203 protein-coding genes, 5 tRNA genes and 2 riboswitches (1 of these 210 only partly in view) are annotated in these 230,686 nt (G+C 71.5%); of the genes, 136 read left to right on the top strand and 72 right to left on the bottom strand.

The features are described 5' to 3' along the window. Positions 1-139: 139 nt before the first annotated feature. Positions 140-1,318: a Na+/H+ antiporter NhaA gene (gene nhaA / locus ACIPEQ_RS06425; RefSeq protein ID WP_402714534.1), complete on the bottom strand. Its 1,179-nt coding sequence runs from the start codon at positions 1,316-1,318 to the stop codon at positions 140-142. Between the two features lie 103 nt (positions 1,319-1,421). Here nhaA and ACIPEQ_RS06430 point away from each other — a divergent pair, with 103 nt between their 5' ends. From ACIPEQ_RS06430 to ACIPEQ_RS06465, 8 genes are all read left to right on the top strand, one after another. Continuing rightward, complete coding sequence (locus ACIPEQ_RS06430) at positions 1,422-2,138, top strand: MazG family protein (RefSeq protein ID WP_402714535.1); 717 nt, start codon at positions 1,422-1,424, stop codon at positions 2,136-2,138. A gap of 280 nt (positions 2,139-2,418) precedes the next feature. Then, a complete protein-coding gene (gene hisS, locus ACIPEQ_RS06435; RefSeq protein WP_402714536.1) occupies positions 2,419-3,663 on the top strand; it encodes a histidine--tRNA ligase in 1,245 nt (414 codons plus the stop codon). 98 nt (positions 3,664-3,761) lie between these two features. Further along, positions 3,762-5,045 carry a phosphopyruvate hydratase gene (gene eno / locus ACIPEQ_RS06440; RefSeq protein WP_058728084.1) on the top strand — a complete coding sequence of 428 codons (1,284 nt, stop codon included), beginning with the start codon at positions 3,762-3,764 and terminating at the stop codon, positions 5,043-5,045. Positions 5,046-5,365: 320 nt separating this feature from the next. Continuing rightward, positions 5,366-5,923 carry a septum formation initiator family protein gene (locus ACIPEQ_RS06445; RefSeq protein WP_402714537.1) on the top strand — a complete coding sequence of 186 codons (558 nt, stop codon included), beginning with the start codon at positions 5,366-5,368 and terminating at the stop codon, positions 5,921-5,923. Between the two features lie 66 nt (positions 5,924-5,989). Then, positions 5,990-6,538 (top strand): DUF501 domain-containing protein, encoded by a 549-nt coding sequence (locus ACIPEQ_RS06450; RefSeq protein ID WP_402714538.1) that lies wholly within the window; start codon positions 5,990-5,992, stop codon positions 6,536-6,538. Positions 6,539-6,585: 47 nt separating this feature from the next. Beyond that, positions 6,586-8,061, top strand: coding sequence for an FAD-dependent oxidoreductase (locus tag ACIPEQ_RS06455; RefSeq protein ID WP_250367053.1), 1,476 nt, complete (start codon positions 6,586-6,588; stop codon positions 8,059-8,061). A gap of 80 nt (positions 8,062-8,141) precedes the next feature. Continuing rightward, positions 8,142-8,218 (top strand) — tRNA-Leu (locus tag ACIPEQ_RS06460). A gap of 200 nt (positions 8,219-8,418) precedes the next feature. Further along, on the top strand, positions 8,419-9,747 hold the full coding sequence (locus ACIPEQ_RS06465) for a threonine/serine exporter family protein (RefSeq protein WP_126890963.1): 1,329 nt from the start codon (positions 8,419-8,421) through the stop codon (positions 9,745-9,747). A 241-nt stretch (positions 9,748-9,988) separates the two neighbouring features. On the opposite strand, the gene ACIPEQ_RS06470 is transcribed toward ACIPEQ_RS06465, so the two are convergent. Further along, complete coding sequence (locus ACIPEQ_RS06470) at positions 9,989-12,358, bottom strand: Ig-like domain-containing protein (RefSeq protein WP_402714539.1); 2,370 nt, start codon at positions 12,356-12,358, stop codon at positions 9,989-9,991. Between the two features lie 249 nt (positions 12,359-12,607). Between ACIPEQ_RS06470 and ACIPEQ_RS06475 the strand changes: the two genes are divergently transcribed. Further along, a complete protein-coding gene (locus tag ACIPEQ_RS06475) occupies positions 12,608-13,189 on the top strand; it encodes a LemA family protein (RefSeq protein ID WP_402714540.1) in 582 nt (193 codons plus the stop codon). A gap of 23 nt (positions 13,190-13,212) precedes the next feature. After that, the gene (locus tag ACIPEQ_RS06480) at positions 13,213-14,115 is read left to right on the top strand and encodes a M48 family metalloprotease (RefSeq protein WP_402714541.1); all 903 of its coding nucleotides are present in this window, start codon (positions 13,213-13,215) and stop codon (positions 14,113-14,115) included. 283 nt (positions 14,116-14,398) lie between these two features. Here the strand turns inward: ACIPEQ_RS06480 and ACIPEQ_RS06485 are convergent, their stop codons facing one another. Continuing rightward, positions 14,399-15,667, bottom strand: a complete 1,269-nt coding sequence (locus ACIPEQ_RS06485) for a winged helix-turn-helix domain-containing protein (protein ID WP_402714542.1) — start codon at positions 15,665-15,667, stop codon at positions 14,399-14,401. 93 nt (positions 15,668-15,760) lie between these two features. Here ACIPEQ_RS06485 and ACIPEQ_RS06490 point away from each other — a divergent pair, with 93 nt between their 5' ends. The 3 genes from ACIPEQ_RS06490 to ACIPEQ_RS06500 all read left to right on the top strand — a co-directional run bounded on the left by ACIPEQ_RS06490 (position 15,761) and on the right by ACIPEQ_RS06500 (position 18,927). Next, entirely contained in the window at positions 15,761-16,999 is a 1,239-nt protein-coding gene (locus ACIPEQ_RS06490) for an AI-2E family transporter (RefSeq protein WP_402714543.1), read from the top strand. 65 nt (positions 17,000-17,064) lie between these two features. Then, complete coding sequence (ilvA, locus tag ACIPEQ_RS06495) at positions 17,065-18,324, top strand: threonine ammonia-lyase (RefSeq protein WP_402714544.1); 1,260 nt, start codon at positions 17,065-17,067, stop codon at positions 18,322-18,324. Between the two features lie 111 nt (positions 18,325-18,435). Then, positions 18,436-18,927: a hypothetical protein gene (locus ACIPEQ_RS06500; protein ID WP_402714545.1), complete on the top strand. Its 492-nt coding sequence runs from the start codon at positions 18,436-18,438 to the stop codon at positions 18,925-18,927. Between the two features lie 220 nt (positions 18,928-19,147). On the opposite strand, the gene greA is transcribed toward ACIPEQ_RS06500, so the two are convergent. Next, positions 19,148-19,636: a transcription elongation factor GreA gene (gene greA / locus ACIPEQ_RS06505; protein ID WP_250367059.1), complete on the bottom strand. Its 489-nt coding sequence runs from the start codon at positions 19,634-19,636 to the stop codon at positions 19,148-19,150. Between the two features lie 67 nt (positions 19,637-19,703). Then, positions 19,704-20,363 (bottom strand): DUF4307 domain-containing protein, encoded by a 660-nt coding sequence (locus ACIPEQ_RS06510; protein WP_402714546.1) that lies wholly within the window; start codon positions 20,361-20,363, stop codon positions 19,704-19,706. On the opposite strand from ACIPEQ_RS06510, the gene mca reads away from it, so the two are divergent. After that, entirely contained in the window at positions 20,271-21,161 is an 891-nt protein-coding gene (mca, locus tag ACIPEQ_RS06515; protein ID WP_402714547.1) for a mycothiol conjugate amidase Mca, read from the top strand. The two genes, ACIPEQ_RS06510 and mca, sit on opposite strands and share 93 nt — an antisense overlap. Continuing rightward, a complete protein-coding gene (locus ACIPEQ_RS06520) occupies positions 21,158-21,451 on the top strand; it encodes a hypothetical protein (RefSeq protein WP_402714548.1) in 294 nt (97 codons plus the stop codon). Before mca ends, ACIPEQ_RS06520 begins: the two co-directional genes overlap by 4 nt. A 155-nt stretch (positions 21,452-21,606) precedes the next feature. Here the strand turns inward: ACIPEQ_RS06520 and ACIPEQ_RS06525 are convergent, their stop codons facing one another. Beyond that, entirely contained in the window at positions 21,607-22,305 is a 699-nt protein-coding gene (locus ACIPEQ_RS06525; RefSeq protein WP_402714549.1) for a hemolysin III family protein, read from the bottom strand. 86 nt (positions 22,306-22,391) lie between these two features. On the opposite strand from ACIPEQ_RS06525, the gene ACIPEQ_RS06530 reads away from it, so the two are divergent. The 3 genes from ACIPEQ_RS06530 to ACIPEQ_RS06540 all read left to right on the top strand — a co-directional run bounded on the left by ACIPEQ_RS06530 (position 22,392) and on the right by ACIPEQ_RS06540 (position 26,084). Continuing rightward, the gene (locus ACIPEQ_RS06530; protein ID WP_238638099.1) at positions 22,392-23,177 is read left to right on the top strand and encodes an isoprenyl transferase; all 786 of its coding nucleotides are present in this window, start codon (positions 22,392-22,394) and stop codon (positions 23,175-23,177) included. 142 nt (positions 23,178-23,319) lie between these two features. After that, positions 23,320-24,429 carry an aminotransferase class V-fold PLP-dependent enzyme gene (locus ACIPEQ_RS06535; protein WP_402714550.1) on the top strand — a complete coding sequence of 370 codons (1,110 nt, stop codon included), beginning with the start codon at positions 23,320-23,322 and terminating at the stop codon, positions 24,427-24,429. Positions 24,430-24,728: 299 nt separating this feature from the next. Then, positions 24,729-26,084, top strand: a complete 1,356-nt coding sequence (locus ACIPEQ_RS06540) for a PhoH family protein (RefSeq protein ID WP_402714551.1) — start codon at positions 24,729-24,731, stop codon at positions 26,082-26,084. Between the two features lie 159 nt (positions 26,085-26,243). Here ACIPEQ_RS06540 and ACIPEQ_RS06545 read toward each other — a convergent pair whose 3' ends face one another. The 5 genes from ACIPEQ_RS06545 to xseA all read right to left on the bottom strand — a co-directional run bounded on the left by ACIPEQ_RS06545 (position 26,244) and on the right by xseA (position 30,615). Continuing rightward, positions 26,244-27,674 carry a class II fumarate hydratase gene (locus ACIPEQ_RS06545; protein ID WP_402714552.1) on the bottom strand — a complete coding sequence of 477 codons (1,431 nt, stop codon included), beginning with the start codon at positions 27,672-27,674 and terminating at the stop codon, positions 26,244-26,246. Between the two features lie 93 nt (positions 27,675-27,767). Beyond that, positions 27,768-28,382, bottom strand: a complete 615-nt coding sequence (locus ACIPEQ_RS06550) for a carbonic anhydrase (RefSeq protein WP_402714553.1) — start codon at positions 28,380-28,382, stop codon at positions 27,768-27,770. Positions 28,383-28,417: 35 nt separating this feature from the next. Continuing rightward, positions 28,418-29,053, bottom strand: coding sequence for a DUF4245 domain-containing protein (locus ACIPEQ_RS06555; RefSeq protein ID WP_402714554.1), 636 nt, complete (start codon positions 29,051-29,053; stop codon positions 28,418-28,420). Further along, on the bottom strand, positions 29,050-29,310 hold the full coding sequence (locus tag ACIPEQ_RS06560) for an exodeoxyribonuclease VII small subunit (RefSeq protein ID WP_126890830.1): 261 nt from the start codon (positions 29,308-29,310) through the stop codon (positions 29,050-29,052). The genes ACIPEQ_RS06555 and ACIPEQ_RS06560 overlap by 4 nt, the downstream gene beginning before the upstream one ends. Before the next feature lie 63 nt (positions 29,311-29,373). Next, positions 29,374-30,615, bottom strand: coding sequence for an exodeoxyribonuclease VII large subunit (xseA, locus tag ACIPEQ_RS06565; RefSeq protein WP_284445493.1), 1,242 nt, complete (start codon positions 30,613-30,615; stop codon positions 29,374-29,376). Between the two features lie 123 nt (positions 30,616-30,738). On the opposite strand from xseA, the gene ACIPEQ_RS06570 reads away from it, so the two are divergent. Together ACIPEQ_RS06570 and ACIPEQ_RS06575 are read left to right on the top strand one after the other, a co-directional pair. Next, on the top strand, positions 30,739-31,803 hold the full coding sequence (locus ACIPEQ_RS06570; RefSeq protein ID WP_402714555.1) for a 4-hydroxy-3-methylbut-2-enyl diphosphate reductase: 1,065 nt from the start codon (positions 30,739-30,741) through the stop codon (positions 31,801-31,803). Then, complete coding sequence (locus ACIPEQ_RS06575; protein WP_402714556.1) at positions 31,800-32,546, top strand: DUF6264 family protein; 747 nt, start codon at positions 31,800-31,802, stop codon at positions 32,544-32,546. The genes ACIPEQ_RS06570 and ACIPEQ_RS06575 overlap by 4 nt, the downstream gene beginning before the upstream one ends. A 24-nt stretch (positions 32,547-32,570) precedes the next feature. Here ACIPEQ_RS06575 and ACIPEQ_RS06580 read toward each other — a convergent pair whose 3' ends face one another. Continuing rightward, positions 32,571-33,830 (bottom strand): M18 family aminopeptidase, encoded by a 1,260-nt coding sequence (locus tag ACIPEQ_RS06580; RefSeq protein ID WP_402714557.1) that lies wholly within the window; start codon positions 33,828-33,830, stop codon positions 32,571-32,573. Positions 33,831-33,937: 107 nt separating this feature from the next. Further along, on the bottom strand, positions 33,938-34,966 hold the full coding sequence (gene fbaA, locus ACIPEQ_RS06585) for a class II fructose-bisphosphate aldolase (protein ID WP_402714558.1): 1,029 nt from the start codon (positions 34,964-34,966) through the stop codon (positions 33,938-33,940). Between the two features lie 156 nt (positions 34,967-35,122). On the opposite strand from fbaA, the gene glpX reads away from it, so the two are divergent. Next, positions 35,123-36,112: a class II fructose-bisphosphatase gene (gene glpX / locus ACIPEQ_RS06590; protein WP_126890835.1), complete on the top strand. Its 990-nt coding sequence runs from the start codon at positions 35,123-35,125 to the stop codon at positions 36,110-36,112. 129 nt (positions 36,113-36,241) lie between these two features. Here glpX and ACIPEQ_RS06595 read toward each other — a convergent pair whose 3' ends face one another. Further along, positions 36,242-37,504, bottom strand: a complete 1,263-nt coding sequence (locus ACIPEQ_RS06595) for a DNA recombination protein RmuC (RefSeq protein ID WP_402714559.1) — start codon at positions 37,502-37,504, stop codon at positions 36,242-36,244. Positions 37,505-37,659: 155 nt separating this feature from the next. Between ACIPEQ_RS06595 and iolC the strand changes: the two genes are divergently transcribed. From iolC to ACIPEQ_RS06650, 11 genes are all read left to right on the top strand, one after another. After that, positions 37,660-38,664 carry a 5-dehydro-2-deoxygluconokinase gene (gene iolC, locus ACIPEQ_RS06600; RefSeq protein ID WP_209823163.1) on the top strand — a complete coding sequence of 335 codons (1,005 nt, stop codon included), beginning with the start codon at positions 37,660-37,662 and terminating at the stop codon, positions 38,662-38,664. Beyond that, complete coding sequence (locus tag ACIPEQ_RS06605) at positions 38,657-39,646, top strand: class I fructose-bisphosphate aldolase (protein WP_402714560.1); 990 nt, start codon at positions 38,657-38,659, stop codon at positions 39,644-39,646. The genes iolC and ACIPEQ_RS06605 overlap by 8 nt, the downstream gene beginning before the upstream one ends. Beyond that, complete coding sequence (locus ACIPEQ_RS06610) at positions 39,643-41,166, top strand: CoA-acylating methylmalonate-semialdehyde dehydrogenase (protein WP_402714561.1); 1,524 nt, start codon at positions 39,643-39,645, stop codon at positions 41,164-41,166. Before ACIPEQ_RS06605 ends, ACIPEQ_RS06610 begins: the two co-directional genes overlap by 4 nt. Positions 41,167-41,174: 8 nt before the next feature. Next, positions 41,175-42,098 (top strand): 5-deoxy-glucuronate isomerase, encoded by a 924-nt coding sequence (iolB, locus tag ACIPEQ_RS06615; RefSeq protein WP_402714562.1) that lies wholly within the window; start codon positions 41,175-41,177, stop codon positions 42,096-42,098. Next, complete coding sequence (gene iolD, locus ACIPEQ_RS06620) at positions 42,095-44,020, top strand: 3D-(3,5/4)-trihydroxycyclohexane-1,2-dione acylhydrolase (decyclizing) (RefSeq protein WP_402714563.1); 1,926 nt, start codon at positions 42,095-42,097, stop codon at positions 44,018-44,020. The genes iolB and iolD overlap by 4 nt, the downstream gene beginning before the upstream one ends. A gap of 39 nt (positions 44,021-44,059) precedes the next feature. After that, positions 44,060-45,013 (top strand): sugar phosphate isomerase/epimerase family protein, encoded by a 954-nt coding sequence (locus ACIPEQ_RS06625; RefSeq protein ID WP_402714564.1) that lies wholly within the window; start codon positions 44,060-44,062, stop codon positions 45,011-45,013. Positions 45,014-45,070: 57 nt separating this feature from the next. Further along, the gene (locus ACIPEQ_RS06630) at positions 45,071-46,129 is read left to right on the top strand and encodes a Gfo/Idh/MocA family protein (RefSeq protein ID WP_402714565.1); all 1,059 of its coding nucleotides are present in this window, start codon (positions 45,071-45,073) and stop codon (positions 46,127-46,129) included. Further along, positions 46,129-46,998 carry a sugar phosphate isomerase/epimerase family protein gene (locus tag ACIPEQ_RS06635; protein ID WP_402714566.1) on the top strand — a complete coding sequence of 290 codons (870 nt, stop codon included), beginning with the start codon at positions 46,129-46,131 and terminating at the stop codon, positions 46,996-46,998. The genes ACIPEQ_RS06630 and ACIPEQ_RS06635 overlap by 1 nt, the downstream gene beginning before the upstream one ends. Beyond that, a complete protein-coding gene (locus ACIPEQ_RS06640; protein WP_402714567.1) occupies positions 46,995-48,107 on the top strand; it encodes a transaldolase family protein in 1,113 nt (370 codons plus the stop codon). The genes ACIPEQ_RS06635 and ACIPEQ_RS06640 overlap by 4 nt, the downstream gene beginning before the upstream one ends. A gap of 5 nt (positions 48,108-48,112) precedes the next feature. After that, positions 48,113-49,306 carry a Gfo/Idh/MocA family protein gene (locus ACIPEQ_RS06645; RefSeq protein ID WP_402714568.1) on the top strand — a complete coding sequence of 398 codons (1,194 nt, stop codon included), beginning with the start codon at positions 48,113-48,115 and terminating at the stop codon, positions 49,304-49,306. A gap of 125 nt (positions 49,307-49,431) precedes the next feature. Next, positions 49,432-49,839: a tautomerase family protein gene (locus ACIPEQ_RS06650; protein ID WP_402714569.1), complete on the top strand. Its 408-nt coding sequence runs from the start codon at positions 49,432-49,434 to the stop codon at positions 49,837-49,839. 17 nt (positions 49,840-49,856) lie between these two features. Here the strand turns inward: ACIPEQ_RS06650 and ACIPEQ_RS06655 are convergent, their stop codons facing one another. Together ACIPEQ_RS06655 and ACIPEQ_RS06660 are read right to left on the bottom strand one after the other, a co-directional pair. After that, the gene (locus ACIPEQ_RS06655; RefSeq protein ID WP_209677641.1) at positions 49,857-50,615 is read right to left on the bottom strand and encodes a GntR family transcriptional regulator; all 759 of its coding nucleotides are present in this window, start codon (positions 50,613-50,615) and stop codon (positions 49,857-49,859) included. 96 nt (positions 50,616-50,711) lie between these two features. Beyond that, complete coding sequence (locus ACIPEQ_RS06660; protein ID WP_402714570.1) at positions 50,712-51,377, bottom strand: exonuclease domain-containing protein; 666 nt, start codon at positions 51,375-51,377, stop codon at positions 50,712-50,714. Positions 51,378-51,427: 50 nt separating this feature from the next. On the opposite strand from ACIPEQ_RS06660, the gene ACIPEQ_RS06665 reads away from it, so the two are divergent. The 13 genes from ACIPEQ_RS06665 to ACIPEQ_RS06725 all read left to right on the top strand — a co-directional run bounded on the left by ACIPEQ_RS06665 (position 51,428) and on the right by ACIPEQ_RS06725 (position 65,989). Further along, the gene (locus ACIPEQ_RS06665) at positions 51,428-51,967 is read left to right on the top strand and encodes a hypothetical protein (RefSeq protein ID WP_402714571.1); all 540 of its coding nucleotides are present in this window, start codon (positions 51,428-51,430) and stop codon (positions 51,965-51,967) included. A 25-nt stretch (positions 51,968-51,992) separates the two neighbouring features. Continuing rightward, positions 51,993-52,193, top strand: a complete 201-nt coding sequence (locus ACIPEQ_RS06670; protein ID WP_402714572.1) for a hypothetical protein — start codon at positions 51,993-51,995, stop codon at positions 52,191-52,193. A 61-nt stretch (positions 52,194-52,254) separates the two neighbouring features. After that, entirely contained in the window at positions 52,255-53,346 is a 1,092-nt protein-coding gene (gene ychF / locus ACIPEQ_RS06675) for a redox-regulated ATPase YchF (protein ID WP_402714573.1), read from the top strand. 12 nt (positions 53,347-53,358) lie between these two features. Further along, positions 53,359-55,197, top strand: a complete 1,839-nt coding sequence (locus ACIPEQ_RS06680) for a DUF262 domain-containing protein (RefSeq protein WP_402714574.1) — start codon at positions 53,359-53,361, stop codon at positions 55,195-55,197. A 44-nt stretch (positions 55,198-55,241) separates the two neighbouring features. Then, the gene (locus ACIPEQ_RS06685; RefSeq protein WP_402714575.1) at positions 55,242-57,209 is read left to right on the top strand and encodes a DNA methyltransferase; all 1,968 of its coding nucleotides are present in this window, start codon (positions 55,242-55,244) and stop codon (positions 57,207-57,209) included. Between the two features lie 3 nt (positions 57,210-57,212). After that, a complete protein-coding gene (locus tag ACIPEQ_RS06690) occupies positions 57,213-60,188 on the top strand; it encodes a type III restriction-modification system endonuclease (protein ID WP_402714576.1) in 2,976 nt (991 codons plus the stop codon). Between the two features lie 250 nt (positions 60,189-60,438). Continuing rightward, positions 60,439-60,762, top strand: a complete 324-nt coding sequence (locus ACIPEQ_RS06695) for a hypothetical protein (protein WP_209823184.1) — start codon at positions 60,439-60,441, stop codon at positions 60,760-60,762. Further along, positions 60,759-61,556 carry a hypothetical protein gene (locus tag ACIPEQ_RS06700; protein WP_402714577.1) on the top strand — a complete coding sequence of 266 codons (798 nt, stop codon included), beginning with the start codon at positions 60,759-60,761 and terminating at the stop codon, positions 61,554-61,556. Before ACIPEQ_RS06695 ends, ACIPEQ_RS06700 begins: the two co-directional genes overlap by 4 nt. After that, positions 61,549-62,694 carry a hypothetical protein gene (locus ACIPEQ_RS06705; RefSeq protein ID WP_402714578.1) on the top strand — a complete coding sequence of 382 codons (1,146 nt, stop codon included), beginning with the start codon at positions 61,549-61,551 and terminating at the stop codon, positions 62,692-62,694. Before ACIPEQ_RS06700 ends, ACIPEQ_RS06705 begins: the two co-directional genes overlap by 8 nt. Next, complete coding sequence (locus ACIPEQ_RS06710; RefSeq protein ID WP_402714579.1) at positions 62,691-62,939, top strand: hypothetical protein; 249 nt, start codon at positions 62,691-62,693, stop codon at positions 62,937-62,939. The genes ACIPEQ_RS06705 and ACIPEQ_RS06710 overlap by 4 nt, the downstream gene beginning before the upstream one ends. Beyond that, positions 62,911-63,609 (top strand): plasmid mobilization protein, encoded by a 699-nt coding sequence (locus ACIPEQ_RS06715; protein WP_402714580.1) that lies wholly within the window; start codon positions 62,911-62,913, stop codon positions 63,607-63,609. Before ACIPEQ_RS06710 ends, ACIPEQ_RS06715 begins: the two co-directional genes overlap by 29 nt. Continuing rightward, positions 63,606-64,871 carry a hypothetical protein gene (locus ACIPEQ_RS06720; protein ID WP_402714581.1) on the top strand — a complete coding sequence of 422 codons (1,266 nt, stop codon included), beginning with the start codon at positions 63,606-63,608 and terminating at the stop codon, positions 64,869-64,871. Before ACIPEQ_RS06715 ends, ACIPEQ_RS06720 begins: the two co-directional genes overlap by 4 nt. A 35-nt stretch (positions 64,872-64,906) precedes the next feature. Continuing rightward, positions 64,907-65,989 (top strand): hypothetical protein, encoded by a 1,083-nt coding sequence (locus ACIPEQ_RS06725; RefSeq protein ID WP_402714582.1) that lies wholly within the window; start codon positions 64,907-64,909, stop codon positions 65,987-65,989. A 106-nt stretch (positions 65,990-66,095) separates the two neighbouring features. On the opposite strand, the gene ACIPEQ_RS06730 is transcribed toward ACIPEQ_RS06725, so the two are convergent. Beyond that, the gene (locus tag ACIPEQ_RS06730; protein WP_402714583.1) at positions 66,096-67,640 is read right to left on the bottom strand and encodes a recombinase family protein; all 1,545 of its coding nucleotides are present in this window, start codon (positions 67,638-67,640) and stop codon (positions 66,096-66,098) included. Positions 67,641-67,733: 93 nt separating this feature from the next. Here ACIPEQ_RS06730 and ACIPEQ_RS06735 point away from each other — a divergent pair, with 93 nt between their 5' ends. Then, positions 67,734-68,531, top strand: coding sequence for a response regulator (locus ACIPEQ_RS06735; RefSeq protein ID WP_402714584.1), 798 nt, complete (start codon positions 67,734-67,736; stop codon positions 68,529-68,531). Between the two features lie 261 nt (positions 68,532-68,792). After that, complete coding sequence (locus tag ACIPEQ_RS06740) at positions 68,793-69,506, top strand: DUF3800 domain-containing protein (RefSeq protein ID WP_402714585.1); 714 nt, start codon at positions 68,793-68,795, stop codon at positions 69,504-69,506. 37 nt (positions 69,507-69,543) lie between these two features. On the opposite strand, the gene ACIPEQ_RS06745 is transcribed toward ACIPEQ_RS06740, so the two are convergent. Continuing rightward, the gene (locus ACIPEQ_RS06745; RefSeq protein WP_402714586.1) at positions 69,544-70,179 is read right to left on the bottom strand and encodes a hypothetical protein; all 636 of its coding nucleotides are present in this window, start codon (positions 70,177-70,179) and stop codon (positions 69,544-69,546) included. 147 nt (positions 70,180-70,326) lie between these two features. Here ACIPEQ_RS06745 and ACIPEQ_RS06750 point away from each other — a divergent pair, with 147 nt between their 5' ends. Both ACIPEQ_RS06750 and ACIPEQ_RS06755 read left to right on the top strand, forming a co-directional pair. Continuing rightward, the gene (locus tag ACIPEQ_RS06750) at positions 70,327-70,692 is read left to right on the top strand and encodes a hypothetical protein (protein WP_402714587.1); all 366 of its coding nucleotides are present in this window, start codon (positions 70,327-70,329) and stop codon (positions 70,690-70,692) included. 98 nt (positions 70,693-70,790) lie between these two features. Beyond that, entirely contained in the window at positions 70,791-71,138 is a 348-nt protein-coding gene (locus ACIPEQ_RS06755; RefSeq protein ID WP_402714588.1) for a hypothetical protein, read from the top strand. Between the two features lie 99 nt (positions 71,139-71,237). Here the strand turns inward: ACIPEQ_RS06755 and ACIPEQ_RS06760 are convergent, their stop codons facing one another. After that, complete coding sequence (locus tag ACIPEQ_RS06760) at positions 71,238-71,525, bottom strand: hypothetical protein (RefSeq protein WP_402714589.1); 288 nt, start codon at positions 71,523-71,525, stop codon at positions 71,238-71,240. Positions 71,526-71,896: 371 nt separating this feature from the next. After that, entirely contained in the window at positions 71,897-72,673 is a 777-nt protein-coding gene (locus ACIPEQ_RS06765; protein ID WP_402714590.1) for an isocitrate lyase/phosphoenolpyruvate mutase family protein, read from the bottom strand. A 112-nt stretch (positions 72,674-72,785) separates the two neighbouring features. On the opposite strand from ACIPEQ_RS06765, the gene ACIPEQ_RS06770 reads away from it, so the two are divergent. Continuing rightward, positions 72,786-73,973: a MalY/PatB family protein gene (locus tag ACIPEQ_RS06770; protein WP_238638102.1), complete on the top strand. Its 1,188-nt coding sequence runs from the start codon at positions 72,786-72,788 to the stop codon at positions 73,971-73,973. Between the two features lie 126 nt (positions 73,974-74,099). Here the strand turns inward: ACIPEQ_RS06770 and ACIPEQ_RS06775 are convergent, their stop codons facing one another. From ACIPEQ_RS06775 to ACIPEQ_RS06785, 3 genes are read right to left on the bottom strand one after another with little or no spacing between them, the layout of a single operon-like run. Further along, positions 74,100-74,297, bottom strand: a complete 198-nt coding sequence (locus ACIPEQ_RS06775) for a hypothetical protein (RefSeq protein WP_126890858.1) — start codon at positions 74,295-74,297, stop codon at positions 74,100-74,102. Between the two features lie 17 nt (positions 74,298-74,314). Next, on the bottom strand, positions 74,315-74,773 hold the full coding sequence (locus tag ACIPEQ_RS06780) for a GNAT family N-acetyltransferase (RefSeq protein ID WP_402714591.1): 459 nt from the start codon (positions 74,771-74,773) through the stop codon (positions 74,315-74,317). Positions 74,774-74,797: 24 nt separating this feature from the next. After that, entirely contained in the window at positions 74,798-75,286 is a 489-nt protein-coding gene (locus ACIPEQ_RS06785; protein ID WP_402714592.1) for a GNAT family N-acetyltransferase, read from the bottom strand. A 68-nt stretch (positions 75,287-75,354) separates the two neighbouring features. Here ACIPEQ_RS06785 and ACIPEQ_RS06790 point away from each other — a divergent pair, with 68 nt between their 5' ends. After that, positions 75,355-76,233: a LysR substrate-binding domain-containing protein gene (locus ACIPEQ_RS06790; RefSeq protein WP_402714593.1), complete on the top strand. Its 879-nt coding sequence runs from the start codon at positions 75,355-75,357 to the stop codon at positions 76,231-76,233. A gap of 44 nt (positions 76,234-76,277) precedes the next feature. Here ACIPEQ_RS06790 and ACIPEQ_RS06795 read toward each other — a convergent pair whose 3' ends face one another. Genes ACIPEQ_RS06795 through ACIPEQ_RS06810 form a run of 4 tightly spaced genes read right to left on the bottom strand, consistent with a single transcriptional unit; the run spans position 76,278 to position 78,200 of the window. After that, on the bottom strand, positions 76,278-76,532 hold the full coding sequence (locus tag ACIPEQ_RS06795; RefSeq protein ID WP_402714594.1) for a hypothetical protein: 255 nt from the start codon (positions 76,530-76,532) through the stop codon (positions 76,278-76,280). After that, positions 76,529-77,011, bottom strand: coding sequence for an FBP domain-containing protein (locus ACIPEQ_RS06800; protein ID WP_181430698.1), 483 nt, complete (start codon positions 77,009-77,011; stop codon positions 76,529-76,531). The genes ACIPEQ_RS06795 and ACIPEQ_RS06800 overlap by 4 nt, the downstream gene beginning before the upstream one ends. A gap of 48 nt (positions 77,012-77,059) precedes the next feature. After that, positions 77,060-77,797, bottom strand: coding sequence for a M56 family metallopeptidase (locus tag ACIPEQ_RS06805; RefSeq protein ID WP_402714595.1), 738 nt, complete (start codon positions 77,795-77,797; stop codon positions 77,060-77,062). A 13-nt stretch (positions 77,798-77,810) separates the two neighbouring features. Then, the gene (locus tag ACIPEQ_RS06810) at positions 77,811-78,200 is read right to left on the bottom strand and encodes a BlaI/MecI/CopY family transcriptional regulator (protein WP_402714596.1); all 390 of its coding nucleotides are present in this window, start codon (positions 78,198-78,200) and stop codon (positions 77,811-77,813) included. Between the two features lie 95 nt (positions 78,201-78,295). Continuing rightward, a riboswitch (glycine riboswitch) is annotated at positions 78,296-78,386 on the top strand. A gap of 170 nt (positions 78,387-78,556) precedes the next feature. Here ACIPEQ_RS06810 and gcvT point away from each other — a divergent pair. The 8 genes from gcvT to ACIPEQ_RS06850 all read left to right on the top strand — a co-directional run bounded on the left by gcvT (position 78,557) and on the right by ACIPEQ_RS06850 (position 89,418). Continuing rightward, positions 78,557-79,660, top strand: coding sequence for a glycine cleavage system aminomethyltransferase GcvT (gene gcvT / locus ACIPEQ_RS06815; RefSeq protein WP_402714597.1), 1,104 nt, complete (start codon positions 78,557-78,559; stop codon positions 79,658-79,660). Between the two features lie 4 nt (positions 79,661-79,664). Continuing rightward, complete coding sequence (gene gcvH / locus ACIPEQ_RS06820) at positions 79,665-80,042, top strand: glycine cleavage system protein GcvH (protein ID WP_126892234.1); 378 nt, start codon at positions 79,665-79,667, stop codon at positions 80,040-80,042. Next, on the top strand, positions 80,039-82,969 hold the full coding sequence (gene gcvP, locus ACIPEQ_RS06825) for an aminomethyl-transferring glycine dehydrogenase (RefSeq protein ID WP_402714598.1): 2,931 nt from the start codon (positions 80,039-80,041) through the stop codon (positions 82,967-82,969). Before gcvH ends, gcvP begins: the two co-directional genes overlap by 4 nt. 400 nt (positions 82,970-83,369) lie before the next feature. Then, positions 83,370-84,998 (top strand): ABC transporter substrate-binding protein, encoded by a 1,629-nt coding sequence (locus ACIPEQ_RS06830; protein ID WP_402714599.1) that lies wholly within the window; start codon positions 83,370-83,372, stop codon positions 84,996-84,998. A 245-nt stretch (positions 84,999-85,243) separates the two neighbouring features. Next, a complete protein-coding gene (locus tag ACIPEQ_RS06835; RefSeq protein ID WP_126892237.1) occupies positions 85,244-86,173 on the top strand; it encodes an ABC transporter permease in 930 nt (309 codons plus the stop codon). Continuing rightward, on the top strand, positions 86,163-87,113 hold the full coding sequence (locus ACIPEQ_RS06840) for an ABC transporter permease (RefSeq protein ID WP_349873237.1): 951 nt from the start codon (positions 86,163-86,165) through the stop codon (positions 87,111-87,113). The genes ACIPEQ_RS06835 and ACIPEQ_RS06840 overlap by 11 nt, the downstream gene beginning before the upstream one ends. Beyond that, positions 87,110-88,852: a dipeptide ABC transporter ATP-binding protein gene (locus tag ACIPEQ_RS06845; RefSeq protein ID WP_402714600.1), complete on the top strand. Its 1,743-nt coding sequence runs from the start codon at positions 87,110-87,112 to the stop codon at positions 88,850-88,852. Before ACIPEQ_RS06840 ends, ACIPEQ_RS06845 begins: the two co-directional genes overlap by 4 nt. A gap of 62 nt (positions 88,853-88,914) precedes the next feature. Continuing rightward, entirely contained in the window at positions 88,915-89,418 is a 504-nt protein-coding gene (locus ACIPEQ_RS06850) for a PH domain-containing protein (RefSeq protein ID WP_402714601.1), read from the top strand. Positions 89,419-89,540: 122 nt separating this feature from the next. On the opposite strand, the gene ACIPEQ_RS06855 is transcribed toward ACIPEQ_RS06850, so the two are convergent. The 3 genes from ACIPEQ_RS06855 to ACIPEQ_RS06865 all read right to left on the bottom strand — a co-directional run bounded on the left by ACIPEQ_RS06855 (position 89,541) and on the right by ACIPEQ_RS06865 (position 92,523). Beyond that, a complete protein-coding gene (locus tag ACIPEQ_RS06855; RefSeq protein WP_402714602.1) occupies positions 89,541-90,086 on the bottom strand; it encodes a PH domain-containing protein in 546 nt (181 codons plus the stop codon). Between the two features lie 211 nt (positions 90,087-90,297). Then, a complete protein-coding gene (locus ACIPEQ_RS06860; RefSeq protein WP_402714603.1) occupies positions 90,298-90,774 on the bottom strand; it encodes a peroxiredoxin in 477 nt (158 codons plus the stop codon). A 69-nt stretch (positions 90,775-90,843) separates the two neighbouring features. Then, positions 90,844-92,523, bottom strand: coding sequence for an ABC transporter family substrate-binding protein (locus ACIPEQ_RS06865; RefSeq protein WP_402714604.1), 1,680 nt, complete (start codon positions 92,521-92,523; stop codon positions 90,844-90,846). Between the two features lie 144 nt (positions 92,524-92,667). Between ACIPEQ_RS06865 and ACIPEQ_RS06870 the strand changes: the two genes are divergently transcribed. From ACIPEQ_RS06870 to ACIPEQ_RS06880, 3 genes are read left to right on the top strand one after another with little or no spacing between them, the layout of a single operon-like run. Continuing rightward, the gene (locus tag ACIPEQ_RS06870) at positions 92,668-93,651 is read left to right on the top strand and encodes an ABC transporter permease (RefSeq protein ID WP_402714605.1); all 984 of its coding nucleotides are present in this window, start codon (positions 92,668-92,670) and stop codon (positions 93,649-93,651) included. A 1-nt stretch (position 93,652) separates the two neighbouring features. Continuing rightward, the gene (locus ACIPEQ_RS06875; protein ID WP_402714606.1) at positions 93,653-94,681 is read left to right on the top strand and encodes an ABC transporter permease; all 1,029 of its coding nucleotides are present in this window, start codon (positions 93,653-93,655) and stop codon (positions 94,679-94,681) included. After that, a complete protein-coding gene (locus ACIPEQ_RS06880; RefSeq protein ID WP_402714607.1) occupies positions 94,678-96,807 on the top strand; it encodes a dipeptide ABC transporter ATP-binding protein in 2,130 nt (709 codons plus the stop codon). Before ACIPEQ_RS06875 ends, ACIPEQ_RS06880 begins: the two co-directional genes overlap by 4 nt. An 80-nt stretch (positions 96,808-96,887) precedes the next feature. On the opposite strand, the gene ACIPEQ_RS06885 is transcribed toward ACIPEQ_RS06880, so the two are convergent. Next, positions 96,888-97,637, bottom strand: a complete 750-nt coding sequence (locus tag ACIPEQ_RS06885; RefSeq protein WP_402714608.1) for a CPBP family intramembrane glutamic endopeptidase — start codon at positions 97,635-97,637, stop codon at positions 96,888-96,890. Between the two features lie 125 nt (positions 97,638-97,762). On the opposite strand from ACIPEQ_RS06885, the gene typA reads away from it, so the two are divergent. The 7 genes from typA (at position 97,763) to ACIPEQ_RS06920 (ending at position 105,868) form a co-directional block, all read left to right on the top strand. Further along, complete coding sequence (typA, locus tag ACIPEQ_RS06890; protein WP_402714609.1) at positions 97,763-99,685, top strand: translational GTPase TypA; 1,923 nt, start codon at positions 97,763-97,765, stop codon at positions 99,683-99,685. Positions 99,686-99,793: 108 nt separating this feature from the next. Then, positions 99,794-100,987 carry an amidohydrolase gene (locus ACIPEQ_RS06895; RefSeq protein WP_402714610.1) on the top strand — a complete coding sequence of 398 codons (1,194 nt, stop codon included), beginning with the start codon at positions 99,794-99,796 and terminating at the stop codon, positions 100,985-100,987. Between the two features lie 75 nt (positions 100,988-101,062). Further along, complete coding sequence (locus tag ACIPEQ_RS06900; RefSeq protein ID WP_402714611.1) at positions 101,063-101,602, top strand: hypothetical protein; 540 nt, start codon at positions 101,063-101,065, stop codon at positions 101,600-101,602. 19 nt (positions 101,603-101,621) lie between these two features. Next, positions 101,622-102,887: a PIG-L family deacetylase gene (locus tag ACIPEQ_RS06905; RefSeq protein WP_402714612.1), complete on the top strand. Its 1,266-nt coding sequence runs from the start codon at positions 101,622-101,624 to the stop codon at positions 102,885-102,887. Positions 102,888-102,924: 37 nt separating this feature from the next. Next, positions 102,925-103,242: a ferredoxin gene (gene fdxA / locus ACIPEQ_RS06910; protein ID WP_402714613.1), complete on the top strand. Its 318-nt coding sequence runs from the start codon at positions 102,925-102,927 to the stop codon at positions 103,240-103,242. Positions 103,243-103,256: 14 nt separating this feature from the next. After that, positions 103,257-104,375 carry a succinyldiaminopimelate transaminase gene (gene dapC / locus ACIPEQ_RS06915; RefSeq protein ID WP_402714614.1) on the top strand — a complete coding sequence of 373 codons (1,119 nt, stop codon included), beginning with the start codon at positions 103,257-103,259 and terminating at the stop codon, positions 104,373-104,375. A gap of 194 nt (positions 104,376-104,569) precedes the next feature. After that, positions 104,570-105,868: a citrate synthase gene (locus ACIPEQ_RS06920; RefSeq protein WP_111226486.1), complete on the top strand. Its 1,299-nt coding sequence runs from the start codon at positions 104,570-104,572 to the stop codon at positions 105,866-105,868. 565 nt (positions 105,869-106,433) lie between these two features. Here the strand turns inward: ACIPEQ_RS06920 and dapD are convergent. Further along, a complete protein-coding gene (dapD, locus tag ACIPEQ_RS06925; protein WP_126891517.1) occupies positions 106,434-107,402 on the bottom strand; it encodes a 2,3,4,5-tetrahydropyridine-2,6-dicarboxylate N-succinyltransferase in 969 nt (322 codons plus the stop codon). A 175-nt stretch (positions 107,403-107,577) separates the two neighbouring features. Between dapD and dapE the strand changes: the two genes are divergently transcribed. Together dapE and ACIPEQ_RS06935 are read left to right on the top strand one after the other, a co-directional pair. Then, complete coding sequence (gene dapE / locus ACIPEQ_RS06930) at positions 107,578-108,660, top strand: succinyl-diaminopimelate desuccinylase (protein ID WP_402714615.1); 1,083 nt, start codon at positions 107,578-107,580, stop codon at positions 108,658-108,660. Further along, complete coding sequence (locus ACIPEQ_RS06935; RefSeq protein ID WP_402714616.1) at positions 108,657-109,895, top strand: hypothetical protein; 1,239 nt, start codon at positions 108,657-108,659, stop codon at positions 109,893-109,895. Before dapE ends, ACIPEQ_RS06935 begins: the two co-directional genes overlap by 4 nt. On the opposite strand, the gene ACIPEQ_RS06940 is transcribed toward ACIPEQ_RS06935, so the two are convergent. Beyond that, on the bottom strand, positions 109,874-111,076 hold the full coding sequence (locus ACIPEQ_RS06940) for an AI-2E family transporter (RefSeq protein WP_402714617.1): 1,203 nt from the start codon (positions 111,074-111,076) through the stop codon (positions 109,874-109,876). The genes ACIPEQ_RS06935 and ACIPEQ_RS06940 overlap by 22 nt on opposite strands. Before the next feature lie 145 nt (positions 111,077-111,221). Here ACIPEQ_RS06940 and ACIPEQ_RS06945 point away from each other — a divergent pair, with 145 nt between their 5' ends. Continuing rightward, positions 111,222-111,392 carry a DUF3117 domain-containing protein gene (locus ACIPEQ_RS06945; RefSeq protein WP_017887054.1) on the top strand — a complete coding sequence of 57 codons (171 nt, stop codon included), beginning with the start codon at positions 111,222-111,224 and terminating at the stop codon, positions 111,390-111,392. Positions 111,393-111,507: 115 nt separating this feature from the next. On the opposite strand, the gene ACIPEQ_RS06950 is transcribed toward ACIPEQ_RS06945, so the two are convergent. Further along, complete coding sequence (locus ACIPEQ_RS06950) at positions 111,508-112,140, bottom strand: O-methyltransferase (protein ID WP_402714618.1); 633 nt, start codon at positions 112,138-112,140, stop codon at positions 111,508-111,510. Positions 112,141-112,204: 64 nt separating this feature from the next. On the opposite strand from ACIPEQ_RS06950, the gene ACIPEQ_RS06955 reads away from it, so the two are divergent. After that, positions 112,205-112,585 (top strand): Sec-independent protein translocase TatB, encoded by a 381-nt coding sequence (locus ACIPEQ_RS06955; RefSeq protein ID WP_402714619.1) that lies wholly within the window; start codon positions 112,205-112,207, stop codon positions 112,583-112,585. A gap of 224 nt (positions 112,586-112,809) precedes the next feature. On the opposite strand, the gene ACIPEQ_RS06960 is transcribed toward ACIPEQ_RS06955, so the two are convergent. The 4 genes from ACIPEQ_RS06960 to ACIPEQ_RS06975 are packed head-to-tail and all read right to left on the bottom strand — an operon-like array spanning position 112,810 to position 116,731. Then, complete coding sequence (locus ACIPEQ_RS06960; RefSeq protein WP_402714620.1) at positions 112,810-113,661, bottom strand: class I SAM-dependent methyltransferase; 852 nt, start codon at positions 113,659-113,661, stop codon at positions 112,810-112,812. Between the two features lie 41 nt (positions 113,662-113,702). Next, entirely contained in the window at positions 113,703-114,869 is a 1,167-nt protein-coding gene (locus tag ACIPEQ_RS06965; protein ID WP_402714621.1) for a P-loop NTPase, read from the bottom strand. Beyond that, complete coding sequence (locus tag ACIPEQ_RS06970) at positions 114,862-115,428, bottom strand: DUF1003 domain-containing protein (protein WP_174234724.1); 567 nt, start codon at positions 115,426-115,428, stop codon at positions 114,862-114,864. Before ACIPEQ_RS06970 ends, ACIPEQ_RS06965 begins: the two co-directional genes overlap by 8 nt. After that, positions 115,412-116,731 carry a magnesium transporter MgtE N-terminal domain-containing protein gene (locus tag ACIPEQ_RS06975; RefSeq protein ID WP_402714622.1) on the bottom strand — a complete coding sequence of 440 codons (1,320 nt, stop codon included), beginning with the start codon at positions 116,729-116,731 and terminating at the stop codon, positions 115,412-115,414. Before ACIPEQ_RS06975 ends, ACIPEQ_RS06970 begins: the two co-directional genes overlap by 17 nt. Before the next feature lie 212 nt (positions 116,732-116,943). Between ACIPEQ_RS06975 and ACIPEQ_RS06980 the strand changes: the two genes are divergently transcribed. Then, entirely contained in the window at positions 116,944-117,999 is a 1,056-nt protein-coding gene (locus tag ACIPEQ_RS06980) for a general stress protein (RefSeq protein WP_402714623.1), read from the top strand. A gap of 72 nt (positions 118,000-118,071) precedes the next feature. On the opposite strand, the gene ACIPEQ_RS06985 is transcribed toward ACIPEQ_RS06980, so the two are convergent. After that, positions 118,072-118,599: a GNAT family N-acetyltransferase gene (locus tag ACIPEQ_RS06985; protein ID WP_402714624.1), complete on the bottom strand. Its 528-nt coding sequence runs from the start codon at positions 118,597-118,599 to the stop codon at positions 118,072-118,074. Between the two features lie 9 nt (positions 118,600-118,608). Continuing rightward, entirely contained in the window at positions 118,609-120,093 is a 1,485-nt protein-coding gene (locus ACIPEQ_RS06990) for an aminopeptidase P family protein (protein WP_402714625.1), read from the bottom strand. A 61-nt stretch (positions 120,094-120,154) separates the two neighbouring features. Here ACIPEQ_RS06990 and ACIPEQ_RS06995 point away from each other — a divergent pair, with 61 nt between their 5' ends. Further along, positions 120,155-121,036, top strand: coding sequence for a PHP domain-containing protein (locus tag ACIPEQ_RS06995; RefSeq protein ID WP_126891528.1), 882 nt, complete (start codon positions 120,155-120,157; stop codon positions 121,034-121,036). 172 nt (positions 121,037-121,208) lie between these two features. Here ACIPEQ_RS06995 and ACIPEQ_RS07000 read toward each other — a convergent pair whose 3' ends face one another. Then, the gene (locus tag ACIPEQ_RS07000; RefSeq protein WP_402714626.1) at positions 121,209-122,726 is read right to left on the bottom strand and encodes a DEAD/DEAH box helicase; all 1,518 of its coding nucleotides are present in this window, start codon (positions 122,724-122,726) and stop codon (positions 121,209-121,211) included. A gap of 104 nt (positions 122,727-122,830) precedes the next feature. Between ACIPEQ_RS07000 and ACIPEQ_RS07005 the strand changes: the two genes are divergently transcribed. Continuing rightward, positions 122,831-123,547: a ferritin-like fold-containing protein gene (locus tag ACIPEQ_RS07005; RefSeq protein ID WP_402714627.1), complete on the top strand. Its 717-nt coding sequence runs from the start codon at positions 122,831-122,833 to the stop codon at positions 123,545-123,547. A gap of 67 nt (positions 123,548-123,614) precedes the next feature. Here the strand turns inward: ACIPEQ_RS07005 and ACIPEQ_RS07010 are convergent, their stop codons facing one another. Both ACIPEQ_RS07010 and ACIPEQ_RS07015 read right to left on the bottom strand, forming a co-directional pair. Beyond that, entirely contained in the window at positions 123,615-123,902 is a 288-nt protein-coding gene (locus tag ACIPEQ_RS07010; RefSeq protein ID WP_402714628.1) for a hypothetical protein, read from the bottom strand. A gap of 1 nt (position 123,903) precedes the next feature. Then, positions 123,904-124,128 carry a DUF3107 domain-containing protein gene (locus ACIPEQ_RS07015; protein WP_066657860.1) on the bottom strand — a complete coding sequence of 75 codons (225 nt, stop codon included), beginning with the start codon at positions 124,126-124,128 and terminating at the stop codon, positions 123,904-123,906. Positions 124,129-124,289: 161 nt separating this feature from the next. Between ACIPEQ_RS07015 and ACIPEQ_RS07020 the strand changes: the two genes are divergently transcribed. Beyond that, positions 124,290-127,445, top strand: a complete 3,156-nt coding sequence (locus tag ACIPEQ_RS07020) for a PD-(D/E)XK nuclease family protein (RefSeq protein ID WP_402714629.1) — start codon at positions 124,290-124,292, stop codon at positions 127,443-127,445. Beyond that, positions 127,442-130,729, top strand: coding sequence for an ATP-dependent DNA helicase (locus ACIPEQ_RS07025; protein ID WP_402714630.1), 3,288 nt, complete (start codon positions 127,442-127,444; stop codon positions 130,727-130,729). The genes ACIPEQ_RS07020 and ACIPEQ_RS07025 overlap by 4 nt, the downstream gene beginning before the upstream one ends. 106 nt (positions 130,730-130,835) lie before the next feature. Here ACIPEQ_RS07025 and ACIPEQ_RS07030 read toward each other — a convergent pair whose 3' ends face one another. After that, positions 130,836-131,834, bottom strand: coding sequence for a phosphotransferase (locus ACIPEQ_RS07030; protein WP_402714631.1), 999 nt, complete (start codon positions 131,832-131,834; stop codon positions 130,836-130,838). A gap of 119 nt (positions 131,835-131,953) precedes the next feature. Between ACIPEQ_RS07030 and nudC the strand changes: the two genes are divergently transcribed. Both nudC and ACIPEQ_RS07040 read left to right on the top strand, forming a co-directional pair. After that, positions 131,954-132,889, top strand: a complete 936-nt coding sequence (nudC, locus tag ACIPEQ_RS07035; protein ID WP_402714632.1) for an NAD(+) diphosphatase — start codon at positions 131,954-131,956, stop codon at positions 132,887-132,889. Then, positions 132,886-134,640 (top strand): ATP-dependent helicase, encoded by a 1,755-nt coding sequence (locus ACIPEQ_RS07040; RefSeq protein WP_402714633.1) that lies wholly within the window; start codon positions 132,886-132,888, stop codon positions 134,638-134,640. Before nudC ends, ACIPEQ_RS07040 begins: the two co-directional genes overlap by 4 nt. Here ACIPEQ_RS07040 and ACIPEQ_RS07045 read toward each other — a convergent pair. Both ACIPEQ_RS07045 and ACIPEQ_RS07050 read right to left on the bottom strand, forming a co-directional pair. Continuing rightward, positions 134,531-135,388, bottom strand: coding sequence for a TOMM precursor leader peptide-binding protein (locus ACIPEQ_RS07045; RefSeq protein ID WP_402714634.1), 858 nt, complete (start codon positions 135,386-135,388; stop codon positions 134,531-134,533). The two genes, ACIPEQ_RS07040 and ACIPEQ_RS07045, sit on opposite strands and share 110 nt — an antisense overlap. A 60-nt stretch (positions 135,389-135,448) precedes the next feature. Beyond that, entirely contained in the window at positions 135,449-136,873 is a 1,425-nt protein-coding gene (locus ACIPEQ_RS07050) for a zinc-dependent metalloprotease (protein WP_402714635.1), read from the bottom strand. A 126-nt stretch (positions 136,874-136,999) separates the two neighbouring features. Here ACIPEQ_RS07050 and ACIPEQ_RS07055 point away from each other — a divergent pair, with 126 nt between their 5' ends. The 4 genes from ACIPEQ_RS07055 to ACIPEQ_RS07070 all read left to right on the top strand — a co-directional run bounded on the left by ACIPEQ_RS07055 (position 137,000) and on the right by ACIPEQ_RS07070 (position 142,403). Then, complete coding sequence (locus ACIPEQ_RS07055; RefSeq protein ID WP_402714636.1) at positions 137,000-138,109, top strand: PDZ domain-containing protein; 1,110 nt, start codon at positions 137,000-137,002, stop codon at positions 138,107-138,109. 244 nt (positions 138,110-138,353) lie between these two features. Further along, positions 138,354-141,371 (top strand): UPF0182 family protein, encoded by a 3,018-nt coding sequence (locus ACIPEQ_RS07060; protein ID WP_402714637.1) that lies wholly within the window; start codon positions 138,354-138,356, stop codon positions 141,369-141,371. Positions 141,372-141,434: 63 nt separating this feature from the next. After that, positions 141,435-141,511: transfer RNA gene (locus ACIPEQ_RS07065), tRNA-Met, on the top strand. Positions 141,512-141,590: 79 nt separating this feature from the next. Next, entirely contained in the window at positions 141,591-142,403 is an 813-nt protein-coding gene (locus ACIPEQ_RS07070) for a carbon-nitrogen hydrolase family protein (RefSeq protein ID WP_402714638.1), read from the top strand. Between the two features lie 561 nt (positions 142,404-142,964). Here ACIPEQ_RS07070 and ACIPEQ_RS07075 read toward each other — a convergent pair. After that, on the bottom strand, positions 142,965-144,167 hold the full coding sequence (locus ACIPEQ_RS07075; protein ID WP_402714639.1) for an aminotransferase class I/II-fold pyridoxal phosphate-dependent enzyme: 1,203 nt from the start codon (positions 144,165-144,167) through the stop codon (positions 142,965-142,967). A 223-nt stretch (positions 144,168-144,390) separates the two neighbouring features. Between ACIPEQ_RS07075 and ACIPEQ_RS07080 the strand changes: the two genes are divergently transcribed. The 5 genes from ACIPEQ_RS07080 (at position 144,391) to ACIPEQ_RS07100 (ending at position 150,861) form a co-directional block, all read left to right on the top strand. After that, positions 144,391-146,472, top strand: a complete 2,082-nt coding sequence (locus ACIPEQ_RS07080; protein ID WP_402714640.1) for a S1C family serine protease — start codon at positions 144,391-144,393, stop codon at positions 146,470-146,472. Between the two features lie 208 nt (positions 146,473-146,680). Next, entirely contained in the window at positions 146,681-147,724 is a 1,044-nt protein-coding gene (locus ACIPEQ_RS07085; protein WP_402714641.1) for a glycosyltransferase family 2 protein, read from the top strand. A gap of 9 nt (positions 147,725-147,733) precedes the next feature. Continuing rightward, positions 147,734-148,552, top strand: coding sequence for a CDP-alcohol phosphatidyltransferase family protein (locus ACIPEQ_RS07090; protein WP_402714642.1), 819 nt, complete (start codon positions 147,734-147,736; stop codon positions 148,550-148,552). Next, complete coding sequence (locus tag ACIPEQ_RS07095) at positions 148,549-149,502, top strand: glycosyltransferase family 2 protein (RefSeq protein ID WP_402714643.1); 954 nt, start codon at positions 148,549-148,551, stop codon at positions 149,500-149,502. The genes ACIPEQ_RS07090 and ACIPEQ_RS07095 overlap by 4 nt, the downstream gene beginning before the upstream one ends. A 126-nt stretch (positions 149,503-149,628) precedes the next feature. Then, positions 149,629-150,861 carry a CDP-glycerol glycerophosphotransferase family protein gene (locus ACIPEQ_RS07100; RefSeq protein WP_402714644.1) on the top strand — a complete coding sequence of 411 codons (1,233 nt, stop codon included), beginning with the start codon at positions 149,629-149,631 and terminating at the stop codon, positions 150,859-150,861. Between the two features lie 14 nt (positions 150,862-150,875). On the opposite strand, the gene ACIPEQ_RS07105 is transcribed toward ACIPEQ_RS07100, so the two are convergent. The 4 genes from ACIPEQ_RS07105 to ACIPEQ_RS07120 all read right to left on the bottom strand — a co-directional run bounded on the left by ACIPEQ_RS07105 (position 150,876) and on the right by ACIPEQ_RS07120 (position 153,629). Continuing rightward, a complete protein-coding gene (locus tag ACIPEQ_RS07105; RefSeq protein WP_126891395.1) occupies positions 150,876-151,187 on the bottom strand; it encodes a hypothetical protein in 312 nt (103 codons plus the stop codon). A gap of 107 nt (positions 151,188-151,294) precedes the next feature. Beyond that, a complete protein-coding gene (locus ACIPEQ_RS07110; protein WP_402714645.1) occupies positions 151,295-152,065 on the bottom strand; it encodes an ABC transporter ATP-binding protein in 771 nt (256 codons plus the stop codon). After that, on the bottom strand, positions 152,065-152,889 hold the full coding sequence (locus ACIPEQ_RS07115) for an ABC transporter permease (protein WP_402714646.1): 825 nt from the start codon (positions 152,887-152,889) through the stop codon (positions 152,065-152,067). The genes ACIPEQ_RS07110 and ACIPEQ_RS07115 overlap by 1 nt, the downstream gene beginning before the upstream one ends. Positions 152,890-152,933: 44 nt before the next feature. Further along, the gene (locus tag ACIPEQ_RS07120; RefSeq protein WP_058728890.1) at positions 152,934-153,629 is read right to left on the bottom strand and encodes an NTP transferase domain-containing protein; all 696 of its coding nucleotides are present in this window, start codon (positions 153,627-153,629) and stop codon (positions 152,934-152,936) included. A 334-nt stretch (positions 153,630-153,963) separates the two neighbouring features. Here ACIPEQ_RS07120 and ACIPEQ_RS07125 point away from each other — a divergent pair, with 334 nt between their 5' ends. The 3 genes from ACIPEQ_RS07125 (at position 153,964) to ACIPEQ_RS07135 (ending at position 157,169) form a co-directional block, all read left to right on the top strand. After that, positions 153,964-155,223 (top strand): ABC transporter ATP-binding protein, encoded by a 1,260-nt coding sequence (locus ACIPEQ_RS07125; RefSeq protein ID WP_402714647.1) that lies wholly within the window; start codon positions 153,964-153,966, stop codon positions 155,221-155,223. Beyond that, positions 155,199-156,770 (top strand): ABC transporter permease, encoded by a 1,572-nt coding sequence (locus ACIPEQ_RS07130; protein WP_402714648.1) that lies wholly within the window; start codon positions 155,199-155,201, stop codon positions 156,768-156,770. The genes ACIPEQ_RS07125 and ACIPEQ_RS07130 overlap by 25 nt, the downstream gene beginning before the upstream one ends. Positions 156,771-156,908: 138 nt before the next feature. Continuing rightward, complete coding sequence (locus tag ACIPEQ_RS07135) at positions 156,909-157,169, top strand: DUF3039 domain-containing protein (protein ID WP_111228526.1); 261 nt, start codon at positions 156,909-156,911, stop codon at positions 157,167-157,169. A 4-nt stretch (positions 157,170-157,173) separates the two neighbouring features. On the opposite strand, the gene ACIPEQ_RS07140 is transcribed toward ACIPEQ_RS07135, so the two are convergent. Beyond that, a complete protein-coding gene (locus ACIPEQ_RS07140; RefSeq protein WP_402714649.1) occupies positions 157,174-158,463 on the bottom strand; it encodes a nicotinate phosphoribosyltransferase in 1,290 nt (429 codons plus the stop codon). A 659-nt stretch (positions 158,464-159,122) separates the two neighbouring features. On the opposite strand from ACIPEQ_RS07140, the gene murI reads away from it, so the two are divergent. Genes murI through rdgB form a run of 3 tightly spaced genes read left to right on the top strand, consistent with a single transcriptional unit; the run spans position 159,123 to position 161,286 of the window. Beyond that, on the top strand, positions 159,123-159,968 hold the full coding sequence (gene murI / locus ACIPEQ_RS07145; RefSeq protein ID WP_402714650.1) for a glutamate racemase: 846 nt from the start codon (positions 159,123-159,125) through the stop codon (positions 159,966-159,968). Further along, entirely contained in the window at positions 159,965-160,696 is a 732-nt protein-coding gene (gene rph / locus ACIPEQ_RS07150) for a ribonuclease PH (RefSeq protein WP_402714651.1), read from the top strand. Before murI ends, rph begins: the two co-directional genes overlap by 4 nt. Further along, positions 160,693-161,286 (top strand): RdgB/HAM1 family non-canonical purine NTP pyrophosphatase, encoded by a 594-nt coding sequence (rdgB, locus tag ACIPEQ_RS07155; protein WP_402714652.1) that lies wholly within the window; start codon positions 160,693-160,695, stop codon positions 161,284-161,286. The genes rph and rdgB overlap by 4 nt, the downstream gene beginning before the upstream one ends. Positions 161,287-161,445: 159 nt before the next feature. Here the strand turns inward: rdgB and ACIPEQ_RS07160 are convergent, their stop codons facing one another. The 3 genes from ACIPEQ_RS07160 to ACIPEQ_RS07170 all read right to left on the bottom strand — a co-directional run bounded on the left by ACIPEQ_RS07160 (position 161,446) and on the right by ACIPEQ_RS07170 (position 163,902). After that, the gene (locus ACIPEQ_RS07160; protein ID WP_250366481.1) at positions 161,446-162,186 is read right to left on the bottom strand and encodes a DedA family protein; all 741 of its coding nucleotides are present in this window, start codon (positions 162,184-162,186) and stop codon (positions 161,446-161,448) included. A 147-nt stretch (positions 162,187-162,333) separates the two neighbouring features. Beyond that, positions 162,334-162,414: transfer RNA gene (locus tag ACIPEQ_RS07165), tRNA-Leu, on the bottom strand. An 81-nt stretch (positions 162,415-162,495) separates the two neighbouring features. Then, complete coding sequence (locus ACIPEQ_RS07170; RefSeq protein ID WP_402714653.1) at positions 162,496-163,902, bottom strand: MFS transporter; 1,407 nt, start codon at positions 163,900-163,902, stop codon at positions 162,496-162,498. A 53-nt stretch (positions 163,903-163,955) separates the two neighbouring features. On the opposite strand from ACIPEQ_RS07170, the gene mnmA reads away from it, so the two are divergent. The 9 genes from mnmA (at position 163,956) to ACIPEQ_RS07215 (ending at position 177,258) form a co-directional block, all read left to right on the top strand. Next, positions 163,956-165,062, top strand: coding sequence for a tRNA 2-thiouridine(34) synthase MnmA (mnmA, locus tag ACIPEQ_RS07175; RefSeq protein WP_402714654.1), 1,107 nt, complete (start codon positions 163,956-163,958; stop codon positions 165,060-165,062). 181 nt (positions 165,063-165,243) lie between these two features. Next, positions 165,244-167,634: an NAD-dependent DNA ligase LigA gene (gene ligA / locus ACIPEQ_RS07180; protein WP_402714655.1), complete on the top strand. Its 2,391-nt coding sequence runs from the start codon at positions 165,244-165,246 to the stop codon at positions 167,632-167,634. Positions 167,635-167,892: 258 nt separating this feature from the next. Continuing rightward, positions 167,893-169,287 carry an alpha/beta hydrolase gene (locus ACIPEQ_RS07185; RefSeq protein ID WP_402714656.1) on the top strand — a complete coding sequence of 465 codons (1,395 nt, stop codon included), beginning with the start codon at positions 167,893-167,895 and terminating at the stop codon, positions 169,285-169,287. Positions 169,288-169,376: 89 nt separating this feature from the next. Continuing rightward, positions 169,377-171,794, top strand: a complete 2,418-nt coding sequence (locus ACIPEQ_RS07190; protein WP_402714657.1) for a transglycosylase domain-containing protein — start codon at positions 169,377-169,379, stop codon at positions 171,792-171,794. 162 nt (positions 171,795-171,956) lie between these two features. Beyond that, positions 171,957-172,256, top strand: a complete 300-nt coding sequence (gatC, locus tag ACIPEQ_RS07195; RefSeq protein ID WP_058728900.1) for an Asp-tRNA(Asn)/Glu-tRNA(Gln) amidotransferase subunit GatC — start codon at positions 171,957-171,959, stop codon at positions 172,254-172,256. Then, positions 172,253-173,800 (top strand): Asp-tRNA(Asn)/Glu-tRNA(Gln) amidotransferase subunit GatA, encoded by a 1,548-nt coding sequence (gatA, locus tag ACIPEQ_RS07200; RefSeq protein WP_126891933.1) that lies wholly within the window; start codon positions 172,253-172,255, stop codon positions 173,798-173,800. The genes gatC and gatA overlap by 4 nt, the downstream gene beginning before the upstream one ends. After that, positions 173,800-175,305 carry an Asp-tRNA(Asn)/Glu-tRNA(Gln) amidotransferase subunit GatB gene (gatB, locus tag ACIPEQ_RS07205; RefSeq protein WP_402714658.1) on the top strand — a complete coding sequence of 502 codons (1,506 nt, stop codon included), beginning with the start codon at positions 173,800-173,802 and terminating at the stop codon, positions 175,303-175,305. Before gatA ends, gatB begins: the two co-directional genes overlap by 1 nt. A gap of 124 nt (positions 175,306-175,429) precedes the next feature. Next, complete coding sequence (locus tag ACIPEQ_RS07210; RefSeq protein WP_402714659.1) at positions 175,430-176,515, top strand: type III polyketide synthase; 1,086 nt, start codon at positions 175,430-175,432, stop codon at positions 176,513-176,515. A gap of 59 nt (positions 176,516-176,574) precedes the next feature. Beyond that, positions 176,575-177,258, top strand: coding sequence for a methyltransferase domain-containing protein (locus tag ACIPEQ_RS07215; RefSeq protein WP_402714660.1), 684 nt, complete (start codon positions 176,575-176,577; stop codon positions 177,256-177,258). 64 nt (positions 177,259-177,322) lie between these two features. Here ACIPEQ_RS07215 and ACIPEQ_RS07220 read toward each other — a convergent pair whose 3' ends face one another. Further along, positions 177,323-178,375, bottom strand: a complete 1,053-nt coding sequence (locus ACIPEQ_RS07220; RefSeq protein WP_402714661.1) for a zinc-dependent alcohol dehydrogenase family protein — start codon at positions 178,373-178,375, stop codon at positions 177,323-177,325. 97 nt (positions 178,376-178,472) lie between these two features. On the opposite strand from ACIPEQ_RS07220, the gene ACIPEQ_RS07225 reads away from it, so the two are divergent. The 9 genes from ACIPEQ_RS07225 (at position 178,473) to ACIPEQ_RS07265 (ending at position 188,922) form a co-directional block, all read left to right on the top strand. Next, positions 178,473-179,405: a DUF3097 domain-containing protein gene (locus ACIPEQ_RS07225; protein ID WP_402714662.1), complete on the top strand. Its 933-nt coding sequence runs from the start codon at positions 178,473-178,475 to the stop codon at positions 179,403-179,405. A gap of 579 nt (positions 179,406-179,984) precedes the next feature. After that, complete coding sequence (locus tag ACIPEQ_RS07230) at positions 179,985-180,638, top strand: spermidine/putrescine ABC transporter substrate-binding protein (RefSeq protein ID WP_126891927.1); 654 nt, start codon at positions 179,985-179,987, stop codon at positions 180,636-180,638. Positions 180,639-180,800: 162 nt separating this feature from the next. Beyond that, positions 180,801-181,202: a DUF3054 domain-containing protein gene (locus ACIPEQ_RS07235; RefSeq protein ID WP_402714663.1), complete on the top strand. Its 402-nt coding sequence runs from the start codon at positions 180,801-180,803 to the stop codon at positions 181,200-181,202. Positions 181,203-181,385: 183 nt separating this feature from the next. Then, positions 181,386-182,960, top strand: coding sequence for an inositol monophosphatase family protein (locus ACIPEQ_RS07240; protein WP_402714664.1), 1,575 nt, complete (start codon positions 181,386-181,388; stop codon positions 182,958-182,960). 113 nt (positions 182,961-183,073) lie between these two features. Continuing rightward, a complete protein-coding gene (locus ACIPEQ_RS07245) occupies positions 183,074-183,919 on the top strand; it encodes a hypothetical protein (protein ID WP_402714665.1) in 846 nt (281 codons plus the stop codon). A gap of 59 nt (positions 183,920-183,978) precedes the next feature. Continuing rightward, a complete protein-coding gene (locus ACIPEQ_RS07250) occupies positions 183,979-185,055 on the top strand; it encodes an ATP-binding cassette domain-containing protein (protein WP_402714666.1) in 1,077 nt (358 codons plus the stop codon). After that, positions 185,052-185,897 carry an ABC transporter permease gene (locus ACIPEQ_RS07255; RefSeq protein WP_126891923.1) on the top strand — a complete coding sequence of 282 codons (846 nt, stop codon included), beginning with the start codon at positions 185,052-185,054 and terminating at the stop codon, positions 185,895-185,897. The genes ACIPEQ_RS07250 and ACIPEQ_RS07255 overlap by 4 nt, the downstream gene beginning before the upstream one ends. A 65-nt stretch (positions 185,898-185,962) precedes the next feature. Continuing rightward, positions 185,963-187,948, top strand: coding sequence for an amino acid permease (locus ACIPEQ_RS07260; RefSeq protein WP_126891922.1), 1,986 nt, complete (start codon positions 185,963-185,965; stop codon positions 187,946-187,948). Next, complete coding sequence (locus ACIPEQ_RS07265) at positions 187,945-188,922, top strand: DMT family transporter (RefSeq protein ID WP_402714667.1); 978 nt, start codon at positions 187,945-187,947, stop codon at positions 188,920-188,922. The genes ACIPEQ_RS07260 and ACIPEQ_RS07265 overlap by 4 nt, the downstream gene beginning before the upstream one ends. Here the strand turns inward: ACIPEQ_RS07265 and ACIPEQ_RS07270 are convergent. Then, complete coding sequence (locus tag ACIPEQ_RS07270; RefSeq protein ID WP_402714668.1) at positions 188,909-190,591, bottom strand: long-chain-fatty-acid--CoA ligase; 1,683 nt, start codon at positions 190,589-190,591, stop codon at positions 188,909-188,911. The genes ACIPEQ_RS07265 and ACIPEQ_RS07270 overlap by 14 nt on opposite strands. A gap of 72 nt (positions 190,592-190,663) precedes the next feature. Between ACIPEQ_RS07270 and ACIPEQ_RS07275 the strand changes: the two genes are divergently transcribed. Further along, positions 190,664-191,593: an oxygenase MpaB family protein gene (locus ACIPEQ_RS07275; protein WP_402714669.1), complete on the top strand. Its 930-nt coding sequence runs from the start codon at positions 190,664-190,666 to the stop codon at positions 191,591-191,593. Between the two features lie 190 nt (positions 191,594-191,783). Here ACIPEQ_RS07275 and ACIPEQ_RS07280 read toward each other — a convergent pair whose 3' ends face one another. From ACIPEQ_RS07280 to ACIPEQ_RS07295, 4 genes are all read right to left on the bottom strand, one after another. After that, positions 191,784-192,767 (bottom strand): aldo/keto reductase, encoded by a 984-nt coding sequence (locus ACIPEQ_RS07280; RefSeq protein ID WP_402714670.1) that lies wholly within the window; start codon positions 192,765-192,767, stop codon positions 191,784-191,786. Between the two features lie 290 nt (positions 192,768-193,057). After that, positions 193,058-193,624, bottom strand: coding sequence for a TIGR03086 family metal-binding protein (locus ACIPEQ_RS07285; RefSeq protein ID WP_126891553.1), 567 nt, complete (start codon positions 193,622-193,624; stop codon positions 193,058-193,060). A gap of 611 nt (positions 193,625-194,235) precedes the next feature. Further along, positions 194,236-194,796 (bottom strand): YceI family protein, encoded by a 561-nt coding sequence (locus tag ACIPEQ_RS07290; RefSeq protein WP_126891554.1) that lies wholly within the window; start codon positions 194,794-194,796, stop codon positions 194,236-194,238. A 121-nt stretch (positions 194,797-194,917) separates the two neighbouring features. Continuing rightward, complete coding sequence (locus tag ACIPEQ_RS07295) at positions 194,918-195,583, bottom strand: hypothetical protein (RefSeq protein ID WP_402714671.1); 666 nt, start codon at positions 195,581-195,583, stop codon at positions 194,918-194,920. A 1,018-nt stretch (positions 195,584-196,601) separates the two neighbouring features. On the opposite strand from ACIPEQ_RS07295, the gene ACIPEQ_RS07300 reads away from it, so the two are divergent. The 8 genes from ACIPEQ_RS07300 (at position 196,602) to ACIPEQ_RS07335 (ending at position 206,023) form a co-directional block, all read left to right on the top strand. Beyond that, on the top strand, positions 196,602-197,606 hold the full coding sequence (locus ACIPEQ_RS07300; RefSeq protein ID WP_250366501.1) for an aldo/keto reductase family protein: 1,005 nt from the start codon (positions 196,602-196,604) through the stop codon (positions 197,604-197,606). Between the two features lie 286 nt (positions 197,607-197,892). Then, positions 197,893-198,423 (top strand): GtrA family protein, encoded by a 531-nt coding sequence (locus tag ACIPEQ_RS07305; protein WP_250366502.1) that lies wholly within the window; start codon positions 197,893-197,895, stop codon positions 198,421-198,423. Then, positions 198,420-199,949: a glycosyltransferase gene (locus ACIPEQ_RS07310; RefSeq protein WP_402714672.1), complete on the top strand. Its 1,530-nt coding sequence runs from the start codon at positions 198,420-198,422 to the stop codon at positions 199,947-199,949. Before ACIPEQ_RS07305 ends, ACIPEQ_RS07310 begins: the two co-directional genes overlap by 4 nt. After that, the gene (locus ACIPEQ_RS07315) at positions 199,946-201,934 is read left to right on the top strand and encodes an ArnT family glycosyltransferase (protein WP_402714673.1); all 1,989 of its coding nucleotides are present in this window, start codon (positions 199,946-199,948) and stop codon (positions 201,932-201,934) included. Before ACIPEQ_RS07310 ends, ACIPEQ_RS07315 begins: the two co-directional genes overlap by 4 nt. A gap of 371 nt (positions 201,935-202,305) precedes the next feature. Next, complete coding sequence (locus ACIPEQ_RS07320) at positions 202,306-203,190, top strand: DUF4397 domain-containing protein (RefSeq protein ID WP_402714674.1); 885 nt, start codon at positions 202,306-202,308, stop codon at positions 203,188-203,190. Positions 203,191-203,321: 131 nt separating this feature from the next. Beyond that, positions 203,322-204,473 carry a glycosyl hydrolase family 8 gene (locus tag ACIPEQ_RS07325; protein WP_402714675.1) on the top strand — a complete coding sequence of 384 codons (1,152 nt, stop codon included), beginning with the start codon at positions 203,322-203,324 and terminating at the stop codon, positions 204,471-204,473. Further along, the gene (locus tag ACIPEQ_RS07330; RefSeq protein WP_402714676.1) at positions 204,470-205,183 is read left to right on the top strand and encodes a class F sortase; all 714 of its coding nucleotides are present in this window, start codon (positions 204,470-204,472) and stop codon (positions 205,181-205,183) included. Before ACIPEQ_RS07325 ends, ACIPEQ_RS07330 begins: the two co-directional genes overlap by 4 nt. Before the next feature lie 45 nt (positions 205,184-205,228). Further along, a complete protein-coding gene (locus ACIPEQ_RS07335) occupies positions 205,229-206,023 on the top strand; it encodes a polyprenol monophosphomannose synthase (protein ID WP_209677796.1) in 795 nt (264 codons plus the stop codon). A gap of 82 nt (positions 206,024-206,105) precedes the next feature. Here the strand turns inward: ACIPEQ_RS07335 and treZ are convergent, their stop codons facing one another. Genes treZ through glgX form a run of 3 tightly spaced genes read right to left on the bottom strand, consistent with a single transcriptional unit; the run spans position 206,106 to position 212,643 of the window. Next, the gene (treZ, locus tag ACIPEQ_RS07340; protein ID WP_402714677.1) at positions 206,106-207,860 is read right to left on the bottom strand and encodes a malto-oligosyltrehalose trehalohydrolase; all 1,755 of its coding nucleotides are present in this window, start codon (positions 207,858-207,860) and stop codon (positions 206,106-206,108) included. Next, the gene (treY, locus tag ACIPEQ_RS07345; RefSeq protein ID WP_402714678.1) at positions 207,857-210,319 is read right to left on the bottom strand and encodes a malto-oligosyltrehalose synthase; all 2,463 of its coding nucleotides are present in this window, start codon (positions 210,317-210,319) and stop codon (positions 207,857-207,859) included. Before treY ends, treZ begins: the two co-directional genes overlap by 4 nt. Further along, positions 210,316-212,643: a glycogen debranching protein GlgX gene (gene glgX, locus ACIPEQ_RS07350; RefSeq protein ID WP_402714679.1), complete on the bottom strand. Its 2,328-nt coding sequence runs from the start codon at positions 212,641-212,643 to the stop codon at positions 210,316-210,318. The genes treY and glgX overlap by 4 nt, the downstream gene beginning before the upstream one ends. A 129-nt stretch (positions 212,644-212,772) precedes the next feature. On the opposite strand from glgX, the gene ACIPEQ_RS07355 reads away from it, so the two are divergent. From ACIPEQ_RS07355 to ACIPEQ_RS07375, 5 genes are all read left to right on the top strand, one after another. Further along, positions 212,773-213,093, top strand: a complete 321-nt coding sequence (locus tag ACIPEQ_RS07355) for a hypothetical protein (RefSeq protein ID WP_058727630.1) — start codon at positions 212,773-212,775, stop codon at positions 213,091-213,093. A gap of 90 nt (positions 213,094-213,183) precedes the next feature. After that, a riboswitch (TPP riboswitch) is annotated at positions 213,184-213,295 on the top strand. Beyond that, positions 213,291-214,040 (top strand): ECF transporter S component, encoded by a 750-nt coding sequence (locus ACIPEQ_RS07360; RefSeq protein WP_402714680.1) that lies wholly within the window; start codon positions 213,291-213,293, stop codon positions 214,038-214,040. (Overlaps the previous riboswitch by 5 nt.) A 5-nt stretch (positions 214,041-214,045) precedes the next feature. Further along, on the top strand, positions 214,046-215,737 hold the full coding sequence (locus ACIPEQ_RS07365) for an ABC transporter ATP-binding protein (protein WP_402714681.1): 1,692 nt from the start codon (positions 214,046-214,048) through the stop codon (positions 215,735-215,737). Then, positions 215,734-216,540, top strand: a complete 807-nt coding sequence (locus tag ACIPEQ_RS07370; RefSeq protein WP_402714682.1) for an energy-coupling factor transporter transmembrane component T family protein — start codon at positions 215,734-215,736, stop codon at positions 216,538-216,540. The genes ACIPEQ_RS07365 and ACIPEQ_RS07370 overlap by 4 nt, the downstream gene beginning before the upstream one ends. After that, positions 216,533-217,165 carry an ATP-binding protein gene (locus tag ACIPEQ_RS07375; RefSeq protein ID WP_402714683.1) on the top strand — a complete coding sequence of 211 codons (633 nt, stop codon included), beginning with the start codon at positions 216,533-216,535 and terminating at the stop codon, positions 217,163-217,165. The genes ACIPEQ_RS07370 and ACIPEQ_RS07375 overlap by 8 nt, the downstream gene beginning before the upstream one ends. Before the next feature lie 116 nt (positions 217,166-217,281). Here the strand turns inward: ACIPEQ_RS07375 and ACIPEQ_RS07380 are convergent, their stop codons facing one another. Beyond that, complete coding sequence (locus ACIPEQ_RS07380) at positions 217,282-218,739, bottom strand: MFS transporter (RefSeq protein ID WP_402714684.1); 1,458 nt, start codon at positions 218,737-218,739, stop codon at positions 217,282-217,284. A gap of 100 nt (positions 218,740-218,839) precedes the next feature. Here ACIPEQ_RS07380 and ACIPEQ_RS07385 point away from each other — a divergent pair, with 100 nt between their 5' ends. Continuing rightward, on the top strand, positions 218,840-220,276 hold the full coding sequence (locus ACIPEQ_RS07385; RefSeq protein ID WP_402714685.1) for an LLM class flavin-dependent oxidoreductase: 1,437 nt from the start codon (positions 218,840-218,842) through the stop codon (positions 220,274-220,276). Further along, positions 220,273-221,595 carry an acyl-CoA dehydrogenase family protein gene (locus ACIPEQ_RS07390; protein WP_402714686.1) on the top strand — a complete coding sequence of 441 codons (1,323 nt, stop codon included), beginning with the start codon at positions 220,273-220,275 and terminating at the stop codon, positions 221,593-221,595. The genes ACIPEQ_RS07385 and ACIPEQ_RS07390 overlap by 4 nt, the downstream gene beginning before the upstream one ends. 60 nt (positions 221,596-221,655) lie before the next feature. Here ACIPEQ_RS07390 and ACIPEQ_RS07395 read toward each other — a convergent pair whose 3' ends face one another. The 5 genes from ACIPEQ_RS07395 to ACIPEQ_RS07415 all read right to left on the bottom strand — a co-directional run bounded on the left by ACIPEQ_RS07395 (position 221,656) and on the right by ACIPEQ_RS07415 (position 225,395). Next, positions 221,656-222,000, bottom strand: coding sequence for a metallopeptidase family protein (locus ACIPEQ_RS07395; protein WP_126892533.1), 345 nt, complete (start codon positions 221,998-222,000; stop codon positions 221,656-221,658). A 75-nt stretch (positions 222,001-222,075) separates the two neighbouring features. Next, a tRNA-His gene (locus tag ACIPEQ_RS07400) sits at positions 222,076-222,151 on the bottom strand. 97 nt (positions 222,152-222,248) lie between these two features. Next, positions 222,249-222,887, bottom strand: coding sequence for an oligoribonuclease (gene orn / locus ACIPEQ_RS07405; protein ID WP_402714687.1), 639 nt, complete (start codon positions 222,885-222,887; stop codon positions 222,249-222,251). Between the two features lie 823 nt (positions 222,888-223,710). Next, positions 223,711-224,949, bottom strand: a complete 1,239-nt coding sequence (locus ACIPEQ_RS07410; RefSeq protein ID WP_209677831.1) for an MFS transporter — start codon at positions 224,947-224,949, stop codon at positions 223,711-223,713. Then, entirely contained in the window at positions 224,946-225,395 is a 450-nt protein-coding gene (locus ACIPEQ_RS07415) for a MarR family winged helix-turn-helix transcriptional regulator (RefSeq protein ID WP_402714688.1), read from the bottom strand. The genes ACIPEQ_RS07410 and ACIPEQ_RS07415 overlap by 4 nt, the downstream gene beginning before the upstream one ends. 61 nt (positions 225,396-225,456) lie before the next feature. Here ACIPEQ_RS07415 and ACIPEQ_RS07420 point away from each other — a divergent pair, with 61 nt between their 5' ends. The 3 genes from ACIPEQ_RS07420 (at position 225,457) to ACIPEQ_RS07430 (ending at position 226,564) form a co-directional block, all read left to right on the top strand. Then, the gene (locus tag ACIPEQ_RS07420) at positions 225,457-225,747 is read left to right on the top strand and encodes an oligoribonuclease (protein ID WP_126892530.1); all 291 of its coding nucleotides are present in this window, start codon (positions 225,457-225,459) and stop codon (positions 225,745-225,747) included. Positions 225,748-225,776: 29 nt separating this feature from the next. Further along, positions 225,777-226,037 (top strand): co-chaperone YbbN, encoded by a 261-nt coding sequence (locus ACIPEQ_RS07425; RefSeq protein ID WP_137766789.1) that lies wholly within the window; start codon positions 225,777-225,779, stop codon positions 226,035-226,037. Between the two features lie 454 nt (positions 226,038-226,491). Next, positions 226,492-226,564 (top strand) — tRNA-Arg (locus ACIPEQ_RS07430). Positions 226,565-226,623: 59 nt separating this feature from the next. Here ACIPEQ_RS07430 and ACIPEQ_RS07435 read toward each other — a convergent pair. Both ACIPEQ_RS07435 and ACIPEQ_RS07440 read right to left on the bottom strand, forming a co-directional pair. Further along, a complete protein-coding gene (locus ACIPEQ_RS07435; protein ID WP_402714689.1) occupies positions 226,624-227,802 on the bottom strand; it encodes a hypothetical protein in 1,179 nt (392 codons plus the stop codon). Between the two features lie 94 nt (positions 227,803-227,896). Further along, positions 227,897-228,163: a hypothetical protein gene (locus tag ACIPEQ_RS07440; protein ID WP_402714690.1), complete on the bottom strand. Its 267-nt coding sequence runs from the start codon at positions 228,161-228,163 to the stop codon at positions 227,897-227,899. A gap of 170 nt (positions 228,164-228,333) precedes the next feature. Between ACIPEQ_RS07440 and msrA the strand changes: the two genes are divergently transcribed. The 4 genes from msrA to ettA all read left to right on the top strand — a co-directional run. Further along, a complete protein-coding gene (gene msrA, locus ACIPEQ_RS07445; protein WP_402714691.1) occupies positions 228,334-228,861 on the top strand; it encodes a peptide-methionine (S)-S-oxide reductase MsrA in 528 nt (175 codons plus the stop codon). 37 nt (positions 228,862-228,898) lie between these two features. Continuing rightward, entirely contained in the window at positions 228,899-229,102 is a 204-nt protein-coding gene (locus ACIPEQ_RS07450; protein ID WP_402714692.1) for a methyltransferase, read from the top strand. 117 nt (positions 229,103-229,219) lie between these two features. Further along, positions 229,220-229,918 (top strand): single-stranded DNA-binding protein, encoded by a 699-nt coding sequence (locus ACIPEQ_RS07455; protein ID WP_402714693.1) that lies wholly within the window; start codon positions 229,220-229,222, stop codon positions 229,916-229,918. A gap of 137 nt (positions 229,919-230,055) precedes the next feature. Continuing rightward, positions 230,056-230,686 carry the 5' end (the start) of an energy-dependent translational throttle protein EttA gene (gene ettA / locus ACIPEQ_RS07460; RefSeq protein WP_402714694.1) on the top strand. The gene runs 1,055 nt beyond the window's last position, so only the first 631 of its 1,686 coding nucleotides appear in the window; it begins with the start codon at positions 230,056-230,058; its stop codon lies beyond the right edge, outside the window.

Genomic DNA, 230,686 nt, shown 5'->3' on the forward strand with positions numbered 1-230,686 from the left:
GAAATGTACCTTGCGGGGGGGGGGGGGCGGGGGGGGGGGGGGGCGGGGCCGGGGGGGGGGGGGGGCCCCCGGGGGGGGGCCGCCCCCCCCCGGGGGGGGGGGGGGGGGGGGGCCCCGGGCCCCCCCCCCCCCCCGCCCGCTACTCGGTCGCCTCGGCCTCGGAGAGCTCGCGCCGCGCGCGGTACCGACGCGCACGCAGGCTGACGACGACGGCCGAGGCGAGGATCGCGATCCCGGAGCCGACGAGCACGGCCAGCACGCCCTCGTCGAGGATCTCCTCGTTCCGGGCGAACGCCAGCTCGTTCATGAGCAGCGAGACCGTGAAGCCGATCCCGCCGAGCACGCCGACCGTCACGATCGACCAGAACGACAGCGTCGACCGACCTGGCGCACGGAAGACCCGCGTCGCGACGGCACCGAACAGCGTGATGCCGATCACCTTGCCCACCGGCAGGGCGAGCACGACCGCCCAGAACGTGGGGGAGAGCTCACCGATGCCGACGGCGGGGATGACGACGGCGGCCGAGGCGAACGCGAACACCGGCAGGACGACCGCGTTCGACCACGGCTCGACGTTCTCGTGCAGGGTGTGCCCCGGACGACGCGGCAGCACGAGCCCGAGCGCGACGCCGGCGATGGTGGCGTGCACGCCCGAGTGGTACACGAGCCACCACGTGACGAGCCCGACGAGCACCATCGCGGCGATGACCCACACCTGACCGGTCCGGCCGGGGCGGAGCATCCGACCGAGCACGGCGAAGACCACGAGGGCGACGACCGCGCCACCGAGCGCGGTGAAGTCGGTGCCGTGCGCGAAGACGACGGCGATGATGACGATCGCGATGAGGTCGTCGAGCACCGCGAGTGCGAGCAGGAACACACGGATCGTCGACGGCAGCCCTCGGCCGAACATCGCCAGGACGCCGAGTGCGAACGCGATGTCCGTCGCCGTCGGGATCGGCCACCCGTGCTGGTACGGCGTGCCCGAGGTCACCAGGAGGAAGATCCCCGCCGGGACGAGCACACCGCCGACCGCCGCGATGGCCGGGATGACCGCCGTCTTCGGGTTCGACAGCTCACCGTCGAGGAGCTCCTGCTTCAGCTCGATCGCGACCAGCAGGAAGAACACCGCGAGCAGCCCGTCGCTGATCCAGTGCGAGACGGACAGGTCGAGGCCGACCGCCCCCCACGGCGAGTGCGCGTCGAGGGCCCGTTCGAGGCCGGGCCCCAGCGGCGAGTTCGCCACGATCAGGCCGAGCACGGCGGCGGTCAGGAGCGCGATCGCGCTGAAACGGGGGGAGCGGACGAGTGCCGACATGGATCTCCGACGGTGTGCGGGTACGGTAGGATGACCGTCGACCAGACTTCCCGACACACCAGGGGCAAGCCTACCGGCACGGCCTGCGTGCGAGCATGGCGCCATGACCGCCGTCACGGACCTCGTCGAAGTCGTCGACCGCCTGCTCGCCCCCGACGGCGGGTGCGTGTGGAACCGCGCGCAGACCCACGCCTCGCTCGCGCGCTACGCCGTCGAGGAGTCGTACGAGCTCGTCGACGCGATCGACGCCGGTGACGACGACGAACTGCGCGAGGAACTCGGCGACGTGCTCTACCAGGTCGTGCTGCACGCCGGACTGGCGGCGGCGGACGGGCGCTTCGACCTCGAGGACGTCGCCGCCGGTGCCCGGGACAAGATGGTCCGCCGGCACCCGCACGTGTTCGGCTCCGAACGGGCGGACACCGAGGCCGAGGTCGTCCGGGTGTGGCGGGCGGCGAAGGCTGCCGAGAAGGCCGCACGGACGAGTGTGCTCGACGGGGTCCCGCGGGCGATGCCGCCGCTCGAGCGCGCCGTGAAGCTGCTCGAACGCCTGGAGGAGCGTGGGGACGCCGCCACGGTCGTCGCCGCCGTCGTGCGCGCGCCTGAGCAGGAGGTCGCGGGGACGGACGGGTCGGCCGGCGCCGCGAGCGGGGCGGCGGACGTGGTGGATGCCGTGGATGCCGTGGACGCCGTGGACGAGCGGTGGGGCGCGGGGCTGCTCGCCGAGGTCGCGGCCGCGCGGGAGGCGGGGATCGACGTGGTGGCGAGCCTGCGGGCTGCGGTGGCCCGGTTGGAAGCCGAGGCGCGCGTCGGGGCGTGAGGCGGGCCTCCCGAACGAGGGATCGGGAAGGCTTCCGATCAGAGAAGCGGGCACCCTCCCAACCCGAAAAAGGAGGGTGCCCGCGAGCGGGACACGACGTGCCAGGGGGACACGTCGACAGGGACGCCCGCTCGAACCACGGGGCACCGTTGCAGCACACCGGCCCCGCGAACGACCTGGTGATCGGATCAGGAGACCACCAGGCCGAGGTTCTGCATCCAGAGTATCAGTAGGCCGGTCGGCGTGCAAGGACCTGCCCGGGTTCTGGCAGGATTGGCGCATGGCGACCACCGTGACGGCTCCCCGTGGCATGCGTGACTTCCTCCCGGCAGAGAAGGCCCGTCGCGAGCACGTCCTGGGCGTCGTCCGCGACGTCTACGCCCGGCACGGGTTCGACGAGATCGAGACCCCGGTCGTCGAGGACGCCGCACGCCTGCACTCGGGACTGGGTGGCGACAACGAGAAGCTCGCGTTCGCGGTCATGCGCCGCGGGCTCACGACGGAGGACCTGCAGCAGGCCGGTGCCCCGCTCGACCTCGCGGACCTCGGGCTCCGGTTCGACCTGACGGTCCCGCTCGCCCGCTTCTACGCGTCGCACCGTGCCGAGCTGCCGTCGGTGTTCCGCGCCGTCCAGATCGCGCCGGTCTGGCGCGCCGAGCGCCCGCAGAAGGGGCGCTACCGGCAGTTCGTGCAGTGCGACATCGACATCCTCGGCGAGCCGGGGCAGCTCGCGGAGATCGAGCTCATCCGCGCGACGACGGCGGCGCTCGACGCGCTCGGCATCGCGGACACCACCATCCGCATCAACGACCGACGGATCCTGCTGGCGCTGCTCGCGTCGTGGGGGATCACCGACCCCGGCGCAGCGGACCGAGCACTCATCACCGTCGACAAGCTCGACAAGATCGGGGCCGACGGCGTGGCCGCCGAGCTCCGCGAGACGATCGGCGCCGACCTGCCCGGGCTCGAGGACACCATCCGCGCGCTCGAGGCCGCAGACTGGGGTTCGGTCGAGGAAGCGCCGTGGCTGGATGCCGAGGCCTTCGCGGACCTGCTCCGGCTGCGCGAGGCCCTGCCGGGCGTCGACCTGCGCTTCGACCCGACGCTCGTGCGCGGCATGGGGTACTACACGGGGACGATCTTCGAGGTCGCCCACCCGGACTTCGGCTACAGCCTGGGCGGTGGCGGTCGCTACGACGGCATGATCGGACGCTTCCTCGGGCAGGACGTCCCCGCGGTCGGCTTCTCGCTCGGGTTCGAGCGGCTGGTCGACCTCGTCACGCTGCCGGAGTCGGCCGAGTCCGACGCGGTCGTGCTCCTGTACGACAAGGACGTCGACCCGGTCCGCCTCGCAGCACTCAAGTCCGAGGCGCTCGCGTCGCACCGCCGTGTGCGCCTCGAGCGTCGGCCGAAGAACACCAAGAACCTGCTCGCAGGTCTCGCCGAGCAGGGGTTCGCGGCCTTCGCGAGCGTCCGCGCCGACACCGAGAGCCTGGAGGGTGTCGAGTTCCGCCCGTTGGCGTGAACTCCTCCACACCCGACGTCATCCGCGGCGAGGCGTCCACCGTGCCTCGGTAGGATCGACCCGCTGTCCACCACAACCGAACTCGTAGGGAGTACCCCGTGGCCCAGATCGATGCCGTAGGCGCACGCGAAGTCCTCGATTCCCGAGGCAACCCGACGGTCGAGGTCGAGGTCCTCCTCGACGACGGCGTGGTCTCGCGCGCGCTCGTCCCGTCCGGTGCCTCCACCGGTGCGTTCGAGGCGTACGAGCTCCGCGACGGCGACGCGAACCGCTACGGCGGCAAGGGCGTCCTCAAGGCCGTCGACGCCGTCCTCGACGAGATCGGCCCGGCGCTCGAGGGCTTCGACGCCACCGACCAGCGTCTCGTCGACGCCGCGCTCATCGAGCTCGACGGCACCGAGAACAAGTCCCGTCTGGGCGCCAACGCGATCCTCGGCGCCTCGCTCGCCGTCGCCCGTGCCGCTGCCGACTCCGCCGACCTGCCGCTGTTCCGCTACCTCGGTGGCCCGAACGCGCACACGCTGCCCGTCCCGCTCATGAACGTCGTCAACGGTGGCGCGCACGCCGACACCAACGTCGACATCCAGGAGTTCTTCCTCGTGCCCTACGGCGCCGAGAGCTTCTCCGAGGCCCTGCGCTGGGGCGTCGAGACCTACCACGCCCTCAAGGGCGAGCTGAAGAAGCAGGGTCTCGCGACGGGCCTCGGCGACGAGGGCGGCTTCGCCCCCGAGCTCGCCTCGAACCGCGCCGCGCTCGACTTCCTGCTCGCCGCGATCGAGAAGGCCGGGTTCACCCCGGGCAAGGACATCGCGCTCGGCCTCGACGTCGCCGCGACCGAGTTCTTCCACGACGGCAAGTACGCGTTCGAGGGCAAGCAGCTCTCGAGCGAGGAGTTCACCGGGTACTTCTCGGACCTCGTCGCGAACTACCCGCTCGTCACCATCGAGGACGCCCTGGCCGAGGACGACTGGGAGGGCTGGAAGCACCTCACCGCCGAGCTCGGCTCGAAGCTCCAGCTCGTCGGCGACGACCTGTACGTCACGAACCCGAAGCGCCTGCAGCGGGGCATCGACGAGCAGGCCGGCAACTCGATCCTGGTCAAGGTGAACCAGATCGGCACGCTGACCGAGACCCTCGACGCCGTCTCCCTGGCGCACCGCCACGGCATGACCGCGATCCTGTCGCACCGCTCGGGCGAGACCGAGGACACCACCATCGCCGACATCGCGGTGGCCGTCGACGGTGGCCAGATCAAGACCGGCGCCCCGGCCCGTTCGGACCGCGTCGCGAAGTACAACCAGCTGCTCCGCATCGAGGAGGAACTGGGCGACGCCGCCGTCTACGCCGGCCGCACCGCGTTCCCCCGCGCCGCCGCGCTCTAGGTCGCACGCCGCACGGTCCGAAACGCCGTCCTCCTTGCGGGAGGGCGGCGTCTCGCCGTTCCCGGGCGCTCCCGTCGCCGGCGTCGAGCGGGCCCGATCTGTCACGCTCGACCTCGAGACCGACGGATCCCGCCCGCTCGGCGGACGTGAGCGGCATGTCCTGCCCGCTCGGCAGCCGGCCACCCAGGCGGCCCACCACCGGACGGGAGGCGCGTGGCGGCCGTGCGCCGCGCCTCCCGGCCGCTGGGAGGGTGCCGAGGGACGCGTGCCGGTCCGCGTGCCGGGTCACGTGAGCGACCGGGGCCGGTTATCGTCGAGCCGTGCCCAGCCAGAAGCCCCGCGTCCGCCGCATCCCCGTGGCCGTGCCGGAGTCCGGCGCGCACGAGCAGCCCTGGTACCGGTCCATCCGGTTCTCGGGCTTCAGCCTGCTCATGCTGGCGATCATCGTGCTGTTCGTCGTCGTGCTCGCACCGTCGCTGCGCACCCTGATCCAGCAGCAGGAGCAGATCGCGCAGCAGCAGCGCGAGGTGGCGGCGCAGAAGGCGGACGTCAGCCAGAAGAAGCAGGACGTCGCGCGATGGGACGACCCGGCCTACATCGAGGCGCAGGCCCGCGACCGGCTGCTGTACGTGTACCCGGGCGAGGAGAGCTACCTCGTGATGGGGGCGGAGCAGGCGAAGGGGTCCGACCGGACCGAGACCGACTCGGGCAGCCCGGTCAGCTCGACGGTGCAGACGCCCAAGGTCGACTGGGTGCAGGCGATGCTCTCCAGCGTGCTGCAGTCCGGCCTGACCGAGAAGACCACCGAGCAGCTCGTGGCGCCCGACGTCTCCGGCACCGGGGACCCGACCGGCGCTGCCACCGGCGACGGCAAGTAGGACCGCGGAAAGCAGCGTCGTCACGGAGTAGGACGGCGAGCGGGACTCGGGTAGGCTCACGTGCCCGTGACGACCCCTCCCTTCGACCCGCCGTCCGACCGCGACATCCAGGTCGTCTCGGCGCAGCTCGGGCGACCGGCCCGCGACGTCGTCGGGATCGCGGCACGGTGCGTGTGCGGCAACCCCACCGTCGTGTCGACGAAGCCCCGACTCGCGAACGGCACCCCGTTCCCGACGTTCTACTACCTGTGCCACCCCGCCGCCACCGCGGCCGTGAGCACGCTCGAGGCGAACCACGTCATGCCCGAGCTCGCCGCCCTGCTCGAGGACGAGACCGTCGCGGCGCAGTACCGCGCGGCCCACGAGTCCTACCTGGCGGACCGCGAGTCGATCGAGCACGTCGACGAGATCGACGGCATCAGCGCCGGTGGCATGCCCACCCGCGTGAAGTGCCTGCACGCCCTCGTCGGCCACGCCCTCGCTGCCGGACCCGGCGTCAACCCCATCGGCGAACTCGCGCTCGAGCGCGTGGACTGGTCGCCCTCCCGGTGTGAGTGCCGGGCGTATGATGGCATCGCAGACGCTGGAGTCGGGGCGGGTGGCGGCGAAGTCTGACCAGCCTCCCGGCAAGCAACCACCCCACTCCAAGGAGATCATCCCCCGTGCCCAAGATCCTCGTCGTCGGCGGCGGCTACGCCGGTTTCTACACCGCCTGGAAGCTCGAGAAGCACCTGCGTCAGGGTGAAGCCGAGGTCACCATGGTGGACCCGCTCCCGTACATGACGTACCAGCCGTTCCTGCCCGAGGTCGCCGCCGGTTCGATCGAGCCGCGCCACGCGATCGTCTCGCACCGTCGTCACCTGAAGAAGACCCGCGTCGTCACGGCCAAGGTCACCAAGGTCGACCACGCCACGAAGACCGCGACGATCACCCCGGCCGAGGGCGAGGCGTGGGAGGAGTCCTACGACCAGATCGTCATGACCGCCGGCGCCGTCTCGCGCACCTTCCCGATCCCGGGCGTCGCGGACGAGGCCATCGGCCTGAAGACCATCGAGGAGGCCGCGGCGATCCGCGACAAGATCCTCACGAACTTCCACAAGGCGGCGAACCTGCCGGCCGGTCCCGAGCGTGACCGCCTGCTCACCGTCGTCGTGGTCGGCGGTGGCTTCGCGGGCATCGAGGTGTTCGCCGAGCTCCGCTCCTTCGCATCGGACCTGCTGAAGAGCTTCCCGCAGCTGTCCTTCGACGACACGCACTTCCACCTGGTCGAGGCGATGGGCCGCATCATGCCCGAGGTGTCGCTCGAGACCTCGCACTGGGTGCTCGAGAACCTCGCGTCGCGCGGGGCCACGGTGCACCTCGAGACGCAGCTGGCCTCGGCCGAGGGCGGCGTCTGCCAGCTCAAGGCCAAGGACGAGTCGATCCAGACGATCGAGTCCGACCTGATCATCTGGACCGCCGGCGTCATGGCGAACCCGATGGTGAAGGGCACCGACTTCCCGCTCGAGCAGCGCGGCCGCATCCGCGTGCAGCCCGACCTCCGCGTGGTCGACGACAACGGCGTGATCGCCGACGCGTGGGCCTGCGGCGACGTCGCGGCCGTGCCGGACCTGACCGGTGGCGGTGTCGGCGGCTTCTGCGTGCCGAACGCCCAGCACGCCGTGCGCCAGGCGAAGCAGCTCGCGAAGAACCTGGTCGCGGTCATCCGCGGCGAGGCGACGAACGACTACAAGCACGAGAACCTCGGCGCCGTCGCGGGCCTCGGTCTCGGCACCGGTGTGTTCCAGTCCGGCAAGTTCGCCATGAAGGGCTTCCTGGCCTGGGGTGCCCACCGCGGGTACCACGGTCTGGCGATGCCGTCGTGGGAGCGCAAGTGGCGCGTCATCGGCGACTGGGTCGGTGGCTTCTTCCTGGGCCGTGACATCGCGTCGCTCGACGACCGCGAGACCCCGCGTGCCGCGTTCGAGGCCTTCGCATCGCGTCCGAAGCCCGCTGCCGCCGAGGAGCCGAAGGCCGTCGCCGCCCCGGCTCCCGCGGAGGGCCAGCCGGCCGACGCCGCCGGCCCCGCGTACGCCACCCCGGCCGAGGACGTCTCGAAGGACGCCGAGCCCGTCGCGGCTCCGGCGGACGCCAAGTAGCACCCGGCACCAGACGACCGACGGCCGTCGCCCCCGCGTGGGGCGGCGGCCGTCGTCGCATCGGTAGGCTGTTCCGGCCCGCCCCCGTGGCCCAATCGGTAGAGGCATGCGACTTAAAATCGCCGAGTTGTGGGTTCGAGTCCCACCGGGGGTACCACGAGACCCGGGTCCGCCGCCGCGAGACTCGGGTCGGCCGCCGCGAGACTCGGGTCGGCTGCGCCGAGACTCGGCCTGGGCGACGATCCTCGGGCCGCGATCCGCGAGTCCTGTCGCTCGGCCCGAGACTCGGGACCAGCGCCACAGCCGGGCCAGCGCCGCGGCCGGGGCGAGCGCCGCGGCGGCGTACCATCGAGTCCCGTGGTCGGACTCGGAAGCGCCCTCGCGAACCTGCGCAACGCACTCAACCGACCCGAGGCACACGTCGAGGTCGTCGACGGTGAGACGGTCCCCACCGGCATGCTGCTCGGCACCCTCGGGGCCCTGCTGCTCGACGCCGGCAGCTCCGTGACCGACGTCCGCTCCGCGCTCGAGAAGGCCCGGGACGCCGCGGGGGTCGGACCGACGCTCGCCGTGGGGGTCCTGCCCGCGCTCGTCATGGTCAGCGAGGTCGCCACCGGCGCCGCCACGATCGTGAACGCCGAGGGCGTGGAGCTCTCCTCCCGCCAGGCAGCGCGCGCGAACCGACTGGTGCTCGGTCTCGAGCGCGGGTCGATCGCCCTCGCCGAGATCCCCGCCCGCGTGCGCGCCATCCGTGCAGGCACCGTGCCACCGCCGGCGTTGCCCTGGATCACCGGCAACGCGCTGACCTCGGTCGGCCTGGCCGTCGTGTTCCGCTGCCCCTGGTGGGCGATCGTGCTCGCGCTCGTCGTCGGTGCGCTCGTCGGCGTGCTCAGCCTGGTGCTCCGCCGGTTCCGCGAGGCCGTCGCGATCATCCCGTTCCTCGCCGCGTTCATGTCGACGAGCGTCGTCGGCCTCGTCGCCGCCGGCACCGGCTTCGACCACGTGCCCCTGTTCGCCGTCTGCGCACCGGTGGCGGTGTTCGTGCCCGGTGCGCTCATCACGAACGCGCTGCTCGAGCTCACCGCCGCCGACATCGTGACCGGCGCCTCGCGGCTCGTCCAGGGGCTCATCACGCTCGGCTTCATGGCCGCGGGCATCGCCGCCGGCAGCGCGCTGACCGGGCTGCGGGTGGACCCGTCGTCGGCGGCGCTCGTCGGCGAGGTGGCCGGCGTCGGGACCCTCCGGGGTGGCTGGGAGGCCGTCCCGTCCTACTGGGTGTCCTGGGTCGCGGTGGCCGGCCTGGCCGTCGGTCTCGGGCTGGTGTTCCGCTCCGGGTGGCGGCTGACCGTCGTGTCCGTCGCCGTCATGATGAGCGCCTACGCCGTCGTGAGCGGCACGACGCCCGTCTGGGGCAGCGTCGTCGCGACCGGTGCTGCGGCCGCGCTGCTGTTCGTCGCGACCCGCCTGCTCGAGCGGCTCGTGCCGGTGATCCCGGCGACGGTGTCGTTCTTCCCGGCGTTCCTGCTCCTCGTGCCCGGCACCGTGGGGCTCGTCGCGGTCACCACCTTCGACCCGGTCGCGCTCGGCGTCCCACTGGCGACGTTCGTGAGCCTGTGCATCGGGACGAAGATCGGCGGCCTGCTGCCCGGCCTGTTCCGGCGGAACGCCCCGCACCGCACCACCTGACGCGGGTGGGTACCTGACGGACGGGAGGCTCGTGGCGGTCCGCGCTCGCGCCTCCCGTCCGGTGCGTGGGCCGGGAGGCGCGTGGCGGCTGTGCCACGTGCCTCCGGTCCGGTCGATGCGGGCCGGGAGGTGCGTGGCGGCCGTGCCGCATGCCTCCTGTCCGGTGCGTGCGAGCCGACGTGGCGGTCGGACCCGGTGCCTCCTGTCCGACGGGCGACGGGCGACGGTGCTGCCGTGGCCGTCAGCTGCGCGACGCGGTCGTGCGCGAGCCGCGCACCCAGACCCAGCAGCAGGCGACCGCGAGGGCGCTCAGGCCGGCGGCGACCGCGGTCTCCGTCGGGGAGGGAACGGTAGGTGCTGCCCCGCCCGTGGCGAGCGCCGCCAGTGCCACCGCGCCGGCCGTGAGCGCGACCCAGCGCGCACGCGCCTCGGTGGCGAGCGCCGCACCCGCCGAGCCGCGGAACGGCAGGAGCGTGACGACGAGCGCGCCGACGGCCCCGACGCACAGCGTGGTCGCGAACTCGGCCGTCAGCGTCGTCCAGAACCCGGAAGCGTCGACGAGCGAGTGCAGGACCCAGCCGGTCGCGGCGACGCAGAGCAGTGCGATCGAGCGCGCCGTGGCGCTCCGGACACCGCGGGCAGCGCTCGTCCCCAGACGCAGGGCGGCGGTGTCGGCGCCGGGACGTCCGACAGGCACGAGCACCGCTCCCACGACCAGAGCGGGGGAGAGGTCGGCGACCCGGGTCAGGGCGCACCCCACGGCGGCGGCGAGCACGAGCCACGGCGAGACCCGGAAGCCGACGGCCGCGCGGTCCCGGCCGGCAGCCCAACGGGAGGCCAGGACGACGACGCCCGTGGTGACGGCCGACCCGAGCAGCACTCCGAGCGCCAGGCGGACGTAGCGGGCCTCGAGCGAGACACCGACGCCGAGCAGCGTCGTCACGACGACGATCCCGACGCCCACGGCCGCCGCGGCCCAGGTCGGCATGACCTCGTCGCCGAGCCGTCGGTCCGTCCGGGAGCGGTTGCGGCCGAGCAGGGCGACGAACGGGTTGCGGAGGCGACCGCGTGCGGCGGCCCCGACCAGGGCGAGCGGGACGGCGACGAGCAGGAGGAACCCTGCCGCGATCCCGGTGGCGAGCAGCACGGTGCCCCAGGAGAACGACGCCTGGACGGTGCGGACTCCGCGGTCGTACGCGGTGCTGGCGGTCCAGTCGCCGGCAGGTCCGGACCAGTCGGGCCTCCCGGATGCGGTACCGGTACCGGTACCGGTACCGGTACCGGTGCTCCCCGTCGAGCCGGTCGTCCCGCCGCCCGTGGAGCCGTCACCCGGACCACCACCGGCGGCGCCGCTCGCATCAGGGGTCCGGTCCGCGCTCGGCGCGCCGGACGCCGTGGTCGCTCCGCCTGGGGCGCCGGAGGCGTTCGCGCTCGGTCCGTCGGTCGGCGCGGCGGTCGGGCCGGACAGGACGATGCGGACCGCCGTCGAGGACGGCGAGGAGTTGCCGGCCGCGTCCTGCTGCATGGCGCTCACGCTCCGGGTACCGGCACGGGCGGCTGCGCCCGTCGTCGTGCACGCCCACCGGCCGTCCGCCCCGACCTCGGCACGGCACACCGGTGAGCGGTCGAGGTACACCGTGAGGACCGCGCCGGGCTCACCGGTCCCGCGCACGGTGAACGGCTGCGAGCGCACGCGCTCGTCGGACCCCGGCGCCGTGACGACCGGCGCTGCCGGGGCGGTCCGGTCGACCACGATCGTCCGCGGGGCGGACGGGGCGCTCCGCAGGTCCGAGCGGAAGCCGCTCGCGGTGCTCGCGGTCTGGGCTGCGGACACCGTCACGCGGCCGTCCCGGGTGTCGCCGGGCAGCGTGACCGTCCAGTGGCCGCTGGCGTCCACGCGCGCGGTGCGGTCCGCCGGGGAGCCGGCGACCGACACGGCCACGGTGGCTCCCGGGAGACCGGTGCCGGACAGGGGACCGGACGTCGGTCGGTCCGTCGTGACGGCCGGCGGGACCACGACGTCGGACGCCGGCGCGCGCGAGGACCCGAGCGTGGTGTCCGTCTCGTCGGTCACCGTGAAGACCTGCTGCGGACCCGAGCGCACGGTGGCGATGCACGCCCACGAGCCGTCCGACGCGACCGCTGTCGCGCATCCGGTCGAGCCGGTGGTCGCCGGACCGGAGACGCGCACCTGGTGCCCGGGGGTGCCGCTGCCGTGGAACCGGACGGTGGCGGTCGTGACGTCACCGGGATCGGCGATGGTCGGGCGGACGGCGGGACGGTCCGTCGGGGACGGCGAGGGGGAGCCGGTGTCCGGTGGCAGCGTGCCGAACTGGGGGAAGGGCGTCGGGGACGCCGTCCGGGCCCCGGGGTCCTGCTGCGGCTCGGTGGTCGCCGTGGAGGCGGGCGGCTCGGTGGTCGCCGTGGGGGCGGGCGGCGCGACGGCCGCCGCGGAGGCGGGTGGTGCGGCGAGCAGGACCGCTCCGGCCGTCATGACGATCGCCAGCGCCGCGGTCAGCAGTCCGCTCCGCGATCGGGGTCGACCGACGGGACCGCCGCCTCCGACCGTCCTCGTCTGCACGTTGTCCCCGAGCGTGTCCACCACCTCCATCACACGTGATGATCGCGCTCGGGTCAATCCACCACCCGGATGATGTGTCCCGCGACGTGTACCCGCACCCACGCTCCGGTGGAGGTCGCCGGACGGCTGGTGTACGCCACTCGGGAATCACCCGTGAACCACACTGTGGGAACGGGTCGGCCCGGTGCGCCTCGGTACACTCGTGGACGGTCGTTCCACGGCCACGCACCGGTCGCAGTCCCACCGCGCCGGACCCGACGCGCAAAGGAGTACGCCCAGATGGACACCGGACTCGTCACGACGCTGATCGTCGTCGGAGTGGTGGTGGTCCTGCTCGTCGTGATCGGGATCTACCTCTGGGTGACCTACAACTCGCTCGTCACGCTGAAGCTGCGCGTGGACGAGGCGTGGAGCGACATCACGGTGCAGTTGAAGCGCCGCGCAGACCTCATCCCCACGATCGTCGACACGGTGAAGGGGTACGCCGCGCACGAGAAGTCCGTCTTCGAGTCGGTGACGCGTGCCCGGGCCGAGACCCTCGGCGCCGATGACGCCTCGAGCGCCTCCGTGGCCGAGGGACACATGCAGAAGGCCCTGAAGAGCGTGTTCGCCGTCGCCGAGGGCTACCCGCAGCTGCAGTCGAGCCAGAACTTCCTGCAGCTGCAGTCGGAGCTCGTCGACACCGAGGACAAGATCCAGGCCGCACGACGCTTCTACAACGGTGGCGTGCGTGAGCTCAACACGAAGATCCGGGTCTTCCCGAACTCGACGTTCGCGAAGAGCAAGGGCTTCACCGAGGCGACGTTCTTCGAGACCGCCGAGCCCGCGGCGATCGCCGAACCGCCGCGCGTCCAGTTCTGACCTCGACGAGGGCGGCCTGACCCGTGTACAGCGCCATCGCGCGGAACAAGCGCAACACCGTCGTCATCATCCTGGTCTTCCTGCTCATCGTCGGGGCACTCGGGTTCCTGGGCGGCTACCTCGCGGGCAACGTCTCGGTCGGCGTCATCGTCCTCCTGGTCGCACTCGGGTACGCGCTGCTCCAGTACTTCGTGGCCGGACGACAGGCCACGGCCATCGCGGGCGGCATCGAGATCGACCGGAACACGGAACCGCGGCTCTGGCGGACGGTCGAGAACCTGGCGATCACCAACGGCATGCCGATGCCACGAGTGTTCGTCATCGAGGACCCGGCGCCCAACGCCTTCGCCACCGGTCGTGACCCGGAGCACGCCATCGTCGCGGCGACGACCGGGCTGCTGGCGATCATGGACGACAGCGAACTGCAGGGCGTGATGGCCCACGAGCTCGGTCACGTCAAGAACTACGACATCCGCGTCTCGACGATCGTCTTCGGCCTGGTCGTCGCGGTCGGGTTCCTGGCGGACGTGCTCCTGCGCATCTCGATCTTCAGCGGGTTGAGCGGTCGCGGACGGAACAACGACAACGGCGGCGGTGGCGGCAACCCGATCCTCATCATCGCGGGGCTCGTCGCGGTGCTCGTCGCCCCGATCGCGGCCGCCGCGGTGCAGGCCGCCGTCTCCCGGCAGCGCGAGTACCTCGCCGACGCCACGGGCGCGCTGACGACGCGGTACCCCGAGGGGCTCGCGCGCGCGCTCGAGAAGCTCGAGGCGTACGGCCGACCGACGCGCACGCAGAACTCGTCGATGGCGCACCTGTGGATCGCCGACCCGATGCGCCCGGGTGTGATGGACCGGCTGTTCTCGACGCACCCGCCGCTGCCCGACCGGGTCGCTCGACTCCGGGGGAGCCTCGACCGGTTCTGACACCGCGGTCGTCGAGACGCCGGCGTGTGCGTGTCCCGGTCTCGCACGGATGCGCTGGCGAGACGCCGGTGTTTGCGCGAGACGGCCTCGCACCGTCGAGACGCCCTCGGAAGTCGCGGCGTCTCGACGGAGCCCCGGCGTCTCGCGGAAGCCGCGGCGTCTCGACGAAGCCCCGGCGTCTCGCGGAAGTCACGGCGTTTCGCGCGGGCCGAGCCGGGGCGTGCCGAGCCGCGCCGGGGCCGGACGGGCGGGGCGGACCCACGCCGTGCCTCCCGGCCGGTGGTCAGGCGACCGCGTCGTCCCCGGGAGCGGCCTCGGCAGCGTCGGCGTCGTCCGCGGCCTCGTGCGGGACGAGCGCGACCCCGAGCGCCGCGGCGACCGCGCGGGCGGCGGTGCCCCGGTCGGTGACCTCGACGCCGTCGAGGCCCTGCCACGCGGCCGCCCGCCGCAGCGTCGCGGCGAGGCGCTCCGCGTCGAGCTGCTCACCCGGCTCCTGCCAGGCGGTCCGGACCCGGAGGACCCCGCGCTGCCGGTCGCTCTTCAGGTCGACGCGCCCGGTCAGGCGGTCGTCCTGCAGGACGGGCAGCACGTAGTAGCCGAACACGCGCTTCGGCGCCGGTGTGTAGATCTCGATCCGGTAGTGGAAGTCGTACATGCGCTCCGCTCGGCGCCGGAACCAGACGACCGGGTCGAACGGGCTGAGCACCGCGTCGGCGGCGACGTGCCGCGGGACCCGGGCATCGGCGTGCAGCCAAGCGGGGTCCCGCCAGCCCTCCACCCGGACCGGCACGAGCTCGCCGCGTTCCTCGAGCTCCGTGATCGCGGCGGCGGTGTCGTCCGCGCGCAGGCGGAAGTAGTCGGCGAGGTCCGCGCGGGTCCCGACGCCGAACGCGCGCGCGGCGCGTCCGACCAGCTCGGTGACGGCGGTGTGCCGGTCGGGAGCGCCCTCGAGGGTGCCCGCCGGCAACACCTGGTCGGGCAGGGCGTACACGCGCTCGAACCCGGCGCGTCCGGCGCTGACGACCTCGCCCCAGCGGAACATCTGCTCGAGACCCGCCTTCACGTCACTCCACCCCCACCACGGCCCGCGGCGGACGTTCGCCTCGTGCTCGACCGCGCTCGCGGGCAGGGGACCCTCGGCGGCGAGCAGGGCGCGGAGCTCGCGGCGGACGCTCGCCGTGCGTTCGACGCCGGCTATCCGGTTCGGCCGGGCGTCGCGTTCGCGGTACGCGTCCATCCGCCAGCGGAAGAGCGGGAGGTCGGCCCGCGGCAGGAACGCGGCCTCGTGCGCCCAGTACTCGGCGTACGGGCCGGAGCGGCGCATGGTCAGGCGGTCCAGCGCGGACTTGTCGTAGGAACCGAGGCGGGCGAAGAGGGGCAGGTAGTGGCTGCGCTCGAAGACGTTGACGGAGTCGATCTGCAGCAGCCCGAGTCGGCCGATCGTGCTCGTCAGCGTGCGGGTGCCCACGGCGTCGCGAGCGGGTGCACCGAAGCCCTGGGCCGCGAGGGTGACACGGCGCGCCTCGGCGGCGGAGAGCGTGGACCTGACCATGGCACGACGCTACCGATCGGCGCCGACACCGACGTCCGACGGACGTATGCCGCATCTGGAACACGCTCCGGTGCCCGTCGGTACACTCGCCGCATGGCCTGGGGAAAGAAGACGCATCCGGATCCCGTCGTCGAGCAGGTCGTGCCGACCGGCATGCGGATCGCGGGCGCGTGGTCGTGGCGAGTGCTGGTCGTCATCGGTGTCGTCGCCGTGTTCATCTACCTCGTCACGCTCTTCAGCGAGGTCCTCATCCCGTTCCTCATCGGGATCGTCGTCGCCGCCCTGCTCGTGCCGCTGTCCAACTGGATGCAGCGGCACCACGTGCCGAAGTGGATCGCCGTCGTGGTCAGCCTGGTCGGGGGCCTCGCAGCCGTCGGCGGGCTCATCTGGCTCGTCGTCGACCAGATCGCGGCGTCGTACCCCTCGCTCCGCGACCGGACGCTCTCGCAGTACGACACCATCCGCGAGTTCGTCCTGAACTCCGGGCTCGGCATCAGCCAGTCCGACCTCAACAACTACCTGAACCAGGCGACCGACTGGCTGTCGAGCAACTCCGGCTCGATCCTGTCCGGGGTGGCGAGCGCTGGTTCGTCGCTGACGCACCTGCTCACCGGGCTCTTCGTCGTCATCTTCACGGTGATCTTCCTGCTCATCGACGGTAAGAACGTCTGGCGCTGGACCGTCCGGCTGTTCCCGAAGAACGCCCGCGCAGCCATCGACGGCGCGGGTGTCGCCGGGTGGACGACACTGACGAGCTTCATCCGCGTGCAGATCTTCGTGGCCTTCGTCGACGCGGTCGGCATCGGCATCGGCGCCGCTGCACTGCAGCTCCCGCTCGTCATCCCGATCGCGGTGTTCGTCTTCCTCGGCGCGTTCATCCCGGTCGTCGGCGCCATCGTGACGGGCTTCCTCGCGGTGTTCATCGCGCTCATCTTCAACGGCTGGGTCGCGGCGCTCGTCATGCTCGGCGTGATCCTCGTCGTGCAGCAGGTCGAGGGGCACATCCTGCAGCCCCTCGTCATGGGCAGTGCCGTCAAGGTGCACCCGCTCGCCGTCGTGCTCGGCGTGACCGCGGCGTCCGGGCTCGCGGGCATCGCCGGCGCGTTCTTCGCCGTGCCGCTGATCGCGACCGTGAACTCGATGGTCACGACGATCGCCAGCGGCCGGTGGAAGGGGCTCGACTCCGACCACGTGCTCGAGGCGAAGCAGCGTGACCACCACGCGAGCGTCGAGGCCAAGAAGCGTCGCCGCTGGCGGAAGCACCACCCCGACGGCGTCCCCGCGCCGGGCAGCGACGAGCAGCCCACCGCCGCGAAGGGGACCGCGGGCTGAGCGGGCGCTCACCGAAGGACCGTCACGAGTTCGCCGTGGACGCCCTGACGGACGATGATGGGACCGTGACCGACACCTCCGTGCCCCAGCAGCAGACCGCGGCGTTCCCCTCGCTGGCGGACATCGAGGCCGCGCAGCAGACCATCGCGGGCGTCGCGCGCGTCACGCCGATGGAGACGTCGCAGTTCCTCGCCGAGCTGCTCGGCTCACCGGTGCACCTGAAGTGCGAGAACCTGCAGCGCACCGGCGCCTACAAGGTGCGGGGCGCCTACAACCGGCTCGCCGCGCTCAGCCCCGAGCAGCGTGCGGCCGGTGTCGTCGCCGCGAGCGCCGGCAACCACGCGCAGGGCGTGGCCCTGGCCGCCCGTGAGCTCGGCATCCCGGCCACGATCTTCACGCCGGTCGGAGTCGCGCTGCCGAAGCTCCAGGCGACACGGCACTACGGCGCCGACGTGGTGCTGCGCGGCCACTCCGTGGAGGAAGCACTGAGCGCCGCCAAGGACTTCGCCGCCCACACCGGCGCGGTGTTCATCCCACCCTTCGACCACCCGGACGTCATCGCCGGCCAGGGCACGCTCGGGCTCGAGATCATCGACCAGGTGCCCGACGTCGACACGGTGGTCGTGCCGATCGGCGGCGGCGGGGTCATCTCCGGCATCGCCCTCGCGGTGAAGGGCATGTCCGAGCGCCTGGGGCGCCCGATCCGGGTGATCGGCGTGCAGGCGGAGAACGCCGCCGCCTACCCGTCCTCGATCACCGCCGGCCAGCCGGTGACGATCACGACGAAGCCGACGATCTCGGACGGCATCGCCGTCGCCCGACCCGGCGACCTGAACTTCCCGATCATCCGCGACCTGGTCGACGACATCGTCACCGTGTCGGACGACGACACCGCCCGCGCCCTGCTCGTGCTGCTCGAGCGGGCGAAGCTCGTGGTCGAGGCAGCCGGTGCCGTCGGCGTCGCAGCGATCATGTCCGGCGCCGTCCGCGACACCGGCCGCACGGTCGTGCTGCTGAGCGGCGGCAACATCGACCCGCTGATGATGGAGCGCATCATCACCCGCGGGCTCGTCGCCGCGTCGCGCTACATCGGCATCCGCATCATGCTGCCGGACCGCCCCGGCCAGCTCGCCCGCGTCGCACAGGTCATCTCGGACGCCGGCGCCAACGTCGTCGAGGTGCTGCACACCCGGCACGGGCAGGGCCTGGTGATCAACGAGGTCGCCCTGGACCTGTCGATCGAGGCCCGCGGCCCGGAACACGCGCAGGAGGTCATGAAGCGCCTCCACGAGGTCGGCTTCCGTCCGGAGCTGCTCGAGCACTGATCCGCCGCGCTGCACGCGTCGGTGTCAGCGCTGCGCACGGGACGGCCGTCCAGGCGTCAGGGTCGCGTGAGCGACGCCGCGGACGGCCGGGAGGCGCGTGATGCTCCCGTCATGACCCTCACGTCGATCCTGCCCTCGCTCCGCGCCTCGCTGCCCGATCCGCTCGACCCGACGGTCTGGCCCGCCGGCACCGAAGCCACGCTCGACGACGTCTGGGTCCGCGCGGTGTCGATGCAGCGCCTGGCCGCGGTGGCCGGGACGCCGTGCGTGCACACCGCGGAGCAGGCACCGCCGCGGTACCGCCCACGCGACTGGCACCCCGCCGACGTCTGCGTGACTGTCGCGACCGTCACGCGGGTCCGGCGACCGTGGGGCGTGGTGTTCGTCGAGCTCGACGCGGTCGTTCCCGACTGCGCCGTGCTGACCGCGGTGCGGCTGATCGGTCGGCGCAGTGTCGCTCCCGTGGCTGAGGTGACGCTCACGACGAACACGACCGGGACGGCCGGGCACGAGGTGCTGCTGCCGGGCGACGTCGCCGTCGGGGACCTCGTGTGCTTCCCGTGCGTCCGGTCGCTCGCGCACCGCGACGTCGTGGCGCACTGAACGGCGCCGAGCGCCCGGTGCGGCGCCGTGCTCGCGGCGCCGTGCTCGCGGCGCCGTGCTCGCGGCGCCGTGCGCGCGGCCGGCATCGTGGGCGTAGTCCGGCCGTCGCACAACGAAGAGCAGCTCGCGCCACGTGGTTCCGTGGTGCGAGCTGCTCCTGGTTGTGCACGGGCACGTCGCGCCGCGCGCCGTCACGCCGTCACGCCGCGCGGCCGGCCGCCTACGGCTGGTAGCGCTCGACCTTCGTCACCTTGGCGCTGATCTCCTTGCCGTTCGGCGCGGTGTAGGTCGTCTCGTCGCCCGCACGGAGCCCGAGGATCGCGGCACCGACCGGGCTGACCGGGCTGTACACGGTCAGGTCGGATCCCTCGGCGACGATCTCGCGGTTGCCCACGAGGAACGTCGACTCGTCGCCGGCGATGACCGCGGTCACGACGGTGCCCGGCTCGACGGTGCCGTCGAAGTCCGCCTCGCCCACGGTGGCGTGCTTGAGCAGTTCGGTGAGCTGGCGGATGCGGGCCTCGATCTTGCCCTGCTCGTCCTTCGCGGCGTGGTAGCCGCCGTTCTCCTTGAGGTCGCCCTCTTCACGCGCCGCCTCGATGCGGTCCGCGATCTCCTTGCGGGCCGGGCCCGACAGCTGCGCGAGCTCGGCCGTGAGACGGTCGTGCGCCTCCTGGGTCAGCCAGGTGGTCTGCGTGTCGTTGCTCATCGGTCTCCCTTTCGACAAAGGACGAGACCGGCCGGTGTGGCCGGTCTCGTCCGCGAATCAGTCGAGTCTAGGGAACCCAGCAGTCGTGGATCAAGCCGGTCACGCCGCGGGTCGTGGTGTTCACCTCGGTCGAGATCGAGCGGGTGCGCTGCTCGGAGGCCGGCAGCGTCACCTCCTTCCACCCGACGATCGAGTACGACTTGTCGAGCACCTGCACGGCGCAGCGGACCTCGGTGCCCGGGTCGGCCGACACCTGCGAGTGCACGACCGTGCGGTGGTCGGAGACGACGGTGTAGCCGAGCTCGGTGTTGTCGAGCCCGTGCGACTCCTGGTCGAGCCCGGCCCAGACGACCCACGCGACGAACACGAGCACGACGGCGATCGCTGCGACGATCCCGAACAGCCTGCCGCGGCGCCGACGCTCCGGCGTGCGCCCGTACCGATCGTCCAGCGACGCGGCCGTGCCGGGCGCGGCGGTCGCAGCGGTGGCGGTGGGGTGCAGCGGTTCGGACAGTTCGGGGCTCCTGGGGTGATTATCCTGGTCCCAGGGTAGTTCACGCCCCGCTGTGCGCTCCCCGCACGCCCGCGGTCGACGCGTGCGCGCCCCGCTCGACCCGCACCCGTGAGGATCCTCGTGCCGTTCCGCCTGCTGGCCGTCCACGCCCACCCCGACGACGAGTCGAGCAAGGGCGCCGGGACCTCCGCCCGGTACGTCGCCGAGGGACACCAGGTGATGGTCGTCTCGTGCACGGGTGGCGAGGCCGGGGACGTCCTCAACGACCAGCTCGGCGAGCCCGCGACGAGCCGCGCGCACCGTGACATGGCGGGCTACCGCCGGTCGGAGATGGCCGCGGCGCAGGCAGCGCTCGGGATCGACCACGTGTGGCTCGGGTACCACGACTCAGGGCTGCCGGACGCCGAGAAGGGCGAGACGGTCCGTCCGGGCACGTTCTCGACGGTGCCGCTCGAGTACTCGACCGAGGCGCTCGTCCGCGTGGTCCGCCGCTTCCGCCCGCACGTGCTCGTGACCTACGACGAGAACGGCGGGTACCCGCACCCCGACCACATCCGTACGCACGAGGTCTCGGTGGCCGCGTGGCGTGACGCCGCCGACCCGACGAAGTACCCGGCAGCGGGGGAGCCGTGGGCGGTCAGCAAGCTCTACTACGAGCGCACCATGAACCCCCGCCGCTTCCGCACGATCCACGAGGCACTGCGCGAGCGCGACCCGGACAGCCCAGCGGTCGAGCAGCTCCGCGAGTGGGTCGAGCGGTTCGCCGACCGGCCCGACCTCGCGACGTCGCACGTCGACGTCAGCGCCTACTTCGACGCCCGCGACGCCGCCCTGCACGCGCACGCGAGCCAGGTGCCGCCGGACAGCTTCTTCTTCTCCTGGCCGAACGACCTCCTCGCGACGGTGTGGCCCACCGAGGACTACCAGCTCGTCGAGGCACGCGTGCCCACCGACCTGCCGGAGTCCGACCTGTTCGCGGGGCTCCCTGACGACGAGGACACCACCGCGTGAGCACCATCCTGACGGCCATCGCCGCCGCCCCCAGCCCGAGCCCGTCGGTCGTGCCCGACGTCGACGTCACCCCCGGGGTCGCCGGCTTCGTCGCGATCGCGGTCGTCGCGGTCGTGACGATCCTGCTCGTGGTCGACATGACCCGACGCATCCGCCGGACCCGTTACCGCGCGGAGATCCGCCAGCGGCTCGAGTCCGACGCGGGCGAGGGTGCGGCGACGGACGAGCCGTCGCGCCGCATCGGCGAGGACGGCCGGAGCGACGTCGGCGACGACACCGAACGCGGCTGACCGCGGCGACGACAGCAGCCGCGACGACAGCAGCAGCGTCGCGGCCGCGACGCGACCAGCAGACGGACGGGAGGCCCGTGGCGAGCGTGCCACGGGCCTCCCGTCCGTCTGCGGTCACCCGCACCGACCGGTGCAGCCGCCGGCGGCGGCGGCGGTCAGCGCACCGGGTCGAGGGCCACGATGAGCACGCCGACCCACTGCGCGGCGAACGCGACGACGGTCAGGGCGTGGAAGACCTCGTGGAAGCCGAACACGGTCGGGGCGGGGTCGGGCCGCTTGAACCCATAGACCAGTGCGCCGAGGATGTACGCCAGCCCACCGGAGAGCACGAGGACCGTCATCGGGACGCTCGCGGCGAAGAACTGCGGGAGCAGGCCGAGCGCGGCGCACCCGAGCACCAGGTAGATCGGCACGTACAGCCAGCGCGGTGCGCCGATCCACAGCACGCGGAAGGCGATGCCGAGCGCGGCGCCGGTCCACATCACCCAGAGCACGACGACCATGAGCGTGTGCGGCAGCGCGCAGATCGCGATGGGCGTGTAGGTGCCGGCGATCAGCAGCAGGATGTTCGTGTGGTCGATCCGCTTGAGGACCTTCTTCACCGTCGGACCCCACGGGAAGCGGTGGTAGGTCGCGGAGACGCCGAACATCAGGAGCGACGTCGCCATGAACACGGCGCTGCCGGCCTTCGCCGCCCCGCTGTCGGCCAGGGTGATGAGCACGATGCCCATCGCGATGGCGAACGGGAACGTGCCGAGGTGGATCCACCCACGCCAGGCAGGGCGGGGTGCCTCGGTGGTGGCTGCTTCCTCGGTGAACGGGACGTGGGGGAGCGTGTCGGTCTCGTCCTGCATGGGGTGACAGTAGGGCCCCAGGCCGAACGGCAGCAGGGAGTGCACACCTCGGCACGGTCGAGGCCGCGGTGCACTACAGTCGTGGCGTGACCGGCAGGGTGGGATGGGCAGGGCGCGGCGTCCTCTACCGTGCCTACCAGCGCCGTATCCGCCGACAGATCGACGGTCAGGCGATACCGAAGCACGTCGCGATGATCGTGGACGGCAACCGTCGCTGGGCGAAGCAGCTCGGCCTCGAGTCGGCCGCCCACGGGCACCGCGCAGGCGCCGCGAAGATCCCCGAGTTCCTCGACTGGTGCGACGACCTCGGCATCGAGGTCGTGACGCTCTACCTGCTGTCCGCCGACAACCTGACCGGACGCGGCGGCGAGGAGCTCGAGCAGCTCGTCGGGATCATCGGCGACCTCGCCGGGACGCTCGCCGGGCACCGTGACTGGCGTGTGCAGCACGTCGGCTCCGACGAGGGACTGCCCGCGGGGCTCCTCGGGGCGCTCGCGGACGCCGAGGCCCTCAGCGCGGCCCACTCCGGCCTGCACGTCAACCTCGCGGTGGGCTACGGCGGCCGACGGGAGATCGCCGACGCCATGCGGAGCATCGTGCGCGCGCACGGTGAGGGCGGCGGCACCCTCGACACTCTGGCCGAGGTGCTGACGCCCGAGCTCATCGGCGACCACCTCTACACGCAGGGCCAGCCCGACCCGGACCTGGTGATCCGCACCTCGGGGGAGCAGCGACTCTCGGACTTCATGCTGTGGCAGAGCGCGCACAGCGAGTTCTACTTCGTCGAGGCCTTCTACCCGGACCTGCGCGAGGTCGACTTCCTGCGGGCCGTCCGCGACTTCGGGCTGCGCTCCCGTCGCTTCGGCGGCTGACCGCCCTCCGCTCGGTCGCCTCGGCCGCTGGTCGCGGGTCACTCCGTGTGCCGCTGCGAGTGCGTCCCGCGGCCCAGGTTCGCTCGGGCCGGGTCGGTCCCAGTAGGCTCACAGGGTTTTCGTCCCACGGAAGGTTGCGCCTGTGAACATCGCCGAGTACACGGCGGGCTTCGACGAGGAGTCCGGCTACCTCGACCACGCTGCCTTCGGGCCGGTGCAGACCGCCGTGCTCGAGGAGCAGCGCGTGCTCGGCACGATCCAGGAGCGCATGCGCTTCGGCGCCGTGGAGACCCTCGACGAGCAGGACGCCCGGGTGCGCACCGTCGCCGCCCGGCTCGTCGGTCGCCGCGAGGACCAGGTCGTCTCGCAGACCGCCACGACCCCGGGTCTGCTGCACACCGCGTTCGGCCTGACCGGTGGCGTCCTGGTCGCTGCTGACGAGTACCCGTCGCTGCCGCTCGCCCTGGCGAGCGCGGCCTCGGCCACCGGCGGCCGTGTGCAGCCCGTCGTGATCGAGTCCGGCGCCGGCTGGATGACCCCGTCGCTCGTCCAGGAGCGCCTGACCGACGACGTCACCGCGGTCGCCGTGTCCCTCGTCGACTGGCAGACCGGGTACCTCGCCGACCTCGCCGCGATCCGGGAGGTCATCGGCGACCGCCTGCTGATCGTCGACGCCATCCAGGGCTTCGGGGTCGTCGACGCCCCGTACGAGGTCGCCGACGTCGTCGCCACCGGTGGGCAGAAGTGGCTGCACGCCGGGTGGGGCACGGGCTTCGTCGCGTTCAGCGACCGGGCCCTGAACCGCCTGCGTCCGGCACTGTCCGGACCGCACGGCACGACCGGCTGGCCGACCGAGGTGCCGTCGGTGAAGCCGGGTGCCGCGGGCTACCAGATGACGCGCGTCGACCCGGTCGCCCAGGCACGGATGGCCGTGTCGCTCGAGCGGCTCGTGTCCGTCGGGGTCGGGGCCGTGCAGGAACGTGTGGCCGATCGCGTGGAGCGGGTGCTCGACATCGCCGACGAGTTCGGTCTGTCGGTCGAGTCGAGCCGAGACCCGCGGGAGCGCGCCGGCATCGTCGTGCTGCGACCGCCGCAGGGTCGGCTCACCGCGCTGTCCGCCGCGCTGCACAACCACGGGGTCACCGCGACGACGCGGCTCGGTGTCGCACGGGTGTCGGTCTTCGCCTCCACCACGGACGCGACGCTCGACATGTTCCGCGACGCCTGCCTCTCCTACGCCACGATGCAGTAGCGCGCTGCGCGCGGCGCGGCGAGACTCGGGCTGAGCGACGGATCCCGTGGCCGGAGGCCCGAGAAGTGTCGGTGAGCGCGAGACTCGGACCCATCGTCTGAGGCCGCCGCGGTGCGCGTTCACGCGACCGTAACCTGCGGAACCGCGTGTCGCGACACGCCTGTCAGGGGCCGGTCGTAGCTTGGCCCCACCGGGCACAGTGCCCGGTCGAAGCGGCCAGGCAACGGTGCTTCGGGACCGCTCTCCGGCCGCGTCGAGGACAGTGACCGGGCCGAGTGCGGCCCGGGGATGGAGTGGTCGTGACCTCTCGTAACGTCTCTCGCGAAGCCGCCCAGCGGACCACCGCGGACTCGTCCACACCGGTCGCCCAACGCACGTACGTGCTCGACACCTCGGTGCTCCTCAGCGATCCGCGGGCCCTGTTCCGCTTCGCCGAGCACGCCGTGGTGCTGCCCGTGGTCGTCGTCAGCGAGCTGGAGTCCAAGCGCAACGACCCGGAGATCGGGTACTTCGCACGGCAGGCACTCCGGCTGCTCGACGAACTGCGCGTCGAGCACGAGCGACTCGACTTCCCCGTCGCACTCGACGGCGGTGGATCGTTCCGCGTCGAGCTGAACCACTCGAACCAGTCCGTGCTGCCGTCGGGGCTGCAGCTCGGTGACAACGACTCGCGGATCCTCGCAGTCGCGTCGAACCTGGCGAACGACGGGCTCGACGTCGTCGTCGTGTCGAAGGACCTGCCGCTGCGGGTCAAGGCCTCGTCGATCGGCATGGCCGCCGAGGAGTACCGCGCCGAGCTCGCCGTCGACTCCGGCTACACGGGCATCACCGACCTGCAGGTCTCCGGCGAGCAGATGAGCGACCTGTACGAGCGCGAGGAGATCCGGACCTCGACGCTCGACGGTGTGCCCGTCAACACCGGTGTCGTCATCCACTCGGAGCGCGGGTCGGCCCTCGGACGGGTGCACGAGGCCGGCGAGGTGTCGCTCGTCCGCGGCGACCGCGAGGTGTTCGGCCTGCGCGGCCGCTCCGCGGAGCAGCGGCTCGCGATCGACGCCCTGCTCGACCCGGAGATCGGCATCGTGTCCCTCGGCGGCAGCGCCGGCACGGGCAAGTCCGCGCTCGCGCTGTGCGCCGGGCTCGAGGCCGTGCTCGAACGGCAGCAGCACAAGAAGATCATGGTGTTCCGGCCGCTCTACGCCGTGGGCGGGCAGGAGCTCGGGTACCTGCCCGGTGACGCCTCCGAGAAGATGAACCCGTGGGCGCAGGCGGTGTTCGACACCCTCGGCGCACTGGTGTCCGACAACGTCCTCGACGAGGTGGTCGAGCGCGGGATGCTCGAGGTCCTGCCGCTGACGCACATCCGCGGACGCTCCCTGCACGACGCGTTCGTGATCGTGGACGAGGCGCAGTCCCTCGAGCGGAACGTCCTGCTCACGATGCTGTCGCGCATCGGGCAGAACTCGCGGGTCGTCCTGACGCACGACGTCGCACAGCGGGACAACCTGCGGGTCGGCCGGCACGACGGGGTCGCCTCGGTGATCGAGCGGCTGAAGGGGCACCCGCTGTTCGCGCACGTGACGCTGACCCGCTCGGAGCGGTCCGCGATCGCGGCGCTCGTGACCGAGCTGCTCGACTCGCCCGACCTCGGGTAGCGCGGGGCTGGCGCCGGGCCGAGTCTCGTTCTGAGCGACAGTTCTCGCGCTCGGCGGCCCGAGAACTGTCGCTGGGCGCGAGTCTCGGGGCGACCAGCACGACGGACGGGAGGCGCGGTGCCAGCCGGCACCGCGCCTCCCGTCAGTGGGCGGCGTCCGTCAGCTCGGGTGCGTCATCGACAGCACGTCGAGCGCGCTGTCCAGCTGCTCCTCGGTGACCTCGCCGCGTTCGACGTGGCCCAGGGCGACCACGGCCTCGCGCACCGTGATGCCCTCGGCGACGGCGTACTTGGCGACCTTGGCGGCGGCCTCGTACCCGATGACGCGGTTGAGCGGCGTGACGATCGACGGCGACGACTCGGCGAAGGCGCGCGCACGCTCGAGGTTCGCCTGCAGCCCGTCGACGGTCTTGTCGGCCAGCACCCGCGAGCTGTTCGCGAGCAGGCGGATCGACTCGAGCAGCGCCGTGCCCATCACCGGGATCGCGACGTTGAGCTCGAAGGAACCCGAGGCGCCTGCCCAGGCGACGGTCGCGTCGTTGCCGATGACCCGGGCCGCGACCATCAGGGTCGCCTCGGGGATGACCGGGTTGACCTTGCCGGGCATGATCGACGAGCCGGGCTGCAGGTCGGGGATGTGCAGTTCGCCGAGACCCGTGTTCGGACCCGAGCCCATCCAGCGCAGGTCGTTGTTGATCTTCGTCAGGCTGACCGCGATGACCTTGAGGGCACCCGACGCCTCGACCAGTGCGTCACGGGCGCCCTGGGCCTCGAAGTGGTCGAGCGCCTCGGTGATCGGCAGGCCGGTGTCCGAGGCCAGACGGGCGATGACCTGCTGCGGGAAGCCCTTCGGTGTGTTGATGCCGGTGCCGACCGCGGTGCCGCCGAGCGGGACCTCGGCGACGCGGGGGAGCGTGGCCTGCACGCGCTCGATGCCGAGGCGGACCTGCCGGGCGTAGCCGCCGAACTCCTGGCCGAGGGTGACCGGGGTGGCGTCCATCAGGTGGGTGCGCCCGGACTTCACCGCGTCGGCCCAGAGCGTGGCCTTGGCCTCGAGGGACTCCGCCAGGTGCTCGAGCGCGGGGACGAGCGTGCGGATGAGGGCCTCGGTCACGGCGACGTGCACGGAGGTCGGGAAGACGTCGTTCGATGACTGCGACGCGTTCACGTGGTCGTTGGGGTGGACGTCCGTGCCGGCGATGCGCGTCGCCAGGGTCGCCAGGACCTCGTTCATGTTCATGTTCGACGAGGTGCCGCTGCCGGTCTGGTAGACGTCCACCGGGAACTGGTCGTGGTGGTCGCCGCCGATGATCGTGTCCGCAGCCTGCGCGATCGCGTCGGCGACGGCCGGGTCGACGATGCCGAGGGAACCGTTGACGACCGCCGCGGCCCGCTTGATCCGGGCGAGGGCGACGATCTGCGCCGGCTCGAGACCGCTGCCCGAGATCGGGAAGTTCTCGACGGCGCGCTGGGTCTGGGCACGGTACAGGGCCGATGCCGGGACCCGGACCTCGCCCATCGTGTCGTGCTCGATGCGGTACTCGCCCTCGGGGCTGCCGTTCGTGGCTGTGGTCGCGGTGGTGTCGGTCACGTCGTCGTGGTCCTTCCTGTGGTGCGCCGGCGCGGTCGCGTCGGTGCGGTCGTGGTGCCCCGTCGGTGTCGGGACGGCCGTCGTCGGTGCCGGTCAGGCCTCGCCGACGACGGTGTCGACGGAGACCTCGCCGGTCTCCAGGTCGTAGGTCGCGCCGACGACGGCGAGCCGGCCCTCGGCGATCGCGTCGGAGACGACCCCGGAGCGTTCGATCACCTGGCGGAGCGTGGCCTCGAGGTGGGCGGCGCCGACGGCCTCCTGCGGGAGCTCGGCATCGGTCGCGCGGACCCGCTCGACGCTCGGCGCGATCGCGTCGACGAGCGACTGCAGGTGCGGGGCGGGGACGGGCTCACCCGAGCGCGCTGCGGCGACGGCCCCGCACGCGGTGTGTCGGAGGACGACGACGAGCGGAGTGCCGAGGGCGACGACCGCGAACTCGATCGAGCCGAGCACGACGTCGTCGACGATCTGACCGGCGTTGCGGATGGCGAACAGGTCGCCGATCCCGGCGTCGAACACGTGCTCGAACGGCACGCGGGAGTCGGAGCACCCGAGCACGGTCGCGAACGGCGCCTGCGACCCGGTGAGCTCGCCGCGACGGTCCGGGTCGATCCGACCGGTGCGGCGCTTGTCGGCGGCGAAGCGGGCGTTGCCCTCGACGAGCAGGCGGAGGGCGTCGGACGGGGTGGATGCGGCGCGGTCGGGCATGGTCTTCCTCGTGCTTCGGGTTCGGTCGGGTGGGGTCAGTTCGCGAACTGCTCGGTCACGGCCTTCGCGACGGTCGTGAACGACGAGTCGTCGGCGGTGCCGGACAGGACGATCGTGCTGTCGCCGAAGGTGTGGACGAGCGAGTACGCGTGGTTGCCGGCGTCCTTGCCCTCGTCACGGCGGTCGTACACGGTCCACTTCGTGCCGTCGATGGTGCGGTCACCGGTGGACGGCTTCTGGTCGAGCTGGTTCGCCACCCAGGACGCGTTCGCGTCGAGGCCCTGCTGCAGACCGATGTACTGACGGTCCGGGGTGACGAGGCCGACGGTCCAGACCCGGACGCCGTCCGAGGTCTTGTCCTGGAAGTCGGCGCGGTTCGAGGTGAAGCCGTCGGGCAGGTCCGGTGCCGCGAGCGTCACGCCGGGCACGTCCGCGCCGGCGGCGACCTGCTGGTAGTCGACCGAGCGGTCGACGGTCTGGTCGGGCCGGACCACGACGGCGACCAGGAAGAGGACGATGCCGAGCGAGGCGATGAGCGCGAGGACGAGGTTGAACGCGGTCTGGTGCTCGCGTCGGGTGCGGCGCGCGGCGTCCTTCCGGGCCCAGGTCTCCTCCGGGGTCTCCGGGCGGCCGAGCTCGGCGACGACGGGACGCCCCTCGCGGTCGGTCACCGTGCTGCCCCGTCGTGGTCGGCGGTGTCCGCACCGGTCGATGCGGCACGGGCGGCGTCCAGCCGGGCCCGTGCACCGACGAGCCACTCCTCGCATCGAGCCGCGAGGGCTTCGCCGCGTTCCCAGAGCGCGAGCGAACGCTCGAGCGTCGCGGACCCCTGCTCCAGCTCACCGACGACGCGCACGAGTTCGTCGCGCGCTGCCTCGTAGCTCAGCGACTGCACGTCGGACGGCACGGGTTCCTGCTGGGATGACACACCCCGATCCTACCGAGCGCCCTCCGACGTGGCGCACCCGCGGCCGAGGCCGTGGAGAACGGGCTACGCCCCCGAACCGTCCGGCCCGGGACCCTCCGGCTCGAGCGTGCCCGTCGCGGTGCCGGCACCGAGCGTGACGTGCACCGGGGTCGCGCCGTCGAGGTCCTCGGTGCCGCGCACGACGCCGCCGTCCGTCCGCTGCACGATCGCGTACCCGCGTCGCAGGGTGTCGCGCGGCGAGAGTGCCCGCAGGCGTCCGGTCAGGTGCCCGACGTCGCTGTGCGAGCGTTCGAGCCGTCGGTCCAGCAGCTCGCGGGCACGGGACAGGTCGCGCGCGACCTCCTCTGCCCGGGTGTCCACGAGCCATGCGGTCGACGCGAGGGCCGGACGGGACCGGAGTGCCGCGATCCGATCGGCCTCGACCGACAGGGTGTGCGAGAGGCGCAGTCCGAGCCGGGCCCGTGCCTGCCGTACGTTCGCGAGCTCCTCGGCGACGTCGGGCACCACGCGCTTCGCGGCGTCCGTCGGGGTCGAGGCGCGCAGGTCGGCGACCTCGTCGAGGATCGGCCGGTCGGCCTCGTGCCCGATCGCGGACACGATCGGAGTGGTGGCGGCGGCCGCGGTCCGGACGAGCCCCTCGTCGCTGAAGCCGAGCAGGTTCTGGAAGTCGCCGCCGCCCCGGGCGACGATGATGACGTCGACCGTCGGGTCGGCGTCGAGCTCGACGATCGCCGCGGTGACCTCGCCGACGGCGCGCTCGCCCTGGACCGCCGTGTGCACCGTGCGGAACTCGACCTGCGGCCAGCGCAGCTGCGCGTTCCGCTTGACGTCCTTCTCAGCGTCGGAGTCCTTGCCCGTGATGAGCCCGATGCGGTGCGGCAGGAACGGCAGGCGCTTCTTGCGGGACGGGTCGAACAGCCCCTCTTCGGCCAGGGTTCGTCGGAGTCGCTCGAGCCGTTCGAGCAGGTCACCGAGCCCGACGTGCTTCATCTCGACCACCTGCATGGTGAGCGAGCCGCCCTTGACCCAGTAGTTCGGCTTGACGGCCGCGACGACCCGGGCACCCTGCCCCAGGTCCGCCGGCACCCGGGAGCGCACGCTCGACCAGATCGAGAACGACACGGTCGCGTCGACCTCGACGTCCTTGAGCTTGCCGTAGACGTTGCCTCCGGCGACGTTCCACTGCGTGATCTCGCCCTCGACCCAGGCGGTGCCGAGCCGGTCGATCCAGTCGCGGAGCTTCGCTCCGAGCAGGGCGACGGGCCACGGGTTGTCGGCCGTCGGCGGGCCCTGTTCGATCGCCATGCCCCCATCGTGCCGCATGCCGACGACAGCGCCGACCCGCGCTGCTGCAGGCCTGCCCCGCCGCGCGCCGGTGACGACACCGCACCCAGGCCCCGCGCGTGCCCGGCACCTATCATCGGGGGCGTGACGATCACCAACGGCCGCACGGTCCCGCTCGCCCCGCCCCGGGTGCACGCAGCGCGCGGCCGACTGCGGGACGAGCCGGTCGCCGGCACGAAGAAGGTCCTGCTCGCGGCCCCCCGCGGGTACTGCGCGGGCGTCGACCGCGCCGTGGTCGCCGTCGAGAAGGCGCTCGAGCAGTACGGCGAGCCGGTCTACGTGCGGAAGCAGATCGTCCACAACGTCCACGTCGTCTCCACCCTCGAGCAGCGCGGCGCGGTGTTCGTCGACGACGTCGCCGAGGTCCCGCGCGGCGCGCACGTCGTCTTCAGCGCGCACGGCGTCTCACCCGCCGTCGTGGCTCGTGCCGCGGAGCGTGACCTGCACGCGATCGACGCGACCTGCCCCCTCGTCACGAAGGTCCACCGCGAGGCCACCCGCTTCGCGAAGGCGGACCGCACGATCGTCCTCATCGGTCACGCCGGGCACGAGGAGGTCGAGGGCACCATGGGGCACGCCCCCGAGCGCACGATCCTGGTGAACGGCCCCGCGGACGTCGCCGCGCTCGAGGTCCCCGACCCCGACAACCTCGTCTGGCTGTCGCAGACCACGCTGAGCGTCGACGAGACGATGGAGACGGTCCGGCTGCTCCGCGAGCGGTTCCCGTCGATCGAGAACCCGCCGTCGGACGACATCTGCTACGCCACGCAGAACCGCCAGGTCGCGGTGAAGAAGGTCGCCCCCGCGGCGGACCTCGTCATCGTGGTCGGCTCGGCGAACTCGTCGAACAGCGTGCGGCTCGTCGACGTCGCCCTCGAGTACGGCGCGGCCGCCGCGCACCGCGTCGACTACGCCGAGGAGATCCGTCAGGACTGGCTCGACGGTGTCCGCACGGTGGGCGTCACCAGCGGCGCCTCGGTACCCGAGGAACTCGTCACCGAGGTGCTCGAGCAGCTCGCGGACGCCGGCTACGGCACCGTGGAAGAGGTCGTCACCGCGCACGAGGACCTCATGTTCTCGCTCCCCAAGGAGCTCCGCACGGACGCCTCGGGCAACCCCACCCGCGCCCTCGGCGGGCGTCGCTCGTGAGCGGCGACTGGTCGTCGGCACCGGCCCGCGAGCCGGGCCACGTCGACGAGACCGCGCTCGGCCGGGAGGCCCGCCCCGCGTCCGCCGCACCGGCAGCCGCCCGGCGGGACGGCCGGGTCCACGGCACGCCGGCACCCGAGTACGGCGAGTACGCCCCGGAGGGCTGGGTCAACCCGGTCCTGGCCGAGCAGGAACGACTCGACCGGCAACGCCGCGAGGCCGAGGAGCGCGACCGCGCGGCCGCGGGGACGCCGGCCGGCCGGGGTGCAGCCGGGCAGGACCGTCCGACGGGCGCCCGCAGCAACCGTGGAGCTGCTCCCTCCCGGGGTCCGGCGAGCGGGCGGGAACGACCGGCGGCGCTGTCGAGCCGCTTCGGCGCGTCGCAGTTCGACTTCGTGGTGAGCGTCGCCCTGCTCGCGTTCGGTCTGCTCTCGGTCGTGCAGGCGCTCGCCGTGCGTGACGTCGCCTCCGCCGTTCGCAGGGCGTTCGAACAGCAGGGCCTGCAGCTCTCCGACCCCGCGGCACTGTCGACCGCCGCGGTCGTCGGAGCCATCGCCAACGTCGTCGTGTTCGCCCTCGTCGCGTGGTGGTCCCTGCGTCGGCTGGCTGCCCGACGGTGGACGTTCTGGGTCCCGCTGCTCGGCGGGGCCGTGGCGTCGCTGATCAGCCTGGTCGCGTTCGCCGTGGTGATGTTCCAGGACCCGGGCTTCGTGCAGGTGCTGATGCAGCAGTCGGGCGCCTGACCCGCAGGCGCCCGACCGGGTCGGTCAGCCGGCCAGGAAGGCGGCGACGGCACCGTGCAGTGCCGCGAGGTCGTCGACGTGCACGAGCTCGCGCACCGAGTGCATCGACAGCAGGCCCACGCCGATGTCGATCGTCGGGATGCCCAGTCGGGTCGCCGCGATCGGGCCGATCGTCGAGCCGCCCGGGATCGTGTTCACGTTGACGAACGGCTGCCAGGACACCCCGGCGGCGTCGCACGCGGCAGCCCAGACGGCCTCGCCCTTCGCCTCGGTCATGTAGCGCTGGTTCGCACTGATCTTCAGGAGCGGCCCGCCTCCCGGACGCGGGCGGTTGGTCGGGTCGTGCTTCTCGGGCTGGTTCGGGTGCACGAGGTGCCCGGCGTCGCTCGACAGCAGCCACGAGGCTCGGAACGCGCGAGCAGCCTCGGACCGGGTGGCCCCGAGTCCCTCCTGCACGCGGCCGAGGACGTCCTCGAGGAACGGTCCGCCGGCACCCGACGGGGTCGACGAGCCGATCTCCTCGTGGTCGAACGCCGCGAACACCGGGACGTGGTCGCCGTCGGCCGGTGCGTCGACGATCCCGCGGAGCCCGGCGTGCACGCTCGTCAGGTTGTCCATCCGGCCGGACGCCAGGAACTCCCGGTCGATGCCGATCCGTGCCGGGGCCTGCGTGTCCGCGAGGAAGAGGTCCCACGACACCGCGTCGTCCCCGAGCCGTCCGCGCAGCCATGCGAGCACGTCGGTGCCGCCGGTGGTGCCGTCCGTGCCGACGACCGGCAGGGTGTGGCGCTGTCGGTCGATCTCCTTGCCGTCGTTCACCCCGCGGTCGAGGTGGATCGCGAGGTTCGGGATCCGGGCGACCGCGTCGGTCGACACGAGGCGGACCGAGCCGTCGGCGTCGACCACGCGGCCGGCGATGCGGAGGTCACGGTCGAACCAGGTCGACAGGAGCGCGCCGCCGTAGACCTCGACGTTGAGCTGCTCCCAGCCGCCCACGCGCACGGCCGGGTTCGGCTTGATGCGGAAGCCGGGGGAGTCGGTGTGCGCACCGAGGATCCGGAAGGGGGTGGTGGGCGTCGCCGACTCCGGCAGACGCCAGGCGATGACCGCGCCGTCACGGACGACGACGTAGGCGCCCGCCTCGGTCGGCCAGGCGTCGAGCTCCGACAGCTCGGTGAACCCCGCTGCGACGAGCTGGTCCCGCGCGACCGCGGCCGCGTGGAACGCGGTGGGGGACTCGGTGACGTACTGGGCGAACGAGGAGGCGATGGCGTCGGTGGTCACCGGTCCATCGTGTCACGGGCGGTGGGGGCGACCGGACGCGGAACGGGGCGCGTCCGTCGGACGCGCCCCGTTCCTCCCGGCTGGTGACCGCCGGGGCGCGGGTCGGATCAGCCCTTGCTGTTGCCGGCCGAGCCGAGGACCTTCGCGGCCTCGACGACGCGGGCCGCCATCGCGGTCTCGGCGACCTTGCCCCACGCGCGCGGGTCGTACTGCTTCTTGTTGCCGACCTCGCCGTCGATCTTCAGCACGCCCTCGTAGTTCCGGAACATCGAGTCGGCGATCGAGCGCGTGAACGCGTACTGCGTGTCCGTGTCGATGTTCATCTTGATGACGCCGTTGCGGACGGCCTCGTGGATCTCGTCGTCGGTCGAGCCGGAGCCGCCGTGGAACACGAGGTCGAGCGGGTTCTCGCCGGTGCCGTGCTTCTGCGCGACCGAGGCCTGGATCTCACCGAGGAGCTCCGGCCGCAGCTTGACGTTGCCCGGCTTGTAGACGCCGTGCACGTTGCCGAACGTGAGGGCGGCGATCCAGCGGCCCTTGTCGCCCAGGCCGAGCGCGTCGACGACCTTCTCGACGTCGTTCGGGGTCGTGTACAGCGCGTCGTTGGTGCCCTCGTGCTGGACGCCGTCCTCCTCGCCGCCGACGACGCCGATCTCGACCTCGAGGATCGCGTTGATGTTGCGCGTCTTCTCGATCATCGTCCGGGCGATCTCGATGTTCTCGTCGAGCGGCACGGCCGAGCCGTCCCACATGTGCGACTGGAAGATCGGGTTGCGGCCCTGACGGACCTCCTCCTCGCTCGCGGCGATGAGGGGCATGACGAAGCCGTCGAGGGCGTCCTTCGGGCAGTGGTCGGTGTGCAGCGCAACGGTGACGTCGTAGTTCTTCGCGACCTCGTGCGCGAAGCGCGCCATCGCGAGGGCACCGGCGGCGCGGTTCTTCACGGTATGCCCGGCGAAGTAGTCGGCACCACCGGTGGTGACCTGGAGGATGCCGTCCGAGCCGGCCTCCTGCAGGCCCTGGAGGACCGCGTTGATCGTCTGGGAGGAGGACACGTTCACCGCGGGGTAGGCGAACTTGCCGGCCTTCGCTCGTTCGAGCATCTCGGCGTACTGTTCCGGCGTTGCGATGGGCACTGCGATCTCCTTCGACTGGTGGTTCCCCGCCGAGCCTAGTCAGCGGCACTGGAGGCGCGGTGGTCGTTACGCGGGTACCTTCCGGTCGTCGTGCACATGCGTTCACGACGCCCGCTGCTGCGGCCCCGGCTGGTCGCCGGTCGGTAGGCTCTGGTCGTGACTCCCACGACTGAGACCGGCTCCCTGTTCCTCCAGCCCGACCGCAACCTGGCGCTCGAGCTCGTGCGTGCGACGGAGGCCGCCGCGATCCGTGCGCAGCCGTGGGTCGGCCGGGGCGAGAAGAACCTCGCGGACGGTGCGGCCGTCGACGCGATGCGGAAGTTCCTCGGCACGGTGAACTTCGACGGCGTGGTCGTCATCGGCGAGGGCGAGAAGGACGACGCCCCGATGCTCTTCAACGGCGAGCACGTCGGCAACGGCCACGGCCCGGCCTGCGACATCGCGGTCGACCCGATCGACGGCACCTCGCTCACCGCCGCCGGCCGGCAGAACGCCATCTCCGTGATGGCCGTGTCGGACCGCGGGTCGATGTACGACCCGTCGGCCGTGTTCTACATGGACAAGATCGCCGCGGGTCCCGAGGGTCGCGGGATCCTCGACCTCGAGAAGCCGATCGGTGAGAACATCCGCGCGCTCGCGAAGGCGAAGCACAAGGACATCGAGGACATGCAGATCGCCGTCCTCGACCGCCCGCGCCACGACGAGCTCATCCGCGCGATCCGCGCCACGGGTGCCGGCACCCGGCTGCTGCTCGACGGCGACGTCGCCGGCGGCATCTCGGCCGCGCTGCCCGGGTCGAAGATCGACATGTGCGTCGGTGTCGGCGGTACCCCGGAGGGCATCATCACCGCGTGCGCGATCAAGGCGCTCGGCGGTGTGATCCTCGGCAAGCTCCAGCCGAAGGACGACGAGGAGCGCCAGAAGGCCCTCGACGCCGGGCACGACCTGGACAAGGTCCTCGACCAGGACGACCTGGTGACGGGCGACAACACGTTCTTCGTCGCGACGGGGGTCACCGACGGTGTGCTCGTGGACGGCGTCCGTCGTTCGCGCGGTGTCATCCACACGGACTCGCTCGTGCTGCGCTCGCGCTCGAACACGATCCGCCGCATCCAGGCCGACCACCGCGCCGAAAAGTGGTTCTGATCCGCCCGGTGCGCTGACATCCTCCGGGACGCCTGACCGCTCGCACAACGAGAAGCACCCCGCACCACGGGATCACGTGGTTCGGGGTGCTTCTCGTTGTGCGGGGGCGGCTCGCGCCGGCCGCCGCGCTCAGTCCTCGTCGAGGGCGCCGACGAGCTCGGGCGCCGTGAGCAACCGCGGTTCGTCGTCGATCGTCGCCGGGGCGGCGAGCACCTTCGACTCGTCGAGCAGCGACAGGCGCCGGGCGCTCGGCAGCACCTGACGCTCGAGCGACCCCACGAAGCGGTTGTAGTCGACGACGGACCCCCGGATCGCGCGGCCGAGCTTGTCGACGTGCCCGCCCAGGGTCGCCAGGCGTCCGTACAGCTCGCGCGAGACCCGGAAGAGCTCCCGGGCCTCGGCGGTCACGACGTCCTGCTGCCACGAGAACGCCACCGTCTTGAGCACCGACCACAGCGTGACGGGTGACGCCAGTGCGATGCGCTTGCGGAAGGCGTGGTCGAGCAGCCCGGGGTCGGCGGCCAGCGCGCTCGAGATCAGCGACTCGGACGGGATGAACGCGATCGTCAGCTCGGGCGACGCGTCGTAGCCCGTCCAGTACTCCCGGGCGGCCAGGGCGTCCACGTGCGCCCGCAGTGCCTTGACGTGCTGCGCCACGAGCTGGTCGCGCCGAGCACCCTCGGCCCCGGTCGCGCTCGCCGGGATCTCCGCAGCCTGCAGGTACGCGCTGAAGGGGACCTTCGCGTCGACGGCGATCGTCTTGCCCCCGGGCAGGTGCACGACCATGTCGGGTCGGGCGGTGCCCGCGGCGGTCGTGACCTCGGACTGCACGTCGAAGTCGACCCGTTCGAGGAGCCCGGCGGCCTCGACCACGTTCCGCAGCTGCGTCTCGCCCCAGACGCCGCGGGTGCTGTTCGACGACAGGGCGCTCGCGAGCGTGTCCGCGGTGGCACGGAGCCGTTCCTCGGACTCGGCGGCCGACCGCAGCTGGGCGGACAGGGCGCCGTACTGCTCGGACCGCGACTGCTCGAGCTCGGCGATCTTCGCCCGCATCTGGTCGAGCGTCTGCGCGACGGGGCTGAGCGCCGACAGCACCTTCGACTCGCCCTGGTTCCGAGCCGCGTCCGCGCCGTGCATGCGCTGCACGAGGTGCTCGAGCTCGGCGGCCCGTCGCTCGAGGGAGTCGACCTGGCGGCGGTACTGCGCGTCCTGCGCGTCGAGGCGTTCCTCGGCGTCGGCGCGCACCGAGTCGAGCTGCGCACGCAGCGCGTCGGCCGTCGCGCGGGCCGCGGCGGCGTCGACGCCGGCGCGTGAGCGGGCGAGCGACCACGCGACGACGGCACCGACGGCGGCACCGAGGACGAGACCGATGACCAGGGCGAGGATCTGCATGACGCAACCGTGGCAGTGCCCACCGACACCGCGCCTCCAGGCCGACGGCGGGCGTGTCGAGGGGACGGGCGCGTCCATGTACTGACATTAGGGCAAAGTCCGTGTACAGTCGTGACCGTCCGCCGATGAAGCCGCACGGAAGGTCCTCGCGTCGCATGACCAACGAAGCTCCCCACGTCCACGACGTGATCACGATGGGACGCGTCAGCGTCGACGTCTACCCGCAGCAGACCGGACCACTCGAGGACGTCACGACCTTCTCGAAGTCCGTCGGGGGCAGCGCGACCAACGTCGCCATCGCCGCCGCCCGGCACGGCGCCGACGCGGCGGTCGTCACCCGCACCGGCGACGACCCGTTCGGTCGGTACATCGCCCGCACGCTGCCGGAGTTCGGCGTCGCGAACGACTTCGTCGAGACCGTCGAGGGCCTCAACACCCCCGTCGCCTTCTGCGAGATCTTCCCGCCGGACGACTTCCCGCTGTACTTCTACCGGGCGCCCAAGGCCCCGGACCTGATGATCACGACGAAGTCCCTGCCGCTCCACGCCATCGAACGGACCCGGGTGTTCTGGACGACCGTGACGGGACTCAGCGAGGAGCCGAGCCGCAGCGCGCACCACGCGGCCTACGCGGCACGGAGCGCGTCGACGAGCGGCACCCGGATCCACACCGTGCTCGACCTCGACTACCGGGCGGTGTTCTGGTCGAACCCGGCCGCCGCGACCCGTGAGGTCGGCGTCGCCCTCGAGCACGCCACCGTCGCCGTCGGCAACCGCGAGGAGTGCGAGGTCGCCGTGGGGGAGACCGACCCCGTGCGCGCCGCCGACGCCCTGCTCGAGCGCGGCGTCGAGGTCGCGATCGTGAAGCAGGGTCCGAAGGGTGTGCTGGCGAAGACCCGCGACGAGACCGTCGAGTACCGGCCGCACACCATCGACGTCGTCAACGGGCTCGGTTCCGGCGACGGCTTCGGCGGCGCACTCGTGCACGGCCTGCTGCAGGGCTGGAGCCTCGACCGCACCCTCGCGTTCGCGAACGCGGCCGGCGCCATCGTCGCCACCCGCTTCGAGTGCTCGACCGCGATGCCGACGAGCGACGAGATCGAGGAGTTCCTGCGCACGAACCCGGCGCAGGCGACCACGAAGGAGGGCATCGATGCCTGAGATCAGCCCCGCCGACTTCGCCAGGCTGCGCGACCTGCGCGCCGGGTCCCCGGAACGGGTCGCGGAAGTCCTGCGGACCCGCACCCGTCGTCCGCTGCTCGCCGACGACGGCAAGCTCTTCATCGTCGCAGCCGACCACCCCGCCCGTGGTGCGCTCGCCGTCCGCGACGACGCCTCGGCGATGGCCGACCGCTACGACCTGCTCGAACGACTCGTCGTGGCACTCGGCCGTCCGGGCGTCGACGGGGTCCTCGGGACCCCGGACGTCCTCGAGGACCTCGCCCTCCTGGGGGCGCTGGACGGCAAGGTCGTCGTCGGCTCGATGAACCGCGGCGGTCTGCGCGGCGCCTCGTTCGAGCTCGACGACCGCTACACCGCGTACTCGGCACGGGCCATCAAGGACGCCGGGCTCGACTTCGCGAAGCTGCTCGTCCGCGTCGCGCTCGACGACGCCGGCACCGCGCCGACGCTGGAGGCGACGGCACGGGCGGTCAGCGAAGCCGCCGCCCTGCAGCTGCCGATCATGCTCGAGCCGTTCATGTCCTCGTGGCGCGACGGTCGGGTCGTCAACGACCTGAGCGCGGACGCCGTGATCACCTCGATGGCGATCGCAGCCGGGCTGGGGGAGTCGAGCGCCTACAGCTGGTTGAAGATCCCGGTCGTCGACGACATGGCCCGCGTCATGGCCGCGACCACCCTGCCGACGCTGCTGCTCGGCGGCGACCCCTCGGGCAGCCCCGACGAGACGTACGCCACGTGGGCCGACGCGCTCGCCCTGCCGGGCGTCCGCGGACTCGTCGTCGGCCGGACCCTGCTCTACCCGCAGGACGGTGACGTCGCCACCGCGGTCGACGTCGCGTCCTCACTCGTCCACAGCCGGGAGGCGCGGACCGAGTTCTCCACACCGGCTCGCGGTCACGCCGACTCGCCTGCCTCGTCCACCACCCTGGACACGTCCGTCCCGGAAGGAAGCAACGCATGACCACCAGCACCGAGACCAGCACCGAGACCACGACGGTGGGGCACTGGATCGACGGCGAGCACGTGACGTCGACCTCCGGCCGGACGGCTCCGGTCTACGACCCGGCGCTGGGCGTCGCCACGAAGCAGGTCGCCCTGGCCGACGAGGCCGAGATCCAGCGGGCGATCGCGAGCGCCAAGGCGGCGTTCCCGGCGTGGGCGAACCTGTCGCTCGCGAAGCGGCAGCAGATCCTCTTCGCGTTCCGCGAGGTCCTGAACCGCGACAAGGCCGAGCTCGCCGAGATCATCACGAGCGAGCACGGCAAGGTCATCGACGACGCCCTGGGCGAGATCGCCCGCGGGCAGGAGGTCGTGGAGCTCGCGACGAACATCCCGTCGCTGATGAAGGGCGAGTTCTCCGACCAGGTCTCGACCGGCATCGACGTCTACTCGATCCGTCAGCCGCTCGGTGTCGTCGGCATCATCTCGCCCTTCAACTTCCCGGCGATGGTGCCGCTGTGGTTCCTGCCGATCGCGATCGCCGCCGGGAACACCGTCGTGCTCAAGCCCAGTGAGAAGGACCCGTCCGCCGCGATCTGGCTCGCGCGGAAGTTCCAGGAGGCCGGGCTGCCCGACGGCGTCCTCACGGTGCTCAACGGCGACAAGGAGTCCGTCGACGGCCTCCTGACCAGCCCGGACGTCGAGTCGATCTCGTTCGTCGGCTCGACACCGATCGCGCAGTACGTCTACGAGACGGGCACGAAGCACGGCAAGCGCGTCCAGGCACTCGGCGGGGCGAAGAACCACATGCTGGTGCTGCCCGACGCCGACCTCGACCTCGTCGCGGACAACGCGATCAACGCGGGCTTCGGTTCGGCCGGCGAGCGCTGCATGGCGATCTCCGTCGTCGTCGCGGTCGAGCCGGTCGCCGACGAGCTCGTCGCGAAGATCACGGAGCGCGCCGCGACGCTGCGCATCGGTGACGGACGCCGCGGGTGCGACATGGGCCCGCTCGTCACCCGGCAGCACCGCGACAAGGTCGCCTCGTACATCGAGGTCGCCGAGCAGGACGGTGCGGTGGTCGTGGTGGACGGCCGCACCGTCCGACCCGACGGCGACGAGAACGGCTTCTGGCTCGGCCCGACGCTGATCGACCGGGTGCCGACCTCGAGCCGCGTCTACACCGAGGAGATCTTCGGGCCCGTGCTGTCGGTCGTCCGGGTGCAGTCCTACGACGAGGGCCTCGAGCTGATCAACTCCGGAGCCTTCGGCAACGGCACGGCCATCTTCACGAACGACGGTGGTGCTGCCCGACGGTTCCAGCGCGACGTGCAGGTCGGCATGATCGGCATCAACGTCCCGATCCCGGTGCCGGTGGCCTACTACTCGTTCGGCGGGTGGAAGAACTCGCTGTTCGGCGACCACAAGGCGTACGGCGCCGACGGCGTGAGCTTCTTCACCCGCCAGAAGGCGATCACCTCGCGCTGGCTCGACCCGGCCACGCACGGCGGTGTCGACCTCGGCTTCCCGTCGAACGGCTGATCCGCAGCATGGCGAACGAACAGCAGCAGCACGACCGCTGGTTCATCCCGGCGGGCTCCCGCCCCGAGGCGGGCTGGACCGACGTCGTCGACGGCCGCATCGAGGGGTGGACGCACACCGGTCTGCGGACCGGCGCCGTGCAGGACGGGGGTGCGTTGCGCCTCCCGGCCGACGCGGTCGAACGGCTCGTCGTCCCGCTCGCGGGCAGCTTCACCGTCGCGTACGACGACACCGAGCAGGCGCTCGAAGGACGCTCCGGCGTCTTCGAGGGGCCGACCGACGTCCTGTACCTCGGGTCCGGTACCGCCGCGACGATCACCGGCTCCGGTCGGGTCGCCGTGGCCGAGGCACCCACCGAGACAGTCAAGCCGAGCGTGTACGTCGCACGCGACAACGTCCCCGTCGAGCTCCGCGGCGCGGGGCAGTCCAGCCGGCAGGTGCACAACTTCGGCACCCCGGCCGCCCTCGACGCGGTCGGGTTCATCGTCTGCGAGGTGATCACGCCGGCCGGCAACTGGTCGTCGTACCCGCCGCACAAGCACGACACGAACCGTCCGGGCCAGGAGTCGGACCTCGAGGAGATCTACTACTACGAGGCTGCTGTCTCCCGGGACGTCTCGTCGGGGGTGGTCGAGGTGCCGGCGGGCGCCGACCCGTTCGCCCTGCACCGCGCGTACGCCTCGGACGACCGACCCATCGACGAGTTCCGCCAGGTGCGGACCGGCGACATCGCCCTCGTGCCGTACGGCTGGCACGGCCCGGCCGTCGCCGCCCCCGGCTACGACATGTACTACCTCAACGTGATGGCCGGGCCGGACCCGGAACGCGTCTGGAACATCACCGACGACCCGGCCCACGGGTGGGTCCGTCAGACGTGGACCTCGGAGTCGATCGACCCACGCCTGCCCTACGAGAAGGAGCCCTCCCGATGAGCCAGCACACCGGTCCGGAGCAGACCCGCCGGATGACCGTCGGCCAGGCGCTCGTCGAGTTCCTGGCGAACCAGTGGACCGTCGACGGCGACGTCCGCGAGCGCACCATCCCGGGCATCTTCGGCATCTTCGGGCACGGGAACGTCGCGGGCCTCGGCCAGGCGATCAAGCAGCTCCACGACGACCAGCCCGGCCTGCTGCCGTACCACCAGGCCCGCAACGAGCAGGCGATGGTGCACGAGGCCGTCGGCTTCGCCCGCATGCACCGCCGCCGTGCGACCTTCGCGTCGACGGCGTCGGTCGGTCCGGGTGCGGCGAACATGCTCACCGCCGCGGCACTCGCCACGACGAACCGGCTGCCCGCGCTCCTGCTGCCCTCGGACACGTTCGCGACCCGGACGACCGACCCGGTGCTGCAGCAGATCGAGATGCCGCACGACACCTCGCTGCAGGTCACGGACGCGTTCCGTCCGCTCTCGCGGTTCTTCGACCGCGTCGAGCGGCCCGAGCAGCTGTTCTCGATCGCGCTCGCCGCGCTGCGCGTGCTCACGGACCCGGCCGAGACCGGTGCCGTGACGATCGCCCTGCCGGAGGACGTGCAGGCCGAGGCGCTCGACGTCCCGGTGTCGTTCCTCCAGCCGCGCGAGTGGCACGTCCGGCGTCCGCTGCCCGAACGCGGACCGCTGGCCCGTGCGGTCGAGGCGATCCGGAGCGCGGAGCGTCCGGTCATCGTGGCCGGTGGTGGCGTCCTGTACTCAGGTGCCGAGGACGAGCTCCGCGCGTTCGTCGAGGCGACCGGGATCCCGGTCGGCACCTCGCAGGCCGGTGGCGGGTCGCTCGTCTGGGACCACCCGCAGTACCTCGGTGGCATCGGAGCGACCGGGACGGCCGCGGCCAACGCGATCGCCGCGCAGGCGGACGTCGTGATCGGCATCGGCACGCGCTACAGCGACTTCACCACGGCGTCGCGGACCGCCTTCCAGGACCCCGACGTCACCTTCGTCAACGTCAACGTTGCGTCGTTCGACGCCCACAAGCACGGCTCGCAGCTGCCGGTGATCGCCGACGCCCGGGAGGCGCTGGTCGCCCTCACCGCGGCGCTCACCACCGACTCGTCGTACGCCGTCGATGCCGAGTACGCCGCGGAGATCGCGTCGCGGAAGCAGGAGTGGGACCGGATGGTCGACGCCGCGTTCGCGCCGTCGGGCAGCGCCCTGCCGGGGCAGCCGGAGATCATCGGCGCGGTGCAGGAGGTCTCCGACCCCCGCGACGTCGTCGTCCAGGCCGCGGGCTCGCTGCCGGGCGACCTGCACAAGCTGTGGCGGGTGCGGGACGCGCTCGGCTACCACGTCGAGTACGCGTTCTCGTGCATGGGCTACGAGATCGCCGGGGGCATCGGAGTCCGCCGGGGCGCGCCGGACCGCGACGCGATCGTCATGGTCGGCGACGGGTCGTACCTCATGCTGCACACCGAGCTCGTCACCGCGGTGGCCGAGGGCATCAAGATCATCGTGGTGCTCGTCCAGAACCACGGGTACGCGTCGATCGGGCACCTGTCCGAGACGGTGGGCTCCGAGCGGTACGGCACGAAGTACCGGTACCTCGACGAGACCCGGTCGTTCGAGAACGGCGACCCGCTCCCCGTCGACCTCGCCGCGAACGCCCGCTCCTACGGCGTCGACGTCATCGAGGTCCAACCCGGCCCGGACGCCGTCGAGGACCTCAAGGCCGCGCTGCGTCAGGCGAAGGCGAACGACCACACCACCCTGGTGCACATCAACTCGGACCCGCTCCTCTACGCCCCCGAGGGCAACGGCTGGTGGGACGTACCGGTCGCGCAGACCTCCACGCTCGAGAGCACCCGGAACGCCCGTGCCGAGTACGAACAGCAGGTCGCGTCGCAGCGGCCCCTGCTCGGCTGACCCGACCGTCCACCCCACCCAGAAAGCGACAGCGACGTCATGACCGACACCGCAACCCCCGCCGGCGCCCCGTCCACGGACGCGGCACCCGCCTCCATCCGCATCGGTACCGCCCCGGACTCGTGGGGCGTCTGGTTCCCGGACGACCCCGGCCAGGTGCCGTGGCAGCGCTTCCTCGACGAGGCGTCCGCAGCCGGGTACGAGTGGATCGAGCTCGGTCCCTACGGCTACCTGCCGACCGACCCGTCGCAGCTGTCCGACGAGCTCGAGTCCCGCGGGCTCAAGCTGTCCGCCGGGACCGTCTTCACCGGGTTCCACAAGGGCGACGACCAGTTCCAGCGGGCGTGGGACCAGGCCGTCGCGGTGGCCGGCCTCGCGGCGGCGCTCGGCGCCGAGCACCTCGTGACGATCCCCGACCTCTGGCGCTCGGACGCGACGGAGGAGGTCCTCGAGGCCCGCACGCTGACCGACGAGCAGTGGGAGCGCCTGGGCAGGGGGCACGACCAGCTCGGCAAGGCGCTGCTCGAGGAGTTCGGCGTCCACCAGCAGTTCCACACGCACGCCGACAGCCACGTCGGCACCTACAAGGAGACCGTGCGGTTCCTCGAGGTGACGAACCCGGAGTACACGAACCTCTGCCTCGACACGGGGCACTTCGCGTACTACGGCGGCGACAACCTGAAGCTCATCGCCGCGCACCCGGAGCGGATCGGGTACCTGCACCTCAAGCAGGTGGACACCGACCTGCTGTTCGACGTCCTGAAGAACGACGTGCCCTTCGCCACCGCGGTCGCGCAGGGGATCATGACCGAGCCGCCGCACGGCACCCCCGAGCTGGCTCCGATCATCGAGGCCGTCGCACGGATCAACCCGCAGGTCTTCGGCATCGTCGAGCAGGACATGTACGGCTGCTCGGTCGACGCCCCCGGACCGATCGCCGAGCGCACCTTCCAGCACATCTTCGGTTCCACCGCCGCCGCCCGCGTCTCCTGACGCACCGTCCACGCAGCGTCGTCCACGCGGCGTCGTCCACCACCGGGAGAGAACACCATGACCACCAACCAGAACCTCCGCGTCGCCGTCGTCGGCGCCGGCATGATGGGCGCTGACCACGTCCGGCGCATCACCGCGAAGATCTCCAACGCCGACGTCGTCGCCGTCGTCGAGCCGGACGAGGCCCGCGCGCAGGCCGCCGCAGCGCTGGCCCCCGGCGCGATCACCGCGGCGTCCTTCGAGGAGGCCCTCGACGCCACCGAGATCGACGGCGTCATCATCGCGACGCCGGGCTTCCTGCACGAGCCGATCCTCGTGACCGCGCTCGAGCGAGGTCTGACGGTCCTGTGCGAGAAGCCCCTGACGACGAGCGCGGAGGACTCGCTGCGCATCGTCGAGCTCGAGCAGCAGCACGCCGATCGCCCGATGATCCAGGTCGGCTTCATGCGTCGCTTCGACGCCGGGTACCAGGAGCTCAAGGCGCTGCGCCAGTCCGGCGCCCACGGTGCGCTGCTCGCCCTGCACCACGCGCACCGCAACCCGACGACCCCGCCGAACTTCAGCGAGTCGATGCTCATCCACGACTCGGTGATCCACGAGATCGACATCATCCCGTTCCTGACCGGCGAGCCGATCGTCGCGGTCGAGGTGAAGAAGCCGCGGAAGAACTCACTCGCGCCGGCCGACCTGCCCGAGCCGCAGTTCGTGCTGTTCACGACCGAGTCGGGGACCATGGCGATCGTCGAGATCAACGTCAACGCCCAGTTCGGCTACCAGGTCACGACGGACGCCGTGTTCGAGTCCGGCGTCGCGTACATCGGGCGGGACACCTCGGCGACGGTCGTCGCGGCGGGAGCCACCGGTCAGGGCGTCACGCCGTCCTTCAAGGAGCGTTTCGGCGCCGCCTACGACGAAGAGGTCCAGCGCTGGGTCGACGCCGCCCGCACCGGTGGCATCGACGGTCCGAGTGCCTGGGACGGGTACACCGCGTCGGTGGTGGCCGAGGTCGCCGTCCGGGCGCAGCAGTCCGGCGCGCTCGAGACGGTGGAGTACGCGGTCGCGAAGCCCGCGTTCTACGACACGACCGCCGCCGCGGACGTGCTCGCGGGGGCCTGATGCCGAAGATCGCCCTCGACCCCACGCCGTTCCACCACGACCTGTCCCTGCTCGAGTTCCCGCAGAAGGTCGCCGACCTCGGCTACGAGTACCTCCAGCTGACCCCGCACCAGGACTTCATCCCGTTCTACCGGCACCCCAAGGCCGACGACGACCTCGTCGACGCGTTCGCCGCGGCGTGCTCGGACGCGGGTGTCCAGGTGGCGAGCGTGCTGCCGGTGCTGCGCTGGTCCGGCCCCGACCGTGACGCCCGCGAGGCGGCGGTCACGAAGTGGAAGCGCGTGATCGAGATCACGAAGCGACTGGGCGTCGACACGATCAACACCGAGTTCTCCGGCCGTCCGGAACGGGCGGAGGAGTCCGAGGACGCGTTCTACCGCTCGATGGAGGAACTCCTGCCGATCATCGAGGACGCCGGCCTGCGCGTCCTCATCGACCCGCACCCGGACGACTTCGTCGAGGACGGGCTCGAGGCGCTGCGGGTGATCCGCGGACTGAACTCGAAGCACGTCGGCTTCGTGTACGTCGCCTGCCACACGTTCCACTACGGCGGGAACATGGACGAGATCATCGACGCGGCAGCGGACTCGTTGCAGCTCGTGCACGTCGCCGACGCCTTCGACCACACCCGGTCGCACGGCCTGCGTTACATCTCGAACCCGCCGGGCAACACCGCACGGGTGCACCAGCACCTGCCGGTCGGCCAGGCCGACGTCGACTTCGACGCGTTCTGGGCCGGGCTCGCCCGCATCGGGTTCACCGACCGCGACGACACCGTCGCCGTGTCCAGCGTCTTCGCCGAGGACGAGAACGCGGACGCCGTGTCGCGCTTCCAGCTCGACGCCATCCGGAAGGGACTCGACCGATGACCACGACCCTGCAGACCCCGCCCCACGCCGAGGCCGACACCCGCCCCGTCACGCTGCAGGCGGCGACGCAGACGCCGACCGCGCTCTGGAACGACTCCGCCGACCCGCGCGAGCTGGCGACCGCCATCCACGAGTACGGGGCCGTCGGGGCGACCTGCAACCCGGTCATCGCGTACACGTGCATCCAGCAGGACCCGGGGACGTGGGAGCCCCGGATCCGGCAGATCGCCGCCGAGTACCCGTCCGCTGGGGAGTCCTGGATCGGGTGGAAGGCCGTCGAGGAGCTCTCGATCGCCGCCGCCGCCCAGTTGCTGCCCGCGTTCGAGGCCTCCGGTGGCCGCAACGGCCGGCTCAGCATGCAGACCGACCCACGGTTCCACCGTGACCGCGACGCCCTCGTCGAGCAGGCAGTCCGTTTCTCGCAGCTCGCGCCGAACATCATCGTGAAGATCCCCGCCACCAAGGTCGGCATCGCCGCCATCGAGGAGGCCGCGTACCGCGGTGTCTCGATCAACGCGACGGTGTCCTTCACGGTCCCGCAGGTCGTGGCGGTCGGTGAGGCCATCGAGCGCGCACTCGATCGCCGGGCCGCCGACGGTCTGCCGGAGCAGGAGTTCGGGCACGTCGTCACCCTCATGGCCGGACGGTTCGACGACTGGCTCAAGACCGTCGTCAAGCGCGACCACGTGATGATCGACCCCGGGTACCTGGAGTGGGCGGGCGTCGCCGCGGTGAAGCACGCGTACCGGGTCTTCCGCGAGCGCGGGTTCCGGTCGCGGGTGCTCGTCGCCGCCTTCCGCAACGCGCTGCAGTGGTCGGAGTTCCAGGGCGGTGACCTCGTCGTCTCGCCCCCGTTCCAGTGGTCGAAGGACATCAACGACAACGCCTGGCCGTTCCGCCCGGACGCCATCGACGACGAGGTCCCGGCGCACGTCCTCGACGCCCTCCGCGCAGCAACGCCGGAGTTCGCCCGCGGGTACGACGTCGACGGCATGACGATCGACGAGTTCGACCGGTTCGGTGCGACGGTCACCACGTTGCGGCAGTTCCTGGACGCCGACGCGAAGCTCGACGCCCTGGTCCGCGACATCATCGTCCCGGCGGTCTGACGGCGATGGACACCCTCGGCGTCGGTCTCGTCTCGGTCGGGTGGATGGGACGACTGCACTCCCGCGCCTACCGAGCCCTGCCCGACCACTTCCCGGAGCTCGGCGCCCGCCCGCGGCTGGTGGTCGCCGCCGACCCCGTGCCCGAGGCCCGCGACCAGGCCGTCGGTCGCCTCGGGTACGAGCGCGCGGTCGCCGACTTCCACGAGGTCCTCGCCGACCCCGCGGTCGACGTCGTCTCGATCTGCTCGCCGAACTTCCTGCACCGGGAGATGGCGGTGGCGGCTGCTGCCGCCGGCAAGCCGTTCTGGATCGAGAAGCCGATGGGTCGGTACGCCAGCGACTCCCGTGCGATCCACGAAGCGGTCGAGCGAGCGGGACTCGTCACGAGCGTCGGTTTCAACTACCGGCACGCTCCGGCGATCCAGCGCGCCCGCGAGCTCGTCCGGAGCGGTCGGCTCGGTCGCATCACGAACGTGCGCGGATCGCTCCTCGCCGACTACTCGTCCGACCCGGACGCCCCGCTCACCTGGCGCTTCGAGCGTGAGCGGGCGGGGTCGGGTGTCCTCGGTGACCTGCTGTCCCACGGCCTGGACCTCGCGCAGTACCTCGTGGGCAGGATCACCAGCGTGACGGCGCTCGCCGAGACCTTCATCGACACCCGGCCCAGGCCCGGGACGGGGATCGTGGACCGTTCGGCAGCCGCGACGGGCGAGCACGGCGCCGTCGAGAACGAGGACTACGCTGCCCTCCTGTTCCGCTTCGCGGGCGGCGCGGTCGGCACCATGGACTCGAGCCGCGTGATGCGTGGCCCGCACGCCGAGTACACGCTCGAGGTCTACGGCACGCAGGGCTCGGTCCGGTGGGACTTCCAGCGCCTGAACGAGCTGCAGGTCGCGCTCGACGGGCAGGAGGTCGACGGGTACGTCACGCACCTCGTCGCGCCGGGCGACGGCCACTTCGCGCGCTTCCAGCCCGGTGCCGGCACGGCGATGGGGTACGACGACCTCAAGACGATCGAGGCGGCACAGTTCGTCGCGAGCGTGCTGCGCGGCGAGCAGCTCGCGCCCTCGGTCGCCGACGGGCTGGCGGCTGCGTCGATCGTGGAGGCGGCGGAGGCGTCGCTCGCCGACGGCGCGTGGCACGACGTGGCGCGGGTGGACGGACGACTGACGTCGGAAGCGGCGGCACCGGTGCTGTAGACACGCCTGGAGATGGACGGGAGGCGCGGTGCAGGCTGGCACCGCGCCTCCCGTCCGTCATGGGGAGACTTCCGGACGGGTGCTTGTTAGTATGTAAGGACAAACGTCCCGAACCAGGAGGCATCATGCCGCTCGTCCGTATCGACCTCGCCACCGGCCGCACCCCGGAGGAGGTCCGTGCGATCGCCGACGCGATCCACACCGCCATCGTGGCCGAGTACGGCATCCCGGAGCGCGACCGCTTCCAGGTGATCACCGAACACCCCGCGCAGCAGATCATCGCCGAGGACGCCGGTCTCGGCTTCGAGCGCACCGAGGGGGTCGTCGTCATCCAGGTCTTCACGCAGCGCGGGCGCAGCGACGAGGCGAAGCAGGGCCTCTACCGTGCGGTCCACGATCGCCTGGCCGAGGTCGGCGTCGCGAGCGAGGACGTCTTCATCGGGTACGTCGAGAACGGCCCGCAGGACTGGTCCTTCGGTTTCGGTCGCGCCCAGTACCTGACCGGCGATCTCGGCGTGCCGTCCGCGAGCTGAGGCAGCGGGTCCGTCGCCTACTTGTCGACGAGGGTGACCTCGAACGAGTAGCGGTCCGGGCGGTAGCAGTGCACGCCGTACTCCACCGCCCGGCCCGATGCGTCGTACGCGGTGCGGGTCATGGTCAGCACGGGGTCGCCGTCCTCGATCTCGAGCAACGAGGCCTCGTCGTCGGTGACCGCCCGCGCCCCGATCCGCTGCTTCGCGACGCGCATCGTGACTCCTCGGCCGCGGAGCAGCTGGTAGAGCCCGTGCGCCTGCAGGTCGTCGTCGGTGATGTCGGCGAACTCGGGCGGCAGGAAGTTCTCGAGGATCGCCATCGGCACGTCCTCGGCGAAGCGGACCCGGCGGATGTGTGCCACGGTCGTGCCCGGCGCGATGCCGAGTGCCTCGGCCACGACGTCGCTCGCGGGCACGTCGTCGCGCGCGAGCAGCTTCGTCGCCGGAGCCTGCGCACCCTGTGCCAGGTCGTCGTACAGGCTCGTCAGTTCGACCTTGCGCGTCACCGGCCCGTGCACGACCTGCGTGCCGATGCCGCGACGGCGGACGAGGAGGCCCTTGTCGACGAGGTCCTGGATGGCACGACGGATCGTCGGACGCGACAGCCCGAGTCGCTCGCCGAGGGCGATCTCGTTCTCGAGCCGGGCACCGGGCGGCATCGCTCCGGAGCGGATCGCCTCCTCGATGCGCGAGGCGACCTGGAAGTACAGCGGCATCGGTCCGGACCGGTCGAGGTCCATGAACAGGTCGGACGGCAGCTGGCCTTCGTTGGTCATCGCGGTCCTTCGGGGGAGAGGGCACCGGCGACGGCACCGTACGGCAATGTCGTGACAATACCACCGGCGTTCCGCCGCCCCGGCGATCGGGCGGCGTCAGTCGGCGAAGATCATCGGGCGGTTCGACAGCCGAGGCTGGGCCGCCGCGCGGGGCTGCTCGGTCCGCGGACGCACCGGCGCGATGTGCACCCGGGTCGCCGCACCGAGTGCCTCGACCGTGTCGCAGCCGTGCTGGCCCGCAGCGTGCACGACGATCGCGGCGCAGGCCTCGGCGTCGGCAGCAGCGTCGTGGTGCTGGAAGCCCTCGTGGCCGGCCGCGCGAGCCGCCATCGGCAGGCGGTACGAGTCGAGCGTGTAGGTCTTCCGCGCCACCTGCAGGGAGCACAGTGAGTGGTGCTCGGCGAGCTCGGTGCCCGTCGCCGAGCACCCGCCGGCGATCACGCCCATGTCGAAGCGGGCGTTGTGCGCGACCAGGACGTCCCCCTCTGCGAACGCCACGATGTCGCGGTACTGCTCGGCCCAGCCCTTGGCCCCGACGACGTCCGTCGCGACGATGCCGTGGATGCGGGTGTTCCACTCGAGGAAGGCGTCGTGCCCCACCGGCGGCCTGATGAACCAGGACGCCCGCTCGACCACGCGGCCGCCGCGGACCTTGACGAGTCCGACGGAGCAGGCGCTCGCGGGGGAGCTGTTCGCGGTCTCGAAGTCGATCGCGGTGAAGTTCAACGGCACGCCCTCGATGGTCGCACGGGGTTCCGACATCACCCGCACGCGGCCCCGGCGTTGCGGCCCGGCGCGGTAGCGTCCGAAGCGTGACCGGACCGACCTCCCCGCCGCTCGTCCTCGTCCTGCCCGGTGCCGGCTACGGACAGCAGGCGCCCCTGCTCTGGTGGACCCGCGCGATCGCCGAGCAGCGCGGCGTCGAGGTCGTCGCGCCGACGTGGACGGTCGACGCCGCAGCGAAGGACGACCCGGTCGCCTTCGTCGAGCACCAGGTGGCAGGCGCGCTCGACGGCCGCCGCCCGGACCTCGTCGTCGCGAAGTCGTTCGGGTGCTTCGCCCTGCCGCGGGCGGTCCGGGACGGCGTCGACGGTGTGTGGCTCACGCCGGTCCTGACGCACTCGGCCGTGGTCGGAGCGCTCGCCGCGGCGGGCCCCGGATCGCTCGCGGTCGGCGGGTCCGCCGACCCGATGTGGCTACCGACCGCGGTCGCGACGACCCGTGCCGGGCTGCACACGGTCGACGGAGCCGACCACGCGCTCGAGGTGCGCGGCGACTGGCGGCGTTCCCAGCGCCTCCAGGCCGACGTGCTCGCCCTGGTCGAGGAGCGCATCGGGACGCTGGTGTCCTGATCCGCCGCGACGTACAGTCGGGCGCATGGGGGAGTCGAGGGACCTGGACGAGCTGCTGGCGCACGCGCACCGCGTCGATGCGCAGCCGCACACGGTCCGCCGAGGGGTGGGTCTTGGTGTGACGCTGCTCGCCACCGGTGGGCTGGTCGCCTGCATCGTGCTCGGGATCGCGCAAGGCCTGCTGCTCACGTTCGTGAGCTTGCTGTCCGGCATCTGGCCGTCCTGACGACATCGGCCTGGAGGCGCGGGTCGGCTCCGGCAGGTCGCCGCCGGTAGGCTGTCCTCCCGTGGCTCTCACCATCGGAATCGTCGGTCTCCCGAACGTCGGCAAGTCGACCCTGTTCAACGCCCTGACCAAGAACCAGGTCCTCGCCGCGAACTACCCGTTCGCGACGATCGAACCGAACGTCGGCGTGGTGAACCTGCCCGACCCGCGGCTCGACCAGCTCGCGACGCTCTTCAGCTCCGAGAAGACCGTCCCGGCACCCGTCTCGTTCGTCGACATCGCCGGCATCGTCAAGGGCGCGAGCGAGGGCGAGGGTCTCGGCAACAAGTTCCTCGCGAACATCCGCGAGGCCGACGCCATCGCGCAGGTCGTCCGCGGCTTCGCCGACGACGACGTCGTGCACGTGGCGAACAAGGTCTCGCCGAAGGACGACCTCGAGGTCATCAACACCGAGCTCATCCTCGCCGACCTCGAGACCATCGAGAAGGCCCTGCCCCGGTACGAGAAGACCGTGAAGCTCAAGCAGGCCGAGCCGATCGTGCTCGAGACCGCGAACGAGGCCAAGGCCGCGCTCGAGCAGGGCACGCTGCTGTCCGCGACCTCGATCGACCTCGGGCCGATCCGCGAGCTCGGGCTGCTGTCCGCCAAGCCCTTCATCTTCGTGTTCAACGTCGACGAAGCCGTGCTCACCGACGAGTCGCGCAAGGCCGAGCTCTCCGCGCTGGTCGCTCCCGCCCAGGCCGTGTTCCTCGACGCGAAGATCGAGTCCGAGCTCATCGACCTCGACCCCGAGGACGCCGCCGAGCTCCTCGAGTCGACCGGGCAGACCGAGTCGGGCCTCGACCAGCTCGCCCGCATCGGGTTCGACACCCTCGGGCTGCAGACCTACCTCACCGCGGGGCCGAAGGAAGCGCGGGCGTGGACGATCGGCAAGGGGTGGAAGGCTCCCCAGGCCGCCGGCGTCATCCACACCGACTTCGAGAAGGGCTTCATCAAGGCCGAGGTCATCTCGTTCGAGGACCTCATGGCGGCGGGCTCGATCGCCGAGGCGCGTGCGCACGGCAAGGCCCGCATCGAGGGCAAGGACTACGTCATGCAGGACGGCGACGTGGTGGAGTTCCGAATCGGATCAACATCTTCTGGATCGAAGTGAGGGTGCAGGAAGATGATCAAGTCAGCGAACCAGTATCCGGTGCATACGCTCTTCAGTCATGAGGGCAACGTGCTCTACAAGATCCCGCCGTACCAGCGTGAGTACTCGTGGCACAAAGCTCAGTGGGAGGACCTCTTCGAGGACTTGATCGACGCTGACGGGGCGCACTTCCTAGGCACCATCATCACGCTCGACCAGACCACTGACGCGCTCGAAGGCAGCATCCTTCAGGTGGTCGATGGTCAACAACGGCTCACGACGCTCACGCTCCTCCTGGCCGCTGTGTACTCAGTGCTCAAGGAGCACATGGATAGCCTCGACGATGACACCCGGACCGACGTCACCAATCTCGGGCGTCAGCTGGTGCGTAAGAGTGACGGACAGCCGAGGGTCACGCCCCAAAAGCAGGGCCTGAACCTTTTCGACTACCTCAAGGTTCTCGAGGAGGCCGGGCTGCCCGTCGAAGGCGAGTGGAAGCCGTACTACCCAAGTCGACGGATCGCGAAGTGCTATCAGTACTTCCGCTCTGCAATTCTCAAGCTCGCCGACACTGAGGACATAGCTGAGACCGAGGCCGCGCTTCGAGTTCACGAGGCAGCCTTGAAAGCGGTCATCGTGAAGATCGAGGTGGTGAGTCATTCAGACGCCTTCGTTCTCTTCGAGTCGCTGAATAACCGTGGCATGCCGCTTTCGCCGGTGGATTTGATCAAGAATCACCTGCTCGCCGAGTCGGAGAAAAAGAAGATCATGAACGTCGATCAGGCGTTCAAACACTGGAACGACATGCTGACGAGCCTGGGGGACAATTACTCCACTCAGGAGCGTTTTCTCCGGCACTACTACAACGCATTCAAGTCAGAGCTACCCGATGTGCCCAACGCCTCTGTCGCCACCAAGTCGAATCTCATTCGGATTTACGAGGACCTTCTCGAGCGGGACTTGAAAAAGGTGGCGGATGCTCTCGTCACCGCGAGCAAGATCTACGGTCGCATCAACTGTGTTGTCGAGCTTGACCGACCGACGTCGCTCGACAGGGCCTTCCAACGGCTCCTGCGAGTTCAGGGTGCCCCGTCCTACGTCCTCTTGATGTGGTTGATGGCGAAGCAGGACGAACTTGAGCTCAATGAAGCCGATATTGAAGCAATTGCCGATCTCCTCACGAGCTTTTTTGTGCGTCGCAACTTGACTGGCTATCCGCCAACATATGCGCTGACGAAGCTTTTCATGACGGCTATTAATGCAATTGACGCGCGCCGCGGTGAGGATATCTTTGGGATCGTCGCCGAGAAGCTGACCGCGGTGTCGGCGTCGGACGACGAGTTTCGGGCACGGCTCTTGGGTCGCATTTATGACGACAGCACTGATGTTGCAAGGTTTGCCTTGACGATACTTGCCGAAGACGAGATGACCAAGGAGACGGCAGTCGATCTCTGGCGTCAGGAGAAGAATCACTTCGTTTGGACTATCGAGCACATCCTCCCACAAGGTGAAAACCTGCCGAGGGCGTGGGTTGATATGCTCGGGGGCGAGGAAGTGGCTGCCGAAGTGCAGGAGGAACACAAGCACCGGCTTGGCAACCTCACGATCACCGCTTATAACAGCAACCTCGGAAACAAGTCGTTTGTGGAGAAGCGCGACCGACTCGACTCCAAAGGTCGACCGATCGGTTACCGCAACGGGCTGTCGCTGAATGCTGAGTTGGTGACGCTTGATTCTTGGACGAGTGACGACATTGAGCGCCGCACGCAGGAGCTGGCATCACGGGTGATGTCACGGTTCCCGCTTCCCGGGCCGGTTGACGGCGACCTGGTGGAGTTCCGTAGCGGACTCACCTCTGGTGGGAAGAAGTAGGCTGCTCCAGGTCCGCCTACGCCCAACTCATACGAAAGACGAAGATGATCAGGGACGCTCACGAGGCCAACGCGACGACCAAGCCGACTGACTTCGAGGTGGCGCGGCTCCAAGCTGCACTGCCCGAGTATTTCGACAAGGACGGCAGTTTCAGGCTCGACCGCCTGCAGGAAGCTCTGAGCTCGGCCGACGTGTCTGTGTCCCGCGAGGGCTTCGAGCTGAAGTTCTTGGGGAAGTCGTACGCGAAGTACCTGACCTCGACGCGCACTGAGACTGTCGTGGTTCCCGACCTTGAGCACAACGCTGAGCCGGCGAACGCGAACTCCGAGAACCTCTACATCGTCGGGGACAACCTCGACGCGCTCAAGCATCTCACCGGGTCGTACGCGGGCACGATCAAATGCATCTATATCGATCCGCCGTACAACACGGGCAAGGACGGCTTCGTCTACAACGATGACTTCGGCTATTCGGCCGACGACCTCGTGCGCAAGATCGGTCTCGACGAAGACGAAGCTCGTCGCGTCATCGGCCTCCATGGGAAGTCTTCGCACTCCGCCTGGCTCACCTTCATGTACCCGCGCCTCGAGCTCGCGCAGGAGCTGCTCGCAGACGATGGTGTCATCTTCATCAGCGTCGACGACAACGAGATGGCCAACGCCCGGGCGCTCTGCGACGAAGTCTTCGGTGAGGGCAACTGGCTTGGCACGCTCGTGTGGAAGAACGCGACGGACAACAACCCGTCGCAGATCGCGATCGAGCATGAGTACGTGCTCGTCTATGCGAAGTCGCGTGACTTCACTGCGCCCGTATGGAAATCAGATGTGTCCGCGATCAAGGACCTGTTGGTTTCGGTCGGTGCGGAGCTGGCGGATGCACACGCCGACGAGACAGATATGCAGGCCGCATACACGTCGTGGTTCCGCGCGAACAAGTGGCAGCTCGGTCCGCTGGACCGCTATAAGTACATCGATGCCGGCGGCGTTTACACAGGTAGTCAGAGCGTCCACAACCCGGGCCGAGAAGGCTACCGGTACGACATCCTGCATCCCGTTACGGGACAGCCCTGCAAGGAGCCTCTGTTCGGATACCGATTCCCAGAAGCATCGATGAAGCAGCTGATCGAGGACGGAAAGATCCTCTTCGGCGAGGATGAGAGCAAGATCGTCGAGATCAAGGTCTACGCCCGCGACTTTGCAGACAAGCTCAACAGCGTGATCACGCTCGACGGGCGGACTGGGGCAACCGAGACCGCAAACCTTCTCGAGGACAAGGTCTTCACAAACCCCAAGCCGAGTCAACTCCTCACCCAGCTTCTGGGCTTTGTTTTGAAGCCGGGCGATACCGTGTTGGACTTCTTTTCCGGATCGGCGACTACCGCCGACGCGGTCATGCAGCTGAATGCTCGTGACGGAGGTGACCGCCGGTACATCATGGTTCAGCTTCCCGAGGTGATCGAGCCCGGAAAGCCCGGCTACGCGCAGGGGTACCGGACTATCGACCAGATCGGACGGGCGAGGATCACCAAGGCTGCGGAGAAGCTTCGTAACGCTTCCGGTGAGCAGTTCGACTATGGTTTCCGTCTCTTCCGCCTGAACGAGCCGAGCGCTCGTACGTTGGATGAGCTCCAGTCGTTCGACCCGAACGAGGACGGCGCGCTTCTGTCCGGCGACTTCGTATCGAAGTTCGCAACGGACGGCACTCCCGGCGAGCAGGTCGCTCTCGCGACGTGGATGGTCGAGGACGGCTTCGGTCTTACCGCTGACGTCGAGAGCGTCCGGCTCGATGAGTACGAGCTCCAGGTCTGCGATGACACCGGATACGTCGTCGAGGTGGGGCTTTCGAGCGAGGACGTGGTGGCGCTCGTGTCCAAGATCGAGACGGGCGCCCTCGACCTGAAGCGTCTCGTCGTCTTCGGCTACTCCGTGACGTTCTCGGTGCTGCACGAGCTGAAGCAGAACCTCAAGTCGCTCCGTTCCGGCCAGACGGCATCTGTGATCGAGCGGTACTGACCGATGCAGATCCGACTCCAAACGCTCGAGCACCAGCAGCGCGCTCTGCGCGCGCTGACGCACGTCTTCAAGGACGTCGACCTCGACGGCAGCTCGCCGCTCGAGGCGAACCTGACGTTCGATCCCGCAGATCCGCAGATCGGCGAGAACATCGAGGCGATCCAGTCCGGTGTGCTGGACGGTATCGAGGCGATCCCTCGCCAGTGGCGGGGTCGCGTGAACGACGGCGTGCTCGGTATCGACGCCAAGATGGAGACGGGAACCGGCAAGACGCTGGTCTACACACAGCTCATGTATGAGCTCAACCAGCGGTACGGCTTCACGAAGTTCATCGTCCTCGTGCCGTCGACCCCGATCAAGGAAGGCGCGAAGGCGTTCATCCAGTCGGGCTACGCGCGCAAGTACTTCAGCGACTCGTACGGCTCGCAGCGGGACCTGCAGCTGTTCACCCTTGACCCGCAGAAGCGGTCCAAGGGGCGGAAGATGTTCCCGAACTCCATCGCCAGCTTCGCGCACGCGTCGCGATTGACTCGTGGGCGCATCTCCGCTCTCCTGATGACCGACGGCATGCTCCTGTCGCAGAAGACGATGCGCGCCGAATACGACCAGACCGTGCTCGGCGTGACTAGCGTCCCCTACGAAGCTCTGCGCGAGACCCGCCCAATCGTCATCATCGATGAGCCCCATCGCTTCCGGCGTGACAACAAGGCGTACCAGACGCTCATCGACGAGATCCAGCCGCTGGCGGTCTTCCGCTTCGGCGCGACGTTCCCTGAACTCGGCAAGACCGGCAGGACCGACTACAACAACCTCGTGTTCAACCTCGGTGCCGTTGAGTCGTTCAACGAGCAGTTGGTCAAGGGCGTCCAGGTCCAGTACCCGCAGGACAGCAGCAGCGCGACGACGCGGCTGAAGCTCGTGAGCCTCTCCGCGAGCAAGCCCAAGCAGGCCACTTTCCAGAACGTGGGGACCGGCAAGCCGCTCACGTTCGACCTGGGGGAGTCGCTCGGCATCGCCGACGGCGCGTTCGCCGGCATCACGGTCGACGGCATCGGCAAGACCGACAATCCGAGGATCACATCTGGCGTCACGCTGTCCAACGGCCAAGCGTTGGCAAAGGGTGACATTATCTCGGCTCGGGTCTACTCCGACACGTACCAGGGCGTGATGATGAAGCAGGCGCTCGACAACCACTTCGAGACCGAGTGGGACAACTTCCGGCGCTCGTCGAAGGTCAAGACGCTCACGCTGTTCTTCATCGACTCGATCGAGTCATATCGGGGGAGTGACGGCTCGAAGGGGCATCTCCGGCAGCGCTTTGAAGAACTCCTCGAAGCACGTCTTACGGCCGAGATCGAGAAGCGCCAGGGCGACTCGTCGCCGGTAGCGAAGGAGTACGTGGCGTTCCTACAGGCATCGCTCGCCGACGTCGAGGCGACGAACGCCGGCTACTTCGCAGCAGACAACTCGACGGCGGACGAAGACATCCAGCGTGAAGTCGACGACATCCTCCGGAACAAGGAGTTGATGCTCTCGTTTCAGAACCCGAACGGCGCGCCCAACACGCGTCGATTCCTCTTCTCGAAGTGGACGCTGCGCGAGGGTTGGGACAACCCGAACGTGTTCCAGATCGTCAAGCTCCGCTCGTCGGGATCTGAGATCTCGAAGCTGCAGGAGGTCGGCCGCGGTCTCCGCCTGCCCGTGGATGCGAAGGGAACTCGTCTCGCGGGGGAGCAGTTCTACCTCACGTACCTCATCGACTACACCGAGGAGGCGTTCGCCAAATCGCTGGTCAAGGAGATCACGTCCGACGCCGCGACGAGCTCGGTGAAGGTGAAGGATCTGCTCGCCAAGGTTGCAGACAGCCTCGGCAAGACGGAGACCGAGTTCTTCTTCGAGCTCGTGCAGCAAGGGCTCCTCGACCTGGAGATGAACGTCGTGCCGGGGCGCGAGCAGGATCTGTTCGCCGCGTACCCGGGCTTCAACCCCAACGGTCTGAAGCCGGACAAGATCCTGACGGGCGACCGGAAGGTGAAGGTCGGCATCCGTGCCGAGCGGTACTCTGAGCTCAAGGACCTGTGGGAGGCGCTCAACGCTAAGTACTACCTTCGCCTCGACGATCTCGCCCCCGAGGAGATCGACAAGTGCATCGACGACGTGCTCGGCACGGGGATCTACCGGCAGGAGTTCGGCCGATTCGCTCAGGACATCCTCGTGCGTATGGACGATGGGACGTCGCTTGAAGTGCGGTCGGGGACGAAGGACCGCTTCGACGCGACCGAGACGGTGCCGTATGGCCTCTGGCTGAGGCGGGTCCACGAGCAGACGGCCCTGCCCATCGATCGCGTTCACGCAGGGCTCGTCCGTCTCCACTCGAAGGAGCGAGTGCTGAAGGACTTCTTCAACAAGGCGACGCTGCACGAGTTCGTCGCCGAGTTCTCGCAGTGGATGGAGCGAAACTACCTCGAGCGCTTCTCGTACTCGAAGATCGACGGTGTCGTGCTCGGCACCGAACTCACCGATGCCGATGGCGCTCCGCTGGAGAGCATCACGCAGGGAAACGTCGGCGTGTTCCGAGACGAACACGCCATCGTGCCGGACAAGTTCCTGTACGACGCGTTCGTGTACGACTCGCCTAAAGAACGCGAGACGATCCGCGACTCCACGCTCGGCGAGGTCGCCGTCTTCGGCAAGATCCCGCGCCGCTCGATCAAGGTCCCGCTCTACTTCGGCGGCACCACGAGCCCGGACTTCATGTACGTGCTGAAGCGCCCGGACGGGAAGCTGTCCCTCAACTTCATCATCGAGACAAAGGACGTCAAGAATCGCTCCGACCTCCGCGAGAGCGAGAAGCTCAGGATGACGGCCGCGCGGCGCTTCTTCGAGTCGATGAGCAAGGACGGCATCGAGGTGACGTTCCGGGACCAGGTGCATCGCGACGACATCGCATCGTTGATCCAGCAAGTCATTGCCGGCTGACGCGCCGCGGGCGCGCCCTGGACTTCCGTCACGGCAGCGCCGGGTTGCCCGCAGGGTGAAGTACACGGTCGCAATCGATTGCGCGCGGTTGTGCTAGCCTCTTCGTCAGTCAATAAGCCCCGCCCTCACCGGCGAACCGGGATGAGGCTGGCGTGAGGCCCTGGGTCCTATGACACCCTGGCTCCTGAGGATGGGAGCAGCTCTGAGCAACGCCACAGAGTGAAACTTCGATTTCGAAGGGTCACTCGTAGTGTCTCGTTGCTCCCCAGGCGTCATCACGCCCGCCCGTCTCTCGATCCCGGCTGCGGCTGCTCGCCAGCAGGTCGCGCCCATCACCGTCCAGCGTCGCATCCGCGCGGGCGTCCTCCCTGCCGTACTTGTCGGCAAGCGATACGAAGTTGAGGTCGCGGACCTCGACCGCGTGTTCGCGCCGCGCCCGGTGGTGGCGGCGCGCAAGAGCGACGCGCTTCTCGCCGAGCTTGAGCGTGCCGCTGAGCGTGTCGCCGCCGAGGCGCCCCCACTGACTGAAGCGGCGCGTGAGCGTCTCCGTGACCTGCTCGGCGGTGTTCTGTGACCGCCGTAGCCCGCCTCGAGCCGGTCGATGACCGCCCGCAGGGCGGCCTCCAGGAAAGCCACGAAAAAACGCGGAAAGTCGGTGATCGCCTCTCAGAGGACGTCGCCGAGCGCCCTCTGACCGCCGAAAACCCGCATGAAATCAACGCATGCGAGGGCGGGGGACTCCTTGGGTCCCCCGCCCCCACGTCACCGAGTTCGGTCACCGAGAATCGAAACGCGGTGGTGCAGAACTCGGTGAGCGGCTATCTCGAGGTGGTCTCGACGCCCGACGAGATCGCCGCCGCGGCGGCGTTCTTCGCGGACGCGAAGGCAGCCGAGACGACGGGACAGCGCCAGCGCGCGAACCGGCAGCACGGCTCAGTCTTCGGCCTCATGCAGTACCGCCAGAACGCTCGCACGGGGCAGGTCATGCTCACCCAGGAGACCATCGATACCGGCCTGGAGCGGCTGCGGGATCTCGATGTCCTCGACCTGTACGCCGACGTCTGGCAGTCCCGCGACACCTACAACAGCAAGGGCGCGGCCGAGCGCACCGCCAAGGGTTGGGGCACCGTCAACCCGGGCGACCGGGTGCCGTTGCACTGGCACTGCGCGATCCTGCTCAAGCGGGGGTGCGATCTGACGATCCGACAGGTCTCGGACGCCTTCGAGATCCCTTCGGCCCGCATTCGCCTGCCGCGCGAAGCGCTCGGCGATGACGCGCCGAAGGGCCGCGGCGCGGCGCGCCGCGCGTTCCTCGACCTCTGCGCGTACCTCACCCACGAGCTTGTCGCGGGGGATCACAGTGTCTGAGGCCAAGCGGACGCCGAAGTTCGATGACGGCGAGGTCCGGGTCCGCTATGACGACTCGGAGGTGCGCGCCAACTTCGACCTGCGCGCGGCGCTCGAAGAGCACTTCGCCGCGCGCACGCGCAGCGGAGGCGGCGGGGGCGGCGGGCTCGCGGAGCGTAAGCGCAAGCTTCGCCGTCTTGTCCGTCTGGACGGGGTGACTCTGGACGAGGCGCGAGAGCTCGATTTCGACGCCTGGGCCGATGACCTTCCGCGCCTGCGCGCGATGCGCGATGACTACCTCGCAGACCCGGCGCACAGGCCCCCGATCGGCTCGGTCTTCACCAAGGGTGTCGTGATGATCTGCGCGGCGTCGGGGCATGGAAAGGGTGTGCTCGCCGATGAGACCGCGGCGCAGATCGTCACGCTGGCGCTGCTCGGTGGCGGTCGCCCGTGGTCGATCGCGATGCCCGCCGGGCGCAATGCAGTTGAGGACGTCAAGGGTGCCGAGATCGTCGTCCACGACGATGCGCGCTTCTGGCTCCTGCCCACGCACGACGAGTTCCTTCGGTGGCTCGACCCCAACCGCACGACGGCGGCGGCGACGCGCAACACCAACACCCCGGCGCCCGCGCCGCGGGCGATCCTGCTCACGACTTCGAACACGCTCGAAGAGTTCGCGATGACCGTGTTCACGAGGAAGCCGTCCGGCGACCTTGCGCAGAACGCGCGCTTCGAGCGCGGCTCGGTCGTGATCGACGAGCTTCTGCGGCGGATCGGGTGGCACGTCGAGATCCGCACACCCGAGTGGGTGCTAGAGCAGGAGGGTCGCATCGCGAAGCCGGACTTCCTGGCACTGCTGCGGGCCGAGATGGTCGTCTCGATCCATCGGATGGTCGTGGTGCCGGAACAGCGGCAGCGCGTCTACGCCCGCGACGGGTTGCTCCTGGGCGAGGCCTCGACGACCCGCAGGCCGCAGCTGATCGCAATGCTCCGAGGCGTCGAACCTGCCGCCCGCTTCCTCGCGATCTCCCTACTCAGCGAGTGCTCGCCCGACGTCTGGGCCGGGATCCCGGCCGACGAGGCACAGGCGCTCGGCGTCGAGCACCAGGCGATCCGCATCGACGGTCTCCAGCGCGCGGCCGAGGCGGTGGCCGCATGAGCGCCCTCGACGCCGAGATTGTCGCCGCGCAAGTCGCGGCCCGCAAGCGCCTCGCCCGCCTGCGCGAGAAGCAGCGCCGTGACCGCGCCCGGGTCGATGCCCGTGTCCTCACGATCCTCCGCGGCAAGCTCCGCCCGGCTGATCTCGCCGCGGTCGAGGCCGAGGCGCGGGCGCAGCTCGACGCCGAGGCTGCCGAGCGCTCGCGCCGCGCTCGCGATGCCCGACAGCGGCGGGCTGACTCGTGATGCTCGCGCAGCGCAGCATCGCGCACACCGTGGGTGCTCCCGTGCGACAGCACGGGAGCCCCGCGGTGTGCTTCGGCGTCGCAGCAACAGCGGCGCTCGACGTGCTCGCGCACGCGAGCACGAGGGGGTCGAGGGGGTGCCCCCTCGCAAGTGCACCGCGAGAACCGGCGCGCCAGCGCCGGGGGTCGCGCTGCCTGCTTGCGTACAGACTCCCGACCATTCCCCGCTGCTTCGCCCCGACAGCAGAGGACATCTCGTGACTCGCGCTGATCAGCAGCACCGTCCGCCCGCGCGCTCCTCCAGCGTCAAGGCCCGCGTGACCTCCGACGAAGCTCGCGCCATCGAGCAGGCCGCCGCGCTTCACGGTCTCCCCGTCGCCACCTTCGTTCGCGCCGCGGTTCTCGATGCCGCAGCGCCCGATGGAAGGCTGCGGCAGGCCGCGCAGCGGCACTTGCCCCCGCCTCCACCCATGCCGGTGCTCGACGCCGCCGACCGTGCGCGCCTCGCCGACCTCCGGGCCGCTATCGGCCGGACGGGCGGCCTCGCCAACTCGCTCGTGCGCCTCGCGCACCGCGGGGAGATCCGGGACGCATCCCTGGGCGTGGCCGTCCGCGACCTCGCCGCCACCTGCCGTCAGCTCGTCGCCCTGCTCGGCGGGAGCACGCGGTGATCTGCACAGTGGCGCCGGTCTACGATCTCGACGCTCGCGCCCTCTACCTCGCGCTCGGCGCTCCGGGCTCAGAGAAGCGACGCGGCCACGAAGAGGCGGGAACCGACCGGCTCGGCGCGGGGACGCTGATCGACGCTCCGTCGCTGTCGGCGTTCGTGGCCGAGGCTGAGCGGCTCACCGCGGGGCGCCGCGTGAAGGCGCAGGGCATCGTCATCTCGGCACCGACTTCGGAGCTTGACGCGACCAACGAGGACGATCAGCGCCTCATCGCGGCGATCACCGTCGAGGCGCTCCGCCGCGCCTACCCGGGTGCGCTCATCGCCGTGATCCCCCACGGGGATGGGGGCGCCGCCCACGCGCACGCTCTCGTCGTGAACGATCTCGCGGGCCGCGCCATTCGCGAGAACCGCACGCACTGGGCGCTGTCGAAGATCGTCGACGAGGTGACCCGCGAGCACGGGCTCTCCGTGATCGATGATCCGCAGCCGAAGATCGCCCCGCCGGAATGGGCCGCCCGGCGCGACGAGGTGCCGAGCTTCGATCGGCTGCTCGGCGACACCGTGGCCGACGTGCTCGGCGACGAGACCATCACGAGCTGGGCCGCGCTCCGGTTCGCGCTCGAAGAGCATGGCGTCACGGTCGAGCCGAAGTTGGTGCCGAACCGCGCGACGGGCGAGATCGTCACGGGCCTGACCTTCAAGATGCTCGACACGACGGGCGAAGGCAAGCCTCGCATCCGCCGCCGCAAGGCGTCATCGCTCGGCGCCGAGTTCACGCACGCTGCGATCGTGCAGCGCCTCGCAGGCCGTGTCGCTGAGCTGACGATCCCGCAGGCCGCGCAGCACGTCGCTGTTGTTCCCGGCCGCACCCGAGGGGATCTCGTCGGCGTCCTGACCGGCGTGCTGGCCTCCGGGCTGTTCGCGGTGCCGGGCCTGCCCGGCTACGCGCGCGCCGCGCTGAAGGTCGGCGTGACGGTGGCTCGCGCTCACCAGCGGACGGGCTTCTCGTATGCCTGGGCCGACTCCCCGCAGGCCCGTTGGCACGAGACCGAGCTGCCCGTCGAGCTGTCCGAGGATCACGTGCGCGCCCAGCTCGCCGAGGCCGAGATCATCCGCCAGCAGATCGAGGAGATCGAGGCCGAGGCTGCGAGCCCTCGCCGCCGTCGCCGCGCGGCGCTCCCAGACCTTCCTCCCGCCGCCCAGCGGCACGCCGAGGCGCAGCGCCTCTACCGCGAACGCGGCGCCCGCGCTCTCGGCGACTGACCAGCAAGACCCCAACAAGAAAGGCCCGACACCTCATGACGACAGCCGCACATCCTCTCGCGCTCCGCGCGCACGAGCTCTCCGCCACGGCCGCCCGCCGTCATCTCGCGCTGCTCGCCGCGCTGCCCGTCCCGTTCGCGGAGACACGTGCACGCGTCACGCGCGCGAGCTGCCACACGCTCACGGATCAGTTCGGCCCTGAGCGGGCTGTGCTCCGCGCTCCCAGGACCGCGCTCCCGGGCGTCGATCTCGTCCAGCTCCACGCGGTGACGACGCATCTCACCACGTATCTCGGCCGCACGCTCGCCGAGGTCATCGAGGCCGAGGAGGAGGAGTGGGAGCGTCGCCTGACCAGGGCCGGAGCCCTGCGTGTGGGCGCCATGCGCCGCCTGCTCGACGCCGAGCGTCTGCGGGCGGCGACGGTCGAGCACGTGGCCGAGTCGCTCGCGATCTTCGAGGTGCTCCCGGTGCGCCCGGCCGACTTCGACGTGATGCTTACCGAGGTCGCTCACGCCTCCGGCTTCGCCCCGGTGAACGGCGGATACCGTCTCCTTGACGGTGTGCGCCCGGTCGGTCCCCTCATCACGGATGGGGATCTCGGCGTCGGGCGCTCCCGGGCCGAGCTGGAGGTCTCAGCCGCCGATGCCGCCGACGAGTTCGCCGAGGTGTGGGAGCTGATCCTCGCGCTCCTGTGGTCGAGCAGCGGCAGCGACAGCATCGACTCGCTGCTCGATGACGCGAGTGCCCTCGGCGTCGAACTGGATGATTTCGGCCCGGCTACCGCCGACGACATCGATCTGGACGACCCCGACGAGGTGCTGCGGTTCGACTTCCGGAGGGCTGCACACCTGCACGCACAGGTCGCCCCTGCCCGTGAGGCGGCACGACAGCTCGCCAGGGGGGAGCGTGAGCGGGCCGCCGAGCGTGAGCGTCGTCAGCAGCGTTGGGCTGAGCATCAGGCTAAGCAGGCGCGCGAGCGCGAGATCCGGCGCCGCATCAGTAAGGCCGAGATCCGCGATCTGCGATTCGACCGCGACGCCACGCCCAACCACGACAACAGCGACGGCGACAAGCCCGGACCTAAGAGCGACAAGGGCGACGACGGCTGGTCCTTGTAGCTGCGCACCTGATCCCCCCGCCGATGGCAAGGGCGTGCCCCGCGCGCCCGCGGCAGCCCACGAGCGCCCCGACCTTTACGGTTCGGGGCGCTCGTCTGCGCTCGCGCTACTTGAGCCAGTCAATGGCCACCGTGTCGGGGTTGAATGCCTTCACGCCGCGCGGGTGCCCGTGCAGGCGAATCTCGCAGAGCGCCTCGATGACGCCGCGCTGCGCGCCGAGGTCGGCCGCACCGAACGCTGCCACGGGGTCCTGCGCGCCGAGCACCGCGCCTGCGGTGGCGCTGGCTGCCAGACGCACGCGCTCGGCCTCCAGGACTGTGATCGCTGCTTCCTCGTAGTCGCGCACTCGCTTGAGGTCGCGGCCTTCGATCTCCTCGGCGTCGTAGTCGCGCTGAGCCCTCGCGATCTTCGCGCGATGTGCGCCGATCGCGGCCTTGATCTCGTGCAGTCGCGGCTCGTTGCGGTTCGGCAATAGGTCGGCCAAGTCGGGGCGTGCCAGGCGTGCACGGATGGCGGCGGTCACGTACGCGTCGATCTGCTCCCGGCTTCGGGTGACGTGCCCGGCACAACGGTATCGGCCCGTGTGGGCACGCACGCGCTGCTCGCACACGCCGCAGCGGTACAAGCCGCTGCCGAGGTGGCGGCGGTCGGTGCCGACGCGGTTCGTGACCCGCTCGGTGCTATCGAGCCGATCCTGTACCGCCGACCAAGAGCCCTCGTCGACGATGGGCTCCCACTGCCCGCGCACGGGCTCGCCCGTCTCGTCTCGAAGGATCGACGCACGCCACGCTCGCCGCTTTCCGCCGTCTGGCTGCCCATCCTTCGGTGTGTATGTCGAGTACCCGGCGTATCGCGGGTTTCGAAGTATGCCGAGCACCGTGCTCGGTGGCCACGGGGCGTCATCAGGCACGGGCCGCAGCTTCCGCTGCTTCTGTGTCGGAAGGGTCTTGTTCTCCTCCTCGCGCCGAGCGTTGCGCTCCAGGGTGATCGTCTGCGTGTGCCGGGGGAGCGCCGGTACCTTCGGCGGGATGCGCTCGCCGGTCTCGCCGGACAGAGCTGCCGCGATGGCTCTGAGCGAGCTTCCGCTGTTGAACGACGCGAAGATCGCCCGCACCGCCTCCGCCTCGCTCGGGATGATGTCTCCTGCGACGGTGTAGCCGACCGGACGCATGCCCTTCGGGGCCCGGCCTTGCGCTGCTCGTTGGGCTTGAGCGGCCGCCTGCCGAGCGGTCTTTCGCTCGACCTCAGAGCGGGCAACTGCGGCCTTCACGCGGGCGAACAGGCGTCCGCCATCGGTGGTCAGATCAGCTTCACCGTTGGCGGTCACAAGACGCAGTCCACGCGCCTCGGCGGCGTCGATCCAGTCCTCCAGCTGTCGAGGCTGGCGGGTGAGTCGGTCGAGATCCCAGCAGATGATCGCGTCGAACTCTCCCGCCTCGAATCCGCTCACCAGGTCGTCATATCCGGGGCGTCGCTTCGTCTTGTCCGTCGCGCTCCGTGACTGGTCGACGTACTCGCGGACTACCTCCCACCCGCGGGTCTCGGCGATGGCCAGGCAATCGGCGCGCTGCCGGTCGATGGCCAGGCCGTCCATCTCTCGATCCATAGAGATGCGAAGGTAGATCGCAGCGCGCGCGGGAGTCTCAGGCATGCGCCCACCGTACACCCGAGATGGTTATCCGCTACGAAACGTAGTGGAGTTCCGCTTCAACAACTAGCGGAAGACGACAGCGAGGGGGAGCTGATGACGAAGGACGGTCAGTCGAGAACGTCGGCCCGATCGAACTCGCGATCCGTGGCAGCGCTGCTCTGGGCGGTGGGCGGCATGATGGTACTCGCCTTCCTGCTGTCCTTCTGGGTCACCGTCTGGGCGACCGACGGCGTGACGCCATTCGGGGTGCTGGGACTCGGCGTGACGATCTTCGGTGTCGTACTGGCTGCCGCGATCTACGTCACCCAGAAGCAGGAGAGCTTGCAGCAGGAGGGGCGTTACGAGAACCTCTTCAATGAGATCCGTGGCGCAGCCAACCGTGCTGCGAAGCACGCTGAGAGTGCTGATTCTGGTGTCCGTAACTTGTCCGAGGATCTGAACCGTGCGGCCGAACAACGGGGGCGTCCGGTGCCTGCCGATTCGGACGAGTTGGCATCGAGAATCAGCGAGCGGCTCCATGCCGCCGGAACGCAACTGGTTCTCTGGGTCGACGATGATCCCGCACAGATTGAACGGGAGCGCGCGTTCCTTCGTAAGACCGGGACCCGGACCGTGTGGGTACCGACCACCGACCAGGCGCTCGACCTGCTCTCGGGGAACACCTTCGGCGTCGTGGTCACGGACATGGGCCGTCCCGAAAGTGACCGCGCCGGCTACGACCTCCTGGATGCCATGAGGCGACGGGGTGACGCGACGCCGCTGTTGGTCTACTCCACTTCGCGAGAGCCCAAGCACATCGCGGAGGTCCGCGAGCACGGCGGTCAGGGCTGCACCAACGACCCGTTCGAGATCGTCGATCTGGTCGCAGATCAACTCCTCCTGAACAAGTAGTTCCAGTTCGGCGAGACGCCTCGGCTCCCTCGCTGCAGGCGTTCACGTCCCTGGTGTGCCTCGTGGCGCCCTGCGGGGACCACCTTCCGTCACGAGGCACGCTCCGGCCGCGAGCCCCCTGATGGGAGGAAGCGGTCGGAGTGCTACGCTCGTCCAACTGGGCTGGCCGCAAGGCCCTGGTCCACCCTTTCGGCGGGGACACACCCTCGCCAGGCAACAGGCGAGCGAGAGCTCGCCTGTTGCTGTATCTGAGGCATCTCCTTGCGTGAACTGAGCATCTTCATCGACGAGTCGGGTGACTTCGGCCCGTACGAGCCGCACGCGCCCTACTACGTCCTGAGCCTGGTGTTCCACGACCAAAGCGAGGACATCGGCGGACATCTCGACCGGATCCACGACGCTCTGTTGGATCGCGGTCTCGCAGCGGATCACGCGATCCACACCGGACCGCTCATCCGCCGCGAGAAGGACTACACCTGGATGGGGATGGCTGACCGACGGTCGCTCTTCCGCGTGCTGGTCGAGTTCGTTCGACACTGCACGATCACCCATCGGTCGTTCGTGTTCTCGAAGCGAGACCATCGGGACTCCGACGCCCTGGTGACTGCGATGTCGCGGGCATTGGGTGCCTTCGTCCGCGACAACCATGCCTTCTTCGCTGGGTGGGACCGGATCGTCGTCTACTACGACAACGGGCAGAAGGAGATCACGAACGTGGTGAACAGCGTGTTCAACGCGCTCCTGACGTCTGCCGAGGTCCGCAAGGTGTCTCCGGCCGACTACAGCCTCTTCCAAGCTGCAGACCTGTGCTGCACTCTCTCGCTGCTGGAGACGAAGATCGGCGCCGGCGGCCTGTCGTCCTCGGAGCGTGACTTCTTCTCCACGGACAAGTACGGGGCCGAGCGCTCGTTGCGCAGGGGGTACCTCAGGACGATGGAGCGCAAGCGGTTCAGCGGTGGGCCCTCGCCCCGCTGACCCGTCGGCGCCACTGTGCCCACGGCAATGGCCGGCCTCAGACGCCGCCGGCGGCCTCGAGGTCCCACACCGGCGGCACGTACTCCCGCGACCAGCCCTCGCGGAGCCGGGTGACCGCCCGGTCGAACGACTCGAGCAGGTCCATCTCCGGCCGCACCATCGACTGCAGCTGCAGCCCCTCGTACGTCGCGAGGAGCTGTTCGGCGCCACGAGCCGGCTCCATCGTGCGCGGCTCGCGGCCGAGCTCGACGTCGCGCTGCAGGGCCGCGAGCACGAACGCGTGGAAGCGCCGCCACCGGAGGTGGAGCATCGGTGCGAGCGGGTGGTGCGGCGTCGCGGCGATGTTGAGCGTCGAGGTCAGGAAGCGCATGAGCGACGGGTCGGCGACGTTCGCGCGGACGATGGCACGGAGGAACACGATCGTGCCACTGCGGTCGGCGATGGGCAGCAGCGCGGTGGTCCGCTGGTCGTTCCACTGGTCGATGGTGGCGAGCAGGAGTCCGTCCCAGGTCGGGAACACCTCGGTGACGACGTCGAGCGACTGCGACGCCTCGGTCGCCACGTGCTCGTACGACACCTCGTGCAGGGCGTTCGCGCGGAGCACGCGGATCATCGCGTCGACGATCTCGACCCGGAGCAGTGCTGACGTGTCGAGGGGCTGGAACGATCGCATGGGACCAGTCCAGCGGGTGGGTGCTGTCCTGACCAGTCCCCAGAACTGGGAAGAGCCGATCTCCGCAGCCGTGCAGGCCCGGCGTGGCGGAGCAGCAGCGCGTCCCCCGGGACCCCTTTGACCTGAGTGTGCACCAAGGGTGTGGCGTTGACTGGACCCATGAAGTACGTGGTCTACGGAGAGAACCGAGTGATGACCGGCGACGCGATCGCCGAGGCGGTGCTCGCCTACGCTGCTGCGCTCGGCGAGAACGGGACGACGGACATCGTCGAGATCCCGACCGCGGACGCCGAGGGCTACGGCACCACGGCGCAGGTGCTGCTCGGCCCGGCTTCCCAGATCATGGTCGAGGTGGCTCCCGACGACGAGCTCGAGCCGGAGGACGAGGACCTGGTCAACGAGCTCGGGCGCCGCATCGCGGTCGTGGGTGGCGGGCGTTTCACGGACGCTGCGTCGTCGCACTCCGACGAGCCCGAGGCGAAGCGCCTGCGCACGGAACCGCCGCAGGTCTGATCGCCGCCCGTGCCGGGAGCGCTCTGGCCACGGAACGCACACCCCGAACCTGCTCGCACACGCGGTACCTACCGTCGAGGGAGAGTTGAGGAGGAGACGTGAAGTACATCCACTACGACGCGAGCCTGATCCTCACGGGGGACCTGATCGCGGACGCGGTCGCCGACTACGCGGCCGTCCTCGGAGCGAACTCGCGCACCGACACGATCACGGTGCCGAGCGTGGGCGACGACGGCGCGGTGTCGACGTCGATCCTGTTGGTCGGCCCGGCGAGCGAGCTCTGCGTGACGGTCGCCCCGGACGACGAGCTCGAGCCCGAGGACCCGGCGTTCATCCGTCGTCTGCGTGACGCGGCACGGCGTGCGGGTCCGGCGCTCCCGGTGAACGCGGACGGCGGGATGCGGTTCCGCGGTGCCGAGCAGCCGTCGTCGCACGGTCCGGCCTGACGCCCCCACGACACGGACGACGAACGCCGCCGGCGCTGGGCCGGCGGCGTTCGTCGTGTGGGGACCGGGAACCGTGTGAGCGGTTCCGCTGGGTCCGACCTAGGCGGCCAGGGCGAGCTCGGCCTTGCCGACGCGGCGCGCGAGCAGGATGGTCCGGCTCGACTCGCCCCGCCAGGAGCGGCCGGGCACGGTCCAGCCGGCCTCGCCGTCGACGTCCACGCGTGCGTCACGCGTGACGAACAGGCGGAGCTCGTCGGCCGGGATGCGGACGAGGTACTCGCGCTGCGAGCGGTCGTCGCGCACCGGGAACTCGGCGATGCGGTCGGGGGAGACGGTGGGGGCCGCGAGTGCGGTCCCGGAGATGGTGATGCGGTCGTTGCTGGTCATGGTGGTGCGGTACTTCCTGGTCGTTCGGCACCCGGCCGTGCTCTGGTCGGCGGACTCCGTGGTCCGGCACGACGCATCGGCTGCGGGTGCGCACGTCGTGTCTCGACGTGCTGCTCGTCCGTTCGGACTGAGCGGTGGTCTCGGTGGAATGCGACCCGGCGGGTCGGTACGAGACGTGCTGGTGTGCGCGAGTCAGATGGGTTCGCTGCAGTGCACCAGGAAGACACTATACGTCGCTTCGTCCGGAACGTCCAGGAAGACGGACGGGAGGCGCGGTGCGAGCGTGCACCCCTCCCTCGCAGGCTCGGTCGGCGCGCCCCGCGCGACGCTTCGCGTCACCGCTGAGCGGGGCGCGCCCGTCCGGTGGGCCGTCAGTTGAGGGCGGGGGTGTCCTCCGGCACGACGCCGTCGCCGTACAGGTCGGTCGCCAGGTCACGGAGCGCACGCAGCGCGACGCGCTGCGTGAGCGGGCCGTAGGAGATGCGCGCGACGCCGAGCGCCTCGTACTCCGCCGCGGGCAGGGCACCGGGCAGTCCGATCACCGAGAGCTTGCCGCGGCCGAGCCCGTCGACGAGGCGCTCGACCACGTCGCGCTGGATCGCACCCGGCACGAAGACGAGTGCGGCGCCGTTGTCGAGGAACGCCTTCCCGCGGGCGATGGCGTCCTCGATGCTCTCGTCGATCGGGCGGTCGCCACCCCGGGCGATCGCGTCGGTGCGCGCGTTGAGCTGGAAGGCGACGCCCTCGGCCTCGGCGGCGGCGGTGATCTCGGCGACGCGTGCGACGGCCTCGTCGAAGGGGCGGAGACGGTCCTCGACGTTCGCGCCGACGATCCCGGCGGCGATCGCACGACGGATCGTCTCGGCCGGGTCCGCGTACCCGTCGTCCAGGTCCGCCGTGACGGGCAGGTCCGTCGCGGCAGCGACGGTCGCGGCGCCGGCGAGGGCGACGTCGAGCGGCATCCCTCCGTCGTCGTAGCCGTGGCTCGCGGCGATCGAGTGCCCGGCCGTCGCGATGGCCTTCGTCTCCGGCAGGTCGCTGACGACCTTCGCGCTGATCGCGTCCCACACGTTGACGACGCGCAGGATCTCGGGGGCTTCGTGCAGCTGCCTGAGGGTGGACGCCTTGTCGGCGGTGCTCGTGCTCATGGTGCCGAACCTATGCGGCCGGGGTGCGCCGTGTCCGGGAGGTGACCCGACGACGACGCAGGATGACGGCCGGACTCGCACCGGGCCTCCCGGTCGATGCATGCTGGGACGCATGGCTGACGACGAACAGGACCCGGTCGGCACGCTCCGCGGGGTCCGCACGAGCATCAAGTGGACGCGGTACGCGCCCGACGTGCTGCCCCTGTTCGTCGCCGAGATGGACCACGACGTCGCGCCGGCGATCCGCCAGGCGCTGGTCGAGCGGGTGCAGCAGTCCGACCTCGGGTACCTGGACGGCCCCGGGCCGCTCGCTCCGGCGTTCGCGCAGTTCGCGCGCGACCGGTGGGGCTGGGCGGTCGACCCGGAGCGTGTGCACCTGGCGACCGACGTCAGCGTGGGGATCGTCGAGTCGCTGCGGCTCGCGCTGCCCGACGGCGGACGCGTCGCGATCACCCCGCCGGTGTACCCGCCGTTCTTCGAGCTCGTCGAGGAGGCACGATGTCAGGTCGAGGAGGTCCCGCTCGCCGAGCAGTGGGGCGTCTACCGGCTCGACCTGGCCGGGCTCGAGCGCGCCTTCGCCGACGGGGTCCGGGTGTTCCTGCTCTGCAACCCGCACAACCCGATGGGGCTCGTGCACGACCGTGCCGACCTCGAGGCCCTCGCCGAGTTGGCGGCACGGTACGACGTGCTCGTCATCAGCGACGAGATCCATGCCCCGCTGACGCACCCCGGTGTCCGCTTCACCCCGTTCGCGATGGTCGCCGAGCAGCACGGCGCCCGCAGCGTCTGCGTGACGAGTGCGAGCAAGGGGTGGAACCTCGCCGGGGTGAAGTGCTCCGTGATGGTCGCCGGGGACGACCGCACCGCTGCGCTGCTCGACACGCTGTGGGAGGAGGTCGCCTGCCGCACGAGCATCCTCGGGCTGCACGCGAACCTCGCCGCGTTCACCCTGGCGACGGACTGGCTCGACGACGTCGTCGCCCGCATCGTCGCGAACGAGCGGCTGCTCGGGTCCCTGCTCGCCGAGCACCTGCCCGGGGTCGTCTACACCCGTCCGCGCGCGGGGTACCTGGCGTGGCTCGACTTCCGGGGGATCGGCCTCGGGGACGACCCGGCGGTGCCGCTCCGGGAGCACGCCTACGTCGCGCTGAACTCCGGGCTGGGCTTCGGCGCGCAGGGGCGGGGGTTCGCGCGGCTCAACCTGGCGTGCTCGCCCGAGACCCTGCGCGAGGCGGTCCACCGCATCGCGGCGGCCTACCCGTCGAGCGCGCAGGAGGGGCTGGTTTGGCACGTCGCGTGAGCGACGGGGGCTCGCACTCGCACTCGCACTCGCACTCGCACGAGTCTCGCGCTCAGCGACCCGTCTCGGGTCCGGGCACGCGAGGAACGTCGCTCAGCGCGAGTCTCGCTGCGGAGCGCGCGCGCGTCAGTCGGACGGGGCGTCGACGTACTGGTTGCGCCCGACGACGCGGATGCGCAGGTCGTCGTCGCGGTCCATGGCGAGGAACTCCCGCGCGACCGGCCCGACCGACGACCAGCGCAGGACCTCGGTGATCGGGGTCCCCTCGATGAACACCTGCCACACGCCGCGCTCGCGGACGGCCTGCACCTCGTACGTCGCCATGCCGCGAGCGTACCGGCTCACTGCAGGCGCTTCTCGTACCACCGCATGGTCGGGACGATCCCGTCCGGCTTCGCCCAGTCCGCGGGGGACCGGTGGGTCAACCGCCAGCCACGGCGTTCGTAGAGTCGCCACGCGCCGGGCGTCTCCTCGGTCACGTCGAGCCGCAGGACCGGTGACCCTGCGGAACCTTCGGCAACCGCCAGCAGGGCGTCGGCGACGCCCTGCCCACGGTGGTCCGGGTGGACGACGAGTCGGGTGACCAGTGGTGCAGCGTCCGCGATGGGAGCGGCCAGTCCGACGTGACCGACCACGCTGCCCGACGACCACGCTGCCCATGCCGAGCGGTGCCCGGGCGGGGTCAGCCACGCGACCGGATCGTCCGGCCAGTGCGCGGGGTAGCCGTCCTCGTCGTGCGTGCGTCGGAGCACGTGGACCAGGTGCTCCAGGTCCTCGTCGCGGCGCGGTCGGATGTGCACGATCCCGACGGTACCGGGTGGTGGTCAGGCCAGGTCGAGCACCATGTGGACGTCGGCGCGGACGTAGGGGCTCGGGGCGATCTCGTCGTGCTCGAGGTGGCGGAATCCGAACGCCTCGTACAGGTACACCGCGCTCGCCAGGCGGCTGTTGCTCTCGAGTGCGATCCGCTGCGCACCGAGGGCACGGGCGCGGTCGAGTGCGGCGGCGATGAGCTTCCGGCCGGTGCCGTGCCCCTGGTGCGCCGGCGAGACCGCCATCTTGACGAGCTCGAACACGCGCTCCCCGACCGGCATGATCCCGATGCAGCCGATGACCTCGTCGTCGAGCCGCGCGACGAACACCGCACCACCCGGCTCGAGGATGCGACCGATCGGGTCGCCGAGGATCGCGCGGTCCTCGTCCTCGAGGGTGAAGTACTGCTCGATCCACGCCTCGTTGAGGGTGCGGAAGGCAGCGGCGTCGGCGGCGGACTCGAGTTCGGCGATGGTCAGCGTGGGGGTCGTCTCGGGCATGGACCCATCCTCGGACGGCGATCTGATCGTGTCCAATACTCGTTCACGCTGATCGATAGGCTGCGTGCATGGATGTGGACCTACGGCAGCTCCGGGCGTTCCTCGCCGTCGCCGACGAGCTGCACTTCGGGCGGGCCGCCGAGCGACTGCGCATCGCCCAGCCCGCGCTCTCGCAGCAGATCCGACGGACCGAGCGCGACCTCGGGGTCGACCTGTTCGTCCGGACCTCGCGCAGCGTCGCGCTGACCGCTGCCGGTCGGGTGCTGCAGGGCCGGGCGCGCTCGCTGCTCGACCAGGCAGCGCGTGACGTCGACGAGGTCGTGCGGGTCGGACGGGGTGAGGCCGGACGGCTGGACGTCGGGTTCGTCGTCTCGGCACTGCCGCTCGGTCCGATCGAGCGCGTCCAGGCCTTCCGCCAGCGGTACCCGCTCGTCCGTGTCGAGCTGACGGAGGGCTACTCCTCGTCGCTCCTCGCCCGCATCGTCCGGGGCGAGCTCGACCTGGCGGTCCTGCGCGACCCTGACCCGGACCCCGCCGTCCGCTTCCTGCCGTTCCGACGGGAGCGGTTCGTCGCGGCGGTCCCGCACGGGCACCGGCTCGCGGAGCGGGCGTCGATCCGCGGCACCGAACTGGTCGACGACCCGTTCGTGTTCTTCCCCGCGGTCGCCGGGGCGGTCGCGACCGAGCGGAACCTCGCGCCCGTGGTTGCCGACGGGCGTCGGCCCGAGGTCGTCCAGGAGGCCACCACGTGGGCCACCGTGCTGCACCTCGTCGGAGCGGGGCTCGGCGTGACGGTCGCTCCGGAGAGCGCGACCCTCGCGGCCCCCGACACGGTGGTGCTGCTGCCCCTGCAGGACGACCCCGCCCGGAGTGAACTCGTCTGGGCGGTCCGGGCCGACGACGACCGCGAGATCCTCCGGAACTTCATCGCGGCCACCGAGCGCTGAGTGGCAGCAGATCCGAGCCGCCGCACGTCCGGACCGCCCGTCGGTCAGCCGAGCGGCAGCACCGGGGCCCGCTGGTCGCCGAGCTCGTCCTCGTGCCAGGGTCGGGCTCCGCGCAGGGTCAGGCCGAGCTGGACGAGCACGAACGCCACGTGCGGCTCGACGTCGGGATCCCACACCCCCTCGACACCGAGGCCGAGCGCGCCGAGCTCATCGTCGGCGTCGTCGCGGATGCTGAGCCGCCACCGTCCGTCGCCGGACTCCTCGACGACGGCCCACCGGGCGGTGTCGAAGCGGCTCACGCGGTCTTCGCCACGTCCTCGGTGAAGTTCCGCACGCGCTGCAGCAGTGCCTCGCCGCGCATGGCGATCGTCGCCGGCGGGTTGAGGTGCGGCGGCGCGGTGCGGATGAGCATCGAGCAGCCGAGGTCCTCGCAGATGTACGAGCCGATGGTGTTGCCGTTGCGTCCGGACTCGCCGGCGCGCGCGGCCGAGAACAGCCGCACCTGCGTCGCCGGCTGCGGCGAGTGGCAGAACGAGCACATCGCGGCGATGCCGGGTCGCAGGGAGCCACCGGCGGAACGGACGACGATGCCCACCGGGCGGTCGTCGATCCACGACACGATGTAGCCGCGACGGGCGGCCTGGGGATCGCGCCAGCCCAGGAACTCGCGCTCGTCCCACAGCATCTCGTGCAACCCCGGGATCGGGAGCTGCTCGAGCTCGTCCGGGGTGGCGTTCACGAACGACGAACGGATGTCTGCTTCGGTCAGTGGCTTCACGGTGCCTGCAACCCTATGCCTCGCCCCCGACAGGCGCGTCCTGCGGGTTCAGCGCAGCCGGGAGGCGCGCACCGCCCCGAGCGCGCTCGTCCCGTCCGCCACGAGCACTGCTCGGCGCAGGGCGTCGCGTCCGACGCGTCGGGCCGCCGCGTCGTCGGCCGCGAACTCGACGAGGACGCGCGTCGAGCGCGCCATCGCGCGCGCGCCCGGCACCCAGGGGACCGCACGCTCGATCGACTCGGCGACCGCGACGGCCACCGCGTGGCGCTGGGTCAGGTGGGCGCGCTCGTGGGCGACCACGGCCTCCAGTTCGTCGGTCCGCAGCAGGTCCGCCAGCCCGGTGCTGACGAGCACCCCGCCGGACCGGCCGGGGACCGCGCAGGCGAGCGCGTGGTCCGCCTCGACCAGCGCGACGGTGGTGCCGTCGATCTGCCGGTGCGGTGCGGAACCCGACCGCATCGCCTCGCGCACGGCGTCGTGCTCGGGGCCCGGGCGGACCCGCACGGCGACCACGAAGGCGAGCACGGCGAGCAGCGCGACCGCGAGGTTGAACCGGTGCGTCGGCGACTCCCCGAGCCCGAAGGGGTCCGTGATCGGTCGGTTCGCGACGACGACCAGGGTGGTGCCGACGACGAAGCCGACCACGCCGAGCACGACCGCCACCGACCAGGACACGAGGGCGGTGCGCGGGTGGTCGATCGTCCAGGCGGACCGGGTCAGCACGCGCGGGGCGGCCACCACGACGACGAGGGCGAGTGCGATGAGGGCGACTCCGGCGACGACCACGCGGCGGCTTCCCTCAGGACTGTGCTCGGGCGTCGAGGGCGCGGCGCAGGACGTCGAGGTCGTCGGAGGCGAGCGATCCGGTGAACTGGAGCAGTGCGGCCTCGCGGTCGGACGCGGCGGCGAGCGCGTTCGACATCAGCGACGCGGTCTGCTGCTCGCGGCTGTGGACGGCGCGGAAGGTCAGCGGGGCGTCGTCGTGCTCCTGCCGCTCGACCTGGCCCTTGCGTCCGAGCCGGTCGAGCACGGTCAGGACCGTCGTCAGTGCTGGCCGGGGCTCGGGGAAGGCGTCCAGGACCTGGCGGGCCGTGCACCCGTCCACGATCCCGCGGTCGGCCGCGGCATGCAGGGTCTCGAGGACCGCCTGCTCGAGCTGCCCACGGGGGCGCGATCGCTGACCTGCCATCCCCGCATTCTACGAGACGTCGAAGACGGTGCCGCGACACATGCCCGAAACGCGGGGTCGGTATGCTCGGGCCTGCACAACTCAACACCGGCCGCACACCCGCCGCGGGAGAGCCGAGCGCACGCGCACGGCACCGAAGGAGCAACCTCCCCGTCAATCTCTCAGGTCCCACACCGCAGCGGACAGGCCACTCTGAAAAGCAGACACGCGTCCCCGCCGGGCCCGCGCGGTGTCTCGCCCACGGTGAAAGCCGCCGGACCTCACGGGCCGCGGTGAAACTCTCAGGCCCATGACAGAGGGGGAGTTCCCACCCGACGACGGCCGTCGGGTCCTGCCGATGCCAGGAGAACTCCGTCATGCGTTCCTCCCCACTCGAACCCGCGCACGAGGCTGCGGGCGCCACCTTCACCGACTTCGCCGGGTACCGGATGCCCGTGCGGTACTCGTCCGACCTCGCCGAGCACCACGCGGTCCGCCGGGCCGCGGGTGTCTTCGACCTGTCGCACATGGCCGAGGTCGGTGTCGTCGGCCCGGATGCGGTGCCGTTCCTCGACCACGCGCTCGCCGGGTCGTTCGGCGCGATGCCCGTCGGCCGCGCCAAGTACTCGCTGCTCCTCGCCGAGGACGGCGGGATCCTCGACGACCTCGTCGTGTACCGCACGGGCGAGGACGTCTTCCTCGTCGTGGCGAACGCGGCGAACCGCTCCGTCGCGGTCGACGCGCTCGTCGCACGCTCCGACGGGTACGACGTCGAGGTCACCGACGACTCGGACACCACGGCACTCGTGGCGATCCAGGGTCCGGCCGCCGCGGGGACGCTCGACGCCCTGGTCGTGGCCGACCGCCTGCAGCCGGAGACCCCGCTCGACGAGCTCCGGTACTACCGCGTGCTGCACGCGCTGTTCGACGGCGCCGAGGTCCTCGTCGCCCGCACCGGCTACACCGGCGAGGACGGCTTCGAGATCTACAGCGGCACCGACGTCGCGTCGTCGATCTGGGTCGCGCTGCTCGAGACCGGAGCCGACCGCGGTGTCGTCCCCGCCGGGCTCGCCGCGCGCGACACCCTGCGGCTCGAGGCCGGCATGCCGCTCTACGGGCACGAGCTGTCCGTCGACGTCCGACCCGCGCAGGCGGGGCTCGGTCGTGTCGTCGCGACCTCGGGCTCCTTCGTCGGGGACGCCGGCGTGCAGCCGGACCCGGACGCCCGCGTGCTCGTCGGGCTCGTGACCGAGGGGCGCCGCGCTCCCCGGGCCGGCTACGACGTCGTGCACGACGGGACCGTGGTGGGCACCGTCACGTCCGGGGCGTTGTCCCCGACGCTCGGACACCCCGTCGCCATGGCCTTCGTCGACCCGGCCGTGGCCGGCGAGGGACAACTCCTGCACATCGACGTCCGGGGGACCGCGATCCCCAGCATCGTCACCCCGTTCCCCTTCTACCGTCGCACCCCGAGAGGCTGACCCCGTGACCGACCAGACCGCACTGCAGTACACCGCCGACCACGAGTGGATCCTCGTCGAGGGTGACACCGTCACCGTCGGCATCACCGACCACGCCGCCGAGCAGCTCGGGGACGTCGTCTACGTCGAGCTCCCCGCCGTCGGCACCACCACGACCGCCGGCGAGCAGATGGGCGAGATCGAGTCGACCAAGAGCGTCGGCGAGCTCTTCGCCCCGATCGAGGGCGAGGTCGTCGCGATCAACGACGCCGTGGTCGACGCCCCCGACACCGTCAACCAGGACCCGTTCGGCGCCGGCTGGCTCGTCAAGCTCAAGGTCGAGGGCACCTCGTTCCCCGAGGACCTCATGGACCACGACACCTACCGGGCGTCCCTCGCATGACCGGCACGCAGCAGAACCTCCAGACGTCCTTCGCCGACCGCCACATCGGGACGACGAGCGCCGACCAGCAGGTCATGCTCGACGCCGTCGGACAGCCGTCCCTCGACACGCTCGTCCGTGCGGCCATCCCGGAGTCGATCCACGCCGCGCCGGTCACCGACTCGGTGATCCCGGCAGCGGTCGGGGAGACCGAGGCCCTCGCCGAGCTCCGGGTCAAGGCCGGGCGCAACACGGTCCGCCGCGCCATGATCGGCCTCGGCTACCACGGCACCCACACGCCCGCGGTGATCCAGCGGAACGTGCTCGAGAACCCGAGCTGGTACACGGCGTACACGCCCTACCAGCCCGAGATCTCGCAGGGCCGACTCGAGGCGCTCATCAACTTCCAGACGATGGTGTCCGACCTGACCGGCATGGCCACCGCCGGCGCGTCGATGCTCGACGAGGGCACGGCCGTGGTCGAGGGCATGCTCCTCGCCCGTCGTGCGTCCAAGGTCACGGGCGATGCGTTCCTCGTCGACGCCGACCTGCTGCCGCAGACCCGTGCCCTGCTCGACCATCGCGCCGACGCCGTGGGCATCACGCTCCGGGCATTCGACGCTGCCACCGGCCCCAGCGACGGCGACCTGGACGGCGCCTTCGGCGTCATCGTGCAGTACCCCGGAGCCTCCGGGCGCGTGGTCGACCCCTCGGCGACGATCGAGCGGGTGCACGCCGGCGGTGGCATCGCCGTGGTCGCGGCCGATCTCCTCGCGATGACGCTCCTGGCGAGCCCGGGCGACCTCGGCGCCGACGTCGCCGTGGGCACGAGCCAGCGCTTCGGCGTCCCGCTCGGCTTCGGCGGCCCGCACGCCGGGTACCTCGCGGTCCGCGCCGGCCTCGAGCGGCAGCTGCCCGGCCGGCTCGTCGGGGTCTCCTTCGACGCCGACGGGCAGATGGCCTACCGGCTCAGCCTGCAGACCCGCGAGCAGCACATCCGTCGCGAGAAGGCGACGAGCAACATCTGCACCGCGCAGGTCCTGCTCGCCGTGATGGCGTCGATGTACGCCGTCTACCACGGCCCCGAGGGGCTGCGCTTCATCGCGGACCGGGTGGCCCGGACGACCTCGGCGCTCGCCGACGTCGCGCGCGCGGCCGGGCTCGAGGTCGTGCACGAGCACTGGTTCGACACCCTCACGCTCCGGGCACCCGGCCGTGCGGCAGCGATCGTCGACGCCGCGCGCGACGCGGACCGCCTGCTCCACCTGGTGGACGCCGACACCCTGCAGCTGTCGGTCGACGAGACGACCACGCCGGAGGACGTGACGGCGCTCGCCGGAGTGTTCGGGGCGGTGGACGTGACCGTGCCGGCGACCGAGGGCGCCGTGCGCGACGCGACCCCGGGCCTCCCGTCCGACCTGCTGCGCAGCAGCGAGTACCTGACGCACCCCGTGTTCAGCGCGCACCGCAGCGAGACCCGCATGATGCGGTACCTCAAGCACCTGGCGGACAAGGACTACGCGCTCGACCGCGGCATGATCCCGCTCGGCAGCTGCACCATGAAGCTCAACGCGGCGACCGAGATGGCGGCGGTGACCTGGCCGGAGTTCGCGAACGTGCACCCGTTCGCGCCGCGCGAGGACGTCGAGGGGTACCTCGACATGATCGGCGACCTGGAGTCCTGGCTGGCCGAGGTCACCGGGTACGACACCGTCTCGCTGCAGCCGAACGCCGGCAGCCAGGGTGAGCTCGCGGGACTGCTCGCGATCCGCGGGTACCACCGCTCCCGCGGGGACCTCGACCGCACCGTGTGCCTCATCCCGTCGAGCGCGCACGGGACGAACGCCGCGTCGGCGGTGCTCGCCGGCATGAAGGTGGTCGTCGTGGCCTGCGACGAGGACGGCAACGTCGACCTCGCGGACCTCCGCGCGAAGACGGGCCAGCACGCGGACACGCTCGCCGCGCTGATGATCACGTACCCGTCGACGCACGGCGTGTACGAGCACGACGTCCGCGAGGTCTGCGACGCCGTGCACGAGGCCGGCGGCCAGGTGTACGTCGACGGCGCGAACCTCAACGCGCTGCTCGGGCACGCCCGCTTCGGCGACTTCGGTGGCGACGTCTCGCACCTCAACCTGCACAAGACCTTCTGCATCCCGCACGGCGGCGGTGGCCCCGGCGTCGGGCCGGTCGCGGCGAAGGCGCACCTCGCGCCCTTCCTGCCCGCGCACCCGATGGCGCAGCAGGCCGACCGGCGCCCCGGGTCGTCGGCTGCCGACGACGGCGCCGCCGGACGGCTCGCGCACGCGGGCGGCCCGGTCAGTGCTGCGCCGTACGGCAGCCCGAGCATCCTGCCGATCACGTGGACCTACGTCCGGATGATGGGGCTCGAGGGGCTGACGCGGGCGACCGAGGCGGCGGTGCTCGGGGCGAACTACGTCGCCGCACGCCTGCGTGACGCGTTCCCGGTCCTCTACACGGGGGAGTCGGGGCTGGTCGCCCACGAGTGCATCCTCGACCTGCGCCCGCTGCGCGAGTCGTCGGGCATCACCGTGGACGACGTCGCGAAGCGCCTGGTCGACTACGGCTTCCACGCACCGACGATGTCGTTCCCGGTCGCCGGGACGCTCATGGTCGAACCGACCGAGAGCGAGGACCTCGCCGAGCTCGACCGCTTCGTCGACGCGATGCTCGCCATCCGGGCCGAGGCCGCGGCGGTCGAGCGGGGGGAGTGGCCGGCGGACGACAACCCGCTCGTGCACGCCCCGCACACCGCGGCGTCCGCGATCTCGGGCGAGTGGACGCACCCGTACACGCGGGAGCAGGCCGTCTACCCGGTGCCCGGCATCAGCGCGCGGAAGTACTGGCCGCCGGTGCGCCGGATCGACCAGGCGTACGGCGACCGCAACCTCGTCTGCGCCTGCCCGCCCATCGAGGCGTTCGCCTGATCCGACCCGTCAGCCGTGTCACACGGCGGCGGTCCGACCGCTGAGCGCGTAGCGTGTGCCCTGCCCGGGAGCTCCGGGCAGGGCACACGTGTGTCAGGGGCCACGCGGGCCGGGTGGGCAGCGGGACGTCGGAGCGCTCCACGTCCTCACGAGCGCTGCTCGGCTAGCCCATCGTTGTGCGCTCGTGCAACAAGTTCGTTGCAGAAGCAACAAACCCGCTCGCACCCCGCCACAGCGCCCGAATCTTGCATCCTCCCGCAATGATCCTGCAACTTGGTTTCCGGTTTGTAACCGATGGCCGCAGGGTTTGGTCGGCGGTCGGAGCACTGCCTACAGTGCAAGGACAAACACGCCTGGCAGCACCTCTGTGCCTGGCGTGTCCCATGCACCAGGAGGAACCTTGATCAAGAAGCGCGCTGGGCTCTCTGCCCTCGCCGTGCTCGGGGCCACAGCAATCGCCCTGACCGGCTGCTCCAGCAACGGAAGCGGCAACGGCGGTGACTCGGGCTCGACGAACGCGTCCGGGATCGTCACCACGAACGGCTCCGAGCCCCAGAACCCGCTCATCCCCTCGAACTCCACCGAGACCGGTGGCGGCAAGATCATCACGTCGATCTTCGAGGGCCTCGTCTCGTACGACGCCGACGGCAAGCCGGTCAACGAGGTCGCGAAGAGCATCGACACCGATGACTCCAAGACCTACGACATCAAGCTCAACACCGGCTACACCTTCACCAACGGTGAGAAGGTCACGGCCGAGTCGTTCACGAAGGCGTGGAACTGGGCTGCCCAGAAGTCGAACGCCCAGGGCGCGAGCTACTTCTTCGAGAACATCGAGGGCTACAACGCCGACGCGGACTCCGAGCTCACCGGCCTCACGGTCAAGAGCGACGACGAGTTCACGGTCACGCTGAAGTCGGCCCAGTCGGACTTCCCGCTGTCGCTCGGCTACTCGGCCTTCATGCCGCTGCCCTCGGACTTCTACAAGGACACCAAGGCGTTCGGTGAGAACCCGATCGGCAACGGCCCGTACAAGCTCGACGGCAAGGGTGCGTGGACGCACAACCAGTCGATCAAGCTCGTCACCAACGAGGACTACGCCGGCAAGCGCAAGCCGAAGAACGGTGGTCTGACGATCACGTTCTACACCTCGCAGGACACCGCCTACGCGGACGTGCAGGGTGGCAACCTCGACGTGCTCGACGCGATCCCGGACAGCGCCTTCCAGACCTACAAGTCGGACTTCCCCGACTCGAACGTCAACCAGGCCGCGGCGATCTTCCAGGGCTTCTACCTGCCCTACTACCTGAAGCACTGGAGCGGCGACGAGGGCAAGCTCCGTCGCGAGGCCCTGTCGATGGCGATCAACCGCAAGCAGATCACCGACAAGATCTTCGACGGCACCCGCACCCCGGCCAAGGACTTCACCTCCCCGGTGATCTCCGGCTGGAACGGCGACCTCGAGGGTTCGGACGTCCTGGACTACAACCCGGACGAGGCCAAGAAGCTCTGGGCGCAGGCCAACGAGATCTCGCCGTACGACGAGACCCTCACCATCGCCTACAACGCTGACGGTGGTCACGAGGCCTGGGTGACCGCGGTCACCAACTCGATCGCCAACACGCTCGACATCAAGGCCGAGGGCAAGGCGATCCCGACGTTCCAGGAGGCGCTCGACGCCCAGACGAACGACAAGCTCACTGGCGGTAGCCGCACCGGTTGGCAGGCCGACTACCCGTCGCTGTACAACTTCCTCGGCCCGACCATGGGTGAGGGCTCGTCCAGCAACTACGCGCGCTACGACTCGGCCGAGTACAACGAGCTGCTCGCCAAGGGCCGTTCGGCTGCGACCGTCGAAGAGGGCGACAAGTACTTCGACCAGGCCCAGGAACTCCTGTTCAAGGACCTGCCGGAGATCCCGCTGTGGTACGCCAACGTGACCGGCGTCTGGTCGGCTGACAACGTCAAGAACGTCAAGTTCGGTTGGGACTCCGTTCCGCTGTACTACGACATCGAGGTCACCAAGTAACACCGGTCTCCTGCGGTCGCGCACCGCGGAGACACACCGCGAGCAGGTATCCTGCTCCGCGGCCACCGGACGGGGGTCCGGAGACCACACGGTCTCCGGGCCCCCGTACCTCGGCGGCAACACAACCCCCACCACCGCGGGCGCCGCCGCCCGCACCGGACACCCGTGCCGACCCGCGAGCCGTCCACCCCTCACGACATGAACCAGAACGACACGCGCGCCGCTGCGCAGGACCGAGCGATCTGATGCTCTGGTACCTCGGCAAGCGCCTCCTGCAACTCATCCCCGTGTTCTTCGGGGCCACGTTCCTCATCTACTTCATGGTCTTCTCGCTGCCCGGCGACCCGATCGCCGCGCTGTTCGGCGACCGCCAGCCGTCGCCGCAGGTGATCGAGCAGCTCCGGCAGCAGTACAACCTGGACAAGCCGTTCCTGGTCCAGTACTTCCTGTGGATCGGTGGCGTCTTCCGTGGCGACCTCGGGCTCACCTACTCGGGCCTGCCGGTGTCGCAGCAGCTCGCGTCGGCGTTCCCGATCACCGCGCGCCTCGCGCTCCTCTCGCTGCTGTTCGAGGCCGTCGCCGGCATCGTCGTCGGTGTCATCGCGGGCCTCAAGAAGGGCAAGTGGTTCGACACCACCGCGCTCGTCGTCTCGCTCCTGCTCATCTCGGTGCCGACCTTCGTCGTCGGCTTCCTGCTGCAGTACGTCTTCGGCATCCAGCTGGGGCTGTTCCGCGTCACGGTGTCGGGTCAGGCGCCGTGGTCGGAGCTCGTGCTCCCGGCGATCGTGCTCGCGACCGTGTCGTTCGCCTACATCGTGCGGCTCACGCGCGCCAGCGTCGCCGAGAACATGAGCGCCGACTTCGTGCGGACCGCCACCGCGAAGGGCCTGCCCCGTCGTCGCGTGGTCGGGGTGCACATCTTCCGCAACTCGCTCATCCCCGTGGTGACCTACCTCGGGGTCGACATCGGCAACCTGATGGTCGGTGCGGTCGTGACCGAGGGCATCTTCAACATCAACGGTGTCGGCGGCACGGTGTTCCGCGCCGTCAAGCTCGGCGAGGGCCCCACGGTCGTCTCCTTCGTCGCCGTGATGGTCATCATCTTCATGCTCGCCAACCTCCTGGTCGACCTGCTCTACGCCGTCCTGGACCCGAGGATCCGCTATGCCAAGTAACGCCGAACCCCGCTCCGCGACGCACTACGTGGCGCCGATCGAGGAGACGCCGCTCCAGGCCGTCGACCAGGTCGACGAGACGGAGAAGACGCGCTCGACCTGGACCGACGCATGGGACTCCATGCGCGTCCGCCCGACCTTCTGGATCTCGTCCATCCTGATCCTGCTCGTGCTGGTCGTCGCGATCTTCCCCGGCCTGTTCACGCACGTCGACCCCCGCGCGGCGAACCTCGACTTCAGCGACGAGGGCGCTCGTCCGGGCCACCCCCTCGGCTACAACCGTCAGGGCTACGACGTGTACGCCCGCGTCATCTGGGGTGCCCGCAGCTCGGTCATCGTCGGCCTGGTCGCGACGATCCTGGTGTCGCTCGTCGGCATCATCATCGGCGCCCTCGCCGGGTTCTACGGCGGCTGGCTCGACACGATCGTCTCCCGCATCGGTGACATCTTCTTCTCGATCCCGACCATCCTCGGCGCGATCGTGATCATGTCGGTCATCCCGGCCCGGAACGCCATCACGGTGGCGCTCGTGCTCGCCGCGTTCGCGTGGCCGCAGATCGCCCGCATCATGCGCGGTGCGGTGCTCAGCGCGAAGCAGTCCGACTACGTCACCGCCTCGGCGGCCCTCGGTGTCAGCCGCTTCACCACGCTCGTCCGCCACGTGATCCCGAACGCGATCGCGCCCGTCATCGTGATCGCCACGGTGTCGCTCGGTTCGTTCATCGTCGCCGAGGCCACCCTGTCGTTCCTCGGCATCGGGCTGCCCCCGTCGGCGCTCAGCTGGGGTCTCGACATCGGGACGGCGCAGACGTCGATCCGCACCAACCCGTCGACGATCTTCTGGCCGTCCGCCGCCCTGTCCATCACCGTGCTCGCGTTCCTGCTCCTCGGCGACGTGGTCCGCGACGCGCTCGACCCGAAGGCGAGGGCCCGTCGATGACCGAGACGCTCACCGATCCCACCACCCGTCGTCCGGCCGGTTCCGGCGCCCCGCTGCTCGAGGTCTCCGGGCTGCAGGTCGGGTTCCGCACCCAGAGCGGCATGGTCCAGGCCGTCCGCGGCGTCGACTTCACCCTCGAGCAGGGCGAGCGCCTGGCGATCGTCGGCGAGTCCGGTTCGGGCAAGTCGACCAGCGCCCAGGCGATCATCAAGCTCCTCGCCGGCACCGGCGAGGTCACCGGCGGGTCGATCAAGTTCAACGGGCGTGAGCTCGTCGGACTGTCCGACAAGGAGATGGCCGGCATCCGCGGGAAGGAGATCGGCTACGTCCCGCAGGACCCGATGTCGAACCTCAACCCGCTGTGGTCGATCGGCTTCCAGGTGGAAGAGGCCATCAAGGCGAACGGCATGGCGACCGGCAAGCACGCGATCCGCGCCCGCGCGGTCGAGGTACTGCAGGAGGCCGGCCTCGGCGACGCCGCGACCCGACTCAAGCAGTTCCCGCACGAGTTCTCCGGCGGCATGCGCCAGCGCGTGCTCATCGGCATCGGTCTGTCGAGCCGCCCGCAGCTGCTCATCGCCGACGAGCCGACCTCGGCGCTCGACGTCACCGTCCAGCGGATCATCCTCGACCACCTCGAGACGCTGACCCGCGACTTCGGGACCTCGGTCCTCTTCATCACGCACGACCTCGGCCTCGCCGCCGAGCGCGCCGAGAAGCTCGTCGTGATGTACAAGGGCCAGGTCGTCGAGTCGGGTCCGTCGAAGGAGATCCTGGCGAACCCGCAGCACCCGTACACGCAGCGCCTCGTCGCCGCGGCGCCCTCGCTCGCGAGCCGCCGCATCCAGTCGAAGGTGCAGCACGCGCGGGTCGACATCGCGGACGCCGGCAGCGAGGACGACGAGCTCATCGCCCGCGCCCAGGAGCGCGAGCACCGTCCGGCGCAGGACCTCATCGTCGTGAAGAACCTGCAGAAGGTCTACAAGCTCCGCGGCAAGAACCTGCAGTCGCGCGAGCTGAAGGCCGTCGACGACGTGTCGTTCTCGATCCCGAAGGGCACCACCACGGCGCTCGTCGGTGAGTCGGGTTCGGGCAAGTCGACCGTGGCGAAGCTCGTGCTGCAGCTCGAGTCGATCACCGGCGGTTCGGTCACGTTCGACGGCATCGACATCGGCGCCCTCAAGGGCAAGGACCTGTTCGACTTCCGCCGCCGCGTGCAGCCGGTCTTCCAGGACCCGTACGGCTCGCTGGACCCGATGTACAACGTCGGGAACACGATCGCCGAGCCCCTCGCCACGCACAAGGTGGGAGACAAGGCCAGCCGCCGGGCCCGTGTGCTCGAGCTGCTCGACCAGGTCGCCCTGCCGAAGTCGATGGTGAACCGCTACCCGAACGAGCTGTCCGGTGGCCAGCGGCAGCGCATCGCCGTCGCGCGTGCGCTGGCGCTCAAGCCCGAGGTCATCGTGCTCGACGAGGCGGTCTCCGCCCTCGACGTGCTCGTCCAGGGCCAGATCCTCGACCTGCTCACCGAGCTGCAGAGCGAGCTGGACCTGACGTACCTCTTCATCACGCACGACCTCGCCGTCGTCCGCCTCGTCGCGGACAACGTGTGCGTCATGCGCAAGGGGCAGATCGTCGAGAAGGCGACGACCGACGAGGTCTTCGCCGACCCGAAGGAGCAGTACACGAAGGACCTGCTCGCCGCGATCCCGGGTGCCGGGTTCGAGTTCGGGCGCTGATCCCGCTGCACCACCCCGAGGCCGGACGTCCCGTCGCCCTCCGCGCAGGTCGCGGATGGGCGGTGGCGTCCGGCCTCGTCGCCGTCCTGGGGCTCTTCCTGCTCGTCGACGCTGCGGCGCGGGGCAGCTGGGACGTCTTCTGGTCGGCGGTCGGCCCGGTCACCGCGCTCGTGTGGGCGCTCTGGCTGCTCACCGTCCGCCCGGCCGTCCGGCTCGACGATGACGCGCTCACCGTCGTGAACCCGCTGCGCACCACACGCGTCCCGTGGGCGGCCGTCGCCGACGTCCGGCTCCGCTGGCAGATCGTGGTGCAGACCGCCGACGGCCGATCGGTCACCTGCCGGGGCGGGCCGTCGATCCGCGGCTCGCGTCCGGCCCGTCGCGGGGAACTGTCGGTGCCGCACGAGCCGGAGGAGCTGCGGGCGATCCGTTCGCGCTGGCGCGCACGGCGGACGGCGCGACCCGGGGACCGCGCGGTGCACCGCACGTGGGACCGTCCCGCCGTCGGCACCGGGGCCGCGGTCGTGGTCCTGCTGGTGGTCTCCGCGGTCGCGTTCGCAGCCTGACGCACCACGGGCCGGCCGGGAGGGTCGGTACGGCCCCGCCACGCGCCTCCTGACGCGACCGCAGACGGCGTGGAGGCTCGGTGCGGGCCCGCCACGCGCCTCCAGGCCGGACCGGTCCTGCCCTAGAGCTGCGCTCCGGCCATCGACGCGGCGACGCCGAGCACGATCATCGCCGTGACGGTCCAGCCGTGGACACGGTGGGTGATGGTCGCGGCCTCGACGGTCGCCGGCGGCGGCCCGTCCTGCGCGACAGGGGCAGGGACGTGTCCGCGGAGGACGTCCGCGACCGCCCGCACGTCGGCGGCCGTCGTCGAGCCGCCCCCGGGGCCACGCAGCCCGAGCGCGGCGGTCGGTCGCGTCGCGAGCCAGGTGCGGCGGACGCCCTCGGACGTGACCACCTCGATGCCGTACTTCGTCCGGACCTCCTGCACGCGACGCCAGGGGTAGGTGCTCGTGCGGCGCACGTCGACGATCGTGAGCGTGTCGTCGGTGAGCTCGAAGCGCGGGCGCCAGAGCACGGCCCAGGCGATGAACGCGGTGAAGACGCTCGGGACGGGGGCGAGCCACGGGTTGCCGCCGGTCAGCAGCGCGAGCGGGACCAGCGCGACCGCGACGGCCCACAGGACGACGGCGAACAGGCGCATCCGGGGCGCGACGACGGTGCTCATCCAGGCCATCGTAGGGGAGCGGGCGGGATCGAGAGCGCCTCCCCGGGAACGCCCGGGAGCGGGTGTGACACACCTGCGCGTACCGCCGGGCGACCCGGTTCCCCGGGGAGGCGGGTCCGTTGCGGACCTCGTGCGTCCATGGTCGGCACGCCCCGTCCGGGTGTCAACAGCCGACGCCCGATCTTCAGGAACGCCGGTCCGTCCGGCGCGGTCAGACGAGCTGTTCGACCTGCTCGCGGATGGTCTCCGCCGTCGGGAAGCGCAGGCCGACGAGCCCGACGTGGCGCCACCGGACGATGCCGTCGGCGTCGATCACGAAGACCGAGCGGCGGAGGCCGATGCCCGGCGCTCGCACACCGTAGGCGCGCGCGACGTCGCCGCCGGTGTCGCTCAGCAGCGGGAACGACAGGGACGCGCCGCGGGCGAACTCCTCGTGGGAGTCGAGGGCCTGCGGGCTGACGCCCCAGACGACGGCGCCGAGGTCGGTGAAGTCGTCGAGCTCCTCCTGGTAGCTGCAGAGCTGGGCCGTGCAGACGGGCGTGGCGTCGCCGGGGTAGAAGGCGAGGACGAGCGGACGGCCGATGACCGCGGACAGGGCGTACTCGTCGTCCGTGCGGGTGCCGTTCCGGACGACGAGTCCGGGCAGGGAGAAGTCGGGCGCGGTGTCGCCCGGCTCGGGGATGCTCATGCCCTCACAGTAGGACAGGGAACGGGCCCGGTCGCGTGGTGCGACCGGGCCCGTCCTGGTGTCGTGCTGCTACTTGGTGAACCCGACCTTGGTCCAGTCGTAGACCATGGCGCCGGCACGGGCGCCGTAGTTCGCGAGCTTCGGGTTCTGCGCGATGACACGGGGCGACTGCACGATCGGCAGGGAGTGTCCGATCGCCCACACGTTCTCGTCGACCTGGTTCCACAGGGCGTTCGCCTTGGTGGTGTCGGTCTCCGCGATCGCCTGGTTCACGAGCTTGTCGATCTTCTCGTTGCCGACGCGACCGTAGTTCTGGCCGGTGTCGCCGCTGATGAAGATGCTCGCGCCGCTGGCGTGGTAGCCGGTGCCGCCCCAGAGGAACAGCGTCATGTCGTAGTTGCCCGGCGTGACGTACTGCGGGAAGAAGTCGTCGCTCGACACCGACTTGATGGACAGCTTCACGCCGACGTCCTTGAGCTGGGCCTGGATGACCTCGGCGATCTTCTGCGAGCTCGTGGCACCGGACGGGATCGTGATGGAGATCGCGAGCGTCTTGCCGTCCTTCTTCCGGTAGGTGCCGTCGGTCTTCCACCCGTCGTCGTCGAGGAGCTTCTTGGCCTTCTCGACGTCGAATGTGCCGTTCGGGCTCGAGTTGTCCTTGTACCCGCTGTCCGTGGCGAGGAACACGTGGTTGTTCAGCACCGGCAGCTTGTACGGCAGGGTGCCGCCGATGACCGACGCGAGCGATTCACGGTTGATCGCGTGCTGCAACGCGAGTCGGAGCTTCTCGTCCTTCAGGGTGCCCTGCGAGGAGAAGTCGACGTGGGTGTACGAGGCCGACTGGGACGCGTAGATCTTCGTGTCCTTCGCGTCCTTGACCCGGGCGTACCGGTCCGAGGTACCGACCGACACGGAGTCGAGCTCCTTGTTCAGGTAGGCGTCGACGTCGGCGTTGCCGTCGAGGTTCCGGAAGATGACCTGGTCGAGCTTCGGCTTGTCGCCCCACCACTTCTCGTCGGGGACGAGCGTGACGGTGCCCGCGGTCTCGTCGAGCTTCGACACCTTGTACGGACCGGCCGAGACCGGGACCTTGTCCTTGTAGCCGTTGTTGAAGCCGTCGGGCGTCCCGATGACGCTCGCCGGGTACAGCGGGCTGAAGAGCGACTTCCAGTCCGAGAACGGCGTCGAGTACTTCACGATCGCCTGGCGCTCGTCGGAGCCCTGGGTCACCGACTCGATGTCCTTCCACCCGGTGCTGTCACCGATCTGGTAGCTCGGGTCGGTCCCGTTGTTCGCCTTCCAGAGCGCCTCGAAGTCCTTCCACGTGATCGGCGTGCCGTCGTTCCACATGGCCTTCGGGTTCACGGTGTACGTGATCGTCAGCGGATCCTCGCTGGTCACCTCGGCCGATTCGAGCGTGTCCTTGTCGAGCTGCGGCTTGCCGTCGGAGTCGATCACGAACGTCTGCGGCATCGTCGCCGCCTCGACGTCGGCGGCGTCCTGCAGGGTGCCGTCGAGCTCGAAGTAGTTCCACTGCGAGATCCACTGCGAGATCGGCAGTCGGAGCGTGCCGCCCTGCTGCAGGTCGGAGACGGGCTTCTCGTTGATCTGGGCGCTGGAGGGCAGGGCCTCCTTGCCCGAGTCACCGGAGCCGCCGGACCCGCCGGAGCCACCGCTGGAGCATCCGGTGGCGACGAGGGCGAAGCCGGCGAGTGCCGCCGTCAACGCCAGGGCTTTCCTGTGCTTCATGTTCTTCCTCCCGTGAAGATTGGGATCACCCTACGTCCCCTGGGCGGGGGCAGACGAGGGCTTCTGTTGCAAACGCCAATTCGTTACGCGCGGCGACCGAGCGTGTCATCTGCCGGAAACAAATCGAGTCGTAAGGTGATGCGCATGATCCGCTACCTGGCGCGTCGACTCGTGTACTACGTCGTGCTCGTGTTCCTCGCCACGTCGCTGACGTACTTCCTCGCGTCGGCAACGTTCAGCCCCCGATCCGTCTACGCGGAACGCAACCCGGCGCCGCCGACCGCCGTGGTCGACGCCAAGCTCGACCACATCGGGGTGAACGACAAGACGCCGGTCGTCGTCCGGTACGGGCACTGGCTCGGCGACGCGGTGCAGGGCAACCTCGGTCAGACGATCCAGGACAAGAGCGTCAACGACGCGTTCTGGCCGCGACTGGGCGTCAGCCTGCGGCTCCTGCTCGTCGGGTCGGTCATCGGCATCGTGCTCGGGGTGCTGCTCGGTGTCTGGAACGCGATCCGGCAGTACCGGTTGTCCGACCGGGTGAGCGCGATCATCTCGATCTTCCTCATCTCGACGCCCGTGTTCCTGACCGCGGTGTTCCTGAAGATCGGAGCGACGAAGCTCAACCAGGACAGCGGCACGCAGCTCATCAACTTCACCGGCGAGGCGACGCCCGGGCTCTCCGGCAGCTGGTGGGAGCTGTTCGCGGACCGGGGCGTGCACCTGCTCCTGCCGACGATCTCGATCGCACTCGGCCTGATCGCGATCTACAGCCGGTACCAGCGGGCGACGATGCTCGACGTGCTCGGCTCCGACTTCCTGCGGACGGCGAGGGCGAAGGGTCTGACGAAGGGCCGCGCGACGTTCAAGCACGGTCTGCGGACGGCCCTCATCCCGATGACGACGCTGTTCGCCTACGGGTTCCTCGGCATCCTGACGGGTGCGACCTTCACCGAGAAGATCTTCGGGTGGAACGGCCTCGGCGCCTGGTTCATCGACGCGGTCCAGAACAACGACGTCAACTCCGTCACCGCGTACACCCTGTTCGCGGCCGTCGTGGTGCTGCTCGCGGGCTTCCTCGCCGACACCATGACCGCCGTGCTCGACCCGCGCGTCCGGAGGGCCTGACATGACCGACACCCGCATCGAGCCCGTCGACGGATCGACCGTCGCGCGCGCGGACACCCCGCTCCCCGGGACGCCGGCACCCGGCCGGAAGCAGCGCAACCGCTTCGTCCAGACCGTCGTCCGGGTCTTCATGAACCGCGGTGCCGGGGTCGGCCTCGTGACCATCCTCGTGCTGTTCGCGTTCGCCTTCGTCGGCCCGCTCGTCAGCCCGTGGGGGTACTCACAGATCGACTACACCGCGTTCACGCAGCCGCCGAGTGGGACGCACTGGTTCGGCACCAACGGCATCGGGCAGGACGTCTTCACCCAGACCGCCCGAGCGATGCAGAAGAGCCTGCTGATCGGGCTGCTCGTCGCGGTGTTCTCCACCGCGCTCGCCGCCCTGGCCGGGGCCGCCGCCGGGTACTTCGGCGGCTGGACCGACCGCATCGTGATGTTCTTCGTCGACGTGCTGCTCGTGCTGCCGTCGTTCCTGATCATCGCGATCATCAGCCCGCGCATCCAGGACTCCGGCTGGATCGTCCTGGTCGTCCTCATCGCGGCGTTCGGCTGGATGGTCACCGCCCGGGTCGTCCGCTCGATGACGCTGTCGGTCAAGGAGCGCGAGTTCGTCCGCGCGGCCCGGTACATGGGCATCGGCCCGTTCCGGATCATCGTGCGGCACATCCTGCCGAACGTGGCGTCGTTCCTGATCATCGACGGCACGATCCAGGTGGGCGCGGCGGTGCTCTCCGAGACGAGCCTGAGCTACTTCGGCTTCGGCGTGCAGGCGCCGGACGTCTCGCTCGGCACCCTCATCGCGCAGAACCAGGACGCCGCGCTCACCTACCCGTGGCTGTTCTACTTCGCGGCCGGCGCCCTCGTGGTGTTCGCGCTCGCGGCGAACCTGCTCGGCGACGGTCTGCGGGACGCGCTCGACCCGACGTCGGCGACCGGTAAGCGGCAGAAGCGGAGCGGCCGGAAGCGCGATCAGCACCAGGCCGCGGTCGATGCCGCGACCATCACCACGCAGGCAGGGGCCGGCGCATGAGCACCACCACGACCACCACCGAGACCGTCCTGCGCGTGCGCGAGCTGGACGTCCGCTTCCCGACCCCACGCGGTGAGGTGCACGCCGTCCGCGGCGTCGACCTGGAACTGCGCCGCGGCGAGGTCCTCGGCATCGTGGGGGAGTCCGGCTCGGGCAAGTCCGTGACGAGCATGGCGATCCTCGGCCTGCTGCCGGAGACCACGAAGGTCACGGGGTCGATCGAGCTCGAGGGGCAGGAGCTCATCGGCCGCAGCGACAAGCAGATGAGCAAGCTCCGCGGTGCGAAGGTCGCGATGGTCTTCCAGGACCCGCTGTCGGCCTTCACACCCGTGTACACGATCGGCGACCAGATCGCCGAGACCGTCCTCGTGCACCGCGGTGGTACCAAGCAGCAGGCCCGCGCCCGGGCGGTGGAGCTGCTCAAGCTCGTGGGCATCCCGCAAGCCGAGCAGCGCGTCGACGCCTTCCCGCACGAGTTCTCGGGCGGCATGCGACAGCGCGCGATGATCGCGATGGCGATGGCGAACGACCCGGACGTGATCCTGGCGGACGAGCCGACGACGGCGCTTGACGTGACGATCCAGGCGCAGATCATCGACGTCCTGCGGACCGCGCAGCAGGAGACCGGGGCCGCCCTGGTGTTCGTCAGCCACGACCTCGGGGTCATCGCCGGCATCGCCGACCGGATCGCTGTGATGTACGCCGGGCGGATCGTCGAGACCGCGAGCGCCGAGGAACTCTTCGCTCGGCCACGGATGCCGTACACGATCGGCTTGATCGGCGCGCTGCCGCGGCTCGACGAGTCGAGCGGCGGTCCGCTCGTGCCGATCCCGGGCTCGCCACCGTCGCTCATCGGACTCGCCGACGCGTGCCCGTTCGCCGACCGGTGCCCGCTCGCCGCCGCCGTGTGCCGCGGGTCGGAGCCGCCGCTCGCCACCGTCGACGTCGCCGCCGGCGTGGCGGGCGAGGAACCGGTCGACACCGCGGTTCCGCACGCCGTCGCCTGCCACCGCTACGAGGAGGTCGCCGCGGCACACGCCGACGCCGGCGCGATCTTCCGCCTGCCGGAGATCCCCGCGGCCGCGACCGCGGTGAACGCGCCGACCGACCGCGCCGGACGGGACGCTGTCGTCCGGGTCGAGGGCCTGACGAAGACCTTCCCGCTCCTGCGCGGTGCGCTCTTCAAGCGGAAGGTCGGGCAGGTCTTCGCCGTCGACGGTGTCGACCTCGACATCCGGAAGGGTGAGACCCTGGGCCTCGTGGGAGAGTCGGGCTCCGGCAAGTCGACGACGCTGCACCAGTTGATGGACCTCGAGCGACCCGAGCACGGCACGGTCGAGCTCTTCGGTCGGCCCGTCGTCGCCACGAAGCAGCTGCGGCAGCGCATCTCGATGGTGTTCCAGGACCCCGCGGCGAGCCTCGACCCGCGCATGTCGGTCTACGACGTCGTCGCCGAGCCGCTCCGCGCGATCGGTGCCTCGTCCGACCGCATCGCCGAGCGGGTGCCGGAGCTCCTCGGGCTCGTGGGGCTCCGGGCCGCCGAGGCCGACCGCTACCCGCACGAGTTCTCGGGCGGCCAGCGGCAGCGCATCTCGATCGCCCGGGCGCTCGCCACCGAGCCGGAGCTCATCGTGCTCGACGAGCCGGTGTCCGCGCTCGACGTGTCGATCCAGGCCGGGGTGCTCAACCTGCTCGCCGACCTCAAGGCGCGTCTCGGGCTGTCCTACCTGTTCGTGTCGCACGACCTGTCGGTCATCCGGCACGTCGCGGACCGGGTGAGCGTGATGTACCTCGGCCGCACCGTGGAGGAGGGCGCGGTCGACGAGGTCTTCGAACGCCCGATGCACCCGTACACGGCGGCGCTCATGTCGGCCGTGCCGGTGCCGGACCCCGTCGTCGAGCGGTCGCGGAGGACGATCCTGCTGCCGGGGGACCCGCCCAGCCCGACCGAACGCCCGACGGGTTGCCGCTTCCGCTCGCGGTGCCCGCTGTACGCGATGCTGCCCGAGTCCGAGCAGCAGCGCTGCCGCGACGAGGTGCCGGAGAAGGCCGCGCGCCGCGGCGCGGAGCGCGACCACCGTGCGGCCTGCCACTACCCGGAGAAGGTGCCGCAGCTGGTCGCGTGACCAGACGACGGACGGGAGGCGCGGTGCCGGCTGGCACCGCGCCTCCCGTCCGTCGCCCGGTCGCCTCGGCGACGGGACCGCTACCGGAACAGCTGCGGGAACGCCTGCACCACGAACGGGTAGCCCACGAAGACGACGGCGTCGAGCAGGCAGTGCGTGATGACGAGGGGCAGGAGCCGCCCCCACTTCGTGTAGATCCAGCCGAACACGATGCCCATCACCGCGTTCCCCACGAAGGCCCCGAACCCCTGGTACAGGTGGTAGCTCCCGCGCAGCACCGCGGTCGACAGGATGACCTGCCACCGCCCCCAGCCGATGCCGCCGAGCCGCTCGTACAGGTACCCGATGACGATCACCTCCTCCTGCAGCCCGGACCGGATCGCCGAGAGCAGCAGGACGGGGACGGTCCACCAGTAGGTGTTCAGCGCCGCGGGGTCGACGTCCACCGTGAAGCCGAGCGCCCGCCCCGTGAAGTACAGCGCGAGCCCGGGGATGCCGATGCCGAGCGCGATGAGCGCGGCGGCCCCGACGTCCGGCCGGACGCGGAACCGGTCGATCCCGAGGCGGTGCAGGTGCGGGCGGCGGGCACTCCAGAGCAGGTAGCAGACCAGCGCCACCGGGGCGAGGTCGACCGCGATGCCGACGAGCTGCCGCGCGAGGTCGACGTACTGCACGGTCGTGGTCGACGTGTTGAGCGCGGTGGACTGCTGCCCGAGCGGGGTCGTCTGCGACAGGTCGTCGATGATCTGCAGCACCGAGTACAGCGCGCTGCCGCCCAGCGAGAGCATGAGGACGATCGTGATCTCGATCCACGTTCGTCGTCTGCTCACGGGCTGTACTCCTCAGGGTTGCGAACTACCGGTAGACTGGCGTGTCGGGCGTTCTGCCCGCGGGTGCCATGTGTCCAAGACGACCGGCCGCCCGATCTTCTCCTGAACACCGAAGGATGTCCTGTATGGCGCTCGCCACCCGGTCCGACCTGCGCAACGTCGCCATCGTGGCACACGTCGACCACGGCAAGACCACCCTCGTCGACGCGATGCTCACGCAGACCAACTCGTTCGACGCCCACTTCGAGGGCGAAGACCGGATGATGGACTCGAACGACCTCGAGCGCGAGAAGGGCATCACCATCCTCGCGAAGAACACCTCGGTGCTCTACAACGGGAAGCACGCCGAGGAGTTCAACCCGGGCGGTCGCATCACGATCAACGTGATCGACACCCCCGGCCACGCCGACTTCGGTGGTGAGGTCGAGCGCGGCCTCTCCATGGTCGACGGTGTCGTGCTGCTCGTCGACGCGTCCGAGGGCCCGCTGCCCCAGACCCGCTTCGTGCTCCGCAAGGCGCTCGCCGCGAAGCTCCCGGTGATCCTGCTCGTCAACAAGACGGACCGCCCGGACTCCCGCATCGACGAGGTCGTCTCCGAGTCGCAGGACCTGCTGCTCGGCCTGGCCTCCGACCTGTCGGACGAGGTCGACGACCTCGACCTCGACGCGATCCTCGACGTGCCCGTCGTCTACGCGTCCGGTCGTGCCGGTGCCGCGTCGCGCAACAAGCCCGAGGACGGCTCGCTGCCCGACAACGACGACCTCGAGCCGCTGTTCGAGGCGATCCTGCAGCACGTCCCGGCCCCGACGTACGACGACGAGCACCCGCTGCAGGCGCACGTCACCAACCTCGACGCCTCGCCGTTCCTCGGCCGCCTCGCGCTGCTCCGCATCTTCCACGGCACGATGAAGAAGGGGCAGACGGTCGCGTGGGTCAAGCACGACGGCACCGTCGCGAACGCCCGCATCACCGAGCTGCTCATCACGAAGGCACTCGACCGCTTCCCGGCCGAGTCGGCGGGCCCCGGTGACATCGTCGCCGTCGCCGGCTTCGACACGATCACCATCGGCGAGACGCTGTCCGACCCCGAGGACGTCCGTCCGCTGCCGACCATCACGGTCGACGACCCGGCGATCTCGATGACGATCGGCACCAACACCTCGCCGCTCGTCGGCAAGGTGAAGGGCCACAAGCTCACGGCCCGCATGGTCAAGGACCGCCTGGACCGCGAGCTCATCGGCAACGTCTCGCTCAAGGTGCAGGACATCGGCCGCCCGGACACCTGGGAGGTCCAGGGCCGCGGTGAGCTGGCGCTCGCCATCCTGGTCGAGCAGATGCGTCGCGAGGGCTTCGAGCTCACGGTCGGCAAGCCGCAGGTCGTCACCAAGCGCGACGAGAACGGCAAGCTCCTCGAGCCCTACGAGCACATGACGATCGACACGCCGGAGGAGCACCTCGGCGCGATCACGCAGCTCATGGCCGCGCGCAAGGGTCGCATGGAGAACATGACGAACCACGGCACCGGCTGGATCCGCATGGAGTTCATCGTGCCGTCGCGCGGCCTGATCGGCTTCCGCACGTCGTTCCTCACCGAGACCCGCGGCACCGGCATCGCGAACGCGATCTCGCACGGTTACGACGAGTGGGCCGGGCCGATCCAGACCCGCATCAACGGCTCGATCGTCTCCGACCGCGCCGGTGTCGTCACGCCGTTCGCCATCACGAACCTGCAGGAGCGCATGACGTTCTTCGTCAACCCGACGGAGGAGGTCTACGAGGGCATGGTCATCGGCGAGAACTCGCGCGCCGACGACATGGACGTCAACATCACGAAGGAGAAGAAGCTCACGAACATGCGTTCGGCGAACGCCGACTCCTTCGAGTCGATGACGCCGTCGCGCCAGCTCTCCCTCGAGGAGTGCCTGGAGTTCGCGCGCGAGGACGAGTGCGTCGAGGTCACCCCCGACCACGTGCGCATCCGCAAGGTCGAGCTCGACGCGCAGGCACGCCAGCGTGCGTACGCCCGCCTGAAGCGCCAGGACGCGTAGTCAGGAGCGGTCTGGAGGCACTGCCTCCGTCCGACGGCCCGGTCACCTCGTCGAGGTGGCCGGGCCGTCGGCGTCTGCGCTCGCCGACTCCGGGGTTACGGTGGACGGGTGACCCTCGACCTCCTCTCCCTGTACCAGGACCTGCACGCCCACCCGGAGCTCGGCTTCCAGGAGCACCGCACCGCCGGTGTCGTCGCCGACCGGCTGGCCGAGATCGGTGGGATCGAGGTGACGTCGGGCGTCGGCGGCACGGGCGTCGTGGGCGTCCTGTCGAACGGCGACGGCCCGGTCGTGTGGCTCCGCGCCGACATGGACGGCCTGCCCGTGCAGGAGCGCACCGGCCTGCCCTACGCGAGCGCGCACACCGGCCGTGACGACGAGGGCGTCGAGGTGCCGACCATGCACGCCTGCGGGCACGACATCCACGTCACGTGGCTGCTCGGCACCCTCGAGCGCCTCGTCGACACCCGCGACGCGTGGCACGGCACGGTCGTCGCCGTGTTCCAGCCGGCGGAAGAGGTCATCTCGGGTGCCCGCGCGATGATCGAGGACGGCCTGGTCGAGCGCTTCCCGAAGCCGGACGTGGTGCTCGGGCAGCACTCGGCGCCCGCACCGGTCGGCATCGTGGCGGTCGGCAGCGGTCCCGTGATGGCGTCCAGCGACCGCCTGACGGTCACGTTCAACGGCCGCGGCGCGCACGGGTCGGCGCCGCAGGCCTCGCTCGACCCGATCGTCACCGCCGCGAGCGCCGTCGTGCGACTGCAGACCGTGGTCTCGCGCGAGGTCTCGCCCTCCGACGCCGGTGTCGTCACCGTCGGCAGCTTCCACGCCGGGACCCGACCGAACATCATCCCGGACCAGGCCGTGATCGAGATCTCGACGCGTGCCCGCAACGAGGAGACCCGCGAGCGCATCATCGCCTCGATCGAGCGCATCGTGCGGGCCGAGAGCGACGCCGGCGGGCTGTCCGACCCGACGATCGAACGCGCCCCCGGCGCCGAGGTCACCGTGAACGACGCGGATGCGGCGAAGCGGGTACTCGAGGCGCTCCGCGGTGTCGTGCCGGACGCCCGCGACCTCGAGGTCGGGCTCGCGATGGCGTCGGAGGACGTCGGGCAGCTCGCCACCGCGGCGGGGGTGCCCCTCGTGTACTGGTTCACCGGCATCACCGACCCGGAGCTGTTCCGCCGCGGCGAGGACATCCCGAGCAACCACTCGCCGTTCTACGCGCCGCAGGCCGAGACGGCGATCCCGGTCGGGGTCGACGCCCTGACGGCCGCCGCTCGCACCTACCTCTCCTGACCGGCGGCGCGGCGGGCGGGAGGTTTCCCAGGGAACGCACGCCGCGCCTCCCGGCAGTCGACCTAGGGTGTCCGCATGCGCACGACCCGGACCCTCATCGCCGCCGTCACCGCGGGCATCGCCCTGGCGGGCCTGACCGGCTGCTCCGCTGACTCGGTGCGGCAGGCCACCGACCTCGGGTCGTCGGTGGCCTCGAACATCAGTGAGACGGTGCAGGGGATCGACGGCAAGGCGATCCAGGACGGCATGGCGTCGGTGGCGGGCGGCATCGACGGTGCGCTCGACGCGGCGCTGTCGGGCACCGGGGTCACGAGCGACGGCAAGGTGCCGGACGGGTTCCCGACCGCGGACGTCCCGCTCGTCGACGGCACCGTGCTCGGTGGTGGGGCCGGACCGAACGGCTCCGGGTGGGTGGTGCAGGTCCGCGTGACGTCGGTCGACGACTTCCAGGCGGCCGCCGAGCAGCTCGCGGCCGCCGGGTACACCGAGTCCGCGAAGCGCGCCGACGCGTCGAGCGCGTTCGGGCTGTTCCGCAGTGACACGCACCGCGTGGTGCTGACGATGTCCGAGTCCACGGACGGCGTGACCGCGACGTACATCGTCACGCCCCGCTAGCGAAGTACCCTGGGACGCGATGTCCAAGGCTCCCGCACCGCGTCCCGAGCGCGTCCTGTTCGTGCACGCCCACCCCGACGACGAGACCCTGTCGTCCGGCGGCACCATCGCCACTCTGCTGGAGCTCGGTGCCGAGGTGACCGTCCTCACCGCGACCCGGGGCGAGCGCGGCGAGATGCTCACCGAGGCCCTCGCACCGCTCTTCGGCGACGGACCCCGTGTCGCCGCTCACCGCGAGACCGAGATCGCCGCCGCACTGGCCGCCCTCGGAGGCCCGGTGCACCTGTGGCTCGGCGGCAGGGGAGCGCGCCCCACCGACCTGCCCGAGCGGCGGTACAGCGACTCCGGCATGCAGTGGGGACCGGACGGACGCGCCACGGCCGCCGACGACGCGCCGGTCGACTCGCTCACCGCGGCCGACCTCGGCGAGGTCGTCGACGACGTGCGCGCGGCGATCCGCTCCACGGGGGCCGACGCGGTGGTCAGCTACGCCGACGACGGCGGGTACGGGCACCCGGACCACGTGCGGGTGCACCACGCCGCCCGGTACGCCGCCCGTGCAGAGGAAGTGCCGTTCTCGATGATCGTCCCCGCGGACTCCGCCGAGGTCGACCTGACCGTCGACGTCGTCCCCGTCCGGGCGAAGGTCCGTGCCGCCGTCGAGCAGTACCGGTCGCAGGTCACCGTCGACCCCGTGGACCCGACCGACCCGCAGCGCCTGACCTGGGTGATGCCGCACGGGGTCCGGCAGGAGGCCCCCGCGGTCGAGGCGTTCCGACACGACGCTGACCCGGTGCCCCGCGCACCCGAGACCTTCGCCGAGCTCACCCGCCAGGGCAGGGTGACGGCGGTCGTCGTCGCCGCGGTCGCCGGCCTCCTCGTCGGTGCGCTCGGGACCGTCACGCACCAGCAGCGCATCGGGGGCTTCCCGGTCGGGATGGTCCTGACCACGCTCATCGTGCTCGGGCTGGTGGTCGGCCTGCGGCTCCTGTACCGCTCGCGGGTGATGGTCGCAGCCGCCGGCATCGCGATCATCGTCGCGACGCAGGTCCTGGTGAGCGTCGGTGGTCAGTCGTCACCGCTCGTGCTCGCCAACCTCGCCGGGTACGTCTGGACCTTCGCACCGGCGGCGATCGCGGCGTTCACCCTGGCGTGGCCCGACCTGTCCGGACTCCGTGCCCGCGCCGCAGCGGCGTCGGCCGGAGCCGGCACCGAGGCGATGGGCTCGGCTGCTGCGTCGTCCCCGGAGCCCGAGCGGTCCGGGGCTCCCGGGCGTCGCGAGTAGACTCGACCACGCTCAGTCCGAAGGGAGCACCCGCACCGTGACCTACGTGATCGCCCAGCCCTGTGTCGACGTCAAGGACCGCGCCTGCATCGACGAATGCCCGGTCGACTGCATCTACGAGGGTGACCGGTCGCTGTACATCCACCCCGACGAGTGCGTCGACTGCGGTGCGTGCGAGCCGGTCTGCCCGGTCGAGGCGATCTACTACGAGGACGACCTCCCGGACGAGTGGGCCGACTACTACAAGGCCAACGTCGAGTTCTTCGAGGAGGTCGGCTCGCCCGGCGGTGCCGCGAAGGTCGGTGTGATCCACAAGGACCACCCGGTCGTCACGGCCGAGCCGCCGCGCGGCTGACCCCGGACCGATCCGTGGCGCTCGACCTCCCCGACTTCCCCTGGGACCAGCTCGTCCCGTTCAAGCAGCGCGCAGCGGCGTACGAGGGCGGCCTCGTCGACCTGAGCGTCGGCTCGCCCGTCGACCCGACCCCCGAGGTCGTCCGCCAGGCCCTGGCCCGTGCGACCGATGCGCACGCCTACCCGCAGGTCGCCGGCACGCCCGCGCTGCGCGAGGCGATCGCCGCCTGGTACGGGCGGCGGCAGGGCGTCACGCTCGCCCCGGAGCAGGTGCTCCCGACGATCGGCTCGAAGGAGTTCATCGCCGGGCTCGCGCTCTGGCTCGGCATCGGCCCCGGCGACACCGTCGTGTTCCCGGAGGCCGCGTACCCGACGTACGAGCTCGGCGCCGCACTCGTGCGCGCCGAGGCGCTGGCCTCGGACGACCCCGCCGCCTGGCCGGAGACCACGAAGCTCGTGTGGCTGAACTCGCCGGGCAACCCGGACGGCCGCGTGCTCTCCGTCGAGCAGCTGCGCGGCGCGGTCGCACGGGCACGGGAGCTCGGCGCGGTCGTCGTCGGCGACGAGTGCTACGCCGAACTCGGGTGGGAGCCGCCGTACGACGCGGCGCCGACCCCGTCGATCCTCGACCCCCGTGTCGTGGGGGACCGTGTCGATGGCGTGCTCAGCGTGTACTCGCTGTCGAAGCAGTCGAACCTGGCCGGCTACCGCGCCGCCTTCGTCGCCGGGGACGCAGCGATCCTGGCGGAGGTGCTCGCGGTGCGGAAGCACACCGGCATGATGCCGCCGCTGCCCGTGCAGGACGCGATGATCGTCGCCCTCGCCGACGACACGCACGTGCAGCAGCAGAAGGCCCGCTACCGCGCCCGCCGGAACATGCTCCGACGGGCACTCGAAGGAGCGGGCTTCCGGATCGACCACAGCCAGGCCGGCCTCTACCTCTGGGCCACCCGGGGTGAGCCGGCGCTCGACACCGTCGGCTGGCTGGCGGAGCGGGGCATCCTCGTCGCCCCAGGGACCTTCTACGGGCCCGCGGGTGCGGAGCACGTGCGGGTGGCGCTCACCGCGACCGACGACCGGATCGCGGCCGCGGCGCAGCGCCTGGCGAGCACGAGGCGACTCGCGGCCTCCTGACCGAGGTGGGTCGCGCCTCCCGCCCGTGACGAGGGACGACACCGCCGTGCGCTCCCTGCACAATCCGTGGAATCCACCAGATCTCCGCCTTCCGGTGGTGCACGACCGACAGTCGGCGCAGTTAGGCTGTCGTCGTGACTGACACTGCCAACGACGCTCAGAAGACGGCCACACCGCCCACCACGCCCGTCCCCGTGAGCCCCGCCGCCGCGGAGTCGACGGAGACCGCGACGCTGACCTTCCCGGGTGGCACGGCGGAGTTCCCGATCCTGCCGAGCGTCGACGGCGCATCCGCCATCGACATCTCGTCGCTGAAGAAGCAGACCGGGCTGAACACGCTCGACTACGGCTTCGTCAACACCGGCGCGACGAAGAGCGCCATCACCTACATCGACGGCGACCAGGGCATCCTGCGCTACCGCGGGTACCCCATCGACCAGGTCGCGTCGGGGTGCACGTACCTCGAGGTCGCCTGGCTGCTCATCTACGGCGAGCTCCCCACCGCCGAGGAGCTCGAGGGCTTCGACGCCCGCATCCGTCGGCACACGCTGCTGCACGAGGACCTCCGTCGCCTGTTCGACGCACTGCCGCACTCGGCCCACCCGATGTCGGTGCTGTCGAGTGCCGTGAGCGCCCTGTCCACGTACTACGAGGACGACATGGACGTCGACGATCCGGAGAAGGTCGAACTGCAGACCGTCCGGCTCCTCGCCAAGCTCCCGGTCATCGCCGCCTACGCGCACAAGAAGGCCATCGGCCAGGCGTTCCTCTACCCGGACAACAAGCTGTCGTTCGTCGACAACTTCCTGCGGCTGAACTTCGGCACCATGGCCGAGCCCTACGAGCCGAACCCGGTGCTGTCGAAGGCGCTCGAGCGGCTCCTCATCCTGCACGAGGACCACGAGCAGAACGCCTCGACGTCGACCGTCCGCCTGGTGGGCTCGACGAAGGCGAACATGTTCGCGTCGATCTCCGCCGGCATCAACGCGCTCTACGGGCCGCTGCACGGTGGTGCGAACGAGGCCGTGCTCGAGATGCTCCAGCAGATCAAGGACTCCGGCGAGCCGGTGTCGCGCTTCGTCGAGCGGGTGAAGAACAAGGAGCGCGGGGTGAAGCTCATGGGCTTCGGGCACCGCGTCTACAAGAACTACGACCCGCGCGCGAAGCTCGTCAAGGAGTCCGCGCACGAGGTCCTGCAGTCGCTCGGGGTGCAGGACGACCTGCTCGACATCGCGATGGAGCTCGAGCAGATCGCGCTCGAGGACGAGTACTTCGTCAGCCGCAAGCTCTACCCGAACGTCGACTTCTACACGGGCATCATCTACCGGGCGATGGGCTTCCCGCCGCGGATGTTCACGGTGCTGTTCGCCATCGGACGTCTGCCGGGGTGGATCGCGCAGTGGCGTGAGCTGAACAACGACCCGCTGAACAAGATCGGTCGCCCGCAGCAGCTCTACGTGGGGCACCCGGAGCGGGACCTGCCCGCGCGCTGACGCCGGGCTCCCTGCTGCCGGAAGGCCCGCTCGCGTTCCGCGAGCGGGCCTTTTCCGTCACGCTGGGCGCCGCGTGCTGACGGTTCGTGCCCGCTGGGCGACGTGCGCGCGGCGTGTCCTGCCCGCTCGGTGACCCGGGAGCGACCGCGAGCAGCGTCGGACGGGAGGCACGGTGCGGGCTGGCACCGCGCCTCCCGTCCGGCGCGCCCCGCCCGTTCCTTCCCATCACGCTCGACATGGCAGGCGGAATCAGGCGTACCTGGTCGTTCCAGCGGACCTGGTACGCCCGGTTCCGCTGGGTACGCCCGGTTCCGCTGGGTACGCCCGGTTCCGCCGGGTACGCCGGGTTCCGCCGGGTACGCCGGGTTCCGCCCGGTCCGCCCCGCCCACTCGCGCAGCATCGAGGCTGACGCAGGGCCCGCCGTCGCCCTCGCCGACCCGAGCAGCCGTCGCCGCGTCGAGACGGCGCGGACGCGACGAGACACCGCCGGAACCGGCGGTGTCTCGTCGTGGCGCGCCCGTCTCGCGGAGCCGCGGAGGGGCGGAGGCGCGGAGCCGCGCCGCGCTACGCGTGCAGCGCCGTGTTGAGCTGGATGCCCTGTCCCTGGCGCTGCAGGGCCTCGACCGCGCCGGAGAGCGAGTTGCGCCGGAACAGCACGTTCGGCACCCCCGACAGTTCCGCCGCCTTCACGGTGCGGGGTGTGCCGTCGGGGCTCGGCGCCGCGCCGACCAGGACGACCTTCGTGCCCGCCGTCACGTAGAGCCCGGCCTCGACCACGGAGTCGTCACCGAGCGAGATGCCGAGGCCGGCGTTCGCCCCGAGGAGCGCCCGTTCCCCGAGCGACACCCGGTGCGTCCCGCCGCCGGACAGCGTGCCCATGATGGACGCGCCACCGCCGATGTCGGTGCCGTTGCCCACGACCACGCCCTGGGACACCCGGCCCTCGATCATGGCGTCACCGAGCGTGCCGGCGTTGAAGTTCACGAAGCCCTCGTGCATGACCGTCGTACCGGGTGCGAGGTGCGCGCCGAGCCGCACGCGGTTCGCGTCGCCGATGCGCACGCGGTCCGGCACCACGTAGTCGAGCAGGCGGGGGAACTTGTCGACCGCGTGCACGGCGATGCCCGCGCGCTGCAGCGCGGGACGCAAGCGCGTCAGGGCATCGGGGTGGACGGGGCCGGCGTTGGTCCACGCGACGATCGGCAGGTGGCCGAAGACGCCGTCGAGCGAGACCTCGTTCGGTCGCACGTGCAGGTGGCTGAGCAGGTGCAGCCGCAGGTAGGCGTCGGGCGTGCTGGCCGGTGCGTCGTCGATGACGATCTCGGTCGTCACCGCTTCGATCCGGACCTCGCGCCGCGGGTCGTCGCCGACGTGCGCCTCGAGCTCGGGCGGGAGCACCGCGTCGGCCGGTCGCGCGCCGAGGTGCGTCTCCGGGTACCACGTGTCGAGGGTGGTGCCGTCGGCGGCGATCGTCGCGAGGCCGTGGCCCCAGGCGTGCGTGGGTCGGTCGGTGGCAGCGGTCGCGTCGGTCACGCCACCAGGGTAGCGAGCGCGCCGGGCGACGACCCGTCCAGGGAGACGGTCTGTGGAGAACGGTCGCGTCCCCGGTCCGCCCATTCTGGAGGCGCGGGTGCTGTGGACGGACGGCCTCCGTCCACAGGTGGTCGCCTCACCGATCGCTGAGGGACACGGCCGGTACGCTGACCGCATGCCGGAGCAGCTCGACCTCACCGCCTCGTCCATCGACATCACGCGTGCCATCTGCGACATCGAGTCGGTGTCCGGGAACGAAGGACCCCTCGCCGACGCGATCGAGGCAGCGCTGTCGGCGCTGCCCCACCTCGAGGTGGTCCGCGACGGCGACGCGATCGTCGCGCGGACGCAGCTCGGCCGCGATCGCCGGGTCGTGATCGCCGGGCACATCGACACGGTGCCGCTCAACGGCAACCTGCCGACCGAGTTCCGCACCACGGACGACGGCACCGAGATCCTCTGGGGCCGCGGGACGGTCGACATGAAGGCCGGCTGTGCGGTGCAGCTCAAGCTCGCGCACGACCTCGCCGAGCCGAACGTCGACGTCACGTGGGTGTTCTACGACCACGAAGAGGTCAGCGACTCCCTCAACGGCCTCGGGCGGCTCGCGCGGACCCGTCCCGAGCTGCTCGCCGGCGACTTCGCGATCCTCGGTGAGCCGTCGGGCGCGCAGATCGAGGGCGGGTGCAACGGCAACCTCCGAGCCGAGGTCCGGACCTTCGGCAAGCGCTCCCACAGTGCGCGCAGCTGGATCGGCGACAACGCGATCCACAAGACGGCACCGATCCTGGCGACGCTCGCCGCCTACGAGCCGCGGACCGTCACGGTCGACGGTCTCGAGTACCGCGAGGGCCTGAACGCCGTCGGCATCACCGGTGGCATCGCGGGCAACGTCATCCCGGACGAGGCGATGGTGCACGTGAACTACCGCTTCGCGCCGTCGCGCAGTGCCGACGAGGCGGTCGCGCACATCCGCGAGCTGTTCGACGGGTACGACGTGCAGATCGTCGACCTCGCCGCCGGTGCTCGGCCCGGGCTCGACGCCCCGCTCGCGCAGCAGTTCGTGGCCGCGGTCGGCGGCCCCGCTCCGCGTCCGAAGTACGGCTGGACCGACGTCGCCCGCTTCTCGGCGCTCGGCGTCCCCGCGGTCAACTACGGTCCGGGTGAGCCGGTCTTCGCGCACCACGACGACGAGCAGGTGCCCGTCGACCAGATCACCGCGGTCGAGGACGGCCTGCGTCGGTGGCTGACGGCGTGACCACCGGCCCCGCGCGCACCGTCGCGGGGCACTCGACCTCCGAGCGCTTGCGGGCGCGCTACCGACTCGTGCCGTGGTGGCTGCGGGTGACCGTCGTCTACGTGGTCGCACGGCTCGTGACGGGGGCGATGCTCCTGGCCTTCGCCGGTGTGCAGACCGCGAACTCGTTCACCGCAGCACGTCCGTCGTACCTGTCCTTCGCCGCCATCTGGGACGGCGCCTGGTACCGCGTGATCGCGTCGAACGGGTACCCCTCCACCCTGCCGGTGGACGCCGCGGGCCACGTGACGGAGAACGCGTGGGCGTTCATGCCCGCCTACCCGTTCCTCGTGCGCGGCCTGATGGTGCTCACGGGTGCCTCGTTCGAGGCCGTCGCCGTCGTGGTGTCGCTGGTCGCGGGGTGGGGTGCCGCGCTGGTGTTCCGGCGGCTGATGGGTCGCTTCCTCGACGACGGCCGGGCGACCTTCGCCACGGTGCTGTTCTGCGTCGCGCCGGTGTCCGCCGTGTTCCAGGTCGCCTACGCCGAGGCGATGGGGCTCTTCCTGTTGCTGGTCGCCCTGCTGCTGATGGTCGATCGGCGCTGGTGGACGATGCTGCCCGTCGTGCTGCTGCTCGGCATGACCCGACCGACCGGACTGGCGTTCGCGTTCCTCGTGGCGCTGTTCCTGGCCGCCTGGACGATCCGACCGTCGTGGGTGCGCGAGGCGGCGCGGCCGACCCTGCGCACGGCCGTACCACCGCTGACCGTCGCCGCGGTCTCCGGGCTCGTCGGGCTCGCGTGGCCCGCGATCGCATGGGCGGTGACGGGGGTGCCGAAGGCCTACACGGACACGGAGCTCGCCTGGCGGTCGTCGTACATCGGGTGGAAGGAGCTCGTCCCCTTCGCGCCGTGGATCCAGGGCGCCGGGTGGTGGTTCGGGCAGCCGGCGGGCGGGGTCCTGCTCGCCGTGGCGGTGGTCGGGTTCGCGGTCTTCGTGTTCCACCCCGTCGCGCGGCGCATCGGCCTGGAGCTCCGCCTGTGGGGTGTGGCGTACGTCGTCTACCTGCTGGCGGTGTTCTTCCCGCAGTCGAGCACCTGGCGCATCCTGCTGCCGATCGCGCCGCTGCTGGGCATCGTCGCCCTGCCGAGGTCGCGGGTGTACCGGGTGCTGCTGGTCGCCGTGTGCATCGGCCTGCAGTTCGTCTGGCTGTACACGTGCTGGTGGGTCGACGGCTACGACTGGACCCCGCCGTGATCGCCCCCGCCGGGATCGGCGGCGCCGTGACCGGCCCCGCCGGGATCGCTCTCGCCGCGGTCGACCTCGCGGTCGTCTGAGTCCTCCGCGGCAGGCGTGTCCGACGGGTCCTCGCCGGGACGCCAGTCGGCCGCGGCGTGCACCATCGCGTTCACGGTCGCGATGAACGGCACCGCGAAGAACGCACCGACGACGCCCGCGATCGTCGTGCCCGCGGTGACGCCGAGCACGACGCCGAGCGGGTGCACGCGGACGGCCGAGCCGGTCAGGAACGGGTGCAGCACGTGGCTCTCGAGCTGCTGCACGACCACGACGACGCCGAGCATGATCAGCGCCGGCACGAGCCCGTTGAAGACCAGCGCGATGAGCACGGCGACGATGCCGGCGACGATCGCCCCGACCACCGGGACGAACGCGCCGAAGAACACGATCACGCCGATCGGCACGGCGAGCGGCAGCCCGAGGGCGAGTGCTCCGATGACGATGCCGAGCGCGTCGGTCACCGCGACGACGAGCTGGACGCGGATGAAGCTGGTGAGGGTCTTCCACCCCGCCTGACCGGCCGCGTCGATGCGCCCTCGGGAGCGACGCGGGAAGATCCGGACCACCCACGACCAGATCCGGTGACCGTCGATCAGCACGAAGATCGTCGTGAAGACCACGATGAAGAGCCCCTCGAGGGCGTGAACCAGGCCGCTGCCGGCCTCGGCTGCCCCGGACAGGATCGACGCGACGTGGGTCTGCAGGAACTTCGTCGCCTCCGCCAGGTACTTCGTGACCTGCGCCGAGGTGATGCCGAACGGCTCGGTCGCGAGGAGGGTCTGGAAGGTCTGCACGTTGCTCGTGAGTCGACGCTCGAGGGTCGGCAGGTCGTAGCGGATCTGCGCGGTGACGACGAGCGCCAGGATCCCGAGCACCACCACGACCGAGATGCAGGCCGTGAGCACTGCGAGCCACTTCGGCCACCGGTGCCGTTGCAGGAACGCCGAGAACGGGGCGAGCAGCGCACAGACGAGCAGCCCGACCAGGAACGGCACCACGATGTCCTGCAGCAGCACCACAAGGGCCACGAGGACGGCCAGGGCGGCCACCGTCACGAGGAAGCGCCACGAGAACGCACCGGCGATGCGCATGCCCGTCGGCACCGCCTCGGCGACCGGTTCGGCCTGTGGACGCAGCATGGAGCGGATGTTCGGCATACGCCAAGGTGACCACTCCGAGCCGCGAGAACGTCGCATTCCGACACCCCCAACCTGGGCGGTTTCGCAGTTGCCCCCTCGGTACGGGATAATGGGCGAGCATCTTCTGCACGAAAGGGGACATCTGATGGCAGCGATGAAGCCGAGGACCGGTGACGGGCCGATGGAGGCTGTCAAGGAGGGTCGACTCATCATCGTGCGGGTTCCGCTCGAAGGTGGAGGCCGCCTGGTGGTCTCGGTCAACGACGCCGAGGCCAAGGAACTCCACGACGCACTGGCAGAGGTCGTCTCCGCCTAGTCCGTCGACGCACCACGACAGGAGGCCCGGAGCGCGTACGCTCCGGGCCTCCTGTGCGTGCCGCAGCCGGTCGGAGCGGCCGTACGGGTCAGGTCGGACCGACCGGAGGGTCAGGTCAGGCGGAGACCTTCGTCATCTGGAGCAGCCCGTCCCCGGCGGGGGAGAGCGCGCTCCGGACCGCACCCGACGTCGACACCTCGGTGAGCAGCAGTCGGAAGTCCGTGGTCGCGCGGTCCCGGCGCACCGGGTCCGCGACCCGACCCCGCCAGAGCGCGTGCGGGACGAGCACCGTGCCCCCGACGCGCGCGAGCCGGAGTCCGTGCTCCACGTACTCGATGACGTGCTCCGGGTCGGCGTCGACGAGCACGACGTCGTACGACGCCTCGTTCATCCGCGGCAGGACCTGGTTCGCCCGACCCGGGATCAGCCGGACGCGCGACGGAGCGGTGCCGGCGGCGACGTAGGCGTCGCGGGCGTACTGCTGGTGGTCGACCTCGACGTCGATCGTCGTGAGGGTGGCGTCCGGCGCACCGCGCAGCAGGTACAGCCCCGACACCCCGAGTCCGGTGCCGATCTCGATCATGCTCGTCGCGCGCGAGGCCGCCGCGACGACGGCGGTCTGCGCGCCGATCGCGGGGGAGATCGCTTCGACCCCGAGTTCCAGGGAGTGCTCTCGCGCTCGGGCGATCACCTCGGGTTCCGAGACGATGTCCTCGGCGAACTTCCAGTTCGACTCTTTCTCTGACACGCACACTCCGTTCGGAGGTCAACTCTACGGGTGCGGCGCAGTGGGACGGGTTACGCTCGTTGCCGTGTCCATCGACTTCAACAAGATCCTGATCATCGGGATCATCGCGGTGCTGCTGCTCGGACCGCAGCGCCTGCCGATGTACGCGCAGAAGCTCGCCGAGTTCGTCAAGGCGGTCCGCCGCTTCGCCGACACCGCGAAGGACCGCATGCGCGAGGAGATGGGCCCCGAGTTCGACGACGTCGACTGGCAGAAGCTCGACCCCCGGCAGTACGACCCCCGTCGCATCATCCGCGACGCCCTGCTCGACTCCGGGGGCGCGACCGCCGGCAGCATGGCGGCGGTGGAGACCGCGCAGGTGACCGCGTCGAAGGTACGGGCGACGGCACCGGTGGTGCCGCTCGCCGAGGGCGAGCCTGCCCCCTACGACACCGAGGCGACCTGACGCGACCTCCGCCACGACACGACGGACGGGAGGCCCGGTGCCAGCTGGCACCGGGCCTCCCGTCCGTCGTCCAGGTGCGCCCATCGTGAGCGTCCGAGCCCATCGCACCCGACCTGAGATGACGATCCGCGCGTCGGATGCCGAAAGGAACGGTCACCCTTGCGCGGAGCAGTCACCTTCGCGCGGAACGGCCACCCTTGCGCGGAACGGCCTCCCGTCCGTCGTCAGTCCCGTGTCGCGACGATCGTGAACGTCGTGGGCATCCGGTCGCGGTCGGCGGCGGGCCAGACCCACGAGCCGTGCCCGTCCTCCTCCATGCGGGGGCTGAAGCGCCACGGCAGCGTGCGCCCCTCGTCGAGTCGGCGCAGGCGCAGGCCGGCGCCGAGCAGGGCGTTGACGACCTCGGACAGCGGGTGCGGCCACTCGTAGGTGCGGGTGTTGGCGACGGTGCCCTCGCCGACGTAGGTGCCAGCGTCCTCCCACTGCTGCGCCGTGCCGTCGGGGAAGTACCGGTGCCGCGTCACGAGCTCCGCGGCGTCCTCGTCCAGGGCGTACAGCGCCGGGTGGCCGTCGCGGATGAAGAACACCCCGCCCGGTCGGAGGAGACCCGCGACCTGTGCAGCCCAGCGGTCGAGGTCGTCCAGCCAGCAGATCGTGCCGATGCTCGTGTAGACGACGTCGAAGTCCCCGGTGACGGCGGCGCGGGCGTCGAGGACGTCGGTCTCCACCCAGGAGACGTCGAGGCCGAGCCGGTCGGCCAGGGCCGCTGCGGACGCGAGCGCCGGCGCGGAGAAGTCGACCCCGGTGAGCCGGGCACCCTCACGGGCGAGGGAGACCGTGTCGGTGCCGATGTGGCACTGCAGATGGCAGACGTCGAGCCCCGCGAGCGTCCCGCCGGGCAGCCACGGCGTCAGTGCGGGCAGGTCGTCGCGGACGACGTCCGAGCGGTGCGCCGGGTCGTCGAGCGCGGCGACGTCGTACGCGCCCTCGTGGATGGGGACCCGGTCGTCCCAGTTCGCGCGGTTCGTGTCGCGGGCGGCGTCCCAGTCGACGGTGACGTGGTCGGTGCTGTCCATGCAGTCACGCTAGCGGGAGCGTCGACCCGCGAGGTGATCGGTCAGGACAGGCTGAGCCCGAGCTTCCGTCCGGCCAGACCCCGCCCCATCGTGGTGATCGACTCGGCCACGGCCCGCAGGGCGACCGCAGCGAGGTCCTCCGGTGCGCCGAGCACGACGGGCACCCCGGTGTCCCCGCCCTCGCGGAGCGGCACCGAGAGCGGCACGCGTCCGAGCACCGGCACGGGGACGTCCTGCCCGCGGGAGAGCCGTGCAGCGGTCTCGTCGCCGCCGCCCTCGCCGAACAGGTGCAGGACGCTGCCGTCGGGCTGCACGAGCCCCGCCATGTTCTCCACGACGCCGATGACCCGCTGGCCGGTCTGTCTCGCCACGACCCCGCTGCGCTCGGCGACGTCGGCCGCCGCGGCCTGGGGTGTCGTGACGACGAGCACCTCGGCGTGGGGGAGCAGCTGCCCGACCGAGATGGCCACGTCGCCGGTGCCGGGCGGCAGGTCGAGCAGGAGCACGTCGAGGTCGCCGAACCACACGTCGGTCAGGAACTGCGCGACCGTGCGGTGCAGCATCGGACCACGCCAGGACACCGCCGTGGACACGTCGTCGACGAACATGCCGATCGAGACGACCTTCACCTCGTGGGCGACCGGCGGCAGGATCATGCTGTCGACGCGGGTCGGGCGGGGTGCCACACCGTGTTCGTCGGTCAGTCCCATCAGACCGGGGACGCTGAAGCCGTGTACGTCCACGTCGACGATCCCGACCCGCTGCCCGGCCGCTGCCAGGGCGACCGCCAGATTCACCGTGACCGTCGACTTGCCGACCCCGCCCTTGCCGCTCGTCACGGCGATGACCCGGGTGAGCGAGTCCGGGGTGAACTGCACGCCGCGCGGTCGACCGGCGCGGAGTCGCTCGGTGAGCGCGGTGCGGGTCGCCGGGCTCATCACGGAGACGTCGACGTCGACGTGCTGCACGCCGTCCACGGAACCGGCGGCCGACCGCACGTCGCGCTCGATGGTGTCGGCGGCCGGGCACCCGACGATGGTGAGCTGCAGGTCGACGCGCACCGAGCCTCCCGGCTGCACGTCCACCCCGCGGATCATGTCGAGCTCCGTGACGGGGCGACGGATCTCGGGGTCGATCACGCGACCGAGCGCAGCGAGGACCGCGGCGCCGAGCTGTTCGTCGGTCGCCGCGGGGGAGTCGTCAGCCACGCGCGCTCGTCGCTCCCTCGCTGTCGTCGACGGCGTCGGCGCGCAGTGCGGCCTCTTCCTGGTCGCGGCGGTCCAGCTCCTCGAGCAGTGAGCGGATCTCGGCGCGGATGAAGTCCTTCGACGCCATGTCCCGCATCGCCAGGCGCAGGGCGACGACCTCGCGCGCCAGGTACTCGGTGTCGGCGAGGTTCCGCTCGGCACGCTGGCGGTCCTGCTCGAACTGCACGCGGTCGCGGTCGTCCTGCCGGTTCTGCGCGAGCAGGATGAGCGGGGCTGCGTACGAGGCCTGCAGCGAGAGCACCAGGGTGAGCGCGGTGAAGCCGATCGCAGCCGAGTCGAACTGCCACGGCTTCGGTGCGAGGGTGTTGTAGCCCATCCACAGGGCACAGAAGAGCGTCAGGCCGACCAGGAACCAGGGCGTGCCCATCGCACGTGCGATGCCCTCGGTCGCGCGACCGAAGGTGTCGCCGCGACCACGGCGTCGGGTCGGGAGCACGCGCGTGCGCATGCCCTTGGGGGAGTCGAGTCGCTCCTGTCGGGCGTCATCCGTTCGGGCCACGGGTGGTCCTCCTTCCCGTCGTCACGGGCGTCTTGCGCTGGCGTTGGCGGAGTCGCGAGGGGGCATCCCCCTCGCCCCGACTTCGCCAGTCGTCCGGCAGGACGTGGTCGAGGACATCGTCGATCGTCACCACCCCGACCAGACGGTGGGCGTCGTCGACCACGGGGACGGACACGAGGTTGTAGGTCGCCATCACGCGGGTGACCTCCGCAGCACTGGCGTCCACGCGGACCGGTTCGGTCTGCTGGTCGATGAGCGTGCCGAGGCGTTCGTTCGGCGGGTAGCGGAGCATGCGCTGGAAGTGCACGAGCCCGAGGAACCGACCGGTCGGCGGCTCGTAGGGCGGCAGTACCACGCAGACGCTCGCGCCGAGCGCCGGAGCGAGCTCGTGCCGGCGGATGAGGGCCAGTCCCTCGGCCACGGTCGCGTCCGCCGAGACGATGACGGGCTCCGTCGTCATGAGACCACCGGCGGTGTCCGGCTCGTACTCCAGGAGCATGCGGACGTCCTGCGCCTCCTCCGGCTCCATGAGCTGCAGCAGGGCCTCGCTCCGGTCGTCGGGGAACTGCGCGAGCACGTCGGCGGCGTCGTCGGGCTGCATCTGGTCGAGCACGTCGGCGGCGCGGGCGTCCTCGAGGCGGGTGAGGATCTCGATGCGCTCCTGGTCGGGCATCTCCTCGAGCACGTCGGCGAGGCGGTCGTCGGGGAGCTCCTCGGCGACCTCGAACCGGCGTTCCTCGGGCAGGTCGAGCAGCGTCGAGGCCAGGTCGGCCGGCAGCAGGTCGGAGTACGCGGCGATGACGTGCTCGGCGGACTGGGCCTCGCCGGGGAGCTCGTCCTCGGTGACCTCGTTCCAGGTGGCGAACGTCGTCGGGCCCTTGCCGAACGGCGACGGGGTCGTCTTCGGCTTCCGGAGGAAGAGCTGCGACACCTCCCAGTCGCCCTGCCCGCGGTCCTCGATCGCGACGTCCTCGACCGTGGCGCGCGTGCGCTCCTTCTTGATGAGGACCTTGCGACCGAGCATCTCCGCGATGACGCGGACCTCGCCACCGCGCTGCTCGAAGCGGCGCATGTTGACGATGCCGGTGGTGATGACCTGACCGGCACCGATCGACGTGACGCGGCCGATGCTCAGGAAGATGCGGCGCTTGCCCGGCACCTCGACGATGAGCCCGACGACGTGCGGGGCGTCGACGCGGCGGTACACGACCAGGACGTCCCGGACGCGACCGACGCGGTCGCCCGCGGGGTCGAAGACGGAGCACCCGGCGAGGCGGGCGACGAAGACCTTCGTGGCGCTCACTCGTCCAGCGTAGTCGCTGCCGCTCGGGCCGGGCACGAGCGGACCCCGTGGACGCTGAGACGACACACGGGGTCGACCCGCAGCTGTCGTCGCTGTCGCTGTCGCTGTCGCTGTTGTCGTCGTCGACGTCGCTGTCGCTGCTGTCGACATCGCCCCGGAGGTTCCCGGGAGGCGCACGTGCGATCGCAAGGTGCCCGGTGGATGATGGCTGGGTGAGCAACCAGAGCCCGTTCGCCGGACGCACCGCCCAGGCCTTCCCGACGCTGCCGCGCGGGGACGTCCTCGGCACCTACGACAGCTACCCCGACGCCCAGCGCGTCGTCGCGAAGCTCGCCGAGGCGGACTTCCCCGTCGCGAAGATCGCGATCGTCGGCAACGACCTCAAGACCGTCGAGCGGGTCACCGGCAAGATGACGTACGGCCGTGCGGCGATCGCGGGCGCGCTCTCCGGCCTGTGGCTCGGCATCTTCTTCGGCATCGTGCTGACGCTGTTCTCGCCGACCGCCGGCGGCCTGATCATCGCGGCCGCGATCATCGGTGCCGCGTTCGGCATGCTCTACGGCATCGTGTCCTTCGCGATCACGAAGCGGCAGCGCGACTTCACGAGCGTGCACCAGGTGCTCGCCACGAACTACCAGATCGTCGTCGACCCGCAGCTCACGGGCCAGGCGCAGCGGATCCTCGGGCAGCACGGTGCGACGCCGTCCACTCACTGGAACGACGCACCGCAGCCGGGAGCGCCCGGTTCGCAGGCCCGCCCCTTCCAGGGGCAGGAGCCGTGGCGTCCGGGCCCGCAGCAGGGATCGCCCTACGGCGGCCACGCGACACCGCACCAGCAGCCCCGGCCGGGAGGCCCGCAGCAGTCGGGCCCGTCGGCCGGCGGTCCGCAGGCGGGCGCGTCCCACCCCGGGGACGGTCCGCGGTACGGGACGAACGACGGTCCGCGCTACGGGACGAACGACGGTCCGCGCTACGGCGCGGACGACGGTCAGCGGAACGACGGCCCGCGGAACGGTTCGCACGACGCTCCGCGGCCCAGCACGAACGACGGCCCGCGCTACGGCACGAACGACGGCCCGCGCTACGGCGAGACCCCGCAGACGGCGCAGCAGCCCGCGCCGCCGGCGGACCCCCGCGTCCCGCAGTCACGGCCGGACCAGCCCCCGCAGTACGGGGAGCGCGTCGGCGGCACCGACCAGCGTCCCGACGGTGCCGACCAGCGCCCCGGCTCGGCGCCCGAGGACCGTCGCGACGGCGAGCGCGGCTGACGAACCCCCGATCACACAGGAAGCCCGCGTCGACGATCGTCGACGCGGGCTTCCTGTGTAAGGGTGGATCGTTCAGAGCACCTTCGAGTAGCAGATCGATCGCGCCGCGCCGACGTACGGCCCGAACTGGGCGATCCGACGGAAGCCCTCGCGCTCGTAGAACCCGATGGCCCGCTTCTGCTCGTCGCCGGTCTCGAGCACGAGCGCCGGGGAACCCAGGTCGATCGCGGCCTCCTCGAGGCGACGGAGGATCGCGCTCGACACCCCGGCCCCGCGGGACTCCGGTCGCACGTACATCCGCTTCACCTCGGCGATGCCGTCCTGCACCAGGCGCAGGCCGCCGCAGCCGAGGGGCGTGCCGTCCTCGTCACGGGCGAGGAAGAACACGGCGATCGAGTCCGCCGTAGGCTTCTCGCCCGGTTCGGTGTCCCCGCCGTAGGCCCGGTCGATCTCCAGTCGCTGCGCGGCACGGAGCCGCTGCGCGTCGGGGGAGTCGAAGTGCTCGACGTCGATCACGAGTCCGCGCGGCACGTCGGCGCCCGTCCGGCTGTCCGGCTGGGTTGTGGTCGTGCTGGGGGAGGCCTCGGGCGTCGTCGTCACGTCCTCAGGCTAGCGGCCGGTGCGGGCGATCCACCCCTCCACTTCCGAGGGGGTCCGCGGGATGCCGACGGACAGGTTCTCGGCGCCGTCCTCGGTGACCAGGACGTCGTCCTCGATGCGGACGCCGATGCCGCGGAACTCCTCGGGCACGGTCAGGTCGTCCTGCTGGAAGTACAGGCCGGGCTCGATCGTGAACACCATGCCGGGCTGCACGATGCCGTCGATGTACATCTCGCGACGGGCCTTGGCGCAGTCGTGCACGTCGAGCCCGAGGTGGTGGCTCGTCCCGTGCACCATGTAGCGGCGGTGGAACTGGTTGTCCGGCTGGAGCGACTCCTCGGCGGTGCCCGGCAGGAAGCCCCACTCGGCGGTCTTCTTCGCGATGACCTCCATCGCGGTGGCGTGCACCTCGCGGAAGGTGATGCCCGGCTTCACGATCGCGAATGCGGCGTCGGCTGCCTCGAGCACGGCCTCGTAGACCATGCGCTGCACGTCGGTGAAGGTGCCCGACACGGGGAGCGTCCGGGTGATGTCGGCGGTGTAGAACGAGTCGACCTCGACCCCGGCGTCGATCAGGATGAGGTCGCCCGGCTGCACGGCGCCGTCGTTGCGGGTCCAGTGCAGGATGCAGGCGTGGTGCCCGGACGCGGCGATGGTGTCGTAGCCGACCGTGTTGCCGTCCGCTCGTGCACGGCGGTTGAAGGTGCCCTCGACGATGCGCTCGCCACGGGGGTGTGCCAGGACGGCGTCGAAGTCGGCGATGACGTCGTCGAAACCGGACTTCGTGGCCTCGACGGCCTTCCGGAGCTCGTTGACCTCGTAGGCGTCCTTCACGAGCCGGAGCTCGGACAGGTCGCGGGAGAGCACGTCCTCGGTCGCGGGGGTCTCGTCCACCGCGTCCGCTCCACCGACCGTGGTGCCGAGGCGGGTGTCGATCGCGCGCGTGAGCTCGGTGTCGGCGTCGCGGACGAGCAGGACCGACGCGTCGAGGCCGTCCGCGACCTCGGCGAAGGCGCCGAGGTCGGCCGTCGCGAGCCCGAGGTCGGCCGCGACCTCGTCGAGCGAGGGGCGGGGGCCGACCCAGAACTCGCCGATCTCGGGGTTCGCGTAGAACTCCTCGGAGTCGCGGCCGGCCGTGGCACGGAAGTACAGCGTGGCGTCGTGCCCGGACCCGTTCGGCGTCATCACGAGCACGGAGCCGACAACCGTGTCGGTGCCCCAGCCGGTCAGGTGCGCGAAGGTCGAGTGCGGGCGGAAGGGGTAGTCGCAGTCGTTCGAGCGCACCTTCGCCTGCCCGGCGGGCACCACGATCGTGCGCCCGGGGTGCAGCTCCGAGATGCGGGCGCGGCGCTCGGCCGCGAAGGCCGACTGCTCGCGGGGCTCGGGGACCGGCCGCGCACGGTCCGCCCACTGCGACGCGATGTGGTCCTTGAAGGTCGAGGACCCGGGGGTGGTGGAACGGTTGCTCGTCGCGCGGGGAGTGGTGTCGGCCATGTCACCCATCATCGCACCGAGCTGACCCTCCGGCCTGAGCGGCTGTTCACCTGTCGGTAGCATGGTGGACGTGCCCGATCCGTTCATCGACCTGCACGCCCACTCGAGCGTGTCCGACGGCACCGAGCGGCCGGCAGACCTCGTCGCCGCAGCCGCCGCTGCCGGCCTCGACGGCGTCGCCCTGACGGACCACGACACCACGGCGGGGTGGGACGAAGCGATCGCCGCCGTCCGCGACCGCCCGATGTCGCTCCTCCCCGGACTCGAACTGAGCACGCGCGTCGGCCACCGCAGCGTGCACGTGCTCGGCTACCTGGTCGACCCGACCGACGACGCCCTGGTCGCGGAGACCAGCCGGATCCGCGACGGCCGGTACTCGCGGGCACGGCGCATGGTCGAGCGCATCGGCCGCGACCACCCGATCACGTGGGAGGACGTCCTCGCCCAGGCGCGCGACGGCGCCACGATCGGCCGTCCGCACATCGCCGACGCCCTGGTCGCCCGCGGGCTCGAGCCGGACCGCAGCGCAGCCTTCCGCGGGATCCTGCACCCCGCGTCCGGCTACTACGAGCCGCACGAGGCACCGACGCCCCTCCGCGGGGTCGAACTCATCCGCGGTGCCGGCGGCGTCCCCGTGATCGCGCACCCGGCTGCGTCCTCGCGCGGGATCGTGATCGACGAGCCGATGCTCCGCGAGCTGGTCGACGCCGGCCTCGGCGGCCTCGAGGTCGACCACCGCGAGAACCTCGCCCACGGCAAGCGCACGCTGCTCGACTGGGCGGGCCGCTACGACCTGTTCGTCACCGGCTCGAGCGACTACCACGGCACCGGCAAGCCGAACCGCTTCGGCGAGCACCGCACTGCGCGGCGCTCCTTCGACACCATCGTCGACCAGGCCACCGGCAGCGCCCCGGTCCACGGCGCGGGTTCCCGCCTGGCCTGAGGCCCGTCCCGCTCGGTCCGACCTGGCCGAGCCTCAGTCCGAGCGACGTTCCTCGCGTTCCGGGGCGCGAGCAACGTCGCTGGGCCCGAGACTCGGGCGCGGCATGCCGGCGCGTGCGCGCGGACGCCGGAGGGCCCGTCGCGTCAGCGACGGGCCCTCTGGTCTGGAGGCGCTACTCGCCGTCCGACGACCCCTGCGGAGCCGAGGCGGTCGCCTCGGCGGAGCCGCTGCCGCCGCTGCGACGGCGACGACGACGGCGGCGCTTGGCGGCGCCGTCGGTCGAGGTGCCCTCGGTTGCGGGCTGCGCGTCGGTCGACGGCTCCGTGTCGGTGCCGGTTGTCTGCTCGGCGGGGGCCGACGCGTCGGACTGCTGCGAGCCTCCAGGACGGGTCCGGGTGCGGGACCGCGAACGCGAGCCGCTGCGCTCGCCGCCCTGCCGGTCACCGCTGCGCGCGCCGCGCTCGGTGCGCTGCGGGGCGGAGCCGGCCTCGGCCGCGTGCGCGGACGCTCCGGGCAGGCGGCCCTTCGTCCCCGCGGGGATGTCGAGGTCGGCGAACAGGTGCGGCGACGACGAGTAGGTCTCGACTGGCTCGGGGATGCCGAACTCGAGGGCCTTGTCGATGAGCGTCCACTTGTGCAGGTCGTCCCAGTCGACGAACGTGACCGCGATGCCCGTCTTGCCGGCGCGACCGGTGCGGCCGGCGCGGTGCAGGTACGTGTCGGGGTCGTCCGGGATCGTGTGGTTGATAACGTGCGTGACGTCGTCCACGTCGATGCCGCGGGCGGCGACGTCGGTCGCGATGAGCACGTCGCGCTTGCCCGCCTTGAACGCCGCCATCGCGCGCTCGCGCTGCTCCTGGTTGAGGTCGCCGTGGACGGCTGCGGCGTTGAAGCCGCGGTCCTTCAGCTCCTCGACCAGCTTCGCCGCCGCGCGCTTCGTGCGGGTGAAGATGACGGTCTTGCCGCGACCCTCGGCCTGGAGGATGCGGGCGATGACCTCGTCCTTGTCGAGCGAGTGCGCACGGTAGATGACGTGCTTGATGTTCGCCTGCGTCAGGCCCTCGTCGGGGTCCGTCGCGCGGATGTGCACCGGACGGGTCATGAAGCGCCGTGCCAGCGCGACGATCGGCGCGGGCATCGTCGCCGAGAACAGCATCGTGTGCCGCACCGCGGGGACCGCCTGGAAGATGCGCTCGATGTCCGACAGGAAGCCGAGGTCGAGCATGCGGTCGGCCTCGTCGAGCACCACCTCCTGCACCTTCGACAGGTCGAGGAGGCGCTGGCGCTGCAGGTCGATGAGGCGACCGGGGGTCCCGACGACGATCTGCGCGCCGGCCTTGAGCTGCTCGATCTGGCCCTCGTACGCCTTGCCGCCGTAGATGGAGACGATCGTGGTCGAGCGGTTCGACGTGGCGACCTCGAGGTCCTCGGTCACCTGCACGGCGAGTTCACGCGTGGGGACGACGACGAGCGCCTTGACGCCGTGTTCGGGGTCTGCGCCGAGGCGCTGGATCAGCGGGAGGCCGAAGCCGAAGGTCTTGCCGGTACCGGTCTTGGCCTGGCCGATGATGTCCTGGCCGGTGAGGGCGAGCGGGATCGTCTGCTGCTGGATCGGGAAGGGCTCGCTGATGCCCTTCGTCGCGAGCGCGTCGACGATGTCCTGCTCGATGGAGAGGTCTGCGAAAGTCAATGGATCACCTTGGTCCTGGTGGGAGTCCCGGCCAGTCTACCGACGGCCGGCGACGGCAGCGCCCGCCGGGCGGGAGCGGCGCCCGTTCCCCGTATGCTCGGGGCATGGTGTCGTGGTGGAACCGGAAGCGCGCTGCGCAGCTCGCCGCCGCGTGGTTGGCGTCGCGCAACCCGCGGAACGCCTCGCCCGTGGAGCGCCTGCAGCTGGACGACGTGAGCCCCGAGCTCGACGTGTACCTGGGGCAGGCCGCCTACCTGCAGCTCTCGCTCTACGAGACGATGGGGCGTGCCGGGGTCGCGGCACCGACGATGTCCGGACGTCTCGTGACGGGTGTGCTCGCGACGACCGCGCTCGAGCGGCACCGGACGATCGTCGCCGAGATCGAACGGGGCGGGTGGGCGCCGGCGGAGCTCATGGAGCCGCACCGCGAGGCGATCGACCGCTTCCTGCTGCGCACCAGTGGCGCCGACTGGTACGAGTCGATGCTCACCGGGTACGTGACGGCGGGCATCCTCAACGACCTGTTCGGCAGCCTGCTCCGTTCGCTGCCGCTCGACGTCCGACAGCGACTGCGCACGGTCTTCGACGCGCGCGAGGAGCCCGCGGTCGTGCAGGAGCTGTCCGTGCACATCGAGCAGGACCCGCGCGTCGGGTCACGGCTGGCCATGTGGGGCCGCCGACTCGTCGGGGACACCTTGCTCGTGGCACGGTCCGCGCTGGCGGTCCACGCGCGCGAGGACCAGGAGAAGCTCGAGCCGGTGTGGACGGAGCTCATCGCGGCACACACACGGCGGATGGACGCGCTCGGGCTGACCGCCTGAGGGGCGGCGGTCCGGTCGGGCCGGCCCCCGGGGTGCGGTCAGGCTCGTCCGTGCAGGACCGGTGCGGTCAGGCGCGGGCCCGCTCGAAGAAGTCCTCGTCCGCAGCGGTGCGGCGACGACCCAGGACCCATTCGGTGACGACGGCGACGACGCCGGCGCCGACCAGGGCGAGCACCCAGATCCAGCCGCCGTCGTACGGCCACCCGGCCCAGGTCAGGGCCTCCCACACGACGGCGGCGACGACGCCGCCGACCGCCGGGCCGAGCAGTGCACCGCGCGTCGAGCGCCACGGCACGACGACGTGCGCGACGGCCCCGGCGATGAGGCCGCCGAGCACGGCGAAGAGCAGCTCCACGTCAGGCGACGAAGCCGATGCGGCGCGACTCCTCTGCGCCGACCTCGACGTAGGCGAGCGAGGCGACCGGCACGATGAACCGGCGGCCCTTCTCGTCCTTGAGGGAGAGGTGGGTCGACTGCGACTCGAGGGCTGCTGCCACGGCCTGCTCGATCTCCTCGGCGCTCTGGGCGGTCTCGAAGGCGATCTCGCGCGGGCTGTTGATGATGCCGATCTTGATGTCCACGAGCACAGCGTATCCGAGCGGCCCCCGCCGACACCGGGCGTTCGCCCGGGGCGCACCGCAGCGGTGGCGGCGGTGTGTTCCGTGCACCGCGCCGGGGCACACGCGGCTCCGGTCGCGGTGGGTCGGCCGCTGCTGTCGGCCGTGGTCGGTACCGTGTCCGCGTGCCCAGGACCACGCTGACGACCCTCCCCGAGGACGTCGGGGTCGCCCGTGCGCTCGTCGCCGACCCCGCGCAGGACGCCGTCCTGACGCTGCCCGACGCCCGGCACGCCGCCGTGATCGGCGCACCGGGCACCGGCAAGACCACCACGCTCACGCGGCTCGTCGCCGAGCGGCTCGCCCGTCCGGACGGGATCTCGCCCGACGGCCACGCGACGGTGCTCGCGCTGACCTCCGCCCGGACGGCGGCGACCGCGCTCCGCGACCGTCTGGCGGCCGCTGTCGACCGGGTCGTCCCGGGGGCGCTCGCCCGGACCGTCAACTCCCTCGCCTTCCAGGTCGTCGCACACGCAGCTGCGCTGCAGGGGCAGGAAGCGCCGACGCTGCTGACCGGTGGTGAGCAGGACCGCATCATCGCCGACCTGCTCGACGGGCACGAGATCGACAGCGGCGGTCCCGCGTGGCCGGCCCCGATCACCGCCGTCGTCCGGGAGCGTGCAGGGTTCCGCACCGCGCTCCGCGACGTGATGATGCGGGCCGTGGCCGCCGGTGTGGAGCCCGACGACATGCGCGAGCTCGCCGACGAGCGCGGACGCCCCGAGTGGCGCGCGGTCGGCGACTTCGTGGACGAGTACCGCGCGTCGGTGACGGCCTTCCGCGGCAGCAGCCTCGACTCGGCGGAGCTGGTGGCCTTCGCGACGGCCGCGGTCCTGCGACAGGAGGTCCCGGCGAGCGTCGCGGCGCTCCGGCTGGTCGTCGTGGACGACACCCAGGAACTCGTCGAGGGCGAGATCGCCCTGCTCGGCGCACTCGCGCGTTCCGGCGTGCAGGTCGTGGCGTTCGGTGACCCGGACATCGCGGCCTCGGCGTTCCGTGGTGCCGAGCCTGACGTGCTCGGACGCCTGGCCGTCCGGCTCGGGGTCGACCGCGTCGACGAGGTCGTGCTCGGCACGGTGCACCGGCACGCAGCACCGGTCCGGGCGCTCGTCGGAGCGGTGACCGCACGGATCGGCGCCGCCGCGGCCGGACGGCAGCGGACCGCCGTGGCGTCGACGACCGACGCCCGCAGCGACGCCGTGCTGCACCTCGAGGCGGGCAGCCGGTCGGCGCTCGTCGTCGCGGTCGCCCGACGGCTCCGCGAGCACCGGCTGCTGGACGGCGTGCCGTGGCACCGGATGGCCGTCGTCACCCGCAGCGGAGCGGCGATCCCCGAGCTCGTCCGGGCGCTGTCCGTCGCCGAGGTCCCCGCGACGGCGGGCGCCGCTCCCGTCCGTCCGCGGGACGACAGCGCCGCCCGGGCGCTGCTCGACGCCGCCGCGGTCGCGCTCGGGGTGGTCCCGCTCGACGCCGACCTCGCCACGTCCTTCGCGACCGGACCCCTCGGAGGGCTCGACACCCTGGCGATGCGACGGCTCCGGCTCGCCCTGCGCCGCGAGGAGCTCGCGGGCGGCGGCACCCGCGCCGCCGACGAGCTGCTCGTGGACGCCCTCGGCGCACCCGAACGGCTCGCGACCGTCGACGCCGGGTTCGCCCGTCGCGCGACCCGGCTCGCGCGCAGCCTCGTCCAGGCACGGGCGGACGCCACCGCCGACGCGAGCATCGAGGAGATCCTCTGGGGCCTGTGGGAACGCAGCGGTCTGGCGACGACGTGGGGCGGACAGTCGGCGGCAGGCGGGGTCGGCGCTGCCGAAGCCGACCGGCACCTCGACGCCGTCGTCGGGCTCTTCACCGCGGCGAAGCGCTTCGTCGAGCGCACGCCGGACGCGCCCGCGCGGGTGTTCGTCGACGACCTGCTCGGCGCCGACCTGCCCGAGGACTCCATCGGCCCCGACCGGACAGCGGGCCGCGTGCGGGTGCTCACCCCGTCGGCCACCATCGGGCTCGAGTGCGACGTGGTCGTCGTGCTCGGGCTGCAGGACGGCGTCTGGCCGAACACCCGGGTGCGCGGGAGCCTGCTCGACCCGGACGGGCTGGTCCGTGCTGCTGCCGGCATCGACGACCGGTCCGTCGACGACCGGGCGGCGGTGATCGCGGACGAGCTCCGGTTGTTCGCCCGCGCCGTCTCCCGAGCCACGACCCAGGTCGTCATCGGCACGGTCGCCAACGACGACGAGGCACCGTCGCCCTTCGTCCGGCTCGTCCCGGTGCCGCCGGGTTGGCAACCGACCGTGCACCCGCTGTCGCTCCGGGGCATGGCCGGGTCACTGCGCCGCCGTGTGGTGACCTCGGGCGACCACGAGGCGGCCTCGGCCCTCGCGCGGCTCGCCGAGGCCGGGGTCGCCGGTGCGTCGCCGGACGAGTGGTACGGGACCGCCGAGCCGACGACCGAGGACCCGCTGGTCGACCTGGACGCCCCGCCGACGCCCGAGCACGAGGACGGCGAGCCGGTCGCCCCGACGGTGGCGGTGTCGCCCTCGCGCATCGGCACCTTCGAGGAGTGCCCGGTGCACTGGTTCGTGCAGACCTTCGGTGGCAGCGCGCCGAGCCCGGCGATGGGCATCGGGACGATCGTGCACGAGGCGATGGAGCAGGCTACCGCGGTCGACGTCGAGTCGCTGTGGGACCACGTCGAGGGGCGGTGGGACGAACTGACCTTCGAGTCGCCGTGGGTCGCGGACCGCGAACGGGCGCGGACCCGCCGCATGATCGAGGGGCTCAGCGACTACCTGCGGACGTTCGCGAGCGCCGGACGACGGCTGCTCGGCGCGGAGACCTCGTTCGCGCTCGTCACCGGGCCGGCGCGCATGCGCGGCAGCATCGACCGGATCGAGGTCGACCCGGACGGCCGGGTCAGCGTCGTCGACCTGAAGACCGGGCGGTCGATGCCGAGCGAGAAGAACGACATGCCCGAGCACCCGCAGCTCGGCGCGTACCAGCTCGCGGTCGAGGACGGCGCGGTCGAGGGTGTCCCGGCCGGTGCCCCGATGGCCGACGCCCGACTCGTCTTCGTGCAGAACCCCCGTTCCGGACGGGCCTTCTCGGAACGCACGCAGCACGCGTTCGACGACGAGGCCCGCGAGGCCTACCGTGCGCGACTGCACGGGGTCGCGAGGGGGATGGCCGGACGGACGTTCCTGGCGAACGTCGACGACCACTGCGACCGTGCCCGCACCGGCGTCGAGTGCCGCATCCACGTGGTGGGAGAGGTGACCTGGTGACGACCGAGACCGACACCCAGACCGAGACCAGGGCGCACACCGACCCCGAGGCCCGCGTCGTCGCGGACGTGTCCACCGCTGCCCACGACGCCGACGCGATCGCCGACGCCCTCGGCCGTCCTCGTCCGACCGACCAGCAGCGCGCGGTCATCGAGTCGCCGCTCGCACCCGCCCTCGTCGTCGCCGGGGCCGGCAGCGGCAAGACCGAGACGATGGCCTCGCGTGTGGTGTGGTTGCTCGCGAACGGGTTCGTGCGCCCGGCCGAGGTGCTCGGCCTGACGTTCACCCGCAAGGCCGCCGGCGAGCTCTCCGTGCGCATCAACGACCGGATCCGTGCGCTCGAGGACGTCGGGCTCCTCACTGCCGGTGACGCCTTCGAGGCACCGACCGTGTCGACCTACAACGCCTTCGCCAACGCCGTGTTCCGCGAGAACGCCCTGCTGGTCGGTCGCGACGGCGAGTCGCAGGTGCTGACCGAGCCGTCCGCGTGGCAGCTCGCCCGGCGCGTGGTCGTCGGCGCGCGGGACGACCGGCTCGCCGGCCTCGACCGCGACGTCGACACCGTGACCGCCGCCGTCGTGTCGCTGGCCGGAGCGGTGTCCGAGCACCTCGTCGACCCGACCGACCTGCGGCGGTTCGCGATCGACTTCGGCGCCCTGCTCGAGCTGCCGGGCAACACCAGGGGCAACCCCTACAAGGCGGTGACCGACGCGGTGTCGGCGATCGGGGCGCTGGAGCCGCTGGTCGACCTGGTCGAGGAGTTCCGTCGACAGAAGGTCGACCGCGGCTTCGTCGAGTTCTCCGACCAGATCGCCCTCGCGCTCGCCGCCGCCGAGTCGGCCCCGCGCGTGGTCGAGGACCTGCGGAGCCGGTTCCGCGTGGTGCTCCTCGACGAGTACCAGGACACCTCGGTCGTGCAGACGCGGTTCCTCGCCCGGCTCTTCCGGGGGCACCCGGTGATGGCGGTGGGTGACCCGCACCAGTCGATCTACGGCTTCCGCGGTGCGAGTGCGGCGAACCTGGCGCGCTTCCCGCGCGACTTCGGCGACCGGTCGGGAGGCCCGGGTCCGGCCGAGGCACCGGTCACCTTCGCGCTGTCCACCAGCTGGCGCAACCCCGTCGACGTGCTCGCCGGCGCGAACGCGGTCGTCGACCCGCTCTCGGCTGCGTCCGAGGTGGCGGTGGAACGACTCGCGCCGCGGCCGGGCGCTGACCGCGGCACCGTGACCGCCGTCTTCCCGGAGACCCTGCCGGAGGAGGCGGACGCCGTCGCCCGCTGGTTCGCGGAGCGCCGGAGCGCATCGCCGGAGGGCTCGATGGCCCTGCTGCTGCGCTCGCGGAAGGACCTGGCGGCCTTCACCGCCGCGCTCGGCGCCCACCGGGTGCCGTTCCACGTGCTGGGCACCGGCGGCCTCCTGCAACGCCCCGAGATCGTCGACCTGGTGGCGTGTCTCCGGGTGCTGCACGACCCGGCGGCGGGCAACGACCTCATCCGACTGCTCGCCGGTGCACGGTGGCGCGTCGGTGCCGCGGACATCGCTGCACTGCACGAGCTCGCCCGCTGGCTGTTCCGTCGCGACCACACCCAGCAGCGCCTCGACGACGAGCTGACGGCGGCCTTCCGAGCATCGGTCGCAGCCGGGGAGCACGGGTCGATCGTCGACGCCCTCGACTTCGTCGCGAGTGCCCCGGACGACCACGGTGCCCTCGCGGGGATCAGTCCCGCCGGCCGGCAGCGGATGCGCGACCTCGGGCAGCAGCTCGCAGCGCTCCGGTCCCGCGCCGCCGGGGACCTCGTCGACTTCGTCACGCTGGTGGTGCAGGAGATGCGGCTCGACGTCGAGGTCGCCGCGCACGAACAGGGCAGTGCTGCGTTCCTCGACGCGTTCGTCGACGAGCTCGCCGGCTTCGTGACGACCGACGACCGCGCCGACCTCGGGGCGTTCCTCGGCTGGATCGACGCAGCCGCCCGCCGCGACGACATGGGCCCGCGGTCCGAGGAGCCCGAGGCCGGCACCGTGCAGATCCTGACGATCCACGGGTCGAAGGGGCTGGAGTGGGACGCGGTCGCCGTGCCGCGGCTCGTCGAGGGCGCGCTGCCCGCCCGGCCGCAGGAGGGCTCCTCCGGATGGCTCGGCTTCGGCCGGCTGCCGTACGAGTTCCGCGGGGACGCCGAGGAGCTCCCTCGGCTCGACTGGCGGGGCCACGAGGACCAGAAGGGCGTCGTCGACGCGATCGAGGCCTACAAGGAGCAGGTGAAGGCCCGCAACGAGGACGAGGAGCGTCGGCTGACCTACGTGGCGCTGACGCGGGCTCGGCACGACCTGCTCGTGTCCGGGTCGTCGTGGGCCGGCGGGGTCAAGCCGACCGCCCCGAGCCGGTACCTCCACGACCTGGTCGAGGCCGGGGTCGTCGCCGCGGAGGCCGTCCCCGAGGGCACCGCGCACGAGGAGAACCCGCTCGGCGGGGACGGCGCGACCCAGACGTGGCCGCACGTGCCGTTCGGGCAGCGGGGCGCCCGGGTGCTCGCCGCCGCCGACCGGGTGCGGAACGCGAACCCGGGCGCCGCCGGACGCTTCGCGGCGGACATCGACCTGCTGCTCGCCGAGCGGCAGGCTGCGCGGTCGGCACGGCACCGTGTCGCGATCCCGCACCGAGTACCGGCGTCCGGCTTCAAGGACTACGTCGGGAAGCCGGACGCGGTCGCCGAGCGCCTGCGTCGGCCGATGCCGGAACGGCCGTACCGCGCGACCAGGCTCGGCACGCTCTTCCACCAGTGGGTCGAGCAGCGTGCGCGCAGTGGTGGCTCGCTCGAGACCCTCGACCTGTGGGACGACGAACGCGACCTCGACGCCGACGAGGCCGTCGACGCCTCGACGGACGCTGCGGTCACCGACGACGACGCGCGTCGACTGTCGGCGTTCCAGGCGACGTTCGCCCGGTCACGCTGGGCGGACCTGACCCCGGTCGAGGTCGAACGCGAGATCCACATCCCCTTCCTCGGGCACAGCGTCGTCTGCAAGCTCGATGCCGTGTACGAGATCGACGGGCGTGCCGAGGTGGTCGACTGGAAGACCGGCAAGGCGCCCACCGGAGCGGACGACCTGGCTGCACGGCAGCTGCAGCTCGCGCTGTACCGCGTGGCGTACGCCGAGTTCACCGGGCGACCGGTCGACGAGGTCGACGCGGTCTTCTACTTCGTCGCGGACGACCTCGAGGTCCGGCCCACGGCACTGCTGGACCGCCCGGGCCTCGAGCGCGCCTGGCAGGACGCGCTCGGCTGACGCGACGACGTCGGCACGGACACCGAGTCGGACGGGAGGCGCGGGGCGGGGTCGCGCCGAGCCTCCCGTCCGGCGTGTGGTCGCCTCGGACCGGAGACCGGTCAGGTCAGCCGTGTCGACGCTCGGTCGACGACAGGAACTGCTCGACCTCGCCGATCTCCATCGTCTCGGGGGAGACCGACTGCAGCGGCGCCGCGCTCGGCGTCTGCACCGCGTCGACGAGACGGTGCATCATCGCGACCGCGTCGTCGACCACCTCGGTGCTCTTCGCCTGGACGCCGTGCAGCAGCCACTGCGCGGTCTCGAGCTCGTGGTACACCCGGGCACGCTGGGCGAGCTGACGGTCGCGGCCGCCGCCGTTCGCCTCGTACGCGCTGAGGACGGTGTCGAAGGCCTCACGACGACCGGCCAGCACCCAGGCGAGGTCCTTCGCGGGGTCGCCGAGCCGGAGCTCACCCCAGTCGAGGACACCGGTGACCGCGTCGCCGTCCACCAGGACGACCCCGGTGCCGAGCGCACCGTGCACGACGGTGGGCGTGAACTGCCAGAGCTGCTGGTCGCGCGCGGCGCCCTCCCACCGCTCGACCAGGGCGGCGGGCACCAGCTTCGTGGCGACCGCGCGGTCCATCACGGAGACGGCCGAGCGCAGGACCTCGAACGGGGTGAGCGACGGCAGGCCCGCGTCGGTCACGAAGCTCGTCGGGAGCTGGTGCACGGCGGCGACCGCGCGGCCGACGGCGGTCGCGAGCTCGGGACGTTCGCTGAGGTCGCGCAGCGTCGGGTGGGTGCCGGGGACGTAGGTCGTCACGATGGCCCGTGTCGAGCCGATCGGCGCCTGACCGCGGTACTCGGCGACGGCGAACGGCAGTCGCGAACGGATGCCGGCGCTGAGGGCGCGGATCGCGACGAGGTCGGCGGACTGCCGGGCCTCGGCCCGCTGGTTGCGCGGTCGACGGATCGCGCTGAGCGTGCCGTCCGCACCGCGCAGGACCGCCGACTCGTAGTCTCCGGAGGCGGCCGAGCCGAGGGTCTGCGTGCCGGTCAGGACCAGACCGGGAACGGCCGTGGTCGCCAACGCGGCTAGAGTGAACTGGGATCCCGCCATGCCCCTCAGGGTAGGTCCGCGTCCGGTGCCGGAGCGCACGCCACGCTGGCCTGTGCAAGCCCGGGCACCGTCCACAGGGTCCTGCCGAGAAGCCCGTCCCGAACGAGGAGCACCCCGCCGTGACCGTCGAGTTCGCCGCCAGACTCCCGCTCTCCCGCAACGAACTCGACCGCGACGCGGAGTTCCGGACGACCCCGGACCTCGACCGCGTCCTGCGCGCCGACCCGGAGACGCGGTGGTTGCCCGTCCGCGGTGCCGACCTGCTCCGTGACGCCGCCGGGGCGCTCCGGTTCGTCGGCGCCGACGCGGTCCCCGAGGACGCGGTGACGCTCTACCTCGGCCGAGCGGTCAGCGACGCTCCGGACGCTCCTGCGGGCACCCGCTTCGTCGCAGCCCTGCTCGACGCGTCCGCCGCCGCGGCGATCGAGCCGGACGACGAGGCCTGGGCGAGCCTCCGCATGTTCGGCACCGAGCTCTCCGCCCGCGACCAGGGCCTCGCCGTCGAGGCCGTCGCGATGGCGAACTGGCACGCCGTGCACGGGTTCTCGCCGCGCACCGGCTCCCGGTCCGAGGTCGTCAGCGGTGGGTGGGTCCGCCGCGATCCCGAGGGCCACGAGCTCTTCCCGCGCACCGACGCAGCGATCATCGTCGGGGTCACCGACGCCGACGACCGCATCCTGCTCGGGTCGAACGCCGCGTGGGACGCCGACCGCTACTCGCTGCTCGCCGGCTTCGTCGAGCCGGGCGAGTCGCTGGAGGACGCCGTCCGCCGCGAGGTCTGGGAGGAGTCCGGCGTCCGCGTCGAGGAGCCCGAGTACCTCGGCTCGCAGCCCTGGCCGTTCCCCGCCTCGCTGATGCTCGGCTTCCGCGCCCGGGCCGTGGACGGCGACCCCTCGACCGCGCGCCCCGACGGCGTGGAGATCCTCGACGTCCGGTGGTTCTCGCGCGACGAGGTCCGCGAGCGTGCCGGCGACACCCTGCTGCTGCCCGGCCGCACGTCGATCGCCCGCGCGATCATCGAGGAGTGGTACGGCGGGCCGCTGGACGTGCCGTGACCGACCCGCACGCGACGACCGGTGCCCCACCGGTGCGCCCACCGTCGCCGGACGAACTGCTCGCGGCGCTCGACGCCGAGCAGCAGACCGTCGCCCGGACGCTGCTCGGGCCCGTCGCCGTGCTCGCCGGTGCGGGGACCGGCAAGACCCGGGCCATCACCCACCGCATCGCCTACGGGGTGGCGACCGGCACGTACTCGCCGAACCACGTCCTCGCGCTGACCTTCACCACGCGTGCGGCCGGGGAGCTCCGGTCACGGCTGCGTGCGCTCGGCGCCGGGACGGTCCAGGCACGCACCTTCCACGCCGCGGCCATGGCGCAGCTCAGCTACTTCTGGCCGGACACCGTCGGCGGACACGCTCCGCGGATCGTCGAGTCGAAGGGACGGGTGATCGCCCACGCGGCGGACACCGTCGGGATCCACGTCGACACCCCGGTGCTCCGGGACCTCGCCGCCGAGGTCGAGTGGCGCAAGGTGCAGATGCTCACCTACGACGAGTACGAGGCCGCGGCGGCCGACCGGGTGATGCCGCGCGACACCCCGGCCCGGCGCGTGGTCGACCTCATGAAGGCGTACGAGCAGCTCAAGGACGACCGCCGGCAGCTCGACTTCGAGGACGTGCTGCTCGCGACGCTCGGCATGGTCGAGTCGGAGCCACGGGTGGCCTCGTACGTCCGGCAGCAGTACCGGTTCTTCGTCGTGGACGAGTACCAGGACGTCTCGCCCGTGCAGCACGACCTGCTCCGGGCGTGGCTCGGCGGCCGTGACGACGTGTGCGTGGTCGGCGACGCCAGCCAGACGATCTACTCGTTCGCGGGCGCGTCGAGCCGGTACCTGCTCGGCTTCGGGTCGGAGTTCCCGCGCGGGTCCGTCCTGCGGCTCGAACGGAACTACCGGTCGACGCCGGAGGTCGTGCACGCGGCGAACACCCTGATGCGCGGCCGACCCGGCGCCCTCGACCTCGTGGCGCAGTCCGCCGAACGAGGCCCGGAACCCGAGGTGCTGCCCTGCGTGCACGACGGCGACGAAGCACAGACCGTCGCTCGTCGCATCGGCGAGCTCGCGGCGGCGGGAGCGGCGTTCGGCGACTGCGCCGTGCTGTACCGCGTCGGGGCGCAGTCCGCCGCGCTCGAGTCCGCCCTCGGCCGTGCCGGCATCCCGTACCGGGTGCAGGGCGGCACGCGGTTCTTCGACCGGCCCGAGGTGAAGCTCGCGGTGCACCACATGCGCGGCGAGGCCGTGCGGCAGACCGACGACGAGCTGACCCGCCGGGTCGGACTCGTGCTGCAGCTGAGCGGCTGGACACCGACGCCGCCGGACGGCACCGGCGCGGTCCGCGACCAGTGGGAGGCACTGCAGGCGATCATGGGCCTGGCCGAGGCTGCGCCCGCCGGCACGACCATGCAGGAGTTCACGAAGGACCTGGTCGACCGTGCGGCGACCCACCACGAGCCGGAGCTCGACGCCGTCACCCTCGCCACGCTGCACTCGTCGAAGGGCCTCGAGTGGCCGCACGTCGTGGTCGTCGGCGCTGCCGAGGGGCTGCTGCCCATCTCGCACGCCACGACCGACGTCGAGGTCGACGAGGAACGCCGGCTGTTCTACGTCGGGCTGACCCGTGCGCGCCGCTCGATCACGGTCACGTGGTCACGGCAGGGCTCCACGCGTGGGGGCGCCCGGGCGCCGAGTCGGTTCCTGGCAGCGCTCGACAGGCACACCGAGGGTGCGGTGCCACCGGCAGCAGGCTGACCGTCAGGTCGTCCCGGTCGAACACGACCTGGTCGGTCCCCGGTTGCTGGGTCCTCAGGGGCAGGCGCTGCACGAGCATCCGCACGGTCGCCGACGCGACCGCGGCGAGCCTCCAGGGCGACAGCGGGGCCGCCGGTCGGCCCCACACCTGCGCGGCCAGCGTCGGCCACGCCGGGTCCTCGTCCACACGGGCGTACTCGACGCACTGCAGGCAGGGTCCGTCGCCCGGGACGACCACCGGCCCGAGCCGGACCCGCCCGTCGCCGACCACGAGCGGCAGGTGGGGGGTCCCACGGCGCGCCCACGCCGACCGCAGCGCCGGGTCGACGACGTGGTCGGCGACGACCACCGCGAGCACCGGCGGCGGATCCGGCAGCACGACCGGGCCACCACGGGGTGCGACCGTCCGGGCGACGGTCACGCCCTCGCCCGAGAGCATGTCGGCGACGGTGTCCGCGAGGACCCCGGCCCCGTGGACCTCGACCCGGGCGAGCGGCTCGGGCAGGACGTCGAGGACGGCGGGGGAGGCATCCCCGAGCACGCGGGCCGCCACCTCGGGCCGGCACCCGGTCGTGGCGGCGAGGGCGGTCAGGGCGTCGCGGCTGGTCTCGCGTCGGAGCGCGCAGAGGAAGCGCTCCTCGGCGACGGTCGGTACGGGGACGACGGCGCGCGGTGGGTCGACGCCGAGCTGGACGGTGCCCGGGTCACGCCAGACGAACTCGAGCGCGGGGTCGATGCGGATGCCCATGCCCCCACGCTGGCGGAACGGCCGGCCCCGCGGGGGCCGGCCGTCACGATCTGTGGAGAACTAGCGGGGTCCGGAACCGGGGGAGTCGTCGCCCGCAGCCCCGCCGTCCGGGGTGCCGTCGCCCTCGTCCTCGATGCCACCGCTCTCGTCCTCGCGCGGGCGGTCCCCCGAGGCGTCGTTGAGGAGGTCCTCGAGTGCCTTGTCGAACGCGTCGTCCTCGGCCGAGCGGCCGGGGTTCCGGAGCCGCAGCACGAAGGCGTCCGGGTCGTCCACGTCCTCCGACGTCGGCACGGCGTCGAAGTGCGACCAGAGGGCGTCGCGCTGCTCGGCGCCGAGCTCCTCGGTGACCCGCTGCCAGAGCGCGGCGGCCTCGCGCAGTCGACGGGGACGCAGCTCGAGACCGACGAGCGTGGCGAAGGCGGACTCCGCCGGACCCCCTGCGGCACGGCGACGGCGCACCATCTCGGCGATCGCGTCGGACTTCGGCAGTCGCGTGGTCGCCGCTGCGGTGACGGTGTCGACCCAGCCCTCGACGAGCGCGAGCATCGTCTCGAGCCGACCGAGCGCTGCCTCCTGTTCGGGCGTCCGCGGCGGGATGAGCGCACCGGACGCGAGTGCGTCGCGGAGCTGCTCCTGGTCGGTCGGGTCGATCTCCGACGCGAGTTCCTCGACCCGGTCGAACGGGATGTGGATCCCGCGGGCGTAGTCGGTGATCGACGAGATGATGTGCAGCCGGAGCCAACGGGCCGACCGGAAGAGCCGGGCGTGCGCGAGCTCGCGGACGGCCAGGTAGATCCGGACCTCGTCCTCGGGGACGTCGAGGCCCTCGGCGAACTCGGCGACGTTCTGCGGCACCAGCGCCGCGACCTGCTCGTCGAGGAGCGGCACACCGACGTCACCGCCGGAGACGACCTCCTTCGACAGCTGTCCGACGACCTGGCCGAGCTGGATGGCGAACAGGGCACCGCCGACGCCGCGCATCGCCTTCGAGACGTCGCCGAGCATCGCCTTGAGCTGCTCCGGCGCGCGCTGCTCGATCGCCTCGGTGAGGGCGTTCGAGATGCTCAGCGCCACCGGTTCGGCGATCTGTGCCCACACCGGCGTCGTCGCCTTCGCCCACTGCTCGCGCGTGTACAGGCTCGGCGTGGCCGTGAGCTCGGGCACGGTCGTGGCCTCGTCGAGCCAGAGCGCAGCGACCTGGAAGGCCTGGTCCGACGCCTGGGCGGTCGCCGGGTCCACCGGGTGCCCGCCGTCCCGCGCGATCGCGGTCGCCCGCTCGGACGCCACCGAGAAGTCGATGCCGTCCCCGCCCGACTGCGCCGCGCGCTGCAGCTGGCTCATCAGGTTCGCCACGAAGGCGGGGTCGTTCGGCAGTCCGGCCGCGCCCGCGAGCTGCGACGGGTCGATCTGCCCCTCTCCGGAGAGCAGCTTGCGCAGCATCTCCTGGAAGTCGTCGTCCGGCCCCGGCTGCGGTTGATCAGGCATGCGCACTACGCTAATCCCCGCTCGTGGAGCCGCACCTGGGACGGCCCCGCGGGAGTGCCCATCCGGCTGCGCCGAGGGCGAACACCCGGGCCGCGTCCGCCGGCCCACACCTCGCAAAGGACGTCCGTGACCCTCTTCGCTCCCGCGCCCCGCCGCCGGTCCCGCGCTCGCACCGTCGGGTGGGCGTTCGTCATCGGTGCCGTGGTGCTCGGACTCCTCGCGAGCTTCCTGCCGAGCCCGTACCTGATCGAGGTGCCCGGCCCGGTCTACAACACGATCGGCACCCAGCGGCAGGGCCAGGGCAAGGCCGCGAAGGACGTCGAACTGATCCAGATCGACGGCGCGCAGACCTACCCCACGGCGGGCGCGCTCGACATGCTCACCGTGGGCATCCAGGGCGACGCCACGACCCGTCCGTCGTGGACGAGCGTGATCCGCGCGCTGTTCTCGCGCTCCGAGGCGGTCATCCCCGCCAGCGCCGTCTACCCGGAGGGCACCACCACCGAGCAGGTGAACCAGCAGGACGAGGCCGACATGCGCTCGTCGCAGCAGTCCGCCGTCGCCGCGGCGCTCCTCCACCAGGGCTACGACCTGCCGACCGAGCTCCGGGTCGGGACGGTGCAGGACGGCTCCGCCGCCGACGGGACGATCCGCGAGGGCGACGTCATCACGGCCTTCGACGGGAAGCAGCTGACCGAGAACGTCGACGCCGGCTCGCTGCGCGAGGCGGTCGCGGAGCACGGCACCTCGTCGCCGGCGACGGTCACGCTGCTGCGCGACGGCCAGCGCGAGCAGGTCGAGGTCACCCCGCGCGAGGAGCAGGGCACCCCGCTCCTCGGCGTCGGGGTCACCGAGCGGTACGACTTCCCCTTCGAGGTGAAGATCGCCCTGCAGGACGTCGGCGGTCCGTCCGCCGGCATGATGTTCGCGCTCGGGATCATCGACGAGCTGACGCCGGGGGAGCTCAACGGCGGCGAGCACGTCGCCGGCACCGGCACGATCACCGCCGACGGTGAGGTCGGTCCGATCGGTGGCATCCGGCAGAAGCTCTACGGCGCGAAGGACGCCGGCGCGACCGTGTTCCTGGCGCCGGCCGGCAACTGCGACGAGGTCGTCGGTCACGTCCCGGACGGTCTCGACGTCTACAAGGTCGCCACGCTCGACCAGGCCGTCACCGACCTGCAGACGATCGCATCGGGGAAGAGCACCGCCGGACTCGCGCGCTGCGGTTCCTGACCCGGCCACGCGCGTGCCGCGTCGTGCGGGCACGACGCGATCCGTGCCTCCCGACCGGCCTGGAGGCCCTGCTCGGCTTCCTGAGTCCCCGTACAGTTTCGCTGTCGGTGCGGACCAATAGGATCGGTGCACTGACGGCCCGCCGTGCCGGGCCCGCCGGTCCGACACGTCTGGAGCACATCAAGTGACGACAACCTCGTCCACCTCGGGCACTGCAGGGCGGCGTTCGCCGCGGGTCCCGATCGTGGTCACGATCATCGTGCTGGCCGCACTGGTGATCGGCTTCTTCATCTTCGCGAGCCTGTACACCGACTACGCGTGGTTCGCGCAGCTCGGCTTCCAGCAGGTCCTCACCACCCGCTGGATCGCGGGCACGCTCATGTTCGTGGCCGGCTTCCTGGGCATGGCCGTCCCGGTCTACGTGAGCATCGCGCTCGCCTTCCGGTTCCGACCGGTGTACGCCAAGCTCAACTCGCAGCTCGACCGCTACCAGCAGGTCATCGAGCCGCTGCGTCGCGCGGTGATGATCGGCATCCCGGTCGTCCTCGGCCTGTTCGCCGGTCTGGCCACGGCCGGCCGCTGGAGCACGGTGCTCGAGTACTTCAACCGGACGCCCTTCGGCAAGACGGACCCGCAGTTCGGGCTCGACATCGGGTTCTACGTGTTCGAGCTGCCGTTCTGGCGCTCCATCGTGGCGTACTCGTCGGCAGTCGTGCTCATCGCCGGCATCGCCGCGCTGGCCGCGACCTACCTGTACGGCGCCCTGCGCTTCGGCGGGCGCGAGGTCCGCATCTCCAAGGCGGCACGCATCCAGCTCGCCGTGACCGCTGCGATCTACGTGGCCCTGCAGGCCGTCAGCCTGTGGCTCGACCAGTACGCCGCGCTGACGAAGGACAACCCGCTCATCACGGGCGCGCAGTACACCGACGTCAACGCCGTCATCCCGGGTCGCGAGATCATGGCGGGCATCGCGGCGATCGTCGCGGTCCTGTTCATCGTCACCGCCGTCATCGGCCGCTGGCGCATCTCGATCGTCGGCACCGGGCTGCTGCTCGTCGCGGCCATCGTCATCGGCGGCGTCTACCCGTGGATCATCCAGCGCATCCAGGTGAAGCCGTCGGAGCGCACGTACGAGTCCGCGTACATCGAGCGGAACATCAAGGCCACGCGTGACGCCTACGGCGTGAGCGGGGTCGAGGAGCAGAACTACGACGCGACGACCGAGGCGAGCTCCGGCGCGCTCGCGCAGGACGCCCAGACCACGGCGAACATCCGCCTGATCGACCCGAAGATCGTCTCGGACACCTTCAGCCAGCTGCAGCAGTACCGGCAGTACTACCAGTTCCCGGACCAGCTCGACGTCGACCGCTACGACATCGACGGCCAGACCGAGGACACCGTGATCGCGGTCCGCGACATCGACCTCGCCGGCCTCAGCTCGCAGGCGAACACCCAGTACAACCGGACGTTCGTCTACACGCACGGCTTCGGTGTGACCGCGGCCTACGGCAACCAGCGCGCGAGCGACGGCAAGCCGGTGTTCCTCGAGTCCGGCATCCCGTCGAACGGCAAGCTCGGCAACTACCAGGAGCGCGTCTACTTCGGTGAGACCTCGCCGCCCTACTCGATCGTGGGCGGGCCCGAGGGTTCGAAGAACATCGAGCTCGACTACCCGGCCGGCTCGGACGACAGCGACGGCGGCAACGCCACGACGACGTACCAGGGCGACGGCGGACCGAGCCTCGGCGGGTTCTTCAACCGGCTCGTCTACGCGGCGAAGTTCCAGTCCGAGCAGATCCTGCTGTCGAACGCCGTGAACCGTGACTCGCAGATCCTGTACGACCGCGACCCGATCCAGCGCGTGCAGAAGGTCGCCCCGTACCTGAAGCTCGACAGCGACGCGTACCCGGCGATCGTCGACCACCGCATCCAGTGGATCGTGGACGGATACACGACGAGCGACGCGTACCCGTACTCGCAGAGCCAGAGCCTGTCGGACACGGTCGCGGGCACCGACTCGTCGGCGTTCAGCACCGACCAGGTGAACTACATGCGGAACTCGGTCAAGGCGACCGTCGACGCGTACACGGGCAAGGTGACGCTCTACGCGTGGGACACCGAGGACCCGGTGCTCAAGACGTGGCAGAAGATCTTCCCCAGCACCACGCAGTCGGTGTCGCAGATGAGCGCCGAACTGCTCGACCACGTGCGCTACCCGACCGACCTGTTCAAGGTGCAGCGCGCCATCCTCGGCACGTACCACGTGACCAACGCGAACTCGTTCTACTCGGGTGACGACGCGTGGAACACGCCGCAGGAGACCACGACGGGCACGAACGACTCCGAGGCGAACTCCGACACCGTCTCGCAGACGACGACGAACGCGCTGGGTACCAGGACCACGCCGTCGCAGGGCAACCTGCAGGACCCGTACTACCTGACGATGAAGGTCCCGGGCCAGGACACCGCGTACTCGCTCTACACGACCTACATCCCGCAGCAGTCGGCCGGAGCGAACAACCGCAACGTGCTGACCGGGTACCTGGCGGTCGACTCCGACGCGGGAGGCGCCGGCAAGGGGGAGAAGGCGTCGAACTACGGCAAGCTCACGCTGCTGACGATGCCGAAGACCGACAACATCCCGGGCCCGGCGCAGGTGCAGAGCCTCTTCAACGGTGACACCACCGTCTCGCAGGAGCTGAACATCCTGAAGCGCGGCAACTCGACCGTGAAGCAGGGCAACCTGCTGACGCTCCCGGTTGGTGGCGGGTTCCTCTACGTGCAGCCGGTATACGTCCAGTCGACGTCCAGTGGCTCGTACCCGCTGCTGCAGAAGGTGCTCGTGGCCTTCGGCGACAAGATCGCGTTCGAGGACACGCTCGACCAGGCGCTCAACGAGCTGTTCGACGGCAACTCCGGTGCCGCCGCCGGTGACCAGGGTGCTGCGGACGCATCCGGGTCCGGTTCGTCGGGCTCCGGTTCGACGGACTCGGGGTCGGGCTCGTCGGGTTCGGGTTCGTCGGACTCGGGGTCGGGATCGTCCGGCTCGACCGGTGACTCCGGCTCGACGTCCGGTGGTTCCGGTGGCTCGTCGAGCGGCTCGGGGAACCAAGCGCTCGAGCAGGCGCTGGCCGAGGCGCGCAGCGCGCTCCAGGACCGCCAGCGGGCCTACGCCGACAACGACCTGGTTGCTGCGGCCGAGGCGGACAAGCGCCTGCAGGACGCCATCGAGGCCGCGACCGCGGCCGAGAACGGCAACTGACACGCCGTGGCGAGGCACTCGATTTGTGCCTCGCCACGGGGCTGTGTAGGCTATTGGATGTGCCGCGGGGTGGAGCAGTTCGGTAGCTCGCTGGGCTCATAACCCAGAGGTCGTAGGTTCAAATCCTGCCCCCGCAACCAAGCGTCACAAGAAGGCCCCGGTCCGATCGGACCGGGGCCTTCGTCGTGTGCGGGCATCGCACGCGGCTACGCTCGCCCCATGGCTACCCTGACCGTCGCTGCCGCGCAGTTCGCTCCCACCGACGACTCCGTCGCGAACCTCCGGACCGTCCGGACCGCCGCTGAAGAGGCTGCGCAGCGCGGTGCCGACCTGCTCGTGACGCCCGAGTACACCTCGTACTTCAGCGCCGAGCTCGACGAGCGCTTCGTCGCCGCAGCCGAGCCGCTCGACGGGCCCTTCGTCAGCGGACTGCAGGAGATCGCGCGACAGCACTCGCTCGCGCTGGTGGTCGGCATCGCCGAGACCGCAGACACGAGCGGGCGGTTCCGGAACACCCTCGTCGCCGTGCTGCCCGACGGGTCGATCGCGGCGACGTACCGGAAGGTGCACCTGTACGACGCGTTCGGCTCGAAGGAGTCCGACCGCATCGAGTCCGGCGACGCCGACCAGCTGCCCGTCTTCGAACTCGGCGGCCTTCGTGTCGGGCTCGAGACCTGCTACGACCTGCGCTTCCCGGAGGTCACCAGACGACTGGCAGCACCGGAGGTCGGCGCAGCGGACGTGGTGGTCCTGCCGGCCGAGTGGGTGCGCGGGCCGGGGAAGGAGCACCACTGGCGCACCCTGCTGACCGCCCGTGCGATCGAGAACACGATCTGGGTCGTCGGCGTCGGTCAGACCGGGCCGATCGGCATCGGTGACTCCGTGGTAATCGACCCGTCGGGGGTCGCGGTCGCCGCTGCCGGAGCGAGGGTGGGGACCATCGTCGCGACGATCGACACCGCCGTCACCGAGGAGGTCCGAGCGGTCAACCCGTCGCTCGCGCTCCGTCGCTTCGACGTGCACCCACGCTGAGGCGCCTCGCGCGTCCGAACGGCGCCCGTTCCTCGCACGTCGGCTTCGGCGTCGACGTGCCTCGGGCGCTTGTCAGTGTCCACGAGCGGGCGGAACAGGACCGCCCCTGTGCGGGAGGCATCGCCGGTTCCGCCCGCTCGCGGCAGCGGCTGCGGCTGGTTGCTCGGCGACGACCAGCCCGAGCCCCGGCGTGGGCTGCGCGGGGGTCGACGCATGCACGTGTCGAGCGGGCGGAAGCGGCGCGGCTCAGCTCCGAAGTGTGCAGGAAAGGCCCGCTCGGCGACGGCGGCGCGGGGCACCCGGGCTCGGGGCGCGGGTCAGGCCGAGCGGGCGGAAGCGGCGGCGCTCAGCTCCGAGGAGTGCAGGGAAGGCCCGCTCGGCGTGACGGCGGCGCGGGGCACCCGGTCTCGGGGCGCGGGCTCCGGGCTCAGGTCTCAGGCGAGCGGGCGGAAGCGTCGGCGCTCGGCTCGGCAGCGTGCAGGGAAGGTCCGCTCGGCGTGACGGCGGGGCGGGGCAGTGCGCGCCGAGCAGGGGGCAAGAGTGCGTGGGCAGGGACCGGGGTCAGCGCAGCGGGGCGAGAGCGGCGAGTCGCGTGGCGGCCTCGGACAGCACGTCACGCCGCTTGCAGAAGGCGAACCGCACGAGCGACCGGTAGCCCGCGGCCCGCTCCGGCCGGACGAACGCCGAGACCGGGACACCCACCACGCCGGCGAGTTCCGGCAGGCGGAGGCAGAACTCGCGGGCGTCGTCGTACCCCAGCGGTGCGGTGTCCGCGAGGACGAAGTAGCCGCCGTCCGGTCGCATGACCTCGAAGCCGGCGGAACGGAGTCCGGCCGCGAGCAGGTCGTGCTTCTCGGAGAGCTCGCTCGCGATGCCGTGGAAGACCGCGTCCGGCAGACGGAGTCCGGTCGCGACCGCGGGCTGGAACGGAGCGGCGTTCACGAACGTCAGGTACTGCTTGACCGAGACGACGGCCTCGACGAGCGCGGGAGCGGCCGTGAGCCAGCCGACCTTCCAGCCGGTGGTGCTGAAGGTCTTGCCAGCGCTGGAGATCGTGATCGTTCGGTCCGCCGCGCCGGGCAGGGTCGCGACGGGGACGTGCGGGGTGCCGAAGGTGAGGTGCTCGTAGACCTCGTCCGTGACGACGAGGGCGTCGTGGCGCTCTGCGAGCTCGAGCACCGTTGCCAGGACCTCGCGGGGGAGCACCCGCCCGGTGGGGTTGTGCGGGGTGTTCACGAGCACGATCCGCGTGCGGTCGGAGAACGCGGCGCGCAGGGTGTCCTCGTCCGGCAGGAAGTCCGGAGCAGTCAGGGGCACCGTCACGTGCGTGCCCCCGGCGAGGCGGATCAGCGCCCCGTAGGCGTCGTAGAAGGGCTCGAAGGTGATCACCTCGTCGCCGGGTTCGACGAACGCGAGCAGCGTGGCGGCGAGGGCCTCGGTCGCGCCTGCCGTGACGAGGACCTCGTGATCCGCGTCGACTCGCAGGCCGTACCAGTGCGCCTGGTGCTCGGCGATCGCCTCGCGGAGCTCCGGCGCCCCGCGTCCGGGCGGGTACTGGTTGACCCCTCGGCGGATCGCGTCGACGGCGGCGTCGAGCACCTCGACCGGGCCGTCCTGGTCGGGGAAGCCCTGGCCGAGGTTGATCGCTCCGGTGGCAGCGGCGAGTGCGCTCATCTCGGCGAACACGGTCGGTGCGGGCACGCCGTCGGGGCCGAGCAGCATCGCCCCTTCTGCGGCTCGGAGCCAGGGTCCGGTGCGGTGCATGGTGGGTCCCTCCGGTGCGCCGGGCGCGGATCGACGCCCTGGAGCACCCCAACCTAGTAGGACGGATCAGTGGCCTCGCCCCGGTACGTCGTGTCTCGTCGCGAGACCGGGAGGACGCCCACAGCCCACGCATAAGATCGCCATAGGTCGCTTGCAGCCCCAGCAGGAGCACCGCTCAGGTGGACGCGGAAGACTGCAGGAGCTTGAAAGGAGCACGTCCAGCATGACCGACACCACGCCACACGGCCAGGGCGACGACAACCGCCCCGAGGACACCGACCACCGGGCCGCTGCCGAGGACGCCACGCGCGAGACCTCCGGCGAGGGCGCGTCGACGCAGGACGTCTCCGGACTCCCCGCCGACCGCCACGCGGACCACGACCACACCGACGTGTTCGACCACGCCCGTGCTGGTGAGACCGACGTCATCCCGACGGGGGGCGGCGACAACGCGACGGACCGCTACACCGCGCCGTACCCGACCGTCGGGCGCGACGGCAGCGGGGCCGCGCAGCAGTCCAGCCCCTACGGCTCCGACAACGCGCACCACGACCAGACCGCGACCGGCGCGTACGGCCGGGGACAGTACGGCCAGGGCCAGAACGGCCAAGGCCAGTACGGCCAGGACCAGGGCCAGTACGGGCAGAGCCAGTACGGCCAGAGCCAGGGCCAGTACGGGCGGACCCAGTACGGCCAGAACCAGGGTCAGTACGGCCAGGACCAGGGCCAGTACGGCCAGGACCAGGGCCAGTACGGCCAGGACCAGGGCCAGTACGGCCAGGACCAGGGCCAGTACGGGCAGACCCAGTACGGCCAGAGCCAGAGCCAGAGCCAGTACGGCCAGGCCCCCTACGGTCAGGCGCAGTACGGCACCGACCAGGACCGCTCCGGCCAGGGGCAGTACGACCGCCCGCGCTACGGCGAGTACGCACAGGGCACGTCGCCGTACGCCTCGCAGTACGGCACCCCCCAGAGCGCCTCGTACCCCGGCTCCGCCCAGGCGCCCTCGTCCGCCAGCGCCTTCGGCGACGTCGACGGCTCGAACCAGCGCAACGGCCACTACTTCGGCGGCGCTGCCGCAGGTGCAGCGACCGGGACCGCCACGAGCACGAACGGGAAGAACGGCCGCAACAAGCTGGTCCTGCCGATCGTTGCCGGGTTGGTGCTCGCCGGCCTGGTCGGCGGTGGTGCGGGCTGGGCCGCGGGAGCCTCCCAGTCGGGCACGACCGTCATCGGCTCGGGCTCGTCGCAGAGCGGCGGCAACCTCACGGTCAACGACTACAACAACGCCACCGTCGTCACCGCCGTCGCTGCCCAGGCCACGCCCTCGGTCGTGACCATCAACGTGTCGTCGGGCTCCGCGGGCGGCACCGGCTCCGGCGTCTTCTTCACGAAGGACGGCTACATCGTCACGAACACCCACGTGGTGACCCTCGACGGCGACAGCGCGAACGGCACCATAACGGTGACGACGTCCGACGGCAGGATCTACCCGGCGAAGCTCGTCGGCACGGACCCGACGGTGGACCTCGCGGTCATCAAGATCGACGCGACCGGCACCAAGCCGATCTCGTTCGCGAACTCGTCCGACCTCAACGTCGGTGACACCGCGGTCGCGATCGGTGCGCCGCTCGGGCTGTCGAACACCGTCACCGACGGCATCGTCTCGACGCTCAACCGCAGCATCCAGGTCGCCTCGAGCGCTCCCAGCCAGGGCGGCGACTCGAACGAGGGCGGCAACAGCGACAGCCCCTTCGAGTTCCCGGGCAACGGTGGGTCCTCCACCAAGACGACGGTCTCGCTGCCGGTCATCCAGACCGACGCGTCGATCAACCCCGGCAACTCGGGCGGCGCCCTGCTCGACTCCAAGGGCAAGCTGATCGGCATCAACGTCGCCATCGCGAGTGCGGGCAGCTCGCAGTCGTCGGATGCGCAGTCCGGCAGCATCGGTGTCGGCTTCGCCATCCCGTCGAACCTGGTCGAGCGTGTCGCGAACGAGATCCGTGAGAACGGCTCCGCGACGCACGGCCTGCTCGGCGCCACGGTCGGCGACGCGTCCGAGGACGCGAACGCCACCCAGATGGGTGCGTTGATCAAGTCGGTGTCGTCCGGCGGAGCGGCGGCCGACGCCGGTCTGCAGAAGGGCGACGTCGTCACGAAGATCGGCTCGGCCTCGGTGGCGGACGCCACCGACCTGACCGCGCAGGTCCGCTTCTTCGCCGGCGGTGCGAAGACGACGATCACGTACGTCCGCGACGGCCAGACGCGCGAAGCCGACGTCACGCTCGGGACCTACAAGAGCTGACGCGACGAGCGACGGACGGGAGGCGCGGTGCCGGCTGGCACCGCGCCTCCCGTCCGTAGTGTGGTGGTCGCCCGCCGACCACCGGTGTGCCGCGGTCCGCTCGGGACGCAGGTGGGCGCTCCGGCCGCTTGATAGGCTCATGGCTGCTCTCCGGGGCGGTGCCGGCTCTCGGTGCGCTCCGCGCGTCAGCCACGACCCCGAGGACCGCATGCAGACAGACGGACAGCCCCTGCCGGGGGTCTCGTACGTGATGCCGGTGCTCAACGAGGTCACCGAGGTCCGTGCCGCGGTCGGGAGCCTGCTGGAGCAGGACTACGAGGGTCCGTTCGAGGTGATCCTCGCGCTCGGACCGTCGATCGACGGGACGAACGAACTCGTCGCCGAGATGAGCGCTGCCGATCCTCGTGTCCGGGCCATCGAGAACCCCGTCGGGTCCACACCCGCCGGGCTGAACGTCGCGATCCGTGCGTCGGTGCACCCGATCGTGATCCGGGTGGACGCCCACTCGGTGCTGCCCGCCGACTACACGCGGATCGCCGTGCGGGTGCTGCTCGAGTCGGGAGCGGACAACGTCGGTGGCATCATGCGCGCCGAGGGTCGCACGCCGTTCGAGCGTGCCGTCGCGCACGCGTACGGCAGCCGGGTCGGCCTCGGCGGGACCCCGCACCACGTCGGCGGCAGGGCCGGACCGGCCGAGACCGCGTACCTCGGGGTGTTCCGACGCGACCGGCTCTTCGAGGTCGGGCTCTTCGACGAGGGCATCAAGCGCGGCCAGGACTGGGAGCTCAACCGCCGGCTGCGGCAGACCGGTGGCACGGTGTGGTTCACCCCGGAACTCGTCGTCACCTACCGCCCGCGGCCGAGCCTGCGACGCCTCGTCCGGCAGTTCGTCGCGACCGGACTGTGGCGCGGTGAACTCGCTCGCCGGTTCCCCGCGAACAACGGCCTGCGGTACTTCGTCCCGCCGGCCATGGTCGCCGCGATGGCGCTCGGGATCGTCGCGGGCATCGTCGGCATCGTCGGCGCCGCCCTCGGGTCGCCGGTCGCCTGGGCGGCGCTCGGCTTCGTCGTGCCCGCGGTCTACCTGCTCTTCGTCGTGGTCGGTGCCGTCGCCGTGGCACGGCGCTCCGGGCCGGCCACCACGCTGTGGCTGATCGTCGTGCTGCCGTGCATCCACGTCGGCTGGGGCATCGGCTTCATCATCGGGTTCCTGACCAGGACCTCCGAGCTGACCACGCACACGGGACGGTGACCTGACCCCTTGACCCACGACACCTCCGGCCGCGGCGCGGCCCGACCGGGCTCCATCGCCGAACTGCGCGCGGTCGCCCAACCCGACGAGGTCCGCTCGCGCGCGAACGCCGAGCACTGGACCGCGTCGCTCTACCTGCGCGACGTCTCGCCGTACCTGACCTGGCTGCTGCTGAAGACCCGGGTGTCGGCGAACCAGGTGACCGGTCTGATGATCCTGGTCGGGTGGAGCGTCGCGGCGGCACTGCTGATCCCCGGCATCTGGGGTGCGCTGCTCGCCCTCGTGCTCGGTCAGCTGCAGATGCTCGTGGACTGTTGCGACGGCGAGGTTGCTCGCTGGCGCGGTACCCGGTCGCCGGCCGGGGTGTTCCTCGACAAGGTCGGGCACTACACGACCGAGGGGCTCATCCCGATCGCCCTCGGCGTCCGGGCCGCGACCTGGCCGATCCACGGCGCGGACTGGATGTGGACGACGATCGGGTGCGCGCTCGGCCTGGTGATCGTGCTCAACAAGGCGCTCAACGACATGGTCCACGTCGCCCGGGCGAACGCGGGCCTCGAGAAGCTCGTCGACCGTCGCGACGCCGGCACCGCGCCCTCGGGTCGACGGCTGGCGACGCTCCGCCGCGCGGCGCGCTTCCTGCCCTTCCACCGTCTGTACCACTCCGTCGAGCTCTCGATCCTGGCGTTCGTGTTCGCGCTGCTCGGGCTCGTGGTCGGTCATCCGCTGGCGGACCGGATCCTGGTCGGTGCGCTGTTGCCGCTCGCGGTCCTGGCGACCGCCGGTCACTTCGTCGCCATCATGGCGTCGAAGCGGGTCCGTGCATGACCGGGTCGACACCGGACCCGACGCCGGGCCAGCAGCCGGCCGTGACACCGGGCACTGCGCGACGGAACGCGCCGCCGCACCGGCAGCGCCCGCGCATCGCCGTGGTGAGCCTGTCCCAGGGCACCCGGCCGGGCGACCTCCGCCGGGGGCTGGAGAGCGTGCTCGCGCAGCAGGACGTCGAGCTCGACGTCGTGTGCGTCGGCAACGGATGGGAGCCGGCTGACCTGCCCGACGGTGTCCGTGCGCTCGCCCTGCCGGAGAACGTCGGGATCCCGGCCGGCCGCAACGCCGGTGCCGAGGTGGTCGACGGCGACTACGTGTTCTTCCTCGACGACGACGCGTCGATCCCGTCGCCGACCTTCCTGCGCGACGTCGTGGCGCTGCTCGACCGCGACCCCTCGCTCGGACTCGTGCAACCGCGGGTGGTCGACCCGACGGGGTCCGCCAACCCCCGACGCTGGGTGCCGCGGATCCGCAAGGGTTCGGCGACGGACTCGTCGCCGGTGTTCTCGGTGTGGGAGGGCGCCGTTCTCCTGCCGATGGACGTCTACCGTGCCGTCGGTGGTTGGGGAGCGCCGTACTTCTACGCGCACGAGGGCATCGAGCTCGCGTGGCGCGTCTGGGACGCCGGTCGACGCGCGTGGTACGCCGGCGACCTGGTCGCACACCACCCGGCGATCGACCCCGCCCGGCACGCCGAGTACATCCGCCTGAACGCACGGAACCGCGTGTTCCTGGCCCGACGCAACCTGCCACTGGCGCTGCGACCGCTCTACGTCGGGTCGTGGGCCGCGATCCAGGTCGCCCGCTGGTGGCGGCACCCGCTGCGACTGCGGACCTGGTTCGCCGGCATCCGCGAGGGCTGGACGGCGGACTGCGGTCCGTCGCGGCCGATGGGGTGGCTGACGATCGCCCGGATGACGCTCGCCGGCCGCCCGCCGGTCGTCTGACCCCGCCACCACGTCCGACCAGGGGCTCCGGAGCCCCGTCAGCGTCGCAGCGGTCGGGGTCGTCCCCTCCGCTGACCGCGCCGTCGAGCACCCCGCACAGCAACCGCCCGTAGCCTGAGGACCACCATGCCGATCACCAAGGACGTCCGGACCGCGATCCGTCTCGCCCGCCGCCTGCTGCGTTCGCGTCGGAACCGACGGGAACTCGATCGTCGTCTGCCCGGTGCTCCGCAGTTGCCGCCGCGGTCGATCGAGGTCGCGGTCTACTTCGCCGACGGCCCGGTGAACATGTACCAGATCCGCCAGTGGTACGCGCCGCTGGCGGAACTCGCTCGCGAGCACCCCGTCGCGATCATCTCGCGCAGCCCCGGGACCATGACGACGCTGCTCGACGAGTCGCCCGTCCCTGCGGTGTACGCACGACAGGTCGTCGACCTCGAGCAGTTCGTCGAGGATCAGGCGCCGAAGATCGTCCTGTACGTCAACCAGAACGCCCGCAACTTCCAGATGATGCGGTACGGGCGCATGTGGCACGTCTTCGTCAACCACGGCGAGAGCGACAAGATGTACATGACCACGAACCAGTTCAAGGCGTACGACTACGCCCTGATCGCGGGGGACGCCGCACGGGACCGACTGCGTTCCGCGCTGTGGGACTACGACGTCGACCGGAGCACGATCGCGATCGGCCGTCCGCAGGCCGACCACTTCGCCGGCGCCGTGCCGTACCCGAACGACGACCGCACCGTCGTGCTGTACGCGCCCACGTGGGAGGGGGACCGCGCGGCCGCTGCCTACGGCTCGATCGCGTCGCACGGGGTGGAGCTCACCGAGCGCCTGCTCGCCTCGGGTCGGCACCGGCTGGTGTACCGGCCGCACCCCCGCAGCGGTGTCGTCGACCCGGACTACCGGGCCGCCCACGAGCGCATCGTCGCGGCGATCGCCAGCGCGAACGCCGCCGATCCGTCCGCGCACCACGTGTACGACGATGGCCCGCAGCTCGGGTGGCAGCTGGCGGACGCCGACGTCGCCGTGACCGACATCAGCGCGATGATCTACGACCGGCTGGCCGTCGGCAAGCCCCTCATCGTGACCCGCCCGGCAGCTCCCGACGCCGACGTGGACGAGCGCGGGTACCTCGGCGATGCGAACTGGCTGTCGGCCGAGGACGCCGCCGACGTGGTCGCGAGGGTGGACGCCGCGGCGAACGACGCCGATGAGCTCGCGAAGCTCCGGCACTGGGTCGAGCGGTACTTCGGCGACACGACGCCGGGCGTCGCGACGCGTCGACTGCACGCGGCGGTGGACCGACTCGTGGCGCGCTGGCACGAGGTCGCCGAGGAGCGCGGCGAGGTCTGACCCGGCGGCCGTCGTCACGACGCGAGCCCGACCAGGCGGTCGCCGACCAGGGACATCCGCCAGAGGTACTCCGACCGGTCGGGGCGACGCCACCGGACGACGACGATGCCGGTCTGCTCCGGATCCGCGCCGAACACCGCGATCGACAGGGACCGACCCGGGTCGAGACGGTTCACCGCCAGCGGCGGACAGAAGCCGCTGCCGAGGTGGGTGAAGGAGATCGCGTGCAGTGGCTCGGGCCCGGTGTTCACCAGGTCGTAGCGACGAGGTGCTCCGGATCGGTCGACGGTGAACGGGACTGCGTAGGCCGTGGGTGGGTGGTGCATGCCGGTCACGGTAGGGGGAGGGGCCGACGTCGGGGCCCCGGGGGACGCCTCCGGGGCGCCTGCCTGTGGAGGAGGGGGAAGCGGGCCCTCGGTGTGGAGGAGGGGGCTCAGGCCCCGTGGTCCGCCGCGTACCGATCCAGCGCTGCCTCGATCGTGTCGTCGAGCTGCAGCCGACCCTTGTCGAGGTAGAGCCCGCGGTCGCAGAACCGGCGCAGGTCCTTGTCGCTGTGCGAGACGAAGAAGAGCGTCCGACCGCCGGCGAGCAGCTCCTCGATGCGCTTGTAGCACTTCTCGCGGAAGCCCTTGTCGCCCACGGCCAACACCTCGTCGACCAGGATCACCGGTTCGTCCAACCGCGAGATCACGGCGAACGCGATGCGCACCTTCATGCCGCTCGACAGGTGCTTGTAGGGCGTGTCGACGAAGTCGCCGATCTCGGCGAAGTCGATGATCTCGTCGAACGCGTCGCGGATCTCGGTCCGCGACATCCCGTGCAGCCCGGCCGTCAGGTAGACGTTGTCCCGGACCGTCAGGTCACCGACGAAGCCGCCGGTGATCTCGATGAGCGGGGCGACGCCGGCGTTCACGCGGACGCGGCCCTCGTCCGGCAGCATGACCTGGGCGACGAGCTTCAGCAGCGTGGACTTGCCCTGCCCGTTGCGACCGACGACGCCGATCGCTTCGCCAGGGCGCACGTCGAAGGACACGTTCCGGAGCGCCCAGAACTCGTCCGCGCGCTTGCGCCGGTTGCTCCCGGCGAACAGGTCCTTGAAGCTCCGGCTCGCCCGGCGGTTGCGCTTGAACCGGATGCCCGCGTCGCGCACGGAGATGACGGGCGCCACGGTCGTGGACGGAGCAGTGGAGTCGGTGGCGGTCATCACAGCTCCTTCAGGACACGGTGCTCGCTCCGGCGGAACACGACCAGGCCGACGCCGAGCACGACCGCCGTGACGAGCACCGACACGCCGACCTCGACCCAGTCGAGCTGACCGGGGAAGAACGCGGAACGGTAGAGGCCGAAGATGCCGCTGAGCGGGTTCAGCGCGGCGATGTCGTGCAGCCGCTCGGGGAGCGCCTGGGTCCCGTAGATGATCGGGGACGCGTAGAAGAGGAAGCGCAGCACGAGCTTCACGGCCCGTTCGAGGTCACGGAAGAAGACCACCAGCGGCGCGACGATGAGACCGAGGCCGTAGACCAACGCCCCCTGCAGCACGATGGCCAGAGGGTACAGCGCCAGTTCCCAGTGCAGGTGAGCGCCGGTGGCGATCGCGAAGATCGCGAGCACCGGCAGGCTGAGCAGGAACTCGATCCCCTTCGACGCGTTCACCCGGGCGACCCAGATGCTCCGCGGGATCGTCGTCGACCGGATCAGCTTCGCCTCCTTCGTGAAGGCGCGCGTGGAGTCCGACACCGCTCCGGTGAACCACATCCACGGCAGCAACGCCGACAGCAGGAAGACGATGTACGGTTCCTCGCCCACCGAACCGCGGTGGAACACCTGGGTGAAGACGAACCAGTAGATCGCCGACATCACCAGGGGGTCGAGGATCGACCACAGGTACCCGAGGGCGGACGTCGAGTAGCGCACCCGGAGGTCGCGGACGGTGAGCAGCCAGAGTGCCTGACGGTAGCGCCGACCGGCACTCCGCGTCGCCGCCGATGCGGTCGTCGCGGGCACGGTCGGCGCACTCGCTGTGGTCACGGTTTCCCTCCGGGCGGATCCGCCGAGGGGGTCCTGACGGTGGTTCAGGCGAACAGGTCGTTCGCGCGCTCGAGGTCCTCGGCGAAGTCGATCTCGACCGCGTACAGGTCGGAGATGTCGATCGGCGACCAGCGTAGCCCGTCCTCGGCGATGGCAGCCTCGATGCCGCCCTCGAAGTACTCCTGGTCGTCGACGCGTCCGAGCTGGCGGATGAGCGCCTGCTTGTCACGCGAGGAGACGTAGTTGATGCCGACGGCTTCGCCCAGGCCACCCACGACCCGCTTCGAGAGCTCCTTGATGCAGCCCTGGGCGTCGACGGTGTACTTGACCTCCTCGTCGGAGACCTTCTCGGTGTTGACGCTGACGAACGAGCGGTCCTGGTCCATCATGTCGGCGGCGCGGACGAGGGCGCGCGGGTCGAAGACGACGTCGCCGTTCATCCAGAGGACGCCGCTCTTGCCGGTGGCCTTCAGCGCGCGCAGCAGGCTCTTCGAGGTGTTGGTGGAGTCGTACGACTCGTTGTAGACGAAGTTCGCCTCGGGGAACGCCTCGACGATGTACTCGGACTTGTAGCCGACGACGATCGTGACGCGGGCGCTCGAGCCGAACGCGGCGCGGATGTTGTCGAACTGCTGCTGCATGATGGTGCGGCCGTCGCTGAGTTCGGTCAGCGGCTTCGGCAGGCTGCGGCCGAGCCGGCTGCCCATCCCCGCTGCGAGGATGACGATCTGCGTGGTCATGCTGGTCCCTTCTGGTGTCCGCCCGCGCGCCGCGTGGGGCACGGGCGGGCCTCGCCGAGTGTGCTCGCACCAGGTCTGAGTTCGCCGTGAGCGTGCGCCTTCTGCACCTTCGTGCGGGGAGACGAGCGGCCACCGGCGCCCGTCCGAGCAGGTTTCCATGTGGTGAACACTCCGTCGTGCCCTGGTGAATGATACGGAACGGGCGCGCTCCGGGGTACACCCGTGCGCGCTTCGTACTCAATTCGTGACCCTGTGACCGATCCGGTACCGGGGCCCGCACGGACGCGCCGCCGGTCGGGGTCTCCGGCGTCCGGCGCGTTGGTACGGTGGGGCGGTGGCTGCAGCTGATGACGACGACGTGTACACGACGTCCGACGCCGCCTGGCTGGCCGAGGCGGACGAACCGCACGGCGACGCGGCCGACGACGACACGGGGGACGGGGATGCGCGCGACGACGCCTCCGATGATGACGAGATGACCGACGACGCGACCGCGACGGCCACGACGGCCGCGCCGGCGTCCGCGACGGCGGACCGCACGCCGCGCCAGGGCAAGGGCCGGACGAAGGGCAAGGGCCGCGCCTCGCGCCCCTCCGGCCCGGGCGCGTCCGCTGCGTCGACGGCGCCGACGACCGACGGCCCGGGCGTCACCGACGGTGACACGGCCACGGACGGCGGGGCGGGCACCGGTTCGACGCCGGCCGCTGGGTCGACGTCGACCGCGACGACCCAGAAGACCGCGACGACCCAGAAGACCACGACGAAGAAGAAGCGGGCTCCCGAGCGCCAGCCGACCGCCACCGCCGCCGCGACGCAGACCGCGCAGGCGCAGCAGCCCGTCGTGCTCCGCGCGAGCGGCCTCGTGAAGCGGTACGGCCAGACCCTCGCCGCCGACGAGGTCGACCTCGAGATCCGACAGGGATCGATCTTCGGTGTCGTCGGCCCGAACGGTGCCGGCAAGACCACGACGCTGTCGATGGTCACCGGTCTCCTCCGTCCCGACGCGGGCACCGTCACCGTCCTCGACCACGACGTCTGGTCGGACCCGACGGCGGCGAAGCGTGCACTGGGTGTACTGCCCGACCGCCTCCGCCTGTTCGACCGGCTCACCGGCGCGCAGCTGCTGCACTACTCGGCGACCCTCCGCGGCCTCGACGGCGCGACGGCCCGGAAGCGCAGCGCCGACCTGGCCGAGGCGTTCGGCCTGGGCGAGGCGCTCGGACGCCAGGTCGCCGACTACTCCGTCGGCATGGCGAAGAAGATCGCGCTCGCCGCGACCCTGATCCACTCGCCGCGCGTGCTCGTGCTCGACGAGCCGTTCGAGTCGGTCGACCCCGTGAGCGCGGCGACCATCACGGACATCCTGCGGCGCTACACCCGCGGTGGCGGGACCGTGGTGCTCTCCAGCCACTCCATGGAGCTCGTCCAGCGCACCTGCGACTCGGTCGCGATCATCGTCGGCGGCAAGGTCCTCGCCTCCGGCACGATGGCCCAGGTCCGCGGGCGCAAGAGCCTCGAGGACAAGTTCGTCGAACTCGCGGGCGGCCGCGTCGTGGCAGAGAGCATGGAATGGTTGCACAGCTTCTCCGACTGAGGGTCGACCTGCTCGCGGGCGAGGTCCGCGGGGGAGCCCGGCGGTCGGTCCTCGTCGTGCTCGGGTCCCTGCTCGGCCTGGTCGCCGCCGTCGTGGTCGCGGGGGAGCTCCTCGCGCTGCGCTCGGCACCCGTCGAGGTCGCTCGCTCCGTCGCCGTGCCCGTCGGCACGTTCGTGTCCCTCGCGCTCACCCTGGTGCCGCTCGTCGTGGGCCGCACCGACCAGTTCGACCCGCGGCGGTTCGCGGTGTACGGCATCGACCGCCGCCGGCTCGCCGTCGGACTCGGTGTCGCCGGCCTCGTCGGCGTCCCGATGCTCGCCGTCGCGGTCGTCGCGGTCGGCCAGGTCGGCGCCTGGTCGCGGAGCGGGGGCACCGCGGTGCTCGCCGTCGTCGCCGCGCTGCTCGGCACGTTGACGTGCGCCCTGCTGCTCCGGGTCGGCAGTGCCGTGGGTGCGACCTTCGTCGGTCCGCACCGTTCGCGGGACGCCGGCTGGCTCGCCGCCCTGGTCGTCGTGGTCCTCGGGTTGCCGGTGGCGTCGCTGCTGCTGCGCGGCGACTGGCTCGACCCCGCCAGCGCCGAGCTGCAGCGGGTCGCGGACGTCGCCGGGTGGACGCCGTGGGGTGCCGCCTGGGCCGTGCCGGCCGACGTCGCGAGCGGCCGCGTCGGCGAGGGCGTCCTGAAGCTCCTGGTCGCGCTCGTCACCATCGCCCTGCTCGCGCTCGCATGGTGGGCGCTCGTCGGTCGGGCGCTCGAGGCCGCGGACGGTCGCGCGAGCACTCGTCGCTACCGCGGGCTCGGCTGGTTCGCCGCGCTCGGCTCCACGCCGGTCGGCGCGGTCGCCGCCCGCGCGCTCACGTACTGGGGTCGCGACCCGCGCTACCGGATGTCCTACCTCGTCATCCTGTTCGTCCCGCTCGTCGTGCTCCCGCTCGGGGTGGCGGGCGTGCCGTGGCACCTGACCGCGCTCGTCCCGCTCCCGCTGATGGCGCTCATCGCCGGGTTCCTGCCGCACAACGACGTCTCCTACGACAACACCGCGGTCTGGCTGCACGTCGCGTCGGGCGCTCCCGGGTGGAGCGACCGGCTCGGACGCCTCGTGCCCCTGCTGGTCGTCGGTCTGCCGCTCGTGGTGGCCGGTGCCGCCGCGTCCGCCGCGCTCTCCGGTGACCCCACCGCCTTCCCGGTGCTCACGGGGATCGCGGTCGGCGCGCTGCTGGCCGGCCTCGGCCTGTCGAGCGTCGTCTCCGTCCTGCTGCCCTACCCGACGGTCCGTCCGGGCGACCACCCGTTCCAGCAGCCGCAGGCCGCCGGCACGACCGCTGCGGTCGCCCAGACGACGATGATCATCGGCATCCTGGCATCGCTCGTCCCCGCCGTCTGGCTCGCGGTGCTCACCGCCGTGGAGGGTCCGGACCCCTGGGCGACCGCGACGCTCCTCGTGGGCATCGCCGTGGGCGTCGTCGTCCTCGTGATCGGCGTGGCGGTCGGCGGTCGGCTCTTCGACCGGCGCGGTCCCGACCTGCTCGCTGCGGCGCAGCGCAACTGAACGACCGACGGACGGGAGGCGCGTGGCGGGATCGCCCCGCGCCTCCCGTCCGTGTGCTGTGCAGGTGAACCGCGTGGCGGGACCGCCCCGCGCCTCCCTTCCGTCGCGGCCCCGGCCGCATCGTCGTACCCTGGACGCATGAGCATGACGGAACCCGGCGGCGGCCTCGACGTGATGGACCGCGAGCTCGAGAAGCTCCTCGAGGAAGAGGCGATCGAGCCCGGCGACCACGAGCGGTTCTCGCACTACGTGAAGAAGGACAAGATCCTGCAGTCCGCGCTGTCCGGCAAGCCGGTCAAGGCACTGTGCGGCAAGAAGTGGGTGCCCGGGCGCGACCCCGAGAAGTTCCCGGTGTGCCCCGACTGCAAGGCCATCTACGAGAAGATGAAGGCCGAGTAGACCGCTAGATCACCAGGGTCGGGATCGCCGGATCGCCACGCCCGATGCGGGACGCGTCCACCGGGAGCTCCGCCTTGGCGCGCTTGTGGTGCGCGCGAGCCGCCTCGACGCCGGCGACCCCGAGGAACGCCGGGTCGACCTCGCCGTGCTCGACCACGGGGACGAGCAGGGGACGCTCGTCGGGGCCGACGCGACCGGACGTCAGGACCACCTCGGCGGTCGCGATGCCGTTGCGGAGGCGACGACCGGCCTCCTTGCGCCCGCCCGTCGACACCTTGTCCGCGGACTTCTTGGCGACGGGGACCCACTCGTCACCCGCCGGGGTCCGGTGCGCGACGAGCTTGAACACCATGCCCGCCGCCGGGTGGCCCGAGCCGGAGACGACGCTCGTGCCGACGCCGTAGGAGTCGACCGGTGCGGCGCGGAGGGCGGCGATCGTGTACTCGTCGAGGTCGTTCGTCACGGTGATCTTCGTGGCTGGTGCTCCGAGCCGGTCGAGCTGTGCCCGGACCGCGGCGACGACGCTCGGGAGGTCGCCGCTGTCGATGCGGACCGCGCCGAGTCGGCCGTTCGTCAGCCGGACGGCGGTCTCCACCGCCGCCTCGATGTCGTACGTGTCGACGAGCAGCGTGGTGCCGTCGCCGAGGGCGTCGAGCTGGGAGCGGAACGCGGCCTCCTCGGAGTCGTGCAGGAGCGTGAACGCGTGCGCGGCGGTGCCCATCGTCGGGATGCCCCAGGTGCGGCCGGCCTCGAGGTTGCTCGTCGTGCCGAAGCCCGCGATGTACGCGGCGCGGGCGGCGGCGACGGCGTTCCACTCACCGGTGCGGCGCGAGCCCATCTCGGCGAGCGGTCGGCCGTCGGCGGCGGACACCATGCGGGCGGCGGCGCCGGCGATGGCCGAATCGGCGTTGAAGATGCTCAGCGCGAGGGTCTCGAGGACCACCGACTCGGCGAAGGTGCCCTCGACCTGGAGCACGGGGGAGTTGGGGAAGAAGACCTCGCCCTCGCGGTAGGCGCGGATGTCGCCCGTGAAGCGGTAGTCCGCCAGCCAGCGGGCGGTGCCCTCGTCGATGACGTTGCGGTCGCGGAGGAAGCCGATCTCCTCGTCGCCGAACCGGAACTCGGTCAGCGCCGTGAGGAAGCGTCCGAGGCCCGCGGCGACCCCGTAGCGGCGGCCGTCGGGCAGGCGGCGGGCGAACACCTCGAACACGCAGCGTCGATCGGCGGTGCCGTCCTTGAGGGCGGCGTCCACCATGGTGAGTTCGTACTGGTCCGTGAGGAGCGCGCTGGTCACGCCTCCGACACTAGTGACGTCGTGGTGCGGAGGCGCAGAGCGGGTGTGCCGGGGCGGGTGTGCGGAGCGGGCCCGTGGGGGCTCGCGTCGTCGGTGGGGCATGGAGGCGCTCGAGCGGGCGTGGCGGCTCGCGAGCGGGCGGAACCTGCCGCGTCCGGTCGGCGAGCGGGCGGAAGCGGCGCGAAACGGTGTCGGTCCGGACCGGTTCCGCCCGCTCGGCAACGAGGGGAGGGGACCGCGCGCCCGGGTGGCCGTGCGTGCCGGGGGTGAGCGGTGCCTCCCGGCCGGTGCGGTCCACGGATTTCCGGCGTCTGCCGTGTGCCGTGTGCCGTGTGCCGTGTGCGGAGCGTGAGCGGGCGGAACCTGCACGCGCCCGCGCGTGGACCGACTCGTTCCGCCCGCTCGCGGTGGAGCCCGACGGGTGGACGGCGGCGAGCGGGCGGAAGCGGCAGGGGGTGCGGATGTGGGTGGCGTGTTCCGCCCGTTCGTGGGAGGAGGAAGGGGGCGCGCTCGGGCACCTCGGTGAGCGGGCGGAAGCGGCGGTGGGCGCGGAAGCCGGTCGCGGATTCCGCCCGCTCGGGGACGGGAGGGCGAGAGGAGCGGGGCAGGCACAGGGGCAGGCGCGGGGCCGGGCGGGTGCGGCTCGGTACGCTGGTGGGGTGACGGATGCACCGATCGGAGTCTTCGACAGCGGCGTCGGTGGGCTGACGGTCGCGCGGGCGATCATCGACCAGCTGCCGCGCGAGAGCATCCGGTACGTCGGGGACACCGTGCACTCGCCCTACGGCCCGAAGCCGATCGCCGACGTCCGGCGGTACGCGCTCGAGGTGATGGACGACCTCGTCGACCAGGGCGTGAAGGCGCTCGTGATCGCGTGCAACACCGCGTCCTCCGCCGTGCTCCGCGATGCCCGGGAACGCTACGAGCAGGCGTACGGCATCCCCGTCGTCGAGGTGATCCAGCCGGCTGCCCGCGCGGCCGTGAAGCAGACCCGCACCGGGCGCATCGGGGTGATCGGCACGGTGGGGACCATCGCCTCGCGGGCCTACGAGGACGCCTTCGCCGTCGCCGCCGACGTCACCCTGTCCCTCGCCGCGTGCCCCCGCTTCGTCGAGTTCGTCGAGGCGGGGGACACCTCGTCGCCGGCGCTGCGCGAGATCGCGGCGCAGTACCTCGCCCCGATCCGCGAGGCGGACGTCGACACGCTCGTGCTCGGCTGCACCCACTACCCGCTGATGTCCGCGGCGATCCAGTACGTGATGGGCCCGGACGTCACACTGGTGTCGAGTGCCGAGGAGACCGCGAACGACGTCTACCGACGGCTCGTGGAGCACGGGCTCGAACGCACCACCCCGGAGCCGCCGACGTACGCGTTCGAGGCCACCGGCGACGACAAGAACGGCTTCATCCGGCTCGCCCGGCGCTTCCTCGGTCCCGAGGTCTCGAGCGTCGGACACCTCCAGACCGGGGCGATCACGCTGCCCCGAACCGAAAGGACCCCATGAGCACCCGCATCGACGGCCGCAGCGCCTCCGACCACCGTCCGGTCAGCATCGAGCGGGGGTGGAGCGCGCAGGCCGAGGGCAGCGCGCTCATCTCGTTCGGCAACACGAAGGTGCTGTGTACGGCGTCCTTCACGAACGGCGTCCCGCGCTGGATGGCGGGCAAGGGTTCGGGCTGGGTCACCGCCGAGTACTCGATGCTGCCGCGGTCGACGAACGAGCGCATGCAGCGCGAGTCGATCAAGGGCAAGGTCGGCGGGCGCACGCACGAGATCTCGCGACTGATCGGACGGTCGCTGCGGGCCGTGGTCGACATGAAGGGCCTGGGGGAGAACACCCTGGTGCTCGACTGCGACGTGCTGCAGGCCGACGGCGGGACGCGGACCGCGTCCATCACCGGCGCCTACGTCGCGATGGCCGACGCCATCGAGTGGGGCCGCGACAAGGGCTTCATCGCGAAGAAGGCCACGCCGCTGACCGACAGCGTGCAGGCCATCTCGGTCGGCATCGTCAAGGGGGAGCCGATGCTCGACCTGGCGTACACCGAGGACTCGGCCGCCGACACCGACATGAACATCGTCACGACCGGCTCCGGAAAGTTCATCGAGGTCCAGGGGACGGCCGAGCACGCACCGTTCGACCGCGACGAGCTGAACACGCTGCTCGACCTCGGCCTCGCGGGCAACCGGTCGCTCGCGGCGATCCAGCGCGACGTACTGGGCTTCGCGTGACCGGGCGCACCGTCGTCCTGGCGACGCACAACCAGGGCAAGGTCGTCGAGCTGCGCGGGATCCTCGGCGAGGCGCTCGGCGAGGGCGTCGAGCTCGTCGGGTACGACGGTCCGGAGCCCGTCGAGGACGGCGACACCTACGCGGCGAACGCGCTCATCAAGGCACGTGCGGCTGTGGCGCACACAGGGCTGCCGGCGCTCGCCGACGACTCCGGGATCGCGGTCGACGCACTCGGCGGGGCGCCCGGCATCCACTCCGCCCGGTACGCCGGGACGCGGGTGGACGCGGACAACATCGCGCTCCTGCTCCAGGAGCTCGAGGGCGTGGTGGAACGCACCGCCGCCTTCGTCTGCGCGGCGGCCTTCGTCACGCCGGACGGCACCGAGCACCTGTTCGAGGCCGTCTGGAACGGTGCGGTCCTGACTGAGCCGGTCGGGGACGGCGGGCACGGGTACGACCCGGTGTTCCAGCCCGACGACGCCGACCGCTCGGCAGCGCAGCTCTCGCGCGACGAGAAGAACGCGCTGTCCCACCGGTCGAAGGCGTTCCGGGGGATCGCGCCGATCGTGCGGGAGTACTTCGGGGTCTGACGCGGCGAGGCGCGCGGGACCCGGCACAACGAACGGCACCTCGCGCCACGGAACTCCGTGGCGCGAGGTGCCTTCGGTTGTGCTGCGGCACGAGACACCGCGCGCCGACCGACCCGCGCGCCGACCGACCCGGGCGCCGACAGCGGCGCCGCGCGCCGACTACTGCCCGGCCGGACGCCCCGCGCCGTCCGCGGACCCGCGCTCGACGCCACCGTGCTGCGCGGCCTCCTCGGCCTCGGCGGCGTGCTTGGCCTTCCGCGCGGTCCGCCAGTAGTGCAGCCCGGCGGGGACGACCGTGACGAGCACCGCGAGGATGAGGATCACGTCGATGTAGTTCCGCACGACGTAGGCGATCGGCGGGATGTAGCCGAGGAAGTACCCGAGGAAGGTCACGCCGACGCCCCACACGACGGCGCCGATGGCGTTGTACAGCGAGTACTTCTTGTAGTTCATGCGCCCGACCCCGGCCGCGATCGGGAGGAAGGTGCGGACCACCGGGACGAAGCGGGCGAGGATGACCGCGAGCGGGCCGAAGCGGTGGAAGAACGCGTTCGTGCGGTCGACGTTCTCCTTCGAGAACAGTCCGCTCTCCTTGCGCTCGAAGATCGGGGGCCCGGCCTTCTTGCCGATGTAGTACCCGAGTTCACCGCCCAGGAACGCCGCGGCGCCGATCATCAGCGCGGCCACCCAGATCGGGATGCCGCCGATCTGGCCCCCGCGGTCGAAGGCGAAGAGGCCCGTGATGACGAGCAGGCTGTCACCGGGGAAGACGAAGCCGATGAGCAGGCCGGTCTCGGCGAAGACGATGGCGCAGACCACGAGCACGGCGATGGCCCCGAAGTGGTCGAGGATGTACTGCGGGTCGAGCCACGGGATCAGGGCGAGTGCGACGGAGTGCATGGTTCTTCCGGTCGTGTCGGGGCGGGGCACGGGGAGGCTCCCGCCTGACGAGGGTACCGCCCGGCGCTGTCCGACCCATCCGCCGGTGGGCTGACTTCGCCGAGCCGAGCCGAGCCGAGCGAGCCGAGCGAGCTGAGCCGAGCACGGTGCGGAAGGAGGGACTCGAACCCTCACGCCTGGGGCACAGGAACCTAAATCCTGCGTGTCTACCGATTCCACCACTCCCGCGAGCAGCGGCAGTCTACCGAGCGGGAGGTGCGGGGCGGGCAGCAGTCGCGCCTCCCGGCCGTCCCAGCGGGACCGACAGCGTCAGCGCAGCCGACGTGGCAGGTACCGCGGCACGTAGCGCAGCAGCACCCCCGCACCGACCAGACCGAGCACCCCCATCACCCCGCTCGCCAACGCGAGCGACGCGACCGCGGTGACACCGGAGATCAGCAGCGGCGCCGCCGCGGACCCGAAGTCCCCGGTGAAGCGCCACGCACCGAGGAACGGTGCCGGGTTCCCCCGCGGTGCGAGGTCCGCCCCGAGCGTCATCAGGATGCCGCTGCCGACCCCGTTGGCGAGCGACATGCCGATCGCGATGGCGACGAACCAGCCGACCCTCGCGTCGAGGTGCCCGCTCCATGCGAGCAGGAAGTAGCTCACGGCGAGCCCGAGCATGCACGGCAGGGCGCTCGCGAGTCGACCCCAGCGGTCCATGATCTGCCCACTGGTGTAGAAGAGGGCGAAGTCGACGGCTCCGGCGATGCCGATGACGAGCGCGGCCGAGGCGTCGTCGAGGCCGACGCTGACCGCCCACAGCGGCAGGATCACCTGGCGTCCGGCGCGGAGCGCGCCGATCAGGGCCGCACCGCTGCCGAGCCTGGCGAGGACGGCCCGGTTCTCGCGGATCGTGCGGAAGAGGCCGTGCGCCTCGCGTTCGACGAACTGCGCGCCGGTGTCCGTGGGCGGCTCGTCGGGGTGCGGTGCGGGTGCGGAGCGTCGGGCCGCGTCGGACGCGTCGGTTGCGCTGGTCGTGCCGGTTGCGTTCGTCGGGCCCGTTGCGTTCGTCGGGCCGGTCGCGTTCGCCGGGCCGGTCGCGTTCGTCGCGTCCGGTCTGGAGGCTCGGCTCGGCAACCGCAGACCGCGTTCGCCCGTCGCGGGGTCGCGCAGGACGAGGAGCACGACCGCCGCGGCGAGGCAGCAGACCACGTGGATCCAGAAGGCGCTCTGCGTCGTGCCGGTCAGGTGGACCACGCCGGCCGAGAGGAAGGGGCCGACGAAGTAGCCGAAGCGGAACACGCCGCCGAGGCTCGACAAGGCGCGGGCCCGGATCCGGAGGGGGATCGCGGTCGTCATGTAGGCGTGCCGGGCGAGGGCGAAGACTGCGGTCGAGACACCGACCAGGAACACCCCGACGGCGAGCACCCAGGCGTTCGGCGCGACGACGCAGACGAGCAGACCGACGACGGACACCACCGCGGCGCCGATCATCGCGTTCCGTTCCCCGATCCGCCCCACCACGACGCCGGAGGGCACGTCGCCGATGAGCTCGCCCACCAGGATCAGCGCGGCGACGAAGCCCGCGAACGCCAGGCTCGCGCCGAGGGAGTCGGCGGCGATCGGGATGATCGGGATGATCGCCCCCTCGCCGATCGCGAAGAGCGCCGCGGGCAGGAAGCCGGAGAGCAGGACGCCGCGGCGGTCGAAGGCGTCGTTCGTCGTGCTGGTCATCGTCGGGCAACGGTACGCCTGGACTCGTCGGGGGATGCGCTTACCCTGGATGCATGCGTGTACTTGCGGCGATGAGCGGTGGGGTCGACTCGGCGGTGGCCGCGGCGCGGGCCGTCGACGCCGGGCACGACGTGGTCGGCGTGCACCTGGCGCTGAGCCGGATGCCGGGCACGCTCCGCACCGGGAGCCGCGGCTGCTGCACCATCGAGGACTCGATGGACGCGCAGCGAGCCGCCTCGGCGCTCGGGATCCCGTACTACGTGTGGGACTTCTCGGCGCGCTTCAAGGAGGACGTCGTCGACGACTTCGTCGCGGAGTACCAGGCCGGCCGCACCCCGAACCCCTGCATGCGGTGCAACGAGCGCATCAAGTTCGCGGCACTGCTCGAGAAGGCGCTCGCCCTCGGGTTCGACGCCGTCTGCACCGGCCACTACGCCTCGATCGTGACGGGGACGGACGGTGCACGCGAGCTGCACCGCTCGGCGGCATGGGCGAAGGACCAGTCGTACGTGCTCGGCGTGCTCACGGCCGAGCAGCTCGAGCACGCGATGTTCCCGCTCGGTGCGACGCCGTCGAAGGATGAGGTCCGGGCCGAGGCCGCGGCGCGCGGGCTCACGGTCGCGCAGAAGCCCGACTCCTACGACATCTGCTTCATCCCGGACGGGGACACCCGAGGGTGGCTGGCCGACCGCGTCGGCGCCGAGCCGGGGTCGGTCGTCGAGCGCGACGGCACCGTCGTCGGCGAGCACGAGGGCGCGACGGGCTACACGGTCGGGCAGCGCCGCGGCCTGCACCTCGGCCGCCCGGCGCCGGACGGCAAGCCGCGCTTCGTGCTGGAGATCCGACCGAAGGACAACACCGTCGTCGTCGGACCGAAGGAGGCCCTCGACGTCCGGTCGATGGCCGGGTCCCGGTACACCTGGGCGGGCACGTCGCCCGTCGACCCGTCCGAGCCCTTCGCGTGCGACGTGCAGATCCGGGCGCACGCGGACCCGGTGCCGGCGACGGCGCGGGTGGCGGACGGCGAGCTCGTGATCGACGTCGAAGAGCCGCTGTCGGGCGTCGCCCCCGGACAGACCGCGGTCGTGTACGTCGGGACCCGGGTGCTCGGGCAGTGCACGATCGACCGCACGGTCTCGGCGGTTCCCGCGGCCGTCTGAGCCCGGTCCGCCGGGGTGCCGCCGTCGGCTCCGCTGCGGTGTCGCCGCCCGCTGCGCGCGGGGTCGGCGGTGCACGGTAGAGCGGTGTCGCCGCCCGCTGCGCGCGGGGTCGGCGGTGCACGGTAGAGCGGTGTCGCCGCCCGCTGCGCGCGGGGTCGGCGGTGCACGGTAGAACTGAGGCATGAGCGACACGACCCCCGACTCGGCCGACTCGACGTTCGAGACGCTGGCCCCGGCCGACCTCGACGCCGCGCAGGCCCAGCGGGAGGTCGACCGCCTGCGGGTGCGCATCAACGAGCTGCGCGACGAGTACTACGAAGGCAACGGCTCGACGGTGGCGGACGGCGAGTACGACGCGATGGTCCACCGCCTCGACGCGATCGAACAGCGCTTCCCCGACCTGCTCACCCCCGACAGCCCGACGCAGACCGTCGGCGGACAGGCTCAGACCGTGCAGTTCGCTCCGGTCGAGCACGCCGAGCGGATGCTGAGCCTCGACAACGTCTTCAGCCCCGAGGAGCTCACCGAGTGGGCCGACAAGGTGCAGCGCGACGCCGGGTCCGAGCGGGTCCGCTTCCTGACCGAGCTGAAGATCGACGGACTCGCGATCAACCTGCGGTACGAGCACGGTCGCCTCGTCTCGGCGGCGACGCGCGGTGACGGCGTCGTGGGCGAGGACGTCACCGGCAACGTGCGCACCATGGGGACCATCCCGGACCGTCTCTCCGGCGAGGGGCACCCCGCGATCGTCGAGGTCCGCGGTGAGATCTTCTTCCCCGTCGCCCAGTTCGACGAGCTCAACGCCCGGCAGCGGGAGGCCGGGGAACGGGTGTTCGCCAACCCACGGAACGCCGCCGCCGGCTCGCTGCGCCAGAAGGAAGAGGGCAAGTCCGAGGCGAAGCGCGCGCTCATGGTCGACCGCCTTCGACGTCTCCGCATGCTCGTGCACGGCATCGGCGCGTGGCCGGTGCGCGAGCTCGAGCGCGACACCGAGGTGCACTCCCAGTCCGAGGTGTACGAGCTGCTGCAGACCTGGGGCCTGCCGACGAGCTCGCACTACCGGGTGTTCGACACCGTGGACGACGTCCTCGGCTTCGTCCGGACCACGGGGGAGCGTCGGGCCTCGGTCGAGCACCAGATCGACGGCGTCGTGGTGAAGGTCGACGACCTGGCCCTGCACGAGGAGTTCGGGTCGACATCCCGCGCGCCGCGCTGGGCTATCGCGTACAAGTACCCGCCGGAGGAGGTCCACACGAAGCTCCTCGACGTCGTCGTCAGCGTCGGACGGACCGGCCGTGCCACGCCGTTCGCCGTGATGCAGCCGGCCGAGGTCGCCGGGTCCGTCGTGCGTCAGGCGACCCTGCACAACCAGGACGTGGTGAAGGCGAAGGGCGTCCTGATCGGCGACACGGTCGTGCTCCGGAAGGCCGGCGACGTCATCCCCGAGGTCCTCGGTCCGGTCGTCGAACTGCGCGACGGCACCGAACGCGAGTTCGTGATGCCCTCGGAGTGCCCGGAGTGCGGCACACCCCTCGCCCCGGCGAAGGAGGGTGACAAGGATCTCCGCTGCCCGAACGCCCGGAGCTGCCCCGCGCAGGTCCGGGGTCGCGTCGAGCACATCGCGTCGCGTGGATCGCTCGACATCGAGGGCCTGGGCGAGGTCGCCGCGGCCGCACTCACACAGCCGCTGCACCCGGAGCAGCCGCCGCTCGTCACCGAGGCCGGACTGTTCGACCTGACGATGGAGGACATCGTCCCCATCGAGGTCATCGTCCGTGACGCCGAGACCGGCATGGAGAAGTCCGACGACGACGGCACCCCGAAGCGCGTGACGCCGTTCAGCCGTGCCCGCAAGAAGACCGACCCGCCGTTCGACGCCGATGCCCGCGGTGCCGAGTACACCGGGGAGCCGAGCCGCTACCCGTCCAAGAACGCCTTCGAGATGCTCGCGAACATCGAGGCCGCGAAGACGAAGCCGCTCTGGCGGATCATGGTCGGGCTGAGCATCCGGCACGTCGGTCCGGTCGCCGCCCGGGCGCTCGCGAACCACTTCGGGTCGCTCGACCGGATCCGGCACGCGTCGCGCGAGGAGCTCGCGGCGGTCGACGGGGTCGGCGGGATCATCGCCGACGCACTGCTCGACTGGTTCGCCGTCGACTGGCACCGCGAGATCATCGACCGCTGGACCGCGGCCGGCGTGCAGTTCACGACGCCGGACCACCCGGGTCCCGGCGCCGCGGTCGAGGGCGGCGTCCTCAGCGGGGTCACGGTCGTCGCGACCGGTTCGCTCGAGGGCTACACCCGCGAAGGGGCACAGGAGGCGATCATCGCCGCCGGCGGCAAGGCCGCGTCGAGCGTCAGCAAGAAGACGGACTTCGTCGCCGCAGGACCCGGAGCCGGGTCGAAGCTCACGAAGGCCGAGCAGCTCGGGCTGCGGATCATCGACGCCGAGCAGTTCCGCCTGCTCGTGACCGAGGGGCCCTGTGCCCTGGGGACGGACCAGACGGACGCATCGGAGTCCTCCGACGCGGCCGCGGGCCAGGGGACCGGCGACGGAGACACGGCCGACTAGCAGGACGGCACAGGACAGGACGGTGCAGCGCAGCACGGCGCTGCGCGGCTCGCCGTGAGCGACGCGCCGCCGACCGTGGACGAGCGATCGCGATCCGTACCCAGTTCGAGGGACAAGTTGCAGGACGCATCCCCTCGCGAGCACATTCTCCTTACACTCGACAGGGCATCAATCGTCGCCTGAGGGGGTCGACGACACGGCCTTCCCGGGGAGACCTGATTGCTGCTCATCGCTGCGGCTCTGTTACTCACCGCCTCGATGCACTCCTCGGGAGTGGTCGAGGCCCCCGCTGTGCCCGGTCCGGAGTCCCGGGTCCTGGACGCGGCGGCGCACGGCGTCCTGCACGTCACCGCGACCGACGCGGACCGTGGTCACGCCGACCTGGACCGACTGGCGGTGGCGCAGGGTGATGCGTTCCTCGACGCGCTCGGCGCGGCCGATTCGGGTGACCTGGCGCGCGCCGACTCGGACGAGCGCGTGCTCGCGACCGCGCAGGACCGGCCGCCGACGGCGATCTCGGTGGCTCGGTGGTGGGGTGCGCTGAGCGCTGCCACGCGGGAGCGCCTGATCGCGTCGGCGCCCGCGGTCGTGGGCAACCTGGACGGGGTGCCGTACGACGTCCGTGACCGTGCCAACCGGACGACCCTCCACGCCGGGCTGACCGACGATGCGACCGCGACCGCGGGCGCCGAGTCCGGTCCGACCACCGCCCGCACCGCGATGCTCGAGCAGGTCCGGGACGCCCTGCACCAGGAGCCCGGGGAGGGGCCCCGACGCCTGGTCGTCCTCGACACCCGGGGTACCGGGCGCGCGGCCGTCGCCATCGGAGACCTGGCGAGCGCCCGGGACGTCTCGGTGGTCGTCCCGGGGATGTTCTTCACCGTGACCGGGCAGATGCACGACTTCACCGACACCGCGAGCGACCTGTACGACGAGCAGACGGCGGTGTCGGCGCTCGCCGAGGCCCGCACCGGCCGAGGCGCGCCGGCCAGCGGCGACGGCGACGGCGACGGCAGCACCGGCGTCACGACGGGCGGTACGGCGGTGCTCGCCTGGATGGGCTACCGCACCCCCGACATGTCCAACATCCTGTCGCTCGGGCTCGCGCGGACCGGCGCGGACCGGCTGGAACGCGTCGTCGACGGCCTCGACGCCGTCCGCGGCACCGACCGACCCCGGTTGAACGTCGTCGCGCACTCCTACGGATCGACGACGGCGCTGATGGCGCTGTCGTCCGGGCACATGCGGGCTGACTCGCTCACGGTGCTCGGCTCGCCGGGCAGCGAGGTGCAGTCCGCCGCAGAGCTCGCGGTCCGCACCGGGCAGGTCTACGTCGGGGACGCGCACAGCGACCCGATCGCCGGTTCGGGGTACTTCGGGACCGACCCGGGCTCGGCGGGGTTCGGTTCGACGGTCCTCGACCTCTCGGCCGACACCGCGGGCGTCGACACGGGCCCGTTCCGGCGTCCGGTCGGCCACAACGACTACCTCAAGCCCGGGACTGCCTCGCTGCACGACGTCGCCCTGATCGGCGTCGGGCGGGGGGACCTCGTCCGGCACCAGGCCCGGCGCGGCCAGGGCGGTGACGGCACCGCGCAGCCCCTGCCCGACATGTACCTCCTGCGTCCCCAGGACCTCCAGCCCCGCGACTGACCCGTCCCTGTGGGCGATCCTGTGCGCCGCCGCAGCCCCCGGCCGTCCCACGGCAGAACGACCCCAGTCCGCACCCGTACCGTGCCGCCATGCGTGCGTTGCGGTGGACCGGTGCCCTCACGACCTTCGTCGCCATGTCCGGGCTCGCCGGCCTGCTGGTGGCGGTCGCGGTGACCCCGGCGGTGGCGGTCGCGGGGGAGGGGACCTCCGGCGCGGTGTCGTTCTTCGAGGACCTGCCGAGCTACCTCGACATCCAGACGCCGCAGCAGGTGTCGTCGGTCTACGCCACGAAGGACGGGCAACAGGTCAAGATCGCGTCGTTCTACGCCGAGAACCGGACCGACGTCGCCTCGAACGCCATGGCCGAGTCGCTGAAGCGTGCCGCGATCGACACCGAGGACCCGCGCTTCGAGGACGAGGGCGGCATCGACGTCCTCGGGACCGTCCGCGGCGTCGCGGCGACGGTCGTCGGCGGCGACGTGCAGGGCGGCTCGAGCATCACGCAGCAGTACGTGAAGAACGTCCTCGTGCAGCAGTGCGAGGAGCTCACGGGCGCGACGGCGGCCGCGACGCAGGCGAAGGTCGCGGCGTGCTACCAGGACGCCGCCGGGGTGACGCCGCAGCGCAAGCTGCAGGAGATGCGCTACGCCATCGCGGTCGACAAGAAGTACTCGAAGGACCAGATCCTCACCGGCTACCTGAACCTCGTCGGGCTCGGCGGGCGCGTCTACGGTGCCGAGGCGGGCGCCGAGTACTACTTCGGCGTGCACGCGAAGGACCTGTCGCTCCCGCAGTCGGCGACCCTCGTCGCGATCCTCAACAACCCGGCGAACCTGCGCATCGACGAGCCGGACGACAAGGACAACGGTGCGGCCAACGGCTACGCCGCGACGAAGACCCGGCGCGACTACGTCCTGCAGCGGATGTACGTGCACCACGACATCTCGAAGGCGCAGCTCGACCAGGCGAAGGCCACCCCGGTCACGCCGCAGATCACGGACACCGCGAACGGCTGCTCGGCGGCGGCGAGCGCGTACGACGCGGGGTACTTCTGCGACTACGTCCGCGACCAGGTGCTGCAGGACCCGGCGTTCGGCAAGACCGCCGCGCAGCGCATCGAGACCCTCGACACGAAGGGCCTCGAGATCCACACGTCGCTCGACCTCGACCTGCAGGCCCAGGCCCAGTCGGCACTCTCGTCCTACGTGCCGTCGACGATGGACGGTGTGGACCTGGGCGGCACGAACGTCACCGTCGAGCCGGGGACGGGCCGGGTGCTCTCGATGGTGCAGAACACCACGTACACGCAGAGCGACAACGCCGGGCCCGGCGCGACCGCGATCGACTACAACGCCGACACCGCCTACGGCAACTCCGGGGGGTTCCAGACCGGCTCCACCTACAAGGTGTTCACCCTGGCGGAGTGGCTGGCGTCCGGGCACACGCTGTCCGAGTCGGTGCCGACGGGCGAGCACCTGTTCCAGCAGTCGGAGTTCACCAACTCCTGCGAGGCGCTCGGCGGATCCCCCTGGCCGGTCTCGAACGCCGAGGCCGTCCCGGCGAGCATGAGCGTCCAGGCGGCGACCTCGGAGTCGATCAACACCGCGTTCGGCGCGATGGCGAAGCAGCTCGACCTCTGCAAGATCAAGGACCTCGCGCAGGCCATGGGCATCCACCAGGCGGACGGCTCGGCCCCGGCGTCCAACCCGGCGTCCGTGCTCGGCACCAACCCGCTCTCGCCGATCGACCTGGCCGAGGCCTACGCCGGTTTCGCGAACGGCGGCGTCGTGTGCTCGCCGACCGTGATCGACTCGGTGCGCGAAGCCGACGGCACGACGATCACCCCGACGCCGTCCACCTGCACCCGGGGCGTCTCCGCCGAGGTCGCCGGGACGGTGGACTACGCGCTGCAGGGCGTCCTGACCGGCGACGGCACGGCGGCCGCCGCGAACCCCGGCGACAGCACCCCGAAGTTCGCCAAGACCGGCACGACCGACGCCGACACGCAGAACTGGCTCGTCACGTCGAGCACGAAGTACACGAACGCCACGTGGGTCGGCAACGTCAGGGGGCTCGTCGGCCTCGCGAACACGCCGTTCCCGCACGGCACGACCGGGTACAGCGCGAAGTTCGGCGTGGGCCGCTCGATGATGTCGTGGCTCGACCAGCGGTACGGCGGGGGAGCGCTGCCCGAGCCCGATCCGGCGATGATCGGGTCGACGTCGCGGTCCGCGCAGTCCGCTGACGGGTCGGCGTCGGACGCGGCGACCGGCGGGGACCAGGCGGCGCCGGGGGCGAGCGCCCAGGCGCCCTCCGCGCCGGGATCGTCCGCCGCGGGCACGACCGGCGGCACGACGACGGGCGCGCCCGCACAGGGCGGGGCCGCCGGGGCCGGCTCGCAGCCGGGCGCGGCTGCCGGCGCGACGTCGACCGGGACGGGCACGTCCGGCGGCGCACCGGGAACCGGAACGGGCGGGGCGGCCCAGCAGCCGCCGTCGCACGGGTAGGCGACAGCGGCGAGGACGCGACGGCCTGGAGGCCCGGTGCCGGTCCGTCGGACCGGCATCGGGCCTCCAGGGCGGTTCTCCACAGCCCCGGTCGCCGTGGTGCCGCCGCCGGACGCGGCCAATAGACTGGTGCGCATTCCACGAACCGATCGACGGAGCACCATGCCTGACATCACGAGCGAGCAGGTCGCCCACCTGGCGAACCTCGCACGTATCGCACTCACGCCCGACGAGATCGAGAAGCTGACCGGGGAGCTGTCGCACATCGTCGAGAGCGTCGCCAAGGTCGCCGAGGTCGCGACCGACGACGTCCCGGCGACGAGCCACCCGGTGCCGCTCGGCAACGTCACCCGACCCGACGTGGTGGGGCAGACGCTGACCCAGGAGCAGGCGCTCTCCGGTGCGCCCGACTCCGACGGCGAACGGTTCCGCGTGACGGCCATCCTGGGAGAAGAACAGTGACCGACGACCTCACCCGCCTCAGCGCGGCCGCCCTCGCCGACGCCCTCGTGGCGCGCGACGTCTCGAGCGTCGAGGCCACCCAGGCCCACCTCGACCGGATCGCAGCGGTCGACGGCGACGTGCACGCGTTCCTGCACGTCAACGAGAACGCCCTCGCGGCGGCGCGGTCGATCGACTCGCGCCGCGCCGCGGGCGACGACCTCGGGGCACTCGCCGGTGTGCCGATCGCGATCAAGGACGTCCTGTGCACGCAGGACATGCCGACCACCTCGGGGTCGAAGATCCTCGAGGGCTGGCGGCCGCCCTACGACGCCACCCCGGTCGCGAAGCTCCGCGCCGCCGGCCTCGTGCCGCTCGGCAAGACCAACATGGACGAGTTCGCGATGGGTTCGACGACCGAGTTCTCGGCGTACGGACCGACGCGCAACCCGTGGGACCTCGACCGGATCCCCGGCGGGTCCGGCGGTGGTTCGGCAGCAGCCGTCGCCGCGCACGAGGCACCCTTCGCCCTCGGCTCCGACACCGGTGGCTCGATCCGTCAGCCCGGTGCCGTCACGGGCACGGTCGGCGTGAAGCCGACGTACGGCGGGGTCAGCCGGTACGGCGCGATCGCACTGGCGTCGTCGCTCGACCAGATCGGCCCGGTGTCCCGCACGGTCCTCGATGCCGCGCTGCTGCACGACGTCATCGGCGGGCACGACCCGAAGGACTCCACGTCGATCCCGGACGCCTGGCCGTCGATGGCCGCAGCCGCGCGCGAGGGCCTGCAGGCCGACACGCTGCGCGGGCTCAAGGTCGGCATCGTCAAGGAGCTCGCCGGGGGCGAGGGCTTCCAGGCCGGCGTCACGCAGCGCTTCCGCGAGACGGTCGCGATCCTCGAGCAGGCGGGTGCCGAGGTCGTCGAGATCGATGCGCCGTCGTTCGCGTACGCCATCAGCGCGTACTACCTGATCCTCCCGGCCGAGGCGTCGTCGAACCTCGCGAAGTTCGACTCGGTCCGCTTCGGCCTGCGCGTGACGCCCGAGAACGGTGCCACGGTCGAGGACGTCATGGCCGCCACGCGCGAGGCCGGTTTCGGCCCCGAGGTGAAGCGCCGCATCATCCTCGGCACCTACGCGCTCAGCGCCGGGTACTACGACGCGTACTACGGCTCGGCGCAGAAGGTCCGCACCCTGGTGCAGCGTGACTTCGCGGCGGCGTTCGACCAGGTCGACCTGCTCATCAGCCCGTCGGCGCCGACGACCGCCTTCCCGCTCGGGGAGCGCCTCGACGACCCGCTGTCGATGTACCTCAACGACCTCACGACGATCCCGGCGAACCTCGCCGGTGTCCCCGGCATGAGCATCCCGAACGGCCTGGCGCCCGAGGACTCCCTGCCGACCGGCGTGCAGCTCATGGCCCCGCAGCGCGAGGACGCCCGCCTCTACCGCTACGGTGCCGCCCTCGAGCGCCTGCTCGAGCAGCAGTGGGGTCGCCCGCTCATCGACAGCATCCCGGACCTCGACCAGTCTCAGCAGTCCGCTGCGCAGGAAGGTGTGATCTGATGGCGCAGAAGGACGCGCTGATGGACTTCGACGAGGCGCTCGAGCGCTTCGAGCCGGTGCTCGGCTTCGAGGTCCACGTCGAGCTCGCGACGAAGACCAAGATGTTCTCGGACGCCCCGAACTTCTTCGGTGGCGAGCCGAACACGAACGTGACCCCGGTCGACCTCGGGCTTCCCGGGTCGCTGCCGGTCGTCAACGAGCAGGCCGTGCGCTACTCGATCCAGCTCGGGCTCGCGCTCGGCTGCTCGATCGCCGAGTCCTCGCGGTTCGCCCGGAAGAACTACTACTACCCGGACAACCCGAAGAACTACCAGATCTCGCAGTACGACGAGCCGATCGCGTTCGAGGGCGAGGTCGAGGTCGAGCTCGCTGACGACACGATCTTCCAGGTGCCGATCGAGCGCGCCCACATGGAGGAGGACGCCGGCAAGCTGACGCACGTCGGCGGCGCCACCGGCCGCATCCAGGGCGCCGAGTACTCGCTCGTCGACTACAACCGCGCCGGCGTCCCGCTCGTCGAGATCGTCACGAAGCCGATCTTCGGCGCGAAGGACCGCGCTCCCGAGCTCGGCGCCGCGTACGTCCAGGTCATCCGTGACCTCGTCCGTGCGCTCGGCGTGTCCGAGGCCCGCATGGAGCGCGGCAACCTGCGCTGCGACGCGAACATCTCGCTACGTCCGTGGGGCCAGGAGAAGCTCGGTACCCGGACGGAGACGAAGAACGTCAACTCGTTCCGCGCGGTCGAGCGTGCCATCCGCTACGAGATCCAGCGCCAGGCCGCGATCCTCGCCGCGGGCGGGACGATCACGCAGGAGACGCGGCACTGGCACGAGGACACCGGTCGCACCTCGGCCGGGCGTCCGAAGTCCGACGCCGACGACTACCGCTACTTCCCGGAGCCCGACCTGCTGCCGGTCGTGCCGGACCCCGCCGTGGTCGAGGAGCTCCGGGCGTCCCTGCCCGAGGCGCCCGTCGCCCGCCGTCGCCGTCTGAAGGGCGACTGGGGCTTCAGCGACCTCGAGTTCCAGGACGTCGTCAACGGCGGACTGCTCGACGAGGTCGAGGCCACCGTCGCCGCCGGCGCGTCGCCGCAGGCCGCGCGCAAGTGGTGGACGGGTGAGATCAGCCGTGTCGCGAACGCGCAGGACGCCACCCCCGGCGACCTCGTCTCGCCGCAGCACGTCGCCGAGACCATCGCGCTCGTCGAGTCCGGCGACCTGACCGACCGTCTGGCACGCCAAGTGCTCGAGGGCGTCATCGCGGGCGAGGGCTCGCCGGCGCAGGTCGTCGAGGCCCGCGGACTGAAGGTCGTCTCGGACGACTCCGCGCTGACCGCCGCCGTCGACCAGGCACTCGCCGCCCAGCCGGACGTCCTCGCCAAGATCCGGGACGGCAAGGTCCAGGCCGCCGGCGCCATCATCGGCGCCGTCATGAAGGCCATGCAGGGCCAGGCCGACGCGGCGCGCGTCCGCGAGCTGGTGCTGGAGCGCGCGCAGCAGGCGTAGCGCCCGCACGCGACGGACAGGAGGCACGGTGCCGGTTGGCACCGTGCCTCCCGTCCGTCCGCCGGCGGCGACCAGGGCCGAGCCAACCTGGGGACACGTCAGCGACCCGGTGACAGGATGAGGAGTGACCGCAACGATCCGCGCCATCGGGACCGCCGTCCCCGACACCACCCTCGACCAGGGTTCGGTGCGTGACCTGTTCGCCCGTCAGCCGGGCCTCGGTCGGCTCGGAGCGCGGATCGTCCCCGCGGCCTTCGGCGCATCCGCCGTCGAGCACCGGCACACCGTCATCGAGGAGCTCGACGCCTCGCGCCCGGGAGGCCTGTTCCGACAGGACTCCGGCGAGCTCGTGTCGCCGTCCACCGGCACCCGCAACGACCGCTACCGGGACCTCGCCCCCGCGCTCTTCGTCGCGGCCGCGCGGGACGCGGTCGAGCGTGCCGGGGTGTCTCCGGACCGCGTCACGCACCTGGTGACCGTCTCGTGCACGGGGTTCACGCAGCCCGGACCGGACATCGACGTCGTCGACCAGCTCGGGCTGCCCGCCGGGGTCTTCCGCCACCACATCGGCTTCATGGGGTGCTGCGCGGCGTTCCCGGCGCTCCGGATCGCGGCGGCCTTCGCCGAAGCGGACCCCGACGCGGTCGTGCTCGTCGTCTGCGCGGAGCTCTGCACCCTGCACGTCCGCGCGTCGGACGACCCGGACCAGATCGTCGCCAACAGCGTGTTCGGTGACGGCGCCGCAGCGGTGGTCGTGACCGCGGGCGGGCCGGGTCTGCGCATCGAGCGCTTCGCGACGGCGACGGTGCCCGAGGGGGCGTCGGAGATGGCCTGGAACATCGGCGACGAGGGCTTCGAGATGGTGCTCTCGACCGCGGTCCCGAAGCTCGTCGGCGTGCACGTGCCGGCTGCCGTCACCGCGCTCCTCGGCGAGGGGGAGACCTTCGCCGACGTGCCCGTGTGGGCGGTGCACCCGGGCGGGCGTGCGATCCTCGACCGGGCGCAGGACGCCCTCGAGCTGCCCGACACCGCTGTCGCGTCGAGTCGAGCCGTCCTCCGGGACCACGGCAACATGTCGAGCGCGACCGTGCTGTTCGTGCTCCGGGACGCCGTCGAGCAAGGGATCGCACCGGGGTCTCCCGTCGCGGCGGTCGCGTTCGGACCCGGACTGACGGTGGAGAGCGCGAGGCTGACGGCGGTCGAGGCGTGAACGACCGGGCCTGGTCCGCGCGTGGCGCGGACGACGGGCGCGAGCCCGGATCCCGTGCAGTGGACCTCCGGCAACGGGACACGGACCTCCAGGAGCTGATGGACGACCCGGGCTGCGACCCGCGGGTGCTCGACCGGACCTTCCGACGGTTCGCCGTGGTGAACGCCCTGGTGAGCGGTTGGCGTGCCGTCTGGCGCACGCACGTCGTCCCGGCGCTGCCGCCGAGCGGTCGCGCCCGCGTGCTGGACCTCGGGTGCGGCGGCGGAGACCTCGCGCGTTCGCTCGTGCGGTGGGCCGGCAGTGACGGCTTCTCGCTCGAGGTCGTCGGGGTCGACCCCGACGAACGGGCGATCACCGCGGCACGGCGGTCCGCGGCGCGCGGCGTGACGTTCCGGCAGGCGTCGAGCGCGGACCTCGTCGCGGCGGGCGAGCGGTTCGACGTCGTCGTGTCGAACCACGTGCTGCACCACCTCGACGACGACGCCCGTGCCGGCTTCCTGTCCGACTCCGAGCAGCTGGCGACCGGACGGAACCTGCACTCCGACATCCGACGGTCGCGGCAGGCCTACCGGGCGTACGCGCTGGCGTCGCCGCTCGTGTCCGCCGGAACGTTCGTCCGGGTGGACGGACTCCGCTCCATCCGCCGGTCGTTCACGGTCCCCGAGCTGCAGGAGGCGCTGCCGGCGGGGTGGACCGCCGAGCGGGCGGCACCGCACCGGGTGCTCGCGGTGCGGGACGCCTGACGGGGTTCGCCGGGTCCGGGGTGGGCAGCGTGTGCCGCCGACCCGGACCCGGAGCCTCTCGTCGCTACGGGCGCAGCAGCACCTTGATCGCGCGTCGCTCGTCCATCGCCGCGTACGCCTCGGCAGCCTGGTCGAGAGGCAGCTCGAGGTCGAACACCTTGCCCGGCTCGATCGTCCGCGACAGCACGTCCGGCAGCAGCTCCTCGATGTACGCGCGTGCCGGCGCCATGCCGCCGCCGACGGTGATGTTCTTCGCGAACAGGAAGGGCATCGGCAGCTCCGGGTCGCCGGCGGGGACACCGACGTAGCCGACGTTGCCGCCGGGACGGACGACCCGCAGCGCCTGGTCCATGCTCTCCGCGGTGCCGACGGCCTCGAGGGCGCAGTCGGCGAGCTCCCCGCCGAGCAGCTCGCGCACGGCGGCGATGCCCTCGGCACCGCGGGTCTCGACGATGTCCGTCGCGCCGAACTCCCGCGCCAGCGCCTGGCGGTCGGCGTGCCGGCTCATCGCGATGATGCGCTCGGCACCCAGCCGCGACGCCGCGAGCACCGCGGACAGACCGACCGCGCCGTCGCCGACGACCACGACGGTCTTGCCGGGGCCGACCTCGGCCGACACCGCAGCGTGGTGCCCGGTCGAGAACACGTCGGACAGCGTGAGGAGCGACGGCACGAGGTCGTCGTCCACCGGGCCGGGGACCTTCACGAGCGTCGCCGCCGCGTCGGGCACGCGCACGTACTCGGACTGGGCGCCGCCGATGGGGTGGCCGTAGGCGTCGGTCGTACCGCCGAAGATCGAGCTGTGCTCGCAGCCGCTCGTCATGCCGTGCGTGCACGCCTGGCAGGTGCCGTCGTTCGTCGTGAACGGCGCGATGACGAAGTCGCCCGCAGCGAGGTCGGTGACGTCGGCACCGACGGACTCGACGACGCCGACGAACTCGTGTCCGATCGTGTGGGCCTGCTCGGTCCCGCGGACGCCGCGGTAGGGCCAGAGGTCGGAGCCGCAGACGCAGGACGCGGTCACCTTGACGACGGCGTCGCTGGGCTCGATGAGGGTGGGGGTGTCGCGCTCCTCGACGCGGATGTCGCGGGGGGCGTGGATGACGGTTGCGCGCACGGGGTGGCCTTCCGATCGTGGGGGTGGACGCGGCGCGTACCGTGACGCGCCAGGGTGCCGGCGCCGTTGCGGGACCCGTCGACACTACGCTTCCCGGGTGGACGACGACCGCTACGGCAGTGACGTGCTCTCGGGCGACTGGCGCTCGAAGGGCGTCAAGAAGGTGCGGCAGGTGCCGCTCGAACGCGACATGGTGCTCGAGGACCCGGACTCCGGGTGGGCGGGCGCCGTCGTCGGGCTCGAGGCGGGCAACGTCTCCCTGGAGGACTGGAAGGGTCGCACGCGCGCCTTCCCCTTCACCGGACAGTTCCTGCTCGAGGGCGAGCTCGTCACCCTCGGCCGTCCGCAGGCTCCGGTGGGCCGGTCCGCGGCGGCCGCGCCGCCCGCACGCTCCGTCGGGACGGCCGGGAGGCCCGCAGCGGCCCCGGCGGTCCGGCACGCCGCCGACGGTGGCCGGCTCCGCACCGCGTCCGGTTCGTTCGCCGTCGAGCAGCAGCGGGCACGCGTGGCGCTGCCCTCCCGGATCATGGTCGAGGGCAAGCACGACGCCGAGCTCGTGGAGAAGGTCTGGGGAACCGACCTGCGCGTCGAGGGCGTCGTCGTCGAGGAGCTCTCCGGCGTCGACAACCTGGCGGACGTCCTCGAGGAGTTCCGCCCGACCCGCGAGCGCCGCGTCGGTGTCCTGGTCGACCACCTCGTGCCGGGGTCGAAGGAGTCCCGCTTCGCCGACGCCGTGATGCGCGGGAAGTGGGGCGCGCACGTCCTCGTCGTCGGGCACCCGTTCGTCGACGTCTGGCAGTCGGTGAAGCCGTCGCGGCTCGGGCTCGAGGCGTGGCCGACGATCCCGCGGTCCGTCGAGTGGAAGAAGGGCATCTGCCAGCACCTCGGGTGGCCCGCCGAGGAGCAGGCCGACATCGCCCGTGCGTGGCAGCGGATCCTCGGGCAGGTCCGGACCTTCGCCGACCTGGAGCCGCAGCTGCTCGGACGTGTCGAGGAGCTCATCGACTTCGTGACCGAGCCGAGGGCCTGACCCGGCCGGCCACTCGCCGACGGACCCTCCGCGGCGGAGGCGCCCCGTGCCTCCCGGCCGTCGGCGTCCGCGTTCCCGTCCCCGGCCCCGTCCCGTCCCGTCCCGTCCCCGAACGGGCGAAATCCGCGCCTCCGTGGGCGGTCCCGTTCCCGTTTCCGCCCGTTCGCGCGCTGTGCCTGCTCGATGTCGGGCGCTGGGTTGCCGGGCGGGCGGAATCCGAGCCTCCGCGGGCGTTCCTGTTCCCGTTTTCGCCCGTTCGCGTTCCTGGGTGGGGGATGTCGGGCGCGGGGTGCCGGGCGGGCGGAATCCGAGCCTCCGTGGGCGTTCCTGTTCCCGTTTTCGCCCGTTCGCGTTCCTGGGTGGGGGGGATGTCGGGCGCTGGGGTGCCGGGCGGGCGGAATCCGCATCCCCGCGGCGTTACCGTTCCCGTTTCCGCCCGTTCGCGCGCTGTGCCGGGACGATGCCGCGCGCGTTTCCGCGAGCGGGCGGGACCCGCGGGCCCTTCGGCGCGCACGGTGCGTTTCCGCCCGCTCGGGTGTGCTCCGGGGGCAACCGCGCCGCGCGGCCTACTGTTGAGGGATGGACGGCATCGACGGTCGCGTGCGGAGCGCGGTCGACGTGTGGTTGCGCTGGCTGCCGCGGTGGCAGATCGGGACCGCACGGCCCCGGACGCGCATCTGCCGGAAGTGCACCGGATCGCCGATCGCCTCGGCGGCGGGCTTCGGGCCGGACGTCCCGCACGCCGTCCAGCACGCGTTGATCGGTCGGATCTCGACCATCGTCGAGGACGCCGTCGACGAGTACACCGCGAAGAACCTCCCGCTGCTGCAGCGCGAGCTCGAACGGGCAGCCGCGAGGAAACGGCACGCGGGGTACCAGCCGACCGAGGGCCTCTCGCCGGAGTTCCAGGGGCTCGACGTGGACCCGGAGCCCTCGCCGGGGGAACCGTTCCTCTTCACCCTCGACGAGATGACGGGCACGGGGGCGGGGGAGCAGACGCCGCGCGAGCCGCTGTCCGACGAGGCGAAGGCAGCACTCCGGCACGAGATCGCCCTGTCGGACGAGTGCGCGCGCGCGACGGGGACGGCCGTGTGCCTGGCCCTCGTCGAGCACCGTCCACGCATCGCCGAGGCCGTCGAGCGCCTGGTGGAACCGCAGATCGCAGCGCTGGTCACCGACATGTTCCGCGGGTTCGACGGACCGGAGGGCACTGGGCGTCCCGGGCTCTTCTGACCGCGGGGCACGACGCCGGGACTCCGCGGCGGGGCGACGCCGCGACGCCGCGACGCCGCGACGCCGCGACGCGGGGACGGCTGGACGCTCCGACGCAGCGACGGCAGACCAGCGACCGTCCACGTGTCGCTCGCGGTGGTCCGACAGCGGGACAATGAGCGGGTGACTCGCACCTGGGGCTGGCTCGCAGCCGTCGTCGACATCGTCCTCATCGTCGTGTTCGCGCTCATCGGGCGGTCCTCGCACGCCGAGGCGACGACGTTCGCCGGGACCTGGACCACGGCATACCCGTTCCTGGCCGGCTGGCTGGTCGGCTACCTGGTCGTGCGCGGCTGGCGGCACCCGCTCCGGTTGTGGCCGACCGGTGTGGTCGTCTGGGTGGCGACGGTCGCGATCGGCATGCTGTTCCGGGTGCTGACCGGGCAGGGCGACGTCGCGGGCGATCCGTTGCCGCTGTCGTTCGTGATCGTGGCGACGATCGTCCTGGCGGTCTTCCTGCTGGGGTGGCGTCTGGTCGTCGGACTCGTCCTCCGTGCCGGACGCCGGGGCCGCGGCCGCGCCTGAGCGGCGGACGGACCCGACCGGGCGCCGGGGCCGCATGCCGCGCCTGAGCGACAGACCGGACAGGACCCGACCGGACGCCAGGACGCCGGCCGCGCCTGAGCACCCGACCAGACTCCGCTCCACCGCCGCGTCCGTTCACCCGCCGGTCACCCACCCGCCACCCGCGGCCGGGAGCATGCCGGGATGACGACGCTCGACCACGCCACCGTCGGCCCGGACCACGACGGCCGCGCAGCGCGGACCCTCCCGCGTCTCGTCGCGCGTCGTGGCGCGCCCCGGGTCCGACGCGAGGACACCCTGCCGTCCATCGCCGTCGCCGAGGCCCTCGGCGCCGACGTGGTCGAGGTCGACGTGCGCCGGACGGCCGACGGCGTCGCGGTCCTGCTGCTCGACGAGACCCTCGGTCGGCTCTGGGGCGACCCGCGCCGCGTCGCCGACGTCTCGTGGTGCGAGGTCGCCCGGCTCGGGAACGGGCTCGACCGCATCCCGCGCCTGGACGCCGTGCTGGAACGGCTCGACGGCTGCCGGGCGGCCCTCCTGCTCCACGTCGTCGACCCCGCCGACGCCCTGGTCGCGACGAGGACGGTCGCCGCGTCCACCTGGGACACCAAGGTCGCGTGGACGGGGACGCCCCCGGCGCTCGCCGCGGTCCGTGCAGCACTGCCGAGCGCCGACACGTGGCTCCCGTGGGAGTCGCTCGACGTCCCGACCGCCGAGGACACGGCGGAGCTCCGACCGTCGACCCTGGTGCTCGACGACGTGTTCCTCACGCCGGACACGGTCGCCGCCGCGCACGACCTCGGCGTCGCGGTCGCCGTGCGGACCGTCGACGAGCCGGAGCCCGTCCGCTGGGCGGCGCGCACCGGAGCGGACCTCGTGGCCACCGACGACGTCGCGTCCGCCCGGGCCGTGCTGGCCGGCGGCGAGCGCGACGGCTGGGCTCTGCCCGAGCGCGAACCCACCGAGGAGGAGGTCGGCACGCGTGCCCAGGCGCTCGCCCACCGCATCGCGCACGAGGTGATCGCCTTCACCCGCGAGCACCCGGTCGGCCAGGTCGGGACGAAGCGCGGCGTCGGCGGTCCGGTCACCGACGTCGACCGTGCGGTCGAGCGACTCGTCCGTGCCCGCGTCCGTGCGGCCTTCCCCACGCACGGGTTCACGGGCGAGGAGTACGGCACGGCACCGGGCGACCGGCACCACTGGTACCTCGACCCGGTCGACGGCACGACGAACCTGGTCAACGGGGTGCCCTGGACGGCGATGTCGCTGTGCCTGACCCGCGGCGGGCAGCCCCTCGTCGGGGTCGTGGCCGACCCGTGGCGCGGCGAGGTCCTCGAGGCCCGGCGCGGCCGGGGTGCGGTGCTCCGCGACACACCGCTGCACCTCGACGACACGCCTCGGGTGCTTGCCGGGTCCGTCGTGGGCGTCGAGTTCGGTGGACAGGGGGCGCGGGACGGGGCCGGGAGGCTCGTGGCCGCGCTGGCGGACCGCGCCTGCGCGGTGCGCGTGATGGGTTCCAGCACGTTGACGGTCGCGCAGGTCGCCGCCGGTCGCGGGGTCGGCGGCTGCGTCCCGTCGTTCGATCCGGTGGACCACGGCGCGGCGGTGCTGCTCGTGCACGAGGCCGGGGGAGTGGTCCTCACCCTCGACGGCCCCGCGGTCGGCTTCCCGCGGGCGGGAGAGCCCTTCCTCGTCGCGCACCCGGGTACGGCCGACGAGCTCTTCGCGATCTGGTCGACGGCTCTCGGCGCGCGCTGACACCGCTCTCGGCTGCTTCTGTGCAGCCGTACAGCCAGTGGTCGTCGGCGCTGCCTAGGTTGGTGTCGACGGACGCTCCCGACCGGGACGGACCGCACCGAAGGAGCAACGACATGGGATTCCTCGACCGACTGCTCGGCCGTCCTGATCGCGACCGCGACCAGCAGGGCGGGTGGGGCCAGCCGCAGCAACAGCAGCCGCAGCAGCCGACCCAGCAGGGCTACCGGTACGGCCAGCAGTCGTACCAGGTGCCGCCCGTCCAGCAGGGCCAGCAGTACGGCACTCCGCAGGGCCAGTACGGCACGCCGCAGTGGGGCGGACAGCAGCCGGGCGGACCGGGTGCACAGCAGCCCGGCGGCCAGCAGGACGCCTCGTCCGCAGAGGACCAGCGTGCCGTCGAGCGCTACCGCTACCTGCTCCGCACGGCTCCGCCCGAGCGCATCGAGGAGGTCCACGCCGAGGCGTTCGCGACCCTGACCCCCGAGCAGCGCCGGATGGTCTACGACGAGTTCACCCGCAGCGCTCCCGCCGGCGAGGCACCCCGCGGCGACGACCCCCGGTCCCTGGCCCAGGCGGCGACCCGGTCGGAGATCCGGCAGCCCGGCTTCATGGAGCGCTCGCTCGGCGGGATGAACGGTGGTGCCGGTGCGATGGGGCAGCGCGGTGGTCCCTCGTTCGGCCGGATGATCGGTGCGTCGATCCTCGGCACGGTGGCCGGGTACGTCATCGGTTCGGCGATCATGAGCGCCTTCCTGCCCGACGCCGGATCGTTCGACGGCGGTACCGATGCTGCGGGCGACGGTGGTTCGGAGGACACTGGTGCCGACTCCGGCGACGGCGGGGCGTCCGATGCGGGCGCGTCCGACGGCGGCGGGTACGAGAACGCGGGCTGGGACGACGGCGGCGGTGACTTCGGCGGTGGCGGCTTCGGCGACTTCGGCGGTGACTTCGACGTCTGACTGACGGCGTCGCTCCCGCCGACCCCACACCACACCGACGTGGCCGACGAGGGAGCGACATGGCCATCATCGAGGCCTCCGGGCTGACCAAGACCTACCGATCGCGCTCGGGGCCGGTGCACGCACTGGCCGGGCTCGACCTCGCCGTCCCCGAGGGCACCGTCACGGCGCTCCTCGGGCCGAACGGCGCGGGCAAGACCACGACCGTCAAGGTCCTCACGACGCTCGTCACCCCGGACTCCGGTCGGGCGACGATCGACGGCATCGACGTGGTCGCCGACCCGCAGGCGACCCGGCGGTCCATCGGTGTCTCGGGGCAGTACGCCGCGGTCGACGAGAACCTGACCGGGGCCGAGAACCTCGAGATGATCGGCCGGTTGTACCACCTCGGACGACGGGCGGCGCGGCAGCGGGCCCGCGAGCTCATCGAGGTGTTCGACCTGTCCGAGGCCGGTGACCGCCCGGTGAAGGGCTTCTCCGGCGGGATGCGCCGACGCATCGACCTCGCCGGCGCACTCGTGACGAACCCGCGGGTGCTGTTCCTCGACGAGCCGACGACCGGCCTCGACCCCCGGAGCCGGCTCGCGCTCTGGGGGATCATCGAGGGCCTGGTCGGCGACGGCGCCACCGTGCTCCTCACGACGCAGTACCTGGAGGAGGCCGACCAGCTCGCGGACGACATCGCCGTGATCGACGACGGACGGGTGATCGCCGAGGGCACCGCCGACCAGCTCAAGGCCCAGGTGGGCGGCCACCGGGTGGTCGTCACCCTGGTCGACGGGGACGACCGGGAGGCCGTGGTCACCGCCCTGCGTCGCCACGGCGTCGGTGACGTGGAGACCTCGGCCGACGGGCGGACCTCCGGCATCGCGGTGGAGGCCGGACCGCAGGCGCTCCAGCGGGTGCTCGCCGATCTCGGCGAGGCGGGCATCCGGCTGCACGACGCCGGCATGCGCCGGCCGACGCTCGACGACGTCTTCCTGCGCCTCACGGGACACGCCGCCACGGCGGAGGACGGGGACGCGCCGGACGGTGGCGGCGGGGCGGGCGCGGGCCGTGCCTCCCGGGCGGGTCGACGTGACACGGTGCCGGCCGCCGGCGACGCGACCGACAGCGCGCCGGAGCGTGTCCGGTGACCGCCGTCGGCGCACCGCGGCAGCAGCTGCCGGTGGTCGTGACGTCGCCCGTCGCGATCTGGTTCGAGGACGGCTGGACCGTCACGTGGCGGAACCTGACGAAGATCAAGCGCTCGCCGGACATGCTCGTGTTCGCGGTGCTGCAGCCGATCATGTTCGTGCTGCTCTTCAGCCAGGTGTACGGCGGAGCCATCCAGGTGCGGGGAACGGACTACACGCAGTTCCTCATGGCGGGCATCTTCGCGCAGACGGTCGTGTTCGGGGCGACCTTCTCGGGGTCGGCGATGGCGCAGGACCTCAAGGAGGGGCTGATCGACCGGTTCCGGACGCTGCCGATGTCGGCGTCGGCGGTGCTGGTGGGTCGGACGAACTCGGACCTGGTGCTCAACGCGATCTCGATGGTGATCATGATGCTGACCGGGCTCGCGGTCGGCTGGCGGGTCGGGTCGGCGCCGCACGAGTTCCTCGCCGGGGTCGGGCTGCTCCTGCTGTTCAGCTACGCGTTCAGCTGGGTGATGGCGCTGCTCGGGATGAGCGTCCGGACGCCGGAGGTCATCAACAACGCGTCCTTCATGGTGCTGTTCCCGCTGACCTTCATCTCGAACGCGTTCGTGCCCAGCGAGACGATGCCGCTGGTGCTGCGGGTGTTCGCCGAGTGGAACCCGGTGTCCTCGCTCGTGCAGGCCGCACGGGAGCTGTTCGGCAACGCCGGGACCGCGCCGGTGCCCGACGTCTGGACGATGCAGCACCCCGTCGCGACCGTCCTGGTCGGGATCGCGGTGATGCTCGTGGTGTTCGTGCCGCTGGCCGTCCGGAAGTACACCAGGATCAGCGCGGGCTGAGTCCGCTCCACGGTCCCGCACGAGGGGTCCCCGAGGGTCACCGGGACCGCTTACGATCGACTCTCGTGACCGCGACCGAAGCCGAGCGTGCCGCCCAGGGCGGCGCCACCGGGCGACCCTCCGACCGCAGCGTGCGACTGCGCCGCTGGATGCTGCACGGAGCCGACCAGGGCGCCTCGCACCAGGGCCCCCACCAGGTCGAGGTCGAGAAGACCCACTCGTGGTGGCGGGTGATGTGCCTGACCGGTGTCGACTACTTCTCGACGCTCGGCTACCAGCCCGCCATCGCGGCGCTCGCCGCGGGGTTGCTGTCGCCGATCGCGACGATCGTGCTCGTGCTCGTGACCCTGTTCGGCGCCCTGCCCGTGTACCGGCGGGTGGCGTCGGACAGCTTCAGGGGCGCGGGCTCGATCATGATGCTCGAGAAGCTGCTGCCCTGGTGGGCCGGCAAGCTCTTCGTGCTCGTGCTGCTCGGGTTCGCCGTGACCGACTTCATGATCACGATGACGCTCTCGGCGGCCGACGCCACCGCGCACATCGCCGAGAACCCGTTCACGCCGCACTGGTTCACCGAGATCCCGGTGCCGATCACGCTCGTGCTGCTGCTCCTGCTCGGCATCGTGTTCCTCCGCGGCTTCAAGGAGGCGATCGGCATCGCGGTCGGGCTCGTCGCGGTGTTCCTCCTGCTCAACGCGGTCGTCGTCGTGGTGGCGCTGTGGCACGTGTTCGAGCGCCCGGTCGTCGCGAGCGACTGGTGGTCGAACCTCACGGCACAGCACAGCAACCCGCTCGTCATGATCGGGATCGCGCTGGTCGTGTTCCCGAAGCTCGCGCTCGGACTGTCCGGGTTCGAGACGGGCGTCGCGGTGATGCCGCAGGTGCGGGGTGACGCCGGCGACGACCCGAACGGCCGTCCGGAGGGGCGGATCCGCGGCACGAAGCGCCTGCTGACGACCGCCGCGATCATCATGAGCACGTTCCTCATCACGTCCTCGATCGCCACGACCTTCCTCATCCCGCAGCAGGAGTTCCAGCCGGGCGGCGGGGCGAACGGCCGCGCGCTGGCGTTCCTGGCGCACGAGTACCTCGGCAACGTCTTCGGGTCCGTGTACGACGTCTCGACCGTGGCGATCCTGTGGTTCGCGGGTGCGAGCGCGATGGCCGGTCTGCTCAACCTCGTGCCGCGCTTCCTGCCCCGCTACGGCATGGCGCCGCAGTGGGCACGGGCGACGCGTCCGCTCGTGATCATCTTCACGCTCATCGCGTTCGCCATCACGATCATCTTCGAGGCGAACGTCGACGCGCAGGGCGGCGCGTACGCCACGGGTGTCCTCGTGCTCATCACGAGTGCGGCGGTCGCGGTGACGCTGTCGGCGCGACGGAAGCAGCAGAAGAAGCGCACGATCGGGTTCGGGATCATCGCGGTCGTGTTCGTCTACACGACGGTCGCGAACGTCATCGAACGTCCGGACGGCGTCCGCATCGCCGCGGTGTTCATCATCGCCATCGTCGTCGTGTCGCTGGTGTCGCGCGTGCGGCGCTCGTTCGAACTCCGGGCGTCGTCGATCGAGCTGGACGCGACCGCCCGGCAGTTCATCGAGGCCGACGCCGACCAGTTCAGCTCGATCTGCATCATCGCCAACGAGCCGGGCGCCGGGACCGCCGAGGCGTACCGGTCGAAGGGGCGCGAGGAACGCCGCGACTCCGGGATCCCGGCACGCGTGCCGACGATGTTCCTCGAGGTGCTGCCCGCCGACTCGTCCGACTTCGAGGAGGACCTGGTCGTCGAGGGGCACGTGGTGCAGGGGCACCGGGTGCTGCGCGTCCGGTCGGGCAACGTGCCGAACACCATCGCGTCGACGCTGCTCGCCGTGCGGGACATCGCGGGCGTCGTGCCGAGCATCTACTTCGAGTGGAACGAGGGCAGCCCGATCCAGAACGCCCTGCGGTTCGTCTTCACCGGGGTCGGTGACGTCGCCCCGGTGACGCGCGAGGTGCTGCGCGAGGCGGAGCCGGACGTGCACCGGCGGCCGACCGTCCACGTGTCGTGACCCACCCGACGGCGGTGGGGCGAGCCTCCCGTCCGGTGGCCGGCCCGGTGGCGGTCCTCGTCGCCGCCGCCGTCTGGGGGACGACGGGGACCGCGACCCACTTCGCGCCCGGCGTGCCGGCGGTCGTGTTCGGTGCGGTGACGTTCGGCCTCGGCGGGCTCGTGCTCGCCGCGACGACGGGTCGTTCCGCGGTGCGTGCCGTCGCCGGTCCCGGTTCCCGGCGGTGGGTGCTGCTCGGTGCGGTCTCGCTCGTCGTGTACGCGGTCGCGTTCTACGCGGCGCTCGCCGACGCGGGGGTCGCGCTCGGCACCACGGTGGCCATCGGGTCGTCGCCGCTCTTCGCCGGACTGGTCGAGTGGGTGGCGGACGCCAGGCGCGTGACCGGTCGCTGGGTCGTCGCCACGCTGGTGAGCGTGGTCGGCATGGTCGTCGTCACCCTCGCGCGGTCCGAGGAGCCCGGCAGCGGGTCGCTGCCGCTCGGGCTGGGCAGTGCGCTCCTCGCCGGGCTGACCTACGCGACCTACTCGTGGGCGGTCGCGCGGGGCCTGCACGCGGCGTCCGGGGCCCGCCCGGCGTCGTCGCTGCCGGGCACCGGGGCCGGCACCACGCCCGGAGCAGCCGGACGCGGTGTGGTCGGGGCCGTGTTCGGGCTGGCTGCCGTCCCGCTCGTCGTGCTCGCGCTGGTCGCCGGGCACGACGCCCTGTCGGTCGGGGCGAACTGGCCCGTGTTCGTCTACCTCGCGCTCGTGCCGACGGTGCTCGGGCACTCGCTGTACGCCGTCGGGCTGCGGCGGGTGAGCGCCTCGGTCGCGACCCTGCTGTCGCTGTTCGAGCCCGTGGTCGCCGCGGTGCTCGCCGTGCTCGTGGTCGGCGAACACCTCGGCGGTACCGGGTGGGCGGGTGTCGGGCTGGTCGTCGCCGGGCTCGCGGTGCTCGCGCTCCCTCGACGGACGGGCGTGCCTACTTCGCGGTGATCTGGTCGCGCACCTTGCGGCGGAGCACCTTGCCGATCATCGAGCGCGGCAGGTCCTCGACCACGACGATGCGCCGCGGCACCTTGTAGGCCGCGAGCTGCTCGCGCGACCACGCACGGAGCGCCTCGGCGTCGAACGCCTTCGGGTCCTTGGGCACGACGGCCGCGACGACCTGCTCGTTGCCGCCCTGCGTGATGCCGACGACGGCGACCTCGCGCACGCTGGGGTGCTTGAGCAGGGCGTCCTCGACCTCGGACGGCGACACGTTGAAGCCGCCGGTGATGATGAGCTCCTTGAGCCGGTCGACGATGCTCACGAAGCCGTCCGGGTCGATCGACACGACGTCACCGGTGCGGAACCAGCCGTCGGGCGTGAAGACCTCGTCGGTCGCCTCGGCCTTGCCCCAGTACCCGCGGAACACCTGCGGTCCCCGGACCTGGAGCTCGCCGGCCTCGCCCGTGCCGAGCACCTTCGACTGGTCGTCCGGGTCGACGACGCGGGCCTGGGTGGACGACAGCGGCAGACCGATCGCACCGAGGCGTCGCTCGGGGGAGACCGGGTTCGCCATGAGGACGGGGGAGCACTCGGACAGGCCGTAGCCCTCGACGAGGTAGCCACCCGTGCGGGCCTCCCAGGGCTCGACGACGTCCTGCGACAGCGGCATGGCACCCGAGATGCCGATCTCGATGCCCTGCAGCGACACCTTCGCCGAGTCCGCCGCGTGCTGCAGCCGGGTGTAGATCGGCGGCACGGCCGGCAGGAACGTCGGCGGGTGCTTCTTCATCGCCTTGAGCACGAGTGCGGGGTCGAACGCCGGGAAGAGCACGAGTCGCGAGGCCATGCTCATCGCGAAGGTCAGGCACAGCGTCAGGCCGTAGGCGTGGAACATCGGGAGCACCGCGTAGACCGTGTTGTCGCCCCGCCGGATGGCCGGCACCCAGGCGCGGGCCTGCGCGGCGTTGGCGAGCAGGTTCCGGTGGCTGAGCACCGCACCCTTCGGCACCCCGGTGGTGCCCGACGTGTACTGGATCAGCGCGACGTCGGTCGTCGTCGGACGCGGGTGGCGCTTCGACAGCTTCCGGGTGGAGACGAGGTCGTCCCACTTCGTCGTGCCGCGCACGCTCGTGGTCAGCTTCGCGCGGGACTCCCGGGCCTTCGCCACCGGCAGTGCCAGGGCGAGACGGGTCGCACGGGGCATCGCGCGTGTCAGGTCGACGGAGACGATCGCGTCCAGGCGCACGTCCGCGGGGAAGTCCTGGAGCGTGGCGACGGACTTGTCCCACGCGATCGCGACCTTCGCGCCGTGGTCCTCGAACTGGTGGCGGAGCTCGCGCGCCGTGTACAGCGGGTTGTGCTCGACGACGATCGCCCCGAGCCGGAGCACCGCGTAGAAGGCGACCACGTGCTGCGGGCAGTTCGGCAGCACGATCGCCACGCGGTCCCCGGCGCCGACGCCGAGCTTCCGCAGGCCGTTCGCAGCGCGGAGGATCTGCTCCTGCAGGTCGGCGTAGGTCGTCGTCCTGCCGAAGAACTCGAGCGCCACCTTCCCCGGGAAGCGGTCTGCCGACTGCTCCACGATGTCGGAGAGCGAGCCCGTGGGCTCGTCGATGTCGTGCGGGACCCCCGGGGCGTACGAGGCAAGCCAGGGACGAGGCGTGTCGATGCTCACCCGGCCAACCTACCGGCGGAGCCGTGCTCGTTGTCAGGGCCCACTGTCAGGGGCACGTCGGACCATGGGGGCATGGCTTCCGTGTCCGACGCGTTCCGCTCCCGCCTCAACGACACCTTCACCAACGGCGCGACCGAGCGTCCGGCCTGGATCGACGACCTCGAACAGGGCTCCGACGCGGGCTTCTTCGGCCCGGGCTCCGCGACCTGGGCCGTGCACGGCGGCAACCACACCGTGCTCGCCGGCGTCCGCGCGCTGCTCGTGCAGGCGCTCCACCCCGGGGCACTCGCCGGCGTCGCCGACCACTCGCGCTACCGCGAGGACCCGTTCGGCCGCCTCGCGGGCACGATCCGGTGGATCTACACGGTGTCGCACGGCGACACGCAGCAGGCCACGCACGCCAGCCAGTGGGTGCGGAAGCTGCACGAGCGGGTGGTCGGCGAGTACGTCGACGGCCACGGCGTGACGAAGCCGTACGCCGCGAACGACCCGGACCTGGCACGGTGGGTGCACCTCGCGTTCACCGACGCGTTCCTGCGGAGCGCACAGGTCTGGGGCAAGCCCATCCCGGGCGGCGCCGACGCCTACGTGCGGGAGTGGGCGATCGCGGGACGTCTCATGGGTGTCGAGGATGCTCCGGAGTCGGACGCCGAACTCCGTGCGCAGATGAACGGCTACCTCGACCGAGGGGAGCTCAAGGCCGACGCCCGCACGCACGACGTGGTCCGGTTCATCAAGGACCCGCCGCTCGCCAGGCTGCTCCGCCCGGGCTACCGGGCGCTCTTCGACGGGGCGGTCGCATCGCTCGACCCGCGGCACCGGTCGATGCTCGCGCTGCGGACGCCCGGTGTCGGGCCGGTGCAGCTGCCGGTCCGACAGGTCGCGGGTGTCGTGCTCGACGGGATCGGTGCGGTGCTCGGCACGACCCCGGGCACGGAGCGTGCGGCGCTCGTGCGGATCGCGCGGTTGGAGCAGGAGGCGCGGCAGGACGCCACCGCCTGACCGGCGGGCCCGTTCGTCTCCGGGGATCCGGTCGTCGGTCCGTCTCCGGGGGTCCGGCCGTCGGTCCGTCTCCGGGGATCCGGTCGTCGGTCCGTCTCCGGGGGCCGGCCGTCGATCGGGACGCGCGCCCCGACGGACGGGAGGCGCGGTGCCAGCCGGCACCGCGCCTCCCGTCCGTCATCGGGTCCCGTCAGAAACCGGACGGCACGCGGGGGGTGTAGGCGGCCTCGAGTCGCGACACCTCGTCGTCCGTGAGCTCCATAGCAGCCGCGGCGACCGCGTCGTCGATGTGGTGCTCCTTCGTCGCGCCGATGATCGGCGCGGTGACCGCGGGCTTGCCGGCCACCCACGCCAGCGCGACCTGGGCCATGCTCGCGCCGCGGGCGTGGGCGACCTGCTGCACCGCGTCGACGATGGCTCGGTTGGCGTCCTCGTCCTGGCGGTAGAGCGTCTTGCCGAACTCGTCGGTGTCCGAGCGGCTGCCCGAACCCTGCGCGTCCCACGGGCGGGTGACCTTGCCGCGCGCCAGCGGGCTCCACGGGATGACGCCGACGCCCGTCGCCTGCGCGAACGGGTGCATCTCGCGCTCCTCCTCGCGTTCGAGGAGGTTGTACTGGTCCTGCATGCTGACGAACCTCGTCCACCCGTGCAGCTCGGCGGTGTGCTGCATCTGCGCGAACTGCCACGCCCACATGCTGCTCGCGCCGATGTACCGCGCCTTGCCGGCCTTGACGACGTCGTGCAGGGCCTCCATCGTCTCCTCGATCGGCGTGTGCGGGTCGAAACGGTGGATCTGGTAGAGGTCGACGTGGTCGGTGCCGAGCCGGGTCAGCGACGCGTCGATCTCGTGCATGATCGCGGCGCGGGAGAGTCCGGCGCCGTTGGGGCCCGGGCGCATGCGGTTGAAGACCTTGGTGAAGACCTGGACCTGCTCGCGCGGGGCGATCTCCTTGAGGAGCTGCCCGGTGATCTCCTCGCTCGAGCCGGCGGAGTAGACGTTGGCGGTGTCGAACGAGGTGATGCCGGCCTCGTAGGCGCGGCGGATGAAGGGGCGAGCGGCATCGATGTCGACGCTCCACGGGTGGGCGCCCTGGTCCGGCTTGCCGTAGGACATCATCCCGAGGACGATGCGGCTGATCTCGAGGCCCGTGCGCCCGAGACGCGTGGTGCCCACCGAGGCCGAGGCCGGGGTCGGGGTGGCGCTCGTGCGGGCGTTGTCTGTCGCGTCCGCGCTGGTCGAGCGGGCGTTGTCTGTTGCGTCCGTGATGACTCCTTCGTCGTTTCCGCCCGCCGGGTGTCGGGCGGGTGGTTCCTGTCGTGCGGTGTGGTGTCCGTGGTCGATTCCGCCCGTCGGAGGCGCGCCGCCCTGTCCAGTGCTCGCGTGGGCGCCCAGCGGGCGGAAGCTTCCGAGACGTCTGCGCTCGATCGGCGATTCCGCCCACTCGCGCTGGGCTGGATCGAGCGTCAGGCGTTCACCCTGGCATCACGACCTGTGACCGCGAGCAGGCGGACCTGCAACGGAGCGTCGTCGTCGACCTGGACCGGTGCGGCGTAGAGCCCGGTCGCGGCGAGGTCGTGGATCTGGGGCTCGAAGTACTCCCAGACGGCCCGGACGAGTTCGTCGGGCAGTGACTCGTCGGTCCCTGTGGCCCGGGCGAGATCCCACGTGTGGATGGTGATGTCGCTGGTCTGCTCGGTGAGGTACTCGTCTGCTCGGACGACGTCGGTGCTGAGGTGGACCGGAGTGTCAGCGGGCGCGTTCTGCCAGGCGCCCGATGCTGCCGAAGCGAACTTCGTCCACTCGCTCGCGAGATCCTGGCCGATCGGCTCGAGGTCCGCCTCTGCTTGGGCGTAGTCGCAACCCGTCAGGAGCTTCGGGATCCAGCGCTGCTCGTCGATGACGTGGGTCACCAGGTCGCGTGTCGTCCATTCCGAGTCCGGTGTGGACGCTTCCCAGTCGGTCACGGCGGCAACGCGGCGGCCGAACTCGGCTGCCGCGAGGGACTGCAACGCGATCCAGTCGGTGGCCATGGTGGTGCTCCTCTTCGGTCGGGACGGGTGCGGGGTGCAACGGGATCGGCGATCGGGCGATTCCCGTGCCGGGACAGGGGACAAGTTACGCCCGCCCGGGAGTCGTCGGCGCTCGTGTGGCGCAGCGCTGCGTCTTGGTCGGACAGAGGAACGTGCAAGAGCCGTCCCGAGTGGGCTGGATCGGCACGAGCGCCGGGGGATGAGGCTTTAAGATGGCCCGTTCGTGGTCGGGTGGGTGGAATCGGCTCGGGACGAGCGGTCGAGCTGCGGGAACCGCCCGTTCGTGGTCGGGTGGGTGGAATCGGCTCGGGACCGGTGATCGAGCCGCGGGAACCGCCCGTTCGTGGTCGGGTGGGTGGAATCGGCTCGGGACCGGTGATCGAGCCGCGGGAACCGCCCGTTCGCGGTCGCGTATGGGGAAGTGGCCTCCTGCTCGATCAGCGCAGGACGCGGCGGTGCAGCTGGAGGGGGCACGTGCGGACGCGGAACGGCCCGGCTCCGTGGGGGAGGAGCCGGGCCGTTCGCCGGGTACTGCAGGAACTTCGTTCGGTGTCCGCGGCCGTCGACCCCGCGCGCTGCGGGGCATCGGCAGTGGTTCGATGACTCGGAGGTCAGGCCGCCTGGAGGACGAACTGCACGTCGAGGTTGATGGTGACGTCGTTGCCGAGCGTGAAGCCGCCGGCCTCGAGCGCCGCGTTCCAGTTCACACCGAACTCGGTGCGGTCGATCTTCGTGGTCGCCTCGGCGCCCAGCTTGACCTGGCCGTAGCCGTCGGTGGTCACGCCACCGAACTCGGTCTTCAGGGTGACGTCCTTGGTGACGCCACGCAGGGTCAGCGTGCCGTCGATGAGCATGTCGTCGCCGTCCTCGCGGATGCCGGTCGACTTGAAGACCATCTGCGGGTGCTCCTCCGTGAGGAAGAAGTCACCGGTGGCGAGGTGCTGGTCGCGCTGCGCCTGGTTCGTGTTGATGCTCGCGACGTCGATCGAGGCCTCGAGGGTCGTGTCGAGCGGGTTCTCGGCGGTGACGAGCGTCGCGTCGAAGCGCTCGAACGAGCCCTTGACCTTGCTGATCGCGAGGTGGCGGACCGAGAAGGTGACCTCGGAGTGGGTCGGGTCGATCTTCCAGGTGCCGGTCTGGTAGCCCGGGATGGCGGAGGCGGTGAGCGTCATGGTGACTCCTTACGAGAGCGTTGGTCTGCGGTTCCCGACCAGGCGAAGCATGTTCATGCGCCTGCATCGAATCGAACTGTAGCCCATTCTGCACCTGTTTGGTTGAAGCGTCAACCAATATTCACGAGATCGTCGCAAGCGGGTGTCGAGAACGCGTGTCGTGCCTCCCGACCGTCCCCGTGGTGAGCAGTCGCCGGATGCGCTGGACGAAGTCGTCGGCGAGTGCGCCGACGTCCTCCGCGGTCGCACGGACCAGCCACCAGTCGACGTCCTTCAGGTGCTCACCCCGGGTCAGGTCCTTGCGGAAGGCCCGGGGATCGGACCGGTGCAGGTCGCTCTCGTACTCGATCGCCACCCTTGCGGCCGGGTAGGCGAGGTCGACGCGGGCGATCCACTCGCCCGCGACGACCACGTCGTGGTTCAGCTTCGGCTCGGGGAGACCGCGCCGGAGCAGGGTGAGCCGGAGGCGTGTCTCGCCGGGGCTCTGTGAGCCCGGTCGTACCTCGGCGAGGGCAGCGCGCGCCTTGCGGATGTGCCGTGCGCCGCGGTGCCGACCGACCGCGGCCTCGAGTTCGTCCACCGTGCACCAGTTCAGCCATCCGACGAGCCCGTCGCCGGCGACGATCAGTTCGTCGACCGTGAGGAGTGCGGCGAGCATGACGAAGGTGGTGGCCGGGTCCACGATCGGGGCGGTGCCCGAGTGGACCACCCTCGCGAGATGCGCCCGAGTGCGGTGCCCGACGGTCCCGCGCACGCGGAGCGCCTGGTCCTTCCCGATCGTGGTCACGTGGACTCGCTGGTCGGCTTCGAGTCGGCGGGGGAGCGGGATGCCGAGGAGCTGTGCGGCCGTCGTGTGGCTGAACGCCTGATCGCGCCGGAGTCGAGGTGCGACGGCTCGCGCTCGGTCCGCGTGGGAGCTCGGTGGGGTCCAGCAGCGGGTGCCGTGGAAGGGTCGGCAGAGCCGTCTCGAGCGGAGGCGGCTCGGCGGGACGCCGCGGCGCAGGGCCTCCCGGACGCGGAACGGGCGTCCGCGGAGCGCTGGTGGGAAGCGGTCGGCGATGGACATGCAGGGAGCGTGGCAGGACGCTCGGGTTCGGCGGGGCGGGCAGTGTCGGACTGTGGATGAGAGCGCGGTCGAGCGCGATGTGCAGGAGTTTCACCGCTGCTCTCCGCCGGGGCCCGGCAGCGAAGGTGCGTCGAGCGTGGCCGCGAGCGGGCGGAAACGGATGGGTCGGGAGGCGCGCGGCGAGGATTCCGCCCGTTCGGGTGAGCGGGCCGAAACGGAGGGGTCGGGAGGCGCGCGGCGAGGATTCCGCCCGTTCGGGTGAGCGGGCGGAAACGGATGGGTCGGGAGGCGCGCGGCGAGGATTCCGCCCGTTCGGGTGAGCGGGCCGAATCGGAAGGGTCGGGAGGCGCGCGGCGACCATTCCACCCGCTCACGCTCACGCTGACCGAGCGGGAACGCGCTGACGTCCGCTCATGATGGCGGTGCGGCTTGGTGCGGCTCGGGACGGTCGGGCGGAAGCGGCGACGGCCAGGACGCGCGTCCTGCGAGATCCGCCCGCTCGCGCTCGCGCTCGCGCTCGCGCTCACGCTCACGCTCGCGCTCGCGCTCGCGCTCACGCTCACGCTCGCGCTCGCGCTGGCGGTGAGCGAGGCTTCGCCGGCGCCCCACAAGGCAACGCTCGCGCCTCTCTCCCGCACGTCCCGCGCACACCCCTCCCCATCCCCGTGTCACCCCACACCTGTCCACAGGTACTCCCACACCCCCTCACGAGAGCGCTCACTCCACTAGCGTCGAGAGCATGGAATTCAGGTACCTGGGCAACTCCGGACTCAAGATCTCCGAGATCACCTACGGCAACTGGCTGACGCACGGCTCGCAGGTCGAGAACGACGTCGCCACCCAGTGCGTGCGGGCAGCGCTCGATGCCGGCATCACCACGTTCGACACCGCCGACACGTACGCCAACACCGCGGCGGAGACGGTCCTCGGCGAGGCGCTCAAGGCCGAGCGTCGCCAGTCGCTCGAGATCTTCACGAAGGTCTACTGGCCGACCGGGCCGAAGGGGCACAACGACGTCGGCCTCTCCCGCAAGCACATCATGGAGTCGATCGACGGTTCGCTCGAGCGCCTCCAGACCGACTACGTCGACCTCTACCAGGCGCACCGGTACGACCACGAGACCCCGCTCGAGGAGACGATGCAGGCCTTCGCCGACGTCGTCCGACAGGGCAAGGCGCTGTACATCGGCGTCAGCGAGTGGAACGCGGAGCAGATCCGCGCCGGTGCCGCCCTGGCCAAGGAGCTCGGCTTCCAGCTCATCTCGAACCAGCCCCAGTACTCGATGCTGTGGCGCGTCATCGAGGGCGAGGTCGTGCCCGCCTCCAAGCAGCTCGGCCTCAGCCAGATCGTCTGGTCGCCGATCGCCCAGGGCGTGCTGACGGGCAAGTACAAGCCGGGCCAGCCGGCTCCCGAGGGCTCCCGCGCCACGGACGAGAAGGGTGGCGCGGACATGATCAAGCGGTTCATGCGCGACGAGGTCCTCGAGGCCGTGCAGCGTCTGCAGCCCGTCGCCGACCAGGCCGGCCTCACGCTCGCCCAGCTCGCGATCGCGTGGACGCTGCAGAACCCGAACGTCGCCTCGGCGATCGTCGGTGCGTCCCGCCCCGAGCAGGTCACGGACAACGTCAAGGCAGCGGGCGTCACCCTCGACGCCGACGCGCTCGCCGCGATCGACGACGCCCTCGGCGACATCCCGGAGCGCGACGCCAGCAAGACGGCCAGCCCGGAGAAGCGACCCGCGTAACGCACGCGACCGACCGACGGACGGGAGGCACGGGGCCAGCTGGCACCGTGCCTCCCGTCCGTCGTGCAGCACCTCACGACGAACGCAACCGTCCGGACGGATTGCCTACCCGGCGCTGATCAGCACAAACGCTGACAGATGTTCACTGATGAACAGCAGGTGTCGCGGAACTGGCAGGGCCCTGGCAGGTGTTGTACCCCGACCAAACCACTCGTGAACGTGCCCCCGAAGAGGGGGCATGACCCGAACCGTCACCCCCGTTCTGGTGCCACCGAGCACCGGGCCGGTGCCGACTCCCTCCGCCGTGGCCGCCCACCCAGCGGCAACCGGCAGCCCCACGGCCACCGTCGCTCGGCCCGCCCGCGTCCAGCGCCTCCGCGCGACGGCGACACAACTCGCGTCCTTCGGCGCCATCGGAGCGGTCTGCTTCGTCATCGACCTCGGTGTCTACAACCTGCTGCGCGCGACCGTCCTGCCCGACGGGCCCATCGCCGCGAAGATCGTCTCCGCGGTCGTCGCCACCGTGGTCGCGTGGCTCGCGAACCGCTCCGTCACGTTCCGCTCGCAGCGGCAGGTCGGCCGGAAGGAGACCCTCCGCGAAGGGCTCCTCTTCGCCGTCACGAACGTCATCGGCCTCGGCATCGCCGCAGCCTGCCTGTTCGTCTCGCACTACGTCCTCGGCTTCACCTCGACCCTCGCCGACAACGTCGCCGGCAACGGGGTGGGTCTCGTCCTCGGCACCGTCTTCCGGTTCGTGGCGTACAAGGCCCTCGTCTTCCGTTCCACCGACGCTCACGCGAAGGAGCACTCCGCATGACCATCACCGCCACGCTGCTGACGGCCGCCGGGCCGCTGCTGCAGCCGAACGAGGGGACCGGCCCGGCAGGGAACGTCCCGAACCGCGGGACCACCGACGTCCCGACGGGAGGCTCGGGGCAGGCCCCGCAGGTCGCCTGGTCGCTGGGCGAGTGGATCGGGTACTCCGCGCTCATCGCGGTCTCCGTGCTGCTCACGGTGATCGCGCTCACCACGCTGTGGTGGATGCTGCACGCCTGGCGGTCGCGGGATGCGCTGAAGTCGACGAGCTTCAGCCAGACCCCGCTGCCGGCGGCGCACCGCTTCACCCTGCTGGTGCCCGGTCGGCACGAGCAGGACGTGATGGGCGAGACGCTCGACATGCTCGCCAAGCAGGACCACCCTGACTTCGAGATCATCGCGATCGTCGGCGAGGACGACCCGGAGACCGACGCGGTCGTCCGTGCCGCCGCCGCCCGGCATCCGGAGCTGATCAAGGTCGTCGTCGACGACACCGCGCCGAAGAACAAGCCGAAGGCGATGAACCTCGCGCTGCGGTACGCCACCGGCGACGTCGTCGGGGTGTTCGACGCCGAGGACGAGGTCTACCCGAAGCTCCTGTCGCTCGTCGACTCGCGCTTCCAGGAGACCGGCGCCGACGTCGTGCAGGGCGGCGTGCAGCTCATGAACTTCCGGTCGAGCTGGTGGTCGCTCCGAAACGTGCTCGAGTACTACTTCTGGTTCCGCTCGCGCCTGCACTTCCACGCCGGCTCCAAGTTCATCCCGCTCGGCGGCAACACCGTCTTCGTGACCCGCGAGCGGCTCGAGTGGTCGGACGGATGGGACGCGCACTGCCTGGCCGAGGACTGCGAACTCGGCGTCCGGCTCTCCGCCGACGGGGCGAAGGTCGTCGTCGCCTACAGCCCCGAGGCGGTCACACGCGAGGAGACGCCGCCCACCTTCGCGTCCCTGCTCAAGCAGCGGACCCGGTGGAACCAGGGCTTCCTGCAGGTCCTCGGCAAGGGGGAGTGGAAGAAGCTGCCGTCCTTCCGCCAGCGCTTCTTCGCCCGCTACATGCTCACCATGCCGTTCATCCAGGCGGCGACCGGTCTGCTCATCCCGCTCAGCGTCCTGATGATCCTGTTCGTCAAGGTGCCGACCGCGATCGCCCTCGTCTCGTTCATCCCCGTGGCGCCGACGCTCATGCTGCTCGCCGTCGAGGTCGTCGGACTCAACGAGTTCGGCCGCATCTACAAGGAGAAGGTCCGCATCCGCGACTACGTGAAGCTCGTCCTCGGCCTCGTGCCGTACCAGGTGTTTCTCGCCGCCGCGGCCGTCCGCGCCGTCGTCCGCCACGCGAAGGGGCAGAACGGGTGGGAGAAGACCGAGCACACCGGGCAGCACCGCACCGGCGGCGGGCAGTCCGAGGTCGTCGGCTTCGCGTCCGAGCTGACCGGCTCGTCCTCGTCCTCGTCCTCGTCCTCGTCCTCGTCCTCTTCGTCGTCCGAGCGTGAGCTCGCCGGCTCGACCACCGGGGGTGCCCGATGACCGCCAGCCTCACCCACACCACCGGGATCCCCGTCCGGGGCGCCGGCTCGCTCTCCGGCGTGCGCGGCTGGTTCCGAGTGCACGCAGCAAGCCTCGGCTGGCTGCTCCCCGTCCTCGCCGTCACCGTCGGCGTGCAGCTCTGGAACATGTCCGGCACGCCGCAGCGCATCGACGACGAGGGCACGTACACCGCCCAGGCCTGGGCGATCGCGAACCTCGGCGAGATCACGCACTACACCTACTGGTACGACCACCCGCCGCTGGGGTGGATCCAGATCGCGGCGTACACGTCGCTGACCGGGGCGTTCACGCGCTACCCGTTCGCCGTCGAGGCCGCCCGCGAGGCGATGGTCTTCTTCGCCGCCGTCTCCAGCGTCCTGCTCTTCGTCCTCGCTCGCCGACTGGGCGCAGGTCGCGTCACGGCCGCGGTCGCGGGGCTCGTCTTCGCCCTCTCGCCGCTGGCCCTGCAGTACCACCGCACGGTCTACATCGACAACGTCGCGACACCGTGGCTCCTGGCTGCGTTCGTCCTCGTGCTCAGTCGACGGCAGCAGCTCGCCGGGTTCGCCGGTGCCGCTGCCTGCCTCGGCATCGCGGTGCTCTCCAAGGAGACGTACCTGCTCGCGCTGCCGTTCCTGATCTGGATCGCGGTCCGCCGGGCCGACAGGAGCACCCGTCGGTACACGCTCAGCGTCGCCGGGGCCGTCCTGGTCGTCATCGGCGGCGGCTACCTGCTGCTCGCCGCGGTCAAGGGTGAGCTCCTGCCGGGCGCCGGGCGGGTGAGTCTCCTCGAGGGAATCACCTACCAGCTCGGCTCGCGGACCGCGTCGGGCTCGATCTTCGACGCCGGCAGCCTGGCGAACCAGGCCGCGGCGCAGTGGTGGGCGCTCGACCCCGTCTTCATCGTGCTCGGATCGATCGCCGCGGTGGTCGGGCTCTTCCTGCGCCGGGTCCGCCCGATCGCGGCGATGCTCGTCTTCCTGCTCGCGATGATGTTCCGCCCGAACGGGTACCTGCCCGTGCCGTACGTCATCGTGCTCGTGCCCTTCGCGGCGCTGCTCGTCGCGTACACCGCCGAGCGGGCGGTCCTCGCGCTCGCCGGACGGATCCGGTCCAACGCGCGGACCCGTGTGCACGGAGTCGCTCGACGTGGTCTCGGCGCCACCTGGGCCGTCGTCACCGCAGCGGCCGTCGTCGTGGCGGTGCCGCTCTGGGGCACGCAGCTGCGCGGGTTCACGTCGGCGAACCTCGACCTGCCGATGCAGCAGGCCGAGCAGTGGGTCGGCGACAACGTCCCGAAGTCCTCGCGCCTGCTCGTGGACGACGCCATGTGGGTCGACCTCGTCCGCGACGGCTTCGCCCGCAACAACGTCATCTGGTACTACAAGCTCGACACCGACGCCGCCGTCCAGCGCCAGTCGCCGAACGGGTGGAAGGACTCGGACTACGTCGTCACGACGGACTCGATGCGCACCGGCGGGAACTCCTCGCAGGACGTGACGCAGGCCATCCGGAACTCGACCAGCGTGGCGACGTTCGGCACCGGTGACCAGCAGGTCGACGTCCGTCGCATCCACGCCGAGGGCGAGACTGCCGCGAACGAGGCCATCAGCACCGCCACGAACGGGCGGAAGACGATGGGCACCGAGCTCGCGCAGAACCCGGCGCTCCAGGCCGACGCGGGAACGAAGTCGCAGTTCCGCGCCGGTCAGGTCGATTCACGCGCGATGCTCGCCCTCGGACAGGTGCTCGCCGACCAGTCCGTTTCGGTCGACCGATTCCGCCCGCTCACGGGAGAGGACGGGCAGCCCTTCCGCCGTCTCGTCGTGCAGACCACCGATCGGGCGGAAGCTGCTCGTGCGGTCGCCACCTTCGACGCCATGAGCGACGGGATCCGCCCGACCGATGTCCAGCGCGACGGCGATCGCGTCGTCGTGACCTACGCCCCGGCCGATCCCACGACGACGCCGACCAGCGCGTCCTGACCCGTCGCCGCCTCCGCGAACGGGCGGTTCCGGCAGCGGCGGTGGTCGTCCGCCGCAGGATCCGCCCGCTCGCGGAGGCGACGAGCCAGCGGTAGCGCGCGTGCCCGACGAGCGGGCGGAACCGGCAGCCAGATCGCCGGGGGCCGAGCAGGAAGCGCCCGCTCGCAACCGGACGACGGCTCTGCACCACGACTCCAGCCCGAGCGGGCGGAACCGGTAGCCGGACCGCTCGGGCCGAGCAGGAAACGTCCGCTCGGCCAGCGGCTCCCCACCACGACGGCACCCCGAGTACCAGGCACCAAGCACCCCGAGCACCCGACGCACCGAGCACCACACGAACTGAGCACCACACGAAACGAAGGAGCACCACGATGCACGCACGCACCTCCGCCCCGAACGACGCACGAACCCCCGCACGCACCCCCGCACGCACCCCATCCCGCCGCACCGCCCGCCGCCCGGTCGTCATCGCCGGGATCGCCGCGGCCGTCGTCGCCGCCACCGTCGGCCTCGCCGCACCGCAGACCGCCTCGGCAGCGACCGGCACCGACGAGGGATGGCTCCGCGTCGGCCACCTCTCCCCGGACACCAAGAGCGTCGACGTCGAGCTGACCAGCCTGTCCGGCGGCAAGACGGTCTTCGAGCTCGACGACGTGACCTACGGCCAGGTCAGTCCGTACCAGGAGCTCCCGGTCGGCACGTACGTCCTCTCGATGCGCGCCGCCGACGCGCCCGACTCCACCCCGGTGATCTCGACCGACGTGCAGGTGCAGCAGGGCGACGCGAACACCGTGGTCGCCTACGGCAAGAACGACGACCTGAAGACCAAGGCGTTCACCGACGATCTGCAACAGCCGGGTGACGGCAAGGCGAAGCTCCGTCTCGTCCAGGCGGCGACCACCGCGAAGGAGGTCGACGTCAGCACCACCGACGGCACCGCCATCGCCGAGGACGCGTCCTTCGGCACCGCCACGCAGTACGCGACCGTCGGCGCCGGCAAGTGGTCGCTCGACGTCTCGGGCAGCGGCCAGCGCGGCACCGCCGAGGTGGACCTCGCCGGCAACACCGTCTCCACGCTCTTCGTCCTCGACGACAGCAAGGGCGACCTGACCGTCGTACCGGTCACCGACGCGGCCGCCACGGCAGCGACCCCGTCCGGCGGCGTCCAGACCGGTGGCGGCGGCGCAGCCGCCGACCGCCCGTTCACCGAGTTCACCCACGCGGTCGTCGCGGCGGTCCGCTCGCTGTTCCACTGACCGACGGGCAGCCGACGGGTCACGCGACCCGTCGGCTCCGGCCTGGAGGCGCGGATCACCGCAGCCGGTCCGCCCACGTGCCCCGCGCCTCCCGTCCGACCGTCCCCGACCATCCCGGAAGAGGTGCCGGCATGACCCGCAGGACCTGGATCCCCATCACCGCCGCAGCGGCGGTCGTCGTCGCCGTCGGCGTCGCCCTCGTCGCCGTCCGCCCCTGGAGCGACGCCGTGCCGCAAGCCGGGACGACCTCGAGCGCGACGTCGTCGCCCGCGCCGGACGTCGAGCGCAGCGCGACGCAGCTGCGGTCGGACTTCCTCGACGACCACGTGCAGGACGGCCGGGTCGTCCGCACCGACCAGGGCGGCGACACGGTCAGCGAGGGGCAGGCCTACGGGCTGCTCATCGCCTACGCGAACGGCGACCGGAGGACCTTCGGTGCGATCTGGTCGTGGACGCAGCGGCACCTGGTGACCGACGACGACCTGCTCGCGTGGCGGTGGACGCCCCAGGACGGCGTCGCCGACGAACAGTCCGCGAGCGACGCCGACCTCGACGCGGCCCGGGCCCTCGTGCTCGCGGGGGAGCGCTGGGACGACGAGCGGTACACGACGGCGGGGAAGACCCTGGCGTCGGCGATCCTCGAGCACGAGACCGCGACGACCGACCTCGGCCGGATCCTGCTCCCGGGGCCGTGGGCGGACAGCGAGCCGTACCGGTACAACGCCTCGTACGCGTCGCCGGCGGCGTTCCGGATCCTCGAGCGAGCGACCGGCGACCGTCGGTGGACCGAGCTCGAGCAGGGCTCGTCGGCCGTGACCGCCGCCGTGCTCGACGAGAGCGACCTGCCGAGCGACTGGTCCCAGGTGCACGCCGACGGGACCGTCGACCCGATGCCCGCGTCGGGCGACCAGGGGAGCGTCGTCTACGGGTGGGAGGCCATGCGCCTGCCGCTGCGCTACGCCGAGGCCTGCTCCGCGGACGACCGTGCCCTCGCGGCCTCCGTCGCGCCGACGCTCGCGCGGAGCACTCGGTTGGCGGCGCAGCTCGACCTCGGCGGCACGGCCGTGACGGGGGACACGAGCGGCCTGGCCTACGCTGCCCGCGCAGCGGCGGAGCACGCCGCGGGGTCGTCGTCGGCTGCTGCCGCGGACCTGCGCCGGATGGACCGGACCGCGGCGACCACGCAGACGTACTACGGCGACGCCTGGGCGGCGCTCGGCGCGACGATGCTCACGTCGGACGTCCTCGGCGGCTGTGCGACCGCGGCGGGAGGCGCATCGTGACCGGGCGCCGAGCCGCGGCCGGAGGGACGCGCTGGTGGTCCGGCCGTCGGGGCGTCGTGGTCGGCGGGGTGCTGGCGGCGGTCCTGGTCGGGGGCGGCATCGCCGGTGTCGCCGTCGCCACCACCGGGACCGACGGGACGGGGCCGCAGGGGGCAGCGAGCAGCGCAGCGTCCGCGACGGCCGATCCGGGTGCGGCGGCGAACGGCTCCGGGGCCGGCGACACGTCGGGCTTCCAGGACCCCGCGGCTCCGGCGGCCCGCTCGACCGCGACGCCGGTACGGGTGGAGATCCCGGCGATCGGGGTGTCCTCTGGCCTCGAGGACCTCGGCCGCGGATCCGCGGGTGAGCTCGACCCGCCGAAGGACTGGGACAGCGCGGGCTGGTTCGCCGACGGCATCGTGCCCGGGCAGGTCGGTCCGGCCGTGATCGCCGGGCACGTCGACAGCCCGACGAGCGCAGCCGTCTTCTTCCGGCTCGACGAACTCGTCGCCGGGGACGAGATCCACGTGTCCATGTCCGACGGCAGTGACCGCACCTTCACGGTCGAACGGTCCGAGCGCGCCGCGAAGTCGGCGTTCCCGACGAGCGACGTCTACGGCAGCTCGCCCACACCGCAGCTCCGCCTGATCACCTGCGACGGCACGTTCGACACCGCGACCGGGCACTACACCGACAATCTGATCGTGTTCGCAGACCTGTCGTCGGGCTGACGCAGGGCGACCCGATACCCTTCGATGCGAAGCGCAAGGAGCACCATGAGCACGTCACTGGTCATCATCCCGACCTACGACGAGGCGGAGAACGTCCGCCCGATCGTCGCCCGTACCCTGGCCGCGACCGACGACAGCGTGCACGTGCTCGTCGTCGACGACAACTCGCCGGACGGTACCGGCGACATCGCGGACGAGATCGCGCGCGAGACCGACCGCGTCCACGTGATGCACCGCACGGTGAAGGACGGCCTCGGCGGGGCGTACCTCGCCGGGTTCGCCTGGGGCCTCGAGCACGGCTACGACAAGCTCGTGGAGATGGACGCCGACGGCTCGCACCACCCGGAGTACCTGCCCTGGATGCTCGAGCTCGCCGACTCGAACGACCTCGTACTCGGCTCCCGTTGGATCAAGGGGGGTGAGGTCGAGAACTGGCCGTGGTACCGCGAGTTCCTGTCGCGCGGCGGCAACCTCTACACCCGGATGGCCCTGGGCATCGCGGTGCGTGACGCGACCGGCGGCTTCCGGGTCTTCACGTCGAAGGCGTTCGAGCGGATCGACCTCGCCGGTGTCGCGTCGAAGGGGTACTGCTTCCAGGTCGACCTGTGCTGGCGTGCCCTCGAGGCCGGGCTGCGGGTCGTCGAGACGCCGATCACCTTCACGGAGCGTGAGTTCGGCGTCTCCAAGATGAGCGGCAACATCGTCCGCGAGAGCCTGACCCTGGTGACCAAGTGGGGCATCGACCGCCGCCTGCGCGAGTTCCGGTCCCTCGTGAAGGACCACCGTCGGCTGCCCTCGGTGCGCAAGAACGCGCACGCGGTCGCGGACCAGTCCGCCTGACCGGTCTGAGCCGCGAACGCGACAGTCCCCCGTGGAACCTCCACGGGGGACTGTCGCGTTCGCAGTTCGGTCGGGGCGCTCGTCAGCGCAGGACGACCACGCCTCGCGACGTGAACCGGACGACACCGGGTTCGACACTCGCCTCGCCGAAGCGGTAGAGCTCCTCGCCGGTCGCGTCCGGCACGGGCACCTCGGCGGCGTCGTCGGCGAAGTTCACCACGACGTGCACCGGTGCGGCGTCCGGGCCGAGCAGCCCGCGGGTGAGCACGAGCCAACGGTCGTCCCCGTCGAAGCGGACGGCGTTCGCCTCGTAGCGGTGGTCGACGAACGCCTGCTCGGTCCGACGCAGCGCCACGAGCACCCGGTAGGCCCGGAGGATGCGCGCACCCCGGTCCGAGGTGACGTCGGCCCAGTCGAGCTTCGAGTTCGTGAACGTGGTCGGGTCCTGCGGGTCGGGTACGACCGACTCGTCCCAGCCGTGCTCGGCGAACTCGGCGATCCGTCCCTTCGCCGTGATCTCGCCCAGCGCCTTCTCCGGGTGCGAGGTGAAGAACTGCCACGGCGTGGTCGCCGCGAACTCCTCGCCCATGAACAGCATCGGGGTGAACGGGCCGAGCAGCGTCAGCGCCGCCGCGATGACGAGCGACTCGTCGTCGAGCGACGCCGCGAGCCGGTCGCCCGCGGCGCGGTTGCCGATCTGGTCGTGGTTCTGGTTCGCGACGACGAGCGCCGTCGCGGGCGAGGTCCCGCGGTCGATCGGTCGTCCGTGCCGCTTGCCCCGGAACGAGGACCACGTGCCGTCGTGGAAGAAGCCCTGCTCGAGTACCTTCGCCAGTGCCGACAACGGTTCGAAGTCGGCGTAGTAGCCGTTCGTCTCGCCGGTGACCGCCACGTGCACGGCGTGGTGGAAGTCGTCCGACCACTGACCGGTGAGTCCGTAGCCCGCGGCCTCTTGCGGACGGAACATGACCGGGTCGTTGAGGTCCGACTCGGCGATGAGCGACAGCGGACGCCCGACGAACTCGGAGTACGCCTCGGTCTCCGATGCCATGGCCTGCAGCACGTGCGGCCGCGTGGTGTCGCGGATCGCGTGCACGGCGTCGAGGCGGAGCCCGTCGACGTGGTGGTCGCGGAACCACATCCGCACGTTGTCGAGCACGTACCGGCGGACCTCGGGGTGCTCGACGTTGACCGAGTCGCCCCAGGTGTTGCCCAGCCCCTGCAGCAGGTACGGACCGTAGAGCGGCAGGTAGTTGCCGCTCGGACCGAGGTGGTTGTAGACGACGTCCTGGATGACCCCGAGCCCCAGCGCGTGGGCGGTGTCGACGAACCGGTCGTAGGCGTCGGGACCGCCGTAGGGGTGGTGCACGGCGAACCATCCCACCCCGTCGTAGCCCCAGTTCCACTCACCGTTGACGGCGTTCACGGGGAGGAGCTCGACGAACTCCACACCGAGCTCGACGAGGTGGTCGAGCTTGGCCGCGGCCGCGTCGAGCGTGCCCTCGGGCGTGTAGGTGCCGATGTGCATCTCGTAGATGACGCCGCCGCGGGCGGGACGGCCGGTCCAGGCCTCGTCGGTCCACGCGAAGCGCTCCGGGTCGACGACCTCGGACGTGCCGTGCACCCCGTCCGGCTGGTACCGGCTGCGGGGGTCGGGTCGGACGTCCTCGTCGTCGTCGATGCGGAAGCCGTAGCGCGCACCGACGACCGGGGCGACCTCGTCGGTGCTCCACCAGTCGTCGTCACCACGGGTCAGCGCGTACTCGACGTCGTCGACGACCAGGCGCACGCGCTCCGGGTTCGGCGCCCAGACGGCGTAGCGGGCGGGAACGGTCATGCGTGACCCTCCAGGATCTCGATCTCGGCCTGCTGGTCGGAGACGGCGGCGCCGTCGGACCCGGCGGCCGCGGGTGTGGCCGTCGACGTGGACGAGGAAGCAGCGGCCGCGCCGCCGTCCGTCGTCGCGGCGTCGACGAGGTCGGCGGGCACGAGGAGCGCCACCGGCAGGTCGGTGAGCAGCTCGGCGAGCGCGATCCCGCGGGACGCCGGGAACCGCCGACCGGTGAGCAGGTCGACCCGGTCGAGCGGCACGGGGTGCACCAGGGTGTCGCCCCAGCCCCCGACCCGCTCGAGTCCGACGGGCAGGCGCGTCGCGACGGTGACGGCACCGCCGCGGTCGAACGCCAGGACGTGGTCGGCGGCGCTGCCCGTGGCCTCGAGTCCGAGGTAGCGGGTGAACAGCTCGGGGTGGTCGCGACGCAGACGCAGGGCACGGCTGACCACGAGGGTCTTGACGGCGCCGTCGGGGCCGATGGACGGCAGCCGCTCGGGTCCGTCGTCCTCGGGTCCGTCGAGCCCGGCGAGCACATGGCGGAGCTCGGTGTAGTCGACCGGTCGGCGGTTGTCCGGGTCGACGAGCGAGCGGTCCCAGCCCTCGGTGCCCTGGTAGACGTCCGGCACGCCGGGCATCGTCAGCTGCACGAGCTTCTGCGCGAGACCGTTCGACCACCCGGCTGCGTCGACGGTGCGGTCGAGCTCGTCGAGCACGGCCACGACCTGCGGGTCGTCGAAGGACGCGTCGACAAGGGCGTGCATCTGCTCCTCGAAGGCCTCGTCGGGCTCGGTCCACGTCGTGCTGTCACCCGCCTCGCGCGATGCCTTCTCGGCGTAGGCGTGCAGCCGCTCGCGGCTCGCGGGACGTGCACCGACGATCGCCTGCCACAGGAGGTCGGCGAACACGGCGTCGTCGAGGGGCGCGAGCGACTGCAGACGCTCGAGCGCAGCGGTCCACTCGGACCCGAGCTCGGCGAGCACGGTGATGCGTGCGCGGGTGTCCTCGCTGCGCTTCGTGTCGTGCGTGGTGAGCGTCGTCATGGTGTGCGGCCAGCTGCCCTGCCGGTCGCGCTGGGCCTGGTGGAACGCCTCCACCGAGACGGCGAACAGGCTCGGGTCGGCACCGACCTCGCTCAGGGTGGTCAGGCGCGACGTGCGGTAGAACGCGGTGTCCTCGACGCCCTTCGCCATGACCATGCCCGACGTCTGCTGCAGCCGGACGGCTGCGGCGTGGCCGGGATCGACGAGCGCCGGCGCGATCCGGTCGATCACGTCGTCGAGGTCCGGGCGGGCCTCGGCTGCGCGCTCGAGCGCGTCGATGAGGTGGTGGACGCCCTCGGGCAGGTACGTCCGGTAGACCTCGAAGGACGCCACGATCTCGGCGACGGCGTCCACGACGCGGTCCTCGGGCACGTCCGCCGCCACGGGGGCGAGGAGCCGGGCGAGCCGGCGGACCTCGCTGCCGAGGATGCCGTCGGCGATCCCTCGACGCGTGTCGTGGGTGAGCTGCTGCCAGTCGGTCGGCTCAGCGCCGGACGCGGCGGACAGCGCCGACTCACCGGCGGGGTCGACGAACACCCGGTCGACCACTGCGAGTGCGTCGTACCCGGTCGTGCCGTCGACCGGCCACGACGAGGGCAGCTGCTCACCGGGCTCGAGGATCTTCTCGACCAGGGTGTACGCGCCGCCGGTCAGCTCGTGCAGGTCCTGCAGGTAGCCGGCGGGGTCGTACAGGCCGTCCGGGTGGTCGATCCGCAGACCGTCCACCAGCCCGTCGCGGAACCACCCGCCGATCGTCGCGTGCGAGGACGCGAACACCTCGGGCTCCTCGACGCGGATCGCCGCGAGGGTGTTCACCGCGAAGAAGCGGCGGTAGTTGAGGTCGTGGTCCGCACGCTTCCAGTGCACGAACTCGTAGTGCTGGCGGGCGTGCACGGTCTCGACGTCGTCGCCGTCGTGCACGGTGCCCTCGGCGGTCGGGTACGCGGTGTCGCCGACGTACAGGCGACCGTCGCGCAGCTCGACCGCCTCGAGCAGCCGGTCGTCGAGCACCGGGATGCGGATGCGACCGTCGCCGGCATGCCAGTCGACGTCGAACGCCCAGGCGACGGGGGAGCCCTGCCCTGCCTCGAGCAGCGACCACCACCACGGGTTGGCCTCCGGCGTCGCGACGCCGACGTGGTTCGGCACGATGTCGACGAGCACGCCGAGGCCCGCGGCGTGGGCGGCCTCGGCGAGCGCCCGGAGTGCAGCGTCGCCACCGCGCTCGGTGTCGACGTGGGAGTGGTCGACGACGTCGTAGCCGTGCTGCGACCCGGGCTCGGCCTGCAGCACGGGGGAGAGGTAGACCCAGTCCGCACCGAGGGTACGGATGTGGTCGACCACGCCCTGGGCGGCAGCGAGGTCGAAGTCTGCGGTGACCTGCAGCCGGTAGGTGGACGTGGGGACGCGGCGAGCGCTCACGCGGTGGCTCCTGTGGATTCGGGTTCGGTGTCGGGAGAGTCGGGCTCGGATCCGGACTCGGACTCGGACTCGGGCTCGGGCTCGGACTCGGGCTCGGACGAGGCGGCGGTCGCGGGCTCGGGGTCGGTCGCGGACGCGGTCGGCGCCGCCGCCGGGTTGCTCGGGGTCGACTGTCGCCCGCCCTCGACCGACTCGACCTGGGTGGTGGTGACCTCGTGGTCGGGTTCGGCGCGGAGCACGATCATCGAGCGTGCGGGCACGTCGAGCGGTGTCCCCGCGTCGAGGACCGTCTCGCGCGCCCCCGGTTCGGCCGTGTCGATCCGCACGGTCCAGCCGGGGGAGTACTCCTCGGGCGGCAGCGTGAAGGTCACGACGTCGTCGTGTGCGTTGTAGTACGTCAGGAACGCCACGTCGGTGACGCGCTCGCCCCAGCGGTCGCGGCCGCGGATGCCCTCGCCGTTCAGGTACATGCCGACGCTCTTTCCGAAGCCGGAGTCCCAGTCCTCCGGGTCCATCGCCTCGCCGGAGGGGGTCAGCCAGACGACGTCGGGCAGCGGCTCGCCCTCGCCTCGGCGCACCGGACGACCGTTGAAGTACCGTGTGCGGCGGAACGTCGGGTGGTCGTGCCGGAGCTTCACGACGTCGGCGGTGAACTGCACGAGCTCGTCGTCGGCGTGCTCCCAGTCGATCCAGCTGATCGCGGAGTCCTGCGCGTACACGTTGTTGTTGCCGTGCTGGGTGCGGCCGAGTTCGTCACCGTGGGCGATCATCGGCACGCCCTGGCTGAGCAGGAGCGTGGCGAGGAAGTTCCGGCGGCGCTGGAGACGGAGCGCGGCGACGTCCGGGTCGTCGGTCGGTCCCTCGACCCCGGAGTTCCACGACCGGTTGTGGCTCTCGCCGTCGTTGTTGTCCTCGCCGTTGGCCTCGTTGTGCTTGTCGTTGTAGGCGACGAGGTCGTACAGCGTGAAGCCGTCGTGGGCCGTGATGAAGTTGATGCTGGCCTTGGGCGTCCGACCGTCGTGCTCGTACAGGTCGGCCGACCCGGAGATGCGCGAGGCGAACTCGCCGAGCGTCGAGGGTTCGCCCCGCCAGAAGTCGCGGACCGTGTCACGGTACTTGCCGTTCCACTCGGACCACTGCGGCGGGAAGTTGCCGACCTGGTACCCGCCGGGTCCGACGTCCCACGGTTCGGCGATGAGCTTGACCTGCGACACGATCGGGTCCTGCTGGACCAGTTCGAAGAACGCGGCGAGCCGGTCGACCTCGTAGAACTCCCGCGCCAGGGCCGCGGCCAGGTCGAAGCGGAACCCGTCGACGTGCATCTCGGTCACCCAGTACCGCAGCGAGTCCATGATGAGCTGCAGCGAGTGCGGGTGCCCGACGTTGAGCGAGTTGCCCGTACCGGTCGTGTCCATGTAGTACCGCTTGTCGTCCTCGACCAGGCGGTAGTAGGCCGCGTTGTCGATGCCGCGGAAGGACAGGGTCGGTCCGAGGTGGTTGCCCTCTGCCGTGTGGTTGTAGACGACGTCGAGGACCACCTCGATCCCAGCACGGTGGAGCTCGCGAACCATCGCCTTGAACTCCTGCACCTGCTGCCCGCGGTCGCCGGACGACGAGTAGTGCGAGTGCGGCGCGAAGAAGCCGATCGTGTTGTAGCCCCAGTAGTTCGACAGCCCCTTCTCCTGCAGCGTGGAGTCGTTGACGAACTGGTGCACGGGCATGAGCTCGAGCGTCGTGATCCCGAGCCGCTTGAGGTGCTCGATCACGGCGGGGTGCGCGACGCCGGCGTAGGTGCCGCGCTGCTCCTCGGGGACGTCCGGGTGCGTCTCGGTGAGGCCCTTGACGTGCGCCTCGTAGATCACCGTCTCGCCGTAGGGGATCCGGGGAGCCCGGTCGCCCTGCCAGTCGAAGAACGGGTTGATGACGACGCCCTTCATCATGTGGGACGCCGAGTCCTGGTCGTCGGTCGAGTCCGGGTCGCCGAACGTGTACGAGAACAGCGCCTGGTCCCAGTCGATGTCGCCGCTGGTCGCCTTGGCGTAGGGGTCGAGGAGCAGCTTGTTCGGGTTGCCGCGCAGGCCGTTCGCCGGGTCGTACGGGGCGTGCACGCGGAAGCCGTACTCCTGCCCCGGGGCGACGTTCGGCAGGTAGGCGTGCCAGACGTGGGCGTCCACCTCGACCAGGTCGACGCACTCCTCGTTCCCCGCGTCGTCGAACAGGCACAGTTCCACACGGTCGGCGACCTCGCTGAACAGGGCGAAGTTCGTGCCGCTGCCGTCGTAGGTCGCCCCGAGGGGGTACGGGTTGCCGGGCCAGGTGTGCAAACGGTCCTCCAGGTGTGGGTCCGGCCAACATATCGGCGCAGCCTGCCCGCGTCCGCAGACAAGCCACAGCCGTGGACACCAGGAGCGCGGCCCCGGCCTGTGGAGGAACGGCCGAGTAGCCTCGCGCGCATGGCCAACATCGTGAGTCAGATCGCAGACAAGGTGCGCCCGGTGGGCGTCTCGACCAACTACGGGGAGCCGGTCGAGGTCGGCGACCAGACCCTGATCCCGGTGTCGATCGGCTGGTTCGGCTTCGGCGCCGGCGGCGACGACGAGAACGGCGGCGGCGGCGGTGGCGGCGCCTCGATCCCCGTCGGCGCGTACGTGCGCCGACCGGGTCAGGACCTGCAGTTCGAGCCGAACCTGATCTCGCTGCTCGCGGTGAGCATCCCCACCATCTGGGTGACCGGCAAGGCCCTGAGCAAGGTGATCCGCGCCCTCAAGAAGTGACCCACCGGACGGGAGGCCCGTGGCGACGCCGCCACGGGCCTCCCGTCCGTCACGGGGGCACGTCCTCCGACGCGACCGCGTCTAGACTGCTGGCACACACACGGGAGTCCGGGACCGCCGGGCTGAGAGGGAGCGAACGGCGCTCCGACCGTCGAACCTGATCCGGGTCATGCCGGCGCAGGGAGGAGTCAGCAACCATGCCTGCAACCACGCAGTCCGCAGCACCGTCCACCACCGTCAAGCGCTCGTTGCGCTGGCGGGTGGTCGACATCGTCGTCGCGAGCGTCCTCGCCGTCGCGATCGGTGTCGTCTTCAAGCTCTGGGAGTTCGGCTACGAGCCGATCAGCGCCGTCGCAGGCCTGGTCCTGCCGGGCACCCAGGCGCTCTTCGGCGGGGTCTGGCTGCTCGCCGGGCCGGTCGTCGCGATCGTCGTCCGGAAGCCCGGCGCCGCGCTCTACGCCGAGATGGTCGCTGCCAGCGTCGAGGCGCTGCTCGGCACCCAGTGGGGGTGGCTGACGCTCGAGGCCGGGCTCGTGCAGGGCCTCGGAGCCGAGCTCGTGCTCGCACTCTTCCTCTACCGGGCCTACCGACTGCCCGTCGTCGTGCTCGCCGGCGCCGCCGCGGGGCTCGCGCTCGGCATCAACGACACCGTGCTCTGGTACCCGGGCCTCGACGCCGCGTTCAAGACCGTCTACGTCGTGTCCGCCGTGGTGTCCGGCGCCGTGATCGCCGGGCTCGGGTCATGGCTGCTCGTGCGGGCGCTCGCCGCGACCGGCGTGCTGTCCTCGTTCGCCGCGGGGCGTGAGCACGCCCGCCGCTCGACCGTGACGAGCGCGCAGGAGCCGTCCGCCCCGACCGACGCAACCGCTCCGGCCGACGGCGCGCGGACCGGCACCGCGACGCCTGCCGCCGAGCAGGCCGAGCGCGGGTCCCGCGCCGCCCGGTGACGGCCGTGTCGTCCCCGGGGGCGGCGCGCGTCGCCTTCGACGACTGGGGTTGGCGGTACGCCGGGCGCGACGCCTGGGCGGTCCGCGGCCTGGACCTCGTCCTGGAGCCGGGTGAGCGCGTCGCGGTCGTCGGCCCCTCGGGAGCCGGCAAGTCGACGGTGCTCCGCGCGGTGGCGGCGGTCCTCGCCGACGAGCCCGACCCCGACGACGACACCGCCGCAGCCGTGCAGGGCTCGGTCGTGGTCGACGGTGCCGACCCCCGCGCGGTCCGCGGGCGTGTCGGCCTCGTCATGCAGGACCCCGAGGCCCACACGGTGATGTCGCGGATCGGCGACGACGTGGCCTTCGGGTGCGAGAACACCGGCGTCCCCCGGGCCGAGACGTGGGAACGCGTCCGGCACGCGCTCGGGGTCGTCGGACTCGACCTGCCGCTCGACCGGTCCACGAGCCGACTCTCCGGCGGGCAGCGGCAGCGTCTGGCGCTCGCGGGCGTGCTCGCGATGCGTCCGGGGGTGCTCGTGCTCGACGAACCGTGCGCGAACCTCGACCCCGAGGGTGTCGCCCAGGTCCACGACGCCGTGCGGGCGCTGCTCGACTCCACCGGCGCGACCATGCTCGTCGTCGAGCACCGGATCGGCACCTGGCTCGACCTGGTCGACCGGCTCGTGCTGCTCGAACCCGGAGGCGGCGTGGTCGCGGACGGGGCTCCGGCGACGGTGCTCGCCGAGCACGGCGCCGCCCTGACCGCGGCCGGCGTGTGGGTGCCCGGCGCCGAGCCGGCCCGGGGGTCGTCGCGAGCGGGCGGCGGACGTCCGGTCGCGCGGACGGCCGGCGCCGGTCGTCCGGTCGCGTCGACGGCCGGCGCCGGTCGCCCGGTCGTGTCGACGAGCGAGCGGGTGGGCGGATCAGCACCGGGAGCACCGGTGGCCGGGGGCGTCCTCCGCCCGCTCGACGAGGGCGCGGGGCTGCTCGAGGCGCGGGGGCTCGCGACCGCACGCGGGTGGATTCTCGGCCGGGACGGCGGGACCCGCGTCGGCAGCGACATCGACCTCGGGGTCCGGCGCGGACGGGTCCTCGCGGTCACCGGCCCGAACGGCGTCGGCAAGTCGACGCTCGGCCTCACCCTCGCCGGACTCCTGCGCCCCGCGGGCGGCACGCTGCGTGCGACGCCCGACCTCGCCGGTCCGGCCGGAGACGCGCCGATCCGGTGGACGAGCCGACAGCTCGCCGCCCGCATCGGCACGGTGTTCCAGGACCCCGGACACCAGTTCGTCGCGCGGAGCGTCCGCGAGGAACTCGCCGCCGGCCCGCACGCGCTCGGCCTCGACGACGCGGACGCACGGGTGGAGGACCTCCTCGATGCCTTCGGGTTGCGGCACCTCGCGGACGCCAACCCCTTCACGCTCTCCGGCGGCGAGCAGCGGCGGCTCGCGATCGGAGCAGTCGTCGCCTCGCGGCCGCCCGTGGTCGTGCTGGACGAACCCACGTCGGGGCAGGACCGCGCGACGTGGCAGGCCGTGGTCGACCTGCTCGGCGCGATGGCCGACGCCGGGACGGCCCTCGTGGTGGTGACGCACGACCGTGACCTCGTGCGCGCGCTCGAAGCCGACGAGGTCGTGCTCGCTGCCGACGGCGCGCACCCCGTACCCCCGGCCGGAGCCGACCAGCCCCGGGCGACCACGGAGGTGCCCCGGTGACCACCTCGACCACGCACGTCGACCCGGGCGGGCGAGCCGTGCCTCCCGGCCGGACGCGTCGCGGCGTCGCCGGTGTGCAGCCCGTGGCGGCGATGCTCGGCGTGCTCGCACTCGGCCTGTGCCTCGTGACGAGCCTCGACGTCGTGTCCGCGGCCGTTGCGCTCGCGCTGGAGCTGCTGCTCCTGCCGGTGCTCCGGATCCCGCCGCGGACCGCGCTGCTGCGGGCGTCACCGGTGCTCGTCGCCGTGCCCCTGACCGCGCTGAGCATCGCGCTGTACGGGCGGCCCTCCGGGCGGGAGTGGTTCGACCTCGGCTTCGCGCACGTCACCGACGGGTCGCTGGTACTCGCGCTGGCGACCGCGCTGCGGGTCCTCGCGGTCGGGCTGCCGGCGGTCCTGCTCTTCGTCGGGGTCGACCCGACCGACCTGGCGGACGGGCTCGCACAGCTGCTGCGGCTGCCGGCTCGCTTCGTGCTCGGGGCCCTGGCCGCGGTGCGGATGACGACCCTGCTCGGCGAGGACTGGCGTCAGCTCGCGATGGCACGACGCGCACGCGGCCTCGCCGACCACGGACGGCTGCGGCGCGGGGCGTCGATGGCCTTCGCGCTGCTCGTGCTCGCGCTCCGGCGGGCGACCACCCTCGCGGTGGCGATGGAGTCGCGTGGCTTCGGCGCTCCCGGTCCGCGGACCTGGGCGCGGCCGGCGCGGTTCGCGGGCCGCGAGTGGGCGATGGTCGGGGTGCTGGTCGGCATCGGCGTCGTCTCGGTGGGCGTGGCCCTGGCTGCAGGGACCTGGCGTGCCTGAGCGCTCGTGGCCGGACGCACCAGCCGGGGGAGCGGGACCCGACGCGGCGCTCGGACCGGCGCTCGGACCGGCGCGCGACACAGCGCCCGGATCGGCGCTCGACCTCGGGCTCGTCGACGGGCTCGCGGCCGCCGCGGCCGGGGCTGCTGCTGCCACCGGTCGGCGCCTCGTCGTGCTGGTCGACGGGCGCTCGGGCACCGGGAAGACCACGCTCGGTGACGCCCTCGCGACGCGGCTCGGCGCAGTCGTCGTGCACCTCGACGACGTCTACCCCGGGTGGGACGGCCTGCGGGCGGCCTCCGACGCGGTCGTGTCCGACCTGCTCGGGACGCCGTCGGGGTACCGGCGCTGGGACTGGGAGCGGTCCGAGGCCGCGGGGTGGGTGGCGATCGAGCCCGACGCGCCGCTGGTGGTCGAGGGATGCGGGGCGTTGTCCCGGGCCTCCGCTCCGCTCGCGGCACTGCGGGTGTGGCTCGAGGCCGACGACGAGGTCCGGCGCGACCGCGCGATCGGCCGTGACGGCGAGGTGTTCGCCCGCGAGTGGGAGCGCTGGGCCGCGCAGGAGCGGGCGTTCATCGCCGCCGAGGCGCCCGCGGAGCTCGCGGACGTGCTCGTCCGGACCTAGGGGCGGGCGCGGCCCGGTGCCGGCGGCTGGGCCAGCTGCCCCGCCAGATCGTGGGGCCGGCGGCGAGACTCGGGCTGGCCGACGACCCTCGCGCCTCGGAGCCCGAGCCCCGTCGCTCAGCCCGAGACTCGCGCACCCGCACCCGCACCCGCACCCGCACCCGCACCCGCACCCGCACCCGCACCCGCACCGGCACCCGCACCGGCACCCGCACCCGCACCCGCCCCGGCCTCGCGGACGCGCTCCCGCCGCGCGTCACGCACCGGGTCGACCGCGAACACCGCGGCCACGACCGAGAGCACCGCGTACACGCCGAGGTACGCGCACAGGATCCACGGCGAGCCCCCGCCCACCTCGACGAACACCGCCGCGAGCAACGGCGTCAGCCCCACCGAGAAGATCGACCCGATCTGGTACCCGAGACTCATGCCCGAGTAGCGCCGCCCGGTCGGGAACTGCTCCGCGAACCACGCCGCCTGCGGCCCGTAGATGCTGTCGTGGAACACGCTCATCCCGATCAGCGCCACGAGCGGCAGCAGCACCAGGGGCCCGGCGTCGAGGAACGCGAAGAACGGCCAGATCAGCACGCCGATCCCGATCGCCGACCCGATCGCGAGCGGGCGGCGCCCGACCCGGTCGGACAGCCACCCCCAGAACGGCGTCGACACGAGCGACACCGCCGAGATCACGAGCACCGCCTGGAGCCCGGCGGCCGATCCCTCCTCGCCGCGCTTCGCCCCGAGGTAGGTCAGCGAGTACGTCGTCAGGATCGAGTACAGCGCCGGCTGCACGAGTCGCAGCCCGGCGGTGACCATGATCGCCCGCGGGTGCCGACGGATCGCCTGCACCACCGGGAAGCGCTCGACCCCGCCCGAGGCCCGGAGCTCCTGGAACACCGGAGCGTCCTGCACGCCGAGCCGGATGACGAGTCCGACGGCGACGATCACCGCCGAGAACAGGAACGGCAGGCGCCAGCCCCACGCCAGGAACGCCTCGTTGCCGAGCAGCGTCCGCACGAGCGTGAAGACCCCCGTCGCCAGGAGCATGCCGCCCGCCGAACCCATCTGGGTGAACGCCCCGAACAGACCCCGGTGCCGTGCCGGGGCGTGCTCGACCGACAGCAGCGCGGACCCGCCCCACTCGGCCCCCGCTGCGACGCCCTGCAGCAGACGCAGGACCACGAGCGCGACGACCGCCCCGACGCCGATCGTCGCCGCCGAGGGGATCACCCCGATCAGCGTCGACGCGATCCCCATGAGCACGAGCGAGGCGACGAGCAGTTTCTTCCGCCCGATCCGGTCACCGAGGTGCCCGGCCACGATGCCGCCGAGCGGCCGCGCCACGAACCCGACGCCGTAGGTCGCGAACGACGCGATGACGCCGACGGCGGGTGTCACGGACGGGAAGAACGTCGGGGCGAACACCAGGGCCGAGGCCGTCGCGTACAGGTAGAAGTCGTAGTACTCGACGGTCGTCCCGACGAACGACGCGAGGGCGACACGACGTCGGGTCGCGTTCGTCGACGGTGCGGTGGGACGGACGGGAGGCGCGGCTGCGGTCGTCGGGGTCGGCATGCCTCAGGAGCATGGTCGCCGCCCGGCCGCGACGGAACACCGCCCGTAACGCGAGGTCACGTCATGTCGCCTGCGCGACGTCGGTGGACACCATGGAGCCATGAGCGATGCACCGACCCGTCCGCTGCGCTTCGCGGCCTTCGTCATGAACACGACGTCGCACATCCAGCACGGCCTCTGGCGGCACCCGGACGCCCGGCAGGCCGACTTCGACGACGTCACGCTCTGGACCGACCTCGCCAGGACGCTCGAGCGGGGGAAGTTCGACGCGATGTTCTTCGCCGACGTCGTCGGCACGTACGGCCCCGCCCGCGGCGACTACGCGACGAACCTCCGCGAGGGCCTGCAGATCCCCTCGAACGACCCGTCGGTACTGCTCTCAGCGCTCGCCGTGTCGACCGAGCACCTCGGTCTGGCGTTCACGTCGAGTGTCATCCAGGCGCACCCCTTCGACTTCGCCCGCAAGGTCTCGACGCTCGACCACATCACCCGCGGACGTATCGGTTGGAACGTCGTCACGAGCGCCCTCGACAGCGCGGCCCGGAACTTCGGCGCCGACCGACTCGAGGAGCACGACGAGCGCTACGCCTGGGCCGAGGAGTACCTCGAGGTCTGCGCGAAGCTCTGGGAGGGGTCGTGGGAGGACGGTGCCGTGCTGAAGGACCCGGTGCGCGGCTACGCCGACCCGGAGAAGGTACACCGCATCGACCACCACGGCAGGCGCTACGACGTGCAGGGGCCGCACCTGTCGGCACCCTCGCCGCAGCGCACGCCGGTGCTATTCCAGGCCGGGTCCTCGCCGGCCGGGCGGGCGTTCGCCGCGCGGAACGCCGAGGCGCAGTTCATCCTGACGTCGAACCGCGACGCCACCGAGCAGCTCATCCGCGAGACCCGCGACCTCGCAGCCGCTTCCGGCCGACGCCGTGAGGACATCGCCTTCTTCCTCGGGCTGACCTTCGTCACCGGGTCGACCGAGGCGGAGGCGAAGGCGAAGGAGGCGGAGATCGACGAGTACCTCGCCGCCGACGGGTTCCTCGTGCACTCGAACCTCGGCTTCGACCCCGACAGCGGCGAACCGCTCGACCCCGCGACGCCGCTGTCCGAGGTCCGCACGCACGCCGGGCAGTCGCACCTGCAGTGGCTCCGCGAGGCCGCCGGCGATCGCGAACCGACCATCGCCGACCTCGCCCGACTGTCCGCGAAGCTGCGGGCCCGCGTCGTCGGGACGCCCGAGCAGATCGCCGACGAGCTCGCCGCGTGGCAGCAGGTCGGCGTCGACGGCGTCAACGTCATCAACTGGACGCTGCCCGGCTCGTACGAGGAGTTCGTGGACCACATCGCACCCACCCTGCAGGAGCGCGGTCTCATGCAGTCCGAGTACCGGGAGGGCACCCTGCGCGAGAAGCTCTTCGGTCACGCGCAGCTGCCGGACTCGCACCCGGCCAGGCGCTGGCGCGGGGCGTTCTCCGGCGGAGCGAGCGGTGCCGACGCGACCGGCGACGCCGGTGCACGCGACGCCGTGGAGGTGACCGCATGACGGACGCGACGAGGACCGCCGGAGGCAGCGCGCGCCTCCCGGCCGACCGTCCGGACGACGCCACCGCGGGTGACGGGGCTGCACCGCGCCTCCCGGCCGACCGGCTCGCATCCCTGCGGGCTCGCTTCGCGCCGGTGTTCGACCGCATCCGCGAGGGAGCCGTCGCACGCGAGCTGGCGTCCGGGACGCCGGGGGAGCGGGAACTGCCGCACGGCGAGGTGCGGGCGCTGGCGGAGGCGGGGTTCGGCCGACTCCGCGTGCCCGAGGACCGCGGCGGCTTCGGGGTGACGCTCGTGGAGCTCGTCCACCTGGTGGCAGACCTCGCGGCGGCGGACTCGAACATCGCGCACCTGTGGCGGGGCCACTTCGGGTACACCGAACTCGTGCTCCTGCGTCCGGGTTCACCCGCTCGCGACGAGTGGTTGCGGCGGATCGTCGAGGGGGCGATCGTGGGGAACGCGACCTCCGAGCGGACCGGAACGACGCTCGCCGACATCTCGACGACCGTCGCTCCGGACGACGCCGGCACGTGGCGGCTCGACGGACGGAAGTTCTACTCGACCGGCACGCTCTACGCCGACTGGATCTACCTGGCGGCCGACCGCGACGGCGAGCGGGTGACCTTCGCCGTGCCGACCGATGCGCCGGGGGTCACCGGCGTCGACGACTGGGACGGGTTCGGGCAGCGCCTCACCGCGTCCGGGACGACGGTGTTCGACGGCGTCCCCGTCGACGAGTCGGTGATCTCCGCGTACCGGGACGCGCCGCTCTCGCACATCCAGGCCTTCTACCAGCTGTACCTGCTGGCGGTCCTCGCCGGGATCGGGCAGGCCGTCGTCGACGACGCCGTGGCGTTCGTCCGACCGCGGACCCGGACGTACATCCACGCGAACGCCGCCGTGCCGGGGGACGACCCGCAGGTGCTGGCCGTGCTCGGGCGGCTGTCGGCGGGGGCGTTCACCGCCCGGTCGCTCGTCGCGGCGGCGGCCGGGCTGCTCGACGGGGTCGTGGCGACGAACGAACCCGGGGTCGGCGTCGACCACGCGCTGCTCGATGCGGCCGAGAACGCCGTCTACCAGGCGCAGGTCGAGGTCGGGCCGCGCGTGCTCCGGGCGGCCACGGAGTTGTTCGAGGTCGGTGGGGCCTCGGCGACGGACCGGACCCGGGCGCTCGATCGGCACTGGCGGAACGCGCGGGTGGTGGCGTCGCACAACCCGGCCGTGTACAAGGAGCGGCTCGTGGGGGAGTACGTGCTGCACGGGAGGGGGCCGGTGGACGCGTGGGAGCGGTACCACGAGGTGGGGCCGACGCGGTTCTGAGGGGGGGCTACGGGCTACGGGTGGGCTGCGGGCTGCGGGCTGCGGGCTGCGGGCTGCGGGCTACGCCCAGCCGAGCTCGTGCAGGCGAGCGTCGTCGATGCCGTAGAAGTGGCCGATCTCGTGGACGAGCGTCGTGTGCACCTCGTCCCGGAGCTCCTCGACGGTGTCGCACTCCTCGAGGTGCTGCTTCCGGAACACCACGATCCGGTCCGGGAGCTCGCCGAACCCGTACTGCCCGCGCTCGGTCGCGGCGACTCCGTCGTAGTACCCGAACAGGTCGGAGCCGTCCTCGGGTTCGTCCTCGACGACGAACACCACGTTGTCGAGCCCGTCGACCATCTCGTCGGGCAGCAGGTCGAGCTCGTCGGTCACGAGCTGCTCGAACGCGTCGGCGGACATGTCCATCACGAGGTCGATCGTGGCACACGAGCATCCGAGAACGGCAAAGGCCCCGTCCTGCGGGACGGGGCCTTTGCCTACTGGGGTGAATAACGGGTCTCGAACCCGCGACCTCCTAGACCACAACCAGGCGCTCTACCAACTGAGCTATATCCACCATGTCCGAACCGGCTGACCGGCGCGACCACTCAATAGTAGTACATGCCGGAGGCGACGACGACCACGCGTGTCGCTGCTCGTGTATCCGCTCGTGACTACTCGCCGGCGGGCTGCGCGAGCCGCGGTTCCCACTTCTCGACGACCTCGGCCGCGACGGCGCGGACGTCCTCGGTCGTGGGACCGGGCTCGGGGATGAAGCCCGCACGGCGGTAGTACTCGAGTTCGCGGATCGACTCGAGGATGTCCGCGAGGGCACGGTGCCCACCGTGCTTCTCCGGCGCGTTGAAGTACACGCGCGGGAACCAGCGACGGCAGAGCTCCTTGATGCTCGACACGTCCACGCTGCGGTAGTGCAGGTGCCCGTCCACGCGCGGCATGTACTTCGACAGGAACGCGCGGTCCGTCCCGATCGTGTTGCCCGCCAGCGGGGCGCTGCCCTCGGCCGGGACGTGCTGGAGGATGTACTCGAGCACCTGGTACTCGGCGTCGGCCAGGGAGACGCCGTCCGGGATCTCCTCGAGCAGACCCGATGTCGTGTGCATGTTCGTCACGAACTCGTTCATGTTGTCGAGCGCCGACTGGTCCGGCTTGATGACGATGTCGAAGCCGGAGTGCACGGGGACGAGGTCGAAGTCCGTGACGACGACGGCCACCTCGACGAGCTCGTCGACCTCGAGGTCGAGGCCCGTCATCTCGCAGTCGATCCAGACGAGGCGGTCGTTCGCAGTTGCCATGCCTCCGATCCTATTCCGCACGTGCGACGCTCCCGCGCCGGTGGTGTGCGGCTGTGGAGTGAGCGCGGCCCTGCGCGCGCCGCCACCGCGAGCGGGCGGAACGTGCATGCGTTGGTGAGATGTTCGCGAGCGGGCGGAACCTGCGCGTGGGGGCTGCCCCGCGGCCCGGTTCCGCCCCTTCGTAACGGGACCGGTTTGCCCGAGGCGGGCCGGAGGCGGGCCGCGCCTCCGGGCCGAGGGCGAATCCGGCCCAGGTGTTGGCGGGCGGGTGGAACGTGCGCGTAGGGGCTCTCCCGCGGCCCGGTTCCGCCCGTTCGCGACGGGACCAGTCCGCCGGAGGCGGGCCGTGCCTCCAGGCCAAGGCGAATAGGTCCAAGGTGTTCGCGAGCGGGCGGGACCTGCGCAGAGCGAGGTGCCCGGGAGCGAGATTCGCCCGTTCACGACGAGCGGCACGGACCGTCGGGCGAATCGCTCAGATCCACCCTCACGAGCGGGCGGGCGGAGCGAGCGGGCGGGCGGAGCGGAGCGATTCGCCGGCCGCCACCCCGGACCGGAGGCTCCCCGTGCGCCCGGCGATCCGCTCCGGCCCGTCCTCGGTCACCCGTGCGGGCGGAAGCTGCCGAGCGGTCTGCTCCCGACCCGCGTGTTCCGCCCGCTCGCGCGGCTCGCGCGGCTCCTGCCCGGAGCCCGCGTCCTGCCCGGGGCCAGCGTCCCTCCCGAACACGAACGCGAACACGAACCCGAACACGACGAACGGGCGGGAACCACGACCAGACCAGGGTCCGCTCGTGGTTCCCGCCCGCAGTGCAGGGAACCGTCAGGCTCAGACCATCTCGCCCGCCGAGATCGCCTCGGCCTCGACGCGCTCCGGCTCCGCTCCGTCGTCGACCCGCCGCAGCACCTTCGTGGTCAGCACGACGACCACGAACGCGACCGCCACCGAGATCCCGGCGAACACGTACGCCGCCGAGGGCGAGAACTCGTCCGCAAGCAGCGTCGCCACGGGCGGGGCGATCGCACCCCCGATGAAGCGCACCGCCGAGTACGCGCTCGACGCCACCGAGCGGGGGAGGTCCGTCGCCTCCATCACGCACTCCGTGAGCACGGTGTTGAGCACACCGAGCACGAGCCCACCGATGACCACGCAGATGATCAGCCCGACCTGCGAGGTCACGACGACCGCCGCGGCGAACAGGTCGAGGGCGAGCAGCGGCAGCGCGATCTTCAGGACGGTCGTGCGGCGCATCCGTGCGGTGAGCATCGGCGCGACCCAGACCGAGGTGATCGCCAGCCCGACGCCCCACCCGAAGAACGTGAAGCCGATGCCGAGCGCGCCGAAGCCGAGCGGGAACGGCGTGTACGCGAGGAGCACGAAGAACCCGATGTTGTAGAAGAGCGCGGTCACGGCGAGTGCCGCGAGTGCCGGCTGTCCGAGGGCACGGAACGGCGCCGAGAGCTTGGTTGGCGTCGGCTTCTCGAGTCCCGAGGACTTGAGCAGCACGACGACGGCGATGAACGCGATCGCCATCAGGGTGGTGACGCCGAAGAACGGTCCGCGCCAGCTCACCGAGCCGAGCAGGCCGCCGACCAGGGGGCCGACCGCGATGCCGAGCCCGAGCGCTGCCTCGTACAGGATGATCGCCGAGGCCGTGCCGCCCGACGCGGCGCCGACGATGGTCGCGAGCGCGGTGGAGATGAAGAGCGCGTTGCCGAGGCCCCATCCGGCCCGGAAGCCGATGATGTTCCAGACGCTGCCCGAGGTCGCGGCGAGCACCGAGAACACGACGATGAGCGCGAGCCCGATGAGCAGCGTGTTCTTCGCGCCGATGCGGCTCGACACCCAGCTGGTGAAGAACATCGCGACGCCGGTGACGGCGAGGTAGCTCGTGAAGAGCAGCTCGGTCTGCGCGGCGGTCGCGTGCAGTGACGTCGCGATCGCGGGCAGGATCGGGTCCACGAGGCCGATGCCCATGAAGGCGACGACACAGGCGAACGCGATCGCCCAGACCGCGGACGACTGCTTGAGGATGCTGCCGGACGCAGCGGGTGCGTGGGCGTTCACGCGTGGATCTCCGTTCTGGTGGGGTTCGTGGTGGTGCGCGAAGCGATGATCGCGGCGGCGTCGCGCAGGACGTCCCAGTCGTCGTCGTCGAGGTCGGCGAAGACCGGTCCGACCGAGTCGGCGATCGTCGCCCGCCATGTGGCGAGCCGCTCGCGGCCCGTGTCGGTGAGCTCGATGAGCTGGCCGCGGGAGTCGTCGGGGTCGACGGTGCGCGAGAGGAGCCCCTCGGCGAGCATCCCTGAGACGATCCGGGTCATGGTCGGCTGCGCGACGCGTGACGCGGCCGCGAGCTCACCGAGGCGCAAGGGCTGTTCGGTCTCGAGGATGCCGAGCGTGCGCCAGACCGCGGCCGAGGTGGCGTCGCCCGAGGCCCGCGCCGCGGTGCGGACGAGGCGGTTGACCGAGACGATCAGCGTCTCCAATGTCTGCGCCCGAGATGATTCCATGTCCAAACTATATAGCGGTGCTATGCATCCGTCAACAGGGCGCCCCTGGTACAAGGGACGCATGAGCGACATCACCATCCACGAGGGCGACGAGTACACCGCGATCTTCCACGGCGGTCCCTTCGACGGCACGACCGACACCCGCACCGCCACGAGCGACGCGGTCGACGACGAGGTCACGGTGTACGCCGACGTCGAGGGTCTGCAGACGGCCTTCACCTACAAGGCCACCAAGACCCGTCAGGTGCTCGACCAGACCTCGGTCGAGTACGAGTACGACGCCGCTGACTCCGACCCGGTCGACGACCTGCAGGACCGCGGCGACCGCAGCGGCGAGTTCGACCGGGAGTAGATCCCGCGCCGCGCACGTTGCACCGTCCCGTGCAGCTCGACCTCTGGACCTCCGCCTTCTGCGCGCCCTGCGCAGCCGCCCGCCGCGTGACCGGCGAGGCAGCGGCGCTCGTCCCCGGGCTCCGGGTCACGGAGCGCGACGTCGCGGCACACCCCGACACCGCAGAGGACCTCGGCATCCGCTCGACCCCCACGATCATCGTGCGGCGGGACGACGGTGCCGAGGTCTTCCGTTCCCCGGGCGTCCCCTCGCGGGACCAGTTGCTGGTGGCGGTCGCGAAGGCGCTCTGACCGGCCGGCTGGGAGGCGCGGTGCACGCCCGCCCCGCCGGTCGCCATGCTGCCGTCCCCGGCCGGGAGGCGCGGTGCGCGCCCGTCCCATCGGTCGCGCTGGCAGGGCGCTCTCGTGCGCGAGCGGGCGTTCCCTGCTGTCGCGCGCTGGCAGGTGTGCGGGTTCCGCCCTCTCGTCCGGTCGTTCGCGTCGGCAGGGCGCGCGGGAGCGTGAACGGGCGTTTCCTGCTGTCGCACGCTGACAGGCGCGCGGGTTCCGCCCGATCGGCACCGCGGCCGCCCGTGCTGGCTGCCGCGGGCGCCGCGGGCGGGCACTTCCTGCTCCGCGGCGTGGCTCGTCGAGCCGCTTCCGCCCGTTCGGGTCGCTCCGCGCGTCGCGCACGATCGCCGCATGCGGGCTCACGTGTTGTCCTGCAGCGCCACGTGGACGGACGGCGGTAGAATCGTCGCCGCTCGCCTCCGTAGCTCAGTGGATAGAGCAGGTGGTTTCTACCCTCCGTGTCGCGGGTTCGATTCCTGCCGGGGGCACACGCGACGAGAGGCCGCCATCCAGTGGGATGGCGGCCTCTCGTCGGACGTGGCAGGTGTCAGTCGTCCTCGGGTGCCCTGCGGCGGAGTTCGCTCGCACTGATCGGCTGGGTGTAGGGCGAGGCGTCCTCATCGTCCGCTCGTGCACTCGCCGACGCGCTCGACTCCGCGGAGCGGTCGAGCCCGCTCGCCGAGGCGGACGCGCGGTTCACGTGCGCGTCCGCAGAGGTCGGGCTCGCGACGCGCGGCGCGGAGGACGGTCGGACGTCGGAGCGGCGGTCCTCGCCGCGGTCGGTCACGTCGACCTCGCCGGAGTCCGAGGCGTCCGTGCCGCGGGAGCCCAGGTCGTTGCGCGCGGACGGTGCCGTGCCGCTGCCCGGTCGCCCGGACGCGATCGGCGAGCCCAGCTGCGGGCGCACCGGCGCGCCGTCCAGCGGCACGGTCTCACGATCGCCGTAGGGCCGCGTCCGGTTGTCGGACGAGCCGCGGGGATCGTCGATCGGGGTGGTGGCGTCGTGGTCGGTCGTCGGCACCGCGGCCGAGCCGGACGGGTGCACCCCCGATGCTGCCGGCGCGGCCCCTCCGGCGGGGGAACCGGACTGCTGCGGCGCCGGACGGAGCGAGGTCGTGGTCGGTGTCGGGCTCGACGGGGCCGAGCCAGCGTCCGTGTCGGCCGGTCGCTGCTGCTGTCGGCCGGCGTTCCAGTCCTGCTGGCGGGTGATGAGTTCGGCGTCGGGGTCCGGGGAGTCGAACTTCCACCGTTCGAGATCCGCCTTGAACAGCTTCTTCGCGCGGCCCGGCTTGGCGTTCCACTCGAGCAGACGATCGCGCAGCTCACCGAGCGACTGTTCCGCCTGCGACGTGAACGTCGAGGAGTTGCGCTTGATGTCGGCGATCTCGTGCTGCACCCAGTCGGCGGCCAGCGGAGCGCCGCTCACCGGCAGGAGCCGCAGCCGCACGTCGGCATCCTCGGCGAGGTGGTCCGCATAGGCGCGTTCCTCGTGTCCGAGCACCCCCCAACGCGAAGCCTTGCGCGCCGCGGCGACCACGCCCGCGACCGCCGAGTTCCGGCTCTCGCGATCGTGGAGCGCGACGACCCGCTTCGCTGCCGCACGCCCGATGAGCGCGGCGATCACTCCGGCGACGACGATCGCGACGAAGGGGATGATCGCGCCGGACAGCACGCGCCAACCCTCGTCGGACGCGGTCCAGTCGGTCAGGTCGTTCCACCAGTCCATGCGCGAACCCTATGCAGCACGCGGCCCGGAACCGCGGAGGCGCATCGGCGTTCCGTCGAGCCGGGCGGTGTCCCGTCGCCGGCCGCCCGGTGGGTCAGCCCCAGCGCAGGCAGTCCACTGCGTCGTCGGCCGACCACACGTTCGGCAGCTCGACGAACCGGCGCTCCGTCGCGACGTACCGACGGGCGCGGTACGCGGTGCCGCCCGCGACGTCCACCCGGTCGACGTACCCGACGATCTCGCCGTTGGCGCGGGTGACCCGGCTGAGGTCGTCCCGCACGTCGAGCACGCGCAGGTCACCACGGCTGCGTGCGACCGACGTGGAGCGGATCCGGAACGTTGGTTCGGTGCTGGTCTGCACGGGTGCCTCCTGGTGGTCTGTCGCGGTCTCGTTGCCTCGACGCTACGGCCGACCACCGACAGCGCACGGGCGTGCAGTCAGCCTCGGGAAGGCCGGTGGCAGGGAGCATCCTGTGCAGGAGCCGTACCCCCTCCTCGAGCACCGGAGCAGCGGAGCGTACGGTGAGGCACATGACGACCTTCGTGCTCGCAGGTGGATGCTTCTGGTGCCTCGACGCCGTGTACCGGACCCTGCAGGGCGTCCAGGACGTGGTGTCCGGCTACACCGGCGGCGCGACCGACCACCCGACCTACGAGGCCGTCTGCACCGGTACGACCGGCCACGCCGAGGCGGTCGCGGTCACCTTCGACGAGTCGGTCATCCCGGCCGACGTGGTCCTCGACGTCTTCTTCACGCTGCACGACCCGCGCCAGCTCGACCGCCAGGGCGCTGACGTCGGGACGCAGTACCGCTCGGCGATGTTCCCGGCGGACGACGAGCAGCGTGCGGTCTTCGAGCGGGCGGTCCAACGCGCCACGGACATGTGGGACGGCGGCATCGTGACGACGGTCGAGCCGCTCGGTACCTTCTTCCGTGCGGAGGAGTACCACCAGGACTTCTTCGCGAAGAACCCCGGACAGGGCTACTGCCTCGCGGTCGCGCTGCCCAAGGTGAACAAGGTCCGCAAGGCCTACAGTCAGTACATCCTGGCGTCCTGACGCACGGACGCCGGGGCCACGAGGAGGTGGTCGAACGATGATGGACAGCACCGGGACCTGGGTGGCCGTCGGTCCGGCGGGCGCGGTCGGCAGCATCCGCCGCGCGCCGGACGGGTTCCAGGTCGAGCTCTACGGCCGACGGGGTCGAGGGGGGACCTACCCGTCGCTGGAGTCCGCGAAGGGCGCGGTCCACGCGGCGCTCGGACCCCTCGCGGACCGTCCCGAGTTCCGCGCGCACTGACCCGTCGGCCGGGAGGCACGGGGGACTCTTCCTCCACAGCCCCCCTGAACGACGTGGTGAGTCACAGATCGAGCCCCGGGTCGCCTCCGCGACCCGGGGCTCGCCCACGATCGAGTCATGAACGACACGATCACCGTCTGCGGCATCGTCGCGACCGAGCCCCGCCACCTCGTCACCGACACCGGCATCGCCATCACGAGCCTGCGTCTGGCCTCCCCCTCACGACGATGGGACCGCAGCACCTCGTCCTGGACCAACGGTCCGACCAACTGGTACACCGTCACCGCGTTCCGCTCCCTCGCCGCCAACGTCCACAAGTCCATGAAGAAGGGCGACCGGATCCTGGTGACCGGTCGCGTGCGGATCCGAGCCTGGGAGCGGGACGGGCGGGGCGGGACCTCGGTCGAGATCGACGCCGACGGCATCGGTCACGACCTCGCCTGGGGGATCAGCAACTGGATCCGCGTCCCGCGGCAGGTCGGCGACTCGAACGCGGGGCCGGGGGTGCCACCCGGGGTGCCGACGGTGAACCCCGACACGGGTGAGGTGACGGGCACGGTACCGGAGGACGACCACCCCTCGGCCGTGGACGCGATCGACGGCGGTCTCACCCTGCCCGCGGCCGTGGTCGACACGGCGCTCCCGCACCACGACGTCGAGCCCGTCCGGCTCGGACGCGCTGACGGCAGAGTCGACGGCGTCGAGCACGGCGGAGCCGCGGATCCTCGCGATCCGCGGACGAGCGGTACCGGCGACCGGCCCGCCGCAGAGCAGCGTGCGTCCGACCCCGACGAGGACGACCGTGCGGTCGCGTGACCGGAGCGCCGACCGGACCACCTGCCGCGGAGCGCAGGCGCACGGACACGGGCACGCTACGGACACACGCCGGGTACGCGGCGCCCAGCGGCGCAGGGGGAGCGGTGGCGCGCCCGGGTCAGTAGACTTGCGCCGATATGGCTGAGTACATCTACCAGATGGTCCGCGCCCGCAAGACGGTCGGCGACAAGCTGATCCTCGACGACGTCACGATGTCGTTCCTCCCCGGCGCCAAGATCGGCGTCGTGGGGCCGAACGGTGCGGGCAAGTCGACGATCCTGAAGATCATGGCGGGTCTCGACCAGCCGTCCAACGGCGAGGCGAAGCTGACGCCCGGCTTCTCCGTCGGCATCCTCATGCAGGAGCCCGAGCTCGACGAGTCCAAGACCGTGCTCGAGAACGTCCAGATGGGCGTGGGCGCGATCAAGGGCAAGCTCGACCGCTTCAACGAGATCTCCGCGCTGATGGCCGAGCCGGACGCCGACTTCGACGCCCTCCTCGCCGAGATGGGCACCCTGCAGGAAGAGATCGACGCGGCCGACGCGTGGGACCTCGACTCCCAGCTCGAGCAGGCCATGGACGCACTGCAGTGCCCGCCGGCGGACGCACAGATCTCCAACTTGTCGGGTGGTGAGAAGCGCCGCGTCGCGCTCTGCAAGCTGCTCCTCGAGAAGCCCGACCTGCTCCTCCTCGACGAGCCCACCAACCACCTCGACGCCGAGTCCGTCCTCTGGCTCGAGCAGCACCTGTCGAAGTACCCCGGCGCCG

The organism is Curtobacterium sp. NPDC087080 (assembly GCF_044745105.1).
In the GTDB taxonomy this organism is placed as follows: domain Bacteria; phylum Actinomycetota; class Actinomycetes; order Actinomycetales; family Microbacteriaceae; genus Curtobacterium.

Bases quoted from the DNA above. Each gene is read 5' to 3' on its own strand.
- nhaA (WP_402714534.1), bottom strand. From the start codon at position 1,318: ATGTCGGCACTCGTCCGCTCCCCCCGTTTCAGCGCGATCGCGCTCCTG.
- ACIPEQ_RS06430 (WP_402714535.1), top strand. From the start codon at position 1,422: ATGACCGCCGTCACGGACCTCGTCGAAGTCGTCGACCGCCTGCTCGCC.
- hisS (WP_402714536.1), top strand. From the start codon at position 2,419: ATGGCGACCACCGTGACGGCTCCCCGTGGCATGCGTGACTTCCTCCCG.
- ACIPEQ_RS06470 (WP_402714539.1), bottom strand. From the start codon at position 12,358: ATGGAGGTGGTGGACACGCTCGGGGACAACGTGCAGACGAGGACGGTC.
- ACIPEQ_RS06475 (WP_402714540.1), top strand. From the start codon at position 12,608: ATGGACACCGGACTCGTCACGACGCTGATCGTCGTCGGAGTGGTGGTG.
- ACIPEQ_RS06485 (WP_402714542.1), bottom strand. From the start codon at position 15,667: ATGGTCAGGTCCACGCTCTCCGCCGCCGAGGCGCGCCGTGTCACCCTC.
- ACIPEQ_RS06490 (WP_402714543.1), top strand. From the start codon at position 15,761: ATGGCCTGGGGAAAGAAGACGCATCCGGATCCCGTCGTCGAGCAGGTC.
- ACIPEQ_RS06500 (WP_402714545.1), top strand. From the start codon at position 18,436: ATGACCCTCACGTCGATCCTGCCCTCGCTCCGCGCCTCGCTGCCCGAT.
- greA (WP_250367059.1), bottom strand. From the start codon at position 19,636: ATGAGCAACGACACGCAGACCACCTGGCTGACCCAGGAGGCGCACGAC.
- ACIPEQ_RS06525 (WP_402714549.1), bottom strand. From the start codon at position 22,305: ATGCAGGACGAGACCGACACGCTCCCCCACGTCCCGTTCACCGAGGAA.
- ACIPEQ_RS06550 (WP_402714553.1), bottom strand. From the start codon at position 28,382: ATGCCCGACCGCGCCGCATCCACCCCGTCCGACGCCCTCCGCCTGCTC.
- xseA (WP_284445493.1), bottom strand. From the start codon at position 30,615: ATGGCGATCGAACAGGGCCCGCCGACGGCCGACAACCCGTGGCCCGTC.
- ACIPEQ_RS06595 (WP_402714559.1), bottom strand. From the start codon at position 37,504: ATGCAGATCCTCGCCCTGGTCATCGGTCTCGTCCTCGGTGCCGCCGTC.
- iolC (WP_209823163.1), top strand. From the start codon at position 37,660: ATGACCAACGAAGCTCCCCACGTCCACGACGTGATCACGATGGGACGC.
- ACIPEQ_RS06605 (WP_402714560.1), top strand. From the start codon at position 38,657: ATGCCTGAGATCAGCCCCGCCGACTTCGCCAGGCTGCGCGACCTGCGC.
- ACIPEQ_RS06610 (WP_402714561.1), top strand. From the start codon at position 39,643: ATGACCACCAGCACCGAGACCAGCACCGAGACCACGACGGTGGGGCAC.
- iolB (WP_402714562.1), top strand. From the start codon at position 41,175: ATGGCGAACGAACAGCAGCAGCACGACCGCTGGTTCATCCCGGCGGGC.
- iolD (WP_402714563.1), top strand. From the start codon at position 42,095: ATGAGCCAGCACACCGGTCCGGAGCAGACCCGCCGGATGACCGTCGGC.
- ACIPEQ_RS06625 (WP_402714564.1), top strand. From the start codon at position 44,060: ATGACCGACACCGCAACCCCCGCCGGCGCCCCGTCCACGGACGCGGCA.
- ACIPEQ_RS06630 (WP_402714565.1), top strand. From the start codon at position 45,071: ATGACCACCAACCAGAACCTCCGCGTCGCCGTCGTCGGCGCCGGCATG.
- ACIPEQ_RS06635 (WP_402714566.1), top strand. From the start codon at position 46,129: ATGCCGAAGATCGCCCTCGACCCCACGCCGTTCCACCACGACCTGTCC.
- ACIPEQ_RS06640 (WP_402714567.1), top strand. From the start codon at position 46,995: ATGACCACGACCCTGCAGACCCCGCCCCACGCCGAGGCCGACACCCGC.
- ACIPEQ_RS06645 (WP_402714568.1), top strand. From the start codon at position 48,113: ATGGACACCCTCGGCGTCGGTCTCGTCTCGGTCGGGTGGATGGGACGA.
- ACIPEQ_RS06650 (WP_402714569.1), top strand. From the start codon at position 49,432: ATGCCGCTCGTCCGTATCGACCTCGCCACCGGCCGCACCCCGGAGGAG.
- ACIPEQ_RS06655 (WP_209677641.1), bottom strand. From the start codon at position 50,615: ATGACCAACGAAGGCCAGCTGCCGTCCGACCTGTTCATGGACCTCGAC.
- ACIPEQ_RS06660 (WP_402714570.1), bottom strand. From the start codon at position 51,377: ATGTCGGAACCCCGTGCGACCATCGAGGGCGTGCCGTTGAACTTCACC.
- ACIPEQ_RS06670 (WP_402714572.1), top strand. From the start codon at position 51,993: ATGGGGGAGTCGAGGGACCTGGACGAGCTGCTGGCGCACGCGCACCGC.
- ACIPEQ_RS06680 (WP_402714574.1), top strand. From the start codon at position 53,359: ATGATCAAGTCAGCGAACCAGTATCCGGTGCATACGCTCTTCAGTCAT.
- ACIPEQ_RS06685 (WP_402714575.1), top strand. From the start codon at position 55,242: ATGATCAGGGACGCTCACGAGGCCAACGCGACGACCAAGCCGACTGAC.
- ACIPEQ_RS06690 (WP_402714576.1), top strand. From the start codon at position 57,213: ATGCAGATCCGACTCCAAACGCTCGAGCACCAGCAGCGCGCTCTGCGC.
- ACIPEQ_RS06710 (WP_402714579.1), top strand. From the start codon at position 62,691: ATGAGCGCCCTCGACGCCGAGATTGTCGCCGCGCAAGTCGCGGCCCGC.
- ACIPEQ_RS06715 (WP_402714580.1), top strand. From the start codon at position 62,911: ATGCCCGACAGCGGCGGGCTGACTCGTGATGCTCGCGCAGCGCAGCAT.
- ACIPEQ_RS06725 (WP_402714582.1), top strand. From the start codon at position 64,907: ATGACGACAGCCGCACATCCTCTCGCGCTCCGCGCGCACGAGCTCTCC.
- ACIPEQ_RS06730 (WP_402714583.1), bottom strand. From the start codon at position 67,640: ATGCCTGAGACTCCCGCGCGCGCTGCGATCTACCTTCGCATCTCTATG.
- ACIPEQ_RS06735 (WP_402714584.1), top strand. From the start codon at position 67,734: ATGACGAAGGACGGTCAGTCGAGAACGTCGGCCCGATCGAACTCGCGA.
- ACIPEQ_RS06745 (WP_402714586.1), bottom strand. From the start codon at position 70,179: ATGCGATCGTTCCAGCCCCTCGACACGTCAGCACTGCTCCGGGTCGAG.
- ACIPEQ_RS06760 (WP_402714589.1), bottom strand. From the start codon at position 71,525: ATGACCAGCAACGACCGCATCACCATCTCCGGGACCGCACTCGCGGCC.
- ACIPEQ_RS06765 (WP_402714590.1), bottom strand. From the start codon at position 72,673: ATGAGCACGAGCACCGCCGACAAGGCGTCCACCCTCAGGCAGCTGCAC.
- ACIPEQ_RS06770 (WP_238638102.1), top strand. From the start codon at position 72,786: ATGGCTGACGACGAACAGGACCCGGTCGGCACGCTCCGCGGGGTCCGC.
- ACIPEQ_RS06775 (WP_126890858.1), bottom strand. From the start codon at position 74,297: ATGGCGACGTACGAGGTGCAGGCCGTCCGCGAGCGCGGCGTGTGGCAG.
- ACIPEQ_RS06785 (WP_402714592.1), bottom strand. From the start codon at position 75,286: ATGCCCGAGACGACCCCCACGCTGACCATCGCCGAACTCGAGTCCGCC.
- ACIPEQ_RS06790 (WP_402714593.1), top strand. From the start codon at position 75,355: ATGGATGTGGACCTACGGCAGCTCCGGGCGTTCCTCGCCGTCGCCGAC.
- ACIPEQ_RS06810 (WP_402714596.1), bottom strand. From the start codon at position 78,200: ATGGCAGGTCAGCGATCGCGCCCCCGTGGGCAGCTCGAGCAGGCGGTC.
- gcvT (WP_402714597.1), top strand. From the start codon at position 78,557: ATGCGTTCCTCCCCACTCGAACCCGCGCACGAGGCTGCGGGCGCCACC.
- gcvP (WP_402714598.1), top strand. From the start codon at position 80,039: ATGACCGGCACGCAGCAGAACCTCCAGACGTCCTTCGCCGACCGCCAC.
- ACIPEQ_RS06835 (WP_126892237.1), top strand. From the start codon at position 85,244: ATGCTCTGGTACCTCGGCAAGCGCCTCCTGCAACTCATCCCCGTGTTC.
- ACIPEQ_RS06840 (WP_349873237.1), top strand. From the start codon at position 86,163: ATGCCAAGTAACGCCGAACCCCGCTCCGCGACGCACTACGTGGCGCCG.
- ACIPEQ_RS06845 (WP_402714600.1), top strand. From the start codon at position 87,110: ATGACCGAGACGCTCACCGATCCCACCACCCGTCGTCCGGCCGGTTCC.
- ACIPEQ_RS06855 (WP_402714602.1), bottom strand. From the start codon at position 90,086: ATGAGCACCGTCGTCGCGCCCCGGATGCGCCTGTTCGCCGTCGTCCTG.
- ACIPEQ_RS06860 (WP_402714603.1), bottom strand. From the start codon at position 90,774: ATGAGCATCCCCGAGCCGGGCGACACCGCGCCCGACTTCTCCCTGCCC.
- ACIPEQ_RS06865 (WP_402714604.1), bottom strand. From the start codon at position 92,523: ATGAAGCACAGGAAAGCCCTGGCGTTGACGGCGGCACTCGCCGGCTTC.
- ACIPEQ_RS06870 (WP_402714605.1), top strand. From the start codon at position 92,668: ATGATCCGCTACCTGGCGCGTCGACTCGTGTACTACGTCGTGCTCGTG.
- ACIPEQ_RS06875 (WP_402714606.1), top strand. From the start codon at position 93,653: ATGACCGACACCCGCATCGAGCCCGTCGACGGATCGACCGTCGCGCGC.
- ACIPEQ_RS06880 (WP_402714607.1), top strand. From the start codon at position 94,678: ATGAGCACCACCACGACCACCACCGAGACCGTCCTGCGCGTGCGCGAG.
- typA (WP_402714609.1), top strand. From the start codon at position 97,763: ATGGCGCTCGCCACCCGGTCCGACCTGCGCAACGTCGCCATCGTGGCA.
- ACIPEQ_RS06900 (WP_402714611.1), top strand. From the start codon at position 101,063: ATGCGCACGACCCGGACCCTCATCGCCGCCGTCACCGCGGGCATCGCC.
- ACIPEQ_RS06905 (WP_402714612.1), top strand. From the start codon at position 101,622: ATGTCCAAGGCTCCCGCACCGCGTCCCGAGCGCGTCCTGTTCGTGCAC.
- dapE (WP_402714615.1), top strand. From the start codon at position 107,578: ATGCCGGAGCAGCTCGACCTCACCGCCTCGTCCATCGACATCACGCGT.
- ACIPEQ_RS06940 (WP_402714617.1), bottom strand. From the start codon at position 111,076: ATGCTGCGTCCACAGGCCGAACCGGTCGCCGAGGCGGTGCCGACGGGC.
- ACIPEQ_RS06945 (WP_017887054.1), top strand. From the start codon at position 111,222: ATGGCAGCGATGAAGCCGAGGACCGGTGACGGGCCGATGGAGGCTGTC.
- ACIPEQ_RS06960 (WP_402714620.1), bottom strand. From the start codon at position 113,661: ATGGACAGCACCGACCACGTCACCGTCGACTGGGACGCCGCCCGCGAC.
- ACIPEQ_RS06990 (WP_402714625.1), bottom strand. From the start codon at position 120,093: ATGGCCGACACCACTCCCCGCGCGACGAGCAACCGTTCCACCACCCCC.
- ACIPEQ_RS06995 (WP_126891528.1), top strand. From the start codon at position 120,155: ATGGTGGACGTGCCCGATCCGTTCATCGACCTGCACGCCCACTCGAGC.
- ACIPEQ_RS07005 (WP_402714627.1), top strand. From the start codon at position 122,831: ATGGTGTCGTGGTGGAACCGGAAGCGCGCTGCGCAGCTCGCCGCCGCG.
- ACIPEQ_RS07030 (WP_402714631.1), bottom strand. From the start codon at position 131,834: ATGGCGGGATCCCAGTTCACTCTAGCCGCGTTGGCGACCACGGCCGTT.
- ACIPEQ_RS07045 (WP_402714634.1), bottom strand. From the start codon at position 135,388: ATGGGCATCCGCATCGACCCCGCGCTCGAGTTCGTCTGGCGTGACCCG.
- ACIPEQ_RS07050 (WP_402714635.1), bottom strand. From the start codon at position 136,873: ATGCCTGATCAACCGCAGCCGGGGCCGGACGACGACTTCCAGGAGATG.
- ACIPEQ_RS07070 (WP_402714638.1), top strand. From the start codon at position 141,591: ATGGCTACCCTGACCGTCGCTGCCGCGCAGTTCGCTCCCACCGACGAC.
- ACIPEQ_RS07075 (WP_402714639.1), bottom strand. From the start codon at position 144,167: ATGCACCGCACCGGACCCTGGCTCCGAGCCGCAGAAGGGGCGATGCTG.
- ACIPEQ_RS07080 (WP_402714640.1), top strand. From the start codon at position 144,391: ATGACCGACACCACGCCACACGGCCAGGGCGACGACAACCGCCCCGAG.
- ACIPEQ_RS07085 (WP_402714641.1), top strand. From the start codon at position 146,681: ATGCAGACAGACGGACAGCCCCTGCCGGGGGTCTCGTACGTGATGCCG.
- ACIPEQ_RS07095 (WP_402714643.1), top strand. From the start codon at position 148,549: ATGACCGGGTCGACACCGGACCCGACGCCGGGCCAGCAGCCGGCCGTG.
- ACIPEQ_RS07100 (WP_402714644.1), top strand. From the start codon at position 149,629: ATGCCGATCACCAAGGACGTCCGGACCGCGATCCGTCTCGCCCGCCGC.
- ACIPEQ_RS07105 (WP_126891395.1), bottom strand. From the start codon at position 151,187: ATGCACCACCCACCCACGGCCTACGCAGTCCCGTTCACCGTCGACCGA.
- ACIPEQ_RS07110 (WP_402714645.1), bottom strand. From the start codon at position 152,065: ATGACCGCCACCGACTCCACTGCTCCGTCCACGACCGTGGCGCCCGTC.
- ACIPEQ_RS07120 (WP_058728890.1), bottom strand. From the start codon at position 153,629: ATGACCACGCAGATCGTCATCCTCGCAGCGGGGATGGGCAGCCGGCTC.
- ACIPEQ_RS07130 (WP_402714648.1), top strand. From the start codon at position 155,199: ATGGTTGCACAGCTTCTCCGACTGAGGGTCGACCTGCTCGCGGGCGAG.
- ACIPEQ_RS07135 (WP_111228526.1), top strand. From the start codon at position 156,909: ATGAGCATGACGGAACCCGGCGGCGGCCTCGACGTGATGGACCGCGAG.
- rph (WP_402714651.1), top strand. From the start codon at position 159,965: ATGAGCACCCGCATCGACGGCCGCAGCGCCTCCGACCACCGTCCGGTC.
- ACIPEQ_RS07160 (WP_250366481.1), bottom strand. From the start codon at position 162,186: ATGCACTCCGTCGCACTCGCCCTGATCCCGTGGCTCGACCCGCAGTAC.
- ACIPEQ_RS07170 (WP_402714653.1), bottom strand. From the start codon at position 163,902: ATGACCAGCACGACGAACGACGCCTTCGACCGCCGCGGCGTCCTGCTC.
- mnmA (WP_402714654.1), top strand. From the start codon at position 163,956: ATGCGTGTACTTGCGGCGATGAGCGGTGGGGTCGACTCGGCGGTGGCC.
- ligA (WP_402714655.1), top strand. From the start codon at position 165,244: ATGAGCGACACGACCCCCGACTCGGCCGACTCGACGTTCGAGACGCTG.
- ACIPEQ_RS07185 (WP_402714656.1), top strand. From the start codon at position 167,893: ATGCACTCCTCGGGAGTGGTCGAGGCCCCCGCTGTGCCCGGTCCGGAG.
- ACIPEQ_RS07190 (WP_402714657.1), top strand. From the start codon at position 169,377: ATGCGTGCGTTGCGGTGGACCGGTGCCCTCACGACCTTCGTCGCCATG.
- gatC (WP_058728900.1), top strand. From the start codon at position 171,957: ATGCCTGACATCACGAGCGAGCAGGTCGCCCACCTGGCGAACCTCGCA.
- gatB (WP_402714658.1), top strand. From the start codon at position 173,800: ATGGCGCAGAAGGACGCGCTGATGGACTTCGACGAGGCGCTCGAGCGC.
- ACIPEQ_RS07230 (WP_126891927.1), top strand. From the start codon at position 179,985: ATGGACGGCATCGACGGTCGCGTGCGGAGCGCGGTCGACGTGTGGTTG.
- ACIPEQ_RS07240 (WP_402714664.1), top strand. From the start codon at position 181,386: ATGACGACGCTCGACCACGCCACCGTCGGCCCGGACCACGACGGCCGC.
- ACIPEQ_RS07245 (WP_402714665.1), top strand. From the start codon at position 183,074: ATGGGATTCCTCGACCGACTGCTCGGCCGTCCTGATCGCGACCGCGAC.
- ACIPEQ_RS07250 (WP_402714666.1), top strand. From the start codon at position 183,979: ATGGCCATCATCGAGGCCTCCGGGCTGACCAAGACCTACCGATCGCGC.
- ACIPEQ_RS07275 (WP_402714669.1), top strand. From the start codon at position 190,664: ATGGCTTCCGTGTCCGACGCGTTCCGCTCCCGCCTCAACGACACCTTC.
- ACIPEQ_RS07285 (WP_126891553.1), bottom strand. From the start codon at position 193,624: ATGGCCACCGACTGGATCGCGTTGCAGTCCCTCGCGGCAGCCGAGTTC.
- ACIPEQ_RS07290 (WP_126891554.1), bottom strand. From the start codon at position 194,796: ATGACGCTCACCGCCTCCGCCATCCCGGGCTACCAGACCGGCACCTGG.
- ACIPEQ_RS07300 (WP_250366501.1), top strand. From the start codon at position 196,602: ATGGAATTCAGGTACCTGGGCAACTCCGGACTCAAGATCTCCGAGATC.
- ACIPEQ_RS07310 (WP_402714672.1), top strand. From the start codon at position 198,420: ATGACCATCACCGCCACGCTGCTGACGGCCGCCGGGCCGCTGCTGCAG.
- ACIPEQ_RS07315 (WP_402714673.1), top strand. From the start codon at position 199,946: ATGACCGCCAGCCTCACCCACACCACCGGGATCCCCGTCCGGGGCGCC.
- ACIPEQ_RS07320 (WP_402714674.1), top strand. From the start codon at position 202,306: ATGCACGCACGCACCTCCGCCCCGAACGACGCACGAACCCCCGCACGC.
- ACIPEQ_RS07325 (WP_402714675.1), top strand. From the start codon at position 203,322: ATGACCCGCAGGACCTGGATCCCCATCACCGCCGCAGCGGCGGTCGTC.
- ACIPEQ_RS07335 (WP_209677796.1), top strand. From the start codon at position 205,229: ATGAGCACGTCACTGGTCATCATCCCGACCTACGACGAGGCGGAGAAC.
- treZ (WP_402714677.1), bottom strand. From the start codon at position 207,860: ATGACCGTTCCCGCCCGCTACGCCGTCTGGGCGCCGAACCCGGAGCGC.
- ACIPEQ_RS07355 (WP_058727630.1), top strand. From the start codon at position 212,773: ATGGCCAACATCGTGAGTCAGATCGCAGACAAGGTGCGCCCGGTGGGC.
- ACIPEQ_RS07360 (WP_402714680.1), top strand. From the start codon at position 213,291: ATGCCTGCAACCACGCAGTCCGCAGCACCGTCCACCACCGTCAAGCGC.
- ACIPEQ_RS07380 (WP_402714684.1), bottom strand. From the start codon at position 218,739: ATGCCGACCCCGACGACCGCAGCCGCGCCTCCCGTCCGTCCCACCGCA.
- ACIPEQ_RS07385 (WP_402714685.1), top strand. From the start codon at position 218,840: ATGAGCGATGCACCGACCCGTCCGCTGCGCTTCGCGGCCTTCGTCATG.
- ACIPEQ_RS07390 (WP_402714686.1), top strand. From the start codon at position 220,273: ATGACGGACGCGACGAGGACCGCCGGAGGCAGCGCGCGCCTCCCGGCC.
- ACIPEQ_RS07395 (WP_126892533.1), bottom strand. From the start codon at position 222,000: ATGGACATGTCCGCCGACGCGTTCGAGCAGCTCGTGACCGACGAGCTC.
- orn (WP_402714687.1), bottom strand. From the start codon at position 222,887: ATGGCAACTGCGAACGACCGCCTCGTCTGGATCGACTGCGAGATGACG.
- ACIPEQ_RS07415 (WP_402714688.1), bottom strand. From the start codon at position 225,395: ATGGAATCATCTCGGGCGCAGACATTGGAGACGCTGATCGTCTCGGTC.
- ACIPEQ_RS07420 (WP_126892530.1), top strand. From the start codon at position 225,457: ATGAGCGACATCACCATCCACGAGGGCGACGAGTACACCGCGATCTTC.
- ACIPEQ_RS07435 (WP_402714689.1), bottom strand. From the start codon at position 227,802: ATGGACTGGTGGAACGACCTGACCGACTGGACCGCGTCCGACGAGGGT.
- msrA (WP_402714691.1), top strand. From the start codon at position 228,334: ATGACGACCTTCGTGCTCGCAGGTGGATGCTTCTGGTGCCTCGACGCC.
- ACIPEQ_RS07450 (WP_402714692.1), top strand. From the start codon at position 228,899: ATGATGGACAGCACCGGGACCTGGGTGGCCGTCGGTCCGGCGGGCGCG.
- ACIPEQ_RS07455 (WP_402714693.1), top strand. From the start codon at position 229,220: ATGAACGACACGATCACCGTCTGCGGCATCGTCGCGACCGAGCCCCGC.